This is a genomic window from Deltaproteobacteria bacterium (genome assembly GCA_021737785.1).
GTDB lineage: Bacteria > Desulfobacterota > DSM-4660 > Desulfatiglandales > Desulfatiglandaceae > AUK324.
On record JAIPDI010000002.1, the window covers coordinates 1 to 216,400 of the forward strand.

Consider the following 216,400-nt stretch of genomic DNA (forward strand, 5'->3'; position numbering starts at 1 on the left):
GCGGCCGCCCCCGGGCTCCGGATAATGTTTACGGAAAGGCAGCAAGGACATACCGTCCCATAAAAGGCTGTACTTGGGGCTGGAACAGACTGTATTGTAAAGCCCTGCTGCCGTCCCCAGGAGCTGTATTCGGTTTTTGTCCCGCCTCCTGGGCGGGAGGCAGAGACCCCCACGGGCAAACTTCTCCGCACGTTGCAGAGAAGTTACAGACAAAGAGTCTAATTCAGCTTTGTCGTTTTTCAACGCCATGTCCGGTTTGTCTCCAGCGGAGAGCCCGCGCAACCGGAGAGCAGGTAATCATGATAGAATCCCCCGGTTCTGTCAAGCGGGCATTTGGAGTCGGAAATCCGGATACAAACGGACCGGGTATTGTTCGAAGCCATCAATCTGCCTGTTCCCGGGCCAACGAAAAAAGGGGGGCATGGTTGGAGGTGAAGACGGGCGGATCCCGCCGCAGTATGGCCGCCACCTCCGGATGCTGACGGAAGGTTTTATCCAGAAAACGCCGCACCTTGCCGCGATGCCAGCCCGTCGGATGACGGAATCCTCGGTACAACGACAGGTCCCCCTCATAAAAGGGCGTGGTCTCCAGCGTCCTGGCCTGCAGGCTCTGGAGAGGCAGGTTGAAGACGGCAACATTCAGGAAGGTGATCGCAGCGTGATGCGCGGCAATAAAATCGAGTGTGCGTTGCGCCTCCACAGGCCCCTCAGCCGGCGTGCCGAAAAGGAGATACACATACGTGGCAATCCCGGCTGTCTTGAGGTTTGCCAGAATCCGGCTCGCCGCATCGAGCCGGATCCCCTTATCCAGGGCATCCAGGACCCCCTGATCCCCCGATTCGAGCCCCAGTTTGAGCATGACGCACCCTCCCCTGCGAAGTGCCAGGCAAAAATCGAGATCATCCAGCGGCGGCGTCAGACGCGAGAACCCGTACCAGAGTCGCGGCAGACCCCGGACAGCCAGCCGCTTCAAGAGCGCGGGGCTCAGGGCGTTGTCCAGCAGGTGAACCAGAACCGGCCTGTTCTCAGCGCACAGGTCGTCCAATTCCTCCAGGGCCTTTTCAGGCGAAACCGGACGATAAGGGTTTCCTTCGCTCTTCTCGGGGCAAAAGGCGCACCGGTTCCAGTAACAGCCGCTGGAGGCGCTGTAGGGGAGGATAAAACCGGGCGCCAGATAGCCTTTTTCCCGAAAGAGGCTGTAATCAGGAGTGGACCTTCCCGGGCTGGACCGAACTCCTAAAAGCTCCAGCAGGGGCTCCTCTCCCGGCCCTGCAACCCAGGCGTCCACCAGATCGCCCCAGCCCCTGTCCTCCAGGGCCCCCCGCATCCAGGAGGTGATCAGGCCGCCGCCCACCACTATCCGGATTCCCGGAAATTCCCGCCGCAAAGACCCCATCATGGCCCAGGCGCACAGGGCCTGGGAAAGGAAGTTGACGGAAACTCCCACCCAGGTGACCGGCCTGTTCTCTAAGAGCTCTTTCAATCTGGGGGCGAAATACCCGTGAAAAGGGTTGGCTTCCGGGTGAGTTGCGGCCCATGTCAGATCAGAGCTGCGCACAGGGGAACGGTCAGCATGAAGAAAATTCCCCAGGCTGACGCCAGCGTCGGAAGGACGGCCGGCCACGTGAACCAGCCGGTTCAGGTCAGCCACGGCCCGCCGGTAGGCATCGGGCCGGCCATAGATGGGCCAGCTGCGGAGCCCGGTCAAATGATCTTCCCGGTGAGCCAAAGCCCGGCCTGTCCAGCGGTCTCCTTCCGGCCGTGCCTTCTTCATCAAATAAAGAAGTCCCTCAAGGCTGGCATCCAGTACCTCGCAGGAGACGCCATTGGCCTTGAGCGCACCCGCAAGCTGGGCAATGCCGGGGGGCGGCTCGCAGGGCTTGGCCACGGGTGGATGGACCAGAAGGATCATGAATATGGGCTCCATAGGATGATCAAAACCGGGATACAGAAAAGGACGCAGAGCGTCCCGCACGTGCGTTCCCACGCACAGTATGGGAATCCCTCAGTTCCTCAATCCCCATATTCCTCAATCCCTGCATCCCTCAATACTTTCTCTTTCGGATAATCGTGAAAACGAGCCACAGGCCGAGCACACCGGAAATCAGATATCCGATGACGCCCAAGGCGGGAAATCCGAATAAGAGGGGACCGATCCCGGTGGTGATGATCATTGAAGAACCGATAATCATGGCGGCGATGATGATGCCGAAAGTCAAACGGTTGGTGATGTTGTCGAGGGTATTCCTGAGACCGCCAAGGTTTTCGTGCCTGAACCCCAGTGTCAATTCTCCTTGGTCGGCCTTGTTCAGAATACTCTCCAGGCGGTTCGGCAGTTCTCTCTGGATGCTCAGGAACTGAGAAAACGTGAAGCGCAGGCTGCGCCAGAGCGATTCGGGCTTGAACCGTTCCATGGCCAGATGGGAGATATATTCCTTTGCCTCCATGACCACGTTGAGATCCGGATAGATATGCCGGGCCGTGCCTTCCGCCGTAACCAGCGCCTTCATCATAATGACCAGGTCCGGGGGCAGCCACAACCGGTAGGTCCGCAGCAGATCGGTGATCTCCATCAACAGCCGGCCGATGTTCATGTCCTTGATAGGGACGGCATAATGGGAGTCCAGAATATCGAGAAGTTCCCGCTCCAAGGCCCTTTGATCGATGGACGCCTCGGCACGGCCGGTGCGCAACAGGGCGTGCACCATGGCCTCGCCATCCTTGTCGAGGACGGATTTCAGCAGATAAATAAGTCCGTGACGGTCTCTCTCCGAGAGGCGGCCCGTCATGCCCCAGTCAACCAGACAGATCCGTTCATCCTCGGTAATCAACACATTCCCCGGATGGGGATCAGCATGAAAAAAACCGTCTTCCAGGATCTGACGGATGGCGGCCCTCAATCCCTGTTTGGCCAGAGGCTCGGGGTCCTCGAGGATATCGGGCGTAATATTTTTCAGCTTCGTCCCCTGGATATACTCCATGACCAGAACACGTTCGGTGCAGTATTCCCCATAGACTTCCGGGATATAAATTTCCGATTCATCCCCTGCATAGGTACGCGCAATCTTCATATTGCGTGCTTCTCTCCTGAAGTCGAGCTCACGGAGAAGATTCCTCTTGATGAGGCGGACGACATTCGGAAGGTCAAAACTTTTCAGCTCATCCACACGTTCATTAAGACGACCTGCCACAATCGCCAGGATGTCCAGGTCCGTGTTCATCTTCGAACGAATGCCCGGTCGCTGAATCTTGATGGCTGCGATGCGGCCGTCTTTTTTCAAGACCCCCCGGTGCACCTGGGAGATGGAGGCGGCGGCCAGAGGCGTTGCATCAAAGACGGCAAAGGTCTCCAGGAGGGGTTCACCGGTGCTTTTTTCAACCACCTCCTTGATCTGAGAAAGTTCCACGGGTGCGACGTCGTCCTGGAGTCTGCTCAGTTCATCGATCAACCGGGGCGGCAACAGGTCCGGTCTGAGGCTCATGATCTGGCCGAATTTGACGAAGGTGGGCCCGAGTTCCTCCAGGGCATGGCGGATCCTCTCGAAGGTCCCCATTTCCTGATCCGTTCTGCTGATCCTTCTGATCAGCTTAATGCCCGGCATGTCGAGTCGCTCAATCAGGTCCTCAAACCCATATTTTATGAGGATCACGGCAATCTCTTTGAAGCGCCCGAGATTGGTCAATGTCTTCACATCCATGCTACACGTTCCTCACCTTTCTTCTCTGAACACCCGCAGCATTATACGCACCACTTCAGACCTTCCCCCCGGAGGATGCGCCGGGAGGTTCTTCCTCCGATGGAATGATGCCCAGGGCACGGGCCCGTTTGGTCCATTGCCGGCGGGCCAATGCCTGCATATCCGGCTCCACATCGCTCTCGTCCACCACCTCGATCCCCAGCAGCGTCTCCATCACATCCTCCATGGTGACGATCCCTTCAATCCCGCCGTATTCATCCACCACCATGGCGACATATTCGCCCTCACTTAGAAACTGTTCAAAAATCAGGATCAGAGGCATGGTCTCCGGCACCATTTTAATGTTCCTGCCGAGGGAGGCCAGGGGGGTATGGGGGCGGTCCTTGGACACCTCCAGGATAACATCATTGGTCAGGACAAAAGAATGGATGTTTTCCGGATCTCCATCATAGATCGGAATGCGGGAAAACCGGATCTTGGGGTATTGGGTGATGACCTCTCCCACCGTCATCCCCGACGGCAGGATAAACAGCACGGGCCGCGGGGTCATAACATCCCTCACTTTCAACGTGCCCACCAGCAGGAGATTTTTCAGAATGCGGGACTCCTGCCTGCTGAAAAGGCCCAACTTTCTCGCCAGGTCGGTCATGGCGTGAAGTTCTTCACGGCTCACCACAGGGCCCCGCTTTCCTGAGGACAGCCAACCGGCGATTTTCTTCGACAGGAGCACCAGCGGGTACACAGACCAGATCAGGAATGGGAGGGTTCGAACAGCAAGGGGCGCCAACTGCTTCCAGTAAAGGGCACCCAGCGTCTTGGGGATAATCTCGGAAAGGATCAGGATCAGAAAGGTGAGGATGGCGGATGACAGGGCCACATATCCGCTGCCGAATACCAGCAAAGACTGTGCCCCCACCCCGGCCGCCCCTACGGTGTGGGCAATCGTATTCAGACTCAGTATCCCGGCAAGAGGGCGATCGATATTTAATTTAAGCTGACGCAGCTTAGAACCGATGGCAGGAGATCTCTGTTCCAGGGCCTCAACATAGCTCGGGGTGACAGAAAGGATCACCGCCTCCAGGATGGAACAGAAGAAGGAGATCCCCAGCGCAAGAAAGAGATAAAATAAAAGCCAGAACATTGCAGGTCGCCTTTCTCATGGAGGATTCTTTATTCAATTCAGAATCCCTGAATTCCTCAATTCGGGCTTTCTTGCTTTTCGTGACGCGTTACAGGTTCGGGTTGCGGGTCTTTGGCTGACCCCCTCCCCCTCTTATCCTCTTGCCTTCTTCCGGCTGCACCTTACGGCATGTGAGAGATTGACCTCTTAAAATGAGCGTCGTGAGGGCCTAATCATCCGGCCGGTAAGTCTCAGGATCAAAATAGGTCAGGACCTCGCCCACGGTAAAGAGAGACCCGCACACCACGATCAGATCCTGGGGACCTGCCATTTCCCTGGCCCGGGACAACGCATCGGTCAGCAGGGGGACTGTTTCTCCGGGTCTTTCCAGAGGGGCGGCCGCTGCCATCAAAACCTCGGGATCTGCGGCCCGGTAATAGAGGGGCCTCGTGCAGATCAGATAATCGGCCAGGGGGGCAACGATCCGCATCATCTCGTTGATGGCCTTGTCCGCCATTATCCCGATCACCAGGATCAGCCGCCGGTATTCGAACCCGGCCTTTATGGAACGGGCCAGCATCCGCAATGCCCCGGGGTTGTGGGCCCCGTCCAGTAGAATGGTCGGGTTCGTCCCCACAATCTGCATACGCCCTGTCCACACCGTGTTTTGCAGCCCCTCCCGGATATCCTCCTCTGAAATACGGATCCCTTTTTCGGTCAATCTTTCGATGATTCCCAATGCGAGGGCTGCATTTCGGGCCTGCATCATGCCCTGCAACCCCAGATGGAGTCCCTTCATCTTGATTCCCGGTCCCCTGTAATGAAGGCCGGATGCGGTGGCGCGATAAAGAATATCCTTTCCCACACGCCACAGGGGAGCGTCCCGTTCCGTCGCAATGGACTCAAGGGTCTTTATGACAACCGGCTGTGCCGCGGCAGTGACCACATCCACCTTGCTTTTGATAATCCCCCCCTTTTCCCTGGCGATATCCGTAAGGCGGCTCCCCAGGAAATCCTGGTGCTCCGGGGAGATGTTGGTAATCCCGCAAACCATCGGTGTGATCACGTTGGTGGCGTCGAGACGCCCTCCCATGCCCACCTCCATTATCGCCAGATCGGTCTGTTCACGGGCAAAATAGATGAGTGCCATGGCCGTGGTGGCCTCAAAAAAGGTTGGCGGGGCCTCGGGCGAGAATATCTTGCGCAGATCATTGATCAGTCCTGCCGCAGTATCCTGATCGATTTCCTCTCCATTTATACTGAATCGTTCGGTGAACCGCACCAGATGGGGGGACGAATAGAATCCCACCCTCAGACCCGCGGCTTTCAGGATGCTGCCGATGAATGCAGCCACCGAGCCCTTTCCATTGGTCCCTCCGATATGCACATATCTCCGGCCTTTATGGGGGTTTCCAAATGCCTTCAGAAGGTTTTCGGTCTTGGAAAGCCCGAACTTGATGCCGTATTTCTGAAGACTGTAAAGGGAGTCGACGGCCTCTTTGTAGGGTGTATTTTGGGTTTTCATGGTCCCGCTTGTCATTTGTTGATCAATTCCTTAATCCTCCCCTCAGAGCTTCTCCAGGGTGGTGTATTCCAGGTGAAGGAGTTTGCGGCCGGCGTTTTTGAAAAACACCTCGATCTTATTGCCGGCCATAGATTTGGAGACCACCCCTGTCCCGAATGCAGGATGCCGGACCTTTTGTCCTTGAGAAAACGGCGTCGACCCCTCTTCCGGTGTGAAACGGTCCATTGAACCTCTTTTCCGGCCGCCCCCCCAGTTTGACGATACCCGGCCGGATCCGTGTTCGTGGACGAACATATCGGCCGGGAGGGCGGAAATAAAAGAGGACAACCCTCCTCCGCCCCCATGGTAGGACGACCATGCCGGCGGCGACTCGTCTCCCGGGTAGGTGATGATCAACTGGTCCTTGGCCCGGGTGGCCGCCACATACATGAGCCGTCGCTCTTCTTCCAGTTCCAGCGGATTTCTGTAGGCCATGGAAGACGGGAAACGTCCTTCCATGACCCAGATAATGAATACCACCGGCCACTCAAGTCCCTTTGCGGAATGGACAGTGGACAAGGTGAGGGCCTTTTTCTTTTTTCCGGGTTCCACATCTGCCGCACTCCCCGGAGGATCCAGGACCAGGTCGTCCAGAAACCCGCTCATCTTTTTGTAGCGCTCGGCCATCGGAATCAACTGCTCAAGTTCTTTCTGACGCCTCGGATAATCGTCAAATTTTTCTTTCAGAATCGGGAGGTAATAGGCCATGACCTGCTCAACGGCCCTCCTCGGAGTGGTCTCCGGGGCCATCAGATTCTTCAGGAGGTCGCCCAGGGCCTTGAGGCCCCCCTCCCGCTTTCCGGCCCCGGGCCACGCGGCAATCCGGTCCGGGGAAACATCTTCTTTTTTCATCCACCGGATAATGGTCTGGCTCTTCCCCATGCCCACATTCCGGACCAGTCTGAGAATCCGGATCCAGCTGACGGCCTCGTCCCGGTTCACCAGGACCCGCATGTGAGACAGAAAGTCTTTGATGTGGGAGGACTCCAGAAACTTGAATCCCCCATATTTCACGTAGGGGATATTCTGTCGTGTCAGTTCGGCTTCCAATTCAAAGGAGTGGTATGCCGCCCGGAACAGGATGGCCATGTCCTCAAGGGATCTCCCTCCTGCCAATTCCTCTTGGATACGCCGGGAGATGATGAGGGCCTGTCCATGCTCTGTTTTCGTATTGACGACCTTCGGCTTGTCGCCTCCGCTTCGCTCGGTGAAGAGGCATTTCGTATATTTTTCATTTGCCTGCGCCATCAGCCCGTTGGTCAGGGCCAGAATCGGCTGTGTGGAACGGTAGTTCTGCTCCAGCTTGATGATTTTCACCCCGGGGAAGAGGGACGGGAAATCGAGCATGTTCCGGTAATCAGCCCCCCTGAAGGAATATATGGACTGGGAGTCGTCGCCTACCACCATAATGTTTTGACGTTCATGGGCCAGCCATTTCACAATTTCCGCCTGGATACAGTTTGTGTCCTGGTATTCATCCACCATTATGTGGCCGTATTGGAGGCTCAACTCGCTGCGGATATCCCTGTTTTCCCGTAACAGCCGCTGAAAAGAGATGATCAGATCATCATAATCCATCAACTGATGGGCTTTCTTGTACTCGGCATAGAGCACGCCCAGCTGATGTATCTGGGGCGCCACCTCCACAAACTGTCCGTACTCCTCCAATATGAATGCCTCCACAGGCGTCTGGAGATTGGCGGCCTTGCTCAGGATATTGGCCAGGGTGCCCCGTTTTGGGAATCTGGGGGCTGTCCTGGGCATCTGAAGGGCGGGGATGAGCGACCGGAGTACCTCCTCCATGTCGGCCCGGTCCAGGATCGTGAAAGCATTGTCATATCCCACGGCGTCCGCATGGCGCCGGAGGACCCTTAAGGCAAGGGAATGAAAGGTCCCGCCCGACACGAACCGGCAGCGTGCATCAGCAAGACCGGCGGCCCGGTCCAGCATCTCCTGGGCCGCTTTCCGGGTAAAGGTGAGCAGCAAAATGGATTCCGGGTCAGCGCCGGACTCCACCAACCGCGCCACCCGGTACACCAGTGTCCGGGTCTTTCCGCTCCCTGCCCCTGCGATGACCAGGATGGGACCGTCCGCGGCCATAACAGCCTCCAGCTGGGCAGGATTCAGGACAGTATCGTAATCGATGCGTTTTGCCAATATTGCAGGCCTTTCCGGGTCCGCCGCCCAAGTGGCGGCGCAATGTCGGTATTATTGATTCATCACCAGATAGAGGAGATATCCGCCATAGCACACGAGAAGGATGAGGCCATCCTTCCGCGTAAGAATACAGGTTTTTCTCATCATGATCCATGGGAGGATTCCGGTCAGCATCATCACGCCGTAGTCCACCAGAAGGCCGCTTCCCACCAGCCCACCGGGAATCGGGATCGGTCTTGCAAGGCTGGCCACTCCCAGTACGCACATGATGTTGAATACGTTGCTGCCAACCAGGTTTCCGATACTGATATCCATCTCTTTTTTGACCGCAGCGATCACCGAAGTCGCCAGCTCCGGCAGGGACGTTCCAAAGGCCACCATGGTCAGGCCGATAAACTTCTCACTCACGCCCAAAATGGTCATGATCTTCACCGCGCTGTCCACCACGACCTGTGCGCCGATCACCACCCCCGCGATCCCCGCCATGACGAGGACGAGCTGCCCGGCCCTGAACCCGGCCGGGGGAAGCACCTGGGGGTCGACATCTTCGGATTCGGGGACCCACGGGCCGGACTCCTTTCCGAATTCCCTCCGCGAGACCCAGTAATTGAAATAGGTGTAGAGGATAATCCCGCCCGCCAGGGTAGCCCCCTCGATTCTCCCGAGCCTTGAGTCGAGCAGGAGCACCAGGAGATACAGGGAGATCCCCAGCATGATCATTATGTCCCGTTGAACCACGGATCTGGGGCACGTGAGGGGATTAAATACGGCGGCCAGGCCGAGGACCAGGGCGATGTTGCAGATATTGCTCCCGATGACATTACCCACCGCAATCATGCTCTTGTCTTGAAGAGATGAAAAAAGACTGATGACCAGCTCGGGAGCGGAAGTGCCGAAGGCAACGACCGTCAGACCGATGACGATCGGCCGAATTCCGAGACTGCGCGCCAGGGCTGAAGACCCCTTGACAAGCCATTCTGCGCCATAGTAAAGCAAGGCAAGCCCGATGAGGAAAAAGAGGATAAGGAGGAGGATGATGGTTTTCCTTTCTTCGAAAACAGATTTCATATATTAACGCTTCGACTCTCCGCAAGCTCTGCGGAGAAGACCGATCTTCCATTGGCAATAAATAGCCTGTATTCCGGATTTAATCAAGTGGAAAGCCTCACAGGAAGAGCGACGGGAGATCCTCCCGGGGACTTGCCTGTAAAAATATCCCTTTACACATTGGATAGTCTTCTGACAATTATTTTTTCTTCCCTGAAGCCTTCCGCGGATTCTTCTTTCTTGGGGAAACGGATAAACAGAATAAAATCGGGCAAAAAGGCCCGTTTCAGCACCAGGGGGTCCCTGGCAGGCCGTGGCACGCATCTTGTTATTCATCCTGAAGCGGGACAGCCGCAACCAGAATGGTATTGATGCAACTCCCGGAAATTTTTAGAGAGTGGGCATACGGTTTTTGAATAGGGCGTATTAATGCATCAAAGGAGTCTGATATGGAAATGAGATGCAAGGCAATGGGTGTGATGGTGTTGGCGGCCCTGTTGATCTTCTGGCCTTATCCCCGTCCATTCTGCGCCACGGTGACCACAGAAGATATGCTGAAACGGCTCGAGAATCTAAGCACCATTATCCAGGAGCAGCAGAAGGAGATCGAACGGCTGAAGCAGGAATTGATGAACCAGCAGAAATCCATTAAAGAGGGACAGGCCGTTCAACAAGAGGAGATCCGGAAAGCGGTAAAGGCTGAAACAGCGCAGGCCGTGAAATCATGGAACGAATGGCTTCCCGAATGGGTGCGGAAAATCAACATCTCCGGCGACCTGAGACTCCGGTATGAGAGGATCTGGGACCGGGGGATGCTGAACCAGGATGAAACCCCGGCAAAACAGGATCCACGGGACAGGGGGAGGATCCGGGTGAGACTCCTCCTGGAGGCCCCCATCACCGAGGAGATCGATACCTATGTCATGGTCACCACCAACATGTCCACCCATCAGGAGGCCACCACGAGCAATGCAACCTTTGGGGAGGATTTCAACGACAAGGGAATCTACCTTGCCAGGGCCTATGCCGAATACCGGCCCCACTGGCTTAAGGGCCTGACGCTCGGGGCCGGCAAATTCAAAAAGAACTTCTACCATACGGACATCACATGGGATCCGGATGTCTATCCTGAGGGTGTCTATGAAGGTTACAGGTATTCGGGATCAGAAACCTTCCAGCCCTTTATCTATCTGAGCCAGATGGTGGTCAATGAGAACAACCGAACACCCGACGCCATGCTGTATCTCAGCCAGGCGGGATTCGAATGGAAGATCGGCCCTCTCAAGTGGATTCTGGCGGGGAGTTATTACAGCTGGAGCAATCTGGCCGGCACCAAGTGGATGGGCACAGGCGAGTACAACTCAGGGGGCGGCAATACCTTCATCACGGACAGTTCGGGCAATATCCGGTACAAATACGATTACAAGCTCTGGGAGGCCATTTCGTATATCAGGTTCGATGTAGGACCTTTTCCCGTATCCTTGGATCTCGACTATATCCGAAATACAGCCGATGGCGTTCCCAGCGACGAAGATTCCGCCTATTATGCCTCCTTCAAGATCGGCCGGGACAAGAAAAAAGGCGATTATTCACTCTTTTACAAATATGCCTACATCGAGCCGAACGCGGTTGTCGGGGCCATGAACGACCAGGATTTCTATGGCGCCAACCGGAAAGGGCACAAGGTGGCGGTCCACTACTGGCCTTTTGCGAACACCTTGTTAAGGGCGGCCTTTTTCTATACAGACCCGGTATCACAATGGGAGAAAGAGGGAAATCCGCTCTGGAACGCGGACCGGTACAAGATGCACGAGGACAGGGTGCAGATGGATTTCATCTTCAAATTCTAATCCGCAGATTTCGCAGATAACACGGATTCAGTGCCCTGTAAGAACAAGGCGCCCCTTGTGTGCCTTTGTGTGAGGATTCTCTGGTTGCAGGAAGGCATGACCCGCGTCAGGTCTCACTGTACCAGAAGCATAAGAAAGGGGATCACAAAGGCAATGATGACGACGAACAGGAAGGCGACCGGCAGCAGGAATGCGAGGATGATTCTGAGATATGAGACGCCGTGTATTTCCCTGAGCCCGATCACCTGTACCACAAGCTGCCAGATGCCGCCGATCCAGCTTCCGATGACAGGTACCAATTCCCACACCTGGGCCGCCTGGGAATAGGCCACGACCCTGAAGGTGGCCTCAAAACCGTTCTTTCCCCCTCTGACCATCAGAAGCAACAGGTACAGAACGCCACTGTAAATGAACATGCTGAGGGTCACGCAGACCGGGATCGCCACCATCAGTATCAGAAAAATCATGCCGGCCCCCACCTGTCCCAGCAGCGCGCCGCCGAAGGAAAAGAGCCCCCCTGAGATCATCATCACCGGCCAGAAAAAGGCGAACATGTTACCCACGGCCCCTATCAGGAGCCCAAAGGCCAGAGGTTCTCCCAACCCCCCGCTGAAGTCAAGCCTCCTGAAAAAAACGGCAGGGGAAAACAGCACCGATTTAACGGTATGATACATGCCTCGGACAAAACCGTCTCCGGAGCGGCTTTCCCACGGCGCCCCTTCCCGCTCTGACCCGGTTGCTGATTCCTGACCGGTGTCATGGGGACCGCCGTTCACAGGGGTATTCACGGCAACGGCATCGGTTTCCCTGCTGGAGGGCGAGATTTCAAACTTTCGCCGGCAACGGGGGCAAATGGCCCATCTTGCCCGGTCCGGGATCATTTGTTCCGAGGTCTTTTTTGAAAAACCACAGAAGGGGCACACTAGTTCCACGGCCATTTCTTGTCTCCTTCCCGTGCCTTGTTGAGCCGGCTCAGTTCTTTTTTCTCGGACCACCGCCTGAATCTTCCGGCAAGTCCGCCTTCTGAAGAACGATCCAGGGCCTGGCTCCTGAGCTCAAACCCCTCTTCGGTCTGCAGGGCCGCCTGGAGGCATGCCTTCCGATCCGGGCAATCAAAGCAGGACGGAACGATTTCCCTCAGGCCTTCCCTTCCCATAGGAAAAACCTTATCCAAGATACCGAAACACTCTTTGTGTAGATGTCCCATAACCGACAAATAGACCCTCTTTTAGGCCCTTATTCCCTGGTCTTCTGTCATGAAAAACAAGAAAATCTGTTTATATCTCAGTACGCCTTATTCTATAGACTCACACGGAGTCACCCCGATTGAAACAACACAGAAAAGGTTTCACGGGGCAGGCAAAGAACACAGAGAAAAGGGCATGTTCCCGTTTCTTTACAAAAAAACCTTTGTGTGCTCTGTGTCTCTGTTTACCCCGTAGCTTCGGAAAATGGTACTGGGGTGTGAGTCCCGCCTGGCGGGATTGGTTGCGGTTATCCGCTTTATGATTAACCGGGATCCGGCTCCGGGCAACCGGCGCAAATGCATTCGTGTTGCACAGGCCCTGAAGCCCCGATCTTCGCAGTCATCGGTTCCGTATATACATCATTCGCCTGATTGAATAAAGGATGTTCTGGAAAAAATCCGCTGCACCCGGTTTCCACGCCCGTCTTGACGCCTTGGGAGGTTCATTCCAGCCGCCTTTTGCCGGCGTCAGTTCAAAGAAGAGGGGCGGTCATGGAGCGTTACGGCCCTTAATGGTTGCAGCTCGACTCGGCGACCGCCCCAGGGCAGAGAGGCTGCAACCAAAGATTCTAAAGTGTTACGAAAACGCAAACCCATTGACATGGACCCCTTGAATACCTATAATCCCGCCCCATGCAGAGAGATAACCGAGTCTATCTTATACGACATGGCCAGGTGGCAGGATATGAGAATTTTCCAGTATATGGCCATACCGATGTGAATCTGACGGACGTGGGGATTCTCCAGATGAAACAGGTGGCCGAACGCCTCCGTCTCACGGAACTCAAGGCGATCTATTCGAGCGACTTGATCCGATCTGCAACCAGTGCACGTCTAATCGCCCGCCATCATGATGTACCGGTTTATTTTTTGCCCGAGCTGCGGGAGATGAAATTCGGCCAATGGGAAGGCCTGACCCTGACGGACATTCGAACCCGTTTTCCAGAGGAGCTGCAAAAAAGGGAGGATGATCTGATAAACTACAGGGCCCCCGGCGATGGGGAATCCATCGCTGATTTGGCCGCGAGAATTGAAGCGGTTTTTGAGCGCATCCGTGCCGAGCAGCAGGGAAACAACGTGGTCATTTCAGCCCACGGCGCCGTCAACCGGATCATCCTCTGCAGGGCTATGGGCTTGAATCTCGAACGGATGTTCAATATCCACCAGGCATATGGCTGTCTTAACATCATCGATTATTTTCCCGACACCACTCTGGTGCGGCTGATGAACGGTTAGGCTATCCGACCGTTGTGTGTGCATGGCATGGCGCGGGTATCCGATAGAGCTGCCAGCGCTGACAGGGAAATTCCCGCGGCGTGCTGTTTTAAAACCAATCCAACGGGTATCTAAATGGGCTCTTCCGAGAACGCGACCAACATCCAGCAACTCCCTCCGACTCCTGATAATTTTCAGGATGTCCTGGACAAGGCGTCATCTCTCCGGGAACTCGGCCTGAATATAGAAGCGATTGCCGAATACAAGAAGCTCTTTTTCACGCAATGCCAGCCGACAAAGATCGTCCCGGGTCTCGTGGCGTGCTTTGCCAAGACAAATTCACCCTCCAAGATCATTCAGAAAATAGAAGAATTGGCCGCTCAGTCAGGCATGAGCAGGGCCAGGCTGGCCCAATTCAGTATCTGCCTCGGGGTCGAGGCGGAAAAAAGGGGGGAAAAAGGTCTCGCCCTGGAGCAGTATAAGGCCGTTTTGGAAAGCGATCCGGAGAACATTCAACTCAGGGAAAAAATCGATCAATTGAATCCAAAATCTGCTCTCACGTCAAGATATGCCTACCTCCTTCAAAACGCATTGGTGACTGCCGACCAGTTGCAGAAGGCCCTCTCTTTGTCGAAAAAGTCAAACAAGAGTGTCGAGTGGGTCCTCATACAGGAATTCAAGATACGCAAAAAAGAGGTGGGAAGATCTCTCTCCCTCTTCTACGGATGTCCTTTCAGGACCTTTGATCCCGAGGTTCCCGTACCTGTGGAACTCATCGGCAGTCTGAAAAAACCCTTTCTCCTGCATGACATGTGGGTGCCGCTGGGCTGGAGCCAGAAAGGGGTGGAGATACTTATCGACGACCCTGGAGATCTCAGAAAAACAGGTCTGATCAGGGGACTCACAAAGACAAAAAGAATCCATTTTTCTGTGGCAATCAAAGAAGATATCAAGGCATTCATCCGATATTTCTTTGATAGAAAGACCGAAGATTCCATAAAGGACATGGTCGACGAACTCGATCTTATCCCGGACATCTCTTTTGAAGAAGACGAGGATGAAAAAGAGATGGACATGGAGGAGAAAGTCGATGAATCCTCAAGCCAGGTGGTAAGGCTGGTGGACCAGGTCATCGTCACCGCCCTTAGAAGAAACGCCTCGGACATCCATATTGAACCCTCTCCGGTGACCAACAAGACGGGGATCCGTTTTCGTTTGGACGGGGTGTGTCAGGAATATCTTCAGGTCCCCAACACCTTGGCAAGAGGGCTCCTCTCCAGGTTGAAAATCATGGCCGGCCTGGACATCGCCGAAAGACGTCTTCCTCAGGACGGCAAGATCAAATTCAGGAGAAAGGGGATTCCCTCCCTCGATCTTCGTCTGGCGACGCTGCCCACTGCGGGTGGACATGAAGATGCGGTACTGCGGCTCCTGGCGGCCTCCGGGGCGCTGAAATTGGAGGATATGGGACTGAGCGAACGGAACATGAACGTCATGAAAAAGATCCTTGTTCAGCCCTACGGGCTCATCCTGGTGGTGGGCCCGACAGGTTCCGGAAAAACGACCACCCTCCATTCGGCCCTCGGGTATATCAACAAACCCGGCGTAAAAATATGGACCGCGGAAGATCCGATAGAAATCACACAACCGGGGCTGCGGCAAGTGGAGGTCAAACCCAAGATCGGCCTTGACTTCGCGAGGGTGATGCGTGCGTTTCTGCGGGCAGATCCCGATGTCATCATGATCGGCGAAATGCGGGACAACGAAACCGCATCCATCGGAATAGAAGCATCGCTGACCGGTCACCTCGTCTTCTCCACGCTCCACACCAACAGCGCGCCCGAGACGGTTACCAGGCTCCTGGACATGGGGCTGAACCCTCTTAATTTCTCAGACGCACTGCTTGGAATACTGGCTCAGAGACTTGTCAGAAAACTCTGTCCCCATTGCCGCAAGGCCTATCATCCTTCGCCGGATGAATTCGAGGAACTCGAACTGGCATACGGCAAAGCCGATTTCGCAAGGCTGGAAATTGAATACACGCCGGATCTTATCATTTATCGTCGTTCCAAATGTGATTTGTGTTCAGGAACCGGTTATAAGGGGAGAATGGCGATCCATGAGCTGCTGGAGGGTACGCCGGCCATTAAAAGACTGGTCAAAAAGGAGGCCCCCACAGATCAAATATTTGCGCATGCGGTGAAGGAAGAAATGACCACCTTAAAACAGGACGGCATCAGCAAGGTTCTGTCAGGACTCACTGACATGGCTGAGGTACGCAGGGTGTGTATCGGTTGATGCGTTTTTCCTAAGGCGGCCTGACTGCCGCAACCAAACAGGTTTCACCTATGGACGCCCGTGGGGGTCTCTGCCCAAGAGCTGCAATAAAATGCGGTCGTATCGTTCGGCGGCCGCCCCCGGGCTCTGAATAATGTTTACGGAAAGGCAGCAAGGACATACCGTCCCATGAAAGTCTGTACTTGGGGCTGGAACAGACTGTATTGTAAAGCCCTGCTGCCGTCCCCAGGAGCTGTATTCGGTTTTTGTCCCGCCTCCTGGGCGGGAGGCAGAGCCCCCCACGGGCAAACTTCTTCGCACGTTGCAGAGAAGTTACAGACAAAGAGTCTAATTTCGGTTTGCAGATTGCGGACGACATTGAATCCTGAACATCGGACCAGCCCCGCATCCAATCGTCAATTCAGTGAGGGGGGAAACATGCCAAGACGGGCCCTGGTTGTGGACAACGATTTTTTCTTTGTCGACTTCCTTGAAAAGCTCCTTCAAAAGAGGGGATACCGGGTTACAAAGGCCTATGACGGCAAGGAGGGGTTGTTGGAACTTGAAAACGGACCCTTCGATATCCTCTTTGCAGATCTGATCATGCCCAAGATAGACGGCCTCCAATTCATCAGGATCGCCCGCAGGAAGTACTCGGATCTGAATTTTCGGATTGTTGCCGTATCCGGGAGCGTTATAGAGCAACTGGATGAGCTTTCGGACACAGAGGCCGACTGGTTTGTCGCAAAAGGGCCCTTCGAACAGATGGAAATGCAGATCAATGACCTCCTGGATCAGATGGAATCCGGAGGCATTTCACGCAAGGATGCGAGCAGGTTCCTCGATTCGGGCGTTCTCTACCCCCGGCAGGTTACAGGTGAATTGATCGAAACCCTCAACTTCCAGAAGGCCGTCATTGAAAGCATCGGCCTGGGCGTACTGGTGGTTGACAAAGATGCTCGGGTCATCAATGCCACGTCCCGGGCGCTCGAGATCCTGAACGCCTCTCCCGGAGATATCCTCAACAAACATATCGTTTCTCTCTTCCCCCTCGAGGAGCGGCCGTATCTGACCGACGCCCTCAAGGCGGTCGCCCGGAATCTCGGGCTCAGGAAAGTCTGTCTCAACATTGTCTTCGACGCCAAGGGCGCGCGGTTGACGATCTCGCTCTTGAAATTGGGGAAAACCATCGCCGGGTGGATCGTTGCCATGGAGGAAACAAACCAGTGAATCGAACGAGCATAAAAAACAAGCTGATTCTAAGCTTTCTGGCACTGCTCTTGATTGTCATGGTGGTTGTCGGCGCTACCCACCAGTTTACGGATGACGTTATCACGGCCCTAGGCATCTCCGTGGCGTTGGCCCTATTCGCTGGGATTATCTTCGGAGGCATTTTTTCAAAATCCATCGTAAAACGGTTGAACAGTCTGAGCAGCGTTGCCAGGGAGATCAGCCATGGAGATCTTTCAAAGGATATCCCCTTTCTATCCAGTGACGAAATCCGAGATCTGGAAGAGGTCTTTGCTGCGATGGTCAATGATCTGAGGGGCATTATTTCTGAAATACAGCAGGTCTCCGCCCAAATAGAAAAGACAGGCAGGGAACTCGGCATCCAGATAGACAAGGTTCTGATCAACAGCCGGGAAATCGACGAATCTGCGCTGGCAATTGCCAAGGGCTCGGAAACCCAGAGCCTCATCATTCAAAAAACCTCCCTGGTCCTTGACAGGAGTCTGGAGCAGATGGAGGATGCGGCCACCCAGTCGGCCCGGACCGCATCCAAGGCCAACGACGCACGGCTCAAGACCGAAACCGGTGAAGCCAACGCCCGCGAGACCTTGCACTATCTGGAAGAGGTCCTCAAACAGATGGGGGGAAATGCGGATCCGGTTTACCGGTTGTCCGGCAAGGTGGAAAAAATCAAGATGGTCATGAGCGTCATAGAAGAACTCTCCAGAAAAACGGATCTCCTTTCCCTGAACGCTTCCATCGAAGCCACAAGGGCCGGAGAAATGGGAAAGGGATTTGCCCTTGTGGCCAACGAGATACGAAACATGGCCGAAAATTCCAGAAACTCATCTCACCAGATCCGGGCGATCGTGGACGATATCTTCGAAGACAACAGGGCCGTCCTCGAAGCGCTCAAGAAGAGCGAGGAGGATATCAATAAGGGCCGCGGAATCATTCATGGCATCGTGGGCACATTTGGTGAGATGCTCTCCGGGGTCAAAGAGATATCGAGCGAGGTAAAAGAGGTGGGGGATGCGGCCCGAAAACAGGTAAGAGAAATACGGGGATTATTCAATCAGGTCCAGGAGCTTTCCCGGCTCGCCCAGGAAAATTTTGTATCCACACAAAAAACCACCATCGGCACCAAAAATCAGAAAGAGGAACTGCAGGAAATCGTCCGAGCGGCAAACGCCTTGAATGGTCTGTCGCAAAAAATGATGGAGACCCAACAACGATTCAGACTCCGCAGGGCATAGGGCATGGATTGTTTCATTTTTGAGGCGGCAGGAAAATATCTGGGGATTGAGGCCCGGTACATCTACCGCGTTGTGGACGATGCAAAACCGGCCCCTGTTCCCCTCCTCCCCCCCCCTCATATAGGGATCATCTATGACAGGGGGGACCTGTTTGATGTCATCGATGTGGGGCGGCTCCTGGGAGATGAGCGCCCTTCCCCGTCCGATAATAAGACGCCTTATGTGATCCTCTTGAAATGGGATCACCGGAAACTGGGCCTGATCCCGGACCGGATCGCAGGAATAAAATGGATTCAGGATACAGACCCCTCCCAGACCGTCTTCACCAGGGAAGGATATACCATTCAAATGATCACTCCCGGGGAAATCTGGAAGATGCTCTCGGACCTGCCCTATGGACATTGACAAGTACAAGAGGATCTTCGTACAGGAATCCGGCAAGTATCTGCAGGAACTGAATACGATCCTCATCAGGGTGGAAAAAGATCTCCGTAACCGGGACCTCTGGAGCGACATCCACGGCAAAATTCACTCCATCAAGGGAATGGCCCGGGCGCTCAGCCTGGATACGGTTTCCAACCTGTGCCATTCCATGGAGGCATGGGCCAAGGAGTTTCAAGGGGAGAGCAGCACGGCAACGGCCGATGCCGTTCAGGTACTGCTGGACGGCGCAGAGCTGCTGAAGGGGCTGGTGGCCGCAACGACCGACGGCGCCACGGTTGAAACTTCACAGCAGCTCGAGAGGATTGAAGCACTGCTGACAAAACACCCCGGCGAGCTGGTGGACGAGATACCGCCTGACCATACGCGTCCCGTTTCTGCTCCCTCCAGTATTGATCGGATCCGTGTCGAATATTCGTTGATCGAAGAACTCCTTGGCCGATCTCAGGAAATCATTCTACTGGAGAAAACCCTCCCTCCCCTTTCTCAGGATCAGATATCATCCGGCCTGAGAAGCTGGATCGACCATTACATCTCCATGTTGAGAGGTCTTCACTTCCAGTTGTCCCGATTGCGGCTGATGCCGGTGAATGACTTTATCTCCCTCTTTGAAAAGACCGTCCGGGATCTGGCCAGGACATACGGCAGGGAGGTAACCCTTGAAATCTCCGGGGGTGAACTTCAGGTGGATATCGGGCTCATGGAACGGTTGAGAGAGCCCTTCCTGCACCTCTTGAGAAATGCCGTGGCCCACGGCATCGAGCCACCCGATGAACGGGAAAAAACCGGCAAAAGGCGTGAGGGAAAGATCGTTTTTGGGGCGGAAAAACGGCGAGACAGCCTGGTATTAACGGTGAGAGACGATGGCAGAGGCATCGATCGAACCACGATTGAACGCTACCTCAGGGACACGCTGGGGATGTCAGACCAGGAAATATCCGGCATGCCGGATGAACAGATTCTGGGTACCATCCTGCGGGTGGATTACTCCTCTGCAGCCGAGACGACTCAACTCGCAGGAAGGGGGATCGGGATGGATGTGATCGCCAGTTCCATCGAGTATCTGAACGGGTCCATGACCATTCATTCACAACCCCTCGAAGGAACGGAGTTTGTCATCGCGCTTCCCCTCTCGCTTTCCATCATGTATGCAATCGTGTTTGAATTAGGACCATACACCCTCGCCGTACCCACCTCCCATGTGGCATCGATTGAGAAAATGGAAATCCCGTCCACAGGTGCAGGCGGGGAGGTTTATGATCTGGGGGACAGACTTGGCATCGGTCCCCATATGAGGAACCCGACCCGTATCATCAAGCTCAGACGCCCCCCTTCCATCAACGGCACCCTTCCCGGGGGAACCCCGGATTGTTTTACGGTTGACGCCGTCATCGGCAATGTGCCCCTCATGATCATGCCCTCGGGGGAACTCCTGGCCAAGGCCGGATCCTTTGCGGGGATCGGAATCATGGAAAACGGCGACATATCCATCCTTCTGGATATGGAAAAGGCTTGGGAAATCTCCTGAAAATTCGGAACAAGGCCGCCCGGCGCCCATGAGCTCAAGTGCTCCCCGGGCATCACCCCGGCTTCAGGACCGAAGATTCCCCCTGATGAATGAGGCGATGGTGCCGATCAGGCCCAGACAGCCGAAGAAAAGAAAGGCGACACGCACACTTTTCATGAAGAGGTGGAATACCTCTCCGGTAATCTGCACACGGCCCAGGAAGACCGAGAAGATCAAGGTGGCCACCCCCATGCTGAAGACCATTCCCAGAAGTCGCATGGTGCCCACTGAACCTGAAGCGATGCCGTAATGCCGCTTTTCCACGGACCCCATGATGGCGTTGGTATTGGGAGAGGTAAACAGGGCATATCCGAATCCGAGAACGGCAAGGGCTGCCGTGAGGGCGGGAAGAGAGGTGCTCTCCTGTATCCCGGCAAAGAGAAACAGACAGAGTGTCGTAATGCCCATGCCGATGGTGGCGACGATCCGGGGCTCAATCCGATCGGACATCCTCCCTGCCAAAGGGGAGAACACAGCCATGACCACCGGTTGGGCCATCAGCACGAGACCTGCGTCTTGGGGGGTGAGCCCTTTGATGTGCTGGAGGTAGAGGCTCAGGAAAAAGGCCATGGAAAAGGTGGCGGCATAATGGATGAAGGCTGCCAGACTTGAAAAGGCAAAAATCCGGTTGGCCCGGAAAAGGGCCATTTCAAAGACGGGATACTCGGTGCTTATCTCCCACCGGATGAAGGCCCATAGGGCGAAGCCACCTAGGGGGATCAGGAAGAGGGACCTGAGTTGCGGGAGGCTGGCAATGCCGTACATGAGGCATATGATGGCCACGGCGTAGATGACGGCACCTCTGGTATCAAAGGGTTCTCCTTTTGCATCGGCCCATTCCTTCTTGAGGCGGGTGCCTGCCAGATAGAGGACGATCAGGCCAAGAGGCACATTGGCGAGAAAGACACTTCTCCAGGTAAGGTGCTGGGTCAGGAGCCCTCCGAGAAAAGGTCCTACGGACAGGCCGATATAAACGGACGCCACGGCGATTCCGAGGACCTTTCCCCGTTCCATCGGCGGATAGACCGAAATAAGAACGGCCATGCTCGTGGCAAAGATCATGGAGCTGCCGAATCCCAGAAGAATCTGGCACAGGATAAGCTGCACCACGGAATGGCACAGGGCCGACAGGAGCGCTGCCAGGGTGTACAGGCCCATTCCGGCCATAAAAAACTTCTTCCTCCCAAAGATATCCGCGGCCCGGCCCAGGGGGACCAGGGCCACGGCCGACGACAGGAGGTAGGTGGTTACCAGCCAGCCGATGAGGACGGCATCCGCCTGGAATTCCCGGCCTATGGAAGGGAGGGTGATATTAATCGCCGACCCCATGAACGGGGTAATAAAGGAACTCAGGACAGCGATCACCAGGGCCGGCCGTTTCAATGATTCCATCTGATTCATCGGTCTTCTATACCAGAGCACGACCTTTGAGACAAGCGGTCTGTTGATCGTTGAGGCGATGATCCTCCTGCCTCAGATCCGATGGATCAGGATGGAATATGATGGGGCAGAGGTGGTGTGAAGGATACCGGTATTCCCGATCCGGAGGCGAGGGCGATCGTGAAGCCGCCCTCACTGTGGATCCGGATTGGGAATCAAGGAGGAATCTGAGGCATTATTGAAACATTCCGGTGTACTCGGCCCGTTTTTCCTTGTTCCACCGGGTACAGAGGGCAGGTCTTCCCTTCATGACCAGTTTAAAGCATGCATCGCATTTGGGGCTGCACTTGATGATGGCGTTGTCCCGGCCCTCACGGGCCTTCTTCGGCCATTCAGGATCCACCCAGAGCATGCGGGCGAGCCCGATGAGATCCGCCTTTTTATCCTGAAGAATGGATTCTGCCCGGGCAGGGGTCGAGATGCGGCCGGCGGTGATCACCGGGACCCGGACCGCCTTTTTAACAGCCGCACCCAGGGAAACCATATAGCCGGGCCGCTGGGATTTTTTGATGATCTCGGGAAGAAAAAACGATTCATAGGTCCCGCCCATGACAGAGATATAGGCGATGCCATTCTCTGCCAGGGCCTTTGCCAGTACCAGCGATTCATTCAGTTGAAGCCCGTCCGGGAGCCATTCATCGGCCAGGAACCGGTATCCCACCGGAAAATCGCCCACCAGATCCTTGACCCGTTTCAATACCTCCAGGGGAAAGCGGACCCGGTTCAGGATGCCGCCGCCGTACATATCGTCCCGCTTGTTGGTCCTGGGAGATACAAACTGGGAGAGGAGGTAACCGGTGCCGCCGTGGAGTTCCACCAGGTCGAATCCGGCCTTTTGAACCCGCACCGCGGCCTGGGCAAACTGCTTCTGGAGGGTTGTTATCTCCCGCCTGGTGAGGGCGCGAGGGGTCCTGTTGAAGACGGGGACCGCCGAAGGCGCCACCGGCTCATCCACATAGGCAAAACGGCCCGCATGGTTGATCTGGAGCCCTGCAAGGGCCTTTTCGTTCTTTATGACCTGGGCCAGTTCCTCGAGCCCGCTCAGATATCGATTGTGATCGCAACGAATCGTCCGGGGCGAACCCATCCCGCCCGGGGTAATGCCGGCGTTTTCAACCACTACCAGTGCGGCGCCGCTCTGCGCCATCTCCTTGTAATGGCGGCGCATCAGCGGAGAGACTGTTCCTCCCTCGGAAGCATACCCCAGGTAAAGGGGGGCCATGGTAATGCGGTTCTTGAGCCTGAGACCGTTTACCTTGATTGGACTGAAGAGCTTCTTGTAGCGGACATTTTTCATTTCTGCCTCCTCGGTTGGGGGTTCACGCCGGCATACCCTTGCCACTTTGAAAAACCTAAACAAAATAGACAAACAGGTCAAGGCATTTCAAAAACTTTGCTTGCAACTTCTCTGCACCCTGCAGAGAAGACTTGGTGAACCGCCAAGGCGCCCCGGTTGAACACCCCTGAGGGGACCCCGGTTCAACTGGGCAGGCGAAGGACCCAGTACCGTCTACCGGAGCTACCCCGGTTAAACAAGAGAAGAAGAGGGGTTTAACGGGGCAGGCGGGGCGGGCGCGAAGAAGTCCGGAGCCTTTAGACAAAAAAATCTCTGTGGCTCCGTGGCTTTGTGTGAGTCCCGCATGGCGGGATTGGGTGCGGCTGTCAGGCCGCCTTAGGGACTTGACAATGGGAGACGGATTCGGAGAGGATAACCCCTTTGAACCGGAGGGCATTTCAGGGGGCGGTTATGAAGATACTGGTGATCAACACGGGGAGTTCTTCCATCAAATATGAGCTGTTTGACATGGCGCATCACAGACGAATGGCCTCGGGCATGGCTGAAAAAATCGGTGAAGACAAGGGGCATGTCACCCACCGGAAAATGATGCCCGGAAAGGCGCCTGTAGTGAAATCAATAGAGGCGCCGATCCCCGACCATGCCATCGGAATGCACCGCATCGTCGATTTTCTGATGGACCCGGAACACGGCGTCATCAGAAGGGGGGAGGATATCGCTGCAGTAGGGCACCGGGTGGTCCATGGGGGGGAGAGGTTCTCCAGCACCACGATAATTGACAGAGAGGTCATTTCCGCTATCCGGGAGAATATTCCGCTGGCGCCGGTGCATAACCCCTTCAATCTGATCGGAATCGAGGTGGCGGCGAGTTTTTTTCCAAACGCACGGCAGGTGGCGGTATTTGATACGGCCTTCCATCAGACCCTGCCGGAGAGGGCCTTTCTCTATGCCATCCCTTTTGATTTGTATAAAGAAAATAGGGTCCGACGATACGGATTTCACGGGATCTCCCACGCCTATGTGGCGGAGCAGGCCGCGGCCCATATGGACCGTCCCCTGGAAGCGCTGAACATGATCTCCATACATCTGGGCAACGGGGCCAGCATGGCGGCCATAAAAGGGGGAAAAAGCATCGATACCAGCATGGGGATGACGCCTTTGGCCGGTCTGGTCATGGGGTCCCGTTCAGGCGACGTGGACCCTTCCCTTCCCTTGCTGCTGGCAGGCATCACAGGGATGTCCCACAAGGATATCGAGACCGTGCTGAATACAAAGAGCGGGCTGAAGGGGCTCTGCGGATCCAACGACATGCGAGACGTGATCAGCCGGATGGAAGCCGGAGACGACCGTGCCGCGATTGCCATAGATGTCTATGCCTACAGGATCCGCAAATATATCGGGGCCTATTTTGCGGCCCTGGAGCATCTGGATGCCGTGATCTTTACGGCAGGCATCGGCGAGAACGCCCCCCTTATCCGGGACCTGTGTTGCCGGGGTTTGAACAGACTGGGGATTGCGGTTGACCCGAAAAGAAATCTGGCCAGCGGAGACGGGGTTCGGGAGATCAGTCCGCCCGGCAGTGAGGTCAAGGTCCTGGTTATCCCGACCGATGAGGAATTGAAGATCGCCCGGGAGACTCTGCGGATGCTCGAGATGGATCAATAGAGGGAGTGAGAATTCGAGAATTCAGGGATTGATGCATAAAAAAGGGGATCGGATTTTTGATCCAACCCTTTGAATTTACGTGGTGCCGGAGGTCGGAATCGAACCGACACGATCGCAAGGATCACTGGATTTTGAGTCCAGCGCGTCTACCAGTTTCACCACTCCGGCAGTGAGGTTTGGTGTGATCGGCCTTTGAATTTTAAAGTATAGTAAAAAGTTAAAAAGGATGTCAATATCATATTGACATCGGCCTATACTTCCTGTATAAAATTGCCGTTATTCAGCGAGTGACTCCCGGTCCACGGGGACACGCGCTGAATCATCGAGAAAGATCAAGGGGCTGTAGCTCAGATGGGAGAGCGCATGACTGGCAGTCATGAGGTCAGGGGTTCGATCCCCCTCAGCTCCACCAACGATTTCAATAAGTTAGCCCGTATCGTCGGGCTTTTTTTGTGCATGTCTAACATCGTCGTCTAACCCATTCTTCGGCTTCATCGCGGGAAGGCCGGCGCAGCCGACCAAAAGCGATTCGGTTTCAACCTCTGTTTTCCAAATCCGTGTTATTCCACCACCCACACCACGCAGTTCCGTGCATGGTTGACAATCTTGCTGGAGATGCTCCCGAAGAGGAACTCTTCACTCCTCGACAGCCCCTGTCTGCCCACCACAATGGTGCTGTATTGGGTTTCATCACGTTCAGCCAGGATGCACTCGGCCATGGAGGGGCAGTAGCGGAGCGTGGAACGCACGCTGACATCTTCCGGGTCAAATCCCTTCCCTATCAGGCTCTTGCGGCAGTCTTCCAGGAGGACCTCGATTTTCCGGGTGTATTTAGACAGCCATTCCTCCTTCTGGGCCGCGGTGGGGAAGTAATCCTCTTCGGGTTCGGGGACCACATGGAGGACAGTGATCTTGAAGCCGGCAAGGCCCCCCAGGAGCTGGCCCACATAAGAGACCGCCCGACGGGCATTCTCTGAGTCATCCACGGCAATCAGGATATTCTTGTTGTAGGTTTTTTCAGCTTCGGTCATCTCTTTCCTCCTTCATTCATCACACAGCGCCACAAAGTTCACAAAGACAACGACAACCAAATGCATGTGGTTATGAGATCTTCGCGTCTTTGCCCGCCCCGTGAAACCATGTCTGCCTGTTGTTTCACTGGGGTGTCTCCGTGTGAGTCCCGCTTATATTTGGCGGGATTGGTTCCGGATTATCCGGAGTAAGATTTATTAAGCGATGTTAAAACATTGCCCAGATCATCCAAGAGCTGGGAGGTATGCTCATAAAACCGATTGGCGCCTTTTGAAAAGTGCATAAACACCCGGTTGAGGCGCTCGGGAATATACGGGAAGATCTTCTTGAGATTGACGACACGATTATGAAAAACAATATTCAGGTCCGCCTCGCTCAGCGTGCTGAGAAGGGGGTTGTCTTTCTTCTTGAGATCCGCCAGCAATACATCTCCCATCCCTGCCAGAAACACCAGGATATTGCCCAGCCCGAACAGATCGTAGCCGTATATATTTTCCCGGTGACGATAATTGAAGTCAAAATCGATCCAGCGGTAATCTCCTGTTTCCTGATCGATCAGGATATGATCCCGCCGGATATCCCCATGCCGCTCAAGATTCTCGTGCAGGAAACGGATGGCCTGCACGCATCCGAAAAACCGGTCCAGAATCTCAGGGAAACGCTCATGGAAATAGGCCTCATGATCCATGTCAATATTCATCACATGGCCGGCGAGGGTCTTTCCCTTGATAAAATCCAGCACGCGGATAAGGTTGCCCTTTTCATCTCGTATGGAATACCCATGCATGAAGTTCTTGTGGCCGGAGACCAGATCCAGGATGCGGGCCTCCTTCTTAGGGCTTCGAAAACACTCAAATTCGATATCGCCGATACGGGACATGAACCTTTCATAGAATACCAGTTTCATGATTTTGAGACTGCCGTCCTCCAGATCGATCGCCCGCTTAACCCAGTACTTGACCTCGTCTTCCAGGCCGAATCGCAGCTCCTTGGCGTTATGGCGGATAAGATAGGGCCGGTTGTTCAGGATGACCACATTGTCATAATCAACCCGGAAAAAATCACTGGTATCCGTGTGGATTCGGAATCGTTGCGCCACCTGATGAGGAGGGAGCCATCGGGCGACCATCTGTTTCAGGGTTTCCTGGGAGGGGATATTGTTCATGGGTATCCGTATTTAGTGCCTGAACGAAAACCCGTTCAGGCACAATTGCGAATTGAGGAATTGCGAATTCCGAATTGATGGAATAGAGCTGAAATTAATAAAACCAAGTTTTCGATTCCAACCTTTTTGGATTTCCGAGTTTTCGTTAAGACACTATTTAACAAAAACAATTCTGGTACTGTCCGCAAAAAAGCGGCAATGGTGTAAAGCAATATAGAGAAACGGATAATTTCCGTCAAGGAGTACCCGATTCGAGAATGCAGCGTTACCATAACGCTACTAATCGTTACCATCTCGACAAGTAACGCTGTCGCTATGGAAGGGGGCTGCTCATTTATCCGTTTGTCCTTTTGAACACGTTGTGCGCCACCGGCTTTTTTCACAATATTATTAGCCAGTTAAGGTCGTTAAACGAAATGGTTTGATGCCATAAGGGGATCCCGGCCATGGTGGCACGGATATTGATATAATGGATCTTGAAAGCAAGATGTTTTTCAGCCCGGGGGGCAAGTTGCTCTAAAGGAGGTGGTATTCATGGATTTAGTACCCTGGAAACCGTTTGGAGAACTCAGTTTATTCCGCGGAGAAATGGATAAGCTCTGGGACAGATTTTTTGGCGAAAAGCCCTTTGTCAAGGGTTTTTCAGAGGGATGGTCGCCGTCCGTGGACATATCGGAGACCGAGGACAACCTTTTCGTCAAGGCTGACTTGCCGGGGCTGGAGGCAAAGGATGTGAACGTCAGCATCTCGGGGGACCTTTTCACCATAAAGGGTGAAAAGAAAAAAGAAAAGGAAGAAAAAGACGAGCACCATCACTATATTGAACGATATGCCGGGACGTTCCAGCGTTCCTTTCGGCTCCCGGTCAGCATCCAATCCGACAAGGTGGAGGCCTCCTTCAAGAAAGGCGTACTCAAGGTAACCCTGCCGAAATCGGAAGAAGCCAGAAAGAAAGAGATAGAGATCAAGGTCAAATGAACACTCAAGGCCGTTCCCGGGCGCTGCTTGAGCGTATTTATGGGATCATGCAACAGGAGCAAATCTCACCCTGCCTTTCGCGGCGAGTAGTTTACAGTGGGGTCTGAGGCCCTGAAAAAGCGTCTTACGGCGACACTACAAACGAGGAATGGGGGTTATTTAATCTCAAAATGGGAACTGCTGATGGAATATGGGTGAAGGAATGGTCAAAAATGTTTCCCGTTGATGGAAAGGAGGGAATACAATGGAAAATCAACCGGACAAGTATGTGTGCGCCCACTGCGGCTATACGGCAAACGGCAGGTTTGTAGGGGACATATGCCCCCAGTGCGGGCTGACCTATTGGAAATGCAGCAAGTGCGGGTATACCATCACCACCGCCACGCCGCCGGATGTCTGCCCGGAATGCGGCGAGAAGTGCGATTTCGTCAATGTCACCTGCTATACTCCTGAATGTGGCGGGCCGGGGCATATGGATCCGAGGCTTTAGCCCCTTTGCAGTGTGTAACTTCTCTGCATGATGCGGAGATGTCCGCTCCTTTTCAACCAGCGCCAATATCTTTTTGATGGCGGTTGTCAGGCCGCCTCAGGCAAAAGGCAGCCCTGAGGCCCTAGACATTGGACACCAGGCTTCAGGCGCGCCGCCCTGGCTTCGGAATGAGAAGAAGCAGTTGCGGCGAGATCCAAAAACAGCTATTCTATTTGAAAGGAGGAATCCCATGGAATTCTCAGGAATCATCAAGACAGCGGAATCTGAAGGGAAGGAAAAGCATGTCCCGAGGATTACGATAGACAAGGGACACCAGTCGGGGAGGGACATTGTGCGCATCGTGGTGGGCCACGAGGTGGAGCATCCCAACACCCTGGAACACCACATCGCCTGGATTGAACTGTACGGGGTCAAGAAAGAAAACGATCAGGTCGTTCATCTGGGTCGCGGGGCCTGGGCCCCGGTTTACTCCAATCCCAACGTCCGTTTCCAGATCAACCAGATCGGGGACTTCAAGGCGTTCCATGCCCTGGCCTACTGCAATATCCATGGTCTCTGGTCGAGTACGCTGGACGTATAATCTCAAAGGAGCAAAGGGGGCGCAGAATGAAGCTTGAAGAGATTAAAAAAGCGGTGGAGGAGCTGAGCGATGCTGAAAAGAGGACGTTTTTTTCCGAAGTTATCCCGGATATATGTGACGAATCCCTCACCAAGGAGGGGTGCCGGATGATTTTTGAGAAAAAGCTCTCGGGCTCGCGATATCTGGAATCCTTTGATGAACTCCACGAGATGCAGATGAAAAAGTGATCTGCGGATCGAATGACACCGGAGAGGGGGAAACATGGCGCAGATCAAGTTTGTGCAGACCTGGAATACGGTTGCAGGTCGAAAACAGGAGTACGCCGCCTTCATCACCGGGGAGTTTCTGCCGGCCATGAAGGCCTCGGGGCTGGAGGTGGATTCGGGGTGGTACACCCTCCTGGGCGGCGGTCCTCACATAATGGTTGAGAGCCTGGCCGGATCATTGAGTCAGGTGGAAGGTGCGCTTCGCCACCCAGGGACAGGAGAGATGCTGAATCGGTTCACCAACCTGGTGGCGGGCTACTCGAGTTGTGTGCTTGCGCCTGCGGCATGGGGGGCACAGGAGCCGGGAATGAGGGATTCAAAGGGAGGGGCACGGCTTCTCCAGTCCTGGGATGTCCTCCCCGGTGAGAATGAGACGCTGGATCGGTTCATGGAAGAATATCTTCCGGATATGGCACGCATCGGTCTGGAGGCGATTTCCGGTTGGCGTCTCGCCCTGGGGACCGGCCCGCAATTTCTTCTGGAAGCGGTTGCAAAGGACCTGTCCAGCATCTTCACCGTCATGAGCGATGATCGCTACCTGAAATTGATCCTGAAGATCGAGGAACTGGTGATCCGTTTCGAGAACCGGGTGCTGGTGAGACACGAGAGTTTTCTGGATGTGCTCTACACCCTGTATGGACGGGCCATCCGGGCTGTTTCCCCCGATGCGATGTATTCCATGGTGGGGCCTGTCGGGGAATGAGAATGGAGGGAGCATGCGCCAGAAGATGAATCCGTTGAAGGATCGATATTCCGTGCCGGAGGCATTTCGGCGTCCGGCACGGATCTCGGGACGTGAGGCCTATGATCGCGAATATGACCGCTCCATTGGGGATCCGGAAGGCTACTGGGGGGAGAAGGCCCAAGAGCTTCTGTCCTGGCACGCCCCCTGGGAAAGGGTACTTGAGCATGACTTCAGCCAAGGCCGCGTGGCATGGTTTCAGGGCGGCAGATTGAACGCCGCCTACAACTGCCTGGACCGGCACATTCAGACCTGGCGGCGCAACAAGGCCGCTATTATCTTCGAGGGGGAACGGATCGGCGACAGCCGCACCTTTACCTATCAGGATCTCTATTACGAGGTCAACAAGCTGGCCCAGGTACTGAAAAAGCTGGGCGTCCGGAAAGGCGATCGGGTCACGCTCTATCTCCCCATGATTCCTCATCTGGTCATTGCCATGCTCGCATGTGCGCGTATCGGGGCGGTTCACAGCGTGGTCTTCGGCGGGTTCAGCGCCGAGTCTTTGGCCAATCGGATCCAGGACTGCCGGTCCCGATTTCTCATTACCAGTGACGGCGGATTCCGGTCGGGACGGGTGGTGACCCTGAAACACAATGCGGATGAGGCCCTGGAACACTGTCCCTCGGTGGAAAAGGTGCTCGTGGTTCGCCGGACCCGATGGGAGGTATCCATGAAGCCGGGCCGCGATGTCTGGTATCACCGGGAGATGCGGGCCCCGGATCTCAAGCCCTATTGCGAACCCGAATGGATGGATGCCGAAGACCCGCTGTTCATCCTCTACACCTCCGGCAGCACAGGCAAGCCCAAGGGGCTGGTGCACACCACCGGGGGGTATCTTCTGTATGCGGTAAGCACGTTTCTGGATGTATTTGATTACAGGGATGAGGATACTTTCTGGTGTACGGCGGATATCGGCTGGGTCACCGGCCACAGCTATCTGGTTTACGGCCCACTCTGCGCGGGCGCCAGCAGCGTTATGTTCGAGGGGGTCCCAAGCTATCCGGCCTATGACCGATTCTGGGATGTGGTGGAAAAATATCGGATCAGCAGCTTTTACACCGCGCCCACCGCCATCCGGGCCCTTCACAGGGAGGAGGACGCACTGGTCCGCAACCGGGATGTGAGCAGCCTTCGTCTACTGGGTACTGTGGGGGAACCGATCAACCCGGAGGCCTGGCACTGGTATTATGAGGTGGTGGGCCGGGGCCGGTGCCCGATTGTGGATACCTGGTGGCAGACCGAAACCGGAGGAATCCTTCTGAGCCCCCTGCCGGGGGCGATTGAGACCAAGCCGGGCGCCGCAACGGTCCCCTACTTCGGGATAGAACCCTGCCTGCTGGATGAAAACGGACATGAAATTGAAGGGCCGGGCAAAGGGCTTCTCTGTATAAAGAGTCCCTGGCCGGGAATGGCCCGCACGATCTACGATGATCCGGAACGTTTTCAAAAGACCTATTTTTCGGATCATCCCGGCTACTACGTTACCGGTGACGGGGCCAGACGGGATGAGGACGGCGACTACTGGATCACCGGCCGGGTGGACGATGTGATCAATGTCAGCGGGCACCGTCTGGGTACGGCCGAAGTGGAAAGCGCTCTTCAGGCACACCCGGCAGTGGCGGAGGCCGCGGTCGTAGGCTTTCCTCATGAGATCAAGGGCGAGGGGATATATGCCTTTGTCATCCTCAAACCGGATCAGACGCCGAGCGATGCGCTCCGTAAGGAACTGGTGCAACAGGTGCGTCGGCTCATCGGCCCGATTGCCACGCCCGAAGAGATACAATGGGCGGACGCCCTCCCCAAGACGCGAAGCGGAAAAATCATGCGCCGGCTCCTGAGGAAGATTTCAGCGGGAGATATCTCCGATTTGGGCGATACTTCAACGCTGTTGGATGCGGATGTCGTGGAACGACTCATCCGGGGTGCAAAAAGGCCTTGAGAACCACAAGATGACGCTTTCATAAGGAATAAGGAGACATGTATGGATTTGAAAGAGAATGATGTCCTGGTCCCTCTGGATGTTCCAAGGGCCATGAGAGAGGACTATATCTCGAATTATCGCACCATTACCGGAAACAGCGGGCGATTGATGCTCTTTGCGGGAGATCAGAAGGTCGAACATCTGAACAGCGATTTTCATGGGGAAGGAATTCATCCGGATGACGGCGATCCGGAGCACCTGTTCAGGATCGCAAGCCGGTCGAAGATAGGGGTTTTTGCAACCCAGCTCGGTCTGATTGCCAGATATGGGATGGATTATCCTGATGTGCCGTATCTGGTGAAACTGAACTCCAAGACAAATCTCGTTAAGACGTCTCAGTCGGATCCGTTCAGCAATCAGTGGTTCGATGTGGAAGAAGTCATTGATTTTCGGGACAACAGCGGGCTCACCATTGCGGCAGTCGGCTATACGCTCTATCTGGGCAGTGAATACGAACCCGAGATGCTTCATCAGGCCGCCTGGGCCGTCTCCAATGCGCATCAGCATGGGTTGATCACCGTACTCTGGATCTATCCCCGCGGCAAGGCGGTGGCGGATGAAAAAGACCCCCACCTGATCGCCGGCGCCACGGGTGTGGCCGCATGTCTTGGCAGCGATTTTGTGAAGGTGAACTATCCCAAAAAGGCGGGGCATGACTCCAAGGAGATGTTCAAAGAAGCGGTATTGGCGGCAGGTCGCACCAAGGTCGTTTGCGCGGGCGGTTCAAGTGTGGATGCAAAAGGCTTTCTGCAACGCCTTCACGATCAGATATTCGTCAGCGGTGCATCAGGAAATGCCACCGGCAGAAACATTCACCAGAAATCCTTAGATGAGGCCATAAAGATGTGCAATGCCATCTATGCAATCACCGTAAACGGGGAAACCGTGGAGGAGGCGATGAAGATGATGAAATGACTTCCGCGGGTGGGGATCTCTTTTTCCCGCCCCGTGGCGGGACAAAAACCGGCAACAGCTCGCGGGAACGGCAGCAGGGCGTTAAACTGCGGTTCGTTACAGACCCAAGAACAGGCTTTCATACACCGGTCGTTCTTGCTGCCTTTCATAAAAGGTATCTAGAGCCCTGGGGTCGTCGCCGAGCATTACGTACCCATTTTAATGTCCCGCCACGGGGCGAGAAAAAGAGACCCCGCGCGAAAAACTCTTTGTGTCTTGGTGGCTTTGTGTGAATCCCGCCTGGCGGGATTGGTTGCGGCCGTCAGGCCGCCTTGGAAATGGAGAAGATAAGATGCCGACAATTACATTGAATTTCAAGACGGAAACGTGGAGACCCAAATCATGAAAATATCTGTTTGTGGAAAGGGAGGGAGTGGAAAAAGCACGGTTGTTGCCCTGCTGACCAATGCGGCCCAGGAAAGAGGATATAGTGTTCTGGTGGTGGATTCCGATGAATCGAATTCCGGTCTTTTCAGGACCCTCGGTTTTGATGACCCACCCGTGCCGCTCATGGAGCTTCTCGGCGGGAAGGCTTCTGTAAAGAAGAGGCTGGGAAGTCCCGGCCTTTTTGATAAATCCGAGATCACTGTAAAAGACATCCAGTCCCCCCATATTCAGCAACGGGACGGGCGGATGCTGGTGAGTATCGGTAAAATCCTCCAGTCCCTTGAAGGGTGTGCCTGCCCCATGGGGGTGCTGAGCCGCGAATTTCTGAAAAAGCTCCGCCTGGGTGAAAATGAGATCGCCCTGGTGGATATGGAAGCAGGTATAGAGCATTTCGGGAGGGGGGTCGATGAGGGGATGGACGCGGTCCTGCTGGTGGTCGAACCCTCCTATGAATCCATCATCATCGCTGAAAAAATCAAAGCCCTTGCGGCCGGCATGAAAAAAGAAGCGTTTGCGATCCTGAACAAGGCGCCTTCTGAAAAAGTGGTCCGGCAGCTGGAAGGTGAGCTCAAAAACAGGGGAATAAAGGTCATCGGGTCCATTCCAAACGATCCGGATGTATTTGATGCCTCCCTGGAAGGTCGTCTCTTGGAGAAGGGGGAAGCCCTCCATGCGGCGGGAACCCTGTTCGACAACCTCCTGGCGGAAACCGGACGGGTTTAATTGGAGGGAAATATGTGTTTGAGCACCATTTATACGGTTTCGGAAAATGAGCGGAATGAGGTCATGAAGGATGTGGCCGGAATAGAGGCGGAGGGTGCAGGCTTCTGGGCGAGCGACCTCTTTGGTGACAGGACGTTCATCAAAGGACGGATCAAGAGCGTCGACTTCGTAAGCGGCGCCCTGATGGTGGAGAACAGCGATTCCAGTAGATAGATAAAGCGTATAACCGCAACCAAAACGGCTGGTGCTGTCCCGTAAGCGTGCAAAGGAAGGAAGCCCATATTTCTAATAGGGTCTCCGTGTCTCTGTGTCTCTGTGTGAGCTATTTTTTTGTTTTCCGCTTGTCCCGGGCAAGGGAATACCGCGAAAACGCGGGTGTTCACAATCGCCCGGACGGCAATGAGGTAATGGCTGGGGATAAAAATGGATATTGACGTCAAAGTCGAAAATTACTTGAAAGAGCGTTTCGGATCAAAAACCTCTTTAATCTCCATGGAACGGCTGGGCGAGGGGGTGCACGGCACGGCCTATCGGGTGACATTTACCCATCCGAAGGGAGAAGACCGATTGATCATGAAGACCCTTTTTCATTCTCGTTTCGGACACGATCATTATTCGGACAGGGCACAGGTCCTCCTCCTTGCCCAGGCCAATTTCAATGAGATGCCCAAGCATGTGAGGGCCACGGATGTGGTGGGGGAATCGCCGGAGAGGCTCATTTCCGTAAAAGACGCCAGGGAATTCTATATATTCATGGAGGAGGCCGAAGGGGTCTCTTATTTCGAGGATCTGGATGCGATTTTGAAGCGGGGACGCCTGAACGATCTGGACAGGGAACGGGCCGGGATGCTCGCCCGTTTCATCGCGGATGTCCATGCCCTCAGGTATACGGGGGAAGACGCGAAGACCCTTTACAGAAGGCGGATCCGAGACCTGATCGGGCACGGCGAGTGCATCATGGGGATCATCGATGCCTACGACCCGGTTGATTTCACGACGGACAGGGAACTGGTTGCCTATGCCGGGAAATCTTTGAACTGGTGGGGGAAGATCAGGGACAGGGGAGAACGGTTGTGCAGCGTGCACGGCGATTATCATCCGGGCAACATCCGATTGCAGGGGGATGATTTTGTCCTCCTGGACCGCTCCAGGGGGACCTGGGGCGAACCTGCCGACGATGTATCCTGTCTTGGCATGAATTATATCCACTACGCAGTGAAAGATCGCGGGACCTTTGAGGGTCCCTTTGCCGACCTGTTCCGGATCTTCCTGGACGCCTACCTGGAAAAGACCGGCGATGCGGGATTTTTTGAGGTTGCCCAACCCTTTTTCGCCTTCCGGGTACTGGTCATCGCCAATCCGAAATTTTATCCGGACGATACCGTCGAAACAAAAAGAAAGCTGATTGACTTCGGGCTTTCCGTCCTCGAGACAGCGAGGTTCGACCCCGAGAAGATCGCGGCATATCTGGAGGGGAAATGAGCTTCTGTTTATGGCTGACCGGACTACCGGGTTCAGGCAAAAGCACCATCCTGAAAGAGCTGTTGGAGAAATTGTCAGGAGCGGGGGTTGAAGCGGTTACCCTCAGCCTTGATCATATACGGAAGGTGGTCACCCCCAATCCAAAATACACTGATGAAGAACGGGGTATCGTATATCGCTCGCTGGTCATGATGGCCCAACTCCTGATGACAGAGGGGGGGAGGAATGTGATCATCGATGCAACCGGAAATCGCAGGGAATTCCGGGATCTGGCCCGACAGTTGATTCCTGATTTTGCAGAAATTTATGTACAGTGTCCTCTCAAGACATGTGAGGATCGGGAGGCGTCCCGCCGGGGCCAGCCTGTTCAAAAAGACCTGTATAAGCGTGCCGCGGAAGGAAAACTGAAAGGGGCGATGCCCGGAATCTCCGCGCCCTACGAAGCGCCGGAAAATCCGGAAGTCACGGTCCAATCGGATATCCTGTCTCCCCCGCAATCCGCGGAAAAGATCATCGGCTATATGCAGTCACGATGGCCTGAACTGTTCGGGAAGGAAAACAGGTTATGCTGAAGACCGCTATCGAGGCGGCGCAGGGGGCGGGTCGGATCATTGCCGGCCGTTACCCGGGAGGCCGCGACATAACCCTGAAAGGCCTCCGCGATCTGGTGACCGATGCGGATATGGCAGCGGAATCGGTGATAGTTGAACTGATTCAGACCCGCTTTCCCGATCACGCGATCCTCTCTGAGGAAGCGGGAGGCGAGGCCATCGGCAGTGGATTTACGTGGGTAGTGGATCCCCTGGACGGGACGACCAACTATGCGCACCACCATCCGCTATTCGCGGTCTCCATCGGGGTGCTGGAGGGGAAAAAACCGCTCATAGGGGTCATCCACGATCCTTTGCGGGATCAGACTTTTGTGGCCCACAGGGGGGCCGGGGCCCGGCTCAACAATGTGCCGATTCACGTCAGCCGCATAAAAAGGTTTGAAGAGGCCATGGTGGGACTGGACTGGGGGCACGAAAATGAGGTGCGCGAGCGGATGTTGAGATATTTAGGCCGGGTTCTTCCGCGCTGCGGAACGGTGCGTGCCTCAGGTTCAGCGGCCCTGGGGCTGGCCTATGTGGCGGCGGGATGGCTGGATGCCTATTTCCATCCGGGATTAAAGCCCTGGGACGCGGCCGCCGGCATACTCCTTGTTAAAGAGGCGGGCGGGCGGTGCACCACCATGAAAGGCGCGCCATACCAGGTCCAATTGCCTGACTGCCTGGCGACCAATCGAAGCCTTCACGATGAATTGTTCGCGGCGATGCAGGCCGGATGACTGATCTTTCACCATAATTCCTGGTCATCATTCTGACGCAGGGGATCGGCTTTCAATATTGATGAGTCTCTTTTTAGGTGGTGAAAGGCATGGAGAACACATTCTGGACCGCCTTCGGTGCCAGTTTTCTGGCCGCCTTCGTGACCTCCATAGGCATTTATGTCATTCGACGTTTTGAGCGATGGGGCCGGGACAATAGCATCTATTTTGTCTGTTTTGCCGCAGGCGTGCTGATTTCCGTCTCATTTTTGCACATCATTCCCAAGGCGTTTTTGATGAATGGGCAGGCGCCTTCTTATCTGTTCGCCGGGTACATCAGCCTCCATCTGTTTAATCGATTCATCAATGCATTTGTCTGCGACAAAAGCTCGAACGAGCACTATGCCATCGGCCTCATCCCGATGTTCGGCATCGGGTTTCATTCATTTATCGACGGATTCATATACTCCATCACATTCAGCGTTAGTGTATTTACCGGTGTTCTGGCCGCCTTCGGCATGGTCCTTCATGAGTTTCCCGAGGGTATTATCACTTACCTCCTCCTGATTCGCGCAGGATTCAGCGAGAAACGGTCCTTCCTTTTGGCATTTCTCGCAGCAGCCGTGACAACTCCACTGGGCATGCTCGTATCATACCCGTACATCAGCCGGATCTCCGAGCCGTTCCTGGGCGCCCTTCTCGCATTTTCTGCAGGGGCGCTGGTATATGTGGGGGCCACCCACCTCCTGCCCCAGGCAGAAGCGGAAAACAAGAAATACAGCCTGTTTGCCCTGGGAGCAGGGATTCTCGTGGCCGTTATCATCGTCCTTTCAAAGGCATAGGGGTTCCTGCAGAAATGACGAGGTCGGGACAGACACCATCTGGAAATCGGCTTTTGGCTGCCGATTCCCAGGCGCCTGAAAAAATGGGTCCCGGCAAATCCCGTGGACACGGGGCTAACGGAGGAAGAATGCCCTGCTGAAAGATTAGACCGGAACGGGTCAGTGTTTTTTCTATCCAATGGGGCCGGCTGTCTCGGGCGGTCGGCACCCCCGGAGTTCAGGAAATTAAGAAGGGGATGTCATGAAAGGGGAAAAAAAGAACGAGGACCACGAGGACAGGCCGGAGAAGGATTTCCAAAACATCGCCTTCTACAGTTTTATCATCGATAGCCTGCCGGTGGGCATTCTTACGGTCAACCCCGAAATGAAGGTGACCAGTCTCAACCGTTGGGCCGAGAAGCTCACGGGCTATTCCGAGAAAGAGGCGGTGGGCCGCTTTTGCGGCGACGTCCTCCGGGGCGGTATGTGCAAGCTCGACTGCCCTTTGAAAAAAGCCATCAACCGCCAGCACCCCGTGGTGAGGATCGATAGCACCATCAGGAACAGGTATGGAGAAATCATTCCGGTCAGAATGAATACGGCGGCGCTGTTGGACGACAACGGCAGACTTATCGGCGGGGTGGAGGCCTTCCAGGACATTTCCCGCCTGAAGACCCTGGAACGGGAGAAGGACAATCTCATCTCCATGTTCGCCCATGACATGAAGTCTTCGCTGACCGTCATCGGCGGCTTTGTCCTGCGGCTGATCAAGAAAGCAAGGCAGCTTGACGAGGAAAAGCAGAGGGACTATCTTAATATCATAAGGCGGGAGTCGGGAAAACTTGAATCGCTGGTCAATGATTTTCTGGAGTTTTCCCGATTGCAGGCAGGACGACTCAAGCTGAACCTGAGCGCCACTTCCCTGGATAAGGAATTGATGGAGCTCTCAGATGCCTACCAGTTGAAGGCCTCGCAATCCGGACTTCGTCTGGAACTCAAGAATGAGGAAGAACTCCCGGTGATCATATGCGACAGCAACAAGTTGCGCAGGGTCTTCAGCAATCTTTTGGACAACGCCATTAAATTTTCAAAAGACAAGGGAACCATCACCCTCTCCACCCATACGACCCCTGACGAGGTGATTGTAGAGGTTAAGGACGAGGGGATCGGCATTGATGCGGATGAACTGCCCTATGTTTTCGACAGCTTTCACCGGGGCAGAGGCGTAGAACAGAAAGAGGGCTTCGGCCTGGGTCTGGCCTCTGTAAAGGCCATTGTCGAGGGACACGGCGGAAGGATTGCGGTTGAAAGCGAGCCGGGCAAAGGATCGGTGTTTTCAGTATTCCTGCCCAGAACGAACAAGCAAAAACAACTCTCTCTACCTGAGGTCGAGGGAATCGGCGTGGCGGGGTAACTTTTCAAGACATCATTGAGCGGTCAATATCATAATATCGATACGGATCACGTAGACCACCTTTTAACGAGGAAAACAGCGCATGGAAAATAGGAAATACCTGTTTGGCCCGGTGCCGTCCCGGCGTTTCGGACGGTCCCTGGGCATAGACCTGACCCCTTACAAGACGTGCAGCCTGGATTGCGTCTTCTGCCAGTTGGGCCGGACCACGGATAAGACCATTGAGCGTCGGGAATATGTCAACATCCAAGAGGTCCTTGCCGAACTTGAAGAATGGCTCGAAACCGATGGCGTGGCAGATTATATCACCCTCTCGGGGTCAGGGGAACCCACCCTCCATGAACGTTTTGGAGATGTGCTGGCATTGATCAGGGAAAAGAGCGAGATCCCTTCTCTCCTTCTGACCAACGGCACCCTGCTCCACCTGCCTGAGGTGCGAAAGGCAGCCGCACAGGCCAGCATTGTGAAGGTCTCCCTGAGCGCCTGGGATCAGGCCTCTTTCGGCTGGGTGAACCGTCCCCACGCCGAACTGCGGTTTGAAGAATTGATCAGCGGACAGAAGGCCTTTCGCAGGGAGTACACCGGCCGGTTGTGGATGGAGGTCTTTCTCATTTCCGGCAGGAACGCCATGCCCGGCGATGTCAGGAAGATTGCCGCACTGGCAGAGGAGATCGGACCCGACCGGATCCAGCTCAATACCGCCATACGTCCGGCAGCAGAGGATTTTGCCGTGCCTGTATCCAAGGAACGGATGATGGAATTGACGCATCTTTTTCACCCACCGGCAGAGATTATTGCCGAATTTTCGAATCAAAAAGACCTCAAATTGGGGGCGACCAAGGAGTCGGTACTGGCGATGCTCCAACGCCGGCCATGCACCGCGGGCCAGATCGCCGAGGGGTTCGGAATGCACCTTAATGAGGTATCGAAATATCTTGGAAATCTGTTGAGCACGGATCAAATCCGAACCGAGAGAAAAGGTGAGACGATTTACTATGCCGCGGCCGGCAGAAAAGGGTAGATCACATATGGCCTGTAATTTTATCCTCGGATGAGAAGGGACAGAATTGAACTGCCAAAAGAACGACCCTGCCGAGGGCATCCAGGAACGGATGGCCGCGGAGGAGCGCGTGAAAGAGCGGGTGGATGAAGAGGGAAACCGGTGGACAAAGGTCTATTTCGGAGGAGGCGCCCACTTCCGAAACTGGCTGGCGCAGTGCAGGGAGTTGGGGGAGGTGATGGTCGAAGAGGTGGATTCGACCGGCTACACCTGCTTTGAGCAAGGGGGTGAACCCCTCTACCGGATCTGGATGAAAATGGGTGAAACCGGACACGCCGATCTGTTTTGACCCAGGGTGATGATGCCTGAAACAAAAGAAAAAATTTCGCTGAGAGCGGACGGGTCTGCTGAAGCGCCTGAGGCAACTCCCTCCAGGGGAGGAGGAGGCAGACCGGGCCCTCTGACCCGGTTTCTGAAATGGATCGCCAAAGGCGCGGTTCAATCCAGGACGAACAGGCCCGTCTGCCCCACCTGACGAATCAAGCATTAGTCATGCCGGGCGGGCATGACACACCCACAAAGACCCTCCATGACAATTCATGACCCCCCCCTGCCGGGTGACAAGGTGGCCGGACAAGCGGCTTTCCGGTCCCGCATGAGCAAGTTGCCACCCGCACCGCCTTGTGACCCCAAGTCCACCTCGATAACGAGAATTGCCGGCAACAGGCGGCAATTCTTGACATGGGGCATCTGTTATTTTACAATCCTTTAGTTCAGGAAGCTTTCCGGCAACTTGTTAGGAGTTTCACCAGAGACCTTCGTCTTTTGCAACATGTTTTCACTTGAAAGCCCTCAGGGCCCAAAAGCGGCGGATCAGGCGCATGGCAGATAATAATTTTCGTTACATACAAGACCAATTGAGATCCGGGCTCGAGGGATCTGATCCTGGAGGCCGACAGGTAGTGGCGGCATATTTATTCGGTTCCAATGCGAACCTCGCAGCAGGGAGAGAATCCGACCTGGATATCGCCTTTCTTTTGGATGAGAAGTCCTACAGGAACGACCCTCTGACAGCTGCCGCCCCGGCCTATTTGGCTGCAACAAACCTGGGGTTATCGTTAGGGATGGAGACGGACGTCACCATCCTGAATGCCGCGTCTCTGGAGATGGCTTACGAGGTGGTGACCACCGGAAAATGCCTGCTGGAAAATGATACGGATAAACGGATGGCCTATGAAATCGCACTGCGGGGAATGTACTTTGATTTCAAGCCGTTTCTTGAAGAGCTTAGATCCGATTGTGTGAAGAATAAAAGATAAAAATCCTTCTGTGGGAGCGGCATCTATGCCGCGAAGATCGGGTCTGGACCCTCTCACACATTAAGACGACGCCCCTCTCCTATCCTCGGCTCGGCTACGGGCGTTCATTAGGCCTTATTGCCAGATTTTCTGTCATGAAAAACAGGAAAATATGGGTTCATCCGATTTTTGCGTACTTGTGGGTTCCAAAGGCTGGAAATGAGGGAAATGAATAATCCTTCAGCGTTTTCAGGCCGATTCCGTCATTCCGGCATGCCCTTACCCGGAATCCAGGAGAATGGGTCCGGATAGTGGATAAGCAGCCTGCCGTATACATCCTGGCGAGCAAGAGAAATGGCACCCTCTACGTAGGTGTCACCTCAGATCTTCCAAAGAGGGTCTGGGAACATAAGAATGATCTGGTTGAGGGCTTTACGAAAAGATACCATGTCCACCTCTTGGTCTGGTACGAGCTTCATGAGACAATGGATTCTGCAATCCTTCGGGAGAAAAGAATAAAGGAATGGAAGCGAGTGTGGAAAATGCGAATGATTGAAAGTGATAACCCTACTTGGAAGGACTTGTATGATAGCATCATCTGACTGGATTCCGGCATTCGCCGGAATGACGAACAAAAGGAAGGGTCATCTGAAAAACTGAAAGTACGCAAAAACCGGATGAACCAAAATATGGCCATCCTTCAACTGCACACTTACCCTTCCGTCATTCCGGCACGGTTTTGGCCGGAATCCAGAAATACGCCGGAGTGGATTCCGGCTAAGGGCATGCCGGAATGACGGGACAGCACACAGGCGTTTTGATTGCGGGCATCCGCGTTAGTAATTTCACGTATATATTCTTGGTATAAGGAGCGCATGTGAAGACAAAAGAGGTTGTTGTGGGCGTCACCGGCGGGATTGCCGCGTACAAGGCCGCGGAGCTGGTGAGGCTTCTGGTCAAGGAGAAACTGGTGGTCAGGGTCGCCATGACCCGGAGCGCCACCCGGTTCGTGACGCCCCTCACCTTCGAGGCCCTCTCGGGCAACCGGGTGGTCCATAAGATGTTTGATCAGGAGGGGACGGTCATGGACCACATCCGGTGGGGCCAGGAGTCGGACCTGATCATCATTGCGCCGGCCACGGCCGATTTTATCGGCAAGATGGCCCATGGCATCGGAGATGATTTCCTCTCCACCTGCGTGATTGCCGCTACGGCCAAGATCCTTGTCTGTCCCTCCATGAACGACCGGATGTTCATGAACCCGGCGGTTCAGGAAAATCTCAGTGTGCTCAGGAAACGGGGGATCATCGTCCTTGAGCCCGGCCAGGGGGAACTGGCCTGCGGGGCCGACGGCCCCGGGCGGCTGCCGGAGCCCATTGAAATACTTGAACAGGCCAAATCGCTCCTCTCCGATCAGGACCTCTCCGGACGCAGGATCCTGGTATCGGCCGGCCCGACCGTAGAGCCTATCGATCCGGTCAGATACATCACCAACCGGTCTTCGGGCAAGATGGGCTATGCCCTGGCCAGGGCGGCTGCGCGGAGGGGGGCCGAGGTCATCCTGGTCAGCGGTCCCACAACCCTGAAGGCGCCTTCCGGGGTTACGTTCTGCCCTGTCAAGACCGCAGAGGAGATGCACCGGTCGGTTTTTGAAAATCGTGAGGCATGTGATATCGTCATAAAGGCCGCGGCGGTCTCTGATTACAGACCCCGGGAGTGTGCGGCTCAGAAGATCAAAAAGGGGGCCGCGTCCGTATCTCTGGAACTCATCAGCAACCCGGATATCCTTGCCTGTCTGGGAGATACAAAGACCGCATCCCCCTGCATCCTGGTGGGATTTGCCGCGGAGACGGAAAACCTGCTGGCCAATGCGGAAAAAAAGCTGAAGGCAAAAAACCTGGATATGATTGTGGCCAATGATGTCTCCAGTATTGATGCGGGGTTTGAAACAGACACCAACCGGGTCAAATTCATCTACAGGGACGGACGGGTGGAGGATGCGCCCCTCATGACAAAAGATGAGGTGGCCGACCAGGTTTTGGACCGGGCCATGGCCCTCCGAAGGAAAGAAGCATAGCAATTGAGAAGGTCAGGTGGAGAGGTCGAATTGTCGATGGGTCGATCGGTGACACCGGAAACCCCGGCGTTGGGCATTCGGCTCCCAATGAGGCCCATGAACCGATGACCCGAAACCGACTTGCGGGTGCAGCCCGCCTTGGAGCGAGGCCGTGAATACGGAAACGGAAATTAGAGAGATCTTTTCCCATATGAGGGCCCTCCTCAAGTCCTATCAGGAGATGGGTCTGGATCCCCCGCCGGTCCCGATCGACGCCCTGGCCGTTCCGGACCCGGTCCGGGCAAGACCGGTCCCGCCGGCCCCCTCCCCTTCCCCCAGGACCAAAGAGACGACACCTGTCCGGAATCGCTCCGGACAACTGGAAGAGCTGAGGGACCGTATCGGCGAGTGTCAGCAATGCAAGCTGCATAACACCCGGACCCATCTGGTATTCGGCGAGGGGTCTCCCGAGGCCAGGCTGGTCTTTGTGGGCGAGGGTCCGGGACATGATGAGGACATGGCCGGAAGGCCTTTTGTGGGCGAATCCGGAAAGCTGTTGACCAGGATCATTGAAAACGGCATGGGCCTGACCCGGAAAGATGTTTACATCTGCAATGTGGTCAAATGTCATCCCCCCGGGAATCGGGATCCGGAGAAAGATGAAATCGAGCCATGCATCCCATTTCTGAGGGAGCAACTCCGCATCATCGGCCCTGAGGTCATCTGCTGCCTGGGCAGGGTGGCCGGCCAGGCCCTCCTGGGCGCGGATTTCAAGATCAGTGCGCAAAGAGGGCAATGGCGTTCATACCAGGGCATCCCCTTGATGCCCACCTTTCATCCGGCCTACCTGCTGAGGAACCCGTCGAGCAAACGGGAGGTCTGGGAGGATATCAAAAAGATCATGACCCGGATCGGCCTGGAGGTAAGGACCCATGGGTAAATTACGACTCCCTTTGCTGATGTTCATCTCCCTGATTTCCCTTTTCTGGATCCGGCAGCCCGTATCGGGGCAAACCGATGTGGTTGCCGAAGGCGAGATCGTGATCATCGAACTGGAAGGCCCGATTAACCCGGGAACCGCCATGTACGTGGTCAGGGGACTTGAAATGGCCAAAGATCAGGCAGCGGCCCTTGCCATTATCCGTCTGGATACGCCCGGCGGCCTGGCCTCATCCATGCGGTCCATTATCAAGGCCATCCTGAATTCCCCGATCCCGGTGGTGGTCTATGTGGGTCCCAGGGGGGCAGGCGCCGCCTCGGCCGGCGTGATGATCACCGTGGCAGGCCATGTGGCGGCCATGGCAGAGGGGACCAATATCGGAGCGGCCCATCCGGTGACTGCGGGCGGCAAAGATATTGAGAAGACCATGTCCGAAAAGGTGGTCAACGATATGGCCGCCTATGCACGGGGGATCGCCGAAGACAAGGGGAAAAACGGCGAGTGGGTGGAAAAGGCGATCCGGGAGAGCGTCTCCATCACCGCGGATGAGGCCCTTGAGAAAAATGTCGTGGACCTGGTGGTCAAAGATTTGGACCACCTGATCAGGGACCTGGACGGCAGAGAGATCCGGATGCCGCAGGGCAACGTGATCCTCAAGACCACCGGGCTGAAACAGGTACACTACAGGCCCGGATTCCGGGACAGGGTCCTCAAGACCATCAGCGATCCCAATATCGCCTATATCCTTATGATGATCGGTCTGGCCGGGCTCTATTTCGAGCTCTCCCACCCCGGGGCGATCTTTCCCGGAGTCATCGGCGCCATATCGCTGATCCTGGCGTTTTTCTCCTTTCAGACCCTCCCGGTGAACTATGCAGGACTTCTCCTGATTCTCCTGGCCGTCATATTGTTTATTGCGGAAGTCAAGGTGGCGAGCTACGGCATTCTTTCCATCGGAGGACTGATTTCACTGACCCTGGGGTCTATCATGTTGTTTGAAGATGTGGGGGTTTCTCTGAGACTGATGTTGCCTACGATTCTATTGATCGGCGGATTTTTCGTGGCTGTGGCGGCCCTGGCGTTTCGTGCCTATCACACGCGGCCGAGAGGAGGAACCGACGGCCTGTTGGGGGAAATCGGGGAGGTCAGAGAACTGATCGCGCCGGAGGGTCTGGTCTTTGTCCATGGGGAATACTGGCGGGCGGTTTCAGAAGAACGTCTTGAACCCGGAGACAAGGTGGAAGTGACAGGAATCAAGGGCCTGGTACTGACGGTCAGGAAGGCCCCGAATCCATCGCCCGGCAACTACGCAACTCTCAGTAAAGGAGGATGATATGTTTTACATATTAGCGATCGTGCTCGTTGTCCTGTTCCTGGCCTCGGCCATCAAGATCCTGAAGGAGTACGAGCGGGGAGTGATCTTTCGTCTGGGCCGGGTGATCAAGACAAAGGGACCCGGTTTGATTATCCTGATTCCGATCATTGATAAGATGGTGAAAGTGAGCCTTCGTCTTGTTGCCATGGACGTGCCGCCGCAGGATGTCATCACCCGGGACAATGTGTCGGTCAAGGTCAATGCAGTGATCTATTTCCGGGTCATGGATCCCACTAATGCCACCATCGAGGTGGAGAATTTCCTCTTTGCCACGTCCCAGTTGGCCCAGACCACACTGCGGAGCGTCTGCGGCCAGGTGGAACTGGACGAGCTGCTGGCCGAGAGGGACAAGATCAATACGAGGCTTCAGAATATTCTGGATAAACATACGGATCCCTGGGGAATCAAGGTGGCCACGGTAGAGGTCAAGCACATCGATCTGCCCCAGGAGATGCAGCGGGCCATGGCCAGGCAGGCCGAGGCCGAGAGGGAGAGACGGGCCAAGGTCATTAATGCAGAGGGCGAATACCAGGCCGCCACCCGTCTGGCGGACGCCGCGGAAATTATCCGGAAATATCCTGAGGCCCTCCAGTTGAGATACCTTCAGACCCTGCGGGAGATATCGTCGGAGAGCAATTCAACCACGATCTTCCCGTTGCCCATCGACCTGCTGACGCCTTTCTTGAAAAAGGGGTAGAAAAGAGAGGATTCGGGAATTGAGGAATTGAGGGATTTGGTATCGTCGAACCGCAAAGGCGCAAAGGACGCGAAGAAGACTTGACGGGGTCGTTCTGATCCTGGAAGAAAAATTCAGGATCAGAACACCAAGGCCTGCCGGGCCCTCGTCCATTATCCGGTAATAGCCTTTGGATAAAAGAGATCTTTGTGGCTCTCTGTGAATCCGGCCTTGGCAGGTTTGGTTGCGGCCATCAGGCCGTCTTGGGGATATGTGGATTACGAATTATTGCGGGCAGTTAAAATCTACAAAACCGTTAAGGTTCCTGTTGAGTCGAGAGCGAAGGTGTGATAAAAGAAAGCCCCTATACCGTGCGCCTAACGCCTTGCGCCTTGCGCCTATATTACAAAAGGAGACACAATAATGGTAGAAGAGACTACAGAAGCGGTCAATCAGGAGACTAAGGAAGAGATTCAGGAGAAGCCGCCGGTAAAGGCGCCTGAGTTCAAGAAGCCTCTGGACAAAATGACGGCCATTGAACTGAGAGAAGTGGCCATGGAGATCCCCGGAGTTGTGGGGGCCCATGCCATGAAGAAAGGGGAATTGCTGTCCATTATCAAGGAGTATTACGGCATTGAAGATGACACTCTGGATAAGGGCAAAAAAAAGAAGGGCCAGAAGGAAAAGGCCAGCGTTCACGAAATAAAGGCCCAAATGGCCCAGCTCAGGGAAAAAAGAAAGACGGTCCGTTCGGGCAAAGACCGGAAGCAGGCCGATATCCTTCGACGCCGGATCAACCGCCTGAAAAAGCAGACCCGGAAGGTTGTCCAGGGATGAAGAGACTCCTTGTTGTGAGCAGGTTCGGGGAAAGGAATTCGGTCCCGGACCTGCTTTTGTTTTCTGGTAAGCATTCACAGGTTCCAGGTTAAAAATATCACAGTCTTGTGTGAGCGGCATCTTGCCACGACATTTCGCGGCTGGAAAGCCGCTCTCACAGGAACATTAAAATGTCTGAGCTGAGGCCCTCATGAAGAACCCCTCGTCTCTCAAGACCGTTGCCGTCATCCCGGCCGCGGGATCCGGCATTCGGATGAAGAGCAGCCGGGCCAAGCAGTTTCTCAGTCTGGATGGAAGGCCCATCCTTGCCGTGACCCTGATCCATTTTCAGGAATGCAGCCAGGTGGACGGGGTTGTCCTGGTGGCGCCCCCCGGAGATGTGGCCTACTGCAGGGAGTATATCGTAGAGGAATTCGGCCTCACAAAGGTCGAATCAGTGGTTGCGGGGGGCAGGCGTCGCCAGGATTCGGTAAGGCTGGGAGTCGAGGCCACGGGAGGCAGGTACGATCTGGTCCTGATCCATGACGGGGTCCGGCCTGTGATCGATGAAAGGCTTCTGAAGCGGGTGATGGATGCCGCCAGGGTCCACCGGGCCGTGATCGCGGCCCTCCCTGCCAAGGAGACGGTCAAGGAGGTGAACGATTGCCACGAGGTGGTGAAGACCTATGATCGGCATCGGGTATGGATGGTTCAGACCCCTCAGGTTTTTCGCTATGCCGACATCCTGAAGGCCCATCACAGGGCCCTGGCTGAAGCATGGGAAGAGGCCACGGATGACGCATTCCTGGTGGAAAGGTCGGGAATCCCGGTGACGGTCGTGGAAGGTTCGGAGAAAAATATCAAGGTCACCACCCCCTACGATCTGGAAATGGCGCGCTTTATGCTTGGCGCATTGTAAAGGCGGAGGTCGGATGCTCAGAATAGGGACACGGGGAAGCAGGTTAGCGCTTAAACAGAGTGAATGGGTCAAGGCCCAACTGGAGGCCAGATACCCTGAAATCGGTGTGGAGCTTGTCAAGATCAAGACCACCGGGGATAAGGTCCTTGATTCCCCCCTTAGCAAGATCGGGGGCAAGGGCCTTTTTGTGAAAGAGATCGAGGATGCCATGCTGGAAAGGCGGGTCGATCTGGCGGTTCACAGCATGAAGGATGTGCCTGCGGAACTCCCCGACAATCTCTATCTTTCGACCTATCCGGAACGTGAAGACCCTTCGGATGCGCTTATCTCCGTTGACGACCTTCCCCTTGACCGGCTTCCCCCCAATGCCAAGGTAGGGACGAGCAGTCTCAGGCGGGGGGCCCAATTGCTCCATATCCGGCCGGACCTCGACCTGGTGCCCCTGAGGGGTAACGTGGACACCCGCCTTCGGAAAGTTGAATCCGGAGAACTCCATGCCGTTATCCTGGCGTGCGCCGGTCTCAAACGGCTCGGACTGGCAGACCGGATCAGCCAGGTCATTCCACAGGATCAACTCCTGCCTGCCGTAGGGCAGGGGGCCCTCGGGCTGGAGATAAGGCGGGATGATGCCGGGCTTGCTGATATTCTCAGTTTTCTGGACCATGGGCCGACCCGCATGACGGTCAGCGCCGAAAGGGCCTTTCTGAAAAAACTCGAGGGGGGGTGCCAGGTTCCCATCGCCGGTTTTGCCCGGTTGGACGGGGACCGCCTCTCCTTCAAGGGCATGGTGGCGGAACTGGACGGGACGAGGCTTTTCAGGGAAGAGACGGCCGGGCCAAAAGATCAGGCCGAGGCCATCGGGATTGCCTGCGCCAGGAACCTCCTCGCCTCAGGGGCGGACAAGGTGCTGGAGAAGATTTACGGGTCGGCAATGGATGCGTGATACTGAATACTGGATACTGGATGCTGGATACTGGATGCTCGATACTGGATACTGGATACTGGATGCTGGTTGTAGCGTAGCGGAAATCCCGTCTTCAGCGGGAATGCTGGACTGGATGCCTGGCAGCCCACGAACCCGACACACAAACCCAATTAACCCAATAAACCCGACAAACCGTCACAAGGACACGCCATGAATCCATCAGCCGTCAGCCGTCCGCCATCAGCCATCGCAAAGGGTACCGTCTATCTGGTCGGCGCCGGGCCCGGCGATCCGGGCCTCTTGACCATCAAGGGGATGGAATGCCTTTGCCGGGCCGATGTGATCATTTATGACTACCTGGCAAATCCAGCCTTCCTCGATTATGCCAAAGAAGGTGCGGAGCTGATCTATGTGGGGAAAAAGGGCGGCGCCCACACCATGGGCCAGGAAGAGATCAATGCCCTGATCGTGGACAGGGCAGCGGACGGAAAGACAGTGGTCCGGCTCAAGGGGGGAGACCCCTTCATCTTCGGCAGAGGCGGGGAAGAGGCCCAGGAACTGGCCGCGGCGGGCGTGGGGTTTGAGATTGTTCCCGGGGTCACGTCGGCCATCTCCGTACCGGCCTATGCAGGTATCCCCCTCACCCATCGGGACTATACGGCCACGGTGGCCTTTGTCACCGGTCATGAAGATCCGCTCAAAGAAAAATCCAATATCGCCTGGGACAAGCTGGCCACCGGCGTCGGGACCCTGGTGTTCCTCATGGGCGTAGGGAATCTCCCTCACATCGCCCTAAGCCTCATGAAACACGGCCGGTCCCCGGATACGCCGGTGGCGGTGATACGCAGGGGCGCCTCTGCCGGGCAGGCCACCTGGGTGGGGACCCTCGAGAATATCGGCCGTATTGCAGAGGAAAACCGGATCCGGCCGCCCGCTATTATCGTTGTGGGCGATGTGGTCCGTCTGAGAGAGGAACTCAACTGGTTTGAAACAAAACCCCTTTTCGGCAGACGGATCGTGGTCACCCGGGCCAGGGAGCAGGCCAGCGAGTTTCGCCGCACGCTGGAGACTCTGGGGGCGGAGACCATTGAATTCCCCACCATTGAGGTAATGCCTCCTGAAAGCTGGGAACCCATGGACCGGGCCATTGAGCATCTGAATGAATATGACTGGCTGGTCTTTACCTCTGTCAACGGGGTCCGGTTTTTCCTTGAGCGGCTGGAAGTCGCAGGAAAGGACGTTCGCGATTTAAAGGGGATCAAGATCGGAGTCATCGGCCCCAAAACCGCCGAGGTGTGGGAACGGATGGGGATCCGGCCGGATTTGATGCCGGCCGAGTATCGGGCCGAAGCGGTGGTGGACGCCTTCAAAGAGGCAGGGATCGGGGGGGCAAATATCCTTATTCCCAGGGCCGCCAGGGCCAGAGAGGTCCTGCCGGACGACCTGCGCAAGGCCGGGGCCCGGGTGGACGTGGTCCATGCCTACCGGACCATCAGTCCCGACCATGATACGGGCAGTGTCAGGGAACTCCTCATGAAGGGGTCCATCGACATGGTGACCTTCACCAGCTCGTCCACGGTCACCAATTTTGTAAAGATGTTCGAGGCGGACGGCGATCAGCTTCAGAAGTGGATGGAACGGGTAACCGTCGCCTGCATCGGCCCCATCACGGCAAAGACAGCGGAAAAGAATGGTTTCCATGCAAGTGTGATCCCTGGTGAATACACCATTGAATCCATGATACTAGAGATCTCCCGTTTTTTTGGTCACAGTTAACGACTTAGCAAAGGTTCTAACTGTACAGTCCAAAGTTCTTGGAACAGTTAGAATCACTCGATTCCGGCTTTAATTGTCGCCGTTCCGGCGAAACCCGGAATCCAGAATACTTTCGGCATGATAAGGCTCTGGATGCCGGTCGAAGATCCCGTACTTGCGGGGAGCGAGTCCAGCATGACGGAAGAACTTTGGACTTTCAAGTACCTAAGCACTATATTGAAATTACAGGAACCAGCCAAGCCCCGATTTTCTTGACACTGATCGGCTCGAAAACCTTATTCAGAGCCTTTTTCAACAGAAGTTGCGCATGCATTTCCGAAATTTTTCGAGACTCGCTTTAGCGATCATATTCATCTTTCTTACTGTCAAAACGGTTAATACCATGCAACCGCCACCACCGCCACTGGATTTTCAGATGTTGAGCCATCTCGTCACGCAGGCAGATATAATCGTTGTCGGAAAAGTTGTCCACGTTAAGAAAATGGACAAGATAAACGGAACTGAACAAAAAATAACGTCCGAGGCGGTTGTGAATATTGAAGAAATATTGAAAGGAAGTTTCTCCGACCCTACAATTGTTATCACGGAAAGCTATTCTGCGTCTGACCAAAAAAAAATGCGCCAACAAGAGAGCCTCGCGATCATTCCAGGTCTATTGCCTCTTTTACGGCCGGCCCAAGCTCCTATCACGGCACATATAACCAAGGCGATCGATTAATTTTTTTACTTGAAAAACTAAGAGAAACGGGTATGTATAAGCCGTTAGGCTCGGGAACATATGATGAGCATCTATGCGCATTCCCTATAGAGAATGATCGTGTTTACCCCCTGCATTTCAGATTTGCGGCTGATGTAGCAGAATATGCAACACCTAAAAAGAAATTTTTGGATTTAATCAGGAGATCATCGGGGCATTGAAATTTTCTAGGGTGAGGTAAGAAATGGACAAGACGTTAAGAAAAGGCATCTGGTGGACTGTTGTATCCTTGTCAACGATTTTTGCTTTTATTGCCCCTACTTCTGCAATCGGCGCGGACGCCACACAAATACCCATAAACCAATACGGCATCCGCTCGTCAAATCCTTATGTGGTAAACCGGTTTGTCAAGAACGGAAAAACAATTGACGAGATAATTGTCCCGAGTCGACCGAATCCGCCGAAAGGGTTCAGCTCTCAGATCGCCGCAGTTCCCGAACCCCACCCTGCAGCTGGAACCAATACCATTGCCAATGTCCCTGCTATGACCTGGTGCTTTGGATGCTCAGCCACTTCTGCCGCCATGATGTTCGGGCATTATGACAACGTCGGATATTCAAATATGTACGCCGGGCCTGTGAATGGCGGGGTATTTCCCATGACAAACGCAACGTGGGGTACCGTTGTAATTAACGGTGAAACAAGGGCTCTATGCCCACTCAGTGCCACACGTCTGGGTCTGGATGGTCGAGCGACAAAAGGTCACGTTGATGATTACTGGATAAGATATGAAAATTCAGATGCCGATCCTTTTATCGGCAATTGGACGGAACATACTTATGGTGAATGTACCGGGGATTATATGGGAACCAACCAATCTTCGCTCTCGAACACTGATGGTTCGACCAGATTCTACTATTACACTGATGGCAGTCCTTTGTATAATTATACAGGATGTGAACCAGGAAGGCGTGACGGTTGCCACGGTATGCGTGATTTTGTCGAATCGAGGGGCTATACTGTAAGCACGAATTTTTCCCAGTACATTTACGGTTACAATGGTAACGCAACGGGCTTTACTTTTGACAACTTCAAAACCGAAATTGATAACGGTCGTCCTGTTCTGATACAGGTTCAAGGCCATACCATGCTAGGGTATGGATACAACGATACAGGACAGACCATCTATATCCATGATACCTGGGACTACAGCGACCACTCAATGAGCTGGGGAGGCTACTATGGGGGAATGCTTCATTATGGTGTGGGTGTGATCCGGCTTGATCCTGCCCCCGACTCCTGTCCCGATTGCCCTGCCGACGGCATAATTACCAATGCGACATATGTTTCAGGCACCACCTGCTCGTGCACCAATGCCATATCCATTACCTTAGGCAGCAACGTAACCGTTGAAAACGGAGCTACCGTAACCTTTACGGCACCGACCATAACCGTGCAACCCGGCTTTCGTGCGCATACGGGGGCGGTGGTCAACATGCAGCAGTAAAAGATTTGAACCTGTCTTACTTGCCGCCTCATGCACAGGTGAGGCGGCATAGGCATCCCAAGCTGACCTGTCATGTATAAATTATCCCTTATTTTCCTGATCGTTTCATTTAGTGCTTCTGCACCTGTGTCGGTTAAGCTGGCCGAAAAGGATCTGGGCCGCACCGTGGAATTGGGCATTGGAGAAACATTGGAAGTTGAGCTGAGGGGTAATCCGACAACCGGTTATGTCTGGGATATTGCCTCCCTTGATATGAAAATCCTGAAACAAATTGGGGAGACAGAGTTCACGCCGGATAGGAAAGGTCGGGGCGTTGGTGGTAAAGTAATTATGCGTTTCAAGGCTCAAGGGGCCGGGGAAACTCTCCTGAAATTGATCTACCACAGGCGATTTGAAAAAGAAAGGCCCCCGACCAAGACATTTGAAGCAACAATAATAGTCAAATAAAAGTGTGTGACCTGATGAAAATGTATAAAAAAATCTTGCTCCTGCTGATGGTGGTGATCCCGTTTTCATTTTTCCTCCAGGGTTCCTCCTCAGCCGAACGCACGGATATATTGCGGTTTGGAGCAGAAGATACACTTGAGCAGATCAGGGCCAAGATCAAGCAAAATGGATACAAATTTACCGTGGACCATAACTGGGTCTTTGATATGTCGCCTGAACAAAAGAAAAAATTCCTCAGCAGGCGACCGCCGAGTTTCCCCAGATCTGTGGAAACCGTTGAAGATATGGGACCCTTGGCGGAGCACATCGGCCAAAGTGCGCTCCCTTCTTCTTTTGACTGGAGAGACTACAATGGCCGCTCATATATCGGCCCTGTCCGGAATCAGGGCGACTGCGGCGACTGCTACGCCTTCGGGGCCTGTGCCGCGGCAGAAGGAACCTACAACTGGGCCAATGGCAAATATGACGCCAACTGCGCCGATTTCTCGGAAGCCTTTGTGGCCTTCTGTCTATCGGATCATTATTCCGGTTTCGATGGCTGCGATGGGGCGGATTATGATTATGAGGAACTTGACGCCCTGGTTGATTACGGGGTGTGCAATGAGAATGTTTATCCATACGAGGATTATGAGCAACCCTGTCAATCATCCGCCTGGGCTGCCCCACGCACCACGTTCCATTCCTGGCACCGCATCAAGTGCAACGATATTGAGGCCATCAAGACCGCCATCATGACCTATGGTGTCGTCGATGCTGCCGTGTACGTGGGAAGCGCTTTTGAGGCGTATATGGGGGGCGAGGGCCCTTACGAGGATACGAACACCTCTTGCGAGGGCTACTACCCAGACGACCCCTGTTTTTACGCAATCACCAACCATGGGGTTGCCCTGGTGGGGTGGGATGATAATAACGGCGAAGGGTACTGGATTTTACGGAACAGCTGGGGCACGAACTGGGGGGAAGGCGGCTACATGCGGATCAAGTACACCTCCGCAAATGTCGCCTGCGCGGTCGCTTATCTCACTATTGGCGGGGGTCCCTCCCCCACCCTTCAATACTCTTGGAACATGGATACCAACCCCGGATGGACCACCCAGGGTCTGTGGGCCTGGGGCACCCCCACCGGAGGCGGCGGCGAAGAGGGAGGAAATCCAGACCCGACCAGCGGTTACACCGGCAACAATGTGTATGGCTACAACCTCGCGGGTGACTATGAGAATAGTCTTGCTGAAAGACACCTTACCAGCACTGCTATTAACTGTTCGGGCCTGTCCAATGTCTCCTTGAAGTTCCGTCGCTGGCTGGGAGTGGAAAATTATCTGTATGACCATGCCTATGTGCGTGTCAGCAACAACGGAACCACATGGACCACATTTTGGCGAAATACCGCCGAGGTGGCGGATTCTTCCTGGGTGTTGCAGGATTTCGATATCTCCAGCGTGGCCGATGGTCAGTCCACGGTTTATCTGCGGTGGACCATGGGAATCACCGACGGATCATTGCGATATTGTGGCTGGAACATCGACGACGTGGAAATCTGGGGGGTGGAGTCGGCATGTCCCGATTGCCCTTCCGATGGGGTGATTACCAATGCGACATATCGCGCAGGCACCACCTGCGCATGTTCCAATGCTTCATCCATTACCTTAGGCGCCAACGTAACCGTTGAAAACGGCGCTGCCGTCACATTTACGGCGCCGACCATAACGGTTCAACCCGGCTTTCGTGCGGAAAGCGGGGCCGTGGTTAAAATGCAGCAGTAAAAGATTTTAACCCCGCCCTATCCGCCGGTATAGACCACGGCCTTGAGATAGCGTTTATAGGTCTTTCCCTCAGGTGATCGCTCCTTAAGCCAATCCCATTGAATTACGCCCCACGCGGAGACGGGAAGGTTCTCTCTGGGGTTTTTGTTTTTCCCCGAGTCATAAAAATCCGTGAGAGTGGTTTCCAAGCCACGATTCACGGCTAACCGTCGCGGCTGAAAGCGATCCCACAGGGAGGTATAGAAGGCCGGTTGTCCTACATCCCCAACACCGCCTTGATCTGCTGAATTTCGCTTTTCAGTGCCTCGTTTTCCGCCTTCAGCTCCTTGACCGCATTGACCAACGCCACATTGACCGGGTGCATATTGAAATCGAGATAACCGTCCGGCCCTTCGCTGACCGCCTCTGGAAACACCTCCTGCACTTCCTGGGCGATGAAGCCGATATATTCATCATCAGTGGGAAGGCCCTTTGGATTGTCTTCCTTGTAGCGGAACATAATCGGCCTTAGCCCCAAAACGGCATCAAGACCACGACTGTATTCCCCGGTAATGTCCTTAAGCCTTGCGTCGGAATAGACAGACCAGACCCCTCCCCCCACCTTGGCTGCAGTACCGTTGACCGCCAGTTTGAATCCGCCGGGATTCGTGGTGCCGATGCCTACGTTACCCGACGGGTCGATGTTCAATCGGGGCTGATTGGCCGTATCATCATAAATCTGAAACAGGCCTGGGCCGCCGATATTGGATGACAGCGTGCTCCCAACATAATACTGCCGCCCTCCTGTTCCTCCGGTGCTGTCCAGAAGAACGGCCGCCCCGAGGTCGCTCGCCCTTTCGCGGATATGGAGCTTTTCCACCGGTGCGGACGTGCCGATGCCGACTTTGCCTGCCGTGCCTCCAGGGAAGATCAAAAAGGCATTAGGAGTGGAGATCTCCTGTGGGTTGTTGTACTCCGCATAACCCCAGACAAAGGTGTGGTCTGCGGCAGTGGTCAATTGCATATATTGGCCGCCGGCCCACGAGAAGTCGCCGTCGGCGTGATTGGATTTGCCCCCGCTGACAGCGGCGCATTCTCCCCTGGCCTCGTTGCCGCACCCCCCGGCCACCACGGCACAATCACCAAGGGCCTCGTTGGTGCAGCCGCCCGCCACCGTGCCGCACTGCCTGCCGGCCCAGTTGCCCCAGCCGCCCCCCACGGTGCAGTGGGCCATGGCCTCCTGTGAATTGTTCTCTCCGGTGATGCAATACTGTCCGAGATTGATGTGGGTGCCGGTTGAGGGGCCGAAAACATATGCGGTGCTGGATTGATAGACTTCAGCTTTTACGTTGTCGGGACTGATGATGACCTGTTCTGCGAGAGCCGCCTGGCAAAGAGCAATACAGCTTAAAAACACGGAGAACAACATAATCTGACGCCACGAAACGACCCCGATCTGATTCTTCATTGCCTGTCTCCCTTTTCCCTTGGAATACGTTAACTGTTTTGCACGAGCCGGTTCTCACACGACGGAGTATATACAAATCTCAGCGGACTTTGCGCCTTGAATGGCCACGCCAAGACGTGGGAATGGGCGGTTGCGGAAATATAATGCGGAGCTGTGTTTAAGAAGAGAATGGCTTAGCCGTTTTTACTCGGGCGCTGTTTAGGTGCACATGCCCTCTTTCAGCCAATGAGCCTGCTTAACAAAATGTCCTCGATATTTCGTCTGCCATCCAAAACAGATAAAACATAGACCTTCATGCCTTCTATTCTGAACATGACTCTCCACGGGGACACGATCAACTCCCGGTAATGCAAAATGCCGTGGTCTTTAAGCTCTGGAACGATTCGGCACCCTTCGGGCATGGTATAGAGGCTGGATGCCTCCTCTTTGATTTTTGTCGAAATCGTTAAGGCGTTTGCCGTACTGTCCGCTGTGATATAGTCGACGATTTCCCTCAAATTGTCCTCCGCGCGGCGCGCCCATACAATTTCACAGTGTCGGGTCATTAACGCTTGCCCTTCAGCCCATGGCAGTGGAATTTGGCCCGGTGGCTTCACACCCCTGCCCGATGGCTGCTGTTGTTTGGGTAATGCTCGCTGTCAGTGCCTGACAGGGAAGGCAGATCCAACCGACCAGAACCAATAACCGTATCATCGACATGAACCGCTTCATCATTTCTTTCCTCCTTGATTGTGTGCATAGTGCAAATAGTTTCATCATAGCAGGTGGTTCAGGATGCCATGGGGCGCTATGACAAAAACCATCAGACAGAGCTTATTCCTGCTGGATGGTCACCTCGGAACCGGTTTCGAAGGTTGCCCCGCTTTTGACGTATACCCGCGGGGCCTTAAACACGGCTTTGGCCCCGGATTGGATAGTCACGTCAGGGCCAATGGTGATTGATGTGGTGGCCGTGCATTCACAGTCGGTGCCTGGAGGATAGTCTTCACCTTGGATGGTGACAGGATCACCGACACATCCAGGACATGGTGTCGGCGAGATTGAATAATGAAGGATTGTCCCGCCTATTCCAACAGCGAAGACATCTGTATTGGACCGGCCCCAGACGCTTTCCAGCTGGTTGGCGCTCCCGCTTTCCATCGCGGTCCATGAGGCCCCGTTGTAGTGGAAGATCCTCGGGGTGATGCTCACCACAAAGACGTCATTTGCCGAGCTGCCCCAAACGCCTGAAAAATGATCCGTTGTTCCAAGACTGATGCGGTTCCATGAACTGCCGTTGTAGTGGAGAACCAATGCGCCGTCAGAATGGTTGTTGTAATCTATCCCCACCACATAGACGTCGCTCCCCGAGCTGCCCCATACGTCTCGAAAATCACAGTCTTCGCGACTCGTTACCTGTGTCCATGAGCTGCCGTTATAATGGAGGATGACCCCTCCTCCATATCCACCCGGGTTGTTACCCACGGCGAACACATTGTTTGAAGACGAGCCCCAGACGCTGTTGAGTTGTTTGTTTACGCCGTTATGCATCGCTGCCCATGAACTGCCGTCATAACGGAGAATCAATGCTGTTCCCGCGGCAGAGTCATAACCCACGGCAAAGACGTTGGTGTCGGCGCTGCCCCATACGCTCATTAGCTGGCCGGTTGTTCCGCTCGTCATCTGGGTCCATGAATTGCCGTCATAGCGACGAATCGTGCCGCTGTTGCCCACTGCAAAGACATTGTTTCCCGCACTACCCCATACGCCCAAAAGATTCTGGGTGGTTCCGCTGGTCATGGAGGTCCATGAACCGCCGGTACACCGGAGGATTGTTCCGTCCCAACCCACGGCAAACATATCGGATCCCGGCGTTCCCCAAACGTCTATGAGAAAGTCCGTTGATCCCCTCCGCATCGGGATACAAAAGATGTCGCCGCAGCCGACAATTTCTCCGTATTCCCCGACGGCCATAAAACCATTCGTTTCCCCGCTGCCCCAGATGCCGTACAGATTATCTGATGAGGGTAGACTCATCTGGGTCCATGAACCGCCGTCCCAGCGGAGGACATCTCCGCCATCGATCAGGGCAAAGACATTGTCCGAAGAAGTGCCCCAAATACCGTACAGATTACTATTTGTTCCGGTATTCACCTGGGTCCATGAAGTGCCGTTATAGTGGAGCATATATCCTCCTAATACGGAACCCCCCACAGCATACACATCGTCATCTGAACTCCCCCATACGCCCACGAGGGGGGAGGCAATGGATATTCCGGTATCCACCTCCGACCATGAACTGCCGTTGTAACGGAAAACCGATCCAGCGTGGCCCACTGCATAAACATCGTTGGCTGAACTTCCCCAGACATCGAAAAGTCCAAGGGATGTTCCACTCGTCATCTTTGTCCACGAACTGCCGTTATAGTTCAGAATAGTGCCATATTCACCCACTGCAAATATATTGTCAGAGGAAGTTCCCCATATTCCATCAAGATGATAGATGGTTCCAGCGCTCATCTGGGACCATGAAGTGCCGTTGAAGCGGAGAATGATCCCGTTCGTAACGCCGTCTCCACCCACTGCATAGACATTGGTTGCAGAAGTGCCCCAGACGCCATAGAGATCTGTAGTTGTTCCACTGGCCATGGAGGACCATGAACTGCCGTTGTACCGGAGGATGGTTCCGTGATCCCCCACGGCAAAGACATTGTTTGTCGCGCTGCCCCAAACCCCGCGCAGGGTGTTCCCTTGTGGCAGGGGATTCTGCCACTCCCAGGCAGCCTCGGCCGCATTGGGAAGAATAAATTGGACACTCCAAAGCCATGAAAATACGACAAACAGAATTCTTAAGCCTCCCACCTGGCGTCCTCCATTGTTGTAAGAGTGAGATAGGAACAAATAATTCATATTTCCGCTTGGAATTTCCAGAAGGCCTTTTATCGCTTCTTGAATGTCATTCGAATCGGGGTAGAGGTGAGTCCGAACTCTTCCCGCAGTTGATTGATCAGAAAGCGTTCGTAGGAGAAATGGATCATTTCCGGCCTGTTGACGAATGCGACAAAGGTGGGAGGCCGGGTGCGGGTCTGCGTGGCATAAAAGAATTTGAGCCGCCCCTGTTCCCCTGACCGCGGGGGCGCGTGCTTTTCAATGACTTTTTGGATGACCCGGTTGACCACTCCGGTGCCGATCCGGCTCGAAAATTGATCAAAAACAGTGTCAATCTTTTCAAAAAGTTTCATCACCCGCTCGCCGGTCAAGGCGGAGACACGGATCTGCGGCGCGAATGGAACAAATTTAAGCTTACGTTCAATGGCGTGCTCCAGTATCCCCCTTTTTCGCACGTCCTTCTTGATCAGGTCCCACTTATTGACGGTCAAGATCACCCCCTTCCCCTTTTCAAGGGCATAGCCGCAGATGCGGGCATCCTGGTCTGAAACCCCTTCATCGGCATCCAGGAGGATCAAGGCCACGTGGCAACGATCCAGACTCCGAATGGCCTTGATCATGGAGAACTTGTCTATCTTTTCCGTGACCCTTGCCTTCCTTCGAATCCCCGCCGTGTCGATCAGCAGATATTCCCTGCCGCCATACCGGAAAAGGGTGTCCACGGTATCACGGGTCGTTCCCGGGAGCTCGCTCACCACCAGCCGGTCCTCCTTGAGGATCCTGTTGATCAGTGATGATTTACCAGCATTGGGCCGGCCCACTACCGCCACCCGTATCTGGTCGGGATCTTCCCTTTCAGCTTCGGATGAATCGAGTCCCTTAACCACCTCCTCCATCAGCCCTTTCACGCCGTATCCATGGGCGGCCGACATCGGATACGGCGTATCCAGACCGAGACGGTGGAATTCGTGGGTCAGATGGTCATGTTCAGGGCCATCCACCTTGTTGACGGCCAAAAAAACCTTTTTCCGGCTCTTGCGGAGCGCCTCCGCCATCTCCTCGTCGCCCGGAGCAACTCCCTGCCAGCCGTCTACCATAAAGATGACCCGATCGCATTGCGCCACGGCCTTTTCCACCTGGGCCCTTACCTCCTTCAGAAGGGGATCCTGTCCCAGATCTTCAAAACCGCCGGTGTCCACAAGGGTGAGAAAGGCCCCGTCCCACGTGATGGGGGCGGACAGCCGGTCTCTGGTAATGCCCGGCCGATCGTCCACCAGGGCCGCCCGGCTCCTGGACAGACGATTGAACAGGGTCGATTTGCCCACATTGGGTCTCCCCACAATGGCGATTACCGGTGACATGACACCACTTTTACCCTCTTCATTACATCCCCCTTCCACCGGGTCCATAATCAAACGGCGGCAGCGGAATATCTTCCACAAAGAGGGTATTGGGCTCGATCTCCCTCACCACTATCTGCTCTACGGCCGATGTGTACACGTATCCGAAGAAGTCCCCCTGAGGCCCCAGTATCTTCCACAGGGTCGGCGGATAATTTACATAGGAATCGAGCCATTTGACAATGGTGATCGCCACGGACTGGTCTGTCACCGGCGTCCATCTGTTGGAGACGACCCGCTTGTCGCCCTGTTTGGGATTGAACAGAATGGCGGAGGGGCTCTTGTAAGAGAGCCCGGCATAGTAGATGTGGTACTCCTGCCAGTTCTCGATCAGGTTCTGGATGGTGTTGGACCATTGGCCGTCCGCCACGCGGATCTTCCCGTAGTTCTGAAGCCCTAAACAGCCGGTCAGGAAAAACAGGGGCAGCAGCAGAAGTATTGACATGCCAATCAATCGTTGTGCGAATTTCATCTGATGACCTCCTTTGCGCTTTTGCGCCTTTTTTTAATCTTGTTGAGACGATCTTACTGCCAATCGATAGCAGAAGCGACCAAAATGATCAACACCATTGCATCCTTGACCTCTTGCAGACCTCTCGGACCAAAATCCTTAAGCACCTTGACTCACTTCAGTCGCTTTGTTCACATCTGTTTTGCCTTGTCCCCTCTCTCTGAGTCTTTCGAGGACCACGTAGAGGACCGGGACCAGGACCAGGCTCAGAAAGGTGGAGGCCAGCATGCCGCCGAATACGGCCGTGCCCAGGGAATTCCGGCTCGCGGCGCCGGCCCCCGTAGCCACCACCATCGGAACCACTCCAAGGATAAAGGAAAAGGCGGTCATCAAGATGGGACGCAGCCGTTCCCGCGAGGCATGAACCGCCGCCTCCACAATGGACATGCCCTGGTTCCTCAGTCCGCGGGCGAATTCCACAATCAGAATGGCGTTCTTGCTGGCCAGACCGATGAGCATCACCAATCCGATCTGACAGTAGACGTCATTGGCGATGCCGCGAATGTGTTGGGCAAGAAGGGCACCCAGAATGGCTAAGGGGACCGCCAGCATTACCATGAGGGGCATGACCCAGCTCTCGTACTGGGCCGCTAAAAACAGGAACGCAAAGATCAGGGCCAGGGTGAAAATATAAGGGGCCATTCCCCCGGCCTTGATCTCCTGATACGCCGTCCCGGTCCATTCATATCCATATTGACTGGTCAGGTGTTTGGCGGACAACGCCTCCATCGCCTCGATGGCCTGCCCCGAACTGTAACCGGGGGCATTGCCGCCGTAAAGGGAAACCGTGCGGTAAAGATTATAATGCTTGATACTTTGCACTCCCCGGATCTGCTTGACTTTGATCAGGGCGCTCAGGGGCACCATGCTGCCGTCCGCAGCCCGCACATAGAGCTTGGCAATATCTTCCCGTTTGGCCCGGTATTCATCTTCAGCCTGAATGAACACCCTGTACACGCGTCCGAATTTATTAAAGTCGTTGACGTACATGGACCCCAGGAACGTCTGAAGGGTAGTGAAGATGTCCGAGATGGTGACCTTAAGGCTTTTGGCCTTGGTTCGGTCCAGCTCCACATAAAACTGGGGATAATTGACCTCAAAGGTGGTGCTCAGAGGGGTCAGACTCGGCTGGTTGCGGCCCTCTTCAATCAGTTTTTCCGCCATGTCCCGAAGCTCGACCAGGCTCCCTCCGGTAAGATCCTGCAGCTCATATTCAAAGCCGCCGGTGGTGCTGAGTCCTTCGATCGGGGGCGGGGGAAAGGGCATGATAATCGCCTCATTGATCCCCTGGACCCGGCCCATGAAGTTTCCCATGATGCTGTCAAGGCTCAGCTCAGGGGTATCCCTTTCATCCCACGGCTCCAGCATCACAAAAGCGGCCGCCGATGCCGGATCCATCGCTGAGTTGAGAAGGTTATAGCCTCCGATGGAGACAAAGCTTCGGACCCCCGGCGTTTCGTGAAGGGCCTTTTCCACCTTGTCGACCACGTCGCCGGTTCGATTCAGGGATGCCCCTTCAGGGGCCTGAAGCATGACCATGAAATACCCTTGGTCCTCGGCGGGGACGAATCCGGTGGGCACGATTCTGAACATATAATAGGTGGCGAGAAAAAGACCCGCAAATACCAGCAGCACCACCACCCACGCCCGGATGAACCATCGGACCCCTTTCAGATACCGGCTTCTGGACCATTCAAAGGCCTGGTTGAATTTTCGGAAAAACCAGGTCTGCTTTTTGGGCGTGGGCCGAAGGAGGAGCGCGCACAGGGCCGGACTGAGGGTCAGGGCATTAATGGACGAGATGCTCACGGAAAAGGCGATGGTGAGGGCGAACTGGCGATACAGCTGGCCGGTAATGCCGGGCATGAAGGCCACGGGCACAAAGACCGACATAAGGACCAGGGTGGTGGCGATCACCGGACCTGTCACCTCCCGCATGGCCGCTTTGGTGGCTTCTTTCGGCGTCATGCCTTTTTCGTCGATGCAGCGGGAGGCGTTTTCCACCACCACGATGGCATCGTCCACCACGATGCCGATGGCCAGCACCAGACCGAACAGGGTCAGCGTGTTAATGGAAAAACCGAATGCCTGCAGCACCGCAAACGTTCCCACAAGGGACACGGGGATGGCGATGGCGGGGATCAGGGTGGCCCGCCAGTTCTGAAGGAAAACAAAGACCACCAGAAATACCAGCAGCATGGCTATCAGCAGCGTCTTGATGACTTCCTTAATGGACTCCTTCACAAATAGTGTTGTATCGTAACTGATCGCATACTTGAGTCCTTGCGGAAACCGCTGTGACAGACGTTCCAGATCGCCATACACCTGTTCGGCCACCTGGAGGGCATTGGCGCCCGGCAGTTGAAATACGCCGATGGAGGCCGCCTTCTCGCTGTTTAGGTGCGCAAACCAGCCGTAGTTCTCAGCCCCCAATTCCACGCGGCCCACATCCTTGACCCGCACCACGGACCCGTCTGTCCGGGTCCGAACAATAATGTCCTCAAACTCCTCCGGCGAGGACAACCGGCCCAGGGTGTTGATGGAATAGGTGAATGTCTGATCAGGGGGGGCGGGCGGATCGCCGATCTTTCCCGCGGCCACCTGGACGTTCTGCTCCTGAACGGCCGCGATGACATCCATGGCGGTCATGTTCATGCTGGTCAGCTTGTCAGGATTCAGCCACAACCGCATGGCGTATTTTCTTTCGCCGAGGATCTGGACATCCCCCACACCGGGAACCCGTTTCAGGATGTCCACGATGTTGATGGCGGCATAGTTGCTGAGAAAGAGCTCGTCAAGGGACTCGTCCGGAGAATAGAGGGAGATAATGAGCACAAAATCAGGCGATTGCTTCTGGGTGGTAATCCCGTACCTGCGAACATCCTCAGGGACCTGGGGCTGGGCCATGGTCACCCGGTTCTGGACGTCCACCGCCGCGATGTCGAGATCATAGCCCACGTCAAAGGTGACGGTAATGTTGCTGGTGCCGTCGTTGGAGCTGATGGAAGACATGTAGGTCATCCCTTCCACGCCGTTGATCTGCTCCTCGATGGGGGTGGTGACGGTTTTCTCCACCACCTCGGCACTGGCGCCGGTGTAGGAGGCGTTGACCTGGACCGTGGGCGGCGTTATCTGGGGAAACTGTGCGATGGGGAGCAGGTTGATGCAGACAGCACCTGCCAGCGATATCACGATGGAAATCACGCCTGCGAAAATGGGTCGCTCAATGAAGAAATCGACAAACATAGGGCTTAAATGGGGCGCGCCTATTCACCGCACGTGGACGGCCCGCTGGTTCCTTTTCCCGCCTCAGTAGGAGTTGCTGCTTGCGATTTACCGTGGTCGGTTGCGGAAGCCGACTGTTTATCGTCCGAATGAAGCGACTTATCGCTGTCCTCTTCCGGGTTCCCCACCTGGTTATTCCGGAGTTGGACCGTCATGCCCTGGCGGACCATCTGCAGACCCTCGGTGATGACGAGTTCCCCCGCCTTCAGACCTTTCCAGATGATCTTCCGGTGATCGTACAGGAATCCCACCTGGACCGCCCGTTTTTCCACCGTGTTGTCCTTTGTCACCACATAGACATACATTCCGGTCTGGTCTTCGGAAATCGCCTTTTCAGAAATCAAGGGGGTATCTGCCACCTCGCACAGGAAGAGACTGGCCTGAACATAGATGCCCGGGAGCAGCGTCTTTTCAGGATTCGGGATGACAGCCCTCATATTGATGGTGTTGGCCGCGGGATCTGCTCTGTTGTCGATGAAGTCCACCGTTCCCGGGTACGCATGGGTACTGCCGTCGGACAGCTTGATGTCTACAGGGATATCTTTCTTCTGCCGGTGCTTCAGGATCAGACGCAGGTCCTTTTCACTGGGACTGAAATAGGCATAAATAGGGTCCAACTGCGCAATGGTGGCCAGTTTGGTATCATCACCCGCGCCCACCAGGTTGCCCACATTCACCAAGGTGCGACCGATGCGCCCGTTGATCGGGGAGTACATGGTGCAATACCCAAGATTGAGCCGGTCCTGCCTGATCTTAGCCAAATCCGCCTTGACCGCTGCGGCCGCCTCCCGTGCCCTGGTCTCGTAATCCTCAAAGGCCTCCTGGGTTACAAAATCCCTTTCCGCAAGGGGCCGGTATCGGTCCACCTGATCCTGAGCAAACGAAAGCGCCGCATTATCCTGGGCCAATTGGGCCAGGCTCCGTTCCAGCTCCGCCTCATAGGGGGCCTTTTCAATGACGAAAATCAGATCCCCTTTGCGGACATCCGATCCCTCCACAAATCGTCGCTCTTCCAAAAAACCCTCCACCCGGGCGCGGATATCCACGACCTTGACCGATTCCGTAGTGGCCACATAGTTGAGGTGAACCGGAACCGTCCGAAGGACCACTTTTTCCACCGTAACGCTGGGAGGGGGCGGCTTGGAGGGCTGTTCCTGTTCATTCTTGCATCCCCAGAAAAAAAACACCGCAATAAGCGGCAATGCCGCCGCAAGGATGATGGATCGTGTTGTCGGAACCCGCAAATTAACGGCCATCGGCGGCACCCTCCCCCTTTTCCAGAGATATGGACAGATCATTCAGACTCTCGGCAGGAAGTCCCGCACCGATGGCATGCACGAGCTCTGCGTATGAGGTGAAGAGGCTGGTCCGGGCCCCCACCCGCTGGGCCCGAGCCGCGGCCAGCTGGCTCTGGGCATTGAGCAATTCCACGATATCCGCTGCCCCGGCCCGGTACCGCGCCAAAGAGACCTTGTAAGATTCGCTGGAACTGGTCAGGAGTGTTTCGCTGGTCTCAACCGCCTGGGCCGCGGTATGGACGTTATAATAGGCGGACCAAACATCCGCGATCACCGACTCCTCTTTTGCCCGAAGGGCCGCCCGCGCCGCTTCCAGGGAAGCCTTCGCCTCCCGGACCCTGTTCCGGAGAGAAAACCCCTCAAAAATAGGAATCTGCAGCGCGAGCCCCCCGTAGTAGTTGGTATCGTCTCCTTCATAATCGATCCCGCCGACCTTCCCGTCCACCGCTGTCCATCCGGCATTCCCCGTGGCAATCAGCTTCGGCCACAGGGCGGACTCGGATTTTTTGAGTTCCGCTTCACCCTGACGCACGGCTGCGCGGGCGGCCGCCAGATCCGGTCGGTCGCGCACGGCCAGCTCGATCAGCTGTTTGGTGTTCTGCTCCATTCGATTCAAGGGAATATCCCCGGGGGCTTCGGCCACGTCAAAGGCCGTGTTGGCAGGCCATCCGACAGCGGTCGCCAGTCGGCCGCGGGAAACCTGCACCGCCCCCCGATCGGCCACCAGGTCGAGACGAACCTGATCTGCATTGGACCGGGCCTGCAATACATCGGCAACGGTACTCACGCCTGCATTTTTCCGCTCCTCGGTAGAGCGCAGGCTGGTCAAGGCCTCCTTCAGGCTCACCTCTGACGCACGCACCCTGGCCTTGTTGCCCAGATACTCATAATAGGCCTGGGGCACATCGCGGAGAAGGTCCTGGATGCTCTGGTTGTGGTTCCAGTTGGCGGCGATCAGGGCCTGCCGGGCGCTCTCAGCAGCGGCCTCCCGGCCCCCGAAGTCGAGGAGAAGATAGCTGAGACTGACGCCTATATCTCCATATACCCCTTTGAACGGACCCAGACTCGATGCCTGGGATAATTTTCCACCGGTCCCGCTCACGTCCGCGCTCACCGTCGGATAGTAGCTCCCGCGGGCGGCGCCCCATTCAGCGGCCGCAGCCCTGGCCCGTTCCCAGGCCGCGCGGGTGGTGGGGTTGATCTGAAGGGCGATGTCCACGAGTTGGGCCAGGTTCAGTTTGTCCCTGAACGGGGCAAGGTCTTCAGGGATACCCGGCTGTCTTTCATCAGGGAGCAGATCCGCCCTTGTCTCCCTGGGGACCTCATAGGCTTTTCCGGGAACCGTTGACACATATCGCCCGGGATCCAGCTCGGGAAGGTCTTTTTGACATCCCGGACCCGCCGCCGCCAATGCAACGGACAGGAAGAGGGATGTTATTCCCCCCTGCAGTTTCTTAGAGAGCCGCGACCGATCCGACACACGGCCATCGGCTGTCAGCCGCGGGCGGGCGGCGTCTCTTTTCCTGACAATCATGGGGTTATCCTCAGATAAAACATCGATCGGAGGTTGTGTATTGGAATCTTTGGTTGTAATCCCGCCTTGCGGGACACCATGCAAAGAAGTTGGTGTCTTATCGGTAAGCGCGTGGGGGTCTCTTTGTCCCGGCCAAGGGCGGCGTTCTTCATCGCTATCATTTGACCAGCATTACCGGACACTGGGCCAGGATACCCACCTTGTAGCTGATGGTCCCCCACCCCTGGGCCCTGTCCTCCACATCTATACGGTGCGATTTCATGATAATCAAATCGATCTGGTTTTCGTTTGCAAACCTGAGGATCTCCTGGGCCCGGTTACCGTATATGACCGCCGGCGCGAAATCGACCCGGCGCTTCCGGTATGGGGCAATCATGGCGTTGAGGTCCTTGAAGGACTTCTCCTCGAGCCTGGTATAGAAATCTCTGAACTCGTCAAAAGTGGTATTGGCGATAACCTCTATGACATGGAGCAGATGAATTTTTCCCTTATCGATGGAGCAGAGTTTTACGGCGATATCAAGGGCATGGCTGTTCTTGTCGGAAGAATCCGTGGGAACCAAGATATTCTGGAACATGCTTTTTTCTCCTATTTGTTTATTTTTTTCAACGCTTCATCCCGGAGAACCCGCCTCAGGACCTTTCCCACCACCGAAGTGGGGAGACTCTCCCGGAATTCGATAGACCGGGGCCGCTTGTACCCGGACAGCCGGTGCTTGCAGAACTCGAGGAACTCCTCCTCGGTGGCAGTCTGGCCTTCCTTCAGCTGAACAAAGGCCTTGACCGCCTCTCCGGTATGAGGATCCGGGACCCCTACCACCGCAGCCAGAGCGACCTTTGGATGGGTGTACAACACCTCTTCAATCTCCTTGGGATAGGCATTGAATCCCCCCACGATGATCATGTCCTTTTTTCGATCCGTAATGATCAGAAATCCGTCCTCATCAAAATGACCGATATCACCGGTGAGAAAATACCGGTTTCCCTCTATCTCTCGGAATACCTCCTTATTTGCCTCGGGCTTATTCCAGTACTCCAGCATGACCTGGGGTCCGGATGCAGCGATTTCGCCATCGTCGCCCGCAGGCAGTTCCTGGATTCCGGTCTCCAGGTCGACGATCTTTATATCCACGCTCAGATAGGGCATCCCCACCGATCCCACCTTGCGCCGGTCAGCATCGGTCGGGTTGAGTGTAATAACAGGGGAGGTCTCGGTAAGGCCGTACCCCTCGAAAATGACCGCACCGGTCTTCTCCTCAAACTGTCTGATGACCTCCACCGGCAGCGGAGCCGCCCCCGAACCGCATCCCACAACGGAAGAGAGGTCGAATTTGTCAATCAATGGATGATGGACAAAGGCGGAATAGATGGTGGGGACCCCCACAACAATGGTCACCTTGTATTTTTCGATCGATTTGAGAACCTCTGTGAACGGCGGTTTCCCGGCTTTGGGATCCGGGATGCAGACCAACCTGGAGGCATTCCTGCAGCTTGTCAGCATGCAGAGGGTCAGGCCGAAGCTGTGATACCAGGGGAGCACCCCGAGATACGTATGGGCCCCCCCTTTTTCGATCATCTGCGCAGGTCCTGAATCCTCGGGAATGCGTACCCATTGCTCGGTGCTCAACACATTTGAAAGGAGGTTGGCATGGCTCAGGCACGCCCCCTTGGGGACCCCCGTTGTCCCGCCGGTGTAGAGAACCAGGGCCTGGTCGTTGAGCGCATCGATGGAAAGCCGGGGGGGCTCGGGCCGGGCCGACCGGAGGATTTCATCGAAAAGGAAATGTCCGGGTTCATGGTGGTCGGCCCTTGGAATTTTCCCCAGCAATGATCCTATAACCCCTTTGATCCTGGGGAGATAGGTCTTTACATTACAAACGACCACGGTCTCCACCTCGGAGCCGATGACGGCCTTGGCCGCGGTAGGATAAAACTCAGGGTGATCCATGACAAAGACGGCCTTGGCGCCCGAATCCTTGAGTTGAAAGTTCAACTCCGACGCCCGGTACAGCGGATTACAGGTGACGCACACCCCCCCTGCCTTGAGGATGCCGAAAAAGATCTCGGGGTAATGGGGAAGATTCGGAAGAAAGATGGCTACCCGATCCTTTGGTCGGACGCCCCGCGAGACCAGAAAATCGGCAACGCGGTCGGCCGCATCCTTCACCTGAGCGAAGGTGCGGGTAAAGCCATTAAAGATGGTATAGATTTTATCCGGATAATCACGCGCTGCCTCATCTAATATAGAGAACAGGGGCTTGTCATATCCGGTGATTTCATACGGAACCCCTTCAGGCCATTTCTGACCATGCCACAATTTAGACATATCATACTCCCATCGGTTGTTATTCAGCAATCCATTCGCGACCCTGCGTCGGCTCCGGAGTTGCTGTGAAACCGTTATTTATATCACAGAAAAGACAATGGATCAATTCGGAAAATGAAGTCTGAACAGTCCCCCCGACATCCCCTTGAACCGATAAAACTACGTATGCCGCTCAAAGGATACATTTCTTTAGAGGATTGGGTTTTGGAAAGGAGAATGTGCCCCAGGCTGATTGTCGGCAGGCATCCGGTCTTCCATATCGTCAAAGAGATGCCAGACAGGTCCGCTGAAACCCTCCCCGGCGCCCACGCTTTTACCGTCTGCGGGTCATGGGAATTTTGGATCTCAACAAAACTTCAGGCTTTTGAGGATATGATAAAATATCCGGCAGGGGATCTCATTAGAAAAAACCGAAACCATAAGGGGACCGTAACACCCGATGATCGGTCCTTCCCCTTTATGCACCCATACCCTCCCCGAACTGCTTCAAGGAGGTTGTCCGGCCATTCCGGATTTGTCACAGGCGAGGTCTGTCAGGTCCGACGGTTACACATCGAAATCCACCTTGATCTTGAACATCTTTTCCGCAGGCAGGTTGAGGATTTCTGAGATCCCCGTCTCATCGGAAATATCTCTCAAAGCATTCTCAATAAAATTAATATCTTCTGCAATAAAGGTGAACCAGATATTATAGGTATTGTTTCTCAGATAATTGTGGGTTACCCCGGGATACCGGTTAACCCGTTCAACAAAGCGCTCGATCTTCTCCTCAGGGACCTTGGCAGCGCAGAGGGTGCTCACAAAATTGAGCCGGGAAGAGTGGAAATTGCCGCCGATGCGACGGATAATCCCCTTCTCCTTGAGCCTTCTGACAGCCGCCAGCACCTCGTCTTCGGTTAGATTAAGCTTTTTCCCAAGCTCCTGGTAAGGACGGGACGTAATAGGGAAATCAGACTGGATTTCATTCAGGATCTTTCTGTCAATCGGGGTCATAGCGTCTTTAGGTTTGTTGGATTTATTGAGTGCATCCGGCGCAAGGCCCAAGGAATTCCATAAGCGATCCGCCATCCAGTTTAGAGTGCTCAAGGCTGAAAGGGACAACCAATAACAATCATCCAGTATCCAGTATCCAGAACCCAGTATCAAGCCCTGAGGGGCTCGTAGGCGCACAACGGTTCCTCTGCCAGAAAATCGCCTGTAGCCTCATAGGCCCGGGCCCGGCACCCGCCGCAGAATTTCATGTATTCGCATCGGCCGCATTTTCCCTTGTAAGCGGAAAACTCTCTCAGTTGCTTGAAAATCTTCGAATCCCGCCATACAGAGGGGAAGGGACTCTGTTTCAGATCCCCGCAGTCAAGCTCCAGATAGCCGCACGGCTGGACAATCCCTGTATTTGAAATAAATACGAACGATGTGCCGCCGAGGCAGCCCCGGGTCACGGCATCCAGGCCATAGGTCTCAACATCGACTTTTTGGCCCTTCCGGTGGGCTTCCTGACGCAGTATCCGGTAGTAATGGGGGGCGCACGTGGCCTTTAAATGAAGGGGGACCTGGTCCCGCATTTCATAAAACCAGTGAAGCACCCGTTCATATTCAAGGGCGTCTATCTCCTGGTTGAGCATATCTTTGGCCCGGCCCGTGGGGACCAGCAGGAAGATGTGATGGGCTGCAGCACCGAGACCAACGGAAAGCTCCAGAATCTTCTCCAGATCCCCGACATTGTGGCGGGTCACCGTGGTGTTGATTTGAAACTCCATGCCGCCGCTCTTAAGACACTCGATACCCTCCAGGGCCGATTGATAGGCCCCCGGGACCTTTCGGAAACCATCATGCTGCGCCGCGTCGGCCCCGTCGATGGAGATGCTGACCCGTTTGATGCCTGAATCCTTCATCCGCGTCACGAGCCCCGGATCCAACAACGTTCCGTTGGTGGCCAGGACCATACGAAGACCCAGATCGGTTCCTTTCTGCGCAAGATCAAAGACATCCTCCCGCATCAGAGGCTCGCCCCCGGTCAGGATCACAATCGGCGTCCCCACCTCACGGATCTCCTCCAGGAGTTCGAGGCATTTGGCGGTGCTCAGCTCCCCGGGATATGGTCCCCGCTCGGCCCCGGCCCTGCAGTGAACGCAGTTGAGGTTGCACTTCCGGGTAATCTCCCACGCCACAAGACGGAGCTGGTTTCTGGATACTGGATGCTGGATACTGGATGCTGGATCCTGGATGCTGGATCCTGGATCCTTGATGCTGGATGCTGGGTGTTGAATGCTGATCATTTTTCGCTCATGTGGGCCTTGCTGACCGATTGGATGAATTTGTTCAGTTTCTTGCCTAAAATTTCTAACCGCCTTCCTAAATCGTGATAAAAATGTTCATCTTTCAAAGACCCTGTTTCATAAAGCGTGTCCAAATGATCAATAGTCTCATCATTTGAGGCAATCGCATAAGTCAGGAAACGCATAAATTCCTGCTTATGCATCCTTCTCCCATACCCCTCCACAATTGTGGACCTCACCGACTTGATGGATCGACGAATCTGACTCCCCTCTTCAAACATTTCAAACTTCGGCAAGTTATTCAGCGTCATTAAATGGATATCAACAACCAAGCCCCTCGAAAATTGCCATATCTCCAGCTTCTTGTAACTCATGGTTGCATCCAGTATCGAGTATCCAGCATCCAGTTACAATTTCTGCGCCGCTTCCCTGGCAAAATAGGTCAGGATCAGGTCGGCCCCTCCCCTCTTGATGCACGTAAGCATTTCCATCATGACGCGCTCCCCGTCGATCCACCCCCTGCTCGCCGCGGCTTTGACCATGGCGTATTCGCCGCTGACATTATAGGCGGCCAACGGGAGAAGGGATATCTCCCGGACCCTTGATATGATGTCCAGATAGGGGAGCGCGGGTTTCACCATGATCATATCCGCGCCCTCATCCATGTCCAGCTGGGCCTCCTTCAAGGCCTCCAGGGCATTGGCAGGGTCCATCTGATAGCCGGTCCGGTCGCCGAACTGGGGCGCTGAATCGGCGGCATCCCTGAACGGCCCGTAAAAGGCGGATGCGTATTTCACTGCATAGGAAAGGATGCCGGTCTGTTCAAGCCCTTCCCTGTCCAGGGTCTTGCGGATGGCGGCCACGCGGCCGTCCATCATGTCGGAGGGCGCCACAAAATCCGCCCCGGCCCTTGCATGGGATACGGCCTGACGGGCCAACAGTTCCAGAGTTGCGTCATTGTCCACCACGCCGTCTGAAATAACCCCGCAGTGCCCATGGTCCGTGTATTCGCACAGGCAGACATCTGTCATTACCACCAGTTCGGGGACCCTTGCCTTAATGGCCGATATTGCCTGTTGGACAACCCCGTCTTCGGCCCAGGACCGGCTGCCGATGGGATCCTTGCTGTCGGGAAGGCCGAAAAGGATAATGGACGGGATCCCCAGGGACCATAACTCCTGGGCCTCTTTGACAATGGTATCCGGAGAAAAGTGCACCTGTCCGGGCATGGAGGGAATGGGGTCCCTGACGCCCTTCCCGGGCTTTACAAACAGCGGTGCAATAAAATCCTTTACTGAAAGGGTGGTCTCGCGGACCATATCCCTGATGGCCTGAGTCCTTCGAAGCCTTCTGGGTCTTATGTTCATCAATGTTTATCTCCTTCAAAAAATTCGGCCTTTCACGTTAAACGAACCGCCGAAGGCGTACTACAAAATTTCAGGCACTTTGGCTCACTTGGTCACCTTAGGCACGTCCCTTATTTCTTCATCCGTCAGGTAACAGGCAGGATCCGGCGCCCAGACATCTCCTGTCACCGCCTCTGCCCTTACTCTGAAATTGCCCCCACACACATCCAGCCAACAGCACGAGGCGCAACGCCCCGTGACATATCTCTTCTTCTCCTTCAACCCTGCCATTAAGGGGTTGGAAAGATCGGACCAGATCTCGCTGAAGGGCCGTTCGAGCACATTGCCGAAGCTGTAATGCCGCCAGAATTGATCCGCATGCACCGCGCCGTCCCAGCTGACGCAGCCGATCCCCCGGCCCGAGCTGTTCCCCTCATTCATCTCCAGAAGACGGAGCACCTCTCCCGCCCTCGGGTGTTTTTCCCGCACCATCCGCAAATACAAGTATGGACCATCCGCGTGATTGTCCACGGTCAGAACCTCTGCAGCCATGCCCCGGTCGTGAAGATCTTTGGTCCTGTCAATGATGAGGTCCACCGCCTTTCTGGTCTCGCCGGGGTCCAGGTCGTCCTTGATGATTTGGGAGCCCCGTCCTGCGTATACCAGGTGATAGAAGCAGACCCTCGGTATTTTATTTGACTCGAGCAGATCAAAGATCCGGGGGATCTCCATCACATTCATCCGGTTGATGGTAAAGCGCAATCCCACCTTCAGCCCCGCATCCTGGCTGTTCCGGATCCCCGCCATGGCATCCCTGAACGCGCCCTTTTTGCCCCGGAAACGGTCGTTCACCGCCTCCATCCCGTCCAGGCTCACGCCCACATAGGAAAGCCCGATGGATTTCAGTTCCCGGGCCTTGGCCCGGGTGATCAAAGTCCCGTTGGTTGAGATCACTGCCCGCATCCCCCTGTCCACCGCATGGCGGGCCAGTTCGATCAGATCGGGCCGCATCAGGGGTTCCCCACCGGAGAAGAGGACCACCGGCGCCCCGAACCGGGCCAGATCGTCTATCAGACGGAGGCCCTCTTCATGGCTCAACTCCATCTCTGCCTTCCGATCATTCGCCTGGGCGTAACAATGGACGCATTTGAGATTGCAGGCCCGGGTGACGTTCCACACCACCACGGGCTTCTTGTCTTCTGAAAACTGAAGCAGATGGGAAGGCAGGTCCCCGGATCGTCTGCCGTAGCGGAGGGCGTCGGAGGGCTCCACCGTTCCGCAATAAAGTTTGGATATCCCGATCATCTATTTTCTCCCCTGTCTGGGTTCTGGATACTCGATACTGGATTCTGGATGCTGGAGTTTATTGGGTTTGTTGCGTTAAAGGCGCTCTGCCCTATCCTTGCAATCCTCCCACACAGCCGATAACTAGTGCCTGAACGAAAATCACGCCTTGGCGTGATTCAGGCACAATTGCGAATTGAGGAATTGCGAATTCCGAATTGATGGAATAGAGTTGAAATTAATAAAACCAAGTTTTCGATTCCACCCTTTTTGCATTTCCGGGTTTTCGTTCAGACACTACTGATAACGTCTTTTTCCCTTTCAGCTTTGAGCTTTCAGCTTCTTTCCTATGCCTTGCGCCTCACGCCTCACGCCTTGTCCCTTGCGCCTCACGCCGCTTAAACCATACCAGACTACCGGACAAGACTTCAAGTCTTTTGCCTCAATATGCATTTTTGGAAAATCAGAAGTTGCATTCTGTGAAAAAATTATTGTAAATTAACATCTCATATTGCCTCGACATTCCAAAGCCCTTTGCAACACATTAAAAATGGAAATTAAAATTCCTCCTCTTGCCTGGAGGGGTATGGGGACGATTTTCTCAGGGAACTTCGGACGATGGTGTTCTATTATTTTTTTAATGAGAGAAGGTAAGGAGGGAAGCGTATGAAACCGGCGGTAAAAAGGATGTTGCGTCTCATGGCGGCAGTGGCTGTCATCTCACTCTTTTTCACAGGACCGGCCCGCAGCCAGGATGCGGCTACCGGCCAGGCAACAGCGGCTGCTGAAGAAACGACCACCTCAGTGGGGAATGACTTGGGTCTCCAGGGAAAGCTGGGCAAGGCCATCTCACAGGCGACCGCGGGAAAGACGGAGGGACTGATCGATATGGATGCGGAACGAGGATACCTGGGCATCCCCGGCGCTCCCAAGGTCAACCTCCTGATCGGCTTTCTCTGGGCCATCTGGGTGGGCTGGGTCTTTTCCACGGTAGGCGCCTTCGGGGGCATTATGGCCGGCGTCGGACACATCACCATCTTCGGGCTGGGAGCTTACGCCAAGACCTTCAAGAACTCCGCGCCCGAACTCAACAAGTACATCACCGACAGCATCCGGGTATCCAATCAATGGCTGGTGGGTCTTTCGGCCCTGGTATCCAGTTATAACTACGGCAAGCAGAAACGGCTGGTGACCTCCCTCGGCGTTTTCCTGGGACTCGGAGCCCTCGTCGCCACCCTCCTCGTGGTCTTCACCACCGCCGGCAAGCTGAAATTCTCTCAGTATCAGGGGTATTTCGGTCTGATCGTCTTTATTATCGGCGGTTTCATGGTGTATGAAATGACGCCGAAAGGCCAAAAATCCAAGAAAACCGCCCAGGCCGCGGCCAAGGCCTTTGAGGACACCGTCAAAAAGAAAGGGGATATCCAGGAGCAGGGGGTGAAAACCCTGAAATGGAGTCTTGCGCAGACGGAGATATCCTTTTTCGGCCAGACCTTCCGGTTCAGCCCCATCTGGGCCTTCATCGGCGGGTTTGTCATTTCCGCTGTGGCCTCCTTCATCGGGGTAGGCGGGGGCTTTCTATACGTCCCGTTTCTCACCAGCGTGGTCGGACTCCCCATGTTCGTAGTGGCCGGGACATCCGCCCTCTCAGTGCTCATCGGCATGATCTTCGCCATCTTCAACTTCATGGTCCTGGCCGGCGTCAAGGTCTATTGGCCGATGATCGGGGCTGAACTGGTGGGCATCTTCGTCGGCTCCATGATAGGGCCGAGGACAGGCAAATACATCCCCAACAAGGTCCTCAAACTGATCTTTATTGTATTGGCACTCTATGTGGGACTCCGGTACACCCTCAGGGGATTCTTCGGCATCCAGTTGCTTTAGATAATGTTCTATTGCGCGTCCGGGACAGAGGCATCTGACAGGTCCCGGATGCGCCCTCCATCGTCCGCCCGGTCCAGCCATGCAGGAATTCATCGCCACCTTTGCCCTTTTCGCGGACAGCTGCCTGATTCTTCTGTACAGGACCGCACCAGACCCCCTACTGGCCTATCTGATCGGGACCTTTCTGCTGACATTTCTGTGTGTGATCATAGGAGAACTGAGCGTATCCCTCGCCATCCGGTATAATCGGCGGTATCTGAATCAGATGACCGAGGAGATGACCAGGAAGGAAAAACTGTCCATCGCAGCCTACGAGACCGGCGACAGGGAGAGCTACAAGGCCTTGAACAAGGAGGCCACCGACGTTTGGGGCAGGAAGTTCTTTACAATGGTCGCATATTCCGCGGGGATCCTCTGGCCCATCCCCTTTGCCCTGGCCTGGATGCAGAACCGCTTTCACGGCATCGACTTTCCCCTGGCATGGCCCCTGTCCATCGTGTTCGGGGATACCGTGGGGTACACCTTTACCTTTATCCCTCTCTATATCCTCTGCCGCATCCTGTTCAAGTACATGCGGCCCTGGCTTCCCTATTTTCGAGGGGTCCAGAAACTCCTGGACGCCAGTAAGTAGCGCAAGTCTTAAAGCGCCGAGATCCATCCCCCCTGCCCTATGGTCTATGCTCCCTGCTCTACCACCCCTTGGTCCACATTTCGTCATCTTCGTAGACCTTCTCATCTTCCATATGGGCCTCTTCCGCGTCCTCTTCGCTCACGCGCGGGGGATTGGGGTCGTTGAGCAGCTCCTTATAATATTCATGCTGGATGAGGAGGCTCATGATCTCATTGGTGCCGGTCCAGATCTGCGACAGTCTCGCGTCCCGCACCATCTTCTCGATGGGGAATACATTGGTGTACCCGATCCCCCCCGTCATGCGCATGGCCTGGTTAGAGACCTCCCAGCACATATCCGTGGCGAATTTCTTGGCCTCGCTCACCAGCCGCCGGGCCGACGGAAGCCCCTGATCCGCTGCCTTCCCGGCCGCATGGGTGATGGCCCGGGCCGCATCCAGCAGGGTGATGCTGTCCGCCACCTTGAAGCTGACGGCCTGATAATCTCGGATTTTCCGGCCAAAGGCATACCTGCGGTTGGTGTAGCGGGTGGCCACCTCGAGGGCCGCCCGTGCCAGCCCCAGGGCCCCCCCTGCAGAGGTCAGGCGCTCCGGAACCATCATGGAGTTGAAGATCAATGCACCCTGATTCAGCTCCCCGATCAGGTTGGAAACAGGGACTCCCACATCTTTGAAAAGGAGCCGGCCGGTCCCTCCCCCCCGGGTTCCCATGAGGTTGTACAGGTGTTTGGCCTCCACCCCTTCCCGGTCCGCCTCGATCAGGATAAGGCTGATGCGCTGGTGGGGCTTCCCCTCCGGATCGGTCCGGCAGTAGACCACAAAGAAGTCCGCGCCGCTTGCGGCCACCACAAACCGCTTCTGGCCTCTGATAATAAAGTGATCCCCCTCGCGTTTGGCCGAGGTGGTGGCCCCGAAAAAATCAGACCCCCCCCTGGGTTCGGTCAGGGCCTCTGCCGACACAAGCTCTCCCTTCAGCATCGGTCTTAAAAACCGCTCTTTCAGCTCTTCCGAGCCGAATCCGTGAAGGGCCTCTCCCACAATGGAGGGCATGGAAAAGGCGCACCCCAGGGCCATGCCCAGGACCCCGATCTCTTCCAGGGCGGCGATTTCGGCCGTCCAACTGAGTCCCCGGCCTCCGTACCCCTCGGAAAATCGCAACCCCAACAGATTGCGCTTCCCAAGGGCCTCTACAAATTCCCTCGGGTAGGTGATTTCATCACGGTCCATCTTCTTGAGCAGGTCCGGGGGCACCTCCTGCCTTACAAATGCCCGGACCTCCTCTTTGATCCCTCTTTCCACATCGGTCAAAAGAATATCCTGCAACATTGTCTCTTCTCCCTTTCATGGAGTGATTAGGGTTTCAGCCACCTTCCTTGTGCCCTTTTAGCATAGATACTCCAAAAACACAAAGCTCAGGCCGGGCATGGCCCCAACGGCAGTTTTTTGATCGGGTCCTTAACCTTTTCAGCGGATGAAGAGGGATCTTCCACGATGCCTGTACGGTCCCGGGTATCCCCCTTGCCCGTCAAGGTGGCCACGCCCTTGGGCGTCAGGCGAAAATCCAATGTCTCCTGAACCAGATCGGCCTCCCCTGTGGCTGTCAACCGCATGAAGAGGGTTACCATGCCGGCGCTCGACGTTTGGCCGTTATGGCGCCTTGTATCCGGTAAGCATAAAGAATCGTTTAGGAATAAATATGGGGTGAATTATTTATTTATGGGTGCGGACAGTAGGAAGGTATCTGCGAAATCGGCGCCGGGCGAATTTACACTTCTCCATCAGCGTCAGACGGTCTTATGGGGTTATACCCCTTGCAAAGGTCATCTCGTCGACAAAATTTTTCCTGACGAACTTTAAGCAGACGGTGAGGTTGCCCTGAACATCTTTCTCAGCATTTAATTGTTACGGGTGGGGGTTTTGAGATCCGGATAAAGGACCGTCCGCTTCGAGCGCTGTTCACATGATCAATGAATCACGGCCGCCTGATACAGAGGCAACAGGCGTGTGAACAGCCGGGCGATGTTTTCGACAATATCCAGACCGCACGCCACGGCCTCGTTTTTATCTATAATACCGGAAAGTTGAAGATCGAAAGGCCTGGTTTCCGGCGTGTCATTGATATACCCTGTCAGGGCTTCGCATGATTGACATCCCGCTTTGTCGGCACACCAGCCGTCATCTGAAGCCAGCAGGGTGCCTGAGGAGGGGCTTACAAGGTTGCTGACGGTCAGTTTTTCCTTTAGGGCGATTTCATGGAGCATACGCTCATTCTCCTGATGGATCAACCAGTCGCTGAATGCCTTCCAGTCGGCGGCCACATCGCCCTTGTTATCCGGGCGAGCCACTCGGAACCCGTAATAGAGGGCCCGGTAGTCCACTTTGATGAAAAATCTGGCCTGATATTCATTTTCCGTCAGACCATGGTGTTCAATGTCCTGTACATGCATTTCAGGTTTGTTGCCGAATGCCCAGGAATTGAATTTGAATCGGGCGGTGTCGATTTTTTGAGCGACAGCTGCACCCAGCTGGCTGCGGGAGCGCCAGATCGTTCCGGACGCGCTCTTTTTGAAGTCAGTCGGCGCAAAACCCGAAAACACTGGTTTTTCCCCGGCCGTCGCGGATTTGGAAGGATTATCTGCGAACTCCCGTTCCTGTTTTTCCCTCTGTCTGCGCTCTGCAATGCGTAGCTGCAGATCGATCTCCGTACGGATTTCTTCGCCGTTTTCCCAGCGGATAATCATCTCGTCTCCCTGGATGGCAATGACTCTGAACACACCTTTCTCATTTTCGTATTGTTCATCAACGCTGAATTCAAATTCTGCCGGCTGGTTCATAATACCTCCCTTTTTTTCCATCACATCCTCGGATGGTTCGCACTTAAATACGACTCACCGGATCCCCAAGATACAAAGGGAACACCGGTTTGGTTGTTGTTCAGATGGAAAACCGCTTATCCTTTTCACCCTTCCGACGGCGAATGGTATTGCCGGTGCCTGGTTTTAGCGTTGGTTGCTTCTGTTTTTCTTCGCCTTTATCGAGCTGATTAAGTAGCTTCTTAAGTTTTATATCTAATTGATTCCGTGTACTTTCGTTCATTATTGGTCCTTTTTCCGTTTGATGTAGACGTTTTGCATCTATCGATTAGAGATGCGCACACCTTTATGAGGAGAGGTCTCGAACAGCGCATCTGGACACTACACTTTGAGGTATTGAGGGCGTACCGACTGTTTTAGGCGATGCGAGGCCAAAGAGACCCGGGTAGGATTAAATGAGAACCCCCTTGCATTGATTGCCTTAGCCTTTGGCGATCCATTCATCAATGATCTCTTTGTCAAATCGCCAAACCCTGCCAATTCGAATTGCAGGGATCTTACCTTCCTTGGATAGTTTGCATATTGTTATTTGATGTAAATGTAGGTACTTAGCCATTTCTTTGGTTGTCATAATTTGCGCCAAATGAATTCTCCTGTCTCTTCATCTTTTAAAAGGCCCGGCCTGGGTAAGAAAACATACGCTATTCCACAAACAAGATCCCTTACACGCCGGAGGGGTGAAACACAAACTTATAAGCTGCAACCCAGCCCTGCGCCGATTGCGTTTCCATCCCCCTCCATTTCCTGGTGGGGGGTGGAAACATCACGCCACCGGTTGCATTTGCCGCCAGAGTTGCACCTGTCATCATCATCATCCTGTGAGAAACCAGGCTGCAGCTTGGAAGTTACACAGGCACGAGGCCTTACATCTTGAGATTCGTAAGCCGCCTGGCAACCTCATCGGCAACTTGACTGTCGGGTCCCTTCTCGCCGGGCATCGTCGCCCAGCCCTGCTTCTCAACATAGTCACTTCTGTTGTTGGCTCCCCAGGTCTCCAGCCCTTTCATCTCCTCGAGACGCTGTTCCTTGTTTGGGTCTTGCATAAACTGCGCAATACCGATGGGCGCCAGTCGATCCATGACGGCATCCGTTGCCATTTCCTTGGCTTCGGCTTCGGCAGACCCGGTGGTCACAACCCATCCTGCGGAGAAAATGACAATGAGCAACACTCCCATGCCGACCGCCATTCCCCATACAAATGGCTTAATATATTCTTTTTTCATATTAACTCCTTTTAATTCCATAGTGGTGTATATGGGCCTCCGCTGATCCATAAACAGAGGCAACTCCCGAAAAAAATCGTTTCCTTCTAAACACTCAAGCGCAGCAGCACCGCTGCCGCCATTGAGATCTGGTTGTGAATCGACCCGAAAGATAAGGCTGCTGAAGGGTAAAAAATATAGACAAAGGATAAGCGATCTGAAGGACGGTGGGAAAAGCCGCATTTTTCTGGATTGCTACGCAGAACCTCCTTTTTCGCGACCATATTCAGGCTCCCGGAAGAATAGCCATATTCCACCGGGAGCACTCTCAGAGCATATTGAGCAGTTTCACCATGGAAAATTCCTTTCCAGAATTTTTGAAAGACGGGCTAATGAATTAACAAGATATGGCTTTTTTGTATTTAACAATAATCTAAATCAATAATTAACTTATGTCAAGTCTTTATTGCATTTTATTTATTTTCATAAATTAACTAATATTTATGCTAACTATTTAACCCCTCTTTTCACGAAAGATCCTCGGTACATGGGTCCCTTCTTTATCCAACCGCCTTTTCCTTCAGGTAATTTATCACCCTCTCAGGGAGTGTCTCGTTTACGTCTGCAAGTTCCAGGCGAGGGATCCCTCCCCAGAGCGCGGCCGCGGTTGAAATAACCGGATCGGTTCGGACCGAACGGATCGGAATCGAACCGTAGGTCTCAGAATTCAGGAAGGCCCCGCCCCCCCAGATCAGGCCTACAAAGATCCGGTTCATCATGCCCGGATAGGTGTTATAGGGGTCACGAAACCAGGTCAACTGCCCATGCGGCGTGGTGTACTCCCGGTTCCAGAGGAGCCAGCCCAGTGCGATCATGTCGTGGGCGAGGAGGGACTCCGATCCGAATACGATACCCGGGTCAGGCTCGGCCGAAAAGCCCCGGTCCGGCCCGAAGGTCGTCTGCACCTTCGTTGCCACGCTGAGCACGAGCCTCAATTTCGTTCTCAACACCATGGCGTCATTGATTTCCGCTGTCTTTTTAAAAAAACCGGCAGCATCTCTGTGGAGTTCCAGCCGGCTGTCATCCCGAAGCCATCCCACCGCAGCTTTCAATCCGAAGGTGGCCCCCGCGAGCACGTGCCGGCTGACACGGGGAAGGAGAACAATATGATCGACCCGGTTCAGGATATTCGGAAAAAGCAACTCCCCCCTCCAGTGACCGGCGTGCTCCGCACTATCGGCAAAAAAGGCATCGAAACCCGCCTCTTCAAAATAATGGACCTCGGCGCCCGATTCGAGGGCGGCCTGCTGAAGACCATTTCGGATGAGGACATCGCGGCTCGACCCTTTTTGAATTTCTTTATTCTGATAGACTGACTGCACGCCGGGTTTATCTCCCACGATTACCCGGCCGGCACCTTTCTCGATGAGCAGGCGCACCATACCCCTTACGGACAGGGGGGATGTGGTGGCCGGATAGCGGTTTGCAGAGTTGGATGCGAGTTTAATGAAGACCGTATCTCCCCGGGAAAGCCATGAAAAGTCCGTTGCCGCTTCCGCTACCCGTTTCACAGCGGTCACGACGGATTCCTCATTTGGGCCCCGGGGGACCGCAGCGATAGCTACCTGCGCGCTTGATTCGGAAAATTCGGGCAGAGATCCTGTCATCTTTTTCCTCCTTTTGCTGGCAGAAGGTCATAGAAAGAGAGAAGTATGAAATAGTGAGGCGGTCAAAGTAAGATTAAGATTACCATCAAATCCAATTTAGCACAGAACGTATCTGGCTGCAAATTGAAGGGGCCGTATTTCAGAAAACCCTGGAGGAAGGAACGATTACGTTATCTTTGGTTCTCAAGCCCCGGGATCACTTCTCCGATGGACCCGTTGCATCCATCCGTGACGATCCGCCGGATCGGACAGGGTATCCCTAACCCCACCACGCCGTCAGCTCTCCGGCGGCCCTGAATCCATCCCCCCGCTTTCTGAGCTTGAATTTTGCCGGGTCCTGTGCCATAGTAAAACAAGGTCTTCAAAAAATGTTGCAGACATCAGCAACACCGTCGGGCTGAATGGTCGGGGAACATGTTGCAAAACAATTTTGATCGTCTCAAATGGCTGTTATTCTCCTGCATGGTCGGGCTTTCGTTATGGGGATGCGAAAAGCCGGAAAATGAACCTGCCGCGGTATCAGACGTCCCGGAATCATTCCAGTTTATGGACATCGGCGCCAATACCGTCATGGACTCCGAAGTGCGCGACCGCCTCAGGGCCGCTCTGGGTACCCATTCCATCGATCCCAGGAGCACAATAGATCTGGAACTGAAATATTCGGGATTTCTGAAGACATACTATCCGGATCTGGCGAAGTTGGACCAGCGACTCAATGTTAACGATGTGATGCGAAAAGAATATCCGGCCACCAAACTGACGTTTCGCAATACTCGTTCGAGAAACAGCGTTTTTGAATACGTGGAGTTTATTTACGATGATGCATCCGGTTGCCCGCTCTTAATCAAAATGATCGCCGATAAAGAACTTCCGGAACTCATCCAGACCGTGAAGGAAAAGTACGGCCCGCCATCGAAGATCCCCATTTCAGAAGGAAAAAGCTGGTCTCTGAGTTGGCGCGAAAACAATGATGTGTTTGTCATTGCCCGTATTCTCGGACGCTATGATCAGCCTGAGTACCACATAATGATTGTTTACACCAATCGTTTGGAACAGCTTTTGGCCCGTTCTGAAAATGAAGACCGCCAGGAAGACAAGCCGGTCGACAGAATATTTTGACGCTCACCCATTCAACCACCATCCATGACACGATTTTCTGAACACTTTGTCCGAGCATTGAAAACTGGAGGGGTCAGCCATGTCTTCGGCATTCCCAGCATTCATAATATCGGCTTCTACAATGCCCTCCGGGATGAATCGTCTATTCGGCACATCCTCTGTCGTCATGAATCCGGCGCCACTCACATGGCGGACGGATATGCCCGGGCCGGAAAAGGGGTGGGCGTCGTCATTACCTCCACCGGCCCGGGCGCCGGCTATATGACGGCCCCCCTTATCGAGGCCTGGGGAAGCGCATCTCCGGTCTTGGCTGTCACCACCAATATTGCTGCAAAGCAAATCGGTCAGGGCACAGGAACACTCCACGAAGTGGCGGATCAGGATCTGATTTTCAGGAGCATTACCAAAAAACGGTACTGCCTTCGGACAGGGACCGATGTGCATACCATGCTTCCGGAGGCGATCCTGACGGCCCTTTCAGGACGTCCGGGCCCGGTCTACTGTGAAGTGCCGACGGATCTATGGGACCAAGAGGTCCCAAGGAAACCAAAGACCGCGCCTTGCCCCAAACCGGCTCAAGAACGAGAACCGTGGGTGGGCGATCTTCACGAAGCCGCCAGGCGCCTCTGTGAGGCGGAACGTCCCATCGTCCTTGCCGGTACATCCGCGGTGCGTGCCGGGATTCATGGAGAGATCCGGGCCGTTTGTGAGGCACTCCAGGCCCCGCTGGTTACCGGTGCGGAGGCAAAGGGGCTGATCCCCGAAGACCATGAGCTCGCCTTCGGCAATGCGGCCCGTCGGGGAGTCGTCCGGGAGCTTCTTGAGTCCGGCACTATCGTCCTGGCCATCGGGTCTCGTCTTCGAAGGACGGATTATCACCGACGGGGCGTGTCTCTGCCTCGACTCATTCATATGGATTGGGACGATACATGGATCCACAAGAATTATCCCGCAGAATTGACGATTCTCGGCGATATCCGGATCATTGCCCGCCGGCTTGCGCAAATGGTTCTGGCCAAGTCGCCCGACCGCAAAACAGGGGGATGGGACGTCTCTGCCCTGCGGGACAGGACGAGGGAAGAGCGGACCGCCATTACTGAAAAATGCCGGGAGATGGATTATCTGGAAACGGTTCGCCGGGTCATCCCCCGTGACGGCAGTCTCGTGATAGATAATACCCTGCTGGGATACTGGGCCGAATACTTCTACGCGTCCCACATGCCCGGAGGCCTGGTCACGGCCAAGGGGTCTTCCATTATCGGCTTCAGCCTTCCGGCTGCGATCGGTCTCAAGATCGCCTGTCCTGAACGGACGGTGGTCGCCCTGATCGGAGACGGCGGCTTCTTCTATGGGGCACAGGAATTGGCCACGTGCCGGCGCCACGGCATCGGCTTTCCGGTCATTGTGGTCAACGACGGTGCCTACGGAATGATCGACCTTCTGCAACATCAGATGTACGGCCGAGGGGATTTCGAAACAGATCTCATCAATCCTGATCTGCAGACGTTTGCCGCCTCCTTCGGAATTGCCGCCGATCGGGTCCATACCCCCCGGGGCCTTGAACAGGCACTCGAATCCGCCCTGACATCCGGGGACATGCGGATCATTGAACTGGCGGCCTCCTTCAGGGAAAATCCGTTTGCAGCATACTAAAGCGGATAACCGCAACCAAAACGACTGTGTGCTGTCCCGTCATTCCGGCGTGCCCTTAGCCGGAATCCAGTCCGCCGGTTTTCTGGATTCCGGCTGGAAGCGTGCCGGAATGACGGAAGGCTAAGGGTGCAGTGGAGGATGGCCATATTTTCTTGTAGAAGACCTGGGAATAGGTGCTAATGCATCGAACCGGTTGCGTCTTTTCAAGATGGGAACGCCGGAGAATGGAATGATGGAAGGTTGAAAAGTCCACCCTACAGGAGCGAAAGAAATGGATCTGAAGGTCATGCTGACCACATTCGGTATGATATTCCTGGCAGAGCTGGGCGACAAGACGCAATTGGCGACCTTTGCGTTTGCCGCGGAGAGCAAGACCAAATGGGCCGTGTTTATCGGCTCCGCAGGGGCGCTCATAGTGACCTCCCTGCTGGCCGTGGTCTTTGGTTCGGCCGTGAGCCGGCTGATTCCCCCCAACTACATCAAGATGGGCGCGGGGGGCCTGTTCGTCCTGTTGGGAGCATGGATGCTCCTATTTCCAGGCAAATGACGCCTTTTCACTTGCCCCCGATATCCGATTTAGGTACTCTTCGGCCAAACTCGCGACGCTTCTCGATGATTGCAAACGGCTGAGAGAGATATTTGATTTCGCTTATTTTATGAATTTCCCGGTGTATCCGTGTGAGGTACTGACCATGATTCAAAAAATTGGAAAGCTGCATGTCCTGACGGATACCCAGCTGCAATCGCGGTTCTCCCATGTTGAACTGACGGAGATGGCGATTGCCGGGGGGGCGGATGCCATCCAGTTCCGTCAAAAAAAGGGCTCGACGCGTGAGTTGATTGAGATCGCCGTACAGATGAAGCAGGCATGCGCCAAAAAGGGTGTCGCTTTTATCGTGAATGACCGGATCGACGTTGCCATTGCAGCACAGGCCGATGGCGTGCATCTGGGGCAGGACGACTTCCCGATCCCGCTGGCAAGAGACTTGTTGGGAAAAGAAAGGATAATCGGCGGCTCCGCAGCGACACTGGAGGAGGCCCGAAAATGTCTTGCAGACGGCGCCGACTACGTCGGTTTCGGGCCTGTTTTTCCCACCGGTTCCAAAGACGACGCAGGCCCTGTGAGCGGAATTGAGACCCTGAAAACGGTCGCTGAGACTATTCCCCTGCCGATCATTGCCATCGGCGGGATCGGTCTTGTAAACACCCCTGCCATCATAGGAGCAGGCGCTCACGGGATCGCTGTCATATCGGCCGTCTGCTGTCAGGATGACCCTTGTCGGGCCACAAATACCCTTTGTGAGCTGTTGACGTCGGTACCTTCCGGAGGACGCCATGTCTGAGACACTGGCGGTGATCGGCGAATTCGGACTGATCGATCGCATCGACGCTCTCCTTGAAAGGGCCGGCATCCATGTGCCGGAAGTGTCGGTGGGAATCGGGGACGACTGCGCTGTTTTTCAGCCCCGGGCCGGATATGACATCCTGGTGACCTGCGATGTCATGGTGGAAGGGCGGCATTACCTGCCACAATTCATTTCCCCCCTGGACCTCGGCCGGCGGGCCATGACCCTCAATATCAGCGATATCGGCGCCATGGGAGGCGTTCCCCGGTATGCGCTGGTCTCTCTCGGATTGCGCTCCGATACGGCGATCGAGGATGTGGAGGCGATCTACCTCGGGTTTATGGAAGAACTCAATCCGTTCCACGCCGTCATTATCGGTGGGAACCTGACAAAAACCGAGGGCGCCAACTTTATCGATATCACCCTGATCGGCGAAATCGCGGCAGGGACATCGGTAGGTCGTTCCACCGCAACCCCCGGCGACGTCATAATGGTTACCGGATATCCGGGAGAGGCGGCCGCCGGGCTCCGGATCCTCTTATCGGGCCGGCCTGCTCATGACCTGGAAAACAACCCCCTGGTGCAGGCCTATAACAGGCCTTCTCACCGGGCGGCCGAGGGGGGAGCTGTTGCGCGTTCCGGTCTTGCCACCGCCATGATCGATACCAGTGACGGGCTCGTGGGGGATCTGGGTCATATCTGCGACAAGAGCGGGGTGGGCGCCCTCCTCGTTCAGGAAAAACTCCCCATCAGCCCTCCCCTTCGGGAGGCGGCAGCGCATTTCAACCAGGACCCTGTCGATCTTGTCCTCGGAGACAGCGACGACTATGAGCTGATCATTACCTGCCCTTTCAAACATGCGGACGGCGTAAGCGCTCTGATCACTGCGCTGGGCCAGGTCCAGGTCAGCACCATCGGAGAAATCACCAGCACATCAGGAAAAATCCAACTGAGATCGGCCGACGGCAGTTCCCGCAGCCTGAGCCGGTCCGGATGGAACCACTTCGCTCAATAAGGAGAAAGCACATGACGGATCAAACCCTGGGACAAAAGGCGGCAGAAAATCTTGAAACCCTTCGCACCAAAAAGCCGTTGATCCATAACATCACCAACTTTGTGGTTATGAACTACACCGCAAATGCCCTGCTGGCCTGCGGCGCTTCCCCTGTAATGGCCCATGCACCCGAAGAGGTGGAGGAGATGGTCTCATTCGCCGGGGCCCTGGTACTCAACATCGGGACTCTCAGCACATCCTGGGTGGACGCCATGCTTATCGCCGGTAAGAAGGCGAACGAACTCAGTATCCCCATTATCCTCGATCCTGTGGGATCCGGGGCCACCCGGCTCCGGACCGAATCGGCCAAACGGCTCATCAACGAACTCTCTGTCAGCGTAATCCGGGGGAACGCCTCCGAGGTCCTTTCTCTGGCCCGGGAGGGGGCCCGGACCAAAGGGGTGGATTCAATACACCGTGTTGATGAGGCCGAGGCTGCGGCCCTGGCACTGGCCCGGGACCTCGACGCCACCCTGGCCATTACCGGCCCCGTAGATCTGATTACGGACGGAAAGCGCGTCTGCAGGGTCTTAAACGGGCATGAACTCATGGGGTTCGTGACCGGGACCGGCTGCACGGCCACTGCCCTGATCGGTGCATTTCTGTCTGTGGACCGGGAGCCCGTCAATGCCACAGCCACCGCACTGGCATACTTCGGTCTTGCAGGTGAACGGGCCGCCGCGCATTCAGAAGGCCCGGGCTCCTTCCAGATGGCCCTCCTTGATGCTCTCTTCCGCATGGACGGAGAGACCCTCAGGATCGGGGCCAGGATAGAGGACAATAAAGAAGCTCAAGATATGGGAGACCAGGCGTAAAGGAGGGGGTGAACGACCTTGCTCTGAAGCCTGCGCCCTGAGCTTCATTCAGAGAGTTTGTGGAGACGCTTCCGTCTGCTTAATTATTTTGACTATATGCGCCTGGATTACTATAGTAGCGCTCCAAGGGGTTTCTTCCATGGAAAAAAGATACGGCGCCGCACTATTTCTCGTGTTCCTGATCTGCTCTCTGGTTCTCCTCCTGAAGCTTTTCTGGACCTATATGTCGGCGATCGTGCTGGCGGCGCTTATCGCAAGTGTTTTTTATCCCCTCTACCATCGGGTCAAGACGGCCTTTCGGAACAGGGAGTCCCTGGCGTCCCTCTGCGTCACTCTTTTCCTGCTGGCGATATTGGTAGTTCCCGTGGGGTGGTTTGTGGGGACCTTGTCCAATGAGGCTTTTGATTTCTACAGGCGAAGCACCACAGAGGTCTCTGTGAAGCGGATTCAGGATATTATCGAGCACGACCCGGTCTGGGCGGAACGCTTCAAGAAATTCGGCAAAATGACGGGTCTGACCATTACCCCCCATACGGTGGAAGAATTGGCCGACGCCATCGGCAAGAAAGTGGGTCTGTTTCTGTACAGTCAGATCCGGTCCGTGGCCTCCAACATGCTCAATTTCCTGGTCCACTTCTTTCTGATGATGCTGACCATCTTCTATATTTTTCAGGACGGCGGCCGGCTCAAGGCGTATCTCATCGATTTGATGCCGGTCCCCAGGGAACAGGTTGAAAAGGTGACCGACAAGTTCCATGAGATGGGGAGGGCCCTGATTGTGGGAAACGGCCTGTCAGGGATCATTCAAGGGATTTTCGGAGGGTTTGGGTTCTACTTTTTCGGGCTGGGTTCTCCATTTCTGTGGGGGACGGTTATCACTTTTATGGCCTTTCTCCCCATTGTGGGGGCCACGGCCGTGTTTGTCCCGGCCACCGCCATCCTGTTGCTCAAGGGGAATACAGGACTTGCATTGGGGTACCTTATCTACAATGTGACGTACAGTTCTATTGTGGAGTACTTTGTCAAGCCCAGGATGATCGGCCAGGGCATGCAGATGAATGCGCTCCTGGTATTCATCGGCATCTTAGGGGGTATCAAACTTTTCGGCATATTGGGGATCATCTACGGCCCCCTGATTATTACCACATTTCTGACATTAGCGGAGATATACAGGCTTGAATACCAGGAACGCACCATCTAAGGCGTTAGCATCGCAGCCGCAACCAAGAAGGTATTGATGCAAATCCCGGCAATTTTTAAGCGCTTACCCATATATGGCGTCAAGTTCTCCGCATGGTGTCCCGCAAGGCGGGATTACAACCAAGGGCCTAAATAGTGTCTGAACGAAAACCCGGAAATCCAAAAAGGGTGGAATCGAAAATTTGGTTTTATTAATTTCAACTCTATTCCATCAATTCGGACTTCGCAATTCCTCAATTCGCAATTGTGCCTGAATCACGCCAAGGCGTGATTTTCGTTCAGGCACTAAATATACCAATTGCGTTAGCCTCAACAGATGCATATTCGCTTGCGGCGTAGAAGTTACCAATAATTCGCCTGAACACAAACAGAATTGGACTTTCAATTACCTAAGGAGGATAAGACATGGACGTTCAAAAGATTCTTAAAGGAAAGCGGATCCTAATTGTGGACGATGAGGAGGATATCCTCGATTTTCTGACAGAACTGCTGGAGATGTGCAAGATCGACAGGGCATCAAACTTTGAAGATGCGAAAAACCTGCTTGAATCCAATTATTACCATGCGGCCGTGCTCGATATTATGGGGGTTCGGGGATATGAGCTGTTGGAAATCGCTAATAAACGGGAAGTTCCGGCCCTTATGCTGACGGCCCATGCCCTCTCACAGGACAACCTGAAAAAGTCGTTTAAGGAAGGGGCTGCCTATTATGTGCCCAAGGATGAAATCGGCAAGGTGGATGTGTTTTTGGCAGATATCCTCGATGCCATCGACAAAAAGAAAAACGTTTTTACCAAATGGTACGAAAGGTTGAGCGGATTTTGCGACAGGAGATTCGGCCCCAACTGGAAGGACGATGACCCAGATTTCTGGAATTCTCTGATGAAGTATTGAGAGATTCAGGAATTGAGGCATTTAGAAATTGCCACCTGTGACATCTGCGCCTGCTCCGTGAATGCTTTTTATATGGTATTTCGTCGGGGTAATCTGTGGATTGAATTGGGGGATGGGGGCTTTTGCATCGAGCAGGGAAAACAGAAAGCCTCCGCCTTTTTCAACCTCTGAACCGTGAACCCTTGAACAAGGAGGTGGGAACATGACAAGAAAAGGGGTTGGCATCACGATTACGCAGCACATCTTACAGCAACAGCGGCAGAATCCCGAGGCGACCGGCGGCTTTACTACCCTCCTCAATGAATTGATCGTTGCGGCAAAGGTGATTTCGAGAGAGGTGAACAAGGCGGGCCTCGCAGATATTCTGGGAGCTACCGGCCGCACCAATGTGCAGGACGAGCAGGTCCAGAAGCTGGATGTATTCGCCAACAGCGTCATCATCGAACGGCTGCAACACCTGGGCCAGCTCTGCTGCATGGGTTCTGAAGAAGACGCAGACCTGATCGATATCCCATCTCAGTATCCGAAAGGGAACTACATCATTGTCTTTGATCCGTTGGACGGATCTTCAAATATCGACGTCAATGTGAGCATCGGCACCATCTTCGGCATCTACAAGAAAGTAAGCCAGGAGAACGACATCGACATGCTCATGAATGATTGCCTGCAGCCGGGCATAAACCAGGTGGCCGCCGGCTATTTCATCTACGGTTCCAGCAGTATGATGGTCTACACCACAGGCAATGGAACCGGCGTGCATGGCTTTACCCTCTATCCCAGCGTGGGGGAGTTCCTCCTCTCTCACGAAAATATCCGCATTCCGCAAAGGGGAAAAATCTACAGCGTCAACGAGGGCAACGAGGCATTCTGGGATGAAAAAACCAATGCCATGGTGAATTATTTCAAGGCCAAAGACCGGGAAAGCGGCCGGCCCTATACGTCCAGATACATCGGAAGTCTGGTGGCCGATTTTCACCGCAATCTCCTCAAGGGCGGGATCTTCATGTACCCGGCGGATAACAAAGACCCCAGAAAGTCAACCGGAAAGCTGCGTCTGATGGTGGAGGCCAATCCTCTTGCACTGGTGGTGAGAGAGGCGGGGGGGTATGCCAGCGACGGTTACGGGCCGATTCTCAATATCAACCCGACGGAATTGCACCAGAGAGTCCCACTCTATATCGGCAGCAGGGAAGACGTTGAAATAGCCGAGGAGTTTATCAGCGGGAGAAGGAGTTCATCCTGACGCGGGGACTCAGGCGGCAACAGAATAAAACCGCTCTTCAGGGAGTTCTATACAGGTCAACCGGCGTCCATAAACAGCCCCGGTATCGATGCCGATCTTGTTTTCCATGATGAGCGGCCGGGGAAACGGCGTGTGGCCGAAGATGACCTTCTTTCCAAAATCATATTCCGAGGAAATGAAGGGCTCCCGGATCCAGATCATATCCTCCACGGACTGATGTTCTATCTCTATGCCCGGTCGAAAACCGGCGTGAACCACATAATAGGCTTCCAGTTCTATGAACGGCTTCAGGGAACGGTAAAAAGACATATGGTCAGGGGGCAACAGAGCCCCCTCCCCTGCCGGTTTTCCCGCCAGATAGTCTCTCAATGTGGTCATTCCCCTGTTGGCAAGATAGAGATCCTGATTGCGGCCTGCGAGATAATCCAGCAGCATGGCCTCGTGGTTCCCCAGAAGACAGGTCACCTGAGGGTCCGTTCGGATGAGATCGAGGATAAGGTCTACCACGGCCCTGGAATGGGGTCCCCGGTCGATGCAGTCTCCCACAAAAACCAGTCGGTCCCTCCCGGATCGCCATGGAATCTCATGGAGAAGCCGTTTCAGCAGGTCGAGACACCCATGGATGTCGCCTACCACAAATGTCTTTTCCCTCTCCATCAGAATCCGAAAATGATGCGGGGCCGCTCCCTGGAATCCAGGCGATGCAGCCCTGCCTTTCTGGCCGCTGCCACGGCCTCCCGGTACTCCTGCGAGGTCAGTCTCCGGTTGACGGCGGGATCCGCCTCTGCCGGACCGCAGGGCCGGTACTGGTCCATGACGTTGAGATAGGTGTCTTTTGATATCTCCTCGGCCAGGAAATTCATAATATCAGCGGTTCCGGCCACGCCGTCGGGCATGACCAGATGCCGCACCAGAAGCCCTCGAACGGCGATCCCCTCGCTATCCATTACCAGATCGCCCACCTGACGATACATCTCCCGGATGGCCGTCCTGGCCGCGTCCGGATAATCGGGTGCATGGCAGAACCGCTCGGCCCACGAATCCTCCCAGAACTTGAAATCGGGCATATAGATGTCGACGATCCCGTCCAATAGTCGCAGGGTCTCTATGCTCTCATATCCGCCCGAGTTGTAGACCAGCGGGATATTCAGACCTTTTTTAACGGCGAGTTCAAGGGCCTCCAGGATCTGCGGCACCACATGGGTAGGCGTCACCAGATTGATATTGTGGCACCCCTTCTCCATCAGGTCGATCATCATGCCGGCAATCTGGTCAGGCACGACCTCAATCCCTTCATTGAGGTGGCTGATCTCAAAATTCTGGCAGAAGGTGCAGAGGAGGTTGCAGGAACTGAAGAACAGGGTCCCTGAGCCGTGCCTTCCCACCAGCGGGGCCTCTTCGCCGAAATGGGCGTTGTAACTGGCGATCCTTGCATTCCTCCCGGTACGGCAATACCCGGTCTTGCCATTGGGCCGGTCCACCCCGCACGATCGGGGGCAAAGGCAACACGCCTCCAGCAGACTCAGGGCCCTGTCCACGCGACGGGCAAGCTCCCCCTCCCTGTAAAGTCTTAGATAGGACGGCTCATTCATGGGTTGGCGACCCCCAAAACAAAATCCCCCTGAAAGACAGCCAGCGCCTTCAGGGGGATACGGTCATACATCAAAAAGTACTATTCGCGGGATCCCCCGAATATTCTGAGCAGCATCAGGAACAGGTTGATAAAGTCGAGGTAAAGGGAGAGGGCGCCCAGGATAGCCCCTTTCCGCACCACCGCGCCATCCACGCCGGCCGGTTGGGTGAGGGCCATGTTTTTCAGCTTCTGGGTGTCATAGGCCGTCAACCCCACAAAGACGATGACCCCGATATAGCTGATAATCATGCTCATGGCGCTGCTCCGGATAAACATATTTACCAGGGATGCGATGATAATCCCTATCAGGCCCATCATGAGAAACCCGCTCCACGACGTCAAATCCTTCTTGGTGGTCCATCCATAGATGCTGCATGCGACAAAGGTGCCTGCGCAGATGAAAAAAGTGCTGACAATGGACGTCCGGGTATAGACCAGGAATATGAAAGAAAGCGTCACCCCGTTCAGGGCTGAATAGATCACAAAGAGTGACGTGGCCGTCCCTGCGCTCATACGATTGACCGCCCCGGCAAGCGCAAATACCATGCCCAGTTCCGCCAGTATCAAGACAAAGAATATCATCGAATTTCCAAATATGAGACGCATCATCGTCTCACTGCTCGAAACATAGAGCGCCACGACCCCAGTGAGACAAAGCCCCACCGCCATCCAGTTGTAAACACTCCTGACAAAGTCATTTACCAAAACTTCGCTACGGGATCTTGCAACGGAAGTCTGTGCCATTCCTACCTCCTTCTAAATATGCCTGCTCTGCAGGAAATTTTCTTGATTGAACAATTCATGTTGAATTATAACTGTTTTGAAAAAAATTTCAAGATGATAAATCCGTCACTTCAACACGCAACGCCCTGGGTGAAATGGATACTGCTAAAAAACTGTACATTGTAATGGTCGGGTTGCCCGCCAGGGGAAAATCGACCATCGCCGGCAAATTAAGAGAAAACCTGGTTCGGGACCACATAAAGGCCCGTATTTTCAACAATGGGGATCTCAGAAGAAAGCTCAGCCCTGAAGACACCTCCTATCCTGAATTCTATGACCCCGGCAACAGACAAGGGGCGGCACTTAGAGAAAAGATCGCCCTGATCAATATCAGACGGGCCATCCATTACCTGGAGGGGAGCGGCCGGGTTGCTATCCTGGACGCCACCAATGTCAGCGCCGGGAGGAGGAAGAGAACCGCCGAGATGCTCAACGACCATCCGGTTCTCTTTATTGAATGCATCAACCAGGATGACGAGATCCTCAAGGCCAGCATTGATCGAAAGGTGACGCTACCGGAGTTCAATCACCTGGGAAGGGAAGCGGCCATTCAAAGTTTCAGACAACGCATCCACTATTATGAGTCCATCTACACCCCTGTCAAGAAGGAACGCAATTTTGTTCGGCTGGATTCACTTTATAACAAGATCCTTTACGAGGAACTCTCAGATGATATTCCCCATTACGACCTGATCCGGGATCTTCTGGTTGCCGACACGGTCAAGAATCTCTTTCTGATCCGACATGGGGAAACCTACTTCAACCTTGAAAACCGGATCGGCGGTAATTCGGGTCTGACCGAAAACGGCAAGGTCCAGGCCAGGGCATTGGCCCGGTATTTCAGAAACAGGGATATCCCGGTGATCTTTACAAGCAGCAAAAAGCGGACCGTACAGACGGCCTTTCCGATCATGCGCGGACAACAGAACGCCACTATCATTCCCCTGAAGGAATTCGACGAGATCGACAGCGGGGCCTGCGAGCGGATGAGCTATGCGGAAATCCGTGATAAGATGCCGCACGTGTATATGGCGAGAAAACACAACAAGTATAATTATGTCTATCCCCAGGGAGAGGGATATGTCTCCATGAAGGAGCGGGTGGACAAGGGCATCAAGAAGGCCCTGTATCTGAGCCGCAATCCCCAGAACATTATGATCGTCGGTCACAGGGCCGTCAACCGGATGATCCTTTCCCACTTCCTCTACCGGCGGGAAGAGGATGTTCCCTATATCTATGTGCCCCAGGACAAATTCTACCACATCGTGGCCACCCAGACCAAAAAGCTCTTCCAGTTAAAGCCCTATGACATGAGCTGATGCTGGATACTGGATACTTGATCCTGGATACTTGATTCTGGATGCTTGCCACCGGTTGACAATTGCGGGTTGGTGGCTGATGCATTTTTTATCTTCTGACCGCTGACTCCTGGTCTGCTGCTCCCCCCTCCCTGCTCCCTGCTCCCTGCTCCATGCTGCTCTTCACCTTTAGCCCACTTCCCCAGCCTTATCCGTAAAGGAGCGAGCAGATCACTACAGCGGCCGCAATCCCCACTACATCTGCGGTGAGGGCTGCTGCAAGGGCATGGCGGATGCGGCGGACCTGGACCGCCCCGAAATAGACCGCCAGCACATAAAAGGTGGTCTCCGTGGATCCCTGAAGGGTAGAGACGAGATAGCCGGTATAACTGTCCGGCCCGACAGCCGGGTTGTTGATAATGGAGGCCATGATCCCGTAGGCCCCTGATCCGGAAAGCGGTCGCAACAGGGCCATCGGAAGGGCCTCTGCGGGCATTCCCAGCCGGGTGGTCATGCCGCCGATGGCGTTGACCATCGCCTCCATGGCCCCGCTGGCACGGAACATTCCCACGGCCACCAGGATGGCCACCAGGTAGGGGATGATCTTGACGGCCACCTGAAAACCGTCTTTCGCCCCCTCCACAAAGGCCTCATAGATGCGCACCCGCCTTACCACGCCGAAGGTGAGGAACCCTAACATGAGTCCGGGAATGATCCAGGGTGAAATGGACCTGCCGAAAAAGATGGTTAGGGGGATCAGCGACATCAGGGCGCCGATGGCGATGCCGCTCATCCACAGGGGATAGGCCCCGGTTTCCTCAGGGGTATCTTCGGGCCGCTGATCCCCGGTTTCCATTTCGACCGGACGCGTTTTTCTGAACATGGGGAGCCGGCCGTACATCTTGGCCGCACATATGGCCGCGATGGTGGAGCAGACGGTGGCGAACAGCGTTGTAGGGAGAATTCCCGCCGGATCCATAGACCCCGCGGCCGCCCGAAGGGCGATGACGCCTGTGGGGAGGAGTGTCACGTTGGAGGTGTTGATGGCCAGGAAAAGGGCCATGGAGTCGGTAGCGGTGCCGTGGCGGGAGTTGAGCTTGTCCAGATCCTCCATGGCCCGGATGCCGAAGGGCGTGGCCGCATTGCCCAAGCCCATGGCATTCGCAGACATATTCAGTATCATGGCGCCCATGGCCGGATGCTCGGCCGGAACGTCGGGAAAAAGTCGAACCATGATGGGACGGATCAGACGGGCCAGGATGGTGAGCAACCCTCCGGTCTCGGCGATCTTCATGAGTCCCAGGAACAGGGTCATCACCCCGATGAGTCCCAGGGCCAGCTCCACCGAACCGGCGGCGGATTCTATCATAGATCTTGACAGGGTTTCCATCGGAGACAGATCCCCGTCCCCGACATGCCACGTGATCTCCCGCCAGCCCGCCGAGAGAAACGCCCCCAAAACAATGATAAAAAAGACGACGTTCACCTTCTTACCCCTTGCCCATAACATCTAAGACGAACACACCCGAACCCGAAAGTCCTTAAACAAAGATACGGAGACATGAAGATTTTGTTGTTTTTTTATAACGGATTCAGAGGAATGGCCTTTCACGCCCTGGGCCGAATACTCCTCGCCTCGCGCACTGCGCCGACTTTGGACCCTATCTGCTGAACGCGCCCCCGTCAATTATAAAAAAATGCTTGACAGCCCGGTCGAATATTCACATCATATATGAAACTAATCGTTTCAAATATGAAAATAACTGCAAATACCAAAAAAGCCCCGGCCCTTGAGAGGGGATTGAAAGTTCTCGATCTGTTGGCCGAGGAAGGATCCGAACTGGGCCTCAAATCAATCGCTCAGACACTGAATATCCCTGTGCCTTCTTTGTGGCGAATACTCGGGGTGCTCAAGGAAAACGGGTATGTCCTCTTCGACCCCGACAAGAAAACCTACCGGCTCGGTTTCAAGTTCCTCTATCTCGGCAACATCGTTCTGAACCGGATGGGCTTCCGCTCCCAGGCCAGGGGGTATCTCAGGCGGTTGGTGGAACTGACCGGAGAAACCGCTGAACTCTCAGCGCGTGTCAAGGATCAGCTGATTCTGATCGACCAGGTGGAGGGGCCTGACGCGGTGAGGCTCTTTTCCAGGATCGGGAGTGCCTATCCCTATTTCCACGCCACTGCACCTGGAAAGGTCTATCTGGCCCATCTGGAGAGAGAAAAGCTGCAAAGCGTCATGACGCGCATGGGCCTCCCTAAAATTACGGCGCATACCATCACCCGTCTTGATGGGTTGGAAAATGACCTCAGATCGGTCCTTGCAAACGGTTTTGCGTCCGACACAGAGGAGATGCGGGCCGGGGTCTGCCGCATTGCATCTCCGGTATACGATAAAACAGGGAAGGTAGCGGCATGTCTCGGCATCGCGGCCCCCTCTTTCCGCATCCGGAAACAAGATTACAAACAAATCGGAAACACTATCAAGGATCTGGCGCAGGAGTTGAGCGCTGAACTCAAGGAGTACAACGCTGCAGACTGGTTGCCGTTTGGCGGATTCCGATGAAAAATGGAGTAGGAGGTTACCATGTTTGAACGTACTGAAGAACAGGGTATCCTGTTAAAAAACCTCAAACGGGTTGTCGATGAAAAAATAGCGCCTGCCGCTGCAGAAACCGACCGGACCGGCGAATTCAACTGGGAAATCGTCTCCCTCTTCTGGGACTTGGGGCTCCTGAAGATCATGCTTCCCCCGGCATACGAGGGATGGCCCGGCAACCCCACCCATACCCTCTGTCTCTCCATAGAGGAAATCGCAAAGGCCTGCGCATCGTCCGCCCTTCTCTTGGTTATTCAGGCCGTGGGCAGCTATCCCCTGATCTTCGCAGGAGATGAGGCCCAAAAGGAAAAGTACTGCCCCTTGATATCGGACGAGAGGCGGCTCATCGGCTACCTGGTTACCGAACCCGGGGCCGGTTCGGATGTCCGGGCGATCCGGTGCACTGCCAGGCGGACGGGCGATGACTATCTCCTCAACGGGCGTAAGGTCTTTGCCACTAACGGTTCGGTGGCCGGGGTCTATTCAGTGCTTGCCAAGACAGGGGATAAGGAGCTCTCGTTTTTTATTGTGGAGAGGGATCGAAAGGGGATTTCCATCGGCAGGATAGAAGACAAATGCGGTTTCCGCGGCAGCAACACCGCGGAGGTCATTCTGGAAGACGTCGTCGTACCCGAATCCAATCTTATAGGAAAACCAGGGCAGGGGTTTAAGATCGCCATGGGTGATTTTGATATGTCCCGACCGGCTGTGGCGGCCCTCTCCCTGGGCCTGGCCGAAGGGGCACTGGACTATACCATCGAGTATGCCGGGCAGCGTCAGACCTTTGGAAAGCCCCTCATTCAACATCAGGCGATCCAGTTTCTGTTGGCCGATGCCGCCACCCTGATCGAAGCCAGCCGGGGGCTCATGGAACGGGCGGCCCTCGCGTTTGACTCGGGGCAAAGAAACACCAAACTCGCATCCATGGCCAAATTTTTCTGCAGCGATGCGGCCATGAAGATCACCACGGATATGGTCCAGGTCCTCGGGGGGTATGGGTATATCCGCGATTATCCCATTGAACGGATGTTCCGGGACGCCAAGCTGACACAGATCTTTGAGGGGGCCAACCAGATCCAGCGGATGATTATCGGAAGAGAGATCAGCAGGAGGTAAAGGAGGATGTAACATGAATTTTTCGTTGACCAAGGAGCAGAAGGACATCAAAAAGGCGGCCGCTGAATTTGCCCGGGGCGAATTTCAGACCGATTTGATTTTGGCGTGCGAATCCGGCCATCGGTTTCCACGGGAGGTCTACAAAAAGGCGGGGGAACTCGGCTTTATCGGCCTGGATTACCCGGAAGAGGTAGGGGGCGGCGATCTGGGGGTCATGGAAAACGTCCTCGTGATCGAAGAATTCTGTAAGGCGGATTCGGGCATGGGCATGGCCCTTCACCTGGCCTATCTCCCCGCAAAGATCGTCAAGATCTTCGGAACCCCCGGACAACAGGAAAAATTCCTGTCGCCGCTGGTCAAGGGCGACTGGGTCTCTGCAGTATCATTTACCGAGCCCGACCACGGAAGCGACCTGACCCGAATGGAAACCACCCTCCGGGAAGCGGCGGACGGCTTTGTCCTGAACGGGACCAAGGTCTTCACCACCAATGGCGGCTATGCCGACTTCTTCATCGTCCTGGCCCAGGAAGATCCCGATGCGCGACCCGGCAAGGGGATGACGACCATCCTGGTGGAGAAGGACCCCTCCTCCTGGCTGGGCGGCAGTCTGGAGATCAATGAACTTACCGGCAAGATGGGACTCCATATGACCTCCAGCAGCGAGCTGGTGTTTCACGATCTGAAAATCGCAAAAGAAAATATTCTGGGAGAACGGGGCCGGGGACTCCTGAATGTCCTCGATTTCCTGGACGAGAGCCGGATTGAGATCGGGGCCCAGGCCCTGGGGAACTGCGAAGGGGCCTTCCTGAAGGCCCTGAACCATGCCAGGGAAAGAAAACAGTTCAACCGTTCGATTATCGACTTCCAGGCGATCGGTCACAAGCTGGGCAGGATGTGGAGCCGGATCCAGTCTCTCAAATGGCTCAATTATTACGGGGCCTGGCTCTGCGACCACCGGCCGGAAAAGCTCGCCGGCGTCGTGCCCCTGTTGACCTCTGTGGTCAAACACCATGTACCGGAAACGGCAAAGGCAATTATCGACGATGCCATCACCGTTTTCGGAGGATATGGGTATTTTCTGGACCAAGAGGTGGAAAGACGCTATCGGGACAATCGCATCATCGAGATGTATGAAGGGACCGTGGAGGTTCAATTGAACAATATCGTGCGTATCCTGAAAAAGATGCCCCCGCGTTTCATCGACACGGAACTTCTCTGAGATGCTTCGGCCGGTGCCGGTGCTTGCCATATCGATCAGCCGGGCTCGGGCATGCTCGTTTTTCAAACACGGGTTGTCAACAGGAAAAATATCAGGTATGTTCCCGTCAGCTAGGCGTGTCTACCACGTCTTCAGAATAGATCCGGCCGGGCACCACTGCTGCCGAGGCGTGGTGCGGACGTCTCATTCCATAAAGGGCAAGGGTTGGCAATGAGGGAAACAAAAGAAAATGCATCGTGCCCCTGCGAACTGGGATTTGAGAGACCGGATCAGGGGACCCTCGTGATCAGGATGGCCGGAAGCTGGACCCTCAACAACAGATGCCCTTCTGCAGAGCGTGTCCTGAAAGAGATGGAGTCCGGCCCCCGGACCGAAAATATCGCCTTTGATGCATCAGCCCTGACCGATTGGGACAGCGGATTCCTGATTTTTTTGACGCGGGTGATCGACGCGTGCTCGAAGGAGGGCGGCCCGGCAACGGATATGAAAGGATTGCCGGAAGGGGCCCGGAAACTCCTGACCCTTGCGGCGACTGTTCCCGAGAAGAAGGGGGCGGAAAAAGCACCCGGCAGGGCATCACTTCTTTCACGGGTTGGGGAGGAAACCGTTGATTTTTTTCGTTCCTCCGGCGAGATATTGGCGTTCATCGGAGAGGCCTCCGTTGCTTTTTTTAGGTTTGTCACGGGAAAGGCACGTTTTCGAGGTTCCGACCTGACCAGGATCATCCAGGAGTGCGGCATAGAGGCGCTTCCCATCGTCTCCCTCATCAGCCTCCTGGTGGGCCTGATTCTCGCCTTTGTGGGGGCCGTTCAGTTGATGCTCTTCGGGGCGCAGATCTATGTGGCGGATCTGGTGGGCATCGCCATGGTCCGGGTAATGGGGGCGGTCATGACCGGCATCATCATGGCCGGCCGTACCGGGGCCGCCTTTGCAGCCCAACTGGGCACCATGGAGGTGAACGAGGAGATCGACGCATTCAAGACCATGGGGATATCACCGATGGAATTCCTGGTCCTTCCTCGAATCCTGGGCCTGACGCTCATGATGCCGCTCCTTTGTCTTTATGCGGATTTCATGGGGGTCCTGGGCGGGTTGATCGTGGGGGTGGGGATGCTGGACCTCAGCGTGGCGGAATACTATCACCAGACAAAATCCGCGGTGGGGCTCACCAATCTGTGGATAGGTCTCTTTCAAGGCACGGTTTTCGGCGTGCTGGTGGCGGTGGCCGGATGCCTCCGGGGGCTGCAGTGCAGCCGGAGCGCCTCTGCTGTCGGCGATGCGGCCACCTCCGCGGTGGTTACGGGGATCGTCAGCATCATCGTGGCAACGGCCGTTATCACGGTGATATGCAATGTACTGGGGATTTAGAATTGAGGGAATTAGTGAAAAAGCAACCCCTTTGCGTCTCTGTGTCTCTGTGTGAGACAATTTTGGCTGCGGCTGTGCCGCTTTAGAAGCGTACCTGATGGGAATCCTCACAACAAAAAGGGAAACCCCAATCCCATAGAAAGACGAAAAACATGGACCGACAGGCAAGCAAGACCCTTATCGGCGCCTTTGTTGTGGGCGCGGTCATCCTGATGGCGGCCGGCGTCATGATCTTCGGTAGCGGCAAGTTCCTGAAAGACACGAGCCGTTTTACACTCTTCTTCAAGGGGTCTCTTCAGGGGCTCAGCGTGGGCAACGCGGTCTTGTTTCGGGGTGTTAAGGTTGGATCGGTAAAAAGCATCACCATAGAGGCGGATTCAAAAGACCTTTCAGTTTCGATTCCCGTAATTATAGAGATCGACCCCGCCCTGGTAAAAATGGTACACGAAAAACGAAGGCTGGATATCCGAATCTCCCTGCCACAGCTCATAGACCGTGGGTTCAGGGCGCAACTGACTATGGGGAGTCTGGTGACCGGTCAGCTCATGGTCGGCCTCGGGTTTTACCCCGACACACCTGTTCGGACGTCCGGAATAGAGACCGAATATCCGGAAATCCCCACGATCCCCTCTCCCATCGAACGGATCACCGATGTGATGCAGCGGCTCCCTGTAGAAGACATCATCAACAAACTCCTGTCTGCATTCGAGGCCGTTGAAGCACTGGTCGAATCGCCGGACATCCCGAATGCCCTTCATGCCCTGAGGCAGACGGTTGAGGATGCCGGAAAACTGATCAACAACCTGGACAGCCGCATCGAACCACTTTCAGTAAGCGTCGATCAAACGGTCGCGGCATACAAGAAGCTGGCACAGGATGTGGATGCCCATGTGGAACCCCTGGCCTCGCGCATGGACACCACACTGGAGGACGCCCGGAAGCTGGTTCAAAACGTCGACGGCCGTTCAGGGGACTTGGCACGCAGCATGGAGACCACCCTTGAAAAGGCCCGGGAGGCACTGGAGCACGGGAGAAAGACGCTCGATGCGGCAAAAGAAACCATCAGCAAGGACTCGCCCCTGATGTATGAGTTGGATCAGACAATAAGAGAGATTTCCACCATGGCGCGTTCCATCCGCTCCCTGGCAGATTATCTGGAGCGCCACCCGGACGCCCTCCTCTATGGTAAGGGCGCGCCTAAAAGGAGATGACATCATGCTGCAACCGTTTCGTAAAATTACCGTCACAGTTATCGCTCTCCTGCTGATGGCGCTCACGGCATGTGCGAGCAGCGCCCCTGCGCGGTTTTACATTCTGACCCCCCTTGAAAACGCAGGCCAGGAAGCCCAGGGAACGACCTCTAAGCCCCGTGCGAGCATAGGGATCGGGCCCGTGGCGTTTCCGGCCTATCTGGACCGTCAGCAGATCGTGACCCGTGTCGGCGGCAACGAACTCCATCTTGCCGGATTCGACGAGTGGGCCGAACCCCTGAAAGACAACTTCACCCGTGTCCTGGTGGAAAACCTCTCCTATCTCCTCCCCGCCGATTCCTTCACCATTTTTCCGTTCAGAGGCCCCGAGACCATGGATTGGCAGGTGGCGGTGGAGGTCATTCGCCTGGATGGCGCCCTCAATGCGGATGTCTCGCTCCTGGCCCGCTGGACCGTATACGACAAGAAGGACAACGAGATGCGCCTGACAAAGAAGTCGCAATTCTTACAATCTGCAGCCGGCCCCGGATACAGGGAACTGGCAGCGGCCCACAGCCGGGTCATCGAGGCCCTCAGCCGGGAGATGGCCGGTTCGATCCAGGTCCTTTCCCTTAAAAGGGGAACCCCCTGAAGATCCGGATCTTCGGGGAAGGAAGAACCCATGCCCTCTCAGGCCCCTATCATTGCCAAAGATCTGGAAATCGCCTATGGCGACAAAGTCATCCAGCAAGATCTCAACTTCGCCGTCCAGAGCGGGGAAATTTTTGTGCTCATGGGGGGCAGCGGGTGCGGCAAGACCACGGTGATGCGGTCCTTGACCGGACTAAAAGAACCCTCCAAAGGAGAGGTCTTCCTGGATGGCATCAGCTTCTGGGAGGCCGAGCAAGCGACCCGGGATCGTCTCGCCCGCAACATCGGGGTGGTGTATCAAAGCGGGGCCCTGTGGAGCTCCATGACACTGGCTGAAAACATCAGCCTTCCCCTGGATGAGTTCACAGATCTCCCTTCGAGGGAAATCAGGGACCTGGCCGCGCTGAAGCTTTCTTTGGTGGGGCTTGCCGGGTTTGGAGATTATTATCCCGCGGAAATCAGCGGGGGCATGCGGAAGCGGGCCGGCGTGGCCCGGGCCCTGGCCCTTGACCCCAAATTCCTTTTCTTTGACGAACCATCGGCAGGTCTCGATCCGGTCACCTCTTCCCTTCTGGACGACCTCATTTTAGAGCTCCGAGACAGCCTCGGGACCACCATGGTCCTGGTGACCCATGAGCTTCCCAGCATCTTTTCCGTGGCCGACAACTGCATCTTCCTGGATGCGGAGACCCGGACCATGATCGCCGGCGGCGACCCCAAACGCCTCAAAAAGGAGTCCACAAACCCCAATGTCCAGGCCTTTCTGACCCGGGGCGGCAAGAACCGGACCGGGTAAGGTGAAAATCGAGTTGAGTCAAAAAATATAACATCGAGCTGACCGTTTATACTATTTTGCTGCCTGCCTGGGTGTAAACGGGGAACTTTCTGCTCGTCCAGAAGGCGAACCAAAAGACACTGCTGAACGGAATGATTATTATAGCGTCATGCTGGGGGGATGTATTTGGTGATCGCGGATTGAGGAATTGCGAATTTGGAATTAATGGAGCAATAATGACGCACATTGAAGAAGTGGCAGACAATATTTATCGAATGGAGATCCCCCTTCCGGGGAACCCCCTGAGGGCGGTGAATTCATATGTGATCAAAGACGCAGGGCGGAATCTGATCGTGGATACGGGGCTCAACCGGGACGAGTGCATGGAAGCCATGCAGTCGGGCCTGAAGGCGTTGAACGTGCACCTGGAGGAGACCGATTTTTTCGTCACCCACCTTCACGCGGACCACTTCGCCCTGGTCCCGGGACTGGTCGCTGACGCACGGACCATCTATTTCAACCGGCCGGACGCTGAAAGCGCAGCCAGGGGTGGCGTGTGGGAGCGGATGGCGGAGTACGCATGTGAAAACGGGTTTAGCGTCGAGGAATCCCAGAGGGCCCTGGAACGGCATCCAGGGCATCGCCATGGTTCCAAGCTGAACCATGTCCTTACGCTCCTGGATGGCGGGGAAATTCTGTCGATCGGCGACTACGCCTTTACCTGCATATCAACGCCCGGTCATACCAGGGGGCACATGTGCCTCTATGAGCCGGACCGGAAAATCCTGATATCGGGCGATCACATTTTGGAGGACATCACCCCCAATATCCAGTCCTGGTCGGATGAGACACAGCCCCTTCGAAGCTACCTGGCCAACCTGGACGAGATCTACAAACTGGATGTTGACATTGTCCTTCCCGGGCATCGCCGAATTTTTTCGCACTGCCGAACGCGGATCGAGGAACTCAAACATCACCACCGAATGAGGCTGGAAGAGGTTTTCAGCATCCTTGGAAAGGGTCCCCGAAACGCCTACGACACCGCATCAGAAATGACCTGGGATATCAACTGCAGGTGCTGGGAAGACTTCCCCGTAGCCCAGAAGTGGTTCGCCACGGGAGAGGCCTTGGCCCACCTGAAATACCTGGTAGAAGACGAAAGGGTGGTCCGGGATCGAATAGAAGGACAGTTCGTGTTCCGCCTGGCTTGAAAGGTTTATACCGCTTTCATTGGATCTGTGGCACCCGAAGGTCGAATACTCCTTCCAACGCCCTAAAAAGACGCTAATTTGGGCTGCTCCGCTCATGAATCAGCTCCGCCGGGTGGTCCCTTTTAAAAATGGTGCCACTATTCGCCGCCTTATGTTTTTCGTACTTCAACTGAATGGCACATGTGGTAGAAGGCAATAGGAGGAATAAATCCATAATGCGGGAAGGGATGCCAAGATTCAGAGATTCCTTTCTGACACGCAGAGCTCAGGGCGCCCTCTTTTGATGGATGAGATCAATATCGGCGAAACCTACTATATTCTTTATCGGAAAAGGAGCCAGGACAAAGCGGAGCACCTTACCTGGGACCGCATGAAACGCTTAGTCGCCTCCTGGATACCACCGGCTCGTATCTGTCATCCTTATCCACTTGTTGCGCTTTGGCGTTATTACCTGAGGCAGGAGCCGGATGAGGTAGTCCCTCAAGTCCGGATCTGTGCCGGGGGTGCCGGGTAACCGGCATTCCTACCGCGACCAATTTCGCAACTTCCCCACAGGACCTTCATCATCCAATTCTGTTTCCCAGTGGTGATCTGGTTCTAATTGCCTTACTCTTCATATTGACCGCTCACCAAAATTCTTGACAGTTACCAAAATTGCTGGTATTTTTTAAAAAGGTGACCTTTGACTGCATTTCATCGTATTTTCGATAGCTATTTCATATCACTACAGCGAAACATTAATCTTTTTTCCACCCCAAAATACTCCAAAAAAGTGGCCTTTTACATAAAAATGTCGAATTAAAGCACAGGAGATAGGACCATGACATATAATAGTGTGAAACCCCTTTTTGTTTTATTCCTTTCCGTGATAGTTGTTTCTTTGACCATTGCGGTCTGTTCTTCAGAGGAATACGGTATTCCGGTAGAAAGCACAGGTGTTCAGTCTCAGCTAAAGGATGTTCCGAGCCCTACGGACATCTTCCAGCAAAAAGGAGAGCGCCCATTATCCGACCTGGAGCATAAAATCGGTATCATGATAGAGGTGCAAGGAGATGACGACACCTCTTGGGTATTACAGACGGATGCCACCGATGAATTGAGGGTACGAATAGGCTATCAGATTTTTGAAACCGTCAGTAGCGGAGGCGACCGGTTCGTAGTGGTCAACACACCTATGGACGGCCCCTTTAACTGGTTCAGCCACTGTTGCTGGCCGCGTAACGAATGGAGTCACGGTATATGGGGTGATGAAACCTATACTTCGTTCAACGCCATGCAGGAATGGATCTCGCAGGAAGTTCTGAAATTGAACGTTAAAGGTCTCCCGGTCGGCACCTACAGGTTTTATCACGCGTATGACCTAAATCCCAACGGCCTGGTGGATTTCGAGTCCCTGAAGTTCTGCTCCGCTGCGGTACGTGTGAAAAACCCTATCTCCGTATCGCTCACGGCTAGCCCGCTTTCCGGCAAAGCACCCCTGGAAGTGGACTTTCAGGTTATTGTTAATGATCCGTACTATCCGGATAGCATCGTGGACACATGTTCGCTTATTGTGGGTGACCAGCGGGCCGCGTGCGCCACGTATAACAAACTCACCCTTATGGAAGGTACCCATACGGCATGGGCCGAGGTGAAGGATAAATTCGGCCGGTACGTGATGAGTGACCCTCTTACGATCACTGTGTCACCCCCGGCCCAGAATCAGCCGCCCACCATATCCAATCTGACCGTGACGCCTGCCGCAGTCTATTCATACGATGAGAGTTTCACTATCCACTACGACTACGATGACCCTGACGGAAAGGACGACGTAGAAACGCACGTAATTGGGATCGGCGTGTGGTCCCAGACATATCCCGCCGGAGGGTCAGGACAGTTCCAGCGTTCTTACCATTTCACCGAAGGCACAACACCGGGAGACCACTATATCGACGCGTACGTAATTGATTCCGCGGGAAACTACAGCAACACGTTGAGCAGTTCCATCTATTTCGGCGGCGGCTCGAAGCCCTGCGGCACCTTCACTGAAGCGGGGAGTGACGCTGCGGAAACGCACTATGTGGAAATGGGACAGACTTCCGGTTGGTTTTGGTTTGAGTACGAAACATTCACCCAGGAAGACCGGATCACTATCTATTACGAAAACAACCCCGTACCCATATTCGATTCAAAGTGCATCGGAACCAACGGCACGCGAAGCGCGCACATTAAGTTCGGACCGGGGAATTCCACCAAAATTATGGTCCACGTGGAACCCAATTGCTTTGGCGGATCCGGAACCCGGTGGAATTTCACGGTGCGCTGTCCCACTGTTGGGCCTTATTGAGTCCTCTTCATCCAACCTCTATTCAGGAGGTTGTCTTATGAAAAACTCATTTAACGCGGATACCCGCAACCAATCCCGCCGCGGGACTCACACCCCAGTACCATTTTCCGAAGCTACGGGGTAAACAATGACACCAAAGCACACAAAGGATTTTTTTTGTAAAGAAACGGGAACATGCCTTTTCTCTGTATTCTTTGTGGCTCCGTGTGAGCCTATGAAATAAGGCGTGCTGAGATAGAAACAGATTTTCTTGTTATTTGCTACAGGGTTATCGGAAATAAGGGCCTAAATTCCCACGTATAACTCCCGATAGGGTCTGCTATGACCTGCTGGGAAATCAGACCCCGTAAAGGAATATTGATCAGGTTAACCCCAGCATCAATTTTCATGAAAAAAAAGGGGGAGTAGAAATGCAAAGAAAAAGACTTTAGAAAAATGCATTTTTTTTGATGTTTTTCATGAGAAAGAGGTTGCTATTTTTGTTGATAAACTGGTGGGATTTATGTTTTCTTATTTAAGATTATCTCCAACAGAACACCGGCCACCTATCGAAACGCAAAATGGTAAGGAGTCCGGGTATGCCGTCAAAATGCGAAAAATCGCCGCGGATGAGGCATCATGATATGGCAGGGAATAGGGAATAGGAAGGACAAGCCTCGCATTGGATGAACGCCTGTTGGAAGAGGCTGTAGAGGCCATCGGCGCAAGATCAAATAAAGAAGCTGTCGAGGCAGGGTTAAGGGCGCTCATTCGTTGAGGATATTTAGAACAGAAGTTGCTGAGATGGATTGAGCGCTGCTGCTCCCCAACGCCACAAGGAAAAATCGGAACTCGAGGAGGATGTGATTGGCAGACCTTGAATCCGAAATCAGGGCTGGCCTTGGCAATAATATTTTGGAGAGGGGGAAAGACGTCATGTCACAGAATATTGAAGAATTGGAATCTCAAGCAATGGATTTGAGTCTGGAGGGGCGGGCACGGCTTGCGAAGAAACTCCTGTTAAGTCTGGATGCGCCGTCTGAGGAAGAGAACCTGGCTCTATGGGTGGCCGAAGCCGAGCGACGACTACGGGAATTGCGAGAGGGCCGGGCTAAAGAAATCCCAGCCGAGGAAACTTTTCGACGAGCGAGAGCAGCCATCTCATGAAAAAGGCGACGTTTCATGAAGACGCAGATGCCGAAATGATAGAAGCAGCCAAATTTTACGAAGAAAGATCGTCGAACCTTGGTTTTTCTTTCCTTGCTGCCGTTGAAGAGGCTGTCATCCAGATATGTGACAATCCCAAAGCGTATCCTCTTCTGGGTGATGACATTCGACGGAAGCTCGTGAAACGGTTTCCATACGGCGTTATATTCGCCGAGGAACATGATCGAATTCGAATTGTGGCCATTGCGCACCTCAAACGTCGTCCTGAATACTGGCGCTATCGGCTTGCGACGGAACAACAGTGAGAATATGTACGGTGTTTTTCGGCCCGGGGGGAGCGGCCCTTGGGCAAGTCTCCTATGCAATGCCGACTGAAACACTCCGGGCACCTGTCATAGATCTCACCCATGAATCGGTGCCCGCACGCCCGGCATTTCATCTTTTTTTTGCCGGTCCCGGTGATCTCATCCTGGGCATCGTCGCTTAGCAAAAAATAGGCGCTGGCGAGGTCTGAAATTTCCAAGGGATCGAGGCTGCCTGAGGAAGCCTCATCCGGCATGGTGCCGGATCGGTGTACGCCATGGGCCGTCTCGTCATATCCGGCATTGAATTCATCATCCCAGTCCATCAGTCCCTCCTTTGCAATCCCCTATTTGCCACTCTGAATTTGGATTATGGCATAAGGGTTTGGCAGATATGGTCATAACCCGCAGCGCGTTTCTGAAAACTGCATTTTTTTGATATTCTTTTGAGAAATAGGTTGCTATTTTTATTGATAAACTGATGTAATTTGCATTTTCTTATCAGAATTATATCTATCAGCGCATCGGCGCCCTATCGAAACGCGAAACAACTATTTTGTTGAAATTCCGGCATCAGCCAGGTAGAAGAATCGGATCGTATCAGGGGCCAAGACGGCAAAGGCCCTGCATCCGGACCCGCCCACAATGAAGGAGAAAAACATGATCCGTCTGAAAGATACCCTTTCCCATCTGACCTACACCCAGGCCTGCAAGCTGCTGGGCGCCAACGGTCCCAGACTCATTCGGGCGGGCGGGACGTACGATATCGATCTGACAGAGCAGGTAACGCTCACAAAGGACCTTTTTCAGCTTCACCTGGATGGGGCTGTCGTTACCATAGAACCGGACCCATCGAGGCCGGACCATCTCGCGTATGCCTGCGATAGCTGTGAAACGGCCGGTGCAGATATTTCTGCTGGTTACGGAAGGGACCCTGGAAGAAAACCTGCTCGGCACCCTCTCGGCAAAGCAGGCCCTGTTCCTGGCCGCCCTTGACCCCGAGTCAGAGGCAACCGCCGTAGATCTTCAGACCGGCGTAGAGGAACTCAAGAACCGCCTGGAAATACTCTTGGGACAAAAACCGGATGCCGCAATCGATGAAAGCCTCAAGGAAGACGTTGAAAAAGAGGCCGAACTCCTGGCGCGGCGTGAAAGAATCTCAGCAGCAGGCGGACAGCTTTTAGGCGCGGCCTTCTCATTTATCGGCGAGATCTTCTCCGGAAAGGAGGAGACTGAGCAAAGCATTCAAATGGCCGAGGCCTTCAAGCGGAGGCTGACCGAGTGCCTGGAAAGGGGGGAAGACGGCAGCCTGAAGATGACCGTCACCCTTCCGGACGAATCGGCCCTGGACACCCTCTCCCGGTCCCTGGCGCAGATTCTTGCATGAAACAGGTGTTCGTTGCTCGTTACGCGTTGCTGGGTACTCGTTGCCGGTGGGTCACTTTTGGTGTTCGTTGGGTTTGTTGGGTTTATTGAGTTCGTTGGGTTTTTGCCGACCTCTGACGTCTGACTTCCGACCTCTGGTCTTTGTTGCTGGCGATAGCGGTGCCGGGGCGGGATTGGAGTGTGCAACTTTCTGCTTGACACCGGCCCTGTGAGCGTCTACTTTTATGGTTTAACCAATGAATGAATAACAAAGGAGAATCAACTCAATGGCTTCCAACAGCAAAAAGACCAAGGCCATCCGTGCCCGCAAGGCAAGGCCGAATAAGAAAAATATCAAGAAAAACCTGGAGCGGATTCAAGAAAATGCCGCCATTTTGAGGGAACTGGCTTCCAAATCAGAATCCTGATCCGTCTGTCATCCCCATCCCCGCCCGTTTGTCCTATTCCCAGAATGCCTGTCACCGGAGTATTTTCCTCCTGTTCACGTCCGCGCCGGCGTTGAAATGTCCGGCGTTTGTCCGGGCGCAAAAACGTCCATTATTTAACTTTCTGAACACGAAAAAAGCGCTTGACACGATCAATTGTATACAGTACACAACCCTCTAAGACCAAACCCGAATCGCATCTCCTCATCCACCCTTCGATTGACGGGGAGTCACGCCAGCAAGGAGGACCTCAATGGATCTATTCAGGAATATCAAAGTCTTATCCCTCGAACAGGCAACCGTACTCCCCTATTTGACCTACCGGCTGGCCCATGACGGGATACAGGTCATTCGATTGGAACACCCTGTATACGGCGATCCCAACCGGATGATCGGCGAAAATGTCCTGGGCGAAGAGCGAATGAACGCCTATTTCCTCTGTATCAATGCCGGAAAAAAGGCCCTGACCCTGAATCTCGCCGATCCGGAAGGCCAAAAGATCTTCCATCGCCTGATCAATGAGTTGAAGGTGGATATCTTCGCGACCAACCAGCTCCCCAGAAATTATAAGAAGTTAGGGATCGACTACGACACCCTGAAGGGCGTAAAACCCGATCTCATCTGGCTCGGCGTCACCGGTTTCGGCCCGGACAGCAACGAGGCGGCCTATGATCCCATCCTTCAGGCGCGATCGGGCCTCATGGAATTGACCGGCGAGGCCGGCGGCGATCCCCAGGTATTGGGCATCCCCCTCCCGGATATGGGGACCAGCGAGCATTCCTACGGGCTCCTCATGAAGGCCCTGTTCAAACGCCAGGCCACGGGTGAGGGGTCCTGCATCCACATGTCCATGTTCGAATCTTCCGTATCCTGGATGACCGTGCCCATTACCCTCACCACCCTCCTCAAGAAGAAGATCACACGACGGGGAAACACCCACGAATTCTTCTGCCCGGTCTCGGTATACCAAACCGGCAACGGGTTTGTTTATATGGCTGTCGGAAATGACCGGCAATGGAAATCCATGGTCTCCCTGGATATGTTCCAATCGCTGGACAAGCCTGAGTATGAGAAAAACGCAGGAAGAATAAAGGATGTGGATAATCTGAATCGGACCATCAATGAAGTGACCCGCCAGCATACTTCGGAAGAACTGATCGACCTGTTTAATTCCCTGACCCTGCCTATCAGCAAGATCAAGACCATCCCGGAGGTGGTTGCGGATCCCCTGGTGGAAAGACGCCTCCTTTTTGCCACGGATAAGAAAACCGGCACGGAGATTACGCTACCGCCGCCCCCCAACATGACCCCATTTCTGGAGCAACTGGACCGCAGGCTCCCCTTCCCTCCCCGTTTCGGAGAACACAACCCTGAAATATACGGACAACGGCTCGGGTACTCAGACCAGGAATTGAGGAAGTTGAAGGAGAAAGGCGTTATATAGGGGAATTCCTGAATTCGTTCTTTAAGGAGACACTCACATGACCGTTTGGATTGAAACCGATCTCTGTAATGGATGCAAGCGTTGCATAAAGGCCTGCCCCTACGGGGCCGTTGAACTTCGAGACGGCAAGGCCCATATCCTGGAGAACTGCACCTCATGCGGGGCCTGTATCGCGGTCTGCAAACAGATGGCCATCCAGACCGACATCGAGCCCAGAGCCATCCCTGATTTCAGCGACTGGAAGGGCGTATGGGTCTTTGCCGAACAGCGCGACGGCGCCCTGAGCCGCGTCTCCCTCGAACTCCTCGGCAAGGCCCAGTCCCTTGCCGCAGACCTGGGCCAGGAAATATCGGCCGTGCTCCTGGGCCATAAGGTATCCGGATTGACCAAGGCCCTGTTCGAATACGGGGCGGACCATGTTTACCTGGCCCAGCACAAGGCCCTCAAAGACTACCGCACCATCGCCTATACCAAGGTCCTGGGGGGCCTGGTCACGGAATACAAGCCCAATATCCTCCTGATGGGGGCCACCCATATCGGTCGGGATCTGGGGCCTCGTCTCTCCAGGCGCGCGGGCGTGGGGTTGACCGCGGACTGCACGGAACTGACCATCGATCCGGAAGAACGAATTCTCCTTCAGACCCGGCCTGCCTTTGGCGGAAATGTCATGGCCACCATCGCCAACCGCTATTCCAGACCACAGATGGCCACGGTTCGACCCGGTGTGATGGAAGCGGTTAAGAAAGGGCGCACCAAAGGGGATGTGATCAAGTGTAAGGTCACTCTGGCTGAAAAGGAAATCGGCACAAAGGTCCTCGAACAGTTCAAGGAAAAGAAAAAAGGGGTCAGCCTGGACAATGCCAGGGTAATCGTGGCCGGAGGGAGGGGCATCGGTTCCGAGGCAGGCATGAAATCCCTTTTTTCCCTTGCAGCGGCCCTTGGCGGCGAGGTGGCCGGCACGCGGATCATCGTGGAAGAGGGATGGCTCCCTGTTGAAAGACAGGTGGGGCAGACCGGACAGACCGTCAGGCCCGAGATTTATATCGCCTGCGGCATATCCGGGGCCATCCAGCACCGGGCCGGCATGCTGGGCTCCCGATATGTCATTGCCATTAACAAGGATGCGGGGGCGCCCATCTTTCAGGTGGCGGACTGGGGCATTGTGGGTGATCTTCACCAGGTGATTCCCGAATTGACCCGGGCAGTTTCGCAAAGCAAGCGCAAGTAGGGGGAGACCATGTTACGTTCAGATATCGAAACGCTCCATAGAAAAATCATGGCCAGGTTTGTGAATGAGGAAGTCATCCCCGTCGCCAGAGAGCTGGATGAAAAGGGGGATTTCCCATTTCATCTATTCCGGAAACTCGCTGATATGGGGATCTTGGGCATCCGGTATCCCAAAAAGGTGGGGGGCTCGAACGGAAACACAACCCTCTACTGCATTGCCATGGAAGAACTGGCGAGGGGGTTTTTGAGCCTGGCTGCAACTACCGCCATGCAGTGTCTCATGGCCACCAACGGCCTCTACCTCTATGGGACCCCCCAGATGCACGATGAATATCTGCGTCCCGCCCTGCAGGGGGAAAAGATCGGGGCCTTTCAGTTGACGGAGCCGGAGGCAGGCTCTGATCTGGGCGCGGTCAGGACATCGGCCACAAAGGTAGATGACGGATGGGTCGTCAACGGCATGAAGACATGGTCCACCAGCGGACCCTATGGCCATTTTCATACGGTCCTCTGTCAGACCGACCCGGCCAAGAAATTGAAGGGCCTCATGTTTGTTCTCATCCCAAGCGACACGCCCGGCTTCTCTCACAGCAAAAAATTCGAGACTCTCGGCACCCGGACATCCTCGCTCTCCGAAATATATTTCAACAACTGTCACGTCCCAAACGAATACATGCTGGGCGAACTCGGGAAAGGTCTGGATGTTCTCCTCACCATCCTGGCCGAGATCCGGATCATGACCGCCTGCCTGGCCATCGGTCTCCATCGGGCCGCCATGGATGACTCCATCAAATATTGCAAGGAACGGGTGCAGTTCGGGAAGCCGATCGGAAAATACCAGCTCATTCAGGCCAAGATCGCCAATATGGCGGTCAACCTGGAGGCCGGCCGCCTCATGGCCTACAAGGTGACCCATCTCATCGACAACAAGGTGGCCTGTCTGAACGAGGCCTCCATGGCCAAATATTTTACCGTTGAATCGGCCTGCAGCGCCTGCGACGAGGCGACCCGGATCTATGGGGCATACGGCTATTCCATGGAATACAACGTTCAAAGATATTACCGGGACAACCGGTTTCTCCTCTATGGCGGCGGCACCCATGAGGTCCTCCAGACGACGATTGCCAGACAATTCGGCATTTAAACCAGCGCAGCTGCTGGGTTTTTGTCCCGCCTTATGGGCGGGAGAAGCAGACCCGCGCGCGCTGACTCATAAGGCACCAACTTCTCCGCATGGTGTCCCGCAAGGCGGGATTACCATCAAAGATTCTAAAGCATTCCGGTTCCCAGCAACCACTCTTTCGATCGGGGCGAAGCCCCAAATATATTCAGGACTCTGATTTGCCATGCTTGAAGCAAATAAAATTGAAGATCCGCCTTTTGAAAGATTGAGATCGTTGCCCCTGAGGAGATCGTTAGGCCAGTCTGTCTTTGAAACCCTCAAACGCGCCATTGTACAGGGAGACTTCAGCCCGGGCAGTCGCGTAGTGGAAACCCGTCTGGCGACTGCCCTAGGCATCAGCCGCACGCCGGTAAGGGAAGCGATTCACAAGCTGGAACGGGAGGGGCTGCTTAGACAGGACCCGAAGCGGGGTTTCTTTGTGGCCGGTCTGGGCCGTGCAGATATCGAGGAGACCTTCGGCATCCGGAGTGTGCTGGAAAGCTATGCGGCAAGGCTGGCGGCCATCCGTCACGTGGAGGGTGAACTGCAACCCCTGGAGGATAAACTCGAGGAATACCAGCAGTTCCTGGATAGCGGGGACCTGGGGCCGCTGCCTCAGATCAATACGGAATTCCACGATCTTCTCTATGGCCTCAGCCGCAGCCCTCGACTGACAAAGATGATCAATGATCTGAGAGACTACATATACCGTTACAGGCTGGTTATCCTCAAGGTGAAGGCCATGGCCGAGTTGAGTAACACGGATCACCGGTTGATGCTGGAGGCCATAAAGGGGAGGGACGCTGATGGTGTGGAAGAATTGGTGAAAGAACACATCCTGCGGGGACAGGAGATTGTCCTGAAGGAATTTGATATGGCGGGGAACTGAGGAATTGGGAATTGAGGAATTAAATATGCTCCTTTTTGGGGACATGAATTCCTGAATTCCAGAATCTGATGGTTCTTAAATTCCTGAATCGCTAAATTTAATCAAGGAGTTCTTAGCAATGGCAGAGAGAAAAATACGCGTCCTGTTGGCCAAGCCGGGCCTTGACGGTCACGACCGGGGGGCCAAGGTGGTCGCCCATGCGATGCGGGAGGCCGGGATGGAGGTCATTTACACCGGCCTTCATCAGACCGTGGCCAGCATCGTGAATCAGGCGGTTCAGGAGGATGTGGATGTCATCGGCCTGTCGATCATGTCCGGGGCCCACATCCCGATCTGCAAAAAACTGATGGGCATGGTAAGGGAACAGGGCCTGGACAACAAGCTGGTGGCGGTGGGGGGGGTCATCCCCAATAAAGATGTTCCTGCCCTGAAAGAGATGGGGGTCGAAGGAATATTTCCCGGTGGCAGCTATTTCAATGAAATCGTGGAGTTCATTGAAAAACATGTGCCTGCCAGGTGACATGCCCCTGATCCGGAAAGCCGAAAAGCGCTTCCACATTACATAACCTCCAACATCTGACAGGAGAGGCGGACATGGGAGTAGCAACATATATCAAAGATGAGAAGGATGCCATCAAGGAGGTCCTTTTGCAGTCCGGCATCAAGGTGAAGCCGGTCTATACGCCTAAAGATCTCGAGGAAATCGGCTTCGATTACCAGAGCGATTTAGGGGAGGCCGGAGAATTCCCTTTTACCCGAAGCATCCATCCGTTGGGTTACAGAAGCCGTAACTGGACCACCCGGCAGTATACCGGATTCGGCACGCCCGAGGAGACCAACGAGCGGTTCAAGCTGATGATCTCCCACGGCCAGACCGGTCTCAATGTGGCCTTTGACCTTCCCACACAGATGGGCTACGATTCCGATGACGAGATGGCAGAAGGTGAAGTGGGGCGGGTCGGGATGGCCGTAGACTCCCTGAGGGATTTCGAGATCGCCTTCAAGGACATTCAACTCAACCGCATCGGGAGCGGACTCACCATCAATGCGGTCGCATCCATCATGCTGGCCATGTATCAGTCCGTGGCGGAGGGGTTCGGGTATCAAAAGACGGAAATTTCCGCAACCCCCCAGAATGACATCCTCAAGGAAATCGTCGGCCGGGGGGCATGGATCTATCCCGTGGAACCGGCCGTGCGGCTGATCGGAGACACCATCGAATACGCCATGAAGGAACTCCCCAGGTGCAACCCGGTTTCCATCTGCGGGTATCATATCCGGGAGTCCGGCTGCACCCCGGCCCAGGAGATCTCCTACGCCTTCATGATCGCCTTTGCCTATATCGACAATGTGGTTGCCCGTGGATACAGGGCCGAGGATTTTGTGGGCCGGTTCTCATTCAACCTGAATATCTACGGAAATCTGTGGGAGACCGTGGCCAAGTTCAGGGCTGCCCGGAAGCTGTGGGCCAAACTCCTGCGGCAGCGATATGGGGTTCAAAATGAAAAGGCCCTCTTTCTCCGAGGCATATTCGGCGGGGGAGGCTCGGGCATGACCAAGCAGCAACCTGAGAACAACATTATGCGCGGCGCCTATTATGCCCTGGCCGCGGCCCTTTCCGGGGCACAGACCACGGCCCTCTGCTCCTTTGACGAGGCCTACACCATTCCCACTGAACGCGCGGCCCTCCTGTCCCTCCGCACCTTCCAGATCCTCATGGACGAGATCGGTCTCCGGGATACGGTGGACCCCCTTGCCGGTTCGTATTTTATGGAGACCCTCACCAAGCAGATGGAAGAGAAGATCCTGGAAGAGATGGAAAAGGTGGAGAAGATGGGGGGCATGGTGGAGGCGGTGGCCTCGGGATATGTTCAGAGGGAGGTAGGGCGGCAGGCCTATGAATTTGAAAAGAAGCTTCAGTCAGGGGAGGTGATAAAGGTCGGCGTCAACAAATATACGGAAGGTGTTGATATGGAAGTAGAACTCCATGAGTATAATGACGCATGGGCCCAGCTCCAGATTGATCGGCTTCGAAAACTCAAACAGGAGAGGGACAACACCGCTGTAAGCCGATCCCTCAAGGCCCTGGAGGAGGCGGCCCGCCAAAAGAAAAATGTCATGCCGTATCTGGTGGACTGCTGCAAATCCTACGCAACCGTGGGCGAGATGGCCCATCTGTTCAGAGACGTCTTCGGTGAGTACAGGGAACCGAGCATCTTTTAAATGAAGAATGAAGAGTGAAGAATGAAGAATGAATATTCGTCAACGGATTCTAGCACTGTGCGTTTAGGCACTTTAGATCACTTTAGGCATCTTAGGCACTTATAACTTCAGGCACTTCACACGGTTACAGCGGGAGTCAAGAAAGGGGGTGAAAAATCAGCGTCCACGTTGGCTTTTGGTTAACAACTCGTCCATATTAATTAAGGAGGTCTGAATCATGAAAAAAAGTTTAGGATTCATCGTGGCCGGAATTTTTCTGGCAGCCGTCTTCACAATGGCCTGGATGCCGGCAAGTGCGACAGCAGGACCGATCAAACTCACCTATGCCAACTTCCCGCCGGCCCCCACCTTCCCCTGCGTCCAGATGGAACGGTGGAAAACCGAGGTTGAAAAACGGACCGATGGAAAGGTCGCCGTCCAAACCTTCCCGGGAGGGACGCTCGTGGACGCCAAAGGGATGATGGATGGCGTCATTTCAGGGACCGCGGACATCGGCTGTCTGTGCATGGCCTATCAGCCGGGTCGGTTCATCGTGACCAACGCCACGGCCCTTCCGATGGGTTTCCCCAATGCCACCGTAGCCAGCCTGGTTCTTTGGGACCTCTACGATAAATACAAACCAGAAGAATTCTCCAAGGTCAAGGTCCTCACCATGTTCGCCTGCGCCCCTGCCAACATCTACGCCAACGTGCCGGTTCACACCCTCGCAGACCTAAAGGGACTCCAACTGCGGGCATCGGGCGGCGTGGCCGAGGTGCTCAAGGCCCTGGGCGGCACCCCTGTGGGCATGCCCCAGTCCGAGACCCCGGAGGCCCTCCAGAAGGGGGTGGTGAAAGGGGCGGTTTCCTCGCTCGAAACCCTCATGGATTTCAAATATGCCGAACTCTGTCGTAATGTCACCATCTTCAACGGTCCCATCTACCCGTTTGCCGTGGTGATGAACATGGCCAAATGGAACAGCCTGCCCGAAGACGTCAAAAAGGTCTTTGACGACCTGAGGGTGGAGCAGGCCGAATGGACCGGCAAGTACATGGATGATCATGTGAATAAGTCCATTGCCTGGTCCAAAGAAAACTACGATATCAAAATCTATGAACTCCCCCCGGCTGAAATGGCCCTCTGGAACGAGAAGATGGCCCCCATTACCGCCAAGTGGATCGAAAACGCCAATGCCAAGGGTCTCCCCGGTGCGGCCATTGTGGACGACATGAAGGCCTTCAGCAAGAAGCACCAGGGCAAATAGCTCACTCATTCCTCTTGCCCCTCTCCCCGCTGCACACGCGGATTCATTTGCAGGGCGGCGGATGAGGGGAAAGAGTCTTTACAGAGGAAAGAAATGGCATTTCTGAATAAATTCGCACTGGCCCTCAACCGCCTTCTCATGGCCATAGGGTGCGGCTTGCTGATCGTGATGATCTTTCTGACCTGCGCCAATATCTTCCTGCGGAGCGTTTGGGTCCCGATCCAGGGCACCTATGAACTCATGGGCTATTTCGGGGCAGTGCTGACGGCCTTTGCCCTTGGATACACCCAACTCCATCGAGGCCATATCTCGGTTGACCTCCTGGTTCTGGGATTTTCTCCAAAGACCCGGAGGGCACTGGAGGGTATCAATAACCTCATCTGCATGGTCTTTTTCGGGCTGGTGGCCTGGCGGATTACCCGGTATGGCACGACCCTGCGGAACACCGGGGAGATCACCGAGACCCTGCGGATTGTCTACTACCCCTTCGTCTATGCCGTAGCCCTGGGCTGCGCCACCCTCTCCCTGATCTTTCTGACAAATCTGCTGCGCTCCATTTCCCAGACAAAGGAGGGCACCCCATGAGTATGACCCTGGTCGGGCTGTTGGGCATTGTGGTTCTCCTTCTGGTTCTGTTTTTCCTCGGCATGCCCGTGGGGTTCGCCATGGGGATCGTGGGCTTTTGCGGTTTCTGGTATGCGGTTTCCTTCGAGGCTGCCATCAACGTGGTGGCCACGGATGTCTGGACGACGTTTTCCAAGTACGGCCTGACCGTGATTCCCCTCTTCATCCTGCTCGGATATATCGCCTTCAACTCTGGGATTGCGGAGCGGCTATACGCGGCGGCATACAAATGGGTGGGTCAGTGGCGGGGAGGGCTTGCCATTGCCACCATCGGCGCCGACGAACTCTTTGCGGCCATCTGCGGTTCCAATACGGCAACGGCCGCCACCATGGGGACCGTGGCCCTTCCCCAGATGAAAAAGTACAACTATGACACCCGGCTGAGCAGCGGGACCGTGGTGACCGGCGGCACCCTGGGAACGGTCATGCCGCCCAGTGTGGTCCTCATCGTCATCGGGCTTCAGACCGAACAATCCATCATCGACCTTTTCCTGGGCGGGATTCTTCCGGCCATTGTCCTGGGGCTCCTTTTCGTCCTCACCATTTTCGTGCTGTGCCGGATCTATCCCCAGTACGGTCCTGCAGCGCCAAAGACAAGCTGGAAAGAAAAATGGAAATCCCTGTGGGGAGTCGTGGAGGCCCTCGTTATCTTCGTGCTGGTCATCGGGGGCCTCTATTCGGGGCTTTTCACTCCTACCGAGGCAGGGGCCGTGGGTGTTTTCTTTGCCCTGGCCGTTACCGTCATCACACGGAGACTGACCTGGAAAAAGTTTGTCAGCTCCATGATGGAGAGCCTTAAGATCACAAGCATGGTCTTTTTCCTGGTCACGGGGGCCATCATCTTCGGACGCTTCCTGGCCGTGACCCGGATTCCCTTTATGATTGCCGAGGTTGCCTCTTCCCTCCCGGTCTCCCCTTATGTCATCCTGAGCTTTATTCTCATCATCTATCTCATCGGAGGCTGCTTCGTGGACTCCCTCGGATTTCTGGTCATGACCATCCCCATTTTCTTTCCCCTGGGCATGGCGCTCGGCTTTGATCCCATCTGGTATTCCATCCTGCTGACCATGGTCACCACCATGGGGGCCATCACCCCCCCTGTGGGTGTCAACATATACGTGGTAAAGGCCCTGGCCCCTGAAATCGAACTCAGCACCATCTTCAAGAGTGTGAGTTATTTTCTCATGGCCTGCGTCGTCTGCATCATAATTTTGATTATTTTTCCGGATATCGTTTTGATCATACCGAACATGGCGAAATAGGATTGTTGATTGATAATTGATGATTGCTGATTGGGACCCGGATGGAAAATCCCTGATGTTCAGTTGCGATGAAGTAATAAAGGACGTAGTGGCTTTTTGGAGTAGAAAGGCAAACCGGTTTTGCACTTTTTGGCTAGCATCGCTCCAGGACTCCTTTTTGTCCACTTAGGAATAGAAGTTCAATCATCAATCGACAATCAACAATCATAAATCACATAGAGGTGAACTGAAAAATGCCGAAACGCTTTATGCCTGACATGAAGACAGAGGAGGAACTGAAGGCCCATCAATTGGAAGGACTCAAGTGGACCGTGGCGCACGCCTACAACGGATCTCCTGTCTACAAACACAAACTGGACAAGGCCGGGGTTAGGCCCGGGGATATCCGTTCGCTCAATGATTTGAGGCGCCTTCCCTTCACCACCTCCAAGGACCTGCAGGAAGGATACCCCTTTCCCCTCCTCTCGGTTCCCCTTGAAAAGGTCGTGCGGATTCACGCATCGTCGGGAACCACGGGAAAACGGAAAATCCTCTGCTATACCCGGAAAGATATCGAGGATTGGAGCCATTTCTTTGCCCGCTGCTACGAGATGGCGGAGCTGACCCCTGAAGACCGGGTCCAGATTGCCGTGGGATACGGGGTCTGGACAGCGGGCATCAGCTTCCAGATGGGATGCGAGACCTTCGGGGCCATGGCCATTCCCGCCGGGCCCGGAAACCTCGACATGCAATGCCAGTTCCTGGTGGATCTTCAGACCTCTGTCATGTGCTGCACCGCGTCCATGGGGCTTCTGATGGCGGAAGAGGTCCATAAGCGGGGTATCCGGGACAAGATCCATCTGAAAAAAATGATATTCGGCTCCGAGCGCTCCAGCGACGCCATGAGAAGGCGTATCCGAGACCTTCTGGGGATCGAACACATGTTCGATATACCGGGCATGACAGAGCTCTACGGCCCGGGCACCGGCCTGGATTGTCCCTTCCACACGGGTATCCATTACTGGGCCGATTATTACATCCTGGAGATCCTGGACCCGGACACCCTGGAGCCGGTGCCTGAAGGGGAGACAGGCGAGATGGTGGTAACCACCCTCAGAAAGGAGGCGGCGCCGCTGATCCGTTACCGGACCCGTGACCTCACCAAGATCATTCCGGGCCCGTGTCCCTGCGGTTCCATCCTCCCCAGACACGATCGTCTCCTGGGGCGTTCCGATGATATGATCATCTTCAGGGCCGTCAACATCTATCCGGGCCAGGTGGATCACGCCCTTTCCGGAATGGAGGGGATCGGCAGCGAGTATCAGATCTTCTTGGAAAGAAAAGCAGACGGGAAAGACTACATGACCCTCAAGGTGGAACGGGGCCAGGGGGTGGGTCCGGATCGTGATGGGGAATTGGCCATGAAGATTCGGACAGAGATCAAAAAGCAGATCATGGTCACCGCGGAGATTGCGCTTTTCGAATACGGCGCATTGCCCAGATCGGAGAGAAAGAGCAAGCGGGTATTCGACAACCGGGAGATGGATTAGGGACAACTGGAATGTTGGAATGCTGGAACACTGGAATAATGGGCTTAACGGAATCAAGACAATTCGAATGTGATTTCTTCCGCTTCTCATTCCCAACATTCCATGATTCCAATATTCCATCATTCCAGATCCAGAGCACTCAAAACCGATATCAAAAAGTATATGATTACAATAAGTTGTACAAAATTCCGAGACATCAATTTTCACTCTCTATGGGGTGTTGAAATGATCGACTATGATTACAGAAAACCCGAAAGCCTGGAAGAGGTCTTTACTCTTCTCAGGGAATACGGCCACAAGGCAGCCCTGATCGCCGGGGGCACCGATGTAATGGTCAAGATCCGGAATACAAAAAGGGCCCCTGAGGTGCTCATTTCCTTAAGGGGTCTCAAGGATCTCTCCTATATCCGGAAGAACGGGGGCTATCATATCGGGGCGCTCGCCACCCACAGGATGCTGGAGCAGTCTGATCTGATTCAAAAGGAGTTGACGGCCCTCCATGAGGGGGCCTCCCGGATCGGTTCGGTCCAGGTCCGCAATGTGGCCACCCTCGCCGGGAATATCTGCAATGCGGCCCCCTCGGCCGACACGGCCGGTCCGCTCCTGGCGCTGGACGCTCAGGTCCTGCTGCAGGGCCCTGATGGAGAACGTGTTGTGCCTGTTACGGAATTTTTTACCGGTACCTACAAGACGGTTAGAAAAGAGACCGAGGTGGTCACCGAGATCCGGATACCGGCTCACATGGAACGATTCGGAAGCGCCTACTGGAAACAGTCCAGAAGAAAAGCCATGAATCTCCCCATCGTGGGCATTGCTGTCTCGCTGCGGCTCGACAAGAGGACGATTTCAGACTCCAGGATCGCCCTGACAGTGGCCGCACCCACGCCGATCCGGGCCCACAAGGCCGAGGAATTCCTGGCAGGAAAGCCCATGGACGACACGGTGCTGGCGGAGGCGGGGAGGATTGCGGCATCCACCGAATGCTGCACCCTCAGAGACAGTCTGAGGGGCGAGGCGTGGTATCGGGCCGAGATCATCGAGGCCTATGTCCCCCGCATGGCGAGGCTGGCGGCCCAACGGATAAGAACAAGTGTCTAAAGTTTAAAGTGCCTGAAATGACTAAAGTTAACGAACACACAATGGCCCAAAGTCTGACAACCACGGCGCGAATTTCAGTCCCTTTGGTCAATTGGGTCGAATACGTCCTTTCCACCCACTTAAGTCACTTTAGTTCACTTTAGATCACTTAAAACTCTCTTTTGCAAGGAGACTGCCATGAAAAAGATATCGGTTTCGTTCATCCTGAACGGGGACCCTGTCACGGCCGAGGTGCCGGTGACCTGGACGCTTCTGAAAACCCTGCGGGAATACTTTGAACTGACGGGCGCCAAGGAAGGGTGCGGCGTGGGAGAGTGCGGGGCCTGCACGGTCATCGTGGATGGACAGGCTGTCAATTCATGCCTCTATCCTGTCCCCGAAGCAGAAGGAAAGACCATCACCACTATCGAGGGGGTTGCAGCGCAGGACGGCGCTCTTCATCCCATACAAAAGGCTTTCTTGGAAAATAACGGGGTCCAGTGCGGCTTCTGTACCTCCGGGATGATCATGTCTGCGAAGGCCCTCCTGGACGAGAACCCTGCCCCGAATGAAGACGACATCAGGAAAAGCATTTCAGGCAATTTCTGCCGCTGCACCGGATATGTGCAGATTGTCGAGTCGATAGAAATGGCCGCCGGGGCGGACAAATAGAAATGGAGGAGAAGATGCCTGACAATCTCTTTGTAGGAAAGAGCATCCCCAGGACCATCGAGGCGGACAAGGTGACCGGCAAGGCGGTCTACATCAACGACCTGAAACGTCCCGGAATGCTTTACGGGAAAATACTTTACAGCGCCCATGCCCATGCCAGGATCAAGCACATCGATACGTCCCGGGCCGAACGGCTCCAGGGGGTCAGGGCCGTCCTGACCGGACAGGATATTCCCGACGTAAGGGTCGGATTTTTAAAGGACCAGACCGTGCTCAAAAAGGATGTGGTCCGCCAGTTCAGGGATGAGGTGGCGGCGGTCGCGGCCATCAGCCCCGAAATCGCAGAGGAAGCCCTCAGCCTCATTGAGGTGGAATACGAAAAGCTTCCTGCAGTGTTTGATCCGTTCGAGGCCATGAAAGAGGGAGCGCCTCTGATTCACGAGACAGATGCCAGGGGCCGGCCCCTTAAGAGCAACATCCTTCCCCTTCCCTGGAAATTCGCGGTGGGGGATATGGAACAGGCCCGAAAGGATGCCGCCTGCATCACCAAAGACACGGTGAGCACCACCTGGGTCAATCAGTGCTGCATGGGGACGAGCGGGTGCGTTGCCGAGTTTGACCAGAACAACCACCTGACCCTTTATGACCAGACCAATGTCATCTTCGGCCACATCAGCAGGATCTCCGAGTATTTCGAACGGATCGGCCTGGCCGGGAAAAAGATCCGGGTCGTGAACCCGGTGGTGGGAGGAAGCTTCGGGACCAAGCTGGATACCGACATATATGAATTTATCGCCATCCAGCTTGCCCTCAAAACCCGCAAACCCGTCAAAATCATCTTTGACCGGGAGGAGGAATTCTTTGCCCTGCCGCCAAGGCAACCTGCGGTCTTTACCATCGAGCAGGGATGCGACAAGGAAGGAAGACTTATATTCAGGCATTGCGAGGCCATCCTGGATAACGGGGCCTACACCTCCTGGGGGGCCACCACCCCATCCGTGATGATCATGCCCATGTCGTCCCTCTACCGGGTTCCCAATGTCTATTTCAAGGCCACCTGCGTCTATACCAACAATATCTATGCCCAGGCCATGAGGGGATACGGCAATCCCCAGGCCACCTTTGCCGTGGAGACTTCCATGGATTCCCTGGCTGAAGCGGCAGGTATCGATCCTGCCGACTTCAGGTTCATCAACCGCAACCGCCCGGGCGACGAGACCCCCATGAAGCTCAAGATCACCTCCTGCGGCTTTGAGGAATGCATCACGGCCGTAAAGGAAAAACTCCGGTGGGACGAAAAACGGGGGAAGCAAAAGGGCCGCGGCCTGGGCATGGCCTCCCTCATTCATGTGGCCGGGGGTGCCAGGGTCACCAAATCGGACGGCCACGGCATCATGCTGAAGTTGGATGAATTCGGACACGTGGACGTCATCGAGAGCGGGACCGATCAGGGCCAGGGATCGCCGACCGTCATCTCCCAGATCGTTGCCGAGGCCCTGGGGGTAAGGCCCGAAGACATCTTCCTGACTTTCGGGGATACGGCCCTTGCCCTCTGGGATGCCGGAACCCACGCCAGCCGTCACACCTTTATGGCAGGCAACGCCGCGCGTATCGCCTGCGGAAAGGCGAAAAGACAGATCCTCGATATGGCGGTGGAACTGATCCCCAAGATCGTCAAGGCAAATTTCAAGCGGATGAAGCGGAAGGACCCGGAATTTGTGGAACCGGACCTGGATTATGGGCTGATCGCCGATCCGGAAGATATGGACATCAGGGACCGGATGATCTTTCCCAAAAGGGCGCCGGAACACCCGTACTTTAAAGTTCCCATTGCCGCGATTCTGCAAAACGGCCTTCATGTGGGGATCGGCCAGAGCCGGGTGGTGGCGGCCGAGGCCTTTTATGACCCGCCCACGGAGATGCTGAACCGCGACATGATGGGCAACCTCTCCATGACCTATGCCTTCGGAGCCTCCGGGGTGGAGGTGGAGGTGGATGAAGAGACCGGAGAGGTCAAGATCCTCAAGCTGGTGGCGGCCCACGACGTGGGCAAGGCCATGAACCCGACCCTCCTGCTGGGCCAGATCTATGGCGCCGCCTACACAGGCGTGGGCTACGGTCTGACAGAAGAGATCAAGGTCCGGAACGGGAGGGTCATGAACCCCTCTTTTCGGGACTACCAGATGCTGACCGCCATGGACGTGATCCCCATTGAACCGGTCATTGTGGAACCGGGGGATCCGGACGGTCCCTATGGCGCCAAGGGCGTGGGCGAACCCGGGCTGGTCCCCACGGCCCCGGCCATTGCCAATGCCGTCTATGACGCCATCGGCGTCCGCATCCGAGCCCTCCCCATCACCCCGGAGAAGATTTTGACGGCGCTTAAAGAGCGGAAGTAGTCGGGAGTCAGAGGCCGGCAGACAGTTCTTAGACTCTTCACTCTTCATTCTTCAATTTTCAATTACAGGGATATCCAGTATCCAGTTTCAATGTGGGAGGAATGAATGTCTGACAGGTTTTATCGCTTAGGCTGCGACATCGGCGGCACCTTTACCGACTTTGTGCTGCTCAACGACCGGACGGGCGATATCAAAATCAACAAATGTCTGACCACCCCGGCCGACCCCTCGGACGCGGTGGAACAGGGGATCCGGCAGCTGGAGCAGATGGCCTCGGGTTTTGTACAGGAACTGGACGAGGTGATTCACGGCACCACTCTGGTCATCAATTCCATTATCGAGAGAAAGGGCGCCAGGACCGGGCTCATCACCACTAAAGGCTTCAGGGATGTCCTGGAGTTGGGGAGGGAGATCCGCTACGCCCCCTATGACGTATTTGCGGAATTCCCCAAACCCCTGATCCCCAGACGATTTCGCCTGGAGGTGGATGAGAGGGTCAGAAGTGACGGGACGGTCATCCACCCCCTGGACCGGGCAGAGGCCAGGGACGCGGTGCGCAGACTCATCCATATGGGCGTGGAGTCCATTGCCGTGTGTCTCCTCAACTCCTTTGAAAACCCGGCCCACGAACTCATGATCAAAGAGATCATCACAGAGGAGGCGCCTGACCTCTCCGTTTCCATCTCCTATGAGGTCCTCCCCCAGATCCGGGAATATGAGCGGACCAGCACCACGGCCACCAACGCCTATGTCAAGCCACTGACCGGCCGTTACCTCTCCCGTCTGTCCGGAAGGCTGTCATCCATCGGTTTTGAAGGAAAGCTTTTCATCATGCTCTCCAGCGGGGGCATCACCTCCATCGAGACCGCCGCGGAATTTCCCGTCCGGATCATCGAGTCAGGCCCCACGGCCGCAGTCATCTCCGGGCAGTACTATGGGAAGCTGTTCGATATTTCCGAGATGTTCTGTTTTGATATGGGCGGCACCACGGCCAAGTCGTGCCTGATCCAGAAAGGGGTGGCCGGCGTGGTCCCCACCTTTGAGGTGGGCCGGGTCCAGAGGTTCATGAAGGGGAGCGGTTTGACCATCCAGGTCCCGGTCGTGGATCTCATGGAGATCGGGGCCGGCGGCGGGAGCATCGCCAAGGTCAGCAAGATGGGAACCCTCCAGGTGGGACCCGAGAGTTCCGGTGCCGATCCCGGCCCCATCTGTTATGCCAGGGGCGGGACCGAACCGGGGATTACTGACGCAGACCTCCTTCTGGGTTATCTGGACGAAAATTACTTCCTCGGCGGGGAGATGAGACTAGACAGGAAGGCGGCTCAACGCGGCATTGAAGAAAAGATCGCCGGGCCCCTCGGGGTTTCGTTTATTCAGGCCGTATGGGGCATCCACGATCTCATCAACGAGACCATGGCCGGGGCAGCCAAGACCCATATCGCCGAAAAGGGCGGCAACCCCAAAATCGTGACCGTGGTGGCCTTTGGCGGGGCCGGTCCGGTGCATGGCTATGGACTGGCGAAAAAGCTGGGCGCCCCGAGACTCCTGGTGCCGCCCAATGCGGGCGTGGGCTCGGCGCTCGGATTTTTTACCGCGCCCAGGGCCTTCGATATGGTGAGGAGCCACAAGGTCCCGCTGAAAGAGGCGGATTTCAGCGAGATCGAGAAGATCTATCAGCAGATGGAGACCGAGGGGGCAAGGACCCTTCAGAAATCAGGAGAGGCCGAAGATATCCGATTCGAGCGTTCCGTGGATGCCCGCTTTGTAGGCCAGGGGTCTGAGACCACCATTCCCATACCTGAAAGACGTTTCACCGAGGTGAACAGGGAGGACGTAAGAAAGCGGTTCGATGAGATCTACAAAAGGCTCTACGGCAGGACCTATCCGGATTCCCCGGTGGAGTTCATCAATTTCAAGGTACGGGCCAGTCTTCCTGAACGGCTCCTTCAGCTGCCGAAAATGAAAACCGACCGAACCTCCCTCGAAGCTGCCGTAAAAGGCCGACGCCCGGCCTATTCCGGCCTGGTCAAAGACTTTATCCCCTACACCGTCTATGACCGGTACAGGCTGTTCCCCGGAGCTAACTTCCAGGGCCCGGCCATTATCGAGGAGAGGGAATCCACCGTCATCGTCGGAGAAGACGCCGCTGTTTCCGTGGATGAATACGGGTTTCTGTGGATTGAATTGGGGGATTGATTGACAAAGTGTGAACGCAGAGCTCGGAACGCGGAACTGAGAACGGGAAAGAATCTGTGAAATCCGTGGATGAAATTGAAGGAGGAAGATATGGGGCAGACATTTGATCCCATCACCTTAGAGATACTCTGGCGCCGGTTGATCTCCATCGTGGACGAGGCCGACAGTTCGGTGGCACGAACGGCTTTTTCGAGCCTGCTCAGAGACGCCCACGACTACACCTGCATGTTTACGGACCGGAAGGGGAGAGAACTGGCGCAGGGGTCCTTTGCCACCCCGGGTCAGTCCGGGGCCATGGCCCTGGGGATCAAGAAGCTGGTCAACGACCTCCCGCCGGACAGCTTCGGGCCGGGCGACGTATATATCACCAACGACCCCTGGGCCCTGGCCGGCCACCTGAACGATGTCTGCGTCATGAGTCCCATCTTTCACAGGGACCGACTCACCGGATGGACCGCCTGCGTGTTCCACCACTCCGACATCGGGGGGAGGGTATCTTCCGACAACCATGACGTATTTGAAGACGGTCTCTTCATCCCCCTGGTGAAACTGGAGGCAGGGGGCGTCCCCAACCAGGCGGTCGTCGATATGATCCGCTGGAATGTCCGTACGCCCGACGAGGTGACCGGAGACATCCGCTCGCAGATCGCGGCCAATCATGTGTGCGCTGAAAAGATCTGCCAGATGCTGGATGAATATCACCTGGACGGCCTGGATGACCTGGCGGATGAAATTATCGGCCGCACAGAGAAAAGCATGCGCGACGCCATCCAGAAGGTGCCGGACGGCATCTACCGGGCAGAGGGGATCGTAGAGCAGATGGAGGGGAAGAAAGACGTGGTCATCAAGGCGGCCGTTCACGTGTCAGGCGACGCCATCCATGTGGACCTTGCCGGTTCTTCGCCTCAGGTGGACTGGGGAGGCAACGTGGTCTACAACTTTACCTATGCCTATGTGTTCATGGCCATGAAGAGCATGTTCGATCCGGACATCCCCAATAACGACGGATGCGCCGTGCCCATCACCATGACCGCGCCGGAGGGGAGCGTGGTCAACTGCCGGTTCCCCGCAGCCGTGGCGGCCCGAATGCAGATCGGCCATTTTATGACGGAAATCATCTACCGGGCCATGGCCGATGCCCTTCCGGAACGGGTCATTGCCGGGAGCGGCGGAACCCCGGCCACCATGAATGTGTTCTACGGCAAACGACATGACGCGACCCCCTGGCACGCCGTCATCATCCGGGGGGGCGGCATGGGGGCGAGCGCCCGCAATGACGGGTACTACGACTACATCTTCCCGGCCAACGGGGCCAATACGCCGGTGGAAATATTTGAGAGCGATACCCCCCTGATCGTGGAGAAGAGGGAACTGCTGACCGATTCCGGGGGGCCGGGAAAGCAGAGGGGCGGCCTGGGAAGAAGAGTCCTTTTCCGGGTCCCTGATGATGAATATGCCCCTATTCCCCCGGTGAACCTGGGCATCCAGTCCGGGAGATTCCGCTATCCTCCCGAGGGTCTGTTCAGCGGCAGGGACGGCGCCAAGGCCCGGTTTCTGATCAACGATGCTGACGGAAATCCCTACGGATTGTCTCAATTCGGCCCGGGGGACCGGGTCACCATGGATGCTGCAGGGGGCGGCGGATTCGGCGATCCGTTGAAACGGCCTCCGGAACAGGTGGAAGCGGATGTGATCGACGGGTATGTCAGCGTTGACAGTGCCCGTGAGGACTACGGCGTGGTCATTGATCCCGCGACCCTTCAGGTCGATGAGGAGGCCACAGAAAAGCTGCGGGGAGCAGGGAGTAGGGAGTAAGCAGTAGAGGAGAAGCAGGATCCAGCATCCAGCATCCAGCATCCAGTATCCAGGGTCCAGCATGAAACGCTTCATCTACCTCGATAATGCCGCCACCTCTTTTCCAAAGCCCCCTCAGGTGATGGAGGCGATGGTCCGCTTCATGACCGAGATAGGGGCCAACCCGGGCCGGGCCGGACACCGGAAGGCGGTGGAGGCCGGCCGCATTATAGAAAATGCCAGGAAAAGTCTGGCAACCCTTTTTAATGTCGCCGACCCCAATCGGATCGTCTTTACCCTGAATGTCACAGAGGCCCTGAACACGGTCATATCCGGCTTTCTCAATCCGGGCGATCACGTCATCACCACTTCCATGGAGCATAATTCGGTCCTCCGGCCCCTCCGTTATTTGGAGGCTGAGGGGATCATCCATCTCACCATCGCGGCATGCGACCTCCGGGGTCGCCTGGATCCGGAGACGCTCCCGCCTCTGATTCAGGAAAGCACCGCACTCATGATCCTCAACCACGCATCCAATGTGTGCGGAACCATTCAGGATGTAAAGGCGATCAAACAGGCCATCGGCGATATCCCGCTTCTTGTGGATGCGGCCCAGACCGCCGGGTGTTTTCCCATTGACGTTGAGGATGCCGGCATTGATTTTCTGGCCTTTACAGGCCATAAGGCCCTCCTGGGGCCCCAGGGAACGGGCGGGCTGTACATCCGGGAGGGGATGAGCATCAGACCATTGGTAAGAGGCGGTACCGGAAGCGTCTCGGAAAATGAGCTGCAACCCGATTTTTTTCCTGATATACTGGAAAGCGGGACCCGCAACAATGTAGGGCTTGCCGGCCTGGGCGCGGCCGTAGAGTTCATACTTGAAACCGGCGTGGAAACCATTCGGGAGCATGAGAAGGCCCTTACCAAGGCACTCCTTTCGGCCCTTTATGATGTGGCCGGATTAACCATTTACGGACCATTGAATGCTGAAGCACAGACCTCTACCCTCTCCCTCACCTTTGACAGCCTCCTTCCGGAAGGCGACCGGTATGATTACGGCGGGTGCGGATCGGTCAATCTGGAACTCATGGAAGAGGATGTCTACCCGGCCGAGGTCGGAAACATCCTGAGCACCGAATACGATATCCTGGTAAGAACCGGGCTTCACTGTGCGCCCATTGCCCACAAGACCCTGAAGACCTTCCCCGAGGGTACGGTCCGGCTCAGTATGGGGTACTTCAATACTCTTGAGGAGATGGAGATAACGGCCCGCGCCATTCGACGGATCGCGGGGAGGGAACATTAAGGGCAGTGCCTAAAATGCCAAAAGTTTAGGGAGAGGACTTATTCTTAAGTCTTTTGTATCATCTCAATAACCAGAAACGAAAACCTGTAGACCTCTCATCCGGGATTCAGTCGTGAGCCTTTTGATCACTTATAATTTTAGGCACTTTAGCGTACTTTAGACACTTTAGGCACTTCCTATGAACCTTCTCCGTATCAGACGCGACCTGGAATTTTTCCCGATTCAGCACCAGGGTCAGCAGTTTGTCCTCATCCGGGACTCCTTGGGCCTGGTTGATGAGGGAAAGGCCGTGGGGCTCCCTCTCTACCGGATCATGGCCCTCTTGGACGGGGCCATGACGCTGAGAGACCTGCAAACCGTACTGATGCAGCATCAGGGAGGGATGCTGGTGAGCAGGGATGAAATCAACAGTCTCATGACCCACCTGGATGAATCCTTCCTCCTCGATTCCGAGAGATATCAAAGGGCAAGAGATGCAATTATTGCCGACTTCACCTCCCGGCGCGTGAGACCCTGCTCCCATTGCGGTAAAAGCTATCCGGAAAACCCGCTGGAATTGAAGGATCGGCTCGATGAGATCCTGCAAAGCCTGCCGGCCTCGGCCGGTCCTGAAGGGAGGATGGTGGCGCTCATCGCCCCCCATGTTGATCTTACCGTGGGGTTCAGGGGATATTCGGCCGCCTATCAGATGTTAAACGGCGTGGCTCCGTCACGGATCATCATTCTGGGCATCGGGCATCACCTGCAGAACGGCCTCTTCTCTATCACTGACAAGGATTTCGAGACCCCCCTGGGCATTGCCCGGGCCGATCAGGAGGCCGTCGGCCGGTTGCGGGAATCCGGCCGGAACATCATCGCCCCGGACGATTTTGTCCATCGGTCAGAACACTCCATCGAATTCCAGATCATCTTTGTGCAACACCTCCTCAACGACCACCCGGTTGAGGTCGTCCCGATCCTTTGCGGGTCTCTTCAGACAGGCATCCCCGAATACGGCAGACAGGCCTATCAGGAGACCGCAGGCCCTTTTCTCGAAACCTTGCGGAGGCTGCTCCATGAACCGGAACAGGATACCCTGATCGTGGCGGGAGTCGATTTTTTCCACATCGGACCCAAATTCGGCCATGACCTGCCGGCCGCTGCCATGGAGAATCAGGCGAGGACACACGATCAGAATCTCCTCAAACATCTTACCAGACGCGATGCGGACGGCTTCTGGGAAGAATCCAGGGACGTCAGGGATCGCTTCAATGTCTGCGGGTTTTCCGCCCTTGCATGCCTCCTTGAGATCCTGCCGGAATGCCGGGGGGAAGTCCTCCATTATGAGATTTGGCACGAGGCCCCCACCCGCTCCGCAGTCAGCTTTGCCTCGACTGTCTTTACCACATAGACGACCCATCCGAACTGCCCGGTTTCTCATGGGTTCGATGAACCGATTGGAATCTCCTTGAGTATCCAATACAGACATGATAAACTGGATAGAAGTGTAGTTATATCAAAGATATTTGATAGTTCAGTCCTGCTGCCGCAACAAGGTTTCGGGCTTCAGGTTTCAGAAATATCTTCATCCTGTGAAGGATTAGATCTTCAACGTGCAGCCACTACTCGGGGCGTTCGATATAAGGAGTTCGCAGTGAAGTTCAAGGATGTGTTCAAGCTCTTGGCCGACTTTTTTCAAGAGCATGAAGTGGACCATGCGCTGATAGGCGCCTTTGCCTTGAATGCTTATGGATATATGAGAGCTACAGGGGATATTGACTTCATTGTGAGGAGGGAAGACCAGGAAAAAGTCATCACCTATCTTGAATCCCTGGGATTTAAGACCCTCCATCGATCAACGGGCTACTCTAACCATGTGCATAAACTGTCAGGCCTCGGTCGAATTGATTTTGTCTATGTGACAGGCCGGACAGCAGATACCATTTTTACAGAAGCTCGGGAGATGCCGGTCCTGGGTAGGCTGGCCATACCTGTGGTAAAACCGGAGCATCTGGTGGCACTCAAGGTCTTTGCCATCAGGAATGACCCCGCCAGAAGGCTGAGGGAGATGGCCGACATCGAGTATCTGCTTCGCCTGCCCGATATAAATATGGCAGAGATCAGAGAGTATTTTGAAAAGCATGGTCAATTAGAGACACTTTATGAGATTGTCGGCGAGAAAGGGATGGAAAAACATGCTTGACCTTGACAACGACCTTCAGTGGAGTCTCCCGAGTTCATGTCATCCCGCACTGAACCAACCCGGCTTAAAGAACTCGGCGGACCTTGAGGCCTATCTTGATTTTCTGGACGATGTGGACGCCTTTCAATCAGTAACGGTGCAAAGGGACTCTTTTTTCTATAACGACGAGTTTGAATTGTGATGCCTGGTGGATTACCGATGGTAAGGATAAGAAATGAATAAGATTGAAGAAAATTATCAACGCATATCCGAAGACAGGCGTTCATTTGATATTCGTTTCTGGCAATCCCAAGGAGATATCGCCATTTTTGAAGCAGTGACTGCTATGGTAAATGATTATTTTTTGGTTAGAGGAAAAAATGCTGACGAGCTCAGACTTCAAAGAACTGTTGAAAATTTTCAAAAAATATAAAATCCGGTATCTCGTAGTGGGCGGATACGCAGTAATGAAATACAGCGAGCCTCGGTTCACTAAAGATCTTGATGTGTTTATAGCCACTGACCAGGATAATGCAAGTGCTGTTTATAAGGCCCTAAAGGAATTTGGTGCACCGCTTGAAAATCTGACTTCCAAGGATTTTTCACAAAAAGGATACTTTTATCAAATGGGAAGGCCTCCTTTGAGAGTCGATATCATGATGTCGATTCCGGGAGTCGAATTTGATCAGGCGTGGGAAAATCGTGAAGTTGTTGAATTGGGTGATCTTAGAATCTATTTCATTTCCCGATCTGACCTCATTCGATCAAAAGAAGCGAGCGGAAGGTTACAAGATAAGATTGATGTTGATAAACTTAAACAAGCCGGACAATTGGATGCACTTGATGGCAAATAGCGAGCCACTTCGCTTTCGGGCCAACGCGGCTAAAGGAGGAAGGCAATGGCTTTTTGGAACTTGGGCGCCTTGCAATTGGAGGAGTTCAGGCCCGGTATTATGAGCAAGGCGGAAATGGGGGACAATCTGATCATGGTCTGCATGCAGATAGGTCAGGGAGAGGAAGATACCGGACACGAACACCCTTTTGATCAGTGCGGTATTGTCCTGGAAGGCCGGATAGAGATGTTTGTGGGTAAAGAACGCCGATTGCTGACCGCAAATGAGTGCTATTTCATCCCTTCAGGCGAGCGCCATGGCTGGAAGACGTTTGATAAACCGGTAAAAATTTTAGATATATCCCTGAAACAACCTCAAGGATAAGTGCCTGCAGCTGATGCAAAGATTAGGATTTGAGGCTTTTTAATTCTGCTATAATGGCCGGAACCACTTCAGCAAGATCGCCAACGATCCCGTAATCCGCAACACTGAAAATCTCCGCCTTGGGGTCCTTGTTGATGGCGATGACCAACTCAGAGTTGATCATGCCGACAGTGTGCTGGACGGCCCCTGAGACGCCGCAGGCCAGGTAGAAACGCGGCCTGACGCTCTTTCCTGTCTGGCCGATCTTGTGCGCTTCGGAGATCCATCCCGCATCGATGGGGAGCGTGGTGCTTCCCAGTTCCGCCCCCAGGAGTTGGGCCAGTTCCCGGACCCTTTCAAAACCCGCCTCATCACCCACGCCCATGCCCACGGCCACGATCTTTTCCGCATCATCGAGGGCCACTCCCCCTGAAGGGGACCTCTCCGTCTTCACTACCTTGACGGCCACGGCTTCCTCCTTCAGACCGCCATCCACATAAACAACATCCCCTGTCCTGCCATCGTCCTTGTCCGGGAGTTCCAGAATGCCGGACCTTATGGTGGCCATCTGGGGTCTGTGCTCAGGACATATGATCTCCGCCATGACATCCCTGCCCAAAAAGGGTTTGACGGCCACCATGAGCCCTGTTTCAGTATCGATGTCCAGATCCGTGCAGTCCGACGTACACCCCGTATGCAGCCTCGCCGCGAGCCTTGGCGCCAGGTCCCTCCCTGTCCAGGTGGCCCCCACCAATAATATCTCCGGTCTCCCCCTTTTGACCTGGCCGGCAATAATGTGGGTATAAACCTCCGTCCGGTACTCCCGGGCCAGGGGATCATCCACCACCATCACCCTGTCCGCCCCCCAATGAATGAGTTCTTCGGCATGGTCTGACACGCCATGGCCGATCAGGAGGGCCGTCGCCTCTGCCTGAAGTTTGTCTGCCAGGAGCCGGCCCCTTCCCAGCAGTTCAAGGGATACCCTGCAGGGAACGCCGTCCCTCTGTTCCACAAAAACCCAAACACCGCTGTATTCCCTGATATCTTCCATATGGCGTGACATCCCCGGATTCGCTTCAAATGTAATAATTCAATAAATTGGAGTGATGAGCATGACGATCCGTATTCACCGCACGGGCGCGGAGAGCGCAAAGAGAAGGATGGTTCACTCTGCGTACTTCGCGTCTCCGTGTGAGATATCATTTCTCGGTAGCACTCCGCGCGATTTGAGACAATATCTCAAATCAAGTCATTCTGTTTCAGGATCTGAACCAGCTCTTTTGCCGTTTCCACGGCCTCCCCTTTAAGAAATCTGACGTCTCCAGTCTCGATCACCCGCACATAAACCCTGCGGTTCTGTGTGGTGGATCCTTTCAGCCCAAAAAGGGCCTCATCTCCACCCAGGTCTTTGCTCCCCCATTGGATGACCTCTTTACGGTAGGCCTTAATGACCTGGTCCATCGGGGGAATCCTGGGCTCATTTGCGCTCCGTTCAACCGTGACCAGCGCCGGCAGCGGCGATTCCAGAATCCTGAAGCCGTCCTCCAGTTTCTGTGTTATGGTGACTAAATGGTCATGGATCTCTATGTTCGTGGCATAGGTCAATTGGGGAAGATCGAGAAACTCCGCAAGCTGCGGCCCGATGTGCCCTGTCATGCCGTCAGCCGATTCCTTCCCGCAGAGGATGAGATCATACGGGCCTGTCTTTGCTGCAGCCAGGCTCAGGGCATAGGCCGTGGCCCAGGTGTCGGCCCCTGCGAATGCCCGATCACTGAGGACGACAGCCCCATCCACCCCCATACTCAGGGCCTCTCTGAGCGCCTCTTCGGCCTGAGGGGGGCCCATGGAGAGGGCAGTTATGGCGCCGCCGTGTTTTTCCCTCAGTCGAAGGGCGGCCTCAAGGGCATTTTTGTCATTCGGATTCAGGATCCCTGGCACTCCTTCCCGCTTCAGGGTCCCCGTGTCGGGGTCCCACCCCACCTCCGGTTTTTCAGGGACCTGTTTAATGCAGACGATAATGTTCATCATTTCTTCCGAACCATTTCCATATGTGAGGTCCGCGCTCTTTCATGATGCGCGCGATAAGGCCGAGCCCACAATGGTCTTCTGGATCTCGGTGCTGGAGGCCGTGACACCGGCATGGGCGATGTTGCGATACAGCCGCTCTATCTTGTAATCCTTGCAATACCCGTATGAGCCATGCACCTGCAAGGCCTTTCTGGCCACCTCCTGGATAGTGGGCACCACAAAAAGCTTCAGGGCCGATGAATCCACCTGAAAATCCTCACCGCTGTCCTGCTTTGCAGCGACGCGATACACCCACCATCGGCAGGCCTCAATGCTCGCGTGCATCTCTGCGAGCATCCACTGGAACCCCTGCATGGCGGTCATGGGTCGTCCCCTGACCCCCCGTTCCCTGGCATACTTGAGCGATTCATCGAGACACGCCTGCCCCATCCCCACCAGGAAGGCCATCTGCTGGATCCTCTCGCCCGCAATCCATCGAAGCAGTATAGGAAATCCCTTTCCCTTTTCTCCCAGGATATTCTCTTGAGGAACCCTGACATCTTTGAGAAACACATCCACCAGACCCTGACCGCCCAGTCCCATCAATGCCCATGGTTTGGACCAGCTGTACCCCTCGCTGCGCTTGTCTACGATAAAAGCGGTAATCCGCCCTGTCTCGTCCTTCGCATAAAAAATGCCGCACCCTTCCTTGTGGCCGTTGGTGATGAATCTCTTTGTCCCGTTCAGCACGTAGCTGTCTCCGTCCTGAACAGCAGTTGTGGTAATGGCCGTCGGATCCGCACCCGTGCCAGGTTCTGTAAAGGCCATCCCTGCATAGCTGGACCCGTTGCAAATGGAGGGAAGAAATTTCTCTTTTTGTTCTTTGGTTCCCCAATGGCAGAGGGTCTCTCCCACGCTGTTGTTCATGGCCATGGCCCAGTAGGCGGCGGATCCGCATTTTCCAAATTCCTCGGTGATGAGGATCATGTTCAAGGCCGTTGATGCGGTCCCGCCATATTCTTCAGGGACCATCATCCCCAACATTTTTGCATCGGCAAACCTGGACAAAAGATCGTCGGGAAGGGCGTCCTCTTCCTCGATCCTGGCAGCGATCGGCTCAATGACCTGTTCCGCGAAATCTCGAGCCACCTTGATCATCATCCTGCTTTCCGGCGATAAACTGAAATCCATGTCACTATCCTCCCTTTGATTTTGGCGCCTTATTTTTAGAACCCCGGTCAAAAAACAAAGACGTCCTTCGCCCCCCTCAATAGGCGAAGTCTGGGCCAAGGGTATTTACCCGGGGGATCTCGGTGGTTCAACAAGGTTTCTCCGCATCTTGTCCCGCAATGCGGGATTACAAACAAAGATTCTATAGTACAATAGAGAACGTTTTGCAATTAGGGAAAGAAAAAGTTATAAGAGGATTCAAGAAAACCTAGAAGATCCATCTTTTTCGATTGCAGAGAACACCGAATGAAATGCATAAAATTGACAGAAGCAGGAATCGATATCTGTGTAACCATTAAAGTCAAACCGATTTTCATGGAAAAAACAGGCGGCGCGCTGAAACAGGAGATTGAACGGCTTGAAGTCGCACACGTGCTTAAATACCTCGGCGCCGGCCATGAAGAGGGCGTCGCACGGGAGATTGCGCGGCAATTTGAACAGAGAAAGGAACGATTATGAATTCCAATGAACCGGCTCAAATAAGACTTGCAGTCCTTATAGACGCGGATAACGCGCAACCCCTGATCACCGAAGGGTTAATGTCTGAAATCGCCAAGTATGGCGTAGCCAGCGTAAAGCGGATTTACGGCGACTGGACCACGCCGAGTCTGGGGGGTTGGAAGGCCGTCCTGTTAGAGCACTCCATTCAGCCGGTACAGCAGTTTCGATATACGGTCGGTAAAAACGCGACAGACAGCGCCATGATCATCGATGCCATGGACCTCCTCTATACAAAACGCTTTGACGGATTCTGTCTTGTTTCCAGTGACAGCGACTTTACCCGTCTCGCCTCCCGCATCAGAGAGGAAGGGTTGCTCGTGTACGGCTTCGGGGAGAAAAAGACACCCAAGGCGTTTGTATCCGCGTGCGATAAATTCATCTTTACTGAAGTGCTCCGTTTTCAGGAAAGTCCGGATACCGCCGTTAAACAGAAGACGGGAAATGAGCTGAAAAGGGATGCCAAGCTGGTCGCACTCCTGCGAAACGCTCTGGAAGCCGCTTCCGACGAGAGCGGCTGGGCCCATCTGGGTGCTGTGGGCAGCAATATCGCAAAACAGGCCCCTGAATTTGATCCCAGGAATTACGGATTCAGCAAATTGGGCGAACTCGCCGCAGCCATCGACATTTTCAATATCGACGAAAGGGTCCAGAGTGACGGTCATTCCAGGGCCATTTACATCAGCGATAAGCGAAAAAAGTCTAAGAAATAGGAGCCAAGCTTACTGGAGATTGGAAGAATAATGGGTGGAGATATCTTTTCCCGGTTTTTTGAGCCTGACAGCGTAGCCATTATCGGTTCTTTCAAGGAAGGTGTTTTCGGCGGATATGTGGTGGTCAAATCGCTTCTTAATGCAGGTTACAAAGGAAACGTCTATCCGGTTAATCCGTCCTATGAGGAGGTCCTGGGCCTGCGCGTTTATTCCAGCATAGAGGAGACCCCTGACATCCCCGACGTGGGGCTCATCATGATCAATGCCAGAAACGTCCCGTCGGTCTTTGAACAATGCGCCAAACGGGGAATCCGGGCGGTTGTCCTGGTGGCGGACGGTTTTGCCGAGCGGGACACTGAAGGAGCCGATCTTCAGGAGCGCATCACGGCCATGGCCAGGGAATGGGGGGTCCGGATCATCGGTCCCAACACGGCCGGCATCCTCAGCAGCCGCAACGGGTTCAACCCCTGTCCCTATGAAGCGGGGTACTATGGATTTAAACCCGGGCCAGTGGCCATCTGCTCCCAGACCGGCATGATCAATCCCCAGGCCTATGCCTACCCCAAACTGGGAATCGGCATCAGCAAAATCTGCGATTTCGGGAATAAATGCGACCTGGACGAGTGCGACCTCCTGGAGTACCTGGAAAACGATGCGGACACTCAGGTCATCAGCATGTATCTTGAAAGCATTCGGGACGGGGAACGGTTTGTGGAGGTGTGCGGCCGGGTGGCGTCAAAAAAGCCCATTCTCGCACTCAAGCTGGGGACCACGGCAGAGGGCGCCATGGCCTCGGCCTCCCATACCGGATCTCTGGCGGTAAATGACCGGATTTTTGATGCCGCTTGCAGACAGACGGGGCTCCTGCGTCTCGGGGCCTTCAACGAGCTTTTCGAAATGCCCAAGATCTTTGCCACACAGCCCCTGCCTTCGGGAAACCGGTTTGGAATGGTCACCTATACAGGCGCTGTAGGCGTGCTGGCCTCGGACCAGGGGGCCGAATACGGGCTTGTCATGGCCCGGCTCTCGCCCAAAACGGCCGAGATCTTCGAGAAGATGTTTCCGGGGCTGGGCCACATGCCGGTGGATATCGGACCCATGATACCGGCGGTAAGAGATTTTTCCACTGTTTACACGGATATTCTGGAGACCGTACTGCGGGATGAAAACGTGGACGCCCTCTTCAATGTCATGTGGGCCGACGCCAGGGGTAAGAATGAAAAGGCCTACATGGAAGCATACACCGCCCTCAAAGGCCTCGTTCCCAAACCCGTGGTGACATGGATCTATGGTCCTAATCCTTCGAGTACCCGGAAATTGAAGGAACTTGTGGAAGATTTGGGTTATCCGGTATTTGATGAACCTGAGCGGTGCGTCAAGGCCCTGGGCATGGCCTACAGGTACACGCAAACCCGAAAAAATCACGGCCGGTGAGGTTGGGACCGATTCGAGTTCCCGTCCGACGGGAATGACCCTGGAAAAGCCATCTCAGGATACAACACGGCAATACGTCGGTCGTCTCTGCGGCACTACCCCATTTTTGTGTCAAAACCGGGGCACCCGGTCATGAGGCCGTGTTTCCGGGTTAAAGGATACTGGCGGCAGATCGCCGGTTTCACATGGTGAATGAGGCATTCCCACCGATTCTCGGAGGGGATCTTTTTCAAGAACGGGCAGCTCTCCGCGAGCCGTGTCGTGCCGGGGAGCGTCCATATGCGATAAGCCCTTTCCCGGTCCTTGCCCTCGATAGTCCTCACCCATTGGAGGATATCGGTCCGCCCCTCTCTCTCCCACCTGACCACGTCTTCCCCGGTCAGTTCGTTGTGATAATCAAGGACGGTGCAGCATCGTCCGCACTGCCGGCAGGAGAACGCTTCCATACCGGTTTCGATTCGAACCCCCATTTTCCCGGTTTTGGTATCCCTCTCTTCCCATGCCCGCGTATGAAATACCCTGGCGCAGATGGATGAAACCATACCGGAATCCGGATCGGCTCCCTTCACCGCCGCACACGCGGTTTCAACCAGTTCTGTTCCCTCCATCCACCTCATGTTGGGCCGGCCCTGAACACCGATCCATGCGCCGCTTCTCCACCCTTCCCTCTTTACAACAACACTGCCGTCCGAAACCAGTCGAATGATCTGGCACAACAGGACGACCTGGGGGTCGTATCGCCTAAAATCGATGCATACGGCCTCCAGCGCCTCGCCAATGGACAAATAGATGCTGTCCCGTCCCTCCATAAAATGCCCTGTCTCTTTGAGCCCTCCCCATCCAGGGGGCCATCAGTGAAACGCGTGTGTGGGCATCACCGGTGTCGGATCATATAGTCTGCGTGATCGCGCTGGACCGTCACCGTGCCCGACTGCCTGGCCGAACGGTCTCCGTAAAACCAGAGGGAAACCGTGTAATCCCTTCGGCCGCTGCTTCCGTTGTTGGTTTCGATCTCCACCCAGGTGATCGGTTTCTTGTCGATCCAGGTGCCCGTGTTGGCGTAGATAGTGTCCACTTCGCCCGAATGATATTGAAAAGCGGCCTCGTGGGTGTGGCCGAAGAGGACGATCCGGGGGGTGAAGGGATACAAATCCTTGATGCGGTCGGGCATCTCGAACAGGAGGTTGGCAGCGCTGGTGAGATGACCCAGATCGTTCCAGACCGCCTCCCAGTCACTGACCATGTCCTGGCGGGAGGACCAGCCGCTGAATATGGTGTCGTAGATCAGGGCGATATCTTCTACAGAGGGGTTGATCGAGTAGCCATCCAGGTTGTCCATGGTGAAGGTATCCCAAGGCAAGGTACCGGACCAGAGGGCGATGGCATTGAACACCGCAATAATAAAGGCGTCGTCGATGACACTGCCGACCTCCTCATAGCCGCCCTGTATCAGGTATTCATTGACCGTCGCCGGCGACTTGACAAAGCGATCCAGCACCTCGAGCGAAGTGACCACCTGCCCGGAAGAGATGGATTTGGAGGCTGCCAGTCGGGAGATGAAATACCCCAGGGCCAGGTGGCCGTTGCTCCGGCTCCACGTGTCGGGTGCATTGAACAGGGTGTAGCGGTGCCCGTGCTCGGCCCAGATGACATCGTCTCTGGTATAAGCCCCCAAACCGGGCGAATCCGAAATAATGGTCATGCCGGGGAAGGCATCGGCGATGACCTTCTTGTTCTGCGACTCAAAGGAGAGCATGTCATGGTTGCCCACCACATAAGTAACGGCGATGTCCGGGTTATCACAGATCACCCGGAGCGCGGTCACCACCGGCGCATTGTTCCCCGCCCCGAGAATATCGGCAAAGGTCTGTGGCGTATACGTCACGGGCGACACCCAATCGTCCAGCAGGTCCCCCAAAATGACCAGTTCCGCCACATCATCCCTGGTGTTGAGTCCGGTAAGGAACAGGGTAAGATCGGCAGCGTGGTTGACAAACCACGAAAAGGGACCATCCACGTTCATATGGATGTCGCTGATGAAGACCTGCTTGTTTCTCCCGGCAGCGTGGGCGGTCCGGGGCGTCAATAACGCAGGGAACATGCCCACCCCGCCGGTCACAGAGGCGGTGGCGCCGGCCATGGCCATGCTTTTCAAAAAATCCCGTCTTTTCATCCCGCTTGCCTCCCTTCTCAAGGGGTCTCCCTTGTGTCTTTGAGTGGAAAATCTCCGGTTCGGACCATGACGGTTAGAAGCAGTAGCTGATCCCGATGGTCAAGGCCGTGCTGCTCACAAAGGTCCCCTGGATATTGGCCTTGAAATTCATGCCCAGATCCACATCCAGGCCCACAAGGGCCGTCAAATTGTTCTCGTTGCTGAACGAGGCGCCATAGTCGATCCAGCCGACGTGCGGATTTGCATGGGTCCATCGCCCGCTGAAATCAACATCGTAGTAGGTGTAACCTGCCCCCACGTAAGGCGTGAAGGCCCCCATCATCCAATATGCATTTGCGATTACATCCAATTGCCAGAAATCGATCTTATCATTGGTGGCCCAGCCCAGATCGCCGGCCGTCTCCCCCGTGTCCAGGGATCGCCAGTTTTTCACCTTGCGGTTGTCATAGCGCATGTACTGGGCCGTCAGGCCAAAACCGAGGCCGTTGTCAAACTCGTACACCTTTCCCTTAACGCCGATGGCCCAGACAAAACTGCTTTCCAAATTCCCTTTCCAGCTATTCCCTCCCTCATAGTCCAGCCACTTCCCGCCGTCCACCATGCCCAATCTGGCAAACACATTGATCTGATCCGCAATCCCGTAAGTGACGGTAGCCATGTAATACTGGTCGTTTTCAAAATCCGCCCCTTTTCTTCCCCTGTCTCTGAAGCCGTCCGAATAACTCCGCTTGAGATCATAGTCTTCAAAGCCCTGTTTAAACTTGGAATCCCATTGAAATCCCACGTCGAACCGTCCCTTCCCGGTGAGCTGTGCCGGATTTCCCAGTTCCCCGGCAAAGGCAGCGCCTCCGGATAAAATGAAGGCTCCCATCAGTAAACTCAGCATCCTTTTCATACCCGACCTCCCCATCTCGCGAAATAGTCTCCCATAAGCTCTTTTATACGGAATCCTCAGGCACCTTGCAAGTCCCTTTTTCAGTGAGACCATGAGCAACCTTTTTTATAAAACAGGATCAGGCCGGACCAACGCTTGCCTTAACTCACCGCCTAATGGGGGGATAGTTCGGGCTTCTGATCTGCTGATTTTCTACCCACAAATTCCCACGAGGAATCTAAGGTCCTTAACCCACCGAAATATGGCCTTTGCCCTATTTTCGCAATATTCGAAAAGGGCCATCATATTCATATCGTCAGGAAATTTCTCTTGCTCGTTGAGAATACGTCGCGCGGACCTATTTCAATCCTTGTAAAGCAAGGGTGTTATCTGTAAATTAAGGAAGAGTTCAAGCCAGCAGAGATCGGTAACCGCATATTCCGAGGAGGCTGAAAATGAACCGTCTAAAGGGTATTCTTACAAGCAAGTCGTTTATCATCTGTGTGTCCTTATTCCTCGTTTACACGCTTTCCGGGTTTTTCCTGATTCCCTATCTTATGAGGCATTACGTCCCTGAAATCGTTAAGGACAAAACCGCTAAAACAGCAGGGATCGGAGACGTGCGCTTTAATCCCTATATTTTTACCCTGGAAGTAAACGATTTCACCATAGACGAGCCGGATGATCGCCCAATCCTTGGTTTCAAACGCCTGTTCATTGATTTTGAACTCAAGAGTCTTTTCAAATGGGCATGGACCTTTAACCAGGTTGCTGTTGAAAAGCCGCTGGTGAATGCAATCATTGCATCTGATGGCGCTTTGAATCTGGCACAGCTTGCACCGGCTTCAGGGGAGCCGCCTGTTGATGTGGAAAAAGCCCCCGATCAGGACAAAGGGGAGGAACCTCCCCGGCTGTTTATCAAATATCTTTCAATCGACAAGGGTCGGATCCATTTGGTTGACGAACGCCAGAGCAAGCCTGCGGTGATTAATTTAGAACCTCTGGACCTGCATGTTGAAAATCTGAACACCTTTCCGGAAGAAGAAGGGCAGAAAACCATTACCCTAACCACAGGTGAAGGAGGGACTTTTCGCTGGGCCGGCGATTTTAGTTTGAATCCCGTAGCCACAAATGGAACCGTTGTCTTTGAACATATCAAAACGAGCACCCTCTGGAAGTTTTTCAGGGATAGCGTAAACCTCGATATGCCGGAGGGATACCTGAATGTTGCCGCCGATTGTGACATTGACCTGGGTGATGTCGAGCCTCAGGTGGTACTGTCCAACCTCCGCATGACCCTCACCGGCACGACCTTGAAATTGGCGGGAGACGAGGAACCGTTTCTGGAGCTGCCCAGTGCGGGGATCAGTGAAGCACGAATCGATCTTTTTAAGCAGCGCATCGACGTTGGAAACATGAAGCTTGACGGGGGTCGCGTCGTGCTTATTGCGGATGAAAGCGGTGTATTTAACCTGGAACGTATCATCAAGATCGCCGATGCTCAGCATTCGGGTGCAAAGGCGATACCAGTATCCGAAAAAGATGCCCCTGAACCCTGGAATATTAACCTGGCCGCTTTTGAGCTGAACGGGTTCAAATTGGATTACCGAGATATGAGCCGGGAGCCGGGTCTCACAGCCGACATTGGCGATGTGGAGGTGGATTTCAAGGTCGAAATCCAGGCGGGTATCCCCCAAACAACGGTGTTGGTGAGTGACCTGGCGATTGTTCTTTCCAAAATAGCGGCATTCCTGCTCGATACCCCGAAACCCGCGGTCCGGATTGATGAATTCAAGCTCCAAGGCGGTGCCTATGACCTGGCAGAGAATCATTTCACAGCGGAGAAAGTCTCCATAAACGGCGGGGGTGTCGATTTTCAGAGGGAGGCCGACGGCAGCCTCAACCTGGCCCTTGTGGCCAGGCCTCAGGAAAGAGAAAAAGTAATTGAAAAACCTGAGGAAACTCCGGATACAGAATCTCCTTTCCGGTTTATGATCAATACCGTCGCTATATCCGGGCTGGATGCTGCGTTCTCGGATTTTTCCATTAAGAAGGACAATCCGATTGTGAACCTCGAAGATTTTGCCCTGGTTCTGAATACCGTTGACGGCAAGTCTCCCATGACCTTTGATGCAGGGTTGAAAGTTCGTCAGGGAGGCAGAATCAAGGCGGCCGGCACGATTAATCCATCGGTGCCTTCCGCTCAATCGGATGTACGGGTTGAGGATTTAGAACTGAAAACATTTCAGCCTTACATTGAACAGGCAGCGTATCTTGTACTTCAATCCGGGATGCTTTCAACTCAGGGCACACTGCAATACGGTATCGGGGAGGCGGGTTCACAGACCGCATTTGAGGGTGGGTTCAGGGTGGACAACCTGCGCCTGACAGAACCGGGGGGTACGGAGACATTCCTGGGCTGGAAGGACCTCCGGACTGACAATTTACAGCTTCGCCTTGACCCCAACCGCCTTGAGATAGGACAATTAGACGTGGCGGAGATGGTCGGTAAGTTTATCATTTACGAAGATCAGACCATTAATATCGTCAAGGTGATGAAAACCGACGCGGATGCCGAGCCCGAGTCCTCGACCCCGAGCAAATCCACTGACCAGGCCTCTGATGTCTTTCCTCTGCAGGTTCGCAGGATCAATCTTAGTGATGGCAAGGTGGAATTTGCGGACTTGAGCCTGACCCCGCAGTTTGGAACCAAGATTCACGAACTCAAGGGGACAATTCTTGGTGTTGGTACTGAAAATGACAGCCTTGCCGAGATCAATCTGGACGGTCGTGTAGACGACTACGGAACCGCCAAGGTCGAAGGTGCATTGAATACCTCCGACCCAGGCGCATTTACCGACATCCGTCTCACTTTTCGCAATGTCGAGATGACGAAACTGACCCCCTATGCGGGTAAATTTGCCGGTCGAAAGATCGATTCCGGCAGGCTGTCATTGGATTTGAAGTATCAGATCGAGAAAAGCCTTCTTGCGGGTGACAATCAGATTGTGGTGGAGCACCTGGTCCTCGGGAAAAGAGTTGAGAGCCCCGAAGCAACGGACCTCCCTCTGGATCTCGCTATTGCCTTGATGGAAGATTCAGACGGGGTGATTGACATCGGTCTGCCGGTCAAAGGATCCCTGGATAGCCCCGAGTTCAGTTTTGGAGGATTGATATGGAAAGCACTCACCAATTTGCTTACCAAAATTGCAACCAGTCCTTTTCGCGCCCTTGCATCATTGATTCCCGGCGGCGAAGATGAAACCCTGAACATGATTGCCTTTGAGCCCGGCCGGTCCAGTGTGTCACCCCCTGAAAAAGAAAAACTGATGAAAATGACCCTCGCCCTTAAAAAACGGCCCAGGCTGCGACTTGTTGTGCAGGGACGTTACAATCCGGAAACCGACCTGGATGCATTGCGTTCTGCGAGGCTTCGTCGTTCTCTGGCTGTAGGTCTGGGCCAAAAACCGGAACCCGGTGAGGACCCCGGTCCCGTGGACTATGGCAACCCGGAAACCGTAAGCGCGTTGGAGGAGATGTTTAAAAAGCGGTTCGGTCTTGACGCGCTCAACAGGCTTAAGGAAAAGCTGAAGGGGAAACAGGAAAAGGAAGGGGAAGATGCGGATGCGCCCCCGGAGTCGAAAGATAAAAAGGGCAATCAATTCGCAAAGATGCTCTTTGACCGGTTGAAAGATGTGGAACCCGTTGGAGACAGGGAATTGTTACAGCTTGCAGAAGACAGATCCCGTGCCGTTGCGGACGAACTCAGCATTCCTGACGGTATTTCAAGAGAGCGCATCGACATCAAGTCTCCCGCTGTAGACAACAAGGATCAACCGACTGCAATGTTGGATCTGGAACCGGTGAAATAAATTGATTTCAAGGATTGCTCATGGATATTGCAGGGGTGCAGGGAGATACCCCTTGGTCTTCCTTTTTCGCGTTTTATTTTGAAGAAACATCCGCCGCTCTTATCCGCTCTCTCAAATACGCCGCAACCATCATCGCCAACAGCAAGGAGCACATACGCCCCAGGCGCAAAATAGACATGAATATCACGATGGTCCTCGTCGAAATAGACGATGTCTGTTTCCATGATGACGTACCCAATGAGTAGTCAATAGGGGCAAAGGGTCCATAGCTTTTCCATCCGCAACATATTTTCGAACCACCTGCGCCGATTCGTTGTCACCATACCATGCACCTGCATAAGTTGATTTCAAGAGGTCGTGACATCCTTCTTTGCTATCACATCATAAAAAATGCAGACCGATACTTTACCAAAAGAGATAAACCGAAGCCCTTCAGGAAGTCCATTATGATTATTATTGACATCTGCCCATCCTCGTATTAAAAGGGTGCGGTCGGAATTCCAACCGTTAATCGGAAATCCGTCAAGGCCATCAAAATAGGGATCAACAAATCGATAGATCAACATCTAACAATTAAGCCAAAACAGGAAAAAGAAGGAGGCGATTAATGAAAAGAGTTCTTTTTGGATTGATTTCAGTTTTGACCTTGGTATGTTTTTCCAGTCTCGTTCCGTCAAATGCCGCCGATAACCCCAAAATTGTCTTTGGGGAAGAAAAACACGGCCTGGACGACAATACACCGGCACGAAACTTTGGTCGCAGTGCCGAAGGTACGGTCGGCCTAAATTATAGTAAAGAAAACTACACCGCTTTGGCACCATCAGCAGGAGAGTCGTACAACCAAAGCGCAACGAGAATCTTCTATCCAGGTGACACCATCTATTTCGTAGACCGCTATCGCATCGCGACTGCGGGAACTTACACGAGGTATTATTTTATTACAGATGTGGTCGGGACCACTCTAGCGGTTTATACGAAGACTTTTACCATTGACACCCCAGGCCACTACTGGGGTACGCAAACAGCTACCTTCTATGAACTGGGAAGTTATGTGTATTCCTCACTGACCCTCGGTCCCGGTGAATGGATATCCAGTCAACAATTTTCGTTCATAGTGGAGTAGTAATCGTAGACGGGTAGTAGGAGACCACGTCGCCTGGTAAGAAAGGGCCTGGGATCAACCCGTGATCAAATCTGATCCGAATGTTGATCCCAACCCTTGTATGGACTGTCTCTTACGGCTTATCACCTTCAATTTTATTCTATCCGACTCACCCAATATTGAATTACAGTCTTGCCGTAATCAACGATTAATGCACCCATGTTGTCCTGAGTCAAGGGCTGACCCCAGGCCCCGTGGCCCACAATATTTCTTTTGTCCAGGTATTCGGAAAATAACGGTCCGGCGCCTGGTTTCTATTCATCCATCAGCCCGGCCGACGGGCGTCACTTCAACGAGATTACAATGAAAGGCGCAGCTTTGGCCCATGTCGGTAAGGGCCTGACTGGTCAATTCATTAATCCCATGCTTTCCAGGCATGAAGCGGGGCCAGTAGAGCCCTTCCGCCACCGTAACCCCCGGCCCTGTCCGATCGGTTATCCGCGCGAATAAGAAGACCTCGCCCCGATCATTGAACACCCGCACCTGCATGTTCTCATCGATTCCCCGCCCCCTTGCATCGTCAGGATGGATCATCAGGGTGGGTGGACCGGCCTGATCCCGAAGATCGTCAATTTCATTAAAGGTGGAATTGAGAAACTGATGACGCGGCGGGGTGATCAACTGAAGGCCGAACCGGCCCTCCCCCGCCCCATCCACGCTTGGGTCGCCGTTTGGGAGCGGATCCAGTCCCCGGGCCGCCATGCTGCAGGAATAAAACTCGACTCTACCTGACGGGGTGCCGAAGCCGTCTGAAAATACATCGGCCGGCACGTTCAGCCGAATGGGGCGTCCTTCCTCCAGACGATCCGGCGTAATCCCTTTCAGATACGGCGAATCAGAGGCCAAAAGCGCCTCGATAATCTCTGATTCGGTCTGGTTGAAACAGGGCTCGTTGAAACCGAACCGGTGCGCCAGTTCTTGAAAGATGGAGAGGCTGGAACGGGCCTCTCCGACCGGTTCGATGACCGGACGCGCCATCTGAAGGTAATAGTGCCCATAGCTTCTGTACAGGTCCGTGGATTCCATGGAAGTGGCGGAGGGAAGCACAAAATCCGCATACAGGGCGGTCTCGCTCATGACGATTTCATGAACCACCGTGAACAGGTCTTCTCTCAGAAGTCCCTGCATGACCTGTCTCGAATCAGGGGCAACCACCGCCGGGTTGCTGTGGTAGACGTGAAGACCCTTAACCGGTGGGTCCTGAAGCCTGGTGAGTGCCGCGCCGAGTTGCACCATATTGATGGTCCGCGCGGCAGTGGGGGCCAAATTTTCCTGGAGCACGGCCTCCATGTTAAAGGCAAAGGCCGCGGACGTGGAGCGTGTAATCCCGCCGCCCTTTTTATGGACGGCCCCCACCAGGGCTGGAAGGAGGGCGATGGTCCGCATGGCCATGCCGCCTTTGAGCTGGCGTGAAGGCCCCCAGCCCGTGCGGATGTAAGGGGCGCGGGCGCTCCCGTATCGAATGGCCAGGTCCTCTATCCGATCTGCCGGAACGCCGGTGATTTCCGCTGCGCGTCGGGGCGCGTATTCATCGAGGCGGGGTCGGAACCGTTCAAAACCGACTGTCTCCTCGGCAATGAATCCCGTGTCTATCAGTCCTTTTCTGACCAGGACATGCATGATTCCCAGGGCAAGCGCAGCGTCTGTCCCCGGCCTCAGTTTGAGATGGATATCCGCCTCTTGTGCGGTGCGGTTCGCGTAGGGATCGATCGCCGCAATGACGGCGCCGTTTTGGCGGGCCTTCAGGAAAAAAGGCCATGCATGCATATTGGTGGAGAGGGTGTTGGTCCCCCAGAGGATAATCAGGTCTGAATCCACCGTGGATTCAATATCGGTGGTGGGAATGCTTCCCATGCTGGCGGAAAACCCTGCCTCGGTGGCTGCGCTGCAGATGGTCCTGAGCAGCCTGGAAGCGCCCAATCTGTGAAAGAAAGGATGACCGGCATGAAACTGGATGACCCCCATGGTCCCTGCATAGGAATAGGGGAGGACGGCCTCGCCGCCGAAATCAGAAATGATCCGTTTATAGCGTTCCACGATTTCATGCAGGGCCTGATCCCATGAAACCGGAGCGAACTTCCCTTCCCCTTTTTTCCCCACCCTTTTCAACGGGTGATGAATTCGAAGCGGCGAGTGAACGCGCTCCCCATAGTGTTTGACCTTCACGCAGATGGCGCCGCGGGTAAAGGGATGGTCCGGATCCCCTTTGACCGACACCACCCGCCCGCCTTCCACCCCCACAAGGAGCCCGCAGGTGTCGGGGCAGTCGTGTGGGCACACGGAGCGTTTATAGATAACCATGATTCTTCTCCGGTTATGCCAAGCATTTAATTTTTCCAATATACATGCGTGAAAAGGAAAAAGGCAAGGGGCAGGTTGTTGCGGCGCCTCCCGGCATCCCGCCGAAAATCCTAAGACACGAGACCTCCTGGCGCTTCATGCATCCTTTTTCTACTCGTTCAATAGCTGAAAGGAGTCCATCCAGAGTATTGTCTTGGTAGCGCCTATCAACACGGAGAAATCGAAGGTGTTTCCGGAAGCCCAGGGAGAGCGTGCCGCCGGCAATGGTATCTCGATTCCCTGCCGGCAGCACGTTTTTGACGAGATGATGGGATATGGGTCTTTTTACTCGCCGCTCACATTGATGGCCTCCCCATCAAAATAGATGTCATAGCCGGTCCCGTCGCTCCTGAGTACGGCAAGCCCAAATAAAAATTCATAATAGCCTTGAGGCAAAAACCCCCTGAAGATTTCATAGTCTTCAAGCTGAAACAGCTCACCCATGTAACTGGGTATGCTGGGCAGGACCCGGGTCTGGTCCTTCGCCTTCTCCCATATGCCGTTCGGTGAAAAGTGGTAGATGGTGAATGTTTCAGATCCCTTGAAAGGGTATGCGATGGCAGCGGCGAACCACTCCGCATCAACACCTTTCAGGCTGTTGGGATGGAGGCAGTATGTCACCAGAAGGTAATCGGAAGTGGTTGCCTCAAAGGGATCAAGGTCATCCCATGGTGCTGTGGCAGCATCCAAAAGACGGGTTTCGATTTTTGTTTCTTCTCCGTTTGCGGTTTCCGGACTTATGTAGAAGAAGGCCTCAGCTTCACCAGCCGCAGTCGAAACGGTCGTTGTGCGGATTTCCGGATCCGGTTCGGTAAAGAGCTTTTTTATGGTGGCAACTGCAGCTCTTTCACTTAGAGAATCCGGCGGATAGGGCCTGTTGTTTACGACATCCCAGTTCTGGTCCCATGGGCGGCTTGGATCTTTGATGACAGCGTGAATGCCGAACCATTCCTCGTCCCACCAGTTACCGGGGAAATTTCCCGCCGGACCCGAAGCCGTCCCGTCATGGGTACCGGGGCTACATTGGCTGCATCCCTGTTTGTCCCATTGGTCGGCCCACATGAAAAGCATGCCGCCCGAAGATACCCCATTGTTTACGGTGGAGTTCTGTACCATGTCCTGGTAGTGGTATTTGATGAACGTCCCTTGTCCTGCTGCGTTGTTGGGGAGTTCTTCGGGGATGCCTGTAGGATAAGGGTCATCCGGCACGTGCATGGATGCGGGAGCGCCCCATTCGGTCATCAGCAGGGGCTTACCGCTCCTGGACTTGTACCCTGTCCAGAAACCGGCGGTAAATCCGCTGTTAGGGCCTGAGCTGCTGGAATCTCCTCGGTAATTATTGATACCCCAGGCATCAACATAGGGCATGACGTTGCCGTTTTCGTTTGGCCCGATCTGGTTGACGGCATCAAGGGATTCAAAAGCGTCGTCGATCAATGCCACTGTTGTAATTTTGGCGGGGGCGATTTCCTTGATCATTTTTGCCGTTTTATTGACCCATTCCCAGAATGCCGGGTCGTTTTTAAATTCCGCGTTCAGTTCGTTTCCTATCATAAAGCCCATCACCGCAGGGTGATCTTTCAATTCGGTTGCGAGCCGCCGGTACTCGTTTTCGAGCCGGCCCTGATAGGGCTGTTGCGACCAGTTGTTCTCCGTATATACGCCCACGAGCAGATAGATGGGATCGTTTCCATTGTTGTACAACATATCCAGAAACTTGTCGTGTTTGATATCGAATTGCCTGTTCGTGCAAAGGGGATCAACCGTATAGTCGCCGGCCGCACATGTCCACATGGCGTAAAGCCTGATAACATTGACCCCGGAAGCCCTCATTTTGGGAACATCCCTTTCTACGATGTTTTTCCAGACCATCTCCTGACCCTCGAAATTATAGAAATAGTCTCCATAAGGGGTCGTGCTGGGTGCGTTGCCGATGGGAAGCGGATAGTAGCACATCCCTTTTGCAAAAAAGGTCTTCCCGTTGAGCAACATATCGTATCCCTGAAAAGACCAGTTGCTGGTGGCAGCGCTCGCGGTTCCCAATAAGGACAAAACAAAAAACGCAGCCGGAATGATCGTCGCCAGTCTTTTGTAACACTGAAAATATCGCATATTATCTCTCCTTTCAATATGTTAGATTCTTACCCCTTCATTCTGAGAGATTATCTCTCAGACGTTCGGTAACACGTTGAGATCAGAACCCTACTTAGGAATTCCGAATTGAGGAATTAAGGAATTGGTGGGATGAGACATCATTTGGTAAAATTCCATAATCCCTAAATTCCTAAATTCCTAAATTTCAAATATTTTTGGTTAGAATTTTTGATTCATGGGTGGGACACGTTATCACGTTATTCGGTTTGTATTGCGCCAGTTCTTCAGCCGTCTGGTTTTCCTCCCTTTTCAAAGTAGCGTGATTGTTGATGATACCTCATTTCAATACAATGTAAATGGGGTAATGCCGGTATTGCGGTAAGAAATTGACGGTAATCTTCGAAGACAGTGATTTAGAGAATTTGTCCAGCCAGACATCCAGCAGCTTCAGGCGCGGTACCCACTTGGGATGTCTTCCCCTAATGGCCCGGTCTGAAGCCGCTCATATTTTCTTGCAATTATCTTGACCCGCAAGGCCGCTCCCTCTATACTTCCCCGGATTAAAAAGCCTGGTTCACCCTAAAGCCGATGGAGACCTGGACCCTGAAAGGCAGGAATTGTCTCTCACAGAGTCCACTGAGTCACAGAGTTTCATCTGAAAGGTATTGAGTTTATTCTTGATTACGTCGATTATCCTGTTGAATTCGGTTACGATGCTCCGAAGGCCCATTCATCAGGGCGGGTGATAGATCAGAAAACGTACCCGTTTACCCCCATAGTCCCGCTGCAGCCCAACCGGGAAAATAGCGTGACGGGATCATCAATATCAGAAGAAAGGAATGTATAGATGAAAAGAAACATATCGGCTGTACTGTTAATCCTGTTGTTTGCCTTTGTGGTCACCGTGGGCGCCGAGGATCGCTTCGGCGTTTCAGTTTATCCCGGGGCCGGCTATGACGATGCCACCTCAAAGCAGCTCAAGGATATGATGCAAGTGGAGGCCGCCTGTTTTCAGACGAACGACGGAATCGCGGATGTTGCGGCATTCTACAAGAAACAAGCCGGGCTCAGGCCCGTGGGAGCACCCACCAGCGAAGGCGCCATGTTTAAGAGTGACACTGTGGACGTCACCGTTCAGAATCCCTGGATGGACATGAAAAGCGGCAAAATGATTCACAAGACCTTGATATCCATTGTCAAACATCCCGAATAACGAACCATCGCCATAGACCAACCCCGTCGCCGCAAATGCCCTGCATCCGGCATGTGCGGCGACTTCTCCCTTGACCCACTGACGTCGTTTTTCTATATTTCATGCATTACCTCAATGAACGCAAAGGGGTGTGTGTTACGTTTACACCCATGTATGGAGGCTGATGATGTTTACATTTCTTCATGCGGCGGATGTTCATTTGGATTCACCGCTTAAAGGCTTGTTCCCATACGAAGGTGCGCCGGATGTGGATGAGATTCGGGGCGCCACAAGGCAGGCACTGGATAATCTGGTCAATTTTGTCCTTTCTGAAAAAGTCCCCTTGGTTCTCATTGCCGGTGACCTTTATGACGGGGACTGGCAGGATTTCAATACGCCGCTTTATTTTGCCAAACAAATGCAGCGGTTGGGTGAAGCCGGGGTGCGCGTTGCCGTGGTTCGGGGAAACCATGATGCCGCAAACACCATGACCAAAACACTGATCATGCCTGACAACGTTAAAACCTTCAGATCACGAAAACCGGAAACATGGATACTGGAGGAGCTGGGCGTTGCCGTTCACGGGCAAAGCTATCCCAAGCAGGACGTGACGGAAAACCTGGCAATAGACTATCCCGATCCTATCCCCGGGATGCTCAATATCGGCATGTTGCACTGTTTGATTTCAGGTTCCCGGGGCCACCTGCCGTACGCCCCGTGTACATTGGACGAGCTTGCAGCCAAGGGATATAACTACTGGGCACTGGGCCATGTCCATGAGCATGCCGTATTACGACAGCAGCCCCTGATCGTCTATTCAGGGTGCATCCAGGGCCGGCATATCAAAGAGACCGGCCAGAAGGGGTGCGTGCTGGTGGAGGTGGAAAACAACGGGCTGAAAACCGAGTTCGTGCCCTTGGATGTGTTTCGCTGGGTCAAAGTCACAGCGGACATTGGCGGAGCTGAAACCCTGGAACAAGTGACGACCCTTTTTGGACAAGGCCTTGAAGACGTGATGGCGAAACAAGGTGGCCGTCCATGCTGTGTTCGGGTGGACCTGCGAGGGCGTTGTCCGATTCATGGTCGTTTATCCATTGATCCCGAAACAGTATCCGCCAATATTCGAGCCGTGGCCACAGATGTTTCCCGTGGCAGGGCATGGGTTGAGAAGGTTGAGCTGGATACTGCACCGGATTTTGATGTTGAGGCGCTTGCTCGAAGCGACACCCCCCAAGGCGAGCTTCTTCGCTATTTGGACGAGCTTGCATTCAGCTCACAATTATATCAGGATCTCGGTGTGGATCTGACGCAGTTGAAATCAAAATTGTCCGGCAGTCATGTGGTCGTACCCGAAGGTAAAATGGACCGAATGCTCATGGATGCCAGAGATGTGTTGTTGACCATGCTGGCTGACATGGAGGGCAAGGAACAGAAGTCATGAAAATCGCGGCACTCAAGCTCGTTGCTTTTGGTCCGTTTACGGATAAGGCCCTGGATTTTTCGAGCAACGGGTACGGATTGCATGTGGTCTTTGGCCCCAACGAAGCAGGTAAAAGCACGGCGTTGAGGGCATTGCAGGCGCTGTTGTACGGATTCGACCATATTGTCCGGGACGCTTGGCTTCACGAATCCAACAAACTGGTGGTAGGTGGCGCCTTGGCATTGGCCAATGGCGATTTACTGAATTTAACGCGCTACAAACGCCGCAAAAACGATCTCATCAACGAAGCTACCGGCCAGCCCTTTAATCAAGCGGACTTGGACACCATTTTGGGCCGCATGGGACGGGAGGCATTTGAACACGCCTTCGGCATTTCCCATGACTCGCTGCTCCGGGGGGTAGAAAGCGTGTTGGCGGCCGGAGGTGATTTGGGTCAGGCGCTTTTTGCAGCCACTTCCGGGCTGAATACCCTAAAAAGGGTGATGACCCGGCTCAATGAGCAGCAAAGGCTGCTGTTTACCCCGCAGGGGCAAAAACCCCTTATCAATGCCGGGGTGGCAGAACTGAACAAGCTGAGAAAAATGCAACGCGACGCGTCGGCCAGCCATCACCAATGGAAAAAAATGAAAAAGCGGTTGGATGATCTTCAGCAACGAGAAGTTGAAGAGATCAACCATGGCGAAGCCCTGGGGACCGAAATCAGCTTGTTATCCCGTCACCGCGATGCCTTCAAATTTGTCGCCCTTCGGGAACAGTTGGAAAAGGAGGTCTTTGAACTCGGAGTGGTTCCTGATCTGGCAGATGATTTTCCACAGCGCAGGGTCGAAACACAGGTGGCCATCAAACAATCTCGTGAGGTTGAAAGGCATTTGACCCAGGAGTTGGCCCATATCGACAAAAAGCTGGAAACACTTTCCTATGATGAAAACATCATCGCCCATGAGGCATTGATCAAGGCATTGGCAGATAAAGCAAATGTGCATGCCCAGGCCGCCCTGGACAGCAAGGGACTCAGGGCGAGGATATACCAGCACAACGAATCGGCCCAGCAGGCGTTGGACCTTCTCCGGCCGGGCTTACGCTTGACTTCCGTCAAAGGGCTGCGCCTGTCCAAGCCTGAAAAGGGCAAGATCCAAAGGCTCGGTGCCAAGGGCGCAAAACTGGAGGCGTCTTCTGATAGTGCTCATAAGGCCTTGCACTCGGCCAAAGCGCATCTGAAAAAGGCACAAGCCGATCTTGATCAACTGGAAGCGCCCAAAGACACCTCGGCGCTTGCGGATTGTCTGGAACGGGCCGCGGAACACGGCAAACTGGAAGAACGCCTGGCAGCTGCCGAGGCTCAAGTGGGACTGTCCGAAGAACAGGTCCATGCAGACCTTGCGGCCCTGGGGCTGTGGACCGGCGATATATCGGCATTGGAAAGGCTGTCCCTGCCTGCGGAAGAAACCATGCGCCGCTTTGAGACCGATCTGGCTGACGCGGACCAAAACCTTGCCGACATCAAAAAGGAAGGCATCCGAATCCAACGAGTGCTCAAAGACAAGGAAAAAGCCCTTGCCGAATTGACACAAATGCGAGATCTCCCGTCGTCCAAGGATCTTGGGTCGGATCGCACCCTGCGGGACAAGGGGTGGCGGTCTGTCCGCAGGGTATGGCTGGAAGGGGGTGATCTTGATCAGGATTTTATGAAGCACTTTTCCGGAACCATTGATCTTGCCCAGGCATATGAGAAAAGTGTGGTCAGAGCAGATGATACAGCAGATGTGTTGCGAGACCATGCGGATGCCGTTGCCCGTGCCGAGGCGTTCAGGGTGGAAATCCAGGACCAAAAAGAACATTTCAACGACATAATGGCCCAAAGAGACGCTTTGCATGAAGGCCGCACCGACCTTTGGAACAGCTGGTTAACGTTATGGGGGCCGCTGGGGATAGAACCGTTGACGCCCCGGGAAATGGCGGTGTGGGTTGGCAGGGCAGGTGAACTCAGGCGCAAGGCATCGGAAGTCAGAGAGCGCCGAATTGCGGCGAAGCAATTACGTGAGGATATGGGTCGTATGAGGTCTGATGTGGCCACAGCCCTTGAGTGCATGGCAGTCCAAGTCCCCGAAAGCATCAGTTATGCCGCCATCACTGAATTGGCCAAACGGACGGTCCAGCATCATGACCGATTGCGCCAAGATCGACTGGATCTCGACCTTCGCATTCGGGCGCTAAAAGAAGAGATCGAAAATAGCACGGAGCGAAAAATCGAATCCGAGCAGAATCTGGAGGAATGGTCGGCCGACTGGGCGAGGGCCGTTTCCAGACTGGGTTTTTCCAAAGATGCCCTGCCGGACGAGGTGAACGATTTTGTCCTGGCCTTGGACGATGTTTTCGTGGAATTGGAAAAAGCCAAAGAAAAGCAGCAGCGTATCGATGCCATGCAAAAGAATCATGTGGCCTATGGCCGGGAGGTGGCTGATGCGGTGGCGAAACTGGCCCCGGACCTGAAAGATCTTGAGCCCGAACCTGCTGTCATGGCGTTGCATGGCCGGTTGGCAGGAGACAAAGAGAGACGACAAGAATACCGATTGCTGGAAGAGGACAAGCGTAAAAAGCATGCAGCCCTTTCAAAAGAACAGGAAAAATTGGCAGGCCTTGAAGAGGCCATCCGTCTGTTATGTATGGATGCTTGCACCAATACTGCCGATAACCTCCCCGATATCGAGAAACGCGCTGCAAGGAAAACCAACTTGGAGGGGAGGCTCGGGACAATCAATGAAAGGCTGATGGAACTGGCATCAGGCCAGAATTTGGAGGAATTCGTTGTGCAGGTGAAGGCGCACGACCCGGATGAACTGGCTGCTAAACTGGACCGACTCGAGGCTGAAAAACAAGAATCCCTCAAAAAACAAAAGACCATCGTACAAGACATTGCCCTGGCTGAAAAAGAACTTCAATCGATCGGCGGCGAATCTGTTGCCGTCATCATCGCCGAAGAAGCGGAAGGACTTGTCGGGAAGATTCAGTCCGATGTGGAACACTATGTCAAACTGAGGTTGGCATCAGCCATATTGACCATGGCCATCGAACGCTATCGGCAAAGCAATCAAAGTCCTGTTCTGTCCGCGGCCAGTGAATATTTCAAGACCATGACGGGGGAGTCGTTTGCAGGGCTGAGGGCCGATTACGATGAAAAGGGAGATCCGGTGATAAAGGCGATACGGCCCGACGGCGTTTTGCTTTGCGTCGAGGAAATGAGCGACGGCAGCAGAGACCAACTTTTTCTGTCGTTAAGATTAGGGGGACTCGAGAAATACGTCGATAATAACGGTCCCATGCCGTTTGTTGTAGACGATGTGCTGGTTCACTTTGATGATGAACGTGCGGCGGCTGCCCTGAAGGCATTGGGAAACCTGTCAAAAAAGACCCAGGTGATCTTCTTCACCCATCACCGACACCTTGTAGAGTTGGCCGGTCAACATGTGGATACTTCCCTGTTGTTCCAACACACCCTCCATCATTGATTGGGCCTTGCGATAAGCCTGGCCGCAACCATCCCCACAATAAAGATCGCCACGGTGACCGCGCCCATATACCCCCAGTGGCGGGCGGCCAGGGGGGTGGTCTTGAATATGACATTCATTACCGGCACATAGACGACGGCAACCTGGAGCAGTAGAGAAAGAAAGATGGCCCCGACCAGATAGAGGTTTGAAAAGAATGAAAGCCGGTACTGGGTGCGGATCATGGTCACCCGCACCATTTCAAATACGACAATGGAGGTGAAGGCCACGGTCCGTGCCACCGTCTCCCCCTCCGGAAGGAACCGGTGAAACAGGAAGAGGACGCCCGCTGCCATAAGGATGGCGATGACCACGATGTTAATGGCCATGCCTTTGGTGATCACCGGTTCCTGAGGGCTGCGCGGCGGGACGTCCATGACCCCTTTGCGTACGGGATCCACACCGAGGGCGATGGCGGGGAGACCGTCCGTAATGAGATTCAGCCAGAGGATCTGCGTGGCCAGAAGGGGCATGGCAATGGCGCCGGAGGCATCCCGAAAACCGATCATCATGGCGACAAAGAGGATCAGGACCTCTCCAAGATTGCTGGACAGGAGGTAGTTGACAAATTTCTTGATGTTTTCATAGATCGCCCTCCCCTGCTCCACCGCCTTGACAATCGAGGTATATTGATCGTCCAGGAGCACCATTTCTGCGGTCTCCTTGGTCACGTCTGTCCCGGTAATTCCCATGGCAATGCCGATATCCGCCTCCTTGAGGGCCGGCGCGTCGTTGACGCCGTCCCCGGACATGGCCACCACCTCCCCCAGCTTTCTCAACGCCCTGACGATCCGTATCTTATGCTCAGGATTGACCCTTGAAAAAATGGAGGTTTCACTCACGAAGCTGGCCAGCATGTCATCATCCATTTTCTCGATCTGCTCTCCGCTGATGGCGTCCCCCTGAATCCCCAGCCGGGCAGCGATGGCCTCGGCCGTCAACGCGTAGTCGCCGGTGATCATGACAGAGCGGATCCCGGCGGATTTACATTTCTGAATCGCGGCTTTTACCTCTTCCCGCGGCGGATCCATCATCCCCTGAAGTCCCACAAAGACCAGGTCGCTTTCATCGGACGAATCGATCCCTTTGTCAGAGGAGACCGGCTTGTACGCAAACGCCAGCACCCGCAGGGCCTCTGAGGCAAATCGTTGAATGGCGTCGTCAATCCTGTCACGGTCGTCGTCGTTGAGCAGACGCGCCTCACCCTTGAGATGAATCCTCGAGCAGAGATTCCGGATCACGTCAGGGGCGCCCTTGGTATACATCACAAGCCCCTCCTCACTGCGGTGCACCGTGGATTTTCGCTTTCGTTCGGAATCAAAGGGGATCTCATTGATCCGGGGGAAGGCTTTTTCAAGAGAAGCCTTGTCCAGCCCTCCCTTGGCCGCACTCACAAGGAGGCAGGCCTCTGTGGGATCGCCGATAACCCCCTCGGCTTCAGAGAAGGCGGCATCATTGTTGAGGGCGCCGATCCGAAGCAGCAGCTGGGCCGGAGCGGGATCGATCTCCTTGCCCGAAGAGAAGAACTCACCTATCGGGGTGTATCCTGTTCCGGTGACATCAATCGTCTCATGGTCCACGAACAGCCGGGTGACCGTCATCTCGTTGCGCGTCAGGGTGCCGGTCTTGTCCGTGCAGATGACCGTGGTGCAACCCAGGGTCTCCACGCTCGGGAGACGTTTGACAAGGGCATTCTGGCCCACCATCCGCTTGACGCCGAGGGCTAGGGCGATGGTCACTACAATGGGAAGACCTTCCGGCACGGCCGCCACCGCCAGACTGACGCCCACCATGATCATCTCGAGGATGTTCCCCCCCTTGGCAACGCCAAAGGCGATGATGACGCCGCAGATCAAGACCGTGAGAATGCCCAGGCGGCGGGCCAGTCTGTCCAGACTTTTCTGAAGCGGCGTCTCATCGTCCTCGACCGATTCGATGGAGGCTGCGATCTTTCCCATTTCAGTCTTCATGCCGGTTCCAACCACCATGGCCCTGCCCGATCCGTTGACCACATGGGTGCCCCCGAACACCATATTTGTCATGTCCCCCAGCGTGGTGGTATGGTCCATCGGCGCCGAACCCTTGGCCACCGGGTGACTCTCACCGGTGAGGGATGCCTCCATCACCTCCAGAAGGTGCTGTTCGATGATCCGTCCGTCAGCCGCTATCCGGTCCCCGGCCTCAAAAACCATCAGGTCTCCGGGGACCACCCGGGTGCTGTCGATTCTCATCTTGCGACCGTCCCGAATGACCGTGGTCTGAAGCGCCGCCATCTTCTTGAGCGATTCAATGGCCTTCTCCGCCCGGTATTCCTGAAAAAATCCCAGCACTGCGTTGACAATGAGGATGGCGATAATCACCGCGGCATCGATGAATTCCCCAAGGATCAGGGATATGACCACCGCCGCAATCAGTATGTAGACAATGAAGCTGTTGAATTGGGAGAAAAAAATCTGAAACAAGGAAATCTCATGACCGCGGCGGACTTCATTGGGGCCGTACTGCGTGAGCCTTTGTGTTGCCTCCCTGTCACTGAGACCGTTTATCGTCGATGACAGCTGTTTCAAGGCGTCTTCAGACGAAGCCGTGTGAAATTTCATGGATCTCTCCTGACAAAACGTGGATTGAACCCCGCGGCGCTGACCGGCGTGTTTGGCCGGCCATCGGGCGGAAGTGCGGAAATTGCGACAGTTAAGCCGAAAACCCGGAGATTTTCAATAAAAATTCTCTTCCCCGGTTGCGTATTTCGGGTTGCTGAATGCCGGGACATAACTCATGGCTCCTCGCCCATGGCCGATACACGGGTTTGAATCTTGATGTCTTAACAGCTTGGAAGCTCAACAGCTCAGATGCTTTACCTTGTAATATTCATCTGCAGGTGATATGGTTTTAAGAGGTATTTACCATCTTTCAGCCGGAAAGGAGTGATAACCATGAGCAAGACGGAACAGAATCTCTGGGAGGCATTTGCAGGGGAATCCCAGGCCAATCGCAAGTATCTCGCCTTTGCCAAACAGGCGGACAAGGAGGGTCACCCCCAGGCGGCAAAGTTATTCAGGGCCGCTGCCGAGGCCGAGACGGTCCATGCCCATGCCCATCTCAGGACCCTGGGGGCGGTCAAGGGTACGGCCGAAAACCTGCAATCCGCCATTGACGGGGAGACCCATGAATTCAAGAAGATGTACCCGGGGATGATTGAAGAGGCCAAACAGGAGGGCAACAAGGCCGCGGAGCGCTCCTTTTCATATGCCAATGCGGTCGAGGAGATCCACGCAGGTCTCTACCAAAAGGCCCTCGACACCCTGGAAAATCCTGATGATGTGGACTGCTATTACGTCTGCTCGGTCTGTGGATTTACCATCGAGGATGCACCTCCGGAGAAATGTCCGGTATGCGGCGCCCGTGCCGCGGCCTTCATGAAGGTTGAATAGACGCCGAAAGTCCCAATGGACATACGAACCTGCTATGAGACCCTTGAGCTGACGCCCGACGCCACGATCGAAGAGGTGAAACAGGCGTACAAGGACCTGGTCAACATCTGGCACCCGGACCGGGTCTCCAACAATCCGAGGCTCAAGCAGAAGGCCGAGGAAAAGCTGAAGCAGATCAACGCTGCCCATGAAGGGCTTCTCTCCTATCTGAATTCACGGCACAAGGGCCCCACAGCTGTGGAGAAGGTCGCCCGGCCGGAACAGAAAAAAGAGAATACGGCGCAGCAGGAGACCCGTGCCCATATTGACGGCGCAGATCGGCCGGAAAACCGTATAAAGACAGGGGCCGGGATCGTGTCGACCCTATGGTCCCATTTCTCGGATCTTGTTCATCGCCTCGGCGACACCCGCCTCTCCCCCGGTAATGGGACGGGCGCTGAATCCCGTTCATCCGGGCCGGTCCGGGGAAGCCGGCAGAACGGGAGAGGCGGAGGCGCCGGTGCCGGGAGGAGAAGAGGAAAGGGGAGAGGGGGGCGCGGCATGGGACGGGGAAAAGGGTTGGGCGGAGGAATACGCCCATCTTGAAGGGAGACAGATCTCGCAAGGTTTTATAGGGTATCTCCATGTCCCTTGTCTTGTAAAAACCTGCCACACCATCAGCAAAGGGATCAGAATAATAACGCGCGCATCATTGCAGTGTTTTCTGAACCGCAATTCGAGTATGTCATGAGGCCTGGCTGCTAAGCGAGTGCCTCTGTAAAACCATACTGAGTTTGTTGTGCATGTGTTTTAAGACCGGATTCGGGCCTTCTATCTCGGATATGGGCTGTAGATCCCTTTTCATTGGTCTATTTTCCAGGTTTTCGGGATCTTCCTTTCTTGGTTTCCTTTTTTGTTTGGGACCCTCCGATCCAGTTGTCGATTTCTTCCTTGTCAAAACGCCAGACCCTGCCGATCCGGATTGCCGGGATTACACCATCAGCGGCATACTTACAGATGGTGATTTCATGGAGCTTCAAATAAGCTGCCATTTCCTTGGTGGTCATGATTTCAGCCATAGGGCCTCCTCTATTTGGGGGTTATTTTAGAATGACTGGCTTATAACATGCTATTCATTAAAAGGCAAGATAAAATAAGATTAAGTTTAGAATTGAGGTAAGTGATGATGGTGGTGGGATAAAAGACGGATGGATATCTCAACCGGAGGCGGGAGGGCGTCTGGGTGGCTGATTATGCCACCCAGACTCTAGCCCTGGTCTAATTCCAGCAACCCCCGCCGGGGCCGTAATTTCCTCTGGATCCGCCACCTCGGCGTCCCGAATATCGATTCTCATTTCCGTAGTAAGTGCCATCAGGCGCAATCTTGCGGGTTTCCAACCGGTAGTTCAGTCGTTTTTCAGCCATCTGGTTCCTGAGCGTATTGATCTCTTTCTGAAGAGAATTGATTTTCGCCGCATCAGGGGCTTCTGTATTTAAGAGTTTGTCCATCTCAAGGTTCTTACTCCAGATCTCATCTCTCAAAGTTTGCGTGTCGTCGTAAAATTTCCTGTCCAGCGCATTCAGTTTGTCCCGCTGATCCTGGCTCAGGGCCGCACCGCTGCTATCCCGCCAGCAGGCCCCGGGACCACCGCTGTCGCCCCACATATGATACCCTCTTCCCCATCCGGGTCCATAACCGAAGACCGGATATGCAACGATTCCTGCCAGCAATAAGATGCCGATAACCATTCCTGCCTTTTTCATGTGAATACCTCCTGTTTGAGTGTGTTTGGGTTTTGAACTCTTATAGAGCAATGGCCATGCCAAATGTGGAACATACGTATAACCATTTGAAATAACATTAAGATTATCCAGGTCACCAGTAAAATGGCATTTAGCCATTGCCTTCAGGTATAAAAAAATGGATACTTTGTATCCAGGCACCGTATCCAGGTGGGTAGAGAATACCCGATGCCCGCACTATCAATGAAACCTGGGAGGAATAAGGTTGCCCATTATGCCAAATGAGTCCCCCGAAAGCGTCGGACAGGGGTTCATTTGTTCGGGAAGAGAGGTCATTTGGGCGACTGGCGCTTAAAAATACTTAACATTAAGGTACTTTCTCTTGATTCTGATTCGCAATAGAACCTCCCCATGGAAGAATTGGTCCTGTTCTTGCTGAGAAAAGAGGGATGAATCAAAAACTCCGCAACCAATCGTGGGTGAGCGTACCCCCATGGGTCATTATAGGGGCAGTCCTGATCCTGGCGCCGATCTTTGTCTTTCTGACACTGGATTCCATCAAGCTTCAGAAGGAAAACACCATCGATCTCTTAAAAGAAAAGGGTGCGGCCCTCATCAGGTCATTTGAGGCGGGCGCCCGAACCGGGATGATGGGGATGCGGTGGGGAGGCGCTCAGGTCCAGCGATTACTCTCGGAGACCGCCCAACAGCCGGACATTGCATATATCCTGATCACAGATGTTGAAGGGACAATCCTTGCCGACAGTGATATTGCCAGGATAGGAAAAGCGTATGGCGCGGGTCTGGACCTGGTCCGAATTTCCGGTTCGAAAAATCTCGAATGGCGACAGGTGGCAGGGAAAGAAGGATCCAACATCTTTGAGGTATTTCGTCAATTTTCGCCCATCAGAGAAGGTTTCCGGTCGCGTCATTCCGAGATGACGAGTAATGACTGGTGCCGGGGACATATGCGTGGAGGAGAGTCCGGGGATGGGGCGGGCCAGATCATATTCATGGGACTGGACATGGGGCCTGTGGAGATGGCGGCAAACCAGGGGATACGCCGAAGTATTGTGATGGCCGTCACCCTCCTGTTGATCGGTTTTGCCGGCATTGTCTCCCTCTTCTTGGCGCAGGCCTACCGCTCCACCAGGACCTCTCTTTCCCGGGTGCAGGCCTTTTCAGACCACCTGGTGCGTCATATGCCGATCGGCCTATTGGCCGTGGATACGGAAGATAAGATGGTTTCCATCAACCAAAATGCCGAATCGGTCCTCCAAGTATCCTCCGCTGATGCCGTCGGAAGGCGCATTACAGAGATCCTGCCACCGCCCCTGTTGAGTTTTTATAATCAACTGAAGACCCGGGAAGGCCCCATAGATAGGGAACTGGACTGTCCGGTTGCGGACAACAAGATGATTCCCTTGGAGGTTATGGGCACCGCTTTGGAGAGAGAAGGTCTTTTTATGGGCTGGGTAATTCTCTTCAGGGATTTGAGTGAGATCCAGCACCTGAAAAAAGAGATGGCAAGAAGTCAGCGCATGGCATCCATCGGAAGGCTGGCAGCCGGCGTCGCGCATGAAATACGAAATCCGTTGAGTTCCATAAAAGGGTTTGCCACCTATTTCAAGGAGAGATACGGGAAGATCCCGGAGGACAAGAAAATCGCCGAGATCATGATCCAGGAGGTGGAACGGCTGAACCGGGTGATCAGCCAACTTCTGGAGTTTGCCCGGCCCACGACGATCCGGAAAAGACCATCATCCCTTGACGACACCATTCGGGACTCTCTGAAGATGGTGGAGGAGGACGCCCGTGCAAAGGGAATTCATATCCGCTTCAAGGGAAATCCCAACATCAAAGAAGTCTTCATGGATCCTGACAGAATCAAACAGGTCCTCTTGAACCTGTACCTGAATGCCATCGAGGCGATGGATGCTGAAGGACTTCTTTCGGTTGAGGTTAAACCGGATGAAGATGAAATGAATATTGAGATTTGGGTGTCGGATACCGGAAAAGGGATCAAGAGTGAGGACTTGCCACACCTGTTCGATCTCTACTTTACCACCCGGTCTTCAGGCACGGGCCTTGGACTGGCGATCGTTCACAATATCATTGAATCCCACGGGGGCAAGGTCCGGATAGAGAGTGCTCCCGGCAAAGGCACCACCGTGATCATCCGCCTTCCTGCGAAAGGAGAAGGGTTGAGATCCCATGAAAAAGGGTAAAACAGTTTTGGTCGTGGATGATGACCTCGGCCACCGGACCATGTTGCGCACCCTCCTTTCCGAATGGGGGTATGAGATCCATGAGGCGGATGATGGCCAGACGGCCATAGACCGGGTGCGCACCCGTCCTTTTGACCTGATACTGATGGATATTCGAATGATCAACGTCTCCGGTCTCGAGGCCCTGGCCGAAATCAGGGCATACAACCCGGCCATTCCAATCATTATCATGACCGCCTATTCCTCCGTGGAGACGGCGGTGGAGGCCCTGAAAAAAGGGGCATATGACTACCTCACCAAACCCCTCGATTTTGATGAATTGCGCCTGGTGATGGAACGGGCCATGGACCACAGCCATCTGAAAGAAGAAAACCGGATCTTGAAGGAGACCCTTGGGAGTCAATTTGATACGCGCAATATCATCGGACGGAGTCAGGCCATGGTCAAGCTGCTGGAAACAGTGGCCCAGGTCGCACCTTCAGAGGCGACGGTCCTGATAACCGGCGAATCAGGAACCGGCAAGGAACTCATTGCAGGGGCGGTCCATTTCAACAGCCCCAGAAAGACCGGCCCGTTTGTGAAAATGAACTGTGCCGCCGTGACAGAGACCCTGCTCGAATCGGAACTGTTCGGTCATGAAAAAGGGGCTTTCACGGGAGCCCATAAACGCAAGGAGGGAAAGTTTCGCCAGGCGGATGGCGGAAGCATCTTCCTGGACGAGGTGAGCGAGATGTCCTTGGCCATGCAGGTTAAACTGCTGCGGGTCCTTCAGGAGAGAGAGTTCCCGCGGGTGGGGGGGGAAGATACCATCAAGGTGGACGTCAGGGTCATTGCCGCTACCAATAGAGACCTCATACAGGAGGTCGAGACTGGAAGGTTCCGGGAGGATCTTTATTACCGTCTCAATGTGGTCCCCCTGTATGTGCCGGCCCTCCGTGATCGGAATGAGGACATCCCATTGTTGGCCGGACACTTCCTCAAGATGTTCGCCCGGAAGAATCAAAAACAGTTGAAAGGGTTTTCTCCCCAGGCCATGGACCGGCTGTTGCGATACCACTGGCCCGGCAATGTCCGGGAGTTGATGAATTCGGTGGAAAGGGCCGTGGTGCTTTCGAGGTACGAATACGTGGATGAAGAGGATCTCCCTTTTGTCGTCAAGGAGGAGACGCCGGAAGATATTACCGATATCCCCCCGCATATTCCCGAGCATGGTTTTTCGCTGGAAGATATGGAAAAGGAGACCATACTAAAAACGCTGGCGTCCGCCGGCGGCAACAAGAGCGAAGCAGCCAGACGGTTGGGGATCACCCGCAAGACCCTTCACAAAAAACTCAAAAAATACGCAGCCACGCCGGTAGAGTCACCGGCGATATGAGGCCAGGAGAAAGCACGTCACCACTCACCTTGTCCGGGCAGATTGAACAGCGGGCATGTTGCATGCAAAAGGAAGTCTTCCAGTACCGCTTTGTCATCCCGGAACCCCTATTCGCAGATAACTCAAACATCGCAACATGGCAATTCGGTTTTCTTCGAATTGAGATACGGTATATCGGGTGCCACAATACAGGTTCGGCAGTATGGATTTATCATTCGTATGTACAATAATAACGGCATGTTTGTTCGGACGCCATCGGTCGCATCAGGACACGTTGGTTTCAAATTCCGGTATTCGTGGCGACAAGAGGTGCCGATTGATGAACCGGGGTGGGGCCTTCAGTATTCAATCAAACAGAGACGGCCGATCCCCGGCAAATCCTTAATCCCGATTGCCAAGAATCAGGAGACCGCATTGTATGGAGAAACAACCAGAATATCCCAGGAAACGAACCTTTTATTGGCAGAATCCCGATTATACAAGACCGCCGTATGAAATACCGCAACAGCAGCGGGAGCGCATGCGGGCACGTTTAAAATTTCTTTACGGAGGAGAGGCGGCCGATAGATACCTGCCGGAGCTGGAGCGGATTTTAAAGGTACACCATGCACACAAGCCTCCGGAGATGCTGGAAAAGGAAAAGGACTTCGATCCCAGGGAGCGATTCTCGGAAACCGACATGATTCTTATCACCTATGGGGATATTGTGAAGGGGGACGGCGACACCCCATTGTCCTCGCTTCACAATTTCGTAAACACCTATAACCAGGGCGCCATCAACACCATTCACCTCCTTCCCTTTTTCCCCTACTCCTCAGACAGGGGGTTTGCGGTGGTCGATTTCAGGCAGGTGGATCGCAAGCTGGGTACGTGGGCAGACATTCGAAAAAAAAAGAGGCGGTATGACCTCATGTTTGATGCCGTACTCAATCATGTATCATCCAGGAGCGAGATGTTTCGGGAATTCCTGAACGGAAACCCGAGATACCTCGACTTTTTCATCGCCTATGATTCACCGGAGGATCTGACTTTGGACCAGCGAAAAAAGATATTTCGCCCCAGGACCTCCGACATTCTCACTCGATTTGATACCATGGATGGCCCCAAATGGGTCTGGACCACGTTTTCCGAGGACCAGATCGACCTGAATTTTCGGAACCCCGATGTCTTGATCCAGATGGTGGACAGTATTCTCTTCTACATCAGACATGGGGCGGATATCCTTCGCCTGGATGCAGTGACCTACATATGGGCCGAGCCGGGAACCGAGAGCATCCATCTTCCCCAGACCCACGAGATTGTCAAGCTTCTGCGGGACGTGGTGGATGTGGTCGGATCAGGGGTCGCCTTGATCACCGAAACCAATGTGCCGCACGAAGACAATATTTCCTACTTCGGAAACGGATACGACGAGGCCCACATGGTGTATAACTTCGCCTTGCCCCCGCTGGTACTGCATGCGTTTTACAGCGGAGACGCCGGGGCCCTCTCCAGGTGGGCCGCAGGGATTACCCCCCCTTCCGAGCTGGCCACATTTTTCAACATCCTGGACACCCACGACGGTGTGGGCCTCATGGGGGTGAAGAACATCCTTCCCCCGGAGGAAATCGATTTCATCATACAAAACGCTCAAGAGCGGGGTGCATATATCTCTTACAAAATGAGGGGAAACAACACTCAAGAACCCTATGAGATCAACACCACGTGGTGGAGCGCTGTAAACGGCGAAAATTCCTCGGAGGACTTGAAGCTTCAGATCAAGAGATTTCTCGCCTCCCGGAGCATCGCTCTGGTGTTGAGGGGAGTCCCGGGCATGTATGTCCACAGCGCCCTCGGCACTCCCAATGATTATGACCGGGTGAAAAAGACCGGAGTGAACCGGGACATCAACCGGGGGATTATACACTGTGATGCGGTGGAGCGAGATTTACGCGATCCCAACTCGAAGCTGTCGCTGCTCCTTTCGTTCGGAAGCAGGCTCAACCTCACCCGGACCGGAAATCGGGCCTTTCACCCACGGGGAGATCAGAAGGTGTTACATCTCTCCTCCGCTGTCTTCGCGGTCTTTCGGACCACACCAGAGGGAGATGCGCATATCCTGGCAATCACCAATGTGACGGGAGCGGAAGTGCGGCTGGAAATCCCTCTTGAAGAATTGGGGGTGAAAGAAAACTCATGGCAGGATCTGATCGGCGAGAAGCACTGGGATGCTCAGGAAGGGACGATTCAACTCCTGCTGCGGCCATACGATGTGGCATGGCTGAAACCGGTAAGGGAAATCGAAGGCAAGGGATGGCTCTAACGGTCGGATCCAATCTGGTCGGATCCGGCAAAAACCTTCATCCCAAAGCGCCCCTCAACAGGCCATACACGAATTGAGCGATCTGTGAGGCGCCATTCGGGCCGTTTCTCCGAATACGGGGCATCTTCAGCAACCGGGGGATGTTTGAGGTCCATTCCCCTGTTCGGAATGTCTCCCCATCGATGGCAAGCCCGCTCATATGATCTGCTATGTACGCGGACAGGATATCCGATTCCTGAAAATTCCTGCGCTTTATATATCCGAAGGGAACCCCTCCGTGATAGATTTCGGCCAGGGTGCTGTAGCCCACCTTCCCCACCACCGCATCAGCCGCCGCAACGAGATCCGGGTGAAAAAATTCCGATCGATGGGGAAGTATAATCAGGTTGCCGCGCATCTCAAGCGACCTCCCGGCCCCTGGAATCACCACCCAGACATCTTTAGGCAGGCACAACTCCTTCATATCTTTGTAATCTTCCGGTACCCCCCCCATTGTTACGAGCACCATCTTGCCCCCATCCGGTATATTCAGACGCTGCCGGACCTCTTTCCCGGTGCTCCTCGCCCTTCGGCTGACAGGTGGGACCGTGAGGTCCACCGGATCGGGCCGACACACAGGTTCCGTCTGTACGTGGTAATCCACCTGGCTGAACAGCTCCCCTAAATAGTCCGCATGCCGGCTCAAACCGCTGTGGGCTCCCGTATATTCCTCATAAACCCAGTCCCAGGTAAAATTCTCCACCAGCAGAGACGGCATACCGGCCGCCCGGGCCGCTGCGATGCCCATCGGGGCGATGTCGCAGATAACCAGTCCGCAGTTCATCCGGACCATCTCCTGAGCCAGTCTGCGTATCCCCTCTTTTTCAAAGGGAATGAACCGATCCAGCCGCTCCACGGTCCCTGCAAGATCCGCATACAGAGGCGTCTTCTGTATGAGTCCGATATCCGTCAGGACCCAGTGATGGGTGAAGGGGCCCACGAGGGAATCCTCAAAAAACCAGGAAGGGACGGTTGTGAAAATGTCGAAGTGTAGGGTGACATCCAATTCATGAACAGCGCACATGACCGCCGATGCCCGGGCTGCATGCCCGAACCCATGGGGCGAAATGAAGTAGGCGATATGTTTGTCTTTTTTATTATGGGTCATCGTTTCACGGCACTCGCTGCGGGTTGCCGGTTGCTGCGAGAGCCTTCACGCCTAACGCCTTGCACCTTGCGCCTCACGCCTTGAGCCTCGCGCCTTCTACCCATTGACTCCCGGGCCCTCCTGAGATACATTCCAAGCTCAAATCGCCCGGGAGGGTTATGATGCACACAGATTTTCTTGCCATCGACAAGGTCATCCTGATCATCTATTTCGCAGGGATTATCCTCTTCGGGGCCTATTTCCGCAAGAAGGCCGGCACCGCCGCAGGTTTTATGGTTGCCGATGGAAAACTCCCCGGGTGGGCCGTGGGGCTTTCCATGCTGGGGACCTTTGTGAGCAGCATCACCTTTCTGGCATATCCGGGCCAGGCGTATAATTTTAACTGGGATGTCTTTGTGTTTTCCCTGACCCTGCCGATTGCGGCCCTGGCAGCGACCCTCTATTTCATCCCCCTCTACCGGACGCGGGTGAAGGTGTCGGCCTATGAATACCTGGAACAGCGTTTCGGCCCATGGGCCAGGGTCTACGGGAGCATCAGCTTCATGTTGGGCTCCCTGGCCCGCATCGGCATGATCCTCTTTCTGGTGTCTATTGTCCTCCATAACCTGACCGGGTGGTCATATGCAACCATCATCATTATGACCGGTATCGGTGTCACCTTCTATACGGTACTGGGCGGTATCGAGGCCGTAATCTGGACCGATGTGATCCAGGTGATTATCCTCTTCGGGGGCGCCGTGGCCACCGCAATCATCCTGTTGTCGGGCATGCCTGAAGGTCCCGGGCAGGTATTCTCCATTGCCCGGCAGCACAATAAATTCTCTTTTGGAAGCTGGGATCTGGACCTGATCAGGCCCACCGCCTGGGTGGTGGTCTTGTACGGCATTATAGAGAATTTCAGGAACTTCGGTGTGGACCAGAATTATGTGCAGCGCTACCAGGCCACCCGCTCCATCAAAGACGCCTCCCGCTCCGTATGGACCGCAACCATCGCCTACATACCGGTTTCCGCCCTTTTTCTCTTTATCGGCACGGGTCTATTCGCTTATTACACGGTCCATCCCGGCCTCCTTCCTGCTTCACTGGCAGGGCCGCTGTCGGGCGATAAGATATACCCCCACTTTATCGTAACGCAGTTCCCCGTGGGAATTCGAGGCCTCATTGTCGCTGCCATTTTTGCAGCGGCCATGAGCAGCATCGATTCGTCCCTCAATTGTGTATCCACCCTGTCCCTCCTCGACTTTTACAAGAGATATCTGAACCGTGACGCAGATGAAAAGGAATCCATCAGGATGCTCAGGGGGTTCACCATCTTCTGGGGCATCCTGGGAACACTCACCGGTCTGGCCATGATCCGGGTTCAGACCGCCCTCGAAACCGGCTGGCAGCTGGCAGGGATTGCAGGGGGCGGAGTGGTCGGCCTGTTCCTGCTGGGGATCGCATTTCATTGGGTCAAACGCTGGCAGGCAGTGGTTGCGGTGATCCTCAGCATCATCAGTATTATCTGGGCCACCTTTGCCCGTAATCTGCCGGAGCCATGGGACTGGATGGAATGCGCCTGGCATGCCCGGATGATCGGCGTGATCGGGACCCTCACACTCCTCATTGTCGGCGTTGGTCTCGGTATTATGACAATATTCAAGAAAAAATAACTGCAATCAAAAACTCATTGCGGCGGCCGTCCTGTCTTCATAAATCCCAAAGATACGATATAAACGCGTCAATTCAAAGATCGGCCGCACCTGATCCCGGAGAGCGGCGATCTTGATGTCTCCCCCCAGCCTGTTCACCGTTCGAAGAGATGAAACCAGCCCGAGCGGGTTGCACCCCCCACATATCATGAGGCCTTCCTTCCTTTTGCCGAATTGTTCCATTCACCAGATGTTAATGGACCATTCAAATCATTCGTACAGGCTGTTATGCAGGTGTGCTGCAGCCCGAGAATCAGGATATCACCGAATATCCAGCGAGACAACCAAGAATTGACAAAAGAGCGCCGCTCTTTTATACTTTTATGTTTGCAGTCCGATGAGTCCGCATCTTGAGAATTCGAGGATATGACCGCTCTTTTCGAACAATACACCGATATTATCCCTGATTTTTCCTCTTTTCAGGAAAGTCTGCGCAGGCCCCTTCCCACTCACATCAGAATCAACCGACTGAGGGTCGAGCCCGCTACGCTGATTCAATTACTGGAAGAAAAAGGGGTTTGCCTGACCCGGGCATCCCAGAGATATGACACCCTCTGCCTCGCGCCCGGGTTGTCTTCGCCCGGAAACCTGCTGGAGTACTTCCTCGGCTATATTCACCCCCAGGCCCTTACCTCTGCAATGGCCGCCCTGGTGCTTTCTCCTTCAGAACATTGCGCTCTGCTCGACATGTGCGCAGCCCCCGGTGGAAAGAGCAGCCATTGTGCAGACCTTATGAACAATACCGGACTGATCATTTCCAATGATCTTTATACCAACAGACACCCGGCCTTGGGACACACCCTCGCCAGGATGGGCGTTCTGAATGCGGTGGTAACCGCCTACCAGGCCCAGGAATTCCCATTAAAGCACCGATTCGATTTTGTGTTGGCCGATGTCCCCTGTTCCTGCGAGGGAAAATTCAGGAAAACGGAAACAGCAAGCCGTTACCGGGAGGTCAGGGGGAAGGAAATGCTCCCGGACCTGCAGAAGAAGATCCTTTTTCGGGGCTTTGACCTTCTCAAGGAAAACGGTCGTCTACTCTATTCCACATGCACCTACAATCCCCGGGAGAATGAGTCTGTGGTAGACCGCTTGTTAAATGAGCGGGACGCGGAACTGTTTCCTATTGACATAGGTATCGACCTTGATCCCGGGTTGACAGAATGGAAGTGTGAAACATATGACAAACGACTTGGAAAGGCGGTCAGATTCTATCCCCACCGCATCGATTCAGTGGGCTTCTTCATGGCCGGGATTGGCCGGAGAAGCTGACCGGCAATATCTTTTTGCATACCTGGAGCATCGTTTCGGCATGTCACCAGCTCATTTTGCCGATTACCTGCTGCTTCGAAAAAAGAAAAGCTGGTTTTTGATCAGAGACACGGTGTTTATTCCATCCGTCTCACGGCTAAAGGTGTCGAGGGCAGGGCTCAGGGCATTTCAACAGGTAGGCGATTTCGTGAAGCCCACCACTCGGTTTATCCAGAGCTTTGGCCGGCTGGCTACCCGGGCAACGCTGCAGATAGACAGGATCCAGTTGCAAACCCTTTTAAAGGGAAATAAGATTCATGTTGATATACCGCTTGATAACGGTTATGTAATCCTCGACATCGGAGGCGGCAGGGTCCTCGGGCTCGGGTTATACATCAATGGCATGGTCTCCTCCCAACTTCCCGGAAAGGAGCTTCGAAGCGTCATGCTGGAGATGCCGGCGATCAGGGCCGCCGCAGACAAGAATCAGAAAAAGGAGAATATTTCATGCTGACCAGGAAACAGTTGGATAAATATGCGGATGTACTATTGTGGGGGTTGAAGACAGCCAGGAACGGCAAGTTCAAAAAGGGAGATGTGGTACTGGTACAGTTTGATCTTCCGGCTGTTCAGCTGGCAGAGATCCTTCAGGGAAAACTTCTCGACATCGGAATGAACCCGGTCATCCGTTCGAGCCTGACCCCCGATATGGAGCACAATTTTTATGAAAAGGCCAGCAGCAGCCAGCTTGCCTTCAGGGGGTCCTGGCAGGAAGACCTCTACCGGCACCTCAACGGAAGGATCTATCTTCACTCCCCCACCTCCCTTACTCACCTGGCTGACATCGATCCCAAACGGATCGGCCGCCATGCCGTGGCCATGAAGCCGCTTCGCGACATCATGCGCGAGAGGGAAGACCAAGGCATGCTGGGCTGGAGCCTCTGCATGATGCCTACCGAGGCCCTTGCGGAAAAGGCGGGCCTTTCGCTCAGGCAATATGCCAACCAGATCATCAAGGCGTGCTACCTGGACAAACCCGATCCGGTCGCGGAATGGAAGCGCCTGTTCAAGGAAGCTCAAGTCATCAAGAAATGGATAAACAGCTTGGACGTTGACTACTACCATGTGAAATCCGAAGGAGTTGATCTCAAAATAAGGCCCGGCGAAAAGCGTCAGTGGATCGGGGTATCCGGGCATAATATCCCCAGCTTTGAACTCTTTATCTCTCCTGACTGGCGGGGGACCGAGGGGACCTACATGGCCGACCAGCCTTCTTTCCGGAGCGGCAATCTGGTGGAAGGGGTACGGCTCGTATTCAAGAAAGGCATCGTGACCGAGGCAACGGCCAAGAAAGGGGAGGCCTTTACCAGGAAGCAATTGAAAATGGACACGGGGGCATCCAGGGTAGGCGAATTCTCCCTCACGGACAAGCGCTTTTCCAAGATAGACAAATTTATGGCCAGTACCCTTTACGATGAAAACCATGGCGGCCGGTACGGGAACTGCCACCTGGCAGTAGGCGCCTCCTACTCGGACACCTATGACGGGGACCCGGCCGAACTGACCAAGGAGATGAAGGAGAAGCTGGGATTCAACGACTCCGCCCTCCACTGGGACCTGGTAAACACCAATAACAAAATCGTCACAGCCCACCTTGTCACGGGCGAATCGGTGGTGGTGTACGAAAACGGGATGTTCTGTTGTTGGGAATTGAATAATTGAGGAATTGAAGGATTAGGGAATTGGGAAAAGACGAAACAGGGAGGAATAGGATCCACCTCGGGGGCACGGCCCGCAGCCCGGCGGATGTGAGCGCCCTTAACCGCATGGGGCTTCAGTTCGCTGAAATTTCTATCCCAGACCCGGAGCAGTTCCCACGCCACATCGGTGAATACCAGGTGATCATGGACAAGTTGGGCATCTATTATTTGTGCCATGGCCCCCGGGAAGGCGATCCGAACAACGTGGACACCCTGGAGACGGTCTATCTGCCCAAACTTTTGAAAATTCTCTCCATCATGCCTCAATTAAACATGCGGTTGCTGACAATCCATCTCTGGGTGGATCCCCGCTTTGTGAGCCCTGATATCATCGCATATAAGGTGGGGTTTCTAAAAAGGCTCCTAAACAGGGCCGATGCTTCAGACATCACGGTCTGTATCGAAAACCTGAGCGAGAATGCAACGCATTTATCCGGGATCTTCGAGGCCCTGCCGTCCCTGAACCTGACGCTCGATCTGGGACACGCCCAACTCCTTACCGCTCGAAACACCAGTTTTGAGATCATACGGGAGTTCCCCGAAAGGATCAAACATATCCACCTCCACGACAATCTCGGGGGAACTTCAGTAAAAGACGACCTTCATCTCCCGGTGGGAAAAGGGATCATCGATGTTGAGGGGATATTTAAGAATCTGAGCCGGATCGGATACAATCGAACGATTACACTGGAACTCAGGCCGGACGAGATACGGGAAAATCTCAAAGCAGTAACACAGCGACTCCGTGATTCAGGATTCAGCGTCTGATACAGAATGCCAACGCAACTTACGGCCTCTCCGCAATAGCGATATCCTCGCTATTGAGGCGTCCGATCCTGCGGGTATGGCAGCCTGCGCCCTGGTCTTTACTTGCTGGGGGGATTATATTTCTCCAGATAATCATCCGGTATCTGAACAGCGATCATCTTTCCCTTGGCACACAACACGTCATTGACGGTCAGGGTCATGACCACTGTCACCTTCCGGCCCTTGATCTCTTCAATCCGGGCGCGAATCTCCATCACGCCGTCAATAGGCACCGGCGCCAGGAAATCCACCTGGAGAGAAGCGGTGACAAACCGGGCCATTTTATCGACTCCCAGCTTTTTCCCGTCATGTTTGTGCTTGGCAGCAGCCGCCGCCCCGGTCCCATGGCAATCCATGGAGGACGCCACCAGACCGCCATAAACAAAATTCTGCGCACCCGTATGATACGGTTCCGGACGAACATGACAAACGATTTCATCTCCGTCCCAGTAACTCTTGAGATGGTGACCATGCTCATTCAGTCTCCCGCAACCGTAACAGATGGCGAAATCGTCGTCGTAATAATCCTGAATGCTCTTTTCTTCCATGCGTCTCTCCTTTCGACCCAGGTCTGGACGCCCTATACCAGAAAGCGTGGGCACCGTCCACTCTTTTGATATTAACTGTCTCGAAATAGTACCGACATCTTCGTCATACCGGACCCGATCCCCGCAAGTACGGGAACTGGATTCCGGCCTTCGCAGGAATGAAGGTGCAAAGACCCCGCAAAAACTTCCTGGGCGTTGCGCAGGGCTTTTTGATCGCGGCTGTCAGGCCGCCTCAGGTAATCGACCGGGTCATTCCCCGTGGTATTCGCACGGGAACGAGACGCGATCGGCGCTACACGCGGAAGAGCCTGGGCCGCTCTTCGTATCCCACGTCAATTCCGATAATGTCCCCTGTCCTGAATCCGAGCTGGGTGAATTCCCTGATGACCTCATCGTCTCTGTCCACGTTCCAGTATACAAACCAGAGGGGATATCTCACCGTATCGATGCCGTAGGCGTCATGACTGCACAGGTTGATACCGATCTTATCCTTGACAATGAGGGTATCGGCCTCTGAGAGGAAGTAATCGATCTGATACATATTATCGTTGAGGGCCCTGGTAAGAACCTTCTGGGCATCCGGGGTCTCTTCGATATAGTGATTGGCGATCTGATAGAGATCGGACGGGGGCCGCACATGGAGCCCCAAGACCGCGAACCGTTCGTATTGCAGTGCAAAACGCTCCAGTGAGGCCCTATACGCGGTGATGGTCTCTATGACATCATCGATCCCCGCTTTCGTATGCCCCGAGGCGAGGCCCAGATCTTCGCACCTGCCGATGACATCGATGTAAAAGGCCCGGTTGTCCATGACAAATACCGGACGCTCACGGTAGTTTCTGCGCTTGCGGATCCTTCGAATGCCGTCCAGCTTGACGGTTCTCCTGCTTTCCATAATCTCCAGGATCTCAACCCGGGAGATGTCCTTTGCCTGAACAACAAATATCTCCCCTTCGACCGAGACAATGTACTCTATCTCACATCGAAAACCGAGAAGGTCCTGAATGGACTGCGATATATTCAGCAATCTCGTGTCATGGGGCGTCTTGGTGATGTAGGGTTCGCTCCGGACCTTGTGGATGCGGTCGCCGCTGTAGCCGAATTCCCAGTGGTCGCCCATCATTTTGGCCATGATGCTGGCGCCTTCGATAAACGGCATGACAATGACGCCCATCTCCTCCAGATCGATCTCCGGGGCCTTGTTGAACCGCTGTTGTCTGAGGATGGAAAGCCGGCTCCTGGTGTGGGCGAGTTTGATGATGCGCTTCCTGGCATATTCAACGCCGGCCAGATCTCCGTGGGTTTCCAGGGAGTCAAAGGTCCCTCCCTTGAACAGCTCTTCCTGGTGATGTCCGCTTCTCGCAATGACCTTGAAGCAGTCACGATGTCTTTCAAGGAAGGCCTCGAGATGTGCGAAGGTCCGATTTTTGAAATCCGAGGCCGGCACATAGATGAAGTCAGGCACATTGAAATCGGCCTCCTTCAGTCTTTGAAGGAGCCGTGCCTTTTCCGGGATGACCGATTTCATCTTCTTTCACACCCCTGGGGGGGGGCATCACCGGGAAATAGATGGGAAAGGGTCACTTCAAGAATCCCTGTATAATCCGGTTCACGGCCTCATCATAGGTGAGCCCCAGGCTCATGAGTTTCATCAACTGGTCATCCGCGATCTTCCCGATAGAGGCCTCGTGGGTGAGTTCTGCATCCGGATGCCTGGCCTTCAGAGAGGGAACCGTTTCATTGGAGCCGTTTTCCATGAGGATCGCATCGCATTCGATGTGCCCGAAGCATTTGGCCCGGGCATCCATGGTGGCATAAAAATCCTGCTTCGAATTCCCCCGGATGACCGACCGGGAAATCATGTTGGACTTGCTGTTTTCACCGGCCAGGATGATCTCATTTCGGGACACCGCGGTTTGATTGCCGTCGGTCATGACCCGTTCGGTGATAAGGAGGGAGCTTCCCGCAGAGAGTTCCGCGGTATTGACCCGATCGGCCTCATCCACCCCCCCGAGCTGGCTCAACTCCATTTCCGCATAAGCGCCCTCGGCCAGATAGACCTTTGTGGTCGGGCTCAGTGCCCGCTTCCCCTTGCCTTCGCCCAAGGCCACATGCTTCTCCACGTATTTGACTCGTGCGCCCTCTTTAACCTGGAATTCATGGATTCCCTCGTGCCCCTGTGACTTGGAAGTGCCGCAATGGATCCCGCACCCGGCAACGATGGTGACATCCGAGTCCTCTCCGATGATAAAGGTGTTGTATACCACATCGTGGAGACCGGCCTGGCTTACAATAACGGGGATATGAACCGATTCATTGACCGTGCCCGGCCTGATTCGGACGATGATCCCGGACCCTGCTTCATTGGCCTCGATATTAATATTGGCCGACACCTCCCGGCCCAGAAGCTCGCCGTTCTTTCGAATATTGTAGGCCCCTTTGGGAATCCCCTCCAGGTCTGCAACCGCCTTCAACAGATCTTTATCGATAGCATCTAACATCGGTCTCTCCTTCACAGATCTCTTCATATCCGCATGCGCTCAGGTCCTTCAGGAGGGCGGAGGCCCCATCCAGATCCCCTGCATAGGCGATCCTTCCCTTCCTGATAAGGAGGAGGGTATCCGCGGCCGACAAGAAGGCCCGATTGTGACTGACCACAATGGTGGTGGTCCCATAGGCCTCCTGCTCCCGTTTCAGGAGCTGCACCATCGGATCGATGGTCCAGAGGTCAATCCCCGTATCAGGCTCGTCATATATGGCGACCCTGGGATTGCGGGCGATGGTGGTGGCCAGTTCCACCTTCTTGATCTCCCCGCCGGACAATTTTGAATCCACCGGCTTGTCCAGAAAATCGAGGGAGCAGATCCCTACACGGGCCACGATCTTCAGCAGTTTATCCTCATCATCCGTGCCCGCAGCGATGGAGAGAAGGTCGCGGAAGGTGGTGCCCTTGAACCGGGCCGGGTGCTGGAAACTGTAGGCAATTCCTGACCGGGCCCTCTCTGTTATACCGAGTCGTGTGATGTCCTTCCCCTCTAATAAAATAGATCCTGAAGTCACATTATATACCCCCATTATCAGTTTCGCGAGGGTGGTCTTGCCGCTCCCGTTCGGGCCGGTGATGGCATAAAACTTCCCCTTCTCAAAGGTGTAGCTCACCCGGTCGATAATGGTCTTCAGAGCTCCCTTTTCAGGAGCGTTCGAATCCGGTACGGAAAAAACAATATCTTTGATCTCAAGCATATGGAACCCTCTCTTTCCTGACATTTTTATAAAATTATATCATACTTCCCGGACAAAATCTTGGCTTTTCTTCCGCCTTTCCGGCCACCGTTCCACACAGCGCCCGGACCGCCCCTCCCTATCGGGGAATGGGATTCTCAGGAATACCCTTTCGGGCAGAACCGGCGTTCTCATTTACTCAGTGATACAAAAGCGATCGGGCAAATGAAAAACGCGGATTTCAAATAGAGAGAGGCTGAAAGGAAAATGGTTTTTTGAAGGGATGCGCTTTAATTCCCCCATGGACAAAAGATAAAAGGCCAAAACAGGCCAGGTGCCCACTCCTTAAAGGACGCCGGTTGCCGGAAATGGGAGCCGGTTTTTTCAGTCCTTAAAAGGGATACCTTCTGAATAAAAGCGTACCAGGAGTGTGCCAAAGTGAGTTTACAAAAAAAAGGACTTACAGCCATGGCCGTAAGCCCTTATTTTTACTGGTGCCGAGACCAGGAATTGAACCAGGGACACGGGGATTTTCAGTCCTAAAAAGGGCTATGTAAGGAATTGGAACCATTGATCTTTTTTCAATGTTTTTAAGTTGTTACATTTCTTTGCAGGTATTCGTTGTGGGTCTGTTTGGTGTCTGTTTTGGTGTGTGTCTGCTACAATTCTGCTACATTTTTCTGCGCCCATATTCAATAATAAGTGGGGTCTGTTCGGGGTCTGTTTTGGGTCTATTCACATCTGCATCTATGTTTGAAATAATGAACTCACACGCCCACCGCACTACCGAAATCGCCGGCATGGAAACACGGGGGAAGCCCGGCGAAAGCTGAGCCCGTGTCAATGTGGGGGCGTATTTTATCGTTGGCGAATCAAACTGATTGGCGTGATCGCGCGGACAAATTAGCTGAAATCGATTGAGTATGGCAACCTCGTATTTCATGGTCGAATTTAATCAACAGAAATATGTGAGAGAAGCCACCGAAAATCAGAGAAGAAATAGGATGGGACCCAAGGCTTAGCATTGCTAATTCTGATTTAGACTAAATGAATCAGTATGGGAAGTATCTATCATCTATGGTAATGGGTCCGATCACACCCTACGCCATATTTTGAGGTTAACCTGTTGAAAATATTGACCCGGGGTCGCCAAATAAAGGGCAAAACAAAAAGCAAACAAATTTGATCAGATAATTTTTCCTTTGCAGGATAGCCAACAATCAAATCAGCCTGAGATCTCCATAGCGCGGAGAGGTCTCAGGCTTTTTTGTCTCCTGCTGCCGGTACCTTTCAATGGTCAGCTTTCCCGGGAAATTGCAGGCCTCGGAGGTGATCGATTAGGGGGATGTCTGGAACTGCGGCAAGCCTTGCGCCAAGACCATACTTTGTCAGCCCATGCAAATGGCCTTTGACAATTCAGGATTCCGGGAAGTGCCCGTCCCTACCCTATCCTTTCGGGCGCCACTCCGCGGCCAGTCATATCCTGCAGCGGGGCAGAAGGATATAACCTATTAAACTTAATCGTAAAATTTCTATTTTTGTGACGAAGTCCCTTTCTGCCTTGACAATCGCTGGATGCCATACTATGAATTCACAAGTACAACATTTTGGTTTTATTACTATTTCCTACGAATAATCTTCTGTTCATTCCCGCTGTTCTGGAAAATTGAACCTATCTTCCCCGGGAGGGATTTTCCATGACCGTTAACAAGGCTCATCTTTCATCCGTGATCTGTAACAGGCTCGACGTTCCTAATGGACAAGCCTCCCATCTTCTGGAATCCCTATTGGCAAAAATTAAAGGAACCCTTGCTTCTGGTGAGGATGTTCTTATCAGCGGGTTCGGGAAATTCTCTGTGAAAGAGAAAAATGAAAGGAGGGGCAGGAATCCGCAGACAGGGGATGACTTGATGCTTGATGGCAGGAGGGTTGTAAGGTTTAGACCTTCATCGGTCCTTAGGGAAAAGATAAATTGGGATAGCTAACTCGCCAAAATCCCTACGATAAGTTTCTCATAACGGAGGCATGGGGTTTTGTATTTTGTGACTAGAGGATTGTCCCATCTTCATTAGAAAACTGTCACACAAATTTTTATTATGCCCAAAAACGGAGACGATGTCATATGGCTAATGTAAAACCACCTGGCAAAACTCGTCTACTCGCTGAGGGTCTCATCCATGCGGCGATGCGCATCCTTCGCGACAACGGTAGAGAAATGCCTATACGCGAGGTCATGGCGCGCGTCGAGAAAGAAGTCGACCTGTCCGATTGGGCGAAGGAACGTTTCGAGAAGTCCGGGTACATACGGTGGCAGTCCATCCTCCACTTCTACAGCATTGACTGCGTCAAGGCCGGCTATCTTGTCAAAAAGAAGGGTGTGTGGTACCTAACACCTGAGGGTGAAGAAGCCATCGAGATGGGTCCGGCCAAGCTACTGGACTCCGCCACGCGTGCATACCGGAAATGGCGGGCGGAGCAGCCTTCCGATACGGTACCAGAAACCGATGACGCGGCCGCCGACGAGACATCCATGGCGTTTGAGGAGGTCGAGCAAGTCGCCATATCGGGCTTCGAACACTACATCGGCGATCTGAACGCATACGAATTTCAAGATCTTGTTGCTGCGCTCCTTCGCGGAATGGGTTACTATACGCCCTTCATTGCGCCCCGAGGCAAAGACGGCGGGGTGGATGTCATGGCCTACAGGGACCCCCTCGGAACACAATCCCCACGGATCCAAGTGCAGATCAAACATCGTGGTACCCCAGCGTCCGTTCAAGAGGTCAGACAGTTGATGGGGTTGTTACAGAAAGAGGGAGATGTGGGCATCTTTGTTTCGACAGGAGGGTTCACCCCTGACGCCAAGACCACTGCCAGAGGATCACATGTTCACGTCGAATTGATCGACCTCCCCCGGTTCATCACGCTCTGGCAAGAGTTCTATGACAAAATGTCGGACACAGAAAAGAGCCTGATGCCGCTGACCCCGATCTATTTTCTCGCGAAGAAAGAATAGTCAATTGCTTGCTACGCCATTTTAGGTCCCGGTTTTTCTCGGTAAAATTTTGCCAAAGGACAATTAACGATGACTAATAGTTTCTGTACAGATTTTCGGCAAATTATTTGTATTTTTAAGGAGAATCCTTGTCAAACGAGAAAGATCAACGAATATTCGAATACCTTGCCGCGCTGGAGGACGTCAATAATCAGCTGATCCTCGCGCTCAAAAAATGCGTGGAGGTCCTGGCGCAATTCCAAAATTTTGTACCGGACCCGCATGGCTGGCAGGAGATGCTGGATCTCTTTGAGGTGACGATCAGGGAGGGGGAAAGGGTTGCCACGGACAAGACGCTGCATTGATCGAGCACGCCATGCCCTCCCCTTCACGCGATTCGGTGTTTAACAGGACGGTTCTCTCCAGAATTCTGTTGCTGACAATCCTGTTTACCGGGATTGGGGTGATCGTGTACTGGGATTTTTCCCGGGTTGAAAAAGACTTTTCAAGGCTGAAAGCCCTGCTCCAGGAGTCCCGTTACCGGGCCATCACCCTGGACAAGATGATTATGGTTCAATTTCTTGGAAAAATTGTGAAGGTCACGGATGGAAAAACCGACAAGATCTTGTGGATCCTCATTGTCCCGACCCTGCACCAGGTCAATTATGACACCACGCTCGGCGACGACACGATCGTTTTTGACGGGCACGGGACAGCGGCATGGAACAAGAGAGAGCATGGCGGTGACGTGCGGCTGAAATCGTGGCTGGGGTTCCGGAAAAATATCGCCGTGAATTGTACGGGGTTGGTGAGTGAGGGGGTGTATCCGGGGCAGTGAACCAGGGGATCGAGGGCGTGGAATGGCTGAGAAGGTGGATGAAAAGGAAATCGTGACCTTCAAGGAACTCCTGATGAGCCAGGTGATCCAGCTGGACGCCGTGACGCAGTTATTGATCGAAAAGGGGCTCATTACGGAGGAGGAGTTTTACGCGAAATTGAAGGCGGTGCAGGGGGAGTATGAGAGGAGGGGGAAAGAGTGAGGGGTGCGGAAGGGCTTCAAGTGGAACCGATCAGATTTTCGTAGTCTCTCGGTAAAGGACCGAAAAACGCCTCAACGGTCCAGAGCAGGATGTTCCATATCATCGATATCTTACGCCGATGATATCCAACAATGAAGAGGGCCAACGAGACAGTTTTTGTCAGTTTTCGGCAAATTTTGACACTTTTTCCTCAAAATTGATTGATTTAAATTCCATCATTTTTCAAACCGAATAGGATCGACGAGGTATGCACCCTATGTCTTTGACTTCGGCATTTGATGATTTCGCTGATGATTTCCTCGCGGAAAGGACGCCGCGGTTGATGATCATTGTCGGCGCGTCAAAGGTTGACGCTTTGTTGTATGGGATCCTAGCTGCGTACCTCCTGCCGAAGCGAGCAAAGTCACGCGAACAGGATGAACTGCTGGAAGGTGATCGACCTCTTGGGACGTTCAGTTCTCGTATTAAGATCTGTTATCGCTTGGCCATTGTCGACGAATCTCTTTATTTGGTTCTGGAGACGCTCAGGTCAATCCGTAATGCGAGTGCACATTCCATTGCGTTCGATACGGGAAAGTCCCCCATACGTGAACATATCTCAGAACTCCGCAAACGGGTTGAACCACGTTCGTCGTACAAGTGGACCAGAGAACGTTACTTTGCCAACTCGTCTCTGAGCACAGTAGAAGAAGTTCAGTGTCTTCTTCTGACAATCTGCGTACTTCTAGAGGGCGTCAGGAAAAAGACTACTCGGACAAAGGCCAACAAGACTACAATGGCAATTTCGAAACGCTAAAGGAGAATCATGAAGAAGAAGAAGAAAGCATCTCCACTCCTGTGTCCCGCCGTTCGGGCTAAGGTTCTCGGCGTCAATGTGTATCGCGGATTTGCGAAGTTGTGTGAATTGGCAGAGGTTTCACGCGCAGACATCTATGACGCGCAGAGTAACCCGAAGGGAACGCAGAGAGACCTGAGCGCAGCGCATGCACGCGACGCCTACGAGTACGTCAAGAACCATGACTTGGGGTTTTGGCCGGAGGTCTTTTTGTGCGCCCGGAATAACAACGTGGTGACTTTCCAGCCACTCTCGGACGAGATGCCCGATCTCGGGTTACTGGAAATCGATCTCGCAACGGCCAAGAACAAGTCGATCATCGCCATTTCGCGTGTCGACGGGAACCACCGACTGCACTACGCCGATGGTGCCGAGTCGGGTTACGGTCGTATTGAGAAAGTGGTGTCCTTCTGTTTGGCTTACGACCTGAGTCGTGCGGAAGAAATTCAGCTGTTCAAGGACATCAACAAGAACCAGAAACCCATGAACACCAGCCACCTTGACGGGATTGAGGTTAGGTTGACGCCCCAAGAAGAACTCAAAAAGAGAAATCCTGAACTCTACATCGCACAACGTCTGCATCGGGACAGCAGAAGCCCCTTGAGTGGTCGCATATACGAAGGGGGCAAGAAACCTGTTGGCGTAGACATTCCCTTGCGAGGAATGAAGACGGGCATCCAGTACATGCTCTCGCGCTCCACTCAACTTCCACGCCTTCCGGATTCCGAGGCGAAATACCGAGTCATAAGAAACTATTTTGAGGCTGTCAAACTCTGGCAGCCCAAAGCATGGGCGGAGCCCAAGGCATATATCCTGCTGCGCGGGTCCGGGCTCTGGGCGGTTTGTTTCTTGGGCGCGCATGTGATCGACAGGGCGCTCTTACAGGATCAGTTCAAGGCGAAGGAAATGCTTGCCATTCTTAAGTCTGGAAAGAACTGGGACTGGAGTAGGAAGGGCGATTTCATCGGTCTCGCTGGCCGAGGTGGCGCTCTTGAAATCAGCAACCGCATTGCGCAGAAACTGACCGACGATGGCCGCATGTCCACCGACCAACTCTTTGATCGGATCATGGCAGACGAAAAGGACTCGTGACCATCGGACGACTGAGAGCGCAGAACAACCGCCTGCAACACTACGCCGGTTCCGCTGCGCTCCACCGGCGAAGTTGAGGCGAGACGTTAGCCCTTCGATACAAAGACCGACCGAAAGGAAACGCGAAGAATGTCGAGGAAGCCGTCCAATCGAGACCTTCGTGCCGCTGCGGCTGCGAAGAAGGATGAGTTTTACACCCAGCTCACGGACATAGAAAAAGAGCTACGGCATTACACAAAGCATTTCAAGGGGAAGACCGTCCTGTGCAACTGCGACGATCCAAAGGTAAGCAATTTTTTCCACTACTTCTCGCACAACTTCGAGAAGCTCAGCCTGAAAAAGCTTATCACGACCTGTTATAGGAATTGTAATGCCGACCTGTTCAGCAAGCACAATGCGGAGAGTGGAATCTACCTTGAATACGACGGAGACAAAAAAGGTAACCGCGTCCCTGATCCAGAGGAAATCGGCATCTACAATTTCAAAGGCGACGGCGATTTCCGTAGCGCGGAATGTATCGACCTGCTCAAGCAAGCGGACATCGTCGTCACCAATCCGCCCTTTTCCTTGTTTCGCGAGTACGTTGAGCAGTTGGTAAAGTATAAGAAGAAGTTCCTCATCATAGGGCATATTAACGCTGTTCACTACAAAGAGATCTTTAAGCTGATTAAGGTAGGTAAACTCTGGTTGGGGGAAAGCATCCATAGCGGCGATCGAGAATTTGGCGTGCCGGATCACTATCCCCTACAAGCAGCAGGTTATCGCATTGACGAGAAAGGCAACAAATACATCAGGATCAAGGGCGTTCGCTGGTATACCAATATGGACAACCCCAATCGCCATGAACTACTTCCGCTCTACAAGACATACTCTGCTGCCGAATACCCCCGCTACGACAATTTCGACGCGATCGAGGTCAGTAAAACTAGTGAAATACCTTGCGACTATGGCGGCTTGATGGGTGTTCCTGATGCTTTCATAGACAAATACAATCCCGATCAATTTGAACTCATCGGCATACCGTTCGGCGATCTAGGCAAAGCAATAGGCGTAACGAGGAATTATCGGGGTCGAACGGACATTGCGATTACCAACGACGGCAAATCACGTTGCCCATATTCAAGAATAATCATTAAGCGGAAGAAGTGACAGCATGAAGATCGAACTGAAAGAGATCACGATAGAGAAGCTGAGCAATGGCTTTGTGGATAACGAAGAACAGGGCGTCGTGGCCTACGGCGGAAATCTCGACATTCGTCCTCCCTATCAACGGGAGTTTATCTACAAAGACAAGCAGAGGGATGCGGTGATCGACAGTGTCCGGAAGGACTTTCCGTTGAATGTGATGTATTGGGCAGTGCGGGAGGACGGCAATTACGAAGTCATCGACGGCCAGCAGCGCACACTTTCCATATGCCAATACTTCAATGGAGACTTTTCAATCAACGGGCTGGCGTTCCACAACCTTCAGGATGACCAGCAAAGGCAGATTCTCGATTACAAACTGATGATCTACTTCTGTTCCGGGACTGACAGCGAAAAGTTGGACTGGTTCAGAATCATCAACATCGCTGGGGAGGAACATACCGATCAGGAATTGCGCAACGCCGTGTATGCAGGGCCGTGGACGGCCGATGCCAAGAGGTATTTCAGCAAGACGGGTTGCGCGGCCTATGGGCTGGCAAGCGACTATCTGCGGGGCAGTCCGATTCGGCAGGAGTATCTGGAAACGGCTATCTCTTGGCGTTCGGGTGGAAAGATTGAGAAGTACATGTCGAAGCACCAGCACGATGAGAACGCGACGCCACTGTGGCAGTACTTTCAGAAAGTCATCGGCTGGGCGAAAGCGACGTTCCCGGAGTATCGGCGAGAGATGAAGGGAGTGAATTGGGGAACTCTCTACAATCAGTTCAAGGACGAAGAGTTTGATACGGACAAGCTGGAGAAGCAGGTTGCCAAGCTTATGATGGATGATGATGTCACCAGGAAACCCGGAGTCTATCCGTATGTATTGGACGGGGATGAAAGGCATCTAAACATTCGTGCATTTACCCCAAACATGAAACGAGAAGCGTACGAGAGACAGAAGGGCGTCTGCGTGAAGTGCAAGAAGAGGTTCGCCTTTGAAGAGATGGAAGGCGATCACATTAAGCCATGGCACGAGGGCGGGAAGACGGAGGTAAAGAACTGCCAGATGCTCTGCAAGGAAGATAATCGAAGAAAATCGGGGAAATGAAGAAAGTCAATGCTATGCACACGGACGGGAATTCCGCTACGCTCCATTCCGGCTGATGGCTGGCGTCAGCTATCCATAACCATACATGGAAAAGCATCACTTAAACTCATTACAATCCCCTACTATGCCGACGCAAACCATAACCAAAATCATCTCAGGCGGCCAGACCGGCGCCGACCGCGCGGCCCTCGACGCGGCCATTGATCTCGGCATCCCTCATGGCGGCTGGATCCCGAAGGGCCGAAAAACTGAAGACGGCACCCTCCCGGACAATACCAGCTTCAGGAGATGCCGACAGCAAACTACCCCGCACGAACCGAGCAGAACGTCATCGATTCGGACGGTACCCTGATATTATCCCATGGCAAACTGACGGGCGGATCTGCGTTAACCAAGAACCTGGCTAAGAAGCATGACCGGCCATGCCTCCACATCGATTTTAACAAGACCAACGATTTCAGAGCGGCCCGGGAAATAACCGAATGGATCGTCGAGAACGAGATCAAGATCCTCAGCGTGGCAGGCGCGAGGGCGAGCAAGGACCCTGAGATCTACGAGGCCACCCTCAAGGTCCTTAAAACAGTCCTTTAAGCCCACAACAAGGGTTTTGGACATGGAAAAAGTCAGTAAGGAAAATGCCCTGAAGATTGCGATGGAACATGCGTCGAGGGTCGAGCCTCGCATATTTATGATTACCGATACCCTGCCCTCCAATTGCGCTGTATATAATGTGCCCAAAGACTGTTGGTATGTATTGTGTTCCTATGATTCGGCGCCTTGCTGTCTAAGGAGCAGCCGTTTAATATGCGTTTCTAAGGCGACTGGAGAGGTCGTTTATGACGGTTCAGCTAACGATGAAGGATGAAGGCGACACTCATCAAAATGGCTGATTCACAATCTCGTTGTTACCGAGGAAAACGTCAGGATAGAGGATCTTGAGATATAGAGGAAAGGGAAGGACCCATTCACTTCAATTAGGAAAACAGTTAGTTGGGAGGGAATCTTACGGTGAACAAGGCAGAGTATTCAGAATACCTAAACCACCCGCTTTGGATCAAGAAAAAAGAGGAAGCTTTACGTCACTATGGGAGAGTTTGCCAACGATGCGGATCTTCTACAGACATAAATGTCCATCACAAGACCTATTCACCCGGCAAAATGCCTTGGGAATATCCTATAGAAAATTTCCAGGTCTTGTGTGAAGAGTGTCATCGAAAAAAGCATAACATTACACCTACTACAAAGATTTGTAGAACCTGTGGAAAGCAAATCTCTGACAAATACGATTATTGTTTTTCTTGCTATAAAAGCCTTAATCTTAAAATGGAGAATCGTGTAAGAAACCTCGAAACCCAAATATCAGCGATCGGCAGAGAAACCTCAGCAGCAAATGCCAACGAAATAAAGCGGCTCAGAGAAGAACGCGAGACAATGCTTGCAAATATGAGGCGCATCCAGGCCAGCCTCAACAGCCTTCAAGAAGATAGACAAGAAGTGCAAACTCAAGATGATCATCCCGAAAAGAGATCGAACAGGAAGCCAGAGGTCTTTATCGTCCTTATCATCCTGGGTTTGTTAACGGGGGCTTTTTTCTTCCATACGCTGAGATCGGAATCAAACACAGAGTCAACGTTAGTCAGCGAAGCCGTTTCCACTCCACCGCTTAGGGCCGTAGTTTCTCGATCCAATGAGCCGAAGGAAATCAAAGCTCTTGCGAAACCTGATAACGATAGGATGCGGCTCGGAGAAAATGCAAAAGATTTTGTTCCAATCAGCCAGATATATCGGCATATTGGCAGGGTCATAACAACAGTGGCAATGGTTTCACAGGTCATTTATGCTGAAAACGGGAATGTTTATTTGAACCTCGGAGGAACCTACCCTAACCACAAGCTCGCATTGGTGATTTTCAAGGGAGACAAGGTAAAGTTCGGAGATCTGAAATACTTTGAAAACAGACTGATAAGCGCCAGAGGGAAGCTCAGCGAATTCATGGGTCGCCCCCAAATCATTATCAGAAGCCCGTCACAAATAGAAGGCTTATAGCAGTGAAATTCATGCCAGGATATTCGGTCATTCTGGCTCTGAGAGGCAGACAATGGCGCATCAATTTCTTGAAGGCCCTTGTTGTTTTCCCGCTGCTGCTTTCTATTTATCCCTCCACGTGGTGGCGCTGGTCCGGACCGGTAGTGCATATATGTGACGGAGACACCATCACGGTCCTGAGAGGGTCGGAGAGGGTGAGGGTGCGTCTCTACGGTATCGACACCCCTGAGAGATCTCAGCCGTCCGGAGAAAACGCCGCGGCTTTCATGTCGGCGCAGGTCTTCGATAAGGTGGTAGAAATCCGGAAGATGGACGTCGACCGGTACAAAAGGATCGTGGCCGTCGTTTCGGTCGGGGACCTCAATATCAACCGTCTCCTTGTTGAATACGGCTACGCCTGGGTATATGATCGCTACTGCAAGGCGGAATTTTGCGCCGAATGGAAACTGGCCGAAGCGGAGGCCAGGGAGGCCAAACGCGGCTTGTGGAAGAACCCTAAAGCCGTCCCTCCATGGGAATACCGGCGGTCAAAGTAAGAGCAAGCTGAACGGACGCGACCCGACATGTTTTGCGAATGCGCCATATGCGGATACAGGAAGACCATTACGAAGGATTTCACCAAATGGCCGGACATCCCCGGCCGCGCCGACCTGTATCCCGTTACCAGGAATGGAAGGCCGGACGGCCAATTAAACGGCTTCATTTGTTCGCGATGCATAAAAAACGCTAACTCCATGCGCGTCTTCATCAAGACCTTAATGGCCGGCGTGCAGGTCACAGACCACGCCGCTTTGAGATTTATTGAGAGAGTCACGAGCGGTATAGATATTGCGACTGCAAGGGTGGCCGTTCTGCGGGCCTTCTCCAAGGCCCGGAAGATACGGTTTAAGGATCAGTATATGTTCAAGCGGTTCTGGAATAATAATTTCGAAGAAGCCGACTATTACTGGATCAGCGACCTGGTTCTTGTGGCAACCAAAAAGGAGCCCAAAACAATCCTGACCGTCGAAAAACTTCAGGGGAAGGCGTTTAACAAGGATTTCTTCCTGGCAGATGATCAGGGTAGCGAACCTACAACATAATCACAGGGGTGTCCTATGGCCGAAATCATGACCACCAGAGAGCTGTCTCCCTATTTGCGGCTTCACGAAATCACTATCTGCAAGTATGTGGAAGAGGGGGTAATCCCGGGTGTGCGGATCGGCAGGGTCTGGAGGTTTGACAAGGCCGAAATCGACAAGTGGATAGGCGAGTCGATGGCAAACCAAAAAGGAAAGAAAATGCCGAAATCCAAGCGATGAACCATGCGAGGGCCTGCGCAGCCATAAAGGCGGGCTAGGAAAGCCGGATCATTGACGAGGTGGTTGTGTATGATAGCAAGTTTGAGGTTGGGTAGGGCGGGGAGCGGTGCAATACCGATTTCACAACATACGTGGGCATATATGCTAGTTTTAGTGGGCCAAAGTCTTTGAGATTGCTGAAGGATCTTTTCCTTTCGGATAGTTGATAGATGGAATTAGTGCCTGAAGATTCACTTAAGCCACTGGTATTGTGGATGACGCTCAATCTGGATGATCTCGCTTTGCTAAAATAGTAAAATTGTCAAAATATTGCCAGAGGAGTGAGAGATGAAAAAACTGAGGACAGCTATACTTTTTGTGATTGGACTGAGTCTTTTTACATCGGGCTGTAAATGGTCTATATTGAGTGTTACAGGTCCAACCGGCGTTTCCTCTGGTCAGACGATTGTAATTAATATATCAGGTTTCAGCGAGGGTGAAGCAGAGTCCCCAACTCAGTATGGTTTGATCCTCCAACTGCCTGAAAGTTGGGTGGTTGAATCGGCGACAGCAACAGTTAGCTCGTCCACTTATAATCTTGTAGAGAATACAGAATATGCAGCTCTTTACTCGTCAGAACCAGGTTACAAGATTTGGGTGGGGACCGCAACAGAACCATCAAGTTCAACAAACCCCGGCACTGCTACCGTTCAAATTTCAGTTGGTGATTGCCCGGGCCAAGGTCAGATCAAGGCTGCTTCCGGTTCTTATCGAAATGGAGCGTGGGTTACTGACGATCCCCTTGGTCAATTCGATTTCGGGAACATAACTGAACAAAAGTACATTCATTCATTTGATTGCTGCACATGGAGACGGCAAGACACGCCAAGTCCCCTCAACCATCTCAAAGGCGTGTGGGGCAACTCTGCCAGCGACGTCTTTGCCGTAGGCGTGAATGGCACCATTTTGCATTACAACGGTACCGCTTGGAGTTCCATGACCAGTGGTACAACAAGTACTCTGAACGGTGTATGGGGAAGTTCTGGAACCTTTGTTTTTTGCGTTGGGGCCAATGGCACGATCCTTCATTACAATGGTGCCGTTTGGACTTCCATGGACAGCGACACAACCAGTAACCTGAATGGTGTGTGGGGAAAGGCTGGTTTCGGCGTACTTGCCGTTGGTGATAATCAGAATACAATTACCCAATATACTGGTAGTAATTGGATTTCAAAGACGTTGCCTGGCGCGTGTTCCTCAACGGAGCTGTTTGGCATATGGGGGAGTGCCAGCGATGACATTTTTGCGGTAGGAAATCTTCGATCTTTTTTCCGGTCTGATGGCTATCATTGGAGTTGTAGTCAGCTCTACGGTGGGGATATGTACGGCATCTGGGGAAGTTCTGGATCGGATGTGTTTGCGGTCGGGGCCTATATAAATGAATTTTGGGACGACCACCCTATAGCCCATTATGACGGTTCTTCCTGGAGTGCCATGGCTAATGATACAACCAATGGCCTTTACGGGGTATGGGGCAGCTCTGCCAGCAACGTTTTTGCGGTAGGAGCAAATGGCACAATCCTGTATTACGATGGTAACGCCTGGAATTCCATTAGCAGCGATACAACCAATACATTGAGGGCAGTTTGGGGAAGCTCGGACACTGATGTTTTTGCCGTAGGCAATAATGGTACGATCATCCACTATGGCCCGCCTATAAGTTTGTATGTTGACATCGAGGAACAATGTGGTGGTTTAGCCCCCTGCTACCCTACAATCCAGGCAGCTATAAATGCGGCAAAGAATTGGGACGCGATAAAGGTTAAAGAGGGGAACTATAAAGAATTCCCGACAAACGCTATGCCGGTGACGGTGACTATCAGCGGGGGCTGGAATAATACCTTTACAGAACGAACTGGGACAACTGAGATATATGCCCCGCGTGCAACAGGAGGAGGGACCTTGAAGGTGCAGCCGAACATCAAGGTAGTTGCACCACAGTAGGAAAAATGTGCGACACCTCCCCGCCAGTTTTGTTCATTAGCCCGATTATTCTGAGACAGCAAGCAAGGAATCCGGGCTACTTGAGTGCATACATGGCTTTGATAATACAGGGTTTTCTCAACCTGGCGTATAGCCAGGATCTCCGCTGCCAGCATGAAGGGTGTAAGCGCCGCCACAGATCCAAACAATCTCTTGATATTTAACCTCGATATCTGCTATCAAAAAATAAGAGGCTGACAGGTTATTTCCACTTATGACGCCTTCTCCCCGAGGGATGAAATAGAGGACGGGAAAGGCGTGACAAATGGTGCGCTTTAGCTGAGGCGCTGGGAAATCAAAATATCCTGTCGGGCCTCTTTTTTTTGGCCTCTATGCCATTTTGCCTGTCTTACCGGGTCCGCCCAACTTATTCAATATCTCGCCGATGGCTTTGCGAAACCCGTATCCGCCGATCATGGCGCCGAGCGCTATAATCCCGTCCCCGATGGCGTCAAGGGAGGGCTCAGCGGCAAAATAGGACAAAGCCTTTGCGGCAAATCCGAGGCCTGCTGTGACCGCCCCGGCAATGCTCTTCCATCCCAGATTCATGAAGGCCTCCTTCTTAACCTGCTTGGATTTTCGATATAAATCAAACAGGGTCCATATGAATCTGAGGTTCATTTTTCAGCGTCATGCGGAAAGAGAAAGATACACGCCGCGTCAATGAACAGGCTGCAGGCCATTTTGACAGGTATGATATCGTCTCCGATTCAGACCTGAAAGCGGCAACTGCAAAACAGGAGACATTTTTTGGAGCTGCTACAGTTTCTGCTACAATCGGCAAAAATAACGAAAAAGAGGTTAACCACCCCAATGGCTAACCCCTTAATCTTACTGCGAAATGTGTGGTGCCGAGACCAGGAATTGAACCAGGGACACGGGGATTTTCAGTCCCCTGCTCTACCGACTGAGCTATCTCGGCAAGAACTTAATGGTGATGTATAACAAGAGATCATTATCAGGTCAAGAGCAATTTCAAGCTAAGAGATCTTTTTGTCGGTTTCTTCGATCTCCATATCCAGTTCCAGCGGTTCAATCTCCAATTCAAAGAAATCCGGCTCATCTTCCTCCGCTTTGCCCGGGGTCTCTTCTTCTTTATCCCAAGTCACACCCTCTGCCAGGGAAGGGTTATCCGGTTGCCTGTCGCTTTTTGTCGGCTCCATGGCCTCGCTTTCCCAGAAATTCCCTTTTTCGAGTTCCTCTTCTTCAGATATTGCCCTCTCCGGCTCAAAAAAAATCTCATTTTCTATTTCCATTTCAGGGCTGGATACTTCTGCTTCGGAGCGAAAAGACATCAGTTCCGGGGACTCATCGGAAAGCTCATCCAATGAAATGGTCAGTTCGTCTTCCGCCTCGTCCGCTTTCCCCACTGCGGGCGTTTCAGGCCCCTCCAATGGAGGGATGTGGTCAAACCGGAGCGGTTCAGGTGCCGCGTCGGAAAGGCTGTCGAGGGAAATCAATAGTTCCTCAGCATCTTCCGCGGATGCCGCGGATGGCCGAATACGCGTCTCAATCGCTGGGACTTCGGCATCACCGGTCAACACGCCCAAAAGGGATAGAGGTCTAGGCTTGAAGGACGGAAAATTCATCAGGTCTCTCTCATGAGAGAGGTCATTTCCACATTTCGGGCAGGCCTGATTGTAATCAAAACTTATAAAATTGCACTTCGGGCATTTCATCGGCGTCTCCTTACAACTGCTCGGCCTTCATGGAGTACTGATGCTGTCAGCCGCGGGCATCTCGGGGTCGGATGTCTCATTGCATTTTTTCAATGCATTTCTCGCCAGCCAGTCACATCGCTCGTTTTCCGGATGCCCCTGGTGTCCCCGCACCCACTTCCATTCAATTTGATGCGGCCTGCTCAAATCCAGAATCTCCTCCCACAGATCTCTATTCAGGACCGGTTTTTTTTGAGAATTGACCCAATTTCGCCTGATCCATCCGGGTATCCACTCTGTCATACCCCGCATCACATATGTGGAATCGGTATACAGCGTGATCCTGCAAGGTCTCTTGAGCTGCCGGAGGGCCTCTATCACAGCCATCATTTCCATCCGGTTATTGGTGGTGTTCGAAGCGCACCCGGAGATCTCCTTGATAACATCGCCGTATCTGAGCAATGACCCGTACCCCCCTGGTCCGGGATTTCCACTGCACGCCCCGTCTGTGAAAATCTCAACGACCTTGTCTTTGTTTTCTGTCATTCTTGTCCAGAGGTTTCAACGGCCTGATATAAAAAGAATTCCTGAAACAGCCCTAGTTGCGACCCCCTCCTTTGGCCTCATGATGAAACTTGCAGACAAGTACGTCCAACATCACCGTAAAATCGATGTTTTCGACCAGGCAGCACTCAGGGACACTGATCCGTGTAGGGGAAAAGTTGAGGATGGCGTTTACATGGGCGTCCAAAAAAAAGTCTGCCACTTTCTGCGCTGCGGAGGCAGGTGTGGTGATGACGCCGATCTCCACATCCAGTTCCACGACAGCATCTCTCAATTCATCAATGTTCCTGATCTTCAATCCCGAGGGAAGCCTTTTTCCGATTTTATCCGGCGCATTGTCAAAGGCGGCCACGCACTTGAAGCCTCTCGCAGAGAAATTATGATGTTGAACAAGGGCGGATCCCAGTTTGCCTATTCCGACAATCCCCAGATTCCAATTGCGGTTGATGGCTAAAATATCTTTTATGTGGGCCTGCAGATCTATTACGTCATAGCCCACCCCCCGGATGCCGAATTCTCCAAAATATCCGAGGTCTTTCCTGACCTGGGCAGAGTTAACCTGGCACAGCCATGCCAATTTCTCAGAAGATACCACTCGGTATCCATCGAATTCAAGGAGTTCAAGCTGTCTGTAGTAGATGGAGAGTCTTGTAATTGTAGCTTTTGGAACTTTCTCTGATTTAGGCATTTCTCAGGCGCTCAATTTCATTTTCAATATAGATTTCAATACCCTGTACTCTTTAGGGGCCTGCAAACGACACGTCGGCCCAGCATATTTCATCACCCACCGCCCCTGGTCAGGGGGGGACTTTGTCAGGAAATGCATTATAGGATAACAGGCCGGACGATTCAAGGGGGTTTGCGGTGGTGCCCTCTTCAATTTCAAATTCTCTGAAACCAGCACGTTCAGATCATTGTCCCACCAAAATTATGATGACAACCTTTTTTCAATGCTATATAAATAACCCTTTGAAACTGTGTGGAAAATTTTGATCATCGTCTGGAGATTCGATTTTTGATGAAAACTTCTAACTCTCGGAAAAATAAAAAGCCTTCAACAGAAACCAGAGGCAGGGACCTGCAGGGTGCACCAAATGGTGCCATGACGGAGAATCTCTTATTGGCCTGTGATAAGGTGTCGAGCGAGCGCTACCAAGCCTTCATAGAAAATATTTCGGATGGGGTCTATGAGGTGGATACCCAAGGAAATTTTCTCTATTTCAACAATTCTCTCTGCAGGATGTTCGGCTACCCAAGGGAAGAAATCCAGTTCCAGAATTTCTCCAAATTCATGAACGAGGCATATTCAAACATCGCGGTTGAAACCTTTAAGAAACTCTATAAGACCGGCCGGGCCGTGTCCGACCTCACATGGGAATTCATCGACAAGAAAGGCGAACAAAGGATTGTTGAACTCTCCGCAAATCAGATTGTAGATGATAGTGGAAGGGTCATCGGTTTTCGAGGCATTGCGCGGGATGTGACCGGCAGGTTCAAAATTCAGAGAGCGCTCCAGGAATCTGAAAGACGCTACAAGATACTCCTCGACTTTGTCCCTCATCCGATTGTTGTGTTTTCACTCGACGGCCGCGTGTCATATCTCAACCCTGCGTTTACACAGATCTTCGGGTGGACACTCGAAGAACTCAAAGGAAAAAAGATCCCCTATATCCCTCCCGGTCTGGAACAGGAAACGTCAGAGAACATCAGAAAGCTGTTCCAGGAAAAAATCATTCTTCGGCAGGAAACGCAGAGGCTCACCAAGGACGGCCGGATTCTGGACGTGGTCTTCAGGGCCGCCGTCTTTTCCGAGAACAAGGATGAGCCTTCAGGAGAACTCGTTCTTCTACGGGATATCACACAGGAAAAGCGGGTTCGTCGGAACAACGAGGCCCTTCTGGAAACCAGTCTGGCCCTTCCCAAACATCCTGACCTGGATGATTTACTGGATTATATCGGCGCTAAAATCAAGGCCCTCACAGATGCTGAAGGCGCCCTGGTCATCCTGCTGGACCAGGAAACCAACGAACTCTATTTCAAATCGGCCGTCCATGATAATCAGGCCGCGGAACAGCTCCTCAAAGAGGTCCGGTTCCCGGCTCACAAGGGCATCTCCGGGAAGGTCATACGCACCGGCCAGCCGATCATCGTAGAAGATACATCAAAGAATCCTGATTTCTATGCGGTGGTGGATATACAGGCCGGTTTTGCCACCAAGAGCCTGCTGGATGTCCCCTTGAGAACCGGCGACCGCATCATCGGGGTCTTATGTGCAATGAACAAGAAGCACGGACATTTTGACGAACTGGACGTTGAGCTGTTGAATATGATATCCGGAACCGTAGCCCTCTCCATTGAAAATGCCCGGGTTTCCAAAGAGATAAAAGAGGCCTACAATGAGGTGGCCAGCCTGAACCGGGCCAAGGGAAAGGTCATCAATCATCTTTCCCATGAATTGAGAACCCCGCTGGCGGTCCTCGCCGCCTCCCTGAGTATTCTGGAAAAAAAGCTGGACTTTCTCCCACCCGAGGCCTCTCGCCCCACCATAGATCGCGCCCGGCGCAATCTGGGCCGTATACTGGATATGCAGTATCAGGTGGAAGACATCATCCGGGAACGCCATTATGATGCCCACCATATTCTCACGCTCCTGTTGGATGAGTGCTCGGATGAACTGGAAGTCCTCGTCGCAAACGAGGTTGGGGAAGGTTCTGTTGTGGAGAGAATCAGGAAACGGATTGACGAGGTCTTCCGTCCAAAGGAAGACCTGCCCAAGGAGATTGTCCCGGCTCCCTTTATTAAAGATACCCTGGGAAAAATCCGCCCTCGTTTTAAACATCGAGACATCGAGTTGAACACCTATCTTGAAACCACCAGGCCTATCTCCATTCCGGAGGATCCCCTTGAAAAACTCGTCATCGGCCTTGTCAAAAATGCCATTGAAAACACACCTGATGAAGGAAAAATCGAGATCATGTGCAGGGAAAAAGGAAATGGCGTCGAATTGATTGTCCGGGACTACGGGGTCGGGATCACCCTCGAAAACCGGAGGCGCATTTTTGAGGGCTTTTTTGTTACACAGGAAACCATGGACTATTCAACGAAGCGGGAGTTCGACTTCAATGCAGGCGGCAAGGGCGCCGACCTGTTGCGCATGAAGATCTTTTCGGAACGATATCATTTCAAGATCGATATGGCATCCGTCAGGTGCCGGTATATACCGACGGATAAGGACATCTGCCCGGGTAGAATTTCAAAGTGCGGGTTCTGCAGAAGCACGGGGGACTGCCATGAATCCGGGGGGACCACCTTCACGGTCTTTTTTCCTTTTGAATCAACCGCCGCTCATAACGAAAGCGCCCCGGAAGAGGCGTACTGACGCGATTCCGGCCGATCGACCGCTCAACCCCCGGGCAGCTTTTTTATCGTTACCCTGCCCGGAATCCAAAATCCGACTCGTGCGGGCCAGAGTAAACATCCACAAAGTTTCCCCAAGGGAGAATCGCCTAAGGGCGATGGGGATCAGAAACATGCGCGCATGGATTCCGGAGGGTGGACTTTTCTGCAAATTTCGTGAGAAGTCAGGCTTATGAAAACATGGCAAAGGTCCGGCAGGGGGCCTGTGGACACAAGGAGGTGAGAATGGGTCAGGAGGTTTTTTCCGCGATTGCCGAACGTGTTCGGTCGGAGGGGTACGCCCGCAAACTGGGGCTGAAACTGGTGGAGGTTTCCGAAGGATGCGCTGTTGTTGAGATGGTGCCGATGGAAGATGACGCCAATATCTTCGGCATGGTGCATGGGGGGGCCATCTTTTCGCTTATGGATGAGGCATTTCAGGCCTCCTGTAATTCCCACGGACGGGTGGCCGTGGCCCTTGATGTCAATCTGGTTTTCCATCATCCGGCCGAACCCGGACGAAAACTTCGGGCCGAATCAAGGGAGGTCCATCGCTCCAATAAGACGGGTGCCTATGAGATAAAGGTGACGGATGAACACAACGTGCTGATTGCCTCTTGCCAGGCCCTCGCCTACAGGAAAAGAGAGAGGTTGCCGTTCCTGGACGAATAGATGGAATCCTGGCCCATCATAATGACCTCTGAAGGGAAAAAACGGATACCTCTTGTCCCGTGTTGTTGCAGAATTTGACATTAGGGAGAGATTTGAATATATATCATTTCCAGCAATCGTTCACAGTGCAAACAGGCCATCCACGCTGGAGATACCGGATGGACAGATGGCCCCGGAATCTTAAAAGGTGCATTGAAAAAGTGAAACATCACCCTCCTATGCCGGGGGATTTCAGCGTCGGTCGCGAATCGGGAGATGGTTGGAAAGGACAAGGTGAGGATTTTGAAAAAAGAAGTCCTGATACCGGAAGCGGCCATTCAAAGGCGTGTCAGGGAAATCGCAGACCAGATATCCGATGACTACCGGGGAGATGAACCGATTCTGGTGGGGATACTGAAGGGATCGATCATCTTCATGGCCGACCTCATGAGGGCCATCCGCATCCCCGTAAAAATGGATTTTATACGGGCGGCCAGTTACGGCTCGGAAACCCAGTCCAGCGGAACGGTCCGGGTGACCAAGGATATTGAGCTGCCTGTCGAGGGAAAATCCATTATCCTGATTGAGGATATCGTGGACAGCGGATTGACCCTGACCTACGTCAAAAAGCTTCTGGAAGGCCGTGGGGCCGCATCCCTCAGGATTTGTGCGCTCATTGACAAATCCGAGCGGAGGGAGCGGGAAGTTTTGGTGGATTATTGCGGATTTCAAATCCAGGAAGGTTTTCTGGTAGGGTACGGACTTGACTGCAATGAGGAATACCGCAATCTGCCCGAGATCTGCGTGCTCAAAGAGTAGCCGGACATTTGCAGGTTCGTGGCGACCGACATCCGGCTGATCAGGGATTCGGCAATATGGATTTTGCAGGAGGTAATCATGCGCATCCAATGCGAAAACTGCCGCACCATATTCAATCTTGACGAAACCCTCTTAAACCAGGGCGGCTCAAGAGTCAGGTGCTCGCTCTGTGGCCGTATCTTCATGGCATACCCGCCTGCGCGCGAAGAGGAGGATATGGCTGAAAACGTCCTTGTCACCGCCCCCCCGCCTGAAATGGAGGCCATCGATCAACTGATACTGGTCGGTAATGAAGAAGCGCCCCGTGACGTTCTGGGAAGAGATGAGGACTTTGAGCAAGACCTTGCGAGTGTCTATAGGGACATCGGCGAACCCGGTCCCGATGCAGAGAGAAGAGAGACTGGGGCGTTCGAAGAGACAGCAGACGACAGAACAACAGGGAGGGGACGAGAGAGCGCCCCACAGGATAAGGAGATTGAGCCCCTGGGGAAGGCAGGTTCCCAAAAGAAGCCCAAAAAAGGGGGGCTGCGTACCGTTCTTCTGGCGATTCTCCTTGCGCTTCTGGTTGGGGTCGCTGCCGTTACCTACTGGAAGCCGGAGTGGGTTCAGCCTTATGTCTCCCTTTTGAAACCCCCTGAAAAGGAGAAACCGGCTGACGCAGGGGTCCGACTCCTCCAGTTTGAATCCGTAGCCGGTTCCTTCGTCGATTCTGAGAAGAGTGGGCAATTGTTCGTGATTCGCGGAATGGTTAAAAACCAGTATCCAAAGCCCAGGAGTTACCTCCTGATCAAAGGGAGCATCCTTGACAACAAGGGGAAAGTGGTTGAAAGCAGGGTCGCTTACGCCGGGAATACATTTACAGAGGAGGAGTTGAAAGCCCTCCCCATGGAAGAGGTTCTGAAGGCCCTTCAGAATCGCGACGGCATGGCCAGGCAGAACGTCAATGTTTCCTCTGGCGCGACCATCCCCTTCATAATCGTATTTGACAATCTATCCGATAACTTGAGTGAATTCGCAGTGGAGGCGGTCAGTTCGTCTCCAGGAAATTAGGGACGATCACCGACCCGTAAATCCGGGCAGGCAGGAAATGGCGTGGGGCAGCGGTTGCAGGGGGCTTCACCCAGAAAGAGCGGTTGACCTGTAGATCTCCTGTGCCCTCTCGAGTGCCTCCAGATCATCCACCCCCATCACCTCCTCCTCATCCTCTGCAACAATGTATCCGGTCGAGAGACCGTCTTCCTGCATAAACTCAACAAGGTCTGTAATGAAATACTCCCTGACCTCTTTCAGCCTGCCGTCCACCTCCTTGTGCACCACGTGGGGCCTCGAGGCAAGGACAGGAAGGTAATGGAGCATGGCCTCCCTTGTAACGGCATAGATCCCTGAATTGCAGATGCGAAGCGCCTCTTTTCGTTCTTCGGGAAAGTCGTGCCAGTATTTCCATTCGATGATCCGGAGGACCTGATCGCCTGCTGTCTCCAGGACCCCGTATTGTTTCCGTGATCCCGGCCTGAAACCGAGGACAACCAGGGCGTGGTTTGTCAGACGTCCTATCATCTTCATATAGGTGGCTGTCCTGACAAAGGGGACATCCCCCATCGTGATAATGATCCTCTCAGCGCTTTGGGCCTTAAGGAAATCCTCGGCCGCGAGGAGGGCCCCGCCGGTGCCGTTAAGCTCCAGCTGCTCCCGGTATATCACGCCGAGGTCTCTGGTGGCGGCCATCACCGCTTCTTTTGCGTGGTGCACAATAACGGCCCTGGGACCGGGAGGAAGATGGGTCAGTATGTGCAATAGGATGGGGAGTCTACCTTCAAAACGGTTTTTTCCGGGGACCAGGGGAAGGAGGGTCTTATTGCCGGCATATCCCTTCATGCGACTTCCTCTTCCCGCTGCCAGGATCACGGAGCCTGTTTTCATTTGGGAACCCCTTTTCGTATCACTCTGGTTTTTGATATAAAGTCCATGTTCGAAAGGGGGTCTCAGGCCCGGATGGACCCATAGGACCTGCCCTTCCAGATCGACCCTTTCCCCTGCCAGAAACGGATGGCCGATGTCCAGGTCATGGCCAGATAGCCCATCGCGATCACTGGAAGAAGCAGTGCCCATCCCGCGGACCGGTGGTAAAACCTCAAGGTCGGCAGATAGCTCAAGACCATAGCGGCAAGGGCGAATCCGCAAATGACCCTCGACAGTATGGACGGGGAAAACATCCCTGCAATCGGGAACCAGAATACCGCGATCATCATCACGGTACACAATAAAAGAAGCAGCAGTGAATACCGAAGCTGATGAAATGCGGTCCTCGCCACCATATCCCAGATGCTCCTGAGATGTTCATAGGGCCGGAGACTCTGTACTGAGTGGGAAAGGCCGATCCAGGTCCTGCCGCCGGAGGACTTGATCTGTCTGGCAAGGGCGCAGTCATCGATCAATTCATGTCGCACGCCCCTGAAACCGCCTGACGCGGGCAGTGCTTGTGTCTTTAGAAGGATACACCCACCCGCGGCCGCAGCCACCCACGGGAATGTGGAATTGGAAAGGCGGAAAGGATACAGCATCTTGAAGAAATAGATAAAGGCGGGCATGAACGCCCGCTCCCAGAATCCGTCCATGCGCAGGGCCGCCATCAGGGAAGCCAGCTGGAGATCGCCCTGCTGCAGCTTCCTTCGAAGGGCCCGGATAATCCCCGGGCTGAGCCGGATATCCGCATCCAACAGGAGGAGGAGGTCGGTATGGACATGCCGGAAGCCCTGTTCAAGGGCCCACAGTTTGCCGCTCCAGCCCTCTGGAGGAGGTTCTCCCGGAATGAGGCGAAGAGACTTCATATCAACGGATTCAGCGGCCAGGGCAGTTCCATCTGTGGAGCGGTCGTCCACCAGGATGACCGGGATAAGCTCACCCTGGGCCTTGACCCCTTCCAGCGTGGGTTTAATGACGCCGGCTTCATTTCTGGCAGGGATGAGGACCGTTATATCGCTCAGGTCCTCCCCGCCTGGATCAGCGGGAGCATCCAATGCCTCGGATGTGGCCCAGGGGCGCCATGGCAGGAGGAGGATGACGGTCCAGACACAGGCGCTGACAATGGCCAGGTAGTTTAAGTCCATGATGGATACCGGTTGCGCGTTTTGTGCAGCGAAGGAGATATTCCGTATTCAACGGGACGGGTTGATAAGCTCATGGGGGGATGATACCTCAATCGCCCCACAACTTAACAGCTTAACCCCGACCATCCCTTCACGCTTGGGCCTCTTGCGCCAGTTTGAGATACGCGGCCCCCTCATCCTGTTTCCCCCGCTTGATGCAGCCCTTCCCGTAAATACGGCATTTCAGAGAAAGCTCCTTCATGGCCGCCTGTTGCTGGTCCCTGTTGAGTATTCCCTCCTCCATCAGCTTCCGAATGGCCTTAATTCTGAATCTGTCCATCCCCTTGTAGCGGGAAGAGAGTTGATCGGGATGGCCCCCCTCTTTAACGATCAGTCGATCTTCAATCAAGTGAACCGGATGGCGGCAGGCGATCCTGAGCCAGAGATCATAGTCTTCGCATACAGGGAGATTTTCGTCAAATAGCCCCACATCTTCCATGAGGGAGCGTCGAAGCATCACCGCTGAAGGACTGACGAGGCAGAGCCGCAGTGATGGGGCGAAGACGTCTCCGGAAAGTTTCCGATGTCTCCTTTTGGGGTTGGCATATCGACCATTTCTGATCCAGACCTCCTGGGTCTGAGAGATGGCAGCCTCGGGATGGGTCCTGAAAAAGGCCGTCTGCACTTCTAATTTTCGCGGCAGCCAGTAGTCATCCGAATCGAGGAATGCAATCCATGGGGCCTCGGATTCCCTGATCCCTCTGTTCCTTGCAGCAGACACCCCGCGATTGTAAGGGAGGGCGATATAGCGAAGACGCCGGCCGAACTGTCGCAGGACCTCTTCTGTATTATCCTGTGACCCGTCATCCACTACGATGAGTTCATAGTCGGTACAGGTCTGATAAAGAACGGATGCCACGGCCCGGGCCGTCCTCATGGCCCTGTTGAATGTGGGGATAATAACGCTCACGGATGTCACCGGAAGATCCCCCACAGGAGGGCCAGAAGACCGGTTAGAAGAAAGTTGCTCTCCACCAGCGCCTCGAGGGGGATTCCGGGAGGAAGCCACTGTCGTTCATAGGCCAGAAGCGACAGCCAGAGGGTGCAAAGGGGGATGAGCATCAGGTAGCAGAACATCCCCACCGTGCCAAGGATCGGGCCCACAAGCAAGATAACGGCGGTGATCAGGAGTATGATCCTGAGAAGAATGAGGGTGCGTCTCTCCCCCAGGGTAATCGGGAGTGTTTCCGTGCCTACCATGAGATCTCCCTGCACCTGCAGTAGGCTGAAAAAGATGGCCCTGGCGTAACTCCAGGTAAAGATAACCAGCCCCGTCAGGATGGCGGCGGGCACATTCACGCTTTGGGTCTCAATCACCGGGAGGAGGGTAATCACCGCTGTCCAGGCAAGGGCCTCGGAGAGGCTTCTGGAGCCGGGGATATCCTTGATCTTGCTGTAACGGGACCTGTTGCGCATCTGCTCCGGTACGACAGGGACACTGTATATGATGCCCAGGACGCTCAATCCGATGAGGGCCAGAAAGGTAATCATGCCCACCGTATAAGAAAGCGCCAAGGCCATGGCAAGGGCGGTAATGCCGCTCATATTCAGGAGGACCCTGTGAGTCTTCAAAAAAGCCGACCTGTCCGGTTCACTGTAGGCACTGGCCCCTTTATCCAGAAAATGGTTGAACACATGCATGGCAAAAATATAGAGAAATGCCAGGAGGGGGAAGGGGGAGACAGGGTCTCTTCCTGCCATGATGGCAGCGGCATATGCCAGAGAAAACGCCCCCAGCGCCACGAGCAGATTGCTCAACACCATGAACCTGAAGGCCTGTTTGAGCCGGCGGGTGAGGAAGGTTTCCTTCCGGTCATGAATCGCCTCGATCTCCTGCAGTACATTCCGGATCATCCAATGGGGGGTAGATGCCCCCGCTGTCAGGCCGATCACACCCATTTTGGAGAGTTGATCCTTGTCCAGGTCTTGTTCCGTTTCCACGTGAAAGGTAGGGAGGGATTCCTCCTCGGATATCCGGGCAAGTCGCTGGGTGTTGGCGCTGTGATATCCGCCGACCACCACCACGGCGTCCACCTGTCCTTTAAATGTCCTCACTTCCTGCTGACGCTCGTGTGTTGCCTCACAGATGGTGTCAAACACCCGAAGATTCGAGAATCGCTTTTTCAAGGCGTCTACGATGTCGTTGAATTTTTCTTCATTCTGAGTGGTCTGGGCAACGACGAAAGGTCTTTCCATAGAGGGGAGGTCGGCCACCTCTGTCTCGTCCTGAATCACGTGCGCCGGGGTTTTGCTGTAACCCATCAGCCCGATCACTTCGGCGTGGTTCTGATCGCCCACAATGATGGACGAATATCCCTTATTGGAGTAATGGCGGATAATCTGCTGCACCCGGGTAACTTTGGGACAGGTGGCATCGATCACCTTAAGGCCGGTCTGTTCCAGCAGTTCGTGCTTTCGCGGCGGAATGCCGTGAGCCCTGATGATAATGCGGCCGGAGGCAAGGTCCCGGACGTCATCGGTTGCCCTGACCCCTTTCGACTCCAAAAGATCCAGGACCTGCTGATTGTGGATCAGGGGCCCAAAGGTGAATAAGGGGCCCTCCTTTTTGTTGGCCTCCGCCATGACGGTCTCCATGGCACGGCGGACACCCATGCAGAACCCCGCTGTCTTTGCCAGTATGACTCTCATATTCCGATGTGTTCCTCGCCAAAACCGGGGGATGCTACAAGATCCTTCCTCAATATCGGGATCCCGAATGATTCCTTCAATAAGGAGAAATAGTCGTCCATTGCGGCCGTCATCGTAACCAGATCATGAATACCTGTAAAGGCGCCTCGAAACCGGCTGCTGTAGGGGAGGCCTTTTGTATACCAAAGGAGGAGCCCCCGCATGGCCCTGGCGGCGCTTTCCTCTCCCATAAGATCGACAAGCAGTCTGAAATGGTCTGAGATGATCTCCCTCCGCTCCACTAATCCGGGGGGCCGCGGGGTCATCCCGTTGTCCAGATCCAGGATCTCTCTGAAAATCCAGGGATTGCCCATGGCTGCGCGGCCGATCATGACGCCGTCGCATCCGGTCTGTTGCATCATGTCAAGGGCCTGTAAAGGCGTACACACATCGCCGTTTCCGATGACGGGGATTCCGACCTGGGATTTGACCTCCGAGATAATGTCCCAATCGGCGGTTCCTGAAAATCGCTGGGTCACAAATCTCGGGTGGAAGGTGATGGCATCGGCGCCGCAATCCTCAACAAGCCTGGCAATATCCCGTGCAACCGGCTGATCCGGCGACCATCCGGTCCTGGTCTTTACGGTCAAGGGAACAGGACAGACCGCGCGGACAGCCGACACAATATCCCTCACACGATCGGGCGAACGGAGAAGGGCCCCGCCTGCACCCGTCTTGACCACTTTGCGTGCAGGGCAGCCCATGTTGATATCCACCAGATCGACCCCGGCATCGACAACGATTCGGGCGGCCTCAGCCATGACCCGGGGGTCCGAACCGAATATCTGGGCCGAAAGAGGCTGTTCCTCCGGATCGCTCTTGAGATACTTGAGAGTCTTTTCCTGCTGTCTGGCGAGACCCATGGCGCTGATCATCTCAGTGGTGACGAGACCTGCACCCAAGCGCTTGACAATACGACGAAACGGCAGATTGGTAATCCCTGACATGGGTGCCATGATCAGCCGGTTCTTCAGTTTGAGGGCGCCGATTCGTAACATGGTGAGATTGTCCAATGCAAAAAGGTTCAGCGGTTCAGGAATTCAGAAGATTTGGCCCGAATGCATATTCACCGCTGCATAAAATAGAGATAGGGGCCGAGCCCTTGGCCCGACCCCTATCCATACAGCGCTTCACAGCGCAGTTTCTGCCGCACCCCTATGGGACAGGCACAATTTGGACCCTCCGGTTCAAGGCCCGTCCTTCTGCCGTCTCGTTGGTGGCGATCGGTTGTGAGAACCCGAATCCTTCCGCGGAAAGTCGGTTTTTGCCAACGCCCTTCCGGACCAGATAGTCTACCACGGCATTGGCCCTTCTCATGGATAGCTTCAGGTTATAGGCTTCAGTACCGATGCTGTCCGTATGCCCTTCGATCTGCGCCCTGAGGCCCGGATTGTTTTGGAATACCACAGCAACTTCATCTAACAGGTGGGAGAATTGCGGTTTAATGTTGTACTTGTCAAAATCAAACAGCACATTGTCAATGACCCAGCATCCGTCCGCGTTGACCTTTGCGCCTTTGGGGGTTCCCGGGCACTTATCCAAATTGTCGGGAACACCGTCGCCGTCGGAATCCAGAATGACGACCTTTTCCACGACTACCGGTGCGGGTTTGGGCGGGGCCTTTTTCAGAAAAACCCTTGTCACGAAATCGGCCATCCCCGCAGGGGACGCGATCTGGTCCCCGGTGACATAGGTTCCGCACTGACCTGTCTGCGCCACATGTTCAAGAAGTGCCTTGCCGTCGGGATTGTCGCCTATCTGCACGGGATAGATGCAAAGCCGGTTTCCGTAATGCGCTTTCAAATCTGCCGCCGACTTTTTAACGGCATCATAAAGCATGAAATCTTTGTTGGCATCGGTGAAGACGATTACCGCGATATCGCCCTGAGCCGATTTAAAGTCCTGGGCCGTCGCATCAAAGGCCTGATTCAGCGGGCTGTCGCCCACACTGTAGCCGACCTTGTTTAACCCTGCGTCAAGGGCGCTCTTTTCATACGGGGCCGGGCCCCAATAAAGTTTGGTCAGCTCATTATCAAAAAGGGCTGTCCTGCCAAAAATCCTGAGTGCTCCGGTCATCTTGAGATCCGGAATGGAGTGATTCATCCAAGCCGCCAGACGTTTTGCAGTATCCAGTTTCTTCTCCCCTTTGTAGAGGTCGCCCATGGATCCTGATTTGTCTAAAATGACGACGAAGTTGTCAACCTTTTTTACATAGTCCCCTGATTGGAGCATCGGGTTGAGATTTTGAGGGGTAAACGTGGGAACCTCTTTTGGGGCGGCGCAACTGAAAAGCAACAAGGCCCCGGCCACACACAGAAACACCTTAAGAACATTTTTTGTCATACTCTTTCCTCCTTTCAAATTTAACACTATTTATTTTACCTCAATCTTCCAAGGTATCGCCTCTCGAATACCTCGGTTCCAGCCCAATACAATCGTGTTCAAAAAAGGAGGCAGATCGCAACTTCTGCAAAGACCGTCTGACTTCGCGTTCCGCCCGATATCATAGAGAAAACAAAATTCCTTAGATTATATTAAATATATTAATTCTCAGATTATAAGAGTGAAAGATCTGATTGTCAATGGATCGCATTGGAAAGTGACGACAACACATTAAAAACGCTTCTCCCATTCTCTCTTGTGACCTGCGCACCTGTCCAAAGCGATTTTCCGAGCCTCAAGGAGGCCTCTCTGCGTCAATACGCCACAGAAGGAAAGAGTTTCCGGTTGGTATGCGGTAAGAACAGGGCCGCAATATACTCATCTGTAAAGGGCTGATAGGTGGAGAGTTCGATATTGGTCATTGATCTTGATATGTTGATACAGGTTTCCATGGCCGATTCTGAAAGGAGGGACATACGGGCCCCTGTCAACGAGCTGTTTCCGATAAACTGTATCTTTTCCCTTGGAATATCCGGCAGGAGACCGATGGCAATGGACTTGGAAATGTCCATGAAACTGCCAAACCCACCGGCGACATAAAAGGTCTCTATCATATCAAATCCGAGTCCGATGTAGTCGGTCAGAGACTTGATGGCGGCAAAAACCGCGCCTTTCGATTTAATGAGGTTGTCGATGTCCGACTCCGCAATGGTAACCGCCGTGCCCGATTCGGTTTCCTCCGGAAAGGCGATGATATATTCCGGAACGTTTTCCTCAATCCTCAGCCGGTCATCTTTGCGGTCTCTATGAAATTTTCCACTCGGATCGATAATGCCGTTTTTGACAAGTTCATAGATGCAGTCGATCAGGCCTGAGCCGCAGATCCCCCGTGGCTTGGCACCCTCGATGGTCTGGTAGTGAAGTTCCCCCTCTGAAATAGCGATCTTTTCAATAGCCCCTTTTATGGCACGCATGCCGCAACGGGTTCCGCCCCCCTCAAAGGCCGGGCCGGCCGAAGCCGAACAGCAGATGAGCCAGTCCTTATTGCCGATGGCGATCTCACCATTTGTGCCGATATCGATCAGGCCCCTTACCTCTTCATGTTCAGGGATCCCGCAGGACATGACGCCTGCCACAATATCGCCGCCCACATAGGAGGCCACACAGGGGATTGTCTGAAGAATGCCGCGCGGATTAATCTGGATGCCGACTTCCTCGGCATGGATCAGGGGAAATTCATCGGCTGTTGGGACATAGGGATCCAGCCGGATAGAACAGGGAGAGAGGCCCAGCAAAAAATGGCTCATGGTGGTGTTTCCCGCCGCTACTATGGCATTGATGTCATCAATAGGGACATCCTTTTCTTTGCACACTTTTCTGATGAGCTGATTGATATTCTTGATCACCGCTTTCTGGACCGGTTCCAGCCCCCCCTTTCCGCAGGCAAAGATCACCCTCGATATAACGTCCTCACCATAGCTCGCCTGTTGATTGTGGCACCCTTCGGAGCCGATCAGCCTCCCTGTATTCAGATCCACCAATTGTACGACGACCGTGGTGGTACCCACGTCAACGGCCACGCCGTAATTCGCCTGAGAAGTATCGAGCGGGTCTATCTTCAGGATGCGGTAGCCATCTCCCTTCCTTGCCAGGGTTACGGTAATCTTCCAGTCATTCTGCCGCAGCTTGTCGGAAAGATTCTGTAAACAGTCCAAAGAGATATCAAAGGCGTGCCATCCGAACTGTTTGCGCAATTCCCTGGATATCCGTTCGATATCCGGAACATTGTCCTCACTGGTCGGGGGCGGCAGCTCCAGATAGATCTTTTTGACGATGGGCCTGAGCTCCATCATGCCGGTTTCCTGTGTGGCGCCTCCGATCATGATTTTCGAGTCTTCCATCCTCGATTCAGGGGGGATCACGACCTCCAGGTCGTCATGGATCCGAGTCTGACAGGCGAGGACATATCCCTTTGTGATCTCATCCGGAGAAAAAAAGCTCTTCGCATGCTCTTCAGCCTCGGCCCGCCCTCTTAGGACCTGAACGCGGCACCTGCCGCACACCCCTTCGCCGCCGCAAAGGTTATTTATAAATACATCGACACGTTGGGCCGCCTCGGCAATGGTCGCGTCTTCTTCCACTTCAACAGATATATCAGCCGGGAGAAAATGAACGGTATGTGTCTTCATTAAGTATCTCCAGTAACTTCATTGCGCGTCGATCCCCCTGGATCGGACAGAAACTCCCAGGGGTGTTGTTTTAATTAAATACGTTGTCACGACCCGAAGATCGTCTATATTTTGAGCATATCGAGGATATTGGATAATTGAAGGTCGATATATTTATCAAGGGTAAGACGGTTCTTGAAGTGCCAATGCTTCAGGACCCACATATGGGCGGCAATAATGATATTGTAGGCTGCCAGATCCACATCCACCTTCTTGAAAACGCCTAAATCTATCCCCTCCTGGATCATTTCACCAAATATCTTGCTGACTTCCACCTCCAATTCCATAATGCGGGCCTTGGAGGCCTTGTCAAGGGAGTTGGACTTCTGATAGATGAGGAGGGCCTTCTCCCTCTGCTGGTCAACCACCTTAAAATAGAGTCTTCCTGCAATGGTCAGTTTCTCTATGGGATCCTCGATTCCATGGATCATCCGGAGAAGGTTCTCCCGGAAGATATTCAACACATCTTCCATGATCATCCGCATAATTGCCGACTTCTGCTTGACATAATGATAAGTGACCGGCAGGCTGACCCCTGATGCTTCGGAAATTTCCTGAATTGAGGTGGCATTGAAGCCCTTTTTGACATACAGGGCACTTGCCGCATCGATAATCTTTTTTCTTACCCTGTCGGCATTCGCTATCTGGTCCAGAACTGTCAGTTGAATTCTGTTGGATGTATCCATATTGGTTCCCCCCATATTGGAAAGGGTTAACAACTCACCCGGGAACATATCCACTTAAAAACTTATAGATGAAATCAGCGGGAATGTCAAGGTGAGAACCTGCATAGTCAGCGGGTTTGAGGCTGGAAACGGCCTATTGCCGCACCGGTATTTTCTGCCCGGCCCGAAGCGCGTTCCGTATCCCGGGATCCTGCATGGCGAGCGATCCGGCTATTTCCCGAAAATCTCTCTCGCGGCGACCAGCCGCATGATCTGATTCGTGCCGGTGTAGATCTGAATGAGCTTGGCATCGCGCATCATTCGTTCCACCGGATAGTCCTTCATATATCCGTACCCCCCCATGACCTGTACCGCATCGGTGGTTACCTTCATGGCATTGTCTGAAGCGAAAAATTTGGCCATGGCGCAGGATCGAGGGCCAAGCTTGGCGTCCTTCCTATCCAGGTGGCGGGCTGCCTGATAAGTGAGGAGCCGTGCCGCATCCGTTCCCGCAGTCATATCGGCAATCATGAACTGGATGGCCTGCATTTCGGCGATCGGCCTTCCGAACTGAACCCGCTGCCTCGCATAGGCCACCGCCTCGTCAACGGCTCCCTGCGCCAGTCCGACCGCCTGGGACGCGGAAAAAAGCCTGCTGGTATCCAGTGCCGCCATCATACTGCCGATCCCCCCTCCTTCATGGCCGATAACATTCTCTGTCGAAACTTCCATGTCTTCGAAAAACAATTGAGAATTCACACATCCGCGCATGCCCATCTTGTTCTCATTTTTTCCATAATGCAGGCCCGGGGTTCCCTTCTCCACAGCAAAGGCGGTAATCCCCTTTGACCTCTTTTCACGATCCGTGAATGCGTACACCGTCACCACATCGGCAAGGCTCCCGTTTGTAATAAAACACTTTTGACCGTTAAGGACATAAACATCTCCCTTCCGAGCCGCACGGGTCGTCATGGAAAGGATATCCGATCCGGCCCCGGGCTCTGTGGCGGCGAATGCGGCCAGCCCCCCTCTTGCCAATCCGGGAAGAATTCTCTGTTTCAGCGATTCACTTCCGGCGCAGAGGATCGGGAGCATGCCGTCGGCCTGCGCAATCAGGATGAGGGCCGACGAGGCACAGGCCTTGGCGATTTCTTCAAGGATCATGGAAAAGGTCAGATACGCAAGTCCGATGCCTCCGTATTTCTCGGGAAGCAAGGGCGCCAACACCCCGTTTTCGGAAAATATCCTGACCGTGTCCCATGGAAATTCCGCCTTCTCGTCGATTTCAGCGGCCCTAAGTCTTATGGTGTTCTGTACAATCTCCCGTACAGTGGCAAGTATCATTTCCTGCTCAATGTTCAGCGTTATCATAACAAACTCCATTTATTGGTTGCAAGTAGTTGAAATTGCAGATATTTGAAGTCATGGACGCCTGGTTGACCTTAGCCCGGCGCAAACCTTTGTTGTTATGCATTCCTTGGAGGGAAATCCGCTGCTATCGTCTCAAAAAATTCTACGCCCGTCGAATCCTGCATTGCCTCTGAAGGTTCTCTGTGCCGTGGAACCGGAATGATCTATACCGGAGCCATGGAAAGGAAATGAACACTGAATCACGCCGTAAATACGGCTTCCCGGTGCTCTTCATCCCTCTTACCCCATGCTTCCGGTGTTCCATCGTTCCACTATTCCAAATTGGGGCGAAACCCTGAGTTCAATGGGTGCCGGCTGAGAACATACGACGGAACACCTTATCATTCAAGCAATAATTCCCAAGGCGGCCTGACGGCCGCAACCAAAAAAGGTATGTAAATCCCGGAAATTTCCGGACGCGCGTGGGGGTCTCTTTCTCCCGCCCAAGGCGGGACATTAAAATGCGGTCGTATCGTTCGGCGGCCGCCCCCGGGCTCCGAATAATGTTTACGGAAAGGCAGCAAGGACATACCGTCCCATGAAAGGCTGTACTTGGGGCTGGAACAGACTGTATTGTAAAGCCCTGCTGCCGTCCC

The 216,400-nt window shown here is 54.0% G+C and carries 195 protein-coding genes, 3 tRNA genes and 1 pseudogene; 126 read left to right on the forward strand and 73 right to left on the reverse strand.

Annotated elements, in window-relative coordinates:
• Positions 1-382: 382 nt before the first annotated feature.
• The 6 genes from K9N21_01430 to K9N21_01455 form a co-directional block, all read right to left on the reverse strand.
• Positions 383-1,909 (reverse strand): radical SAM protein, encoded by a 1,527-nt coding sequence (locus tag K9N21_01430; GenBank protein MCF8142560.1) that lies wholly within the window; start codon positions 1,907-1,909, stop codon positions 383-385.
• Between the two features lie 136 nt (positions 1,910-2,045).
• Positions 2,046-3,698, reverse strand: a complete 1,653-nt coding sequence (locus K9N21_01435) for a phosphotransferase (protein ID MCF8142561.1) — start codon at positions 3,696-3,698, stop codon at positions 2,046-2,048.
• 55 nt (positions 3,699-3,753) lie between these two features.
• Positions 3,754-4,839 (reverse strand): hemolysin family protein, encoded by a 1,086-nt coding sequence (locus K9N21_01440; protein ID MCF8142562.1) that lies wholly within the window; start codon positions 4,837-4,839, stop codon positions 3,754-3,756.
• A gap of 208 nt (positions 4,840-5,047) precedes the next feature.
• Positions 5,048-6,343: a bifunctional folylpolyglutamate synthase/dihydrofolate synthase gene (locus K9N21_01445; protein MCF8142563.1), complete on the reverse strand. Its 1,296-nt coding sequence runs from the start codon at positions 6,341-6,343 to the stop codon at positions 5,048-5,050.
• 42 nt (positions 6,344-6,385) lie between these two features.
• Positions 6,386-8,539 carry a DUF3553 domain-containing protein gene (locus K9N21_01450; protein ID MCF8142564.1) on the reverse strand — a complete coding sequence of 718 codons (2,154 nt, stop codon included), beginning with the start codon at positions 8,537-8,539 and terminating at the stop codon, positions 6,386-6,388.
• Positions 8,540-8,590: 51 nt separating this feature from the next.
• Positions 8,591-9,607: a calcium/sodium antiporter gene (locus K9N21_01455; GenBank protein MCF8142565.1), complete on the reverse strand. Its 1,017-nt coding sequence runs from the start codon at positions 9,605-9,607 to the stop codon at positions 8,591-8,593.
• Between the two features lie 428 nt (positions 9,608-10,035).
• Here K9N21_01455 and K9N21_01460 point away from each other — a divergent pair, with 428 nt between their 5' ends.
• Positions 10,036-11,436 carry a putative porin gene (locus K9N21_01460; protein MCF8142566.1) on the forward strand — a complete coding sequence of 467 codons (1,401 nt, stop codon included), beginning with the start codon at positions 10,036-10,038 and terminating at the stop codon, positions 11,434-11,436.
• A gap of 113 nt (positions 11,437-11,549) precedes the next feature.
• Here the strand turns inward: K9N21_01460 and K9N21_01465 are convergent, their stop codons facing one another.
• Positions 11,550-12,374: a YIP1 family protein gene (locus tag K9N21_01465; GenBank protein MCF8142567.1), complete on the reverse strand. Its 825-nt coding sequence runs from the start codon at positions 12,372-12,374 to the stop codon at positions 11,550-11,552.
• On the reverse strand, positions 12,359-12,592 hold the full coding sequence (locus K9N21_01470) for a hypothetical protein (protein MCF8142568.1): 234 nt from the start codon (positions 12,590-12,592) through the stop codon (positions 12,359-12,361). Before K9N21_01470 ends, K9N21_01465 begins: the two co-directional genes overlap by 16 nt.
• Positions 12,593-13,357: 765 nt before the next feature.
• Here K9N21_01470 and K9N21_01475 point away from each other — a divergent pair.
• From K9N21_01475 to K9N21_01500, 6 genes are all read left to right on the forward strand, one after another.
• On the forward strand, positions 13,358-13,918 hold the full coding sequence (locus tag K9N21_01475) for a histidine phosphatase family protein (protein MCF8142569.1): 561 nt from the start codon (positions 13,358-13,360) through the stop codon (positions 13,916-13,918).
• Positions 13,919-14,032: 114 nt separating this feature from the next.
• The gene (locus K9N21_01480) at positions 14,033-16,195 is read left to right on the forward strand and encodes a type II/IV secretion system protein (GenBank protein ID MCF8142570.1); all 2,163 of its coding nucleotides are present in this window, start codon (positions 14,033-14,035) and stop codon (positions 16,193-16,195) included.
• Between the two features lie 417 nt (positions 16,196-16,612).
• Positions 16,613-17,404 carry a response regulator gene (locus K9N21_01485; protein MCF8142571.1) on the forward strand — a complete coding sequence of 264 codons (792 nt, stop codon included), beginning with the start codon at positions 16,613-16,615 and terminating at the stop codon, positions 17,402-17,404.
• Complete coding sequence (locus K9N21_01490) at positions 17,401-18,660, forward strand: methyl-accepting chemotaxis protein (protein ID MCF8142572.1); 1,260 nt, start codon at positions 17,401-17,403, stop codon at positions 18,658-18,660. The genes K9N21_01485 and K9N21_01490 overlap by 4 nt, the downstream gene beginning before the upstream one ends.
• A gap of 3 nt (positions 18,661-18,663) precedes the next feature.
• A complete protein-coding gene (locus tag K9N21_01495; protein MCF8142573.1) occupies positions 18,664-19,065 on the forward strand; it encodes a chemotaxis protein CheW in 402 nt (133 codons plus the stop codon).
• Positions 19,055-20,629 carry an Hpt domain-containing protein gene (locus K9N21_01500; protein ID MCF8142574.1) on the forward strand — a complete coding sequence of 525 codons (1,575 nt, stop codon included), beginning with the start codon at positions 19,055-19,057 and terminating at the stop codon, positions 20,627-20,629. Before K9N21_01495 ends, K9N21_01500 begins: the two co-directional genes overlap by 11 nt.
• Before the next feature lie 63 nt (positions 20,630-20,692).
• Here the strand turns inward: K9N21_01500 and K9N21_01505 are convergent, their stop codons facing one another.
• Both K9N21_01505 and K9N21_01510 read right to left on the reverse strand, forming a co-directional pair.
• The gene (locus K9N21_01505) at positions 20,693-22,060 is read right to left on the reverse strand and encodes an MFS transporter (GenBank protein MCF8142575.1); all 1,368 of its coding nucleotides are present in this window, start codon (positions 22,058-22,060) and stop codon (positions 20,693-20,695) included.
• A gap of 223 nt (positions 22,061-22,283) precedes the next feature.
• Entirely contained in the window at positions 22,284-23,405 is a 1,122-nt protein-coding gene (locus K9N21_01510; GenBank protein ID MCF8142576.1) for an NADH:flavin oxidoreductase, read from the reverse strand.
• A 450-nt stretch (positions 23,406-23,855) separates the two neighbouring features.
• On the opposite strand from K9N21_01510, the gene K9N21_01515 reads away from it, so the two are divergent.
• Positions 23,856-25,070 (forward strand): acetate kinase, encoded by a 1,215-nt coding sequence (locus tag K9N21_01515; protein MCF8142577.1) that lies wholly within the window; start codon positions 23,856-23,858, stop codon positions 25,068-25,070.
• An 80-nt stretch (positions 25,071-25,150) separates the two neighbouring features.
• On the opposite strand, the gene K9N21_01520 is transcribed toward K9N21_01515, so the two are convergent.
• A tRNA-Leu gene (locus K9N21_01520) sits at positions 25,151-25,238 on the reverse strand.
• A 168-nt stretch (positions 25,239-25,406) separates the two neighbouring features.
• Here K9N21_01520 and K9N21_01525 point away from each other — a divergent pair.
• Positions 25,407-25,482: transfer RNA gene (locus tag K9N21_01525), tRNA-Ala, on the forward strand.
• Positions 25,483-25,630: 148 nt separating this feature from the next.
• Here the strand turns inward: K9N21_01525 and K9N21_01530 are convergent.
• On the reverse strand, positions 25,631-26,101 hold the full coding sequence (locus K9N21_01530) for a universal stress protein (protein MCF8142578.1): 471 nt from the start codon (positions 26,099-26,101) through the stop codon (positions 25,631-25,633).
• Positions 26,102-26,280: 179 nt separating this feature from the next.
• On the reverse strand, positions 26,281-27,267 hold the full coding sequence (locus K9N21_01535) for a hypothetical protein (GenBank protein MCF8142579.1): 987 nt from the start codon (positions 27,265-27,267) through the stop codon (positions 26,281-26,283).
• Between the two features lie 534 nt (positions 27,268-27,801).
• Here K9N21_01535 and K9N21_01540 point away from each other — a divergent pair.
• From K9N21_01540 to K9N21_01685, 30 genes are all read left to right on the forward strand, one after another.
• Positions 27,802-28,245, forward strand: a complete 444-nt coding sequence (locus K9N21_01540; protein MCF8142580.1) for an Hsp20/alpha crystallin family protein — start codon at positions 27,802-27,804, stop codon at positions 28,243-28,245.
• Positions 28,246-28,489: 244 nt separating this feature from the next.
• Positions 28,490-28,735: a hypothetical protein gene (locus K9N21_01545; protein ID MCF8142581.1), complete on the forward strand. Its 246-nt coding sequence runs from the start codon at positions 28,490-28,492 to the stop codon at positions 28,733-28,735.
• Positions 28,736-28,964: 229 nt separating this feature from the next.
• Positions 28,965-29,315: a class II SORL domain-containing protein gene (locus K9N21_01550; GenBank protein MCF8142582.1), complete on the forward strand. Its 351-nt coding sequence runs from the start codon at positions 28,965-28,967 to the stop codon at positions 29,313-29,315.
• A 26-nt stretch (positions 29,316-29,341) separates the two neighbouring features.
• Entirely contained in the window at positions 29,342-29,542 is a 201-nt protein-coding gene (locus tag K9N21_01555; protein ID MCF8142583.1) for a hypothetical protein, read from the forward strand.
• 34 nt (positions 29,543-29,576) lie between these two features.
• Positions 29,577-30,284 carry a hypothetical protein gene (locus K9N21_01560; protein MCF8142584.1) on the forward strand — a complete coding sequence of 236 codons (708 nt, stop codon included), beginning with the start codon at positions 29,577-29,579 and terminating at the stop codon, positions 30,282-30,284.
• Between the two features lie 13 nt (positions 30,285-30,297).
• Positions 30,298-32,262, forward strand: coding sequence for an acetate--CoA ligase (acs, locus tag K9N21_01565; GenBank protein MCF8142585.1), 1,965 nt, complete (start codon positions 30,298-30,300; stop codon positions 32,260-32,262).
• A gap of 42 nt (positions 32,263-32,304) precedes the next feature.
• Positions 32,305-33,219, forward strand: a complete 915-nt coding sequence (locus tag K9N21_01570) for an aldolase (protein ID MCF8142586.1) — start codon at positions 32,305-32,307, stop codon at positions 33,217-33,219.
• Positions 33,220-33,600: 381 nt separating this feature from the next.
• On the forward strand, positions 33,601-34,368 hold the full coding sequence (locus K9N21_01575; GenBank protein ID MCF8142587.1) for an adenylyl-sulfate kinase: 768 nt from the start codon (positions 33,601-33,603) through the stop codon (positions 34,366-34,368).
• Between the two features lie 12 nt (positions 34,369-34,380).
• Positions 34,381-34,581 (forward strand): CooT family nickel-binding protein, encoded by a 201-nt coding sequence (locus tag K9N21_01580; protein ID MCF8142588.1) that lies wholly within the window; start codon positions 34,381-34,383, stop codon positions 34,579-34,581.
• Positions 34,582-34,791: 210 nt separating this feature from the next.
• Positions 34,792-35,850: an aminoglycoside phosphotransferase family protein gene (locus K9N21_01585; GenBank protein ID MCF8142589.1), complete on the forward strand. Its 1,059-nt coding sequence runs from the start codon at positions 34,792-34,794 to the stop codon at positions 35,848-35,850.
• Positions 35,847-36,422 carry an adenylyl-sulfate kinase gene (locus K9N21_01590; protein ID MCF8142590.1) on the forward strand — a complete coding sequence of 192 codons (576 nt, stop codon included), beginning with the start codon at positions 35,847-35,849 and terminating at the stop codon, positions 36,420-36,422. The genes K9N21_01585 and K9N21_01590 overlap by 4 nt, the downstream gene beginning before the upstream one ends.
• Complete coding sequence (locus tag K9N21_01595; GenBank protein MCF8142591.1) at positions 36,416-37,177, forward strand: inositol monophosphatase; 762 nt, start codon at positions 36,416-36,418, stop codon at positions 37,175-37,177. Before K9N21_01590 ends, K9N21_01595 begins: the two co-directional genes overlap by 7 nt.
• A gap of 89 nt (positions 37,178-37,266) precedes the next feature.
• Positions 37,267-37,998 carry a ZIP family metal transporter gene (locus tag K9N21_01600; GenBank protein ID MCF8142592.1) on the forward strand — a complete coding sequence of 244 codons (732 nt, stop codon included), beginning with the start codon at positions 37,267-37,269 and terminating at the stop codon, positions 37,996-37,998.
• A 241-nt stretch (positions 37,999-38,239) separates the two neighbouring features.
• The gene (locus tag K9N21_01605) at positions 38,240-39,391 is read left to right on the forward strand and encodes a PAS domain-containing sensor histidine kinase (protein MCF8142593.1); all 1,152 of its coding nucleotides are present in this window, start codon (positions 38,240-38,242) and stop codon (positions 39,389-39,391) included.
• A gap of 82 nt (positions 39,392-39,473) precedes the next feature.
• Positions 39,474-40,412, forward strand: coding sequence for a radical SAM protein (locus K9N21_01610; protein ID MCF8142594.1), 939 nt, complete (start codon positions 39,474-39,476; stop codon positions 40,410-40,412).
• A 46-nt stretch (positions 40,413-40,458) separates the two neighbouring features.
• The gene (locus tag K9N21_01615; GenBank protein MCF8142595.1) at positions 40,459-40,740 is read left to right on the forward strand and encodes a hypothetical protein; all 282 of its coding nucleotides are present in this window, start codon (positions 40,459-40,461) and stop codon (positions 40,738-40,740) included.
• A 613-nt stretch (positions 40,741-41,353) separates the two neighbouring features.
• Positions 41,354-41,710, forward strand: coding sequence for a nucleotidyltransferase domain-containing protein (locus K9N21_01620; GenBank protein MCF8142596.1), 357 nt, complete (start codon positions 41,354-41,356; stop codon positions 41,708-41,710).
• 290 nt (positions 41,711-42,000) lie between these two features.
• Positions 42,001-42,291, forward strand: a complete 291-nt coding sequence (locus tag K9N21_01625) for a GIY-YIG nuclease family protein (protein ID MCF8142597.1) — start codon at positions 42,001-42,003, stop codon at positions 42,289-42,291.
• A 275-nt stretch (positions 42,292-42,566) separates the two neighbouring features.
• The gene (gene coaBC, locus K9N21_01630; GenBank protein MCF8142598.1) at positions 42,567-43,766 is read left to right on the forward strand and encodes a bifunctional phosphopantothenoylcysteine decarboxylase/phosphopantothenate--cysteine ligase CoaBC; all 1,200 of its coding nucleotides are present in this window, start codon (positions 42,567-42,569) and stop codon (positions 43,764-43,766) included.
• 190 nt (positions 43,767-43,956) lie between these two features.
• A complete protein-coding gene (locus K9N21_01635; GenBank protein ID MCF8142599.1) occupies positions 43,957-44,685 on the forward strand; it encodes a uracil-DNA glycosylase in 729 nt (242 codons plus the stop codon).
• Positions 44,678-46,018: a nodulation protein NfeD gene (locus tag K9N21_01640; GenBank protein ID MCF8142600.1), complete on the forward strand. Its 1,341-nt coding sequence runs from the start codon at positions 44,678-44,680 to the stop codon at positions 46,016-46,018. The genes K9N21_01635 and K9N21_01640 overlap by 8 nt, the downstream gene beginning before the upstream one ends.
• 1 nt (position 46,019) lies before the next feature.
• Positions 46,020-46,757: a slipin family protein gene (locus K9N21_01645; GenBank protein MCF8142601.1), complete on the forward strand. Its 738-nt coding sequence runs from the start codon at positions 46,020-46,022 to the stop codon at positions 46,755-46,757.
• Positions 46,758-47,261: 504 nt separating this feature from the next.
• Positions 47,262-47,573 (forward strand): transcription termination factor Rho, encoded by a 312-nt coding sequence (locus K9N21_01650; protein MCF8142602.1) that lies wholly within the window; start codon positions 47,262-47,264, stop codon positions 47,571-47,573.
• Between the two features lie 190 nt (positions 47,574-47,763).
• Positions 47,764-48,471, forward strand: coding sequence for a 2-C-methyl-D-erythritol 4-phosphate cytidylyltransferase (gene ispD, locus K9N21_01655; protein ID MCF8142603.1), 708 nt, complete (start codon positions 47,764-47,766; stop codon positions 48,469-48,471).
• Between the two features lie 13 nt (positions 48,472-48,484).
• A complete protein-coding gene (gene hemC / locus K9N21_01660) occupies positions 48,485-49,414 on the forward strand; it encodes a hydroxymethylbilane synthase (GenBank protein ID MCF8142604.1) in 930 nt (309 codons plus the stop codon).
• A 228-nt stretch (positions 49,415-49,642) separates the two neighbouring features.
• Positions 49,643-51,172 (forward strand): uroporphyrinogen-III C-methyltransferase, encoded by a 1,530-nt coding sequence (gene cobA / locus K9N21_01665; protein ID MCF8142605.1) that lies wholly within the window; start codon positions 49,643-49,645, stop codon positions 51,170-51,172.
• Between the two features lie 307 nt (positions 51,173-51,479).
• Complete coding sequence (locus tag K9N21_01670; GenBank protein MCF8142606.1) at positions 51,480-51,890, forward strand: hypothetical protein; 411 nt, start codon at positions 51,480-51,482, stop codon at positions 51,888-51,890.
• 223 nt (positions 51,891-52,113) lie between these two features.
• A complete protein-coding gene (locus tag K9N21_01675; GenBank protein MCF8142607.1) occupies positions 52,114-53,376 on the forward strand; it encodes a C39 family peptidase in 1,263 nt (420 codons plus the stop codon).
• Positions 53,377-53,448: 72 nt separating this feature from the next.
• Positions 53,449-53,823, forward strand: a complete 375-nt coding sequence (locus tag K9N21_01680) for a protease inhibitor I42 family protein (protein MCF8142608.1) — start codon at positions 53,449-53,451, stop codon at positions 53,821-53,823.
• Positions 53,824-53,843: 20 nt separating this feature from the next.
• On the forward strand, positions 53,844-55,586 hold the full coding sequence (locus K9N21_01685; protein ID MCF8142609.1) for a C1 family peptidase: 1,743 nt from the start codon (positions 53,844-53,846) through the stop codon (positions 55,584-55,586).
• Positions 55,587-55,603: 17 nt separating this feature from the next.
• Here K9N21_01685 and K9N21_01690 read toward each other — a convergent pair whose 3' ends face one another.
• The 17 genes from K9N21_01690 to ahbC form a co-directional block, all read right to left on the reverse strand.
• A complete protein-coding gene (locus tag K9N21_01690; protein MCF8142610.1) occupies positions 55,604-55,786 on the reverse strand; it encodes a hypothetical protein in 183 nt (60 codons plus the stop codon).
• 56 nt (positions 55,787-55,842) lie between these two features.
• Positions 55,843-57,033 (reverse strand): tail fiber domain-containing protein, encoded by a 1,191-nt coding sequence (locus K9N21_01695; GenBank protein ID MCF8142611.1) that lies wholly within the window; start codon positions 57,031-57,033, stop codon positions 55,843-55,845.
• A 218-nt stretch (positions 57,034-57,251) separates the two neighbouring features.
• Complete coding sequence (locus tag K9N21_01700) at positions 57,252-57,578, reverse strand: type II toxin-antitoxin system RelE/ParE family toxin (GenBank protein MCF8142612.1); 327 nt, start codon at positions 57,576-57,578, stop codon at positions 57,252-57,254.
• Positions 57,579-57,591: 13 nt separating this feature from the next.
• Positions 57,592-57,747, reverse strand: coding sequence for a hypothetical protein (locus K9N21_01705; GenBank protein ID MCF8142613.1), 156 nt, complete (start codon positions 57,745-57,747; stop codon positions 57,592-57,594).
• A gap of 99 nt (positions 57,748-57,846) precedes the next feature.
• Positions 57,847-59,874 carry a hypothetical protein gene (locus K9N21_01710; GenBank protein MCF8142614.1) on the reverse strand — a complete coding sequence of 676 codons (2,028 nt, stop codon included), beginning with the start codon at positions 59,872-59,874 and terminating at the stop codon, positions 57,847-57,849.
• 77 nt (positions 59,875-59,951) lie between these two features.
• Positions 59,952-61,262 (reverse strand): ribosome biogenesis GTPase Der, encoded by a 1,311-nt coding sequence (gene der, locus K9N21_01715; GenBank protein ID MCF8142615.1) that lies wholly within the window; start codon positions 61,260-61,262, stop codon positions 59,952-59,954.
• A gap of 22 nt (positions 61,263-61,284) precedes the next feature.
• A complete protein-coding gene (locus K9N21_01720; GenBank protein MCF8142616.1) occupies positions 61,285-61,773 on the reverse strand; it encodes a hypothetical protein in 489 nt (162 codons plus the stop codon).
• A 138-nt stretch (positions 61,774-61,911) separates the two neighbouring features.
• The gene (locus K9N21_01725; protein ID MCF8142617.1) at positions 61,912-65,058 is read right to left on the reverse strand and encodes a multidrug efflux RND transporter permease subunit; all 3,147 of its coding nucleotides are present in this window, start codon (positions 65,056-65,058) and stop codon (positions 61,912-61,914) included.
• A gap of 20 nt (positions 65,059-65,078) precedes the next feature.
• Positions 65,079-66,353: an efflux RND transporter periplasmic adaptor subunit gene (locus tag K9N21_01730; protein MCF8142618.1), complete on the reverse strand. Its 1,275-nt coding sequence runs from the start codon at positions 66,351-66,353 to the stop codon at positions 65,079-65,081.
• The gene (locus K9N21_01735) at positions 66,343-67,929 is read right to left on the reverse strand and encodes a TolC family protein (GenBank protein ID MCF8142619.1); all 1,587 of its coding nucleotides are present in this window, start codon (positions 67,927-67,929) and stop codon (positions 66,343-66,345) included. The genes K9N21_01730 and K9N21_01735 overlap by 11 nt, the downstream gene beginning before the upstream one ends.
• Positions 67,930-68,086: 157 nt before the next feature.
• Positions 68,087-68,506, reverse strand: coding sequence for a universal stress protein (locus tag K9N21_01740; protein ID MCF8142620.1), 420 nt, complete (start codon positions 68,504-68,506; stop codon positions 68,087-68,089).
• Between the two features lie 11 nt (positions 68,507-68,517).
• The gene (locus K9N21_01745) at positions 68,518-70,254 is read right to left on the reverse strand and encodes a long-chain fatty acid--CoA ligase (GenBank protein MCF8142621.1); all 1,737 of its coding nucleotides are present in this window, start codon (positions 70,252-70,254) and stop codon (positions 68,518-68,520) included.
• A gap of 546 nt (positions 70,255-70,800) precedes the next feature.
• Positions 70,801-71,247 (reverse strand): AsnC family transcriptional regulator, encoded by a 447-nt coding sequence (locus tag K9N21_01750; protein MCF8142622.1) that lies wholly within the window; start codon positions 71,245-71,247, stop codon positions 70,801-70,803.
• Between the two features lie 149 nt (positions 71,248-71,396).
• Positions 71,397-72,530: a heme b synthase gene (ahbD, locus tag K9N21_01755; protein ID MCF8142623.1), complete on the reverse strand. Its 1,134-nt coding sequence runs from the start codon at positions 72,528-72,530 to the stop codon at positions 71,397-71,399.
• On the reverse strand, positions 72,527-72,904 hold the full coding sequence (locus K9N21_01760; GenBank protein MCF8142624.1) for a four helix bundle protein: 378 nt from the start codon (positions 72,902-72,904) through the stop codon (positions 72,527-72,529). Before K9N21_01760 ends, ahbD begins: the two co-directional genes overlap by 4 nt.
• A gap of 33 nt (positions 72,905-72,937) precedes the next feature.
• Positions 72,938-73,897: a porphobilinogen synthase gene (gene hemB / locus K9N21_01765; GenBank protein ID MCF8142625.1), complete on the reverse strand. Its 960-nt coding sequence runs from the start codon at positions 73,895-73,897 to the stop codon at positions 72,938-72,940.
• Between the two features lie 84 nt (positions 73,898-73,981).
• Positions 73,982-75,181 carry a 12,18-didecarboxysiroheme deacetylase gene (gene ahbC / locus K9N21_01770; protein ID MCF8142626.1) on the reverse strand — a complete coding sequence of 400 codons (1,200 nt, stop codon included), beginning with the start codon at positions 75,179-75,181 and terminating at the stop codon, positions 73,982-73,984.
• A 645-nt stretch (positions 75,182-75,826) separates the two neighbouring features.
• Between ahbC and K9N21_01775 the strand changes: the two genes are divergently transcribed.
• Together K9N21_01775 and K9N21_01780 are read left to right on the forward strand one after the other, a co-directional pair.
• On the forward strand, positions 75,827-77,044 hold the full coding sequence (locus K9N21_01775) for a sulfite exporter TauE/SafE family protein (protein ID MCF8142627.1): 1,218 nt from the start codon (positions 75,827-75,829) through the stop codon (positions 77,042-77,044).
• 79 nt (positions 77,045-77,123) lie between these two features.
• Entirely contained in the window at positions 77,124-77,675 is a 552-nt protein-coding gene (locus K9N21_01780) for a hypothetical protein (protein ID MCF8142628.1), read from the forward strand.
• A gap of 58 nt (positions 77,676-77,733) precedes the next feature.
• Here K9N21_01780 and K9N21_01785 read toward each other — a convergent pair whose 3' ends face one another.
• The 8 genes from K9N21_01785 to K9N21_01820 form a co-directional block, all read right to left on the reverse strand.
• Positions 77,734-78,996 carry an acyl-CoA/acyl-ACP dehydrogenase gene (locus K9N21_01785; protein MCF8142629.1) on the reverse strand — a complete coding sequence of 421 codons (1,263 nt, stop codon included), beginning with the start codon at positions 78,994-78,996 and terminating at the stop codon, positions 77,734-77,736.
• A gap of 89 nt (positions 78,997-79,085) precedes the next feature.
• Positions 79,086-79,298, reverse strand: coding sequence for a hypothetical protein (locus tag K9N21_01790; protein ID MCF8142630.1), 213 nt, complete (start codon positions 79,296-79,298; stop codon positions 79,086-79,088).
• 339 nt (positions 79,299-79,637) lie between these two features.
• Positions 79,638-80,507, reverse strand: coding sequence for a hypothetical protein (locus tag K9N21_01795; GenBank protein MCF8142631.1), 870 nt, complete (start codon positions 80,505-80,507; stop codon positions 79,638-79,640).
• A gap of 100 nt (positions 80,508-80,607) precedes the next feature.
• Complete coding sequence (locus tag K9N21_01800) at positions 80,608-80,769, reverse strand: hypothetical protein (GenBank protein MCF8142632.1); 162 nt, start codon at positions 80,767-80,769, stop codon at positions 80,608-80,610.
• Between the two features lie 198 nt (positions 80,770-80,967).
• Positions 80,968-81,117: a helix-turn-helix domain-containing protein gene (locus K9N21_01805; GenBank protein ID MCF8142633.1), complete on the reverse strand. Its 150-nt coding sequence runs from the start codon at positions 81,115-81,117 to the stop codon at positions 80,968-80,970.
• A 292-nt stretch (positions 81,118-81,409) separates the two neighbouring features.
• Positions 81,410-81,769 carry a hypothetical protein gene (locus K9N21_01810; GenBank protein ID MCF8142634.1) on the reverse strand — a complete coding sequence of 120 codons (360 nt, stop codon included), beginning with the start codon at positions 81,767-81,769 and terminating at the stop codon, positions 81,410-81,412.
• Positions 81,770-81,855: 86 nt separating this feature from the next.
• Complete coding sequence (locus K9N21_01815; protein ID MCF8142635.1) at positions 81,856-82,032, reverse strand: hypothetical protein; 177 nt, start codon at positions 82,030-82,032, stop codon at positions 81,856-81,858.
• Between the two features lie 276 nt (positions 82,033-82,308).
• The gene (locus tag K9N21_01820; protein MCF8142636.1) at positions 82,309-83,415 is read right to left on the reverse strand and encodes a DUF362 domain-containing protein; all 1,107 of its coding nucleotides are present in this window, start codon (positions 83,413-83,415) and stop codon (positions 82,309-82,311) included.
• Between the two features lie 414 nt (positions 83,416-83,829).
• Here K9N21_01820 and K9N21_01825 point away from each other — a divergent pair, with 414 nt between their 5' ends.
• The 9 genes from K9N21_01825 (at position 83,830) to fbp (ending at position 92,739) form a co-directional block, all read left to right on the forward strand.
• Positions 83,830-84,534 carry a hypothetical protein gene (locus tag K9N21_01825; protein ID MCF8142637.1) on the forward strand — a complete coding sequence of 235 codons (705 nt, stop codon included), beginning with the start codon at positions 83,830-83,832 and terminating at the stop codon, positions 84,532-84,534.
• A gap of 24 nt (positions 84,535-84,558) precedes the next feature.
• Positions 84,559-86,187 (forward strand): thiamine pyrophosphate-binding protein, encoded by a 1,629-nt coding sequence (locus K9N21_01830; GenBank protein MCF8142638.1) that lies wholly within the window; start codon positions 84,559-84,561, stop codon positions 86,185-86,187.
• Positions 86,188-86,458: 271 nt separating this feature from the next.
• The gene (locus K9N21_01835) at positions 86,459-86,734 is read left to right on the forward strand and encodes a TMEM165/GDT1 family protein (GenBank protein ID MCF8142639.1); all 276 of its coding nucleotides are present in this window, start codon (positions 86,459-86,461) and stop codon (positions 86,732-86,734) included.
• Positions 86,735-86,882: 148 nt separating this feature from the next.
• On the forward strand, positions 86,883-87,530 hold the full coding sequence (gene thiE, locus K9N21_01840) for a thiamine phosphate synthase (protein MCF8142640.1): 648 nt from the start codon (positions 86,883-86,885) through the stop codon (positions 87,528-87,530).
• Positions 87,523-88,548 (forward strand): thiamine-phosphate kinase, encoded by a 1,026-nt coding sequence (gene thiL / locus K9N21_01845; GenBank protein MCF8142641.1) that lies wholly within the window; start codon positions 87,523-87,525, stop codon positions 88,546-88,548. The genes thiE and thiL overlap by 8 nt, the downstream gene beginning before the upstream one ends.
• An 11-nt stretch (positions 88,549-88,559) precedes the next feature.
• Entirely contained in the window at positions 88,560-89,402 is an 843-nt protein-coding gene (gene thiM / locus K9N21_01850; GenBank protein ID MCF8142642.1) for a hydroxyethylthiazole kinase, read from the forward strand.
• 139 nt (positions 89,403-89,541) lie between these two features.
• Positions 89,542-90,603, forward strand: a complete 1,062-nt coding sequence (locus K9N21_01855) for an AI-2E family transporter (protein ID MCF8142643.1) — start codon at positions 89,542-89,544, stop codon at positions 90,601-90,603.
• A 404-nt stretch (positions 90,604-91,007) separates the two neighbouring features.
• Positions 91,008-91,496 (forward strand): response regulator, encoded by a 489-nt coding sequence (locus K9N21_01860; protein MCF8142644.1) that lies wholly within the window; start codon positions 91,008-91,010, stop codon positions 91,494-91,496.
• A 202-nt stretch (positions 91,497-91,698) separates the two neighbouring features.
• Positions 91,699-92,739, forward strand: coding sequence for a class 1 fructose-bisphosphatase (fbp, locus tag K9N21_01865; protein MCF8142645.1), 1,041 nt, complete (start codon positions 91,699-91,701; stop codon positions 92,737-92,739).
• Positions 92,740-92,748: 9 nt separating this feature from the next.
• On the opposite strand, the gene K9N21_01870 is transcribed toward fbp, so the two are convergent.
• The 3 genes from K9N21_01870 to K9N21_01880 all read right to left on the reverse strand — a co-directional run bounded on the left by K9N21_01870 (position 92,749) and on the right by K9N21_01880 (position 95,116).
• Entirely contained in the window at positions 92,749-93,396 is a 648-nt protein-coding gene (locus tag K9N21_01870) for a metallophosphoesterase (protein ID MCF8142646.1), read from the reverse strand.
• On the reverse strand, positions 93,396-94,331 hold the full coding sequence (locus K9N21_01875) for a radical SAM protein (protein ID MCF8142647.1): 936 nt from the start codon (positions 94,329-94,331) through the stop codon (positions 93,396-93,398). The genes K9N21_01870 and K9N21_01875 overlap by 1 nt, the downstream gene beginning before the upstream one ends.
• 80 nt (positions 94,332-94,411) lie before the next feature.
• Positions 94,412-95,116: a Bax inhibitor-1/YccA family protein gene (locus tag K9N21_01880; GenBank protein ID MCF8142648.1), complete on the reverse strand. Its 705-nt coding sequence runs from the start codon at positions 95,114-95,116 to the stop codon at positions 94,412-94,414.
• Positions 95,117-95,250: 134 nt separating this feature from the next.
• On the opposite strand from K9N21_01880, the gene K9N21_01885 reads away from it, so the two are divergent.
• Positions 95,251-96,474 carry a 6-phosphofructo-2-kinase/fructose-2,6-bisphosphatase gene (locus K9N21_01885; GenBank protein ID MCF8142649.1) on the forward strand — a complete coding sequence of 408 codons (1,224 nt, stop codon included), beginning with the start codon at positions 95,251-95,253 and terminating at the stop codon, positions 96,472-96,474.
• A 187-nt stretch (positions 96,475-96,661) separates the two neighbouring features.
• Here the strand turns inward: K9N21_01885 and K9N21_01890 are convergent, their stop codons facing one another.
• Positions 96,662-97,939, reverse strand: a complete 1,278-nt coding sequence (locus K9N21_01890) for a spore maturation protein (protein ID MCF8142650.1) — start codon at positions 97,937-97,939, stop codon at positions 96,662-96,664.
• Between the two features lie 315 nt (positions 97,940-98,254).
• Between K9N21_01890 and K9N21_01895 the strand changes: the two genes are divergently transcribed.
• From K9N21_01895 to K9N21_01950, 12 genes are all read left to right on the forward strand, one after another.
• Positions 98,255-99,019, forward strand: a complete 765-nt coding sequence (locus K9N21_01895; protein ID MCF8142651.1) for an IclR family transcriptional regulator — start codon at positions 98,255-98,257, stop codon at positions 99,017-99,019.
• Between the two features lie 21 nt (positions 99,020-99,040).
• A complete protein-coding gene (locus K9N21_01900) occupies positions 99,041-100,168 on the forward strand; it encodes an acyl-CoA dehydrogenase family protein (protein ID MCF8142652.1) in 1,128 nt (375 codons plus the stop codon).
• 13 nt (positions 100,169-100,181) lie between these two features.
• Positions 100,182-101,387, forward strand: coding sequence for an acyl-CoA/acyl-ACP dehydrogenase (locus K9N21_01905; protein ID MCF8142653.1), 1,206 nt, complete (start codon positions 100,182-100,184; stop codon positions 101,385-101,387).
• 210 nt (positions 101,388-101,597) lie between these two features.
• Positions 101,598-102,755 (forward strand): ABC transporter permease, encoded by a 1,158-nt coding sequence (locus K9N21_01910; protein ID MCF8142654.1) that lies wholly within the window; start codon positions 101,598-101,600, stop codon positions 102,753-102,755.
• A gap of 152 nt (positions 102,756-102,907) precedes the next feature.
• Positions 102,908-103,966 carry an MlaD family protein gene (locus K9N21_01915; GenBank protein ID MCF8142655.1) on the forward strand — a complete coding sequence of 353 codons (1,059 nt, stop codon included), beginning with the start codon at positions 102,908-102,910 and terminating at the stop codon, positions 103,964-103,966.
• A 4-nt stretch (positions 103,967-103,970) separates the two neighbouring features.
• Positions 103,971-104,597, forward strand: a complete 627-nt coding sequence (locus K9N21_01920) for a PqiC family protein (protein MCF8142656.1) — start codon at positions 103,971-103,973, stop codon at positions 104,595-104,597.
• A gap of 30 nt (positions 104,598-104,627) precedes the next feature.
• Positions 104,628-105,392 (forward strand): ATP-binding cassette domain-containing protein, encoded by a 765-nt coding sequence (locus tag K9N21_01925; GenBank protein ID MCF8142657.1) that lies wholly within the window; start codon positions 104,628-104,630, stop codon positions 105,390-105,392.
• 215 nt (positions 105,393-105,607) lie between these two features.
• Positions 105,608-106,582, forward strand: a complete 975-nt coding sequence (locus tag K9N21_01930) for an MBL fold metallo-hydrolase (GenBank protein ID MCF8142658.1) — start codon at positions 105,608-105,610, stop codon at positions 106,580-106,582.
• A gap of 820 nt (positions 106,583-107,402) precedes the next feature.
• Complete coding sequence (locus K9N21_01935) at positions 107,403-108,908, forward strand: hypothetical protein (protein ID MCF8142659.1); 1,506 nt, start codon at positions 107,403-107,405, stop codon at positions 108,906-108,908.
• A 661-nt stretch (positions 108,909-109,569) separates the two neighbouring features.
• Entirely contained in the window at positions 109,570-109,665 is a 96-nt protein-coding gene (locus tag K9N21_01940) for a type II toxin-antitoxin system VapB family antitoxin (protein ID MCF8142660.1), read from the forward strand.
• Between the two features lie 158 nt (positions 109,666-109,823).
• Entirely contained in the window at positions 109,824-110,054 is a 231-nt protein-coding gene (locus K9N21_01945) for an addiction module protein (GenBank protein ID MCF8142661.1), read from the forward strand.
• The gene (locus tag K9N21_01950; protein ID MCF8142662.1) at positions 110,051-110,359 is read left to right on the forward strand and encodes a type II toxin-antitoxin system RelE/ParE family toxin; all 309 of its coding nucleotides are present in this window, start codon (positions 110,051-110,053) and stop codon (positions 110,357-110,359) included. The genes K9N21_01945 and K9N21_01950 overlap by 4 nt, the downstream gene beginning before the upstream one ends.
• Here the strand turns inward: K9N21_01950 and K9N21_01955 are convergent.
• A complete protein-coding gene (locus tag K9N21_01955; protein ID MCF8142663.1) occupies positions 110,332-110,682 on the reverse strand; it encodes a hypothetical protein in 351 nt (116 codons plus the stop codon). The two genes, K9N21_01950 and K9N21_01955, sit on opposite strands and share 28 nt — an antisense overlap.
• A 334-nt stretch (positions 110,683-111,016) precedes the next feature.
• Here K9N21_01955 and K9N21_01960 point away from each other — a divergent pair, with 334 nt between their 5' ends.
• From K9N21_01960 to K9N21_02080, 25 genes are all read left to right on the forward strand, one after another.
• Positions 111,017-111,352, forward strand: a complete 336-nt coding sequence (locus tag K9N21_01960) for a hypothetical protein (protein MCF8142664.1) — start codon at positions 111,017-111,019, stop codon at positions 111,350-111,352.
• Positions 111,258-111,743, forward strand: a complete 486-nt coding sequence (locus K9N21_01965; GenBank protein MCF8142665.1) for a hypothetical protein — start codon at positions 111,258-111,260, stop codon at positions 111,741-111,743. Before K9N21_01960 ends, K9N21_01965 begins: the two co-directional genes overlap by 95 nt.
• Positions 111,744-112,008: 265 nt before the next feature.
• The gene (locus K9N21_01970) at positions 112,009-112,149 is read left to right on the forward strand and encodes a hypothetical protein (protein MCF8142666.1); all 141 of its coding nucleotides are present in this window, start codon (positions 112,009-112,011) and stop codon (positions 112,147-112,149) included.
• A gap of 271 nt (positions 112,150-112,420) precedes the next feature.
• A complete protein-coding gene (locus K9N21_01975; protein MCF8142667.1) occupies positions 112,421-113,611 on the forward strand; it encodes a CoA transferase in 1,191 nt (396 codons plus the stop codon).
• Positions 113,612-113,648: 37 nt separating this feature from the next.
• Positions 113,649-114,839, forward strand: coding sequence for an FAD-binding protein (locus K9N21_01980; GenBank protein ID MCF8142668.1), 1,191 nt, complete (start codon positions 113,649-113,651; stop codon positions 114,837-114,839).
• Positions 114,840-114,848: 9 nt separating this feature from the next.
• Positions 114,849-115,982, forward strand: coding sequence for an acyl-CoA dehydrogenase family protein (locus K9N21_01985; protein MCF8142669.1), 1,134 nt, complete (start codon positions 114,849-114,851; stop codon positions 115,980-115,982).
• Between the two features lie 202 nt (positions 115,983-116,184).
• Positions 116,185-116,889 (forward strand): GntR family transcriptional regulator, encoded by a 705-nt coding sequence (locus K9N21_01990; GenBank protein ID MCF8142670.1) that lies wholly within the window; start codon positions 116,185-116,187, stop codon positions 116,887-116,889.
• A 118-nt stretch (positions 116,890-117,007) separates the two neighbouring features.
• Positions 117,008-117,409: a cobalamin B12-binding domain-containing protein gene (locus K9N21_01995; GenBank protein ID MCF8142671.1), complete on the forward strand. Its 402-nt coding sequence runs from the start codon at positions 117,008-117,010 to the stop codon at positions 117,407-117,409.
• A 74-nt stretch (positions 117,410-117,483) separates the two neighbouring features.
• On the forward strand, positions 117,484-119,112 hold the full coding sequence (locus K9N21_02000) for a methylmalonyl-CoA mutase (GenBank protein ID MCF8142672.1): 1,629 nt from the start codon (positions 117,484-117,486) through the stop codon (positions 119,110-119,112).
• Between the two features lie 217 nt (positions 119,113-119,329).
• Positions 119,330-120,355 carry a TRAP transporter substrate-binding protein gene (locus tag K9N21_02005; protein MCF8142673.1) on the forward strand — a complete coding sequence of 342 codons (1,026 nt, stop codon included), beginning with the start codon at positions 119,330-119,332 and terminating at the stop codon, positions 120,353-120,355.
• Between the two features lie 93 nt (positions 120,356-120,448).
• Positions 120,449-120,940, forward strand: coding sequence for a TRAP transporter small permease (locus tag K9N21_02010; protein ID MCF8142674.1), 492 nt, complete (start codon positions 120,449-120,451; stop codon positions 120,938-120,940).
• On the forward strand, positions 120,937-122,241 hold the full coding sequence (locus tag K9N21_02015; GenBank protein MCF8142675.1) for a TRAP transporter large permease: 1,305 nt from the start codon (positions 120,937-120,939) through the stop codon (positions 122,239-122,241). Before K9N21_02010 ends, K9N21_02015 begins: the two co-directional genes overlap by 4 nt.
• 233 nt (positions 122,242-122,474) lie before the next feature.
• Complete coding sequence (locus K9N21_02020; protein ID MCF8142676.1) at positions 122,475-123,770, forward strand: phenylacetate--CoA ligase; 1,296 nt, start codon at positions 122,475-122,477, stop codon at positions 123,768-123,770.
• Between the two features lie 225 nt (positions 123,771-123,995).
• Complete coding sequence (locus K9N21_02025; GenBank protein MCF8142677.1) at positions 123,996-124,868, forward strand: FAD binding domain-containing protein; 873 nt, start codon at positions 123,996-123,998, stop codon at positions 124,866-124,868.
• Between the two features lie 177 nt (positions 124,869-125,045).
• Entirely contained in the window at positions 125,046-125,519 is a 474-nt protein-coding gene (locus tag K9N21_02030) for a (2Fe-2S)-binding protein (protein ID MCF8142678.1), read from the forward strand.
• A 14-nt stretch (positions 125,520-125,533) separates the two neighbouring features.
• Positions 125,534-127,918, forward strand: a complete 2,385-nt coding sequence (locus K9N21_02035; GenBank protein MCF8142679.1) for a xanthine dehydrogenase family protein molybdopterin-binding subunit — start codon at positions 125,534-125,536, stop codon at positions 127,916-127,918.
• A 105-nt stretch (positions 127,919-128,023) separates the two neighbouring features.
• Positions 128,024-130,114, forward strand: coding sequence for a hydantoinase/oxoprolinase family protein (locus K9N21_02040; GenBank protein MCF8142680.1), 2,091 nt, complete (start codon positions 128,024-128,026; stop codon positions 130,112-130,114).
• Between the two features lie 90 nt (positions 130,115-130,204).
• Positions 130,205-131,929 carry a hydantoinase B/oxoprolinase family protein gene (locus K9N21_02045; protein ID MCF8142681.1) on the forward strand — a complete coding sequence of 575 codons (1,725 nt, stop codon included), beginning with the start codon at positions 130,205-130,207 and terminating at the stop codon, positions 131,927-131,929.
• Positions 131,930-131,990: 61 nt separating this feature from the next.
• Entirely contained in the window at positions 131,991-133,214 is a 1,224-nt protein-coding gene (locus K9N21_02050) for an aminotransferase class V-fold PLP-dependent enzyme (GenBank protein MCF8142682.1), read from the forward strand.
• A gap of 178 nt (positions 133,215-133,392) precedes the next feature.
• Entirely contained in the window at positions 133,393-134,604 is a 1,212-nt protein-coding gene (gene amrB, locus K9N21_02055) for an AmmeMemoRadiSam system protein B (GenBank protein MCF8142683.1), read from the forward strand.
• Between the two features lie 243 nt (positions 134,605-134,847).
• On the forward strand, positions 134,848-135,396 hold the full coding sequence (locus K9N21_02060) for a nucleotidyltransferase family protein (GenBank protein MCF8142684.1): 549 nt from the start codon (positions 134,848-134,850) through the stop codon (positions 135,394-135,396).
• Positions 135,389-135,577 (forward strand): hypothetical protein, encoded by a 189-nt coding sequence (locus tag K9N21_02065; GenBank protein ID MCF8142685.1) that lies wholly within the window; start codon positions 135,389-135,391, stop codon positions 135,575-135,577. Before K9N21_02060 ends, K9N21_02065 begins: the two co-directional genes overlap by 8 nt.
• A 33-nt stretch (positions 135,578-135,610) precedes the next feature.
• A complete protein-coding gene (locus K9N21_02070) occupies positions 135,611-135,808 on the forward strand; it encodes a hypothetical protein (protein ID MCF8142686.1) in 198 nt (65 codons plus the stop codon).
• Positions 135,756-136,229 carry a nucleotidyltransferase gene (locus K9N21_02075; protein ID MCF8142687.1) on the forward strand — a complete coding sequence of 158 codons (474 nt, stop codon included), beginning with the start codon at positions 135,756-135,758 and terminating at the stop codon, positions 136,227-136,229. The genes K9N21_02070 and K9N21_02075 overlap by 53 nt, the downstream gene beginning before the upstream one ends.
• Positions 136,230-136,274: 45 nt before the next feature.
• Entirely contained in the window at positions 136,275-136,592 is a 318-nt protein-coding gene (locus K9N21_02080) for a cupin domain-containing protein (GenBank protein MCF8142688.1), read from the forward strand.
• Between the two features lie 22 nt (positions 136,593-136,614).
• Here K9N21_02080 and K9N21_02085 read toward each other — a convergent pair whose 3' ends face one another.
• The 3 genes from K9N21_02085 to K9N21_02095 all read right to left on the reverse strand — a co-directional run bounded on the left by K9N21_02085 (position 136,615) and on the right by K9N21_02095 (position 139,769).
• The gene (locus tag K9N21_02085; GenBank protein MCF8142689.1) at positions 136,615-137,622 is read right to left on the reverse strand and encodes an electron transfer flavoprotein subunit alpha/FixB family protein; all 1,008 of its coding nucleotides are present in this window, start codon (positions 137,620-137,622) and stop codon (positions 136,615-136,617) included.
• Between the two features lie 188 nt (positions 137,623-137,810).
• Positions 137,811-138,596: an electron transfer flavoprotein subunit beta/FixA family protein gene (locus K9N21_02090; protein MCF8142690.1), complete on the reverse strand. Its 786-nt coding sequence runs from the start codon at positions 138,594-138,596 to the stop codon at positions 137,811-137,813.
• 42 nt (positions 138,597-138,638) lie between these two features.
• Complete coding sequence (locus K9N21_02095) at positions 138,639-139,769, reverse strand: acyl-CoA dehydrogenase family protein (protein ID MCF8142691.1); 1,131 nt, start codon at positions 139,767-139,769, stop codon at positions 138,639-138,641.
• A gap of 285 nt (positions 139,770-140,054) precedes the next feature.
• Between K9N21_02095 and K9N21_02100 the strand changes: the two genes are divergently transcribed.
• From K9N21_02100 to K9N21_02110, 3 genes are read left to right on the forward strand one after another with little or no spacing between them, the layout of a single operon-like run.
• Positions 140,055-140,267 (forward strand): hypothetical protein, encoded by a 213-nt coding sequence (locus K9N21_02100; protein MCF8142692.1) that lies wholly within the window; start codon positions 140,055-140,057, stop codon positions 140,265-140,267.
• A complete protein-coding gene (locus K9N21_02105; protein MCF8142693.1) occupies positions 140,264-141,019 on the forward strand; it encodes an NYN domain-containing protein in 756 nt (251 codons plus the stop codon). Before K9N21_02100 ends, K9N21_02105 begins: the two co-directional genes overlap by 4 nt.
• 30 nt (positions 141,020-141,049) lie before the next feature.
• The gene (locus K9N21_02110) at positions 141,050-142,453 is read left to right on the forward strand and encodes a CoA-binding protein (GenBank protein ID MCF8142694.1); all 1,404 of its coding nucleotides are present in this window, start codon (positions 141,050-141,052) and stop codon (positions 142,451-142,453) included.
• 95 nt (positions 142,454-142,548) lie between these two features.
• Here the strand turns inward: K9N21_02110 and K9N21_02115 are convergent, their stop codons facing one another.
• From K9N21_02115 to K9N21_02125, 3 genes are all read right to left on the reverse strand, one after another.
• Positions 142,549-143,262, reverse strand: a complete 714-nt coding sequence (locus K9N21_02115; GenBank protein MCF8142695.1) for a YkgJ family cysteine cluster protein — start codon at positions 143,260-143,262, stop codon at positions 142,549-142,551.
• 65 nt (positions 143,263-143,327) lie between these two features.
• Positions 143,328-144,626, reverse strand: coding sequence for a metallophosphoesterase (locus K9N21_02120; protein ID MCF8142696.1), 1,299 nt, complete (start codon positions 144,624-144,626; stop codon positions 143,328-143,330).
• 73 nt (positions 144,627-144,699) lie between these two features.
• Complete coding sequence (locus K9N21_02125; protein ID MCF8142697.1) at positions 144,700-145,521, reverse strand: hypothetical protein; 822 nt, start codon at positions 145,519-145,521, stop codon at positions 144,700-144,702.
• Positions 145,522-145,955: 434 nt separating this feature from the next.
• Between K9N21_02125 and K9N21_02130 the strand changes: the two genes are divergently transcribed.
• The 3 genes from K9N21_02130 to K9N21_02140 all read left to right on the forward strand — a co-directional run bounded on the left by K9N21_02130 (position 145,956) and on the right by K9N21_02140 (position 150,495).
• Complete coding sequence (locus K9N21_02130; protein ID MCF8142698.1) at positions 145,956-149,372, forward strand: DUF748 domain-containing protein; 3,417 nt, start codon at positions 145,956-145,958, stop codon at positions 149,370-149,372.
• 20 nt (positions 149,373-149,392) lie between these two features.
• Positions 149,393-149,617, forward strand: a complete 225-nt coding sequence (locus tag K9N21_02135; protein ID MCF8142699.1) for a hypothetical protein — start codon at positions 149,393-149,395, stop codon at positions 149,615-149,617.
• Between the two features lie 362 nt (positions 149,618-149,979).
• A complete protein-coding gene (locus K9N21_02140) occupies positions 149,980-150,495 on the forward strand; it encodes a hypothetical protein (GenBank protein ID MCF8142700.1) in 516 nt (171 codons plus the stop codon).
• Between the two features lie 297 nt (positions 150,496-150,792).
• Here the strand turns inward: K9N21_02140 and K9N21_02145 are convergent, their stop codons facing one another.
• On the reverse strand, positions 150,793-152,835 hold the full coding sequence (locus K9N21_02145; protein ID MCF8142701.1) for a molybdopterin oxidoreductase family protein: 2,043 nt from the start codon (positions 152,833-152,835) through the stop codon (positions 150,793-150,795).
• A gap of 324 nt (positions 152,836-153,159) precedes the next feature.
• Positions 153,160-154,986 (reverse strand): cellulase family glycosylhydrolase, encoded by a 1,827-nt coding sequence (locus K9N21_02150; protein ID MCF8142702.1) that lies wholly within the window; start codon positions 154,984-154,986, stop codon positions 153,160-153,162.
• An 829-nt stretch (positions 154,987-155,815) separates the two neighbouring features.
• On the opposite strand from K9N21_02150, the gene K9N21_02155 reads away from it, so the two are divergent.
• The 3 genes from K9N21_02155 (at position 155,816) to K9N21_02165 (ending at position 161,107) form a co-directional block, all read left to right on the forward strand.
• Positions 155,816-156,181, forward strand: a complete 366-nt coding sequence (locus K9N21_02155) for a hypothetical protein (GenBank protein MCF8142703.1) — start codon at positions 155,816-155,818, stop codon at positions 156,179-156,181.
• A 163-nt stretch (positions 156,182-156,344) separates the two neighbouring features.
• Positions 156,345-157,601, forward strand: coding sequence for a DNA repair exonuclease (locus K9N21_02160; protein ID MCF8142704.1), 1,257 nt, complete (start codon positions 156,345-156,347; stop codon positions 157,599-157,601).
• Positions 157,598-161,107 carry an AAA family ATPase gene (locus tag K9N21_02165; protein MCF8142705.1) on the forward strand — a complete coding sequence of 1,170 codons (3,510 nt, stop codon included), beginning with the start codon at positions 157,598-157,600 and terminating at the stop codon, positions 161,105-161,107. Before K9N21_02160 ends, K9N21_02165 begins: the two co-directional genes overlap by 4 nt.
• Here K9N21_02165 and K9N21_02170 read toward each other — a convergent pair.
• The gene (locus K9N21_02170; GenBank protein MCF8142706.1) at positions 161,101-163,746 is read right to left on the reverse strand and encodes a cation-translocating P-type ATPase; all 2,646 of its coding nucleotides are present in this window, start codon (positions 163,744-163,746) and stop codon (positions 161,101-161,103) included. The genes K9N21_02165 and K9N21_02170 overlap by 7 nt on opposite strands.
• Before the next feature lie 333 nt (positions 163,747-164,079).
• Here K9N21_02170 and K9N21_02175 point away from each other — a divergent pair, with 333 nt between their 5' ends.
• Together K9N21_02175 and K9N21_02180 are read left to right on the forward strand one after the other, a co-directional pair.
• Positions 164,080-164,577 (forward strand): rubrerythrin family protein, encoded by a 498-nt coding sequence (locus tag K9N21_02175; protein ID MCF8142707.1) that lies wholly within the window; start codon positions 164,080-164,082, stop codon positions 164,575-164,577.
• A gap of 15 nt (positions 164,578-164,592) precedes the next feature.
• Complete coding sequence (locus tag K9N21_02180) at positions 164,593-165,162, forward strand: DnaJ domain-containing protein (GenBank protein MCF8142708.1); 570 nt, start codon at positions 164,593-164,595, stop codon at positions 165,160-165,162.
• Between the two features lie 263 nt (positions 165,163-165,425).
• Here K9N21_02180 and K9N21_02185 read toward each other — a convergent pair whose 3' ends face one another.
• Both K9N21_02185 and K9N21_02190 read right to left on the reverse strand, forming a co-directional pair.
• Positions 165,426-165,635 carry a helix-turn-helix domain-containing protein gene (locus K9N21_02185; protein MCF8142709.1) on the reverse strand — a complete coding sequence of 70 codons (210 nt, stop codon included), beginning with the start codon at positions 165,633-165,635 and terminating at the stop codon, positions 165,426-165,428.
• A gap of 199 nt (positions 165,636-165,834) precedes the next feature.
• The gene (locus K9N21_02190) at positions 165,835-166,320 is read right to left on the reverse strand and encodes a periplasmic heavy metal sensor (GenBank protein ID MCF8142710.1); all 486 of its coding nucleotides are present in this window, start codon (positions 166,318-166,320) and stop codon (positions 165,835-165,837) included.
• 428 nt (positions 166,321-166,748) lie between these two features.
• Between K9N21_02190 and K9N21_02195 the strand changes: the two genes are divergently transcribed.
• The 3 genes from K9N21_02195 to K9N21_02205 all read left to right on the forward strand — a co-directional run bounded on the left by K9N21_02195 (position 166,749) and on the right by K9N21_02205 (position 172,204).
• On the forward strand, positions 166,749-168,527 hold the full coding sequence (locus K9N21_02195) for a PAS domain-containing protein (protein MCF8142711.1): 1,779 nt from the start codon (positions 166,749-166,751) through the stop codon (positions 168,525-168,527).
• Positions 168,514-169,902 carry a sigma-54 dependent transcriptional regulator gene (locus K9N21_02200; protein MCF8142712.1) on the forward strand — a complete coding sequence of 463 codons (1,389 nt, stop codon included), beginning with the start codon at positions 168,514-168,516 and terminating at the stop codon, positions 169,900-169,902. The genes K9N21_02195 and K9N21_02200 overlap by 14 nt, the downstream gene beginning before the upstream one ends.
• A gap of 418 nt (positions 169,903-170,320) precedes the next feature.
• Complete coding sequence (locus K9N21_02205) at positions 170,321-172,204, forward strand: sugar phosphorylase (GenBank protein ID MCF8142713.1); 1,884 nt, start codon at positions 170,321-170,323, stop codon at positions 172,202-172,204.
• Positions 172,205-172,241: 37 nt separating this feature from the next.
• Here the strand turns inward: K9N21_02205 and K9N21_02210 are convergent, their stop codons facing one another.
• Positions 172,242-173,351, reverse strand: coding sequence for a hypothetical protein (locus K9N21_02210; GenBank protein ID MCF8142714.1), 1,110 nt, complete (start codon positions 173,349-173,351; stop codon positions 172,242-172,244).
• Between the two features lie 161 nt (positions 173,352-173,512).
• On the opposite strand from K9N21_02210, the gene K9N21_02215 reads away from it, so the two are divergent.
• The 5 genes from K9N21_02215 (at position 173,513) to K9N21_02235 (ending at position 178,821) form a co-directional block, all read left to right on the forward strand.
• Entirely contained in the window at positions 173,513-175,003 is a 1,491-nt protein-coding gene (locus K9N21_02215; GenBank protein ID MCF8142715.1) for a sodium:solute symporter, read from the forward strand.
• 405 nt (positions 175,004-175,408) lie between these two features.
• Entirely contained in the window at positions 175,409-176,314 is a 906-nt protein-coding gene (locus tag K9N21_02220) for an RsmB/NOP family class I SAM-dependent RNA methyltransferase (GenBank protein MCF8142716.1), read from the forward strand.
• A 40-nt stretch (positions 176,315-176,354) separates the two neighbouring features.
• On the forward strand, positions 176,355-176,807 hold the full coding sequence (locus tag K9N21_02225; GenBank protein ID MCF8142717.1) for a hypothetical protein: 453 nt from the start codon (positions 176,355-176,357) through the stop codon (positions 176,805-176,807).
• On the forward strand, positions 176,801-178,015 hold the full coding sequence (locus K9N21_02230; GenBank protein MCF8142718.1) for an aminopeptidase: 1,215 nt from the start codon (positions 176,801-176,803) through the stop codon (positions 178,013-178,015). The genes K9N21_02225 and K9N21_02230 overlap by 7 nt, the downstream gene beginning before the upstream one ends.
• Positions 178,016-178,035: 20 nt before the next feature.
• Positions 178,036-178,821, forward strand: coding sequence for a sugar phosphate isomerase/epimerase (locus K9N21_02235; GenBank protein MCF8142719.1), 786 nt, complete (start codon positions 178,036-178,038; stop codon positions 178,819-178,821).
• Between the two features lie 98 nt (positions 178,822-178,919).
• Here K9N21_02235 and K9N21_02240 read toward each other — a convergent pair whose 3' ends face one another.
• The 4 genes from K9N21_02240 to K9N21_02255 all read right to left on the reverse strand — a co-directional run bounded on the left by K9N21_02240 (position 178,920) and on the right by K9N21_02255 (position 182,651).
• On the reverse strand, positions 178,920-179,408 hold the full coding sequence (locus tag K9N21_02240) for a PaaI family thioesterase (protein ID MCF8142720.1): 489 nt from the start codon (positions 179,406-179,408) through the stop codon (positions 178,920-178,922).
• Between the two features lie 292 nt (positions 179,409-179,700).
• Entirely contained in the window at positions 179,701-180,936 is a 1,236-nt protein-coding gene (locus tag K9N21_02245) for a hypothetical protein (protein ID MCF8142721.1), read from the reverse strand.
• Positions 180,937-180,988: 52 nt separating this feature from the next.
• The gene (locus K9N21_02250; GenBank protein ID MCF8142722.1) at positions 180,989-181,909 is read right to left on the reverse strand and encodes a SufD family Fe-S cluster assembly protein; all 921 of its coding nucleotides are present in this window, start codon (positions 181,907-181,909) and stop codon (positions 180,989-180,991) included.
• The gene (locus K9N21_02255) at positions 181,890-182,651 is read right to left on the reverse strand and encodes an ATP-binding cassette domain-containing protein (GenBank protein ID MCF8142723.1); all 762 of its coding nucleotides are present in this window, start codon (positions 182,649-182,651) and stop codon (positions 181,890-181,892) included. The genes K9N21_02250 and K9N21_02255 overlap by 20 nt, the downstream gene beginning before the upstream one ends.
• Before the next feature lie 1,676 nt (positions 182,652-184,327).
• Here K9N21_02255 and K9N21_02260 point away from each other — a divergent pair.
• The 14 genes and pseudogenes from K9N21_02260 to K9N21_02325 all read left to right on the forward strand — a co-directional run bounded on the left by K9N21_02260 (position 184,328) and on the right by K9N21_02325 (position 196,158).
• Positions 184,328-184,615, forward strand: a complete 288-nt coding sequence (locus tag K9N21_02260; protein MCF8142724.1) for an integration host factor subunit alpha — start codon at positions 184,328-184,330, stop codon at positions 184,613-184,615.
• A gap of 137 nt (positions 184,616-184,752) precedes the next feature.
• Complete coding sequence (locus K9N21_02265; GenBank protein ID MCF8142725.1) at positions 184,753-185,646, forward strand: restriction endonuclease; 894 nt, start codon at positions 184,753-184,755, stop codon at positions 185,644-185,646.
• Positions 185,647-185,774: 128 nt separating this feature from the next.
• Entirely contained in the window at positions 185,775-185,990 is a 216-nt protein-coding gene (locus K9N21_02270) for a hypothetical protein (GenBank protein MCF8142726.1), read from the forward strand.
• 11 nt (positions 185,991-186,001) lie between these two features.
• Complete coding sequence (locus K9N21_02275) at positions 186,002-186,463, forward strand: hypothetical protein (GenBank protein MCF8142727.1); 462 nt, start codon at positions 186,002-186,004, stop codon at positions 186,461-186,463.
• A gap of 22 nt (positions 186,464-186,485) precedes the next feature.
• Positions 186,486-186,665 (forward strand): hypothetical protein, encoded by a 180-nt coding sequence (locus tag K9N21_02280; GenBank protein ID MCF8142728.1) that lies wholly within the window; start codon positions 186,486-186,488, stop codon positions 186,663-186,665.
• A gap of 805 nt (positions 186,666-187,470) precedes the next feature.
• A complete protein-coding gene (locus K9N21_02285) occupies positions 187,471-188,592 on the forward strand; it encodes a DGQHR domain-containing protein (protein MCF8142729.1) in 1,122 nt (373 codons plus the stop codon).
• Between the two features lie 129 nt (positions 188,593-188,721).
• The gene (locus K9N21_02290) at positions 188,722-189,741 is read left to right on the forward strand and encodes an adenine-specific methyltransferase EcoRI family protein (protein MCF8142730.1); all 1,020 of its coding nucleotides are present in this window, start codon (positions 188,722-188,724) and stop codon (positions 189,739-189,741) included.
• A 4-nt stretch (positions 189,742-189,745) separates the two neighbouring features.
• Positions 189,746-190,828 (forward strand): DUF262 domain-containing protein, encoded by a 1,083-nt coding sequence (locus tag K9N21_02295; protein ID MCF8142731.1) that lies wholly within the window; start codon positions 189,746-189,748, stop codon positions 190,826-190,828.
• Between the two features lie 124 nt (positions 190,829-190,952).
• Positions 190,953-191,419, forward strand: a pseudogene (locus K9N21_02300) (putative molybdenum carrier protein).
• Positions 191,420-191,836: 417 nt separating this feature from the next.
• The gene (locus K9N21_02305; protein MCF8142732.1) at positions 191,837-192,874 is read left to right on the forward strand and encodes an HNH endonuclease; all 1,038 of its coding nucleotides are present in this window, start codon (positions 191,837-191,839) and stop codon (positions 192,872-192,874) included.
• Between the two features lie 11 nt (positions 192,875-192,885).
• On the forward strand, positions 192,886-193,410 hold the full coding sequence (locus K9N21_02310; GenBank protein MCF8142733.1) for a thermonuclease family protein: 525 nt from the start codon (positions 192,886-192,888) through the stop codon (positions 193,408-193,410).
• A 222-nt stretch (positions 193,411-193,632) separates the two neighbouring features.
• Positions 193,633-193,956, forward strand: coding sequence for a hypothetical protein (locus K9N21_02315; GenBank protein MCF8142734.1), 324 nt, complete (start codon positions 193,633-193,635; stop codon positions 193,954-193,956).
• A gap of 15 nt (positions 193,957-193,971) precedes the next feature.
• Positions 193,972-194,175, forward strand: a complete 204-nt coding sequence (locus K9N21_02320) for a helix-turn-helix domain-containing protein (protein ID MCF8142735.1) — start codon at positions 193,972-193,974, stop codon at positions 194,173-194,175.
• A gap of 327 nt (positions 194,176-194,502) precedes the next feature.
• A complete protein-coding gene (locus tag K9N21_02325; protein MCF8142736.1) occupies positions 194,503-196,158 on the forward strand; it encodes a hypothetical protein in 1,656 nt (551 codons plus the stop codon).
• Positions 196,159-196,527: 369 nt separating this feature from the next.
• Here the strand turns inward: K9N21_02325 and K9N21_02330 are convergent, their stop codons facing one another.
• Positions 196,528-196,746: a hypothetical protein gene (locus K9N21_02330; protein ID MCF8142737.1), complete on the reverse strand. Its 219-nt coding sequence runs from the start codon at positions 196,744-196,746 to the stop codon at positions 196,528-196,530.
• A gap of 83 nt (positions 196,747-196,829) precedes the next feature.
• On the opposite strand from K9N21_02330, the gene K9N21_02335 reads away from it, so the two are divergent.
• Positions 196,830-197,018: a hypothetical protein gene (locus K9N21_02335; GenBank protein ID MCF8142738.1), complete on the forward strand. Its 189-nt coding sequence runs from the start codon at positions 196,830-196,832 to the stop codon at positions 197,016-197,018.
• A gap of 25 nt (positions 197,019-197,043) precedes the next feature.
• On the opposite strand, the gene K9N21_02340 is transcribed toward K9N21_02335, so the two are convergent.
• The 4 genes from K9N21_02340 to K9N21_02355 all read right to left on the reverse strand — a co-directional run bounded on the left by K9N21_02340 (position 197,044) and on the right by K9N21_02355 (position 199,107).
• Positions 197,044-197,119, reverse strand: a tRNA-Phe gene (locus K9N21_02340).
• Between the two features lie 58 nt (positions 197,120-197,177).
• Entirely contained in the window at positions 197,178-197,786 is a 609-nt protein-coding gene (locus tag K9N21_02345) for a hypothetical protein (protein MCF8142739.1), read from the reverse strand.
• 117 nt (positions 197,787-197,903) lie between these two features.
• Positions 197,904-198,401 carry a ribonuclease HI gene (gene rnhA, locus K9N21_02350; protein MCF8142740.1) on the reverse strand — a complete coding sequence of 166 codons (498 nt, stop codon included), beginning with the start codon at positions 198,399-198,401 and terminating at the stop codon, positions 197,904-197,906.
• A 52-nt stretch (positions 198,402-198,453) separates the two neighbouring features.
• Positions 198,454-199,107, reverse strand: coding sequence for a redox-sensing transcriptional repressor Rex (locus tag K9N21_02355; protein MCF8142741.1), 654 nt, complete (start codon positions 199,105-199,107; stop codon positions 198,454-198,456).
• A gap of 414 nt (positions 199,108-199,521) precedes the next feature.
• Between K9N21_02355 and K9N21_02360 the strand changes: the two genes are divergently transcribed.
• From K9N21_02360 to K9N21_02375, 4 genes are all read left to right on the forward strand, one after another.
• On the forward strand, positions 199,522-201,798 hold the full coding sequence (locus K9N21_02360) for a PAS domain S-box protein (protein ID MCF8142742.1): 2,277 nt from the start codon (positions 199,522-199,524) through the stop codon (positions 201,796-201,798).
• 263 nt (positions 201,799-202,061) lie between these two features.
• Entirely contained in the window at positions 202,062-202,487 is a 426-nt protein-coding gene (locus tag K9N21_02365; protein ID MCF8142743.1) for a hotdog fold thioesterase, read from the forward strand.
• Between the two features lie 255 nt (positions 202,488-202,742).
• Entirely contained in the window at positions 202,743-203,285 is a 543-nt protein-coding gene (gene hpt, locus K9N21_02370) for a hypoxanthine phosphoribosyltransferase (GenBank protein ID MCF8142744.1), read from the forward strand.
• Positions 203,286-203,363: 78 nt separating this feature from the next.
• Positions 203,364-204,335, forward strand: a complete 972-nt coding sequence (locus tag K9N21_02375) for a zinc-ribbon domain-containing protein (protein ID MCF8142745.1) — start codon at positions 203,364-203,366, stop codon at positions 204,333-204,335.
• 66 nt (positions 204,336-204,401) lie between these two features.
• Here K9N21_02375 and K9N21_02380 read toward each other — a convergent pair whose 3' ends face one another.
• From K9N21_02380 to K9N21_02420, 9 genes are all read right to left on the reverse strand, one after another.
• Positions 204,402-205,205 (reverse strand): NTP transferase domain-containing protein, encoded by an 804-nt coding sequence (locus K9N21_02380; protein MCF8142746.1) that lies wholly within the window; start codon positions 205,203-205,205, stop codon positions 204,402-204,404.
• Between the two features lie 62 nt (positions 205,206-205,267).
• The gene (locus tag K9N21_02385) at positions 205,268-206,392 is read right to left on the reverse strand and encodes a glycosyltransferase (protein MCF8142747.1); all 1,125 of its coding nucleotides are present in this window, start codon (positions 206,390-206,392) and stop codon (positions 205,268-205,270) included.
• 130 nt (positions 206,393-206,522) lie between these two features.
• Positions 206,523-207,350 carry a glycosyltransferase gene (locus K9N21_02390; protein MCF8142748.1) on the reverse strand — a complete coding sequence of 276 codons (828 nt, stop codon included), beginning with the start codon at positions 207,348-207,350 and terminating at the stop codon, positions 206,523-206,525.
• The gene (gene ispH / locus K9N21_02395) at positions 207,347-209,080 is read right to left on the reverse strand and encodes a 4-hydroxy-3-methylbut-2-enyl diphosphate reductase (protein MCF8142749.1); all 1,734 of its coding nucleotides are present in this window, start codon (positions 209,078-209,080) and stop codon (positions 207,347-207,349) included. The genes K9N21_02390 and ispH overlap by 4 nt, the downstream gene beginning before the upstream one ends.
• Entirely contained in the window at positions 209,077-210,117 is a 1,041-nt protein-coding gene (gene dusB, locus K9N21_02400) for a tRNA dihydrouridine synthase DusB (protein MCF8142750.1), read from the reverse strand. The genes ispH and dusB overlap by 4 nt, the downstream gene beginning before the upstream one ends.
• Positions 210,118-210,274: 157 nt before the next feature.
• The gene (locus K9N21_02405) at positions 210,275-211,462 is read right to left on the reverse strand and encodes an OmpA family protein (GenBank protein MCF8142751.1); all 1,188 of its coding nucleotides are present in this window, start codon (positions 211,460-211,462) and stop codon (positions 210,275-210,277) included.
• Positions 211,463-211,815: 353 nt separating this feature from the next.
• Positions 211,816-213,690 carry an ASKHA domain-containing protein gene (locus K9N21_02410; GenBank protein MCF8142752.1) on the reverse strand — a complete coding sequence of 625 codons (1,875 nt, stop codon included), beginning with the start codon at positions 213,688-213,690 and terminating at the stop codon, positions 211,816-211,818.
• 104 nt (positions 213,691-213,794) lie between these two features.
• Positions 213,795-214,415 (reverse strand): TetR/AcrR family transcriptional regulator, encoded by a 621-nt coding sequence (locus tag K9N21_02415; GenBank protein ID MCF8142753.1) that lies wholly within the window; start codon positions 214,413-214,415, stop codon positions 213,795-213,797.
• Positions 214,416-214,625: 210 nt separating this feature from the next.
• Entirely contained in the window at positions 214,626-215,765 is a 1,140-nt protein-coding gene (locus K9N21_02420; GenBank protein MCF8142754.1) for an acyl-CoA dehydrogenase family protein, read from the reverse strand.
• Positions 215,766-216,400: the final 635 nt, after the last annotated feature.

What these genes read in the sequence shown, in the direction of transcription:
- K9N21_01435 (MCF8142561.1), bottom strand. Translation starts at nt 3,698, where the DNA reads ATGGATGTGAAGACATTGACCAATCTCGGGCGCTTCAAAGAGATTGCC.
- K9N21_01440 (MCF8142562.1), bottom strand. Translation starts at nt 4,839, where the DNA reads ATGTTCTGGCTTTTATTTTATCTCTTTCTTGCGCTGGGGATCTCCTTC.
- K9N21_01445 (MCF8142563.1), bottom strand. Translation starts at nt 6,343, where the DNA reads ATGAAAACCCAAAATACACCCTACAAAGAGGCCGTCGACTCCCTTTAC.
- K9N21_01455 (MCF8142565.1), bottom strand. Translation starts at nt 9,607, where the DNA reads ATGAAATCTGTTTTCGAAGAAAGGAAAACCATCATCCTCCTCCTTATC.
- K9N21_01460 (MCF8142566.1), top strand. Translation starts at nt 10,036, where the DNA reads ATGGAAATGAGATGCAAGGCAATGGGTGTGATGGTGTTGGCGGCCCTG.
- K9N21_01465 (MCF8142567.1), bottom strand. Translation starts at nt 12,374, where the DNA reads ATGGCCGTGGAACTAGTGTGCCCCTTCTGTGGTTTTTCAAAAAAGACC.
- K9N21_01470 (MCF8142568.1), bottom strand. Translation starts at nt 12,592, where the DNA reads ATGGGAAGGGAAGGCCTGAGGGAAATCGTTCCGTCCTGCTTTGATTGC.
- K9N21_01480 (MCF8142570.1), top strand. Translation starts at nt 14,033, where the DNA reads ATGGGCTCTTCCGAGAACGCGACCAACATCCAGCAACTCCCTCCGACT.
- K9N21_01485 (MCF8142571.1), top strand. Translation starts at nt 16,613, where the DNA reads ATGCCAAGACGGGCCCTGGTTGTGGACAACGATTTTTTCTTTGTCGAC.
- K9N21_01495 (MCF8142573.1), top strand. Translation starts at nt 18,664, where the DNA reads ATGGATTGTTTCATTTTTGAGGCGGCAGGAAAATATCTGGGGATTGAG.
- K9N21_01500 (MCF8142574.1), top strand. Translation starts at nt 19,055, where the DNA reads ATGGACATTGACAAGTACAAGAGGATCTTCGTACAGGAATCCGGCAAG.
- K9N21_01505 (MCF8142575.1), bottom strand. Translation starts at nt 22,060, where the DNA reads ATGGAATCATTGAAACGGCCGGCCCTGGTGATCGCTGTCCTGAGTTCC.
- K9N21_01510 (MCF8142576.1), bottom strand. Translation starts at nt 23,405, where the DNA reads ATGAAAAATGTCCGCTACAAGAAGCTCTTCAGTCCAATCAAGGTAAAC.
- K9N21_01515 (MCF8142577.1), top strand. Translation starts at nt 23,856, where the DNA reads ATGAAGATACTGGTGATCAACACGGGGAGTTCTTCCATCAAATATGAG.
- K9N21_01530 (MCF8142578.1), bottom strand. Translation starts at nt 26,101, where the DNA reads ATGACCGAAGCTGAAAAAACCTACAACAAGAATATCCTGATTGCCGTG.
- K9N21_01535 (MCF8142579.1), bottom strand. Translation starts at nt 27,267, where the DNA reads ATGAACAATATCCCCTCCCAGGAAACCCTGAAACAGATGGTCGCCCGA.
- K9N21_01540 (MCF8142580.1), top strand. Translation starts at nt 27,802, where the DNA reads ATGGATTTAGTACCCTGGAAACCGTTTGGAGAACTCAGTTTATTCCGC.
- K9N21_01545 (MCF8142581.1), top strand. Translation starts at nt 28,490, where the DNA reads ATGGAAAATCAACCGGACAAGTATGTGTGCGCCCACTGCGGCTATACG.
- K9N21_01550 (MCF8142582.1), top strand. Translation starts at nt 28,965, where the DNA reads ATGGAATTCTCAGGAATCATCAAGACAGCGGAATCTGAAGGGAAGGAA.
- K9N21_01555 (MCF8142583.1), top strand. Translation starts at nt 29,342, where the DNA reads ATGAAGCTTGAAGAGATTAAAAAAGCGGTGGAGGAGCTGAGCGATGCT.
- K9N21_01560 (MCF8142584.1), top strand. Translation starts at nt 29,577, where the DNA reads ATGGCGCAGATCAAGTTTGTGCAGACCTGGAATACGGTTGCAGGTCGA.
- acs (MCF8142585.1), top strand. Translation starts at nt 30,298, where the DNA reads ATGCGCCAGAAGATGAATCCGTTGAAGGATCGATATTCCGTGCCGGAG.
- K9N21_01570 (MCF8142586.1), top strand. Translation starts at nt 32,305, where the DNA reads ATGGATTTGAAAGAGAATGATGTCCTGGTCCCTCTGGATGTTCCAAGG.
- K9N21_01575 (MCF8142587.1), top strand. Translation starts at nt 33,601, where the DNA reads ATGAAAATATCTGTTTGTGGAAAGGGAGGGAGTGGAAAAAGCACGGTT.
- K9N21_01580 (MCF8142588.1), top strand. Translation starts at nt 34,381, where the DNA reads ATGTGTTTGAGCACCATTTATACGGTTTCGGAAAATGAGCGGAATGAG.
- K9N21_01585 (MCF8142589.1), top strand. Translation starts at nt 34,792, where the DNA reads ATGGATATTGACGTCAAAGTCGAAAATTACTTGAAAGAGCGTTTCGGA.
- K9N21_01590 (MCF8142590.1), top strand. Translation starts at nt 35,847, where the DNA reads ATGAGCTTCTGTTTATGGCTGACCGGACTACCGGGTTCAGGCAAAAGC.
- K9N21_01595 (MCF8142591.1), top strand. Translation starts at nt 36,416, where the DNA reads ATGCTGAAGACCGCTATCGAGGCGGCGCAGGGGGCGGGTCGGATCATT.
- K9N21_01600 (MCF8142592.1), top strand. Translation starts at nt 37,267, where the DNA reads ATGGAGAACACATTCTGGACCGCCTTCGGTGCCAGTTTTCTGGCCGCC.
- K9N21_01605 (MCF8142593.1), top strand. Translation starts at nt 38,240, where the DNA reads ATGAAAGGGGAAAAAAAGAACGAGGACCACGAGGACAGGCCGGAGAAG.
- K9N21_01610 (MCF8142594.1), top strand. Translation starts at nt 39,474, where the DNA reads ATGGAAAATAGGAAATACCTGTTTGGCCCGGTGCCGTCCCGGCGTTTC.
- K9N21_01635 (MCF8142599.1), top strand. Translation starts at nt 43,957, where the DNA reads ATGAGGGCCCTCCTCAAGTCCTATCAGGAGATGGGTCTGGATCCCCCG.
- K9N21_01640 (MCF8142600.1), top strand. Translation starts at nt 44,678, where the DNA reads ATGGGTAAATTACGACTCCCTTTGCTGATGTTCATCTCCCTGATTTCC.
- K9N21_01645 (MCF8142601.1), top strand. Translation starts at nt 46,020, where the DNA reads ATGTTTTACATATTAGCGATCGTGCTCGTTGTCCTGTTCCTGGCCTCG.
- K9N21_01650 (MCF8142602.1), top strand. Translation starts at nt 47,262, where the DNA reads ATGACGGCCATTGAACTGAGAGAAGTGGCCATGGAGATCCCCGGAGTT.
- ispD (MCF8142603.1), top strand. Translation starts at nt 47,764, where the DNA reads ATGAAGAACCCCTCGTCTCTCAAGACCGTTGCCGTCATCCCGGCCGCG.
- hemC (MCF8142604.1), top strand. Translation starts at nt 48,485, where the DNA reads ATGCTCAGAATAGGGACACGGGGAAGCAGGTTAGCGCTTAAACAGAGT.
- K9N21_01670 (MCF8142606.1), top strand. Translation starts at nt 51,480, where the DNA reads ATGCATTTCCGAAATTTTTCGAGACTCGCTTTAGCGATCATATTCATC.
- K9N21_01675 (MCF8142607.1), top strand. Translation starts at nt 52,114, where the DNA reads ATGGACAAGACGTTAAGAAAAGGCATCTGGTGGACTGTTGTATCCTTG.
- K9N21_01680 (MCF8142608.1), top strand. Translation starts at nt 53,449, where the DNA reads ATGTATAAATTATCCCTTATTTTCCTGATCGTTTCATTTAGTGCTTCT.
- K9N21_01685 (MCF8142609.1), top strand. Translation starts at nt 53,844, where the DNA reads ATGTATAAAAAAATCTTGCTCCTGCTGATGGTGGTGATCCCGTTTTCA.
- K9N21_01695 (MCF8142611.1), bottom strand. Translation starts at nt 57,033, where the DNA reads ATGAAGAATCAGATCGGGGTCGTTTCGTGGCGTCAGATTATGTTGTTC.
- K9N21_01700 (MCF8142612.1), bottom strand. Translation starts at nt 57,578, where the DNA reads ATGACCCGACACTGTGAAATTGTATGGGCGCGCCGCGCGGAGGACAAT.
- K9N21_01705 (MCF8142613.1), bottom strand. Translation starts at nt 57,747, where the DNA reads ATGATGAAGCGGTTCATGTCGATGATACGGTTATTGGTTCTGGTCGGT.
- der (MCF8142615.1), bottom strand. Translation starts at nt 61,262, where the DNA reads ATGTCACCGGTAATCGCCATTGTGGGGAGACCCAATGTGGGCAAATCG.
- K9N21_01720 (MCF8142616.1), bottom strand. Translation starts at nt 61,773, where the DNA reads ATGAAATTCGCACAACGATTGATTGGCATGTCAATACTTCTGCTGCTG.
- K9N21_01725 (MCF8142617.1), bottom strand. Translation starts at nt 65,058, where the DNA reads ATGTTTGTCGATTTCTTCATTGAGCGACCCATTTTCGCAGGCGTGATT.
- K9N21_01730 (MCF8142618.1), bottom strand. Translation starts at nt 66,353, where the DNA reads ATGGCCGTTAATTTGCGGGTTCCGACAACACGATCCATCATCCTTGCG.
- K9N21_01735 (MCF8142619.1), bottom strand. Translation starts at nt 67,929, where the DNA reads ATGATTGTCAGGAAAAGAGACGCCGCCCGCCCGCGGCTGACAGCCGAT.
- K9N21_01740 (MCF8142620.1), bottom strand. Translation starts at nt 68,506, where the DNA reads ATGTTCCAGAATATCTTGGTTCCCACGGATTCTTCCGACAAGAACAGC.
- K9N21_01745 (MCF8142621.1), bottom strand. Translation starts at nt 70,254, where the DNA reads ATGTCTAAATTGTGGCATGGTCAGAAATGGCCTGAAGGGGTTCCGTAT.
- K9N21_01750 (MCF8142622.1), bottom strand. Translation starts at nt 71,247, where the DNA reads ATGACCCCGATTGACAGAAAGATCCTGAATGAAATCCAGTCTGATTTC.
- ahbD (MCF8142623.1), bottom strand. Translation starts at nt 72,530, where the DNA reads ATGATCAGCATTCAACACCCAGCATCCAGCATCAAGGATCCAGGATCC.
- K9N21_01760 (MCF8142624.1), bottom strand. Translation starts at nt 72,904, where the DNA reads ATGAGTTACAAGAAGCTGGAGATATGGCAATTTTCGAGGGGCTTGGTT.
- hemB (MCF8142625.1), bottom strand. Translation starts at nt 73,897, where the DNA reads ATGAACATAAGACCCAGAAGGCTTCGAAGGACTCAGGCCATCAGGGAT.
- ahbC (MCF8142626.1), bottom strand. Translation starts at nt 75,181, where the DNA reads ATGATCGGGATATCCAAACTTTATTGCGGAACGGTGGAGCCCTCCGAC.
- K9N21_01775 (MCF8142627.1), top strand. Translation starts at nt 75,827, where the DNA reads ATGAAACCGGCGGTAAAAAGGATGTTGCGTCTCATGGCGGCAGTGGCT.
- K9N21_01780 (MCF8142628.1), top strand. Translation starts at nt 77,124, where the DNA reads ATGCAGGAATTCATCGCCACCTTTGCCCTTTTCGCGGACAGCTGCCTG.
- K9N21_01790 (MCF8142630.1), bottom strand. Translation starts at nt 79,298, where the DNA reads ATGGTAACCCTCTTCATGCGGTTGACAGCCACAGGGGAGGCCGATCTG.
- K9N21_01795 (MCF8142631.1), bottom strand. Translation starts at nt 80,507, where the DNA reads ATGAACCAGCCGGCAGAATTTGAATTCAGCGTTGATGAACAATACGAA.
- K9N21_01800 (MCF8142632.1), bottom strand. Translation starts at nt 80,769, where the DNA reads ATGAACGAAAGTACACGGAATCAATTAGATATAAAACTTAAGAAGCTA.
- K9N21_01805 (MCF8142633.1), bottom strand. Translation starts at nt 81,117, where the DNA reads ATGACAACCAAAGAAATGGCTAAGTACCTACATTTACATCAAATAACA.
- K9N21_01810 (MCF8142634.1), bottom strand. Translation starts at nt 81,769, where the DNA reads ATGAAAAAAGAATATATTAAGCCATTTGTATGGGGAATGGCGGTCGGC.
- K9N21_01815 (MCF8142635.1), bottom strand. Translation starts at nt 82,032, where the DNA reads ATGGTCGCGAAAAAGGAGGTTCTGCGTAGCAATCCAGAAAAATGCGGC.
- K9N21_01820 (MCF8142636.1), bottom strand. Translation starts at nt 83,415, where the DNA reads ATGACAGGATCTCTGCCCGAATTTTCCGAATCAAGCGCGCAGGTAGCT.
- K9N21_01825 (MCF8142637.1), top strand. Translation starts at nt 83,830, where the DNA reads ATGTTGCAAAACAATTTTGATCGTCTCAAATGGCTGTTATTCTCCTGC.
- K9N21_01830 (MCF8142638.1), top strand. Translation starts at nt 84,559, where the DNA reads ATGACACGATTTTCTGAACACTTTGTCCGAGCATTGAAAACTGGAGGG.
- K9N21_01835 (MCF8142639.1), top strand. Translation starts at nt 86,459, where the DNA reads ATGGATCTGAAGGTCATGCTGACCACATTCGGTATGATATTCCTGGCA.
- thiL (MCF8142641.1), top strand. Translation starts at nt 87,523, where the DNA reads ATGTCTGAGACACTGGCGGTGATCGGCGAATTCGGACTGATCGATCGC.
- thiM (MCF8142642.1), top strand. Translation starts at nt 88,560, where the DNA reads ATGACGGATCAAACCCTGGGACAAAAGGCGGCAGAAAATCTTGAAACC.
- K9N21_01855 (MCF8142643.1), top strand. Translation starts at nt 89,542, where the DNA reads ATGGAAAAAAGATACGGCGCCGCACTATTTCTCGTGTTCCTGATCTGC.
- K9N21_01860 (MCF8142644.1), top strand. Translation starts at nt 91,008, where the DNA reads ATGGACGTTCAAAAGATTCTTAAAGGAAAGCGGATCCTAATTGTGGAC.
- fbp (MCF8142645.1), top strand. Translation starts at nt 91,699, where the DNA reads ATGACAAGAAAAGGGGTTGGCATCACGATTACGCAGCACATCTTACAG.
- K9N21_01870 (MCF8142646.1), bottom strand. Translation starts at nt 93,396, where the DNA reads ATGGAGAGGGAAAAGACATTTGTGGTAGGCGACATCCATGGGTGTCTC.
- K9N21_01875 (MCF8142647.1), bottom strand. Translation starts at nt 94,331, where the DNA reads ATGAATGAGCCGTCCTATCTAAGACTTTACAGGGAGGGGGAGCTTGCC.
- K9N21_01880 (MCF8142648.1), bottom strand. Translation starts at nt 95,116, where the DNA reads ATGGCACAGACTTCCGTTGCAAGATCCCGTAGCGAAGTTTTGGTAAAT.
- K9N21_01885 (MCF8142649.1), top strand. Translation starts at nt 95,251, where the DNA reads ATGGATACTGCTAAAAAACTGTACATTGTAATGGTCGGGTTGCCCGCC.
- K9N21_01900 (MCF8142652.1), top strand. Translation starts at nt 99,041, where the DNA reads ATGTTTGAACGTACTGAAGAACAGGGTATCCTGTTAAAAAACCTCAAA.
- K9N21_01905 (MCF8142653.1), top strand. Translation starts at nt 100,182, where the DNA reads ATGAATTTTTCGTTGACCAAGGAGCAGAAGGACATCAAAAAGGCGGCC.
- K9N21_01910 (MCF8142654.1), top strand. Translation starts at nt 101,598, where the DNA reads ATGAGGGAAACAAAAGAAAATGCATCGTGCCCCTGCGAACTGGGATTT.
- K9N21_01915 (MCF8142655.1), top strand. Translation starts at nt 102,908, where the DNA reads ATGGACCGACAGGCAAGCAAGACCCTTATCGGCGCCTTTGTTGTGGGC.
- K9N21_01920 (MCF8142656.1), top strand. Translation starts at nt 103,971, where the DNA reads ATGCTGCAACCGTTTCGTAAAATTACCGTCACAGTTATCGCTCTCCTG.
- K9N21_01925 (MCF8142657.1), top strand. Translation starts at nt 104,628, where the DNA reads ATGCCCTCTCAGGCCCCTATCATTGCCAAAGATCTGGAAATCGCCTAT.
- K9N21_01930 (MCF8142658.1), top strand. Translation starts at nt 105,608, where the DNA reads ATGACGCACATTGAAGAAGTGGCAGACAATATTTATCGAATGGAGATC.
- K9N21_01935 (MCF8142659.1), top strand. Translation starts at nt 107,403, where the DNA reads ATGACATATAATAGTGTGAAACCCCTTTTTGTTTTATTCCTTTCCGTG.
- K9N21_01945 (MCF8142661.1), top strand. Translation starts at nt 109,824, where the DNA reads ATGTCACAGAATATTGAAGAATTGGAATCTCAAGCAATGGATTTGAGT.
- K9N21_01950 (MCF8142662.1), top strand. Translation starts at nt 110,051, where the DNA reads ATGAAAAAGGCGACGTTTCATGAAGACGCAGATGCCGAAATGATAGAA.
- K9N21_01955 (MCF8142663.1), bottom strand. Translation starts at nt 110,682, where the DNA reads ATGGACTGGGATGATGAATTCAATGCCGGATATGACGAGACGGCCCAT.
- K9N21_01960 (MCF8142664.1), top strand. Translation starts at nt 111,017, where the DNA reads ATGATCCGTCTGAAAGATACCCTTTCCCATCTGACCTACACCCAGGCC.
- K9N21_01970 (MCF8142666.1), top strand. Translation starts at nt 112,009, where the DNA reads ATGGCTTCCAACAGCAAAAAGACCAAGGCCATCCGTGCCCGCAAGGCA.
- K9N21_01975 (MCF8142667.1), top strand. Translation starts at nt 112,421, where the DNA reads ATGGATCTATTCAGGAATATCAAAGTCTTATCCCTCGAACAGGCAACC.
- K9N21_01980 (MCF8142668.1), top strand. Translation starts at nt 113,649, where the DNA reads ATGACCGTTTGGATTGAAACCGATCTCTGTAATGGATGCAAGCGTTGC.
- K9N21_01985 (MCF8142669.1), top strand. Translation starts at nt 114,849, where the DNA reads ATGTTACGTTCAGATATCGAAACGCTCCATAGAAAAATCATGGCCAGG.
- K9N21_01990 (MCF8142670.1), top strand. Translation starts at nt 116,185, where the DNA reads ATGCTTGAAGCAAATAAAATTGAAGATCCGCCTTTTGAAAGATTGAGA.
- K9N21_01995 (MCF8142671.1), top strand. Translation starts at nt 117,008, where the DNA reads ATGGCAGAGAGAAAAATACGCGTCCTGTTGGCCAAGCCGGGCCTTGAC.
- K9N21_02000 (MCF8142672.1), top strand. Translation starts at nt 117,484, where the DNA reads ATGGGAGTAGCAACATATATCAAAGATGAGAAGGATGCCATCAAGGAG.
- K9N21_02005 (MCF8142673.1), top strand. Translation starts at nt 119,330, where the DNA reads ATGAAAAAAAGTTTAGGATTCATCGTGGCCGGAATTTTTCTGGCAGCC.
- K9N21_02010 (MCF8142674.1), top strand. Translation starts at nt 120,449, where the DNA reads ATGGCATTTCTGAATAAATTCGCACTGGCCCTCAACCGCCTTCTCATG.
- K9N21_02015 (MCF8142675.1), top strand. Translation starts at nt 120,937, where the DNA reads ATGAGTATGACCCTGGTCGGGCTGTTGGGCATTGTGGTTCTCCTTCTG.
- K9N21_02020 (MCF8142676.1), top strand. Translation starts at nt 122,475, where the DNA reads ATGCCGAAACGCTTTATGCCTGACATGAAGACAGAGGAGGAACTGAAG.
- K9N21_02025 (MCF8142677.1), top strand. Translation starts at nt 123,996, where the DNA reads ATGATCGACTATGATTACAGAAAACCCGAAAGCCTGGAAGAGGTCTTT.
- K9N21_02030 (MCF8142678.1), top strand. Translation starts at nt 125,046, where the DNA reads ATGAAAAAGATATCGGTTTCGTTCATCCTGAACGGGGACCCTGTCACG.
- K9N21_02035 (MCF8142679.1), top strand. Translation starts at nt 125,534, where the DNA reads ATGCCTGACAATCTCTTTGTAGGAAAGAGCATCCCCAGGACCATCGAG.
- K9N21_02040 (MCF8142680.1), top strand. Translation starts at nt 128,024, where the DNA reads ATGTCTGACAGGTTTTATCGCTTAGGCTGCGACATCGGCGGCACCTTT.
- K9N21_02045 (MCF8142681.1), top strand. Translation starts at nt 130,205, where the DNA reads ATGGGGCAGACATTTGATCCCATCACCTTAGAGATACTCTGGCGCCGG.
- K9N21_02050 (MCF8142682.1), top strand. Translation starts at nt 131,991, where the DNA reads ATGAAACGCTTCATCTACCTCGATAATGCCGCCACCTCTTTTCCAAAG.
- amrB (MCF8142683.1), top strand. Translation starts at nt 133,393, where the DNA reads ATGAACCTTCTCCGTATCAGACGCGACCTGGAATTTTTCCCGATTCAG.
- K9N21_02065 (MCF8142685.1), top strand. Translation starts at nt 135,389, where the DNA reads ATGCTTGACCTTGACAACGACCTTCAGTGGAGTCTCCCGAGTTCATGT.
- K9N21_02070 (MCF8142686.1), top strand. Translation starts at nt 135,611, where the DNA reads ATGAATAAGATTGAAGAAAATTATCAACGCATATCCGAAGACAGGCGT.
- K9N21_02075 (MCF8142687.1), top strand. Translation starts at nt 135,756, where the DNA reads ATGCTGACGAGCTCAGACTTCAAAGAACTGTTGAAAATTTTCAAAAAA.
- K9N21_02080 (MCF8142688.1), top strand. Translation starts at nt 136,275, where the DNA reads ATGGCTTTTTGGAACTTGGGCGCCTTGCAATTGGAGGAGTTCAGGCCC.
- K9N21_02085 (MCF8142689.1), bottom strand. Translation starts at nt 137,622, where the DNA reads ATGGAAGATATCAGGGAATACAGCGGTGTTTGGGTTTTTGTGGAACAG.
- K9N21_02090 (MCF8142690.1), bottom strand. Translation starts at nt 138,596, where the DNA reads ATGAACATTATCGTCTGCATTAAACAGGTCCCTGAAAAACCGGAGGTG.
- K9N21_02095 (MCF8142691.1), bottom strand. Translation starts at nt 139,769, where the DNA reads ATGGATTTCAGTTTATCGCCGGAAAGCAGGATGATGATCAAGGTGGCT.
- K9N21_02100 (MCF8142692.1), top strand. Translation starts at nt 140,055, where the DNA reads ATGAAATGCATAAAATTGACAGAAGCAGGAATCGATATCTGTGTAACC.
- K9N21_02105 (MCF8142693.1), top strand. Translation starts at nt 140,264, where the DNA reads ATGAATTCCAATGAACCGGCTCAAATAAGACTTGCAGTCCTTATAGAC.
- K9N21_02110 (MCF8142694.1), top strand. Translation starts at nt 141,050, where the DNA reads ATGGGTGGAGATATCTTTTCCCGGTTTTTTGAGCCTGACAGCGTAGCC.
- K9N21_02115 (MCF8142695.1), bottom strand. Translation starts at nt 143,262, where the DNA reads ATGGAGGGACGGGACAGCATCTATTTGTCCATTGGCGAGGCGCTGGAG.
- K9N21_02120 (MCF8142696.1), bottom strand. Translation starts at nt 144,626, where the DNA reads ATGAAAAGACGGGATTTTTTGAAAAGCATGGCCATGGCCGGCGCCACC.
- K9N21_02125 (MCF8142697.1), bottom strand. Translation starts at nt 145,521, where the DNA reads ATGAAAAGGATGCTGAGTTTACTGATGGGAGCCTTCATTTTATCCGGA.
- K9N21_02130 (MCF8142698.1), top strand. Translation starts at nt 145,956, where the DNA reads ATGAACCGTCTAAAGGGTATTCTTACAAGCAAGTCGTTTATCATCTGT.
- K9N21_02135 (MCF8142699.1), top strand. Translation starts at nt 149,393, where the DNA reads ATGGATATTGCAGGGGTGCAGGGAGATACCCCTTGGTCTTCCTTTTTC.
- K9N21_02140 (MCF8142700.1), top strand. Translation starts at nt 149,980, where the DNA reads ATGAAAAGAGTTCTTTTTGGATTGATTTCAGTTTTGACCTTGGTATGT.
- K9N21_02145 (MCF8142701.1), bottom strand. Translation starts at nt 152,835, where the DNA reads ATGGTTATCTATAAACGCTCCGTGTGCCCACACGACTGCCCCGACACC.
- K9N21_02150 (MCF8142702.1), bottom strand. Translation starts at nt 154,986, where the DNA reads ATGCGATATTTTCAGTGTTACAAAAGACTGGCGACGATCATTCCGGCT.
- K9N21_02155 (MCF8142703.1), top strand. Translation starts at nt 155,816, where the DNA reads ATGAAAAGAAACATATCGGCTGTACTGTTAATCCTGTTGTTTGCCTTT.
- K9N21_02160 (MCF8142704.1), top strand. Translation starts at nt 156,345, where the DNA reads ATGATGTTTACATTTCTTCATGCGGCGGATGTTCATTTGGATTCACCG.
- K9N21_02165 (MCF8142705.1), top strand. Translation starts at nt 157,598, where the DNA reads ATGAAAATCGCGGCACTCAAGCTCGTTGCTTTTGGTCCGTTTACGGAT.
- K9N21_02170 (MCF8142706.1), bottom strand. Translation starts at nt 163,746, where the DNA reads ATGAAATTTCACACGGCTTCGTCTGAAGACGCCTTGAAACAGCTGTCA.
- K9N21_02175 (MCF8142707.1), top strand. Translation starts at nt 164,080, where the DNA reads ATGAGCAAGACGGAACAGAATCTCTGGGAGGCATTTGCAGGGGAATCC.
- K9N21_02180 (MCF8142708.1), top strand. Translation starts at nt 164,593, where the DNA reads ATGGACATACGAACCTGCTATGAGACCCTTGAGCTGACGCCCGACGCC.
- K9N21_02185 (MCF8142709.1), bottom strand. Translation starts at nt 165,635, where the DNA reads ATGGCTGAAATCATGACCACCAAGGAAATGGCAGCTTATTTGAAGCTC.
- K9N21_02190 (MCF8142710.1), bottom strand. Translation starts at nt 166,320, where the DNA reads ATGAAAAAGGCAGGAATGGTTATCGGCATCTTATTGCTGGCAGGAATC.
- K9N21_02195 (MCF8142711.1), top strand. Translation starts at nt 166,749, where the DNA reads ATGAATCAAAAACTCCGCAACCAATCGTGGGTGAGCGTACCCCCATGG.
- K9N21_02200 (MCF8142712.1), top strand. Translation starts at nt 168,514, where the DNA reads ATGAAAAAGGGTAAAACAGTTTTGGTCGTGGATGATGACCTCGGCCAC.
- K9N21_02205 (MCF8142713.1), top strand. Translation starts at nt 170,321, where the DNA reads ATGGAGAAACAACCAGAATATCCCAGGAAACGAACCTTTTATTGGCAG.
- K9N21_02210 (MCF8142714.1), bottom strand. Translation starts at nt 173,351, where the DNA reads ATGACCCATAATAAAAAAGACAAACATATCGCCTACTTCATTTCGCCC.
- K9N21_02215 (MCF8142715.1), top strand. Translation starts at nt 173,513, where the DNA reads ATGCACACAGATTTTCTTGCCATCGACAAGGTCATCCTGATCATCTAT.
- K9N21_02220 (MCF8142716.1), top strand. Translation starts at nt 175,409, where the DNA reads ATGACCGCTCTTTTCGAACAATACACCGATATTATCCCTGATTTTTCC.
- K9N21_02225 (MCF8142717.1), top strand. Translation starts at nt 176,355, where the DNA reads ATGTCACCAGCTCATTTTGCCGATTACCTGCTGCTTCGAAAAAAGAAA.
- K9N21_02230 (MCF8142718.1), top strand. Translation starts at nt 176,801, where the DNA reads ATGCTGACCAGGAAACAGTTGGATAAATATGCGGATGTACTATTGTGG.
- K9N21_02240 (MCF8142720.1), bottom strand. Translation starts at nt 179,408, where the DNA reads ATGGAAGAAAAGAGCATTCAGGATTATTACGACGACGATTTCGCCATC.
- K9N21_02245 (MCF8142721.1), bottom strand. Translation starts at nt 180,936, where the DNA reads ATGAAATCGGTCATCCCGGAAAAGGCACGGCTCCTTCAAAGACTGAAG.
- K9N21_02250 (MCF8142722.1), bottom strand. Translation starts at nt 181,909, where the DNA reads ATGTTAGATGCTATCGATAAAGATCTGTTGAAGGCGGTTGCAGACCTG.
- K9N21_02255 (MCF8142723.1), bottom strand. Translation starts at nt 182,651, where the DNA reads ATGCTTGAGATCAAAGATATTGTTTTTTCCGTACCGGATTCGAACGCT.
- K9N21_02260 (MCF8142724.1), top strand. Translation starts at nt 184,328, where the DNA reads ATGACCGTTAACAAGGCTCATCTTTCATCCGTGATCTGTAACAGGCTC.
- K9N21_02265 (MCF8142725.1), top strand. Translation starts at nt 184,753, where the DNA reads ATGGCTAATGTAAAACCACCTGGCAAAACTCGTCTACTCGCTGAGGGT.
- K9N21_02275 (MCF8142727.1), top strand. Translation starts at nt 186,002, where the DNA reads ATGCCCTCCCCTTCACGCGATTCGGTGTTTAACAGGACGGTTCTCTCC.
- K9N21_02280 (MCF8142728.1), top strand. Translation starts at nt 186,486, where the DNA reads ATGGCTGAGAAGGTGGATGAAAAGGAAATCGTGACCTTCAAGGAACTC.
- K9N21_02285 (MCF8142729.1), top strand. Translation starts at nt 187,471, where the DNA reads ATGAAGAAGAAGAAGAAAGCATCTCCACTCCTGTGTCCCGCCGTTCGG.
- K9N21_02290 (MCF8142730.1), top strand. Translation starts at nt 188,722, where the DNA reads ATGTCGAGGAAGCCGTCCAATCGAGACCTTCGTGCCGCTGCGGCTGCG.
- K9N21_02295 (MCF8142731.1), top strand. Translation starts at nt 189,746, where the DNA reads ATGAAGATCGAACTGAAAGAGATCACGATAGAGAAGCTGAGCAATGGC.
- K9N21_02310 (MCF8142733.1), top strand. Translation starts at nt 192,886, where the DNA reads ATGCCAGGATATTCGGTCATTCTGGCTCTGAGAGGCAGACAATGGCGC.
- K9N21_02315 (MCF8142734.1), top strand. Translation starts at nt 193,633, where the DNA reads ATGGCCGGCGTGCAGGTCACAGACCACGCCGCTTTGAGATTTATTGAG.
- K9N21_02320 (MCF8142735.1), top strand. Translation starts at nt 193,972, where the DNA reads ATGGCCGAAATCATGACCACCAGAGAGCTGTCTCCCTATTTGCGGCTT.
- K9N21_02325 (MCF8142736.1), top strand. Translation starts at nt 194,503, where the DNA reads ATGAAAAAACTGAGGACAGCTATACTTTTTGTGATTGGACTGAGTCTT.
- K9N21_02330 (MCF8142737.1), bottom strand. Translation starts at nt 196,746, where the DNA reads ATGAATCTGGGATGGAAGAGCATTGCCGGGGCGGTCACAGCAGGCCTC.
- K9N21_02335 (MCF8142738.1), top strand. Translation starts at nt 196,830, where the DNA reads ATGCGGAAAGAGAAAGATACACGCCGCGTCAATGAACAGGCTGCAGGC.
- K9N21_02345 (MCF8142739.1), bottom strand. Translation starts at nt 197,786, where the DNA reads ATGAATTTTCCGTCCTTCAAGCCTAGACCTCTATCCCTTTTGGGCGTG.
- rnhA (MCF8142740.1), bottom strand. Translation starts at nt 198,401, where the DNA reads ATGACAGAAAACAAAGACAAGGTCGTTGAGATTTTCACAGACGGGGCG.
- K9N21_02355 (MCF8142741.1), bottom strand. Translation starts at nt 199,107, where the DNA reads ATGCCTAAATCAGAGAAAGTTCCAAAAGCTACAATTACAAGACTCTCC.
- K9N21_02360 (MCF8142742.1), top strand. Translation starts at nt 199,522, where the DNA reads ATGACGGAGAATCTCTTATTGGCCTGTGATAAGGTGTCGAGCGAGCGC.
- K9N21_02365 (MCF8142743.1), top strand. Translation starts at nt 202,062, where the DNA reads ATGGGTCAGGAGGTTTTTTCCGCGATTGCCGAACGTGTTCGGTCGGAG.
- hpt (MCF8142744.1), top strand. Translation starts at nt 202,743, where the DNA reads ATGGTTGGAAAGGACAAGGTGAGGATTTTGAAAAAAGAAGTCCTGATA.
- K9N21_02375 (MCF8142745.1), top strand. Translation starts at nt 203,364, where the DNA reads ATGCGCATCCAATGCGAAAACTGCCGCACCATATTCAATCTTGACGAA.
- K9N21_02380 (MCF8142746.1), bottom strand. Translation starts at nt 205,205, where the DNA reads ATGAAAACAGGCTCCGTGATCCTGGCAGCGGGAAGAGGAAGTCGCATG.
- K9N21_02385 (MCF8142747.1), bottom strand. Translation starts at nt 206,392, where the DNA reads ATGGACTTAAACTACCTGGCCATTGTCAGCGCCTGTGTCTGGACCGTC.
- ispH (MCF8142749.1), bottom strand. Translation starts at nt 209,080, where the DNA reads ATGAGAGTCATACTGGCAAAGACAGCGGGGTTCTGCATGGGTGTCCGC.
- dusB (MCF8142750.1), bottom strand. Translation starts at nt 210,117, where the DNA reads ATGTTACGAATCGGCGCCCTCAAACTGAAGAACCGGCTGATCATGGCA.
- K9N21_02405 (MCF8142751.1), bottom strand. Translation starts at nt 211,462, where the DNA reads ATGACAAAAAATGTTCTTAAGGTGTTTCTGTGTGTGGCCGGGGCCTTG.
- K9N21_02410 (MCF8142752.1), bottom strand. Translation starts at nt 213,690, where the DNA reads ATGAAGACACATACCGTTCATTTTCTCCCGGCTGATATATCTGTTGAA.
- K9N21_02415 (MCF8142753.1), bottom strand. Translation starts at nt 214,415, where the DNA reads ATGGATACATCCAACAGAATTCAACTGACAGTTCTGGACCAGATAGCG.
- K9N21_02420 (MCF8142754.1), bottom strand. Translation starts at nt 215,765, where the DNA reads ATGATAACGCTGAACATTGAGCAGGAAATGATACTTGCCACTGTACGG.